A 227,625-nucleotide genomic window follows, 5' to 3' on the forward strand; every position below is an offset into this window, starting at 1 on the left:
TGGCTCGGATCGCGATCGAAGATGATACGGGTGCCGTCGGCCTGCACGATCTGGATGTTGCTGCCGGTGGCATACAGGTCGGTTTCATAGCTGAGCTTCCAGCCCCGGCCCAACGCGCCGTTGGGCACATTGGGCATGCTGTACTGGCTGTTGTAGTGACGGATGATCTCCAGCCCCAGCACACCGGGCAAGGCCGGCAAATCAACTTCTTGCTGGTACTTGTTGCCGTTGATGATGTTGATCGGGTTGCCGGCGCCCTGGTTGGTGCTGCTGTCGTTACCCAGGCTGGCGGCCTGCGTGCCGCTGTTGCAGGTCTGCCCGCCCGGACTCGGACCGCAGGCTTGCACCGGAGCCGTGCCGGAAAACAGCGCGGCCAGCAAGGCCGGGATAGCAAATAGTTTAGGCAGTAGACGCATGATTACGCTCCGTTACAGACTGGGCAGTTAGGACCCGTACAGGTTCCGCCCGGATCAACCGGTTTAGGCGGTACCGTGCAGCCGACGCTCCCGCAGGCAGGAGGGTCGGTGGTGACGACAGGCGGGTCTCCCGGATTGGTCGGAGTGCCGCCGTTGCCCATGCCTGGCGCCGATACAGGGTTATCAGGCTCGATGGCGTCGGATTGCATCTGCATGGTGACATCGGTCACCACTGGTATGCGGCCGTTGTTGACCAGCTGTGTGTAAACCGGATCCGTTTTGGTATCTAGCCATTTCAGGTATTTGGTGTAAATCAAGCCCATCAACGGCACCTTGGGTATATAGCCTTGCGTGATGCGCACCTTGATCACGTTGGCGTCCTGCAGGCTTTGCCCGGAGCTGCTTCCTATCTTGCTGGAATCCTTAAACGCCAGATTGCGGTTGGGAATCACGCGCTTGCCGTTGCCTACCGTTTGAGTGAGGGTGTCGTCCTTCCAGTCGTCGAAGCTTTCCTTGGTAGGATTGAGAAGCTCGATCCATGCGCCGCCTTGGGTCAGGGATTTGTTGCAGCTAGCCTGGTCATCAGCGGTAAACGTCGCTCCGGCCAAGGCTTCCGCGGCAGCCAGGTCGGCCGGATTTTTGGTGGACTCGCAGATGGCCAGCGCCTTGGACCTGGCCAGTTCCTGCGTGGTCAATCCGCCGCCATAGAGCGGGATCAAGGCATTCGCATAGGCTTTTCCCACAGAATTCAGACTGGCGTTGGCCATGCTGCCCGCACGGGCTGCCATGAAGCTGGCCTGATTCATTTGGTTCTTGGCAAAAAACAGCATGCCGTATTGCAGCACGGCCAATCCTAACAAGCTGATGATCGGCCCCACCACGGCAAACTCGATCATCGACGCTCCGCGCTGCAAGCGCATGGATGGTTTTTCAGCTGCCTTCCGATACGGTGCAACCGACGCTTGCAGGTCGGCTGTCTTGCTCAGTTTCCGGACCTCGAAATACGGATGGCGCAAGCGGTCGCCCTGGCCGATGGCAAGCTTGCCGGCCGCCCCGGCGGGCAGTTCCAAGGTATGGACCGCGCGTGCCAGACGTCGCCCTTGCGCATCTGTCCCCGTACTGCGGCTAGCGCGCCATGGCTTGAGATTGGGCACACATTTGGTGACTATGCCGTTTGCATCGAGGTAAACCACATCAATTGCGTAGCGCATGAACGCGGTATGAACGCTTGGACAGCGCGTGATCAGCATGCCAGGCATTTTTTCCATGCCCCCCTGCAGCGGACGGCTCATCATCAAGCCGACGAAACGCTGCAGGAAATTATCGGCCAGCATGAGCTCGAGTTCATGCTGGCCGCTGCTGGTTTGTATGGTTGCGGTTTGGAAGTTTTTCATAGACCTGAATGTATGAACTTCATCACGATCGGAAAGAACAGCACAATGAAAGTGCATGGAAAAATAAATACGATGAGCGGAAACAACATCTTTACCGGCGCTTCCATGGCCAATTTTTCCGCCCGCAAAAAACGTTCGGTGCGCCGCTGATCCGCCTGCGCACGCAGTACCGGCCCCAGGTTCATGCCCATGCTCTCCGCTTGAATCACGGCAGTCGTAAAATTGGTGACGCTGGTTTCGTTCAGGCGATCGGCCATGTCGCGTAACGACATGGCGCGGCCTTTACCTGCGCGGATATCGCGCAGGACGCGCTGGAACTCTTCTCGCAAGACGCCTTTCGGCCCCTTTGCCACTGCCTGGTTCATCGCACCTTGCATGTTCAGGCCGGCCTCGACGCACAGCGTAATGATGTCCAGATAAAACGGCAGCGTCTTGAGCAGCTCGCGACGCCTGGCGCCCAGCAGGTCGCTCAGCCAGATCGCCGGGTAAGCCCAGCCGCATAAAGCGCCGCAGGCAGCTACCTGCAAATAGAGGCTGCTGCGAAAGCCTGTGCCATCCGCCGACACATGATCGAAAGAGCCTAGCCCCCACCAAAATGCGATCGCCGTCAGCGCCGCTGCAAATATGCGGCTCGCCATGAATTGCGTCGGGCTGATAGTGAAATCCAGCCCGGCCTTGCGCAGACGCGTCAGCAATGCCGCATGCGTCTTGCCGGAGATAAGCGGGTTGATGTAATAACTGATTGCCTGAATCGGCCACCAGACCAGACGAAAGCCCAGCGGCGGCGGATCCTTGTATTCACGATCCTCTTCCGGGACTGCAGCTAGCGCGCGACTGATCAGCCACGCCACCAGCGCTACCGAGAGGCCGATCGCCAATGCAAACAGCATGCTGATCAAGCCAAAATTCTTACTCACTGCTTCATTCATGTCGATACCCTCTTGCCGATCAGACGTCGATCGCAATAATCTTGCGAATCACAAACACGCCCATGAACTCAAAAAAGGCAATCACGCCCAGCGTGGCCCATCCGGTGCGACTGTGCCACAGCAGGCTCATGGCTTCCGGTTCCATCTTGTTAAGAATCGCCATCAGCACCATCGGCAACAATCCGACCACCCAGGCTTGCAGTTTTCCCTGTGCGGTAAGGGCGCCGATCTTGCCTTCCATTTGCAAACGGCTGCGAATGGTGTTTGCCGTACGTTCCAAGGTCTCGGCCAGGCCGCCGCCGGTTTCATTGGCGATACGCATTGCCGACACGACCAGCGTCGTGGTTTGGGTTGGCATGCGGCGCGCCAGGTTGCTCAGGCTCTGTTCCAAAGTGACGCCCAGCCGCTGCTCGCGAATCATGAGTGAAAACTCTTGCCCCAGCGGCGCTTGGGCTTCGGTGACCAGCTGTTGGATCGCAGAAGTCAGGCCGACACCGGCACGCATGCCGCCGGACAGCATCATCAAGGCGTCAGGCAGTTGTTCTTCGAATTTGCGCAGGCGACGCTTGCGCATCCATGCATACAAGGTGCGCGGCAACAATGCCAGTGCGAAGAACACGGGGAGCGCGATGACGGCGGTGCCTGTGATGATCCATACCAGCAAGCCGCCAAGCGCCATGACGGCGAGATTGGCCACGAACAGTTTGGTCGGATCGATGAACAGGAAAAATTCCTGCGCCTGGAACTTGGTGCGTTCGGTGAAATTGGCGCGGTAGCGATTCATCGTCACCGTTCCCATGTCGATGATGAACCAGCCCAGCAGTCCCGCCGACAGGGCCACTACGACGGTAATGATGGTGAGCATGTTGCTGTTATTCATGGCTACGCCCCGTCAATTGGCTGTATGCATGGAATTGTGCTCGACATGAGCACCCTGCATTTCATCGAACGGTTTGAAGATGGCCATGTCAAGATCGCTGCCGGTAGCACGCAATTCCTCATAGAAGGTCGGCACCATGTCGCAGCCGCTGAAGTAGCCGGTTACCTTGTTGTGTGGCCCGCTATAACCTTTATTGACGAATTTGAACAGCTCCTGAATCTGGATTTTTCCGCTTTCCATGCCAGTCAGTTCGGTAATGCTGGTGACCATCCGCGTGCCGCAGCCAAAACGGGTCTGCTGCACGACGATGTCGACCGCCGATGAAATCTGTTCGCGAATCGCCACCAGCGGCAAATCCATGCCGGCCATCAGGACCATGGTTTCCAGGCGCGCCAGGCCGTCGCGCGGCGTGTTGGCATGAAGCGTCGTCAACGATCCTTCATGGCCGGTGTTCATCGCCTGCAACATATCCATCGCTTCCGCGCCGCGGCACTCGCCGACCACGATCCGGTCCGGACGCATCCGCAAGGTGTTCTTGACCAGTTCGCGGATCAGCACTGCGCCCTTGCCTTCGACGTTGGCAGGACGCGATTCGAGGCTGATCAAGTGTTCATGGTGCAATTTGAGCTCGGCCGCGTCCTCCACCGTGATGACGCGTTCGCCGGCGGGAATAAAGTTGGACAGGATATTGAGCAGCGTGGTTTTCCCGGAACCGGTGCCGCCGGAGACGATGATATTCTTGCGCGACAGAACGCAGATTTCCAGAAAGCTGGCCATCGCCGGACTAAGAGCGCCAAATTGCACCAGGTCTTGTGCGCCCAGTTTGCGTTTGGAGAATTTACGAATCGTCAGGCAGGCGCCTTTGAGCGCCAGCGGAGGAATAATCGCATTGACCCGCGAGCCGTCTTTCAAGCGTGCATCGACCATCGGCGACGATTCATCGATGCGCCGTCCCAAGGGTGCGACGATACGTTCAATCACCCCCATCACTGCACGGTCTCCGGTGAAGGTAAGCGGATGCTTTTGCAGGCGGCCCGCGCGTTCGACATAGATTTCATCGAATCGGTTGACCATAATTTCGGTGACGCTATCGTCGGCCAGCAATTCTTCCAGCGGCCCCAGGCCGATTGCTTCATCGAGCACTTGCTTGCACAACAGCTCGCGATCCAGCTCGGCAGGAATGTCCGAATCCACTTCGCGCAGGATCTGGCGTATCAGCGCACTGGTTTCTTTGCGCAGATGCTCATCCGTCATGCTGTGCACGTCGTGGCGCCGCAAATCCATCGTTTCCAGCAACTTGGTATGGATGCGCTTGCGCCATTCGAATTCAAGTTCCTTGCGTTTCGGATCCGGCGCAATCACCAACGCGAAACCGGCGCTCGCCGATGCTTGCGGCGGATTTTGGTCGGTGCCGCCAAAGACTTCCGCCTCGGCTTGTTCTTGCAGGATCTGACGCTGGACGCGCTCGGCAGTCAGCCGCGACGCCTTCAATTCATCGGTCGCCATCTGGTTACGGATAGCCGCCGTGTCGGAACGCGATTTCGGGTGGGCCGCCTGCACCATGCCGGAATTTACCCCAAGCTCCGTTACGCGCAGCTTGAAAGGACCGATGGCTATGACTTCACTCTCCTTCAATGGCCCGTACTGGCCGTCGATACGCGCACCGTTGACGCTGACGCCGCCGAACGATCCCATGTCTTCCAGCAGGACACCCGAAGGGGTCTTGAACAGTCGTGCGTGTTCTTTTGAGACACGCCAGCTATCCAGGCGAACCTCATTCTGCGAGCCTTTGCCGATCACGCATTCATCAGGCGCCTGCACCAATTTCTTATTGCCGTCGGAGTCGAGTATTTCTATCTGGAGCATGGTTTCACCTTACTGTTATCTCTACTGCGCCGCGATCGGCAACAGCCATTGCGTGGCGACCCAGCCGCGCTTGCCGTCGATCTGCACCGGCGACCAGTAGCCATTGGGAGCCTGCGGCAATCCTTCGACGATACTGCCGCTTGCCAATTGTTGAATCACCGGCGCATTGACATCGGCGCTGGCCCTCAGCGCCAGCTGGTTCAAGGTGACGCGGTAACGCCTGGCTTCAGTCGCATCATTGTTCCTGGCGTTGGCCGTGAGCGTGGTGGCGTTGGCTGGTTTCAGATTGGGATTGCCGGAACCGATGATGCTGCCTTGCTGGTCAGGCCGGGCAATCGTGCTGGCGGAATAAGGGTGAATGGTCGGCTGCAGCTTCGACGGTTCCACCGATGCACTGGCGACCCAGCCGCTAACGGCGCCGATGACGACATTGCGCCACTGAGGGAAATCGGCCGGTTGCGGATCGAGGCTGCCCATCTGCACGATGGAGCCGCGCCCCAGCTGCAGCAATGCCTTGCTTTGCTGGTTCGGCTCGGCATGCACGATCAGGCCGTCTGTCTTGACTTGGAGCGAGCTGCCGCCGGCTTGCAACGGGTTTTGCCCCGCTGGCACCAATGCCGCGCTGGCAGCAGCTCTGATGCTGGCTGCTTGAACCGGGACGATGGGCGCCGGTTCTGCCGGCGTCATCGCCGGCGCGCCGGATTCATCGCTGCCGGCTTCTGCGGCCGGACGATGCACCGGGGCGGACGAAGATTGGTTGGTGCGCGCCGGGTCGACTCCCGGCTGCAGCGGATCCGTCAGATACGGTTTCTTGCCGAAATTGTCTTCCAGGCGCTGGCTCGCACGCTGGACCCGGTCGACCAGTCCGGCCGAGCGGCTGTCGAGCACGGTAGGGGTAACGAAGACCACCAGTTCGGTCTCATCGTTCTGGAAACGCTTGGAACGGAACAGGGCTCCAAGAATAGGGATATCGCCGAGGAAAGGAACCTTGTCGATATTGTCGCTGGTCTTGCGTGAAAGCAGACCCGACAGCACCAGCGTCTCGCCGTTTCTGACATTGAATTCGGTATTGGTTTTACGTGTGCTGATGGCAGGGCCGGCAGTCGTCACGACGGAACCGTCGATGGCGCTGACTTCGCTTTCAATCTTGGCGCGAATCACGCCGTTACGGTCCACGCGCGGCTCGATGTCGAGCTTGATGCCGTACGGCTTGAACATGACGGTCAGGCCGTTGATGGAGGAGACCGAATACGGATACTCGCCGCCGACCAGGAAGCTGGCTTTGGAGCCGTTACGCGCCGACAATTGCGGCTCCGACAGAACCGTGGCCTTGCCGTTTTGCGCCAACAGATTCAATTGGGCATTGAGACCCAGATTGACCGCACTCAGCACATTAAGCGCAGACGGCAACACCACGCCGGTACCGGAATTGCCGCCTGGAGCCGTAATCGGCACCGGGTTATCCTGGCCTGTTTGTACGTTGATCTGATAGGGGCCGTCCTTCCCGCGCCGCGCCGGGCTCCAGATTCCGCCGATGATCGCGCCGCCGGTGGAGGTCCATTTCAAGCCGAGCTCACGCAGCTCGCTTTTCGGAAACTCGACTACTTTCACATCCATCAGTACCATTTGCTCCCAACCCAATTGGTTGGTGAAGTTGACGATCTGCGGATAGCGCTTGGCCAGGTCGTCGATTTTCTTGATGTCGACATCGGTCAGGTCGTCGCCTTCGACAATCACCTTGTCACCGATAATCGAAGCCTTGGTGTTGGGGATGGTTGTCAAGAAGGCCGCGATCTCGCGCGCAAAGCGGCTGGTGTCGCCCGGCACGATATTGATCTTGACACGCTGGTAGCGGCCATCTTCATTCCAGATGAACAGCGACGAGGTGCCGGCCGCATTGGCAAACAGGATCACCTCCCGGTTGTCGAGCGCTGCCGCGCTCATGATCTGGCCGTTGCCGACGGCGATGCGGGCGACGCCCGGCGCCGGAAATACGCGCGACTCGCCGACAAACATTTCGATCTCAGGGATCTGCGCCTGGTCGTCCTGCTTCTTGATCGGATTATAGGGTTGGTTCAGAGCGACGGCTGAGCGTTTGAGATTGGAGCGATAGGTATCTGCGTAGCCGTTTTTGGCCGGCAGGTTCACGCCTTTATCGCCGCCGCTTTCAGCGTTGGCAATGTTTGACGGGGCGCTCTGCGCGTTGGCTGTCATATCGCCCCCGGCAAAAGCAAACGCTAGAAAAAGCATCAGCGGCTTGACGGGGAAAAAGCGGAATTGGCTGTTGTTATTTATCATTGGAGATTAACTCGTTACTCAGTTCAAATTGCATTCAATCGGCTGTTATGCTGCGTGCTTGGCTTAACGCTGGCCATTGCCGGCGTTGTTGATCGCCGCCACCGGAGATTGCGCGGGATTTGGAATAGCTGCTTGACCTGCCATGGCCTGCTGGCCAGGCCGGGTTGCGGCTGCAGCGGCGGGACGTGACATGCCGTCTGGCTGCCCGGCAGGATTAGCCGCCGGAGTCTGATATTTGCTGAGCAACAGGGCTTCTTCCGGGATTTTGCTGTTGCCGCCACCGTAAATTACCGGCACCTGATTGTCCGACGGTTCGCGCGTGTTGCCGCCAGTGAGTCCGAGCAGCGAAGCGACATCGGCATTGCTGTTGCCGATCGGCTGCTTGTCTTGCGGATTGCGCAGCAGCGCGGTGAGTTTCCCCGCTTCACGCGCGACGATGATGTTTTGCGCCTGCTCGGGCGAGGTCTCGAGAGTGACGGTTGAATATTCACGCCGCTCGCCGCTCTTCGGATCGTCGACCGAGCGTTGGCCGGTAGCCATCACCGGAATGCTTTGCAACAGCGGGAAAGTAATCTTCTTCCCCTTCTTGTCGATCGTCGCCATCAAGTCCACCATGTCGCCTGGCTCAAGCATGCCCGAGATCGAATTGATTTCATCCACCGCTACTGTCAATGCCCGGTGGCCGGGCGCAACCCGCGCCGAAAAAGTAGGAACTCTTTTGGTCTCCATCAGACCCCATATGATCATCTCGCCGGCATTGACGGGATAAGCCAGAACCTGGCCTTCGACGCGATCAAACGCATCCGGTAAAATGGCTTGCGAGTGCGAATACTGCAGCGGCACCGAGCGCACCGCGACATTTTCAGAAGACAGTCTTTCACCCTTCTTCAACTCACGTTTGGCCACCACGACGTCGACGGTCTCGCCTTTGCTGCGCGCTTCGATCGCCTCCATCTGGTGAGACAGGAAACTGCGGGCGGCAAGGGCCGCCAACAGACCGATGCTGAGAGCCACGCCGAGAATGATCCAGGTTTTGCCAGGTTTGAATTTTTTAGGTAGGGAAAGCTTCATAAAGTCGGGTCAGGTCAAATTAGATCGGAAGTGAAAGGGAATAACTGTATTTGTGATAGGCCACTTTGAAGGCATCAATCAGCTGCCAAAGCACGCTGTTCGAATCGATCATGCCGACTCCCAATGCGAAGGCAAGCGCGGCGCAGACGATGGCATATTCAAGCGATGCCTGGCCCGCTTGCCGGTTCAGGCGAGCGCTACCGGGGTAGATCTGTGGGTTGATCATTTATAGTTCTCCATCTGCGTAACAATGCTGAGCACGATCGATGTGCTGCCGTTGCCGTCGCGTGCAATCGTGGCGACAGCTTCCTTTCCCTTTCCCTTGAACAGCAAGGTCCTGCCTTGCGCCGGCCGGGCGCGATTGTGGTTCAGCGTCCTGTCATCGGGCGTCACCTCGCGCTCCAGTGCCTGGCCGTCTTTTTCCATGATGTCTTTGAGCGCATTCGCGTTCAATGTTTCGCTGTGACCGTTGACGATCACCAGTTGCGTATTCAGCTTGCCGCCGTCCTGGGACGATATCTGGCTGATGATTTTCGACCCGGATGGCAAGCGATTAAGCCATCGCCCGTTGCTGTCCTGCGTTTTTTCCCGGCTCTGTAACATGGCTTTCACATCGGTTACCGCCGCCAGGCCTTTGCTGCCCTGCCCGGCCGCTTCAATTTGCACCGTCAGGTAGTAACGTCCTTCGGCCCGCCCCAGAATCTGCTTGTTGCCGAGTGTATTTTCCACCAGCGGCTTGCCCAGGCTCTGGCGAAACCAATCGAGCAATTCAGCCGGCTTTTTCTGCGATACGAAGCCCTGTATCCGCATTGGCAGGCCGTTGGCCGTGAGCTGCTCGCCGATACCGAAAGCCGCTGCCGATTTCGGCAGCGCGATGCTGGGCCAGGTATTCTGTGCCGATGCGTAGCCCAAAAAAAACGTGCAGCCGACCCCGATCGCCGCCAGACAAGCGGATGCGCGGCGGTACACAGCCGAGACTGCCAGGCTCCGCCGGTAAAAAAATGCCTGGATCACTGGGATGCTCTCAGACGATCCGGCGGCACCACGTCTTGCCAAAAATCCAGCTTGCCCAGTTTGGGGCCTTTGGTAATGCCGCCAGGCAGTTCGATCACCATTACGACCGGGTCGACGACGACCGACAACGGCGCCAATGCCTTCCCCGGAAAAATTTCAACATTGCTCAGTTTGTCTTGCACGCTGCCCGGATCGCGTCCTGACCAGCCATCGATCAAGAGACTGGTGCTGCGGCTCATGCGCAGGTTGATCGTGTCAAACGGCTTGTAGAATTTCAGGTCGCCTGGCAAGTTGACCAGTGTCACCGAGACATTGGCGCTATAGATGCCACGATTCTGAAGCGAGAGAGGCCCCTTCAGCAAAAATGGCTGGCCATCGCTGGCCGAAGTAAATCCTCCGCTGTGATCGCTATTGTGGTCAGGACCGAAGCTGACATTGACGTCGCTGTCGAAATGCTTGATCAATGGCGCATCCTGCGGATCGCGCCAGAACAGGTTTTGATTGGCTTTGAAATCGCCGGCGACGTCATTGGTCTTAATGGCGGCGTCCGGGTTGCTGAAGAAGCGGCGCCTTACTTCGGCCGCCAGTTGCTCGGGCGGCTTCCAGCTGCTGACGGCGTCGTTGCGCGTCATCGCTTCAAAGGCGACGTAACGGCTGGCCATCTGCGTGCTGTGCGCAATGTCCTGATACTTGGCGATCATAGGCATCAACAGGAACAGCGGCAGCAGAGCCACCGAGATCACCAGGAATTCGGTCAGGGCCTGGCCTTCCGAACCCGAAAGGGCAGGCGCACGCAGAGCTGGTCTGGCTATGCGCGGCGCGAATTTCACGGCTTGCCTCCCTGCTCCGTGACCTGGAAGCCCGCGGCCAAATGCGGTGCGAACACGTTCTCACCGACGCGCACATCCTGCGCGGCCTGCTTGGCAGTCATGGAGATGCCTTTGGCGGAGCTGCGCTCCAGCACCAGTTTGGCGGCTGGCGTAAAGCTGCCGCCGCTGGCGACGCACATGGTGTCGCCGAGCAGTCTTTCGGGGTGGCATGAGATGCCCAGGATATTCTTCGACGGCCCGGATGCAGCGGGCATGGCTGCCTGCATTTGTGCGATGACGCTGGCGGGAATGGCCGGATTGCGCTTGAGCTGCGCGATCACATCGGCCGGATTTTTTCCCTGCGAGGGCCGGGCGTTGCGGTGCACATCCATCGCACATTGGCCGCGTGCGGTTTTGGCAACCAGGTCGATCTGGCACAAGCCGGCAGACGACTTCAGGGTAGCGGTGGTCCATAAGCCGCGCGACCTTGAGTGGGATTTGGCTGCCAGGGTCGGGCCATCGACTACGCTGCAGTCTTCCGGATTCATTATATAAGTCCAGGCGGCGCTGTACGTGATGGCAAAATTCCTGGTGGCGTAGAAATCTTCGCGGAAGCCGTTCACCTGGTCCGGCCATTCGGTCGGCAAGTTGACCGGCTGGTTTGCTGCGCGCTTGGTGGCGGCGCAGCTGGCGACATCGCGCTTAAGCTGCTCCAGGCGTACTGCATTATCTGGATCGCCTTGCAGGGTGCCCTGCAAGCGTACATAGTGAACCAGCACTTCCTTGCCGCCCTTGCCGCTTTCGTGCGGCATGGGCGCGTTCAGTATTTCGCGTTCCAGTCCGGTCTCGGCAAACACAGGAACAGACAGCAATGCCGCCGTAAATGCCGTTACGGCGCAAAGAAAGCGGGAGAGATGTGCGGCAGCTGATTTCATGGTGGTAGAACCGTTCCTTGGAGTGATTGGGCAACCGCCTTGATGTCATCCGGCACTTCAATCAGATGCACTTGCCAATAAGGGTTAAACAGACTCGCCAGCTCGGTTTTACCGTCGGCGCGAGGCACCGGCCGCGAAAAGAACACCTCTGACGCGGAGACGCTGGCGTAGTACCCCCCGGCGGGCGCGCCCTGGTAATTGTTCAGATGTGCCGATGGCTTGACCGCCGAACGGGCATCGGAAGTGGCGGTCTGGTCGGACTGGCGCCGGAGCCGGATGGCGAAACGCACCTTGGGATCCTGCTTGCTCTTGTCTGCGTTGTCCGGGGTGTAGGCAAGCGCCTTGTCGGACAGCTCGAAAAAGCTGGGCAGGCCGGTATAGTTCCAGTCGTTGCTGGAAGCCCGCGAAGCCGCTTGCGGATTTTCGCTGCCGCTGGTGACTGTGCCGCCACCCTCGGAGGAATTGCCGTCGTTTGCGCTTTGCTTGCCATATCCCAATGCATCCTCATTCGACCGACATTTCCGTCTCCATCCATGTGGACTATTCCGATAGATAGATACGGTATCGAGCGCACGCCATTCGTCGTAACCGATGAGCTCCGTGCCTCCTGCACGATTGACATAGTCGAAGTGTGGGAATGGATCGAAGCAGGTTGGTACCAGCGCATCGCTGCGCCAATGACGGGATGGAACAAAACTGTCCAGATTGGCTGACGCTTTCGTTACCTGGGCAAACCGCTCGCGCTGATCGCCGCTGTAACGCTGCATGATCGGCGAGCCGTCAAACGCGAAGAAGGTATCGAGCAAGGGTACCGTGTCAACCTGGACTTCGCCGTCATTCAGGTAGTTGGCGTTCGCCACCTGCTGCATCACGTCCTTCCGCGCTACCGGCAAGGTCGCCAGCATGGTGACCTGCGACGCCTGCAATACCGCTTTGGCGGCGTCCGACGCAAACACCATCGCTTCGGCGGCGGCCTGGACCGCTTCGCTGACGATTTCCACGGTGCCGATTTCGTTGGCGTAAAACAGGAAATAGCACACCGGGATGTACAAGGTCATGGCCTTGGCAACCGGCTCTGAATAATAAGTCTCGCATCCCAGCTGGGCTGTGCTCTCAGCGTGGGTCTTGGTGTACTGGGCCCAGGAGGAGAGGCTGACCATTTGTGCAATGGTCACCTCGTTGGCCACCATCGCCCGATTAGTGTAGGCGATGTAGTTCAGCGCGCGTGCGTGCATCACCCCGGCGCTGTAGGCAACGGCGTCGGAGGTATTGACGAGCTTGGTTTTCTCGCGAGAAAGCTGACCAGTGTTAAAAAGGAAGAAAAGCGCGGCCAAGCCAGCTACCAGGACAAAAATCCCGTAGATGAGCGCTTGACCCTGCTGAAATCGCCTCCCCTTGAACGCTGGCCAGCTTCGGCGGAAGCTGGCGCGTGGCATGGTGCTTGGTACGCTATAGAGTTCTGGCTAAGTCTTAGCGAGAATTATCGTTAGTGTATTTGTTCAAGCCCTTTTTCACGCCTTCGCCCGAAGCCGCGGTAGCCGCGGTTTGGGCCGCCGTAATTGCCGCACCGCCGGATTGACCGGCAACTTCGTTGGCAATACCTGCAGTCTGGTTACGGATGGTTTGACCGAAGAATTGATAAACAGCAATCGCGGCGACAGCGATCAGCGCAACGATGATGATGTACTCGGTCATGCCTTGACCGCGCTGTTTGTTTTTGAACATAAACATCTGTGTATTACTCCCCATTTTTACAATAAAAACAATAAGCGCAGGCCCATATCGGTCACACGCTTTTTTCAGCACCTTATAGGTGCATTCATTAAAAAATTCCCACAAAGAAATATGTTGCCCATTTAAAAATATTGCGTCAAGAAAATTTATTCTTTTTGTTAACATTAGTTGTTAATTGTTAACACAGATTTTTGACAGGTGGCGAGCGCCGGGGGGCCTATGCTGCAGCGCGTACGCCTCACCTGAATTAACGGCCGCTTCGACTTGTCGACCTGACTGGAGCGGACATCGTCTGCGGACCCATGCGACTTAGTCGATTCAATATCGACGTGCACTGCAAGACCGGTGATCTTGCAGTATTAAAAACTCAGAGGAAACTCGCAGCGCCGTCGGCAGTCCAAAAAGTATCCGGTCTGGAGGCCATATGTTTACCAAACGAAAAGACTACAGAGTCGGTCACGATGGCTACGTCTCGGAAATCACCCGGTTCCTGGACGAGTTTCTCGTAGAACATCCGGAGGTGGTCGACGAGCAAAGCCGCGGCTGGCACATATTCTGGGATCGTGACGTCGACCTGGGCGAATTGAAAAAGGCCGGAGAGGATAGCGTGCCGACCAAACCTTACTACTACAGCTGATTGGCTTGACGGCCCCGACCAGCAAGCCCGATTTAAGCTTATTTTAATTTGCGGCCGCTAAGATGTATTCCGTCGGCGCCCCAAATTTCTCCATGGCCGCGTCAACTTGCATTGTGCAATGTCGTATTTTCCCCATCCAGCCAATCTCCCATGACCGGAGAAGCATTTTTGGAGGAAGCACCATGAACAAGCGCTCTCTTTTTACCCTATCTGTATTGATGGCGGCAAACCTGGCATTTGCTGCCGATGCTACGCAAAGCCGGCTGCAGCCAAGCACCAGCGGCGTCGCCACCTATGTGTCCGGCGGCATCGGGGAAGACGAATCAACTGCCATACAGCAAGCAGCAAAAAACTACTCCTTGACGCTTGAATTTGTCATCAAGGCCACGCCCAAAGACGAATTTACTTCTGATATACAAGTGAAAGTGAGCGACGCCGGCCGCAATACCGTCTTGGATACAGTCTCTAAGGGTCCTTTCTTTCTGGCGCAACTACCGGCCGGGCGTTACCACCTTGAGGCAATCAAAAGCGGCCAAACCAAGGTTCGCGATGTGACCATCAAGCCGGGATCGCATCAACGCATCATGTTTGAATGGTCCGAGTAGCAGATCTGCAACAGCATCAACAAGATTTGGCAGCCACGATCCGGGAAGGCCGTGCCCATGGAATAGATCGGCTCCGAATCTCTGAATGGCGGTCAGGAAAAACGCATAGCCTTCATCGACATTTAGTTCGTGACAAATATCAACGCTGGCGTAGTATATAAATGAAAGAAATATTTAAATTCTTCACAAGAAAAATATGTCTCATTTGAAACATGTCTCTCGGAAAAGGAGTTGAAAAATAATATTTTCATTTGCTGGCTTGAAAACTGCTTACTCGATCATTACCTTCTGTCTTAATTACCGGGAGCGCATATGAACCTGATTTATAACAGTGACCAATACAGCGTCGTCGAATTTGGTGCCGATGAACAACGCGAAGCTTTACGTTTCGGCGGCTACGAAATCGTCGATAAATCATTCAAGCGTGAGATTTTCATTGCTGGTGCTCTGGCTGAATTTTTCCGTAAAGGGGTCGAGGATTTGATTGCGACCGAGCCGAGCATCGAAGATATCGATGCCTTTTTAGGCAATTATGACTCGATGATGAGTCAGCCGGTAACGTTACAGTAACCCCCTTTCCGATCCACCTCGTTTCAGTCAACCTGCTGTTGCCGACGCCGTCGACAGCCATCAGGAAGACTGGGACGGCTTAAGCATTGTTGCCGTAGCTTCGCTTGCGGCGCATCCCCCATGTACGCCAATTCCAGCCCTATCCACAGTGCCCAAAGCGGCGTTCATGACCAGCTTGCAGCGACCGTCGCCAAACACGCGGCGCACACTTTTCAAAAACCGGTCAGCGCTTACAACCAGCGCGCTTTTGACGACAGCATCGCCGCCTGGCGCGCCGCCGGCAGCCTGCCTTTGATTTTGGATGCAGGTTGCGGCGTCGGCTTGTCGACCATGCATCTGGCGGCGCAGTATCCTGATCATTTCGTGATCGGGGTCGATCAGTCTGCCGACCGGGTCGGCCGCAATACCCTGTGGCCGGGCGCGGCGCCGCTGCCGGACAATTTCCTGAGGATTCGCGCCGATCTGGTGGATTATTGGCGGCTGCTGCTGGCTGCCCGGATTTTCCCGGCACGGCACTATTTGCTGTATCCGAACCCCTGGCCGAAGATTGGCCAGCTGAGCCGCCGCTGGCACGGCCATCCGGTGTTTCCGGATATCGTCGCCCTCGGGGGAGTTCTGGAATGCCGCAGCAACTGGCAGATTTATGTAGAGGAATGCGCCAGCGCCTTGAGCCAGCTCAGCGGCAAGGCGCTTGGCTGCGAAGCGTACCGGCCGACGCTGCCAATCACGCCGTTTGAGAGTAAGTACCTGGCCTCCGGCCATCATTTGTGGCGTTGCCAGGTACACCTCGGTGCTCCATGAACCCCGCAGGCAGGAACCGCTTGCGGGGTAAGCCAGGCAACTCAGATTTCGACTTTGGTGCCCAGTTCAACCACCCGATTCACCGGGATATGGAAAAAATCCGAGGGCTTGGCGGCATTCTGGTACATCCAGGCGAAGAGTTTCTCGCGCCATAGTTGCATCCCAGGAATCTTGCTCGGTATCACCGTGTCGCGCGCCAGGAAGAACGACGTATCCATCACGTCAAACTCAAGGCCGAACTGTGCGTTCGTCAATGCCATCACGGCCTGCACATCGGGGGCTTCCTTGAAACCGAAAGCCGCCCGCAAGACATACACGTCATGACCCAACTCCTTCAAGGTTAAACGCTTGCTGTCTGCGACGAAGGGCACGTCCCAGATACTGATCTTCAGGAAGAACACGCGCTTGTGCAAAATGCGGTTGTGCTTCAAGTTGTGCAACAACGCTACCGGTACTGTCGTCTTGTTGCCAGTCATGAACACCGCCGTGCCATCCACCCGGTGCGGCGGATGGGCCAGTAAGCCTTCGACGAAAGGTTCCAGCGGAATGCCTTCGTCCTTGCTGCGTTCACGCAGCAGCATGCGGCCGGAGTACCAGGTCATCAACAGGAAGAAAGCAAAGCCGCCGAGCAGCAACGGGAACCAGCCGCCGTCGACGATCTTCAGCAGATTGGCGGCGAAGAAGGCGAAATCGACAATGAAGAAGGCGCTGATGACCAACGCCACCAGGAAAGGATTCCACTTCCAGATAGTGCGCATGACAACCCCTGCCAGCACCGTTGTAATTAACATGGTAGTGGTGACTGCAACGCCGTAGGCAGCGGCCAGATTGTCGGATTTCTTGAAGGCCAGCACCACCGCCACCACCAGCAGCAGCAGCATCCAGTTGATCACAGGCACGTAGATCTGACCCCGTTCATCTTCGGAAGTATGCAGAATCCGCATGCGCGGTACGAAGCCCAGCAAGATGGCCTGGCTGGTCAATGAGAACGCGCCCGAGATCACCGCTTGCGATGCGATCACCGTGGCGGCGGTCGCCAGGAACACCATCGGCAGCAGCAAGGCGTCCGGCACCATCAGGTAAAACGGATTCTGGATCGCACTCGGATTGACCAGCAAATTCGCGCCTTGGCCGAAATAATTCAACATCAGGCAGGGCATGACGGTAAACAACCAGGCGAAGCGGATAGGGCGGATGCCAAAATGTCCCATGTCAGCATATAGTGCCTCGGCGCCGGTCAGCACCAGCACTACCGATCCGAGCACGACGAAAGCCTGCAGAGCATGCTGCTGCATGAAAGCGACAGCATAGTAAGGATTAATCGCCACCAGAATTTCCGGCGCTTTGATGACGTTGTAAACACCTAGCACGCCCAGCGACAAGAACCAGACGAACATCACCGGGCCGAATAATTTCCCCACTACCGTGGTGCCGTGTTTCTGGATCAGGAACAAGGCAATCAGGATCACCAGCGACAACGGCAACACATATCGCGACAGTCCCGGCGTGGCGATTTCCAGTCCCTCAACCGCCGACAACACCGAAATTGCCGGGGTAATCACGACGTCGCCATAAAACATGCAAGCCCCGAATACGCCCAGCATCATCAATAGCTTGGCGCGGCCCGAACCGGTTTTTGCGGTGCGCAGCGACAAAGCCATCAAGGCCAGTACCCCGCCTTCGCCGTTATTATCGGCCCGCATCACAAACAATACGTACTTCAGCGAGACCACGATCGTGATCGCCCAGAACAGCATCGAGATAATTCCCAGCACCGCTGTCGGCGTAAACGGAACGCCGTGTTCCGCGCTAAAGCACTCTTTCAGCGCATACAGCGGGCTGGTGCCGATATCGCCGAACACGATGCCCAATGCAGCCAGCGTAATGATGTGTAGACGGGATGACCTGAATCCGGGGCTGTTGCTGGTTTGCGTATTACTCATGTTCTCTCTCTTATTGGTAAGGGCAAGTCTGGCATGCATGGCCCACTTACTTCAATTTGATAACTGCCTGAATCGTTTGCCGCGTTGCGCAAGGAGGCGGATTTTACTATTGAACCTCGGCCCGGAACCAATTTGGCATATTACTGCCGTTGCTAAAATACATCGCTGTACGCCGCATTTTGTGCCTATTCATGCAATCAGGGCAGCGTTTATTGATGACGAAAGATTATCGCAGCTATCTTATTCAGTGCCCGCAGTGCCTCTTAGTGCCAACGCCCGTTCATACAGGGCGTTTTTCTTTTGCCCGGTAATTTGCGCCGCCAGGGCTGAAGCTTGCTTGATCGACAATTCTGCCAACAGTATCTGCAACACCCGCTCTCCTTCGGCGCTGTCGTCGAGCGCCACCGGCGCGGCTTCAATCAGCAGCACGAACTCACCCTTCTGCCGATTGCCGTCGGCCGCCAGCCAGGCCGGCGCCTCGCCCAAGGGGCAACGGTGAACGCTCTCGAACAATTTGGTCAACTCGCGCGCCAGCACGATTTGACGGCTGGCGCCGAAGGCCTGCAACAAGGCATCAACGGTTTCTACGATCCGATGCGGCGCCTCATACAATACCAAAGTCGCAGTAGCGCCCGCCAGGCCGGCCAGCACGATCTCGCGTTGCCTTGCCTTGCTCGGCAAGAATCCGACGAACTGAAACTGATCGCTCACCAGGCCGCTGACCGACAACGCGGTAATCGCCGCCGACGGCCCGGGCAACGGCAACGCTCGCAAACCGGCGCGCAGCACGGCGTCGACAATCCGCGCCCCGGGGTCCGACACTGCCGGCGTGCCAGCATCGGACACCAGCGCGATGCGCTCGCCAGCCTGCAAGCGAGCGACGATCTTGTCCGCCGCTTCCCGTTCGTTATGCTCGTGCGCCGCCAGCAGGGGCTTGGATAAACCATAGCGATGCAGCAAATGGGCGGTATTCCGGGTGTCTTCGCATGCCACGGCGTCGACCATGGACAATACATGCAGGGCCCGCAGGCTGATATCGCAGACATTTCCGATCGGTGTGGCCAGCACATATAATGTGGACGCGGGATACGCTTGCTGCGCCACCTCATCCAGAATCGCTGGGTTGATGAGGGTGCTGGCAGATTGATGAGTCATGGGGGAGTTATGAATGTTATATAAATGGGCCAGACGGGCCAAGCTGGCGCTGCTGGCGAGTATCCTGTTGAACGGATTGTGCCCGCCTGCGCTGGCAAACACAACCACAGCCGGATCGGCCAGCCTGGATGGCGGCGCCGATACGATCCCGCTGGCCAGCATCGCCCTGTTGCTGCCGTTGCGCTCCGGTCCGTTGGGCGCAGCCGCCGACGCTGTGCGCGGCGGCTTTTTAAACGCTTACGAACGCGACAAGAACGGCCTGGCCGTCACCGTGATCGAAGCCGCCGATACGCCTGACGATATGCTGGCCGCCTATCTCGCTGCCAGCAAGAAGTACGATATCCTGGTCGGCCCGCTGTCGCGCACTGGTCTTACCGCCATCATCCAGAACGGCAAAGTGGACAAACCGACGATTGCCCTGACCCAGCCGGATTTTGCCGCCAGCAAGGAAATGGCTCTGCCGGCGCAACTGCTGCCCATCGGCTTGTCGATTGAGGCCGAAGCGCGGCAAGTCGGCAGCTGGGTCAGCGCCGACTACGCACCCGGCACGGTATTCGTACTGAGCACCAATGCCGCCTGGCAAAAGCGCGTCGCCAACGCCTTCATACAGCAAGTGCAAGGCAGCGGACTGCACACCAGTCTGATGACGTTAAACCTGGAAGACGGCGCCTTCAACGCCGGCGCACTGACACAATTGCAGCAACGCATACAAAGTGAAAAGCCGCGTTTGCTGTTTGCCGCGCTGAATGCCGACCAGACCAAGCAGGTCCGCAGCGCAATTGGCGAGGAAACGCCGATCTTCGGCATTTCCCAACTGAATCCGTTGATCTCGAACGACAATAATCCGGAACATCAAATCCCTGAACTGAACGGCGTGCGGCTGCTGGATATTCCCTGGCAGGTAGAACCCGACCACCCGGCCGTCATGGCGTATCCGCACCAGCCGGTGGCCGCCGACCAGCGCCCCAACGCCGATCTGGAGCGCCTGTATGCGCTGGGCATCGATGCTTTCCGCATCGCTCGCGAAATCGCCGCGCGCAACACCGTATTCCAGATCGACGGCGTGACCGGGCAGCTGAATATCCGTTTTGGCGTAGGCAAGCCGAGCTTTGAACGCATGGAGCCGGCCGCGTCCTACCAAAATGGCATCGTGATGCCGCTCGGCGCTCCCTGACTCTGCCTGGCGCCGTGTCGAAATTCCTGAAAGTGCAATCACCGCGCCAGGCCAGCGGCCAAATGGCGGAAGACCGCGCGCTGGCTTATTTGCAGCAACGCGGACTGAAGCTGATCGCAAGGAATTTCCATTGCAAAGGCGGCGAAATCGATTTGATCCTGGCCGAGCCGGCTTCGAATTTGCTGGTTTTTGTCGAGGTCAGGCAGCGCAGCAGCCGACGCTACGGCGGCGCTGCGGCTAGCGTAACGCACGGCAAACAAGCCAAACTCATCATTGCCGCCCAGGTCTTCCTGCAGCGCTATGCCGATCTGCCGGCCTGTCGTTTCGACGTGATTGCCATCGAAGACGATGCCATCGAATGGATCAAGCAAGCTTTCGAGGCCTGATGATCTACCGCCGGCAACGGCAACGCCGCTATAATCCGCTCACCATAGTCACAGCACGCATTGCTGCACATATATTATTCAGAAAACAATTCTGCCCATCCAACCTGTATCGCTCAACAGGTTGAAATGCAAAATCTCACACTCCATACCGACATCATGATAAATCAACGCATCCTGGCGCACTTCAATGAAAGTGCCGAACTCAAGGCCCGCGCAGCAGAGGTTCTGGCGGGGCCGATTGCCAGCGCAGTTGAACTTATGTTCTCTGCGCTGTCCAATGGCAACAAGATTCTTGCTTGCGGCAACGGCGGTTCTGCTGCCGACTGCCAGCATTTTGCGGCTGAACTGGTGGGACGCTTTGAACGCGAGCGCCTGCCCTTGCCGGCATTGGCGCTGACTACCGATACCTCGATTATCACGGCGATCGGCAACGACTACAGTTACAACGAAATCTTTTCCAAACAAGTGCAAGCGTTTGGACAGGCCGGCGATGTACTGTTGGCGTTCTCGACTTCGGGCAATTCAGCCAACGTGCTGGCCGCCATCGATGTCGCACTGGAGCGCGACATGCGCATCGTCGCCATGACCGGCAAAGGTGGCGGCGCTATCGGCAAGAAACTGACTGAAGCAGATGTGCATATCTGTGTGCCGCATGACCGTACCGCGCGCATCCAGGAAGTTCATCTGCTAACGATTCACTGCTTATGCGACGGCATCGATGTCGCTTTATTTGGAGGAGATGCGAATGATTGATCGGCAAAACCGGTGGCAAGCAGTTTGGAGCAACTGGCAACGTCCCTTGGCTGCAATCGCCTTGTGCGGCGCGGTGGCGATGAGTTTGCAGGGTTGCGTGGCACTGGCCTTGGGCGGCGCTGTCGCCGGCGGCTTTGCCGCGACGGATCGCCGTACCCTGGGTGCGCAGACCGAGGACAAGGCCATCATGATCAAGGCCGAAACGCGGATTCCTGGCGTCGTCGGCCAAGATGGCCATGTCAACATCACCAGCTACAATCGTAAGGTGCTGCTGACTGGCGAAGTCCGTGACGATGCGGCCAAGGCCGCGGCGGAGCGCGAAGCGCAAGCCATCGAAAACGTGCATTCGGTAGCCAATGAACTGGCGATCGGCGCGCCGTCGAGTTTCTCGGCGCGCTCCAATGATACTTTCATCACCAGCAAGGTCATCGCTTCCCTGGTGGATGCCAAGGATGTGTTCGGCAACTCGTTCAAGGTGGTGACCGAACGCGGCAATGTCTACCTGATGGGACGCGTCACTGAACGGGAAGGCAAGCGTGCCGGTGAAATCGCTGCTGGCGTCAGCGGTGTGCAGAAAGTAGTCAAGGTATTTGAATACATCACCGAAGACGAATTGACGCAGATGTCGTCGGCGCCGAGGGAAAGCGCCAAGTAAAGCGATTGCCTTGCGACGCCGGAGCGAGTCGGCCTGTGGCCCGGCTTGCTTTTCCGCTTCTTGTCATATATTGTTGCCGCTGGACAAATTGTCCGGCGGCTTTTTTTTGGGGAAAACAATGATCGGTTTCATCATCTTTCTGGCAATTGTACTTGTCATCGTATTTTGGATGGTCGGCATCTATAATGGCCTGGTGAGTTTCCGTAACCGCTTCAAGAATGCGTTTGCCCAGATCGACGTCCAGCTGAAACGCCGCTACGACCTGATTCCGAATCTGGTGGAAACCGCCAAGGGTTACATGAAGCATGAGCGCGAAACGCTGGAAGCGGTGATCTCGGCGCGCAACCAGGCGGTCAGCGCCAACGCCAAGGTCGGCGGCAACGCTACCGACGCCGCGGCCGTGCAGCAGATGGCCGCCAGCGAAGGCGCACTCAGCGCCAGCCTGGGAAAACTGTTCGCCTTGTCGGAAGCCTATCCCGATCTGAAGGCCAATCAAAACATGATGCAACTCACCGAAGAGTTGACCGGCACGGAAAATAAAATCGGTTTTTCACGCCAGGCCTATAACGACAGCGTGATGGAGTACAACACCGCTATCGAGCAATTCCCCGGTTCGATATTCGCCAACATGTTTGCTTTCAAGCCGGCGGAATTGCTGCAGGCGACCGAAGCCCCGGAAGAGCGCAAAGCAGTCAAGGTCGCATTCTGATCCGGCTCGAACCCAGCTCGCAAACCGGCCTGAACTGCAAGCATGACTTTCTTTGAACAGCAGCACCAGGCGCGCCAGGAGACCAGGAAACTGATATTCCTGTTCGCGCTCGCGGTGATCGCAATCGTGATGGCCGTCAATCTGGCGATGGCATTGGTATGGACGTTCAAGTTCGGCAGCCATCACGGCATCCTGCGCCAATATCCCAAGGGTTTCTTCGCAATCAATACCCTGATCACGCTCATGCTGATTGGCGGCGGCACCCTGATCCAGACCTTCAACCTGCGCGATGGCGGCGATGCCGTGGCCCTGATGGCCGGCGGCCGCATAGTCTCGCCATCCAGCGGCGATTTGCAAGAGCGGCGGCTGTTGAACGTGGTGGAAGAAATGGCGCTGGCTTCCGGCATTGCCTGCCCCAAGGTCTACCTGCTGGAACAGGAAGATGCGATCAATGCCTTTGCCGCCGGCTACAACCAGAATGAAGCGGTGGTCGCCGTCACGCGCGGCACCTTGAACCGGCTCACGCGCGACGAGTTGCAGGGTGTGGTCGGCCACGAGTTCAGCCATATCCTGAACGGCGACATGCGCATGAATATCCATCTGATCGGTGTTTTGTTCGGGATCCAGATGATTGCCGGCCTCGGCCAGCAACTGATGAATGGCGGCCGCTACTGGAGCACGCGCGATGACAAGGGACCGCCATGGCAGCTGGTGCTGTTCGTGGCTGGCGGCGCGCTGTTCCTGGTCGGCTATATCGGCATCTTCTTTGGCCGCGTGATCAAGTCCGCGGTGTCGCGCCAGCGCGAATTCCTGGCAGACGCCAGCGCGGTCCAGTTCACCCGCAATCCTGAAGGGATAGGCGGCGCCTTGCGTAAGATCGGCGGTCTTACCGACGGCAAGAAAATCGGCTCGCAAATCAATCATCCCAATGCGGAACAACTCTCGCATCTGTTCCTCGGCAGCGCCCGCCCCAATTTGCTGAACGGCTGGTTTGCCACGCATCCACCGCTGACGGAGCGCTTGAAACGTATCTACGGCCGCAGCATGTCGCCGCTCGAAGCGCCCGAGTTGGCGCCGCCTATGGCCGCCAGCGTCGAGCGCATGGCCGATCTGCCATTCGTCGCCGCCGGTCTGGCCGGCGCCGCGGCTGCGCCAACATCGACGCCGATAGCCGGCGGATTATTGACGCCGTCGCTTGAGTTCGGCAATAGCAGCCGATCGCCGCTGTCGCCGCAACTTGACGGCGCCGTGCGCGATCCTGTCGCAGCTTGCGCCGTGGTCTATGCACTGCTATTGGGTGACGGCGCGGAGCGCGCTGCGCAACTCGCCCTGCTCAAGAAAGAAGCGCCGCAACAAGCCGCCTTGACCACCTTCCTGGCCGAATCGATCACGCAGTTGCCGCTGAGCGCCAGGCTGCCTTTGATCGATCTGGCGGCGCCGGCGCTGCGTCAACTGACGCAGCCTGAGCGCGACAAGATGCTGGCGCTGGCAGACCAGCTGATCGCCGCCGATAATCGCATCACGCTGGCCGAATTTGTGTTGCAGACCATATTGAACCGCCGCCTGGCGCCGCGCGCCGGACGTCTGGTGCCGATCAAATTCAATCGCCTGTCCGAACTGAACAGCGACATCGCCGTGTTGCTCTCACTGGTGGCGCATGTGGCAGTACCAGCCAGCCACAGCGACGCAAGCGCTGCGCGCCTGAGCGCTTTCCTGCGCGGCGCCCAGCTTTGTCCTGAGCTCAAGCTCGCCGCCCAAGACTATTGCGATGGCGCCGGCCTCAGCTTTCCGCGGGTAAGGCTGGCGCTGGATCACGCCAACCAGGTGGCGCCGCTGGCCAAACCGCAACTGGTCAAAGCCTTGCTTGCGGTTGTCGACGATGGCACTGCATTGCCGATTGCCAGCGCCGATATTTTGCGCGCGATTTGCGCCGGCATCGAGGCGCCGATTCCGCCGGCAGTCGCCGCCACCTATCACGCTTATCCCTGGCAATTCGATAATTAATGAACAATAATTCTGTCGCTTTCGGCAGGCCCGCGATCAGATCGTTATAATGAGCATTCTCGGGTTTTCCCGTATTGGATGCTGTCATGCAAGCTCAAGTTGAAAATACCGCCGGCAAACGGCTTTGGATCAAGGCTGCGGCGGCAGTAGCGGTGGTAGTGCTGGCCCTGGCCGGCTATATGTCGATATCCAACACGCATGCCGCGCCCGATGTCTCGTTTACCAATCTCAAGGGTGAACAGGTATCGCTGAAGAGCTTGCGCGGCAAAGTGGTGATGGTGAACTTCTGGGCCACCAGCTGCACCACCTGTGTCGCCGAGATGCCGCAAATGGTGCAAACCTACAATATGTACAAGGACAAGGGCCTCGACTATGTCGCCGTGGCAATGAGCTACGATCCGCCTAACTACGTGTTGAATTTTGTGCAAACCCGCAGCCTGCCATTCCAGGTGACGCTGGATACGCAAAGCAAGCTGGCCAATTCCTTCGGCGACGTCAAACTGACACCGACTACCTTTGTCATCGACAAGCAAGGCAATATCATCAAGCGCTATGTGGGCGCACCCAAGTTTGAAGAGTTGCACGCCTTGCTCGACAAGGCACTGGCAGCAGCATAAAAAAAAGGCGCATCGAGCGCCTTTTTTATGCCTGCCGAAATCAAATCTATCTCGAGGTGGCAGCACGCGAAGCCGTATCGTACAGGCCTGAGGCGGTGCGCAACAGCTTTGCCGCATCGCCCAAGGCCTGGTTCGACAAGCCGGTATCAGACAGTACGGTGATCAGGCACTCTTCGCGCATTTCACGATATTTGAGGCACAGCGCGTAACCGCTCTCGGTGGCGGAGAAATACGCCTCCTTGCCCACTTTTGCGCTGTGTATGTAGCCGGCTTTCACCAGCTTCTTCAATGCGTAACTGGCAATATGCGTATCCTCGATATTCAACACGAAGCAGATGTCGGCCAGGCTCTTTTTGCGTTCACGGTGACAAACATGATGCAATAAAGAAACCTCAACCGGCGTCATATCCTTGACGCCGGCAGCCGACATGCAACGCGCCATCCAGCGATTAAACGCATTACCGGCAATGATCAATGCGTATTCCAGCTCAGACAGTTCGACACTGCTTTCCGAAGCCAGATGGGCAGAAGACAAGATTTTAGGGGCGGTAACGTTCATACATTTCCTACAAAACGCGAAGAAAAATTAATCATACAACTAGTTTCGCTGAAAACCAGGGTGAATTTACGCCTGCGTTTCTGCAACAACATAAACTATTTACACACAATTTATTGACATTTTATTTTTGATGAACGATATTGCCCCTTGATCAAGCTCTTAATAATAAAGAGTAAGCTTGTTGGGGGTAGACTAATTCGGCACGCTGCGACGGCTGCCAACTTGTCCCGCCATTTTCTTTGCAATTCAACGTGTTGTCCGGGGCAGTCGAGGACCGAGTCATGCGCCGCCTTGCGGCACTTCTCTCCATACCGCTACTGCCGACCATTCTGCCGAAGGAAGCCAGCCGCAATGACCCAAGCCGTCATACAAGCCCTTGGCGAAAGCGCCCTGATATTGAATGCAGGGGCCAGCGCTACCTTGGAATGCCAACAGCGCTTGTGGGCCATCGCCGCCAAAGCCGCGCATTGGCCGCAGGTGCGCGACGTTGTCCCGGGCATGAATAACCTGACTATCCTGTTCGATCCGCTGGCGGCCGATGCGCAGCAACTGGCAGATAAACTCCAGAGCGCATGGAACGCCGCCGCCGTCAGCCAGAAGGCTGGGCGCAAAATCGACATTCCGGTGGTCTATGGCGGCGCCAGCGGCCCAGATCTGGAAGAAGTCGCACGTCACACCGGCTTGTCGCCGGCGGAGATCGTCAAACGCCATACGGCGGCTGAATACATTGTCTATTTCATCGGCTTCCAACCGGGCTTTCCTTACCTGGGCGGACTCGATCCGCAGCTGGCCACCCCGCGCCGCAGCGAGCCGCGGCTGGTGGTGCCGGCCGGCTCGGTCGGCATTGGCGGCAGCCAGACCGGGATTTATCCGGCGGCCTCGCCCGGCGGCTGGCAACTGATCGGCCATAGCGCGCTGCAGCTGTTCGATCCTGCCGCCGATCCTCCGACCTTGCTGCAACCGGGCGACCGCGTACGTTTCGTCGCCAGCGAGGTGCTTGCATGATCAAGATCCTGCGCGCCGGACGCATCAATTCAGTCCAGGACATGGGCCGTAGCGGCTTTCGCCATCTCGGCATCTGCCAATCCGGGGCGCTGGACCGCACCGCGCTCGCCATCGCCAATCTGCTGGTAGGCAATCCGCGCGACGCCGCCGCTATCGAATTCACGCTTGGCCCGTGCCAGCTGGAGTTCGGATTCGACTGCCGCATCGCCTTGGGCGGCGCCGATTTCGCGGCGACGCTGGATGGCCGCGCACTGCCGTCATGGTGGAGCGTGCGCGCACGTGCCGGACAAATTCTGAAGCTGGAAGCAGCCCGCCACGGGATGCGCGCTTACCTGGCAGTCGCCGGCGGCATCAATTCCGCAATCCGGCTGGGCTCGCGCGCCACCGATCTGCAGGCCGGCTTTGGCGGCCACGGCGGCCGCGCCTTGACCAAGGGCGACGGCCTGTCTACCGGTGCGCTGAACGACCCGGCCGCGCCGCTGCATACTGCGGCGTCTTTCGGTGTACGGCCGCCCGCCTGGTACCACGCCGACGATACCGAAACACTGGCGATCCGCGTCATACCCGGCCCTGAATACGAGCTGTTCACAGCGGCGGCGAAAAAAGCATTCTGGAACGGCAGCTGGACCTTGACGCCGCAAAGCAATCGCATGGGTTTTCGCCTGAGCGGACCGGAACTGAAGATCAGGAAAGGCAGCGATCTGCTGTCCCATGGCGTGCTGCCGGGCGTAATCCAGGTGCCGCCTGCCGGCCAGCCTATCGTCTTGATGGCGGATGCCCAAACCACCGGCGGCTATCCAAAAATAGGCGTGGTGATCGGCGCCGACCTGGCCAAGCTGGCACAGCTGCGCTTCAATCGCACCATCCAGTTTGTCGAATGCGACGTCGCCCAGGCACGCGAGGAATTGCGCCGGGAAGCGTCGTACCTGCAGCAAATCGAAACCGCGATGCACTGGTTGCGTCCGGCCAAATAGGAACAGACCATGCCCGGCAAAGATAAACGGCAAGATAAACGACGCCAACAGGTCGACCTTAACGCCGACCTCGGTGAACAAAGCAACGGTAGCGACGAAGCATTGCTGGCGCTGGTCAGCTCGGCCAACATCGCTTGCGGCTGGCACGCCGGCAGCGCCTTGATGATGCAGCAATGCGTACGCTGGGCGCTAGCGCGAGGAGTCGCCATCGGCGCCCATCCGAGTTTTCCCGATCGCGACAATTTCGGCCGCACCGAAATGCAGCTTCCGGCCAACGAGATCTACAGCGGCGTGCAGTATCAGATCGGCGCATTGGCGGCAATTGCCGGCGCCCATGGCGCGCAGCTGGCGCACGTCAAGCCGCACGGCGCGCTGTACAACATGGCGGCGCGCGATGCCGCACTGGCCGACACCATCGTCGCCGCGATCCGCGACGTCGATCCGGCGCTGGCCTTGTTCGGCCTGGCCGGCAGCGAGCTGATCGCCGCCGCCCATCGCGCCGGTTTGCAAGCGGTGGAAGAAGTGTTTGCCGACCGCGGCTACATGGCGGACGGCAGCCTGGTCAAGCGCGGCACAGCCGGCGCCCTGATTGAAGACGAAGAGCAGGCATTGGCACAAACCATGCATATGATCCGTGACGGCAAAGTCCATGCGATAGACGGCAGCTGGGCGCCGGTCAACGCGGATACGGTGTGCCTGCACGGCGACGGTGCGCATGCGCTGGCGTTTGCGCAGCGCATCCATGACGAACTGACGCAGCAAGGCATCGCCATCCGTGCGCCTTGGATAGCAACTGCCGACACTCTGTTTCCGCTGCTAGGCTAAGTAATCAATAACACCAGGAAAGCAACAAAACCGGCGGCGCAGCAACGACCGCCTCAACATCAGGAGATAGCAATGACCGTAACAGAATTATTGCCGCTGATCGGCATACCGATTGTGGTGGCAGGCTTTGCCTTGAAATTCAATCCCTTGCTGGTGGTGACCGTGGCGGGTCTTGCGACCGGTCTGTCGGTAGGCATGGATATCGGGACTTTGCTGGAAACTTTTGGCGAAAAATTCGTCAACAGCCGTTCGCTGGCGACCTTTCTGCTGATTTTGCCGGTGATCGGCCTGCTCGAAAGCTATGGCCTGAAAGAAAGGGCGCAGGACTGGATTGCGAGCCTGGCCAACGCCACCTCAGCGCGCATCCTGATGCTGTATTTCGTGTTGCGCCAATTCCTGGGCGCGCTCGGCCTCACCTACATCGGGGGCCAGGCGCAAACCGTACGGCCCTTGCTGGCGCCGATGGTGGAAGGCGCCGCTGTCGCCAAATATGGCGAACTGCCGCTGCCGATCCGCGACAAAATCCGCGCTCACGCTGCCGCTTGCGACAACATTGCTGTGTTCTTCGGCGAAGACATTTTCATCGCCTTCGGCGCAGTGCTGCTGATGGATGCCTTCCTCAAGGAAAACGGCATCACCAATATCGAACCGCTCCATCTCGGCCTGTGGGCTATCCCGACTGCTCTCGCCGCGCTGATCATTCACATGACACGCCTGACCCGGCTCGACGCCAGCATCCGGCGCGATGTCGAAGCCTGGAAAAAAACCGAAGGCCAGGAGGTGGCAGCATGAAGACCCTCCTCACCATCAACGAGATCTATTATCTGGTCGGCATCATCGTCATGCTGCTGGTCGGCATGACACTGCGCGACAAGGGCCATCCGAAACGCCTGACCACGGCGCTGTTCTGGTTTCTGTTTGGCGCGGTGTTCCTGTTTGGCGACATGTTGGTAGCGGGGCTCGGCAAACCGCTGGCCTACCGTGTCATTGGCACCGTGGTCGTGGTGATTTCCCTGATTGCCGGTTTCGGCCTGCTGTCGGCTGGCTCATACAAACAGCGTAGCGCCGAGGAACGCCAGGCATCGGCCAACCGTTTCGGCAACTGGATTTTTCTGCCTGCGTTGTTGATTCCGTTGATCACCGTGCTGTGCACGGTGCTGCTGAAGAATGTATCGATCGGCGGCGTCTTTCTGCTCGACCAGAAACAATTGACGCTGGCGGCGCTATGCGTAGCCAGCGTCTGCGCGATCCTGGCAGGCTGGAAGCTGACTGGCGGCACGCCGTTGCAAGCGGTGCGCGAATCGCGCCGGCTGGTCGACGCCATCGGCTGGGCCGCGATCCTGCCGCAGATGCTGGCGATGCTGGGCGGTGTATTCGTCGCTGCTCAAACTGGCAAATCAGTGCAAGAAGTAGTCACCCTGTTCGTCAACCCAGAAAATCGTTTCATGCTGGTCGTGATTTACTGCGTCGGCATGGCTTTGTTTACCATGATCATGGGTAACGCCTTCGCCGCCTTCCCGGTCATGACCGCCGGCATTGCGTTGCCATTCCTGATCACCGGTCAGCACGCCGATCCGGCGCCGCTGGTTACCATCGGCATGCTGGCCGGTTATTGCGGTACGCTGATGACGCCGATGGCCGCCAACTACAACATCGTGCCGGCTGCGCTGCTGGAGTTGACCGACAAATACAAGGTCATCAAAATACAGATTCCTACGGCCTTGACGCTGCTGACAGCCAACGTGTTGCTGATGTATTTCATCGTATTCCGCTAAGGAGACACCATGCACCTCACTCTTGATCAGGTAGCGGCCTTCGCGCGCTTGCCCTTGCGCTCGCTACGCCACGAATATCCGAATCACATCATGCACGTCTTGAACGGCCCGCAAGATGCGCTGTCGCCGCGCACCCTGCATCCCGTGTTCTACGGCTGCTACGACTGGCATTCGGCAGTGCACGGCTACTGGCTGCTGGCACGCTGCGCCCGCCTGTATCCGACGTTGCCGCAACAGGATGAAATCGCGGCGCTGTTCGACCAGCACTTCACCGCCGCCAACCTGCAGCAGGAGCTGGCGTATTTCCAGGCGCCGGGACGGGTGTCTTTTGAACGCCCGTACGGCTGGGCCTGGATCATGGCGCTGGCGCAGGAACTGGAAACCTGGCAACACCCGAAGGCCAACACCTGGCTGGCGTTCATGGAGCCGCTGGTGGCTGAAATCCGCAGCCGCGTGTTCAGCTATTTCTCCAAGCTCAGTTATGCGATTCGGGTCGGCACGCATTACAACAGTGCGTTTGCCTTGAAACTGATACTCGATTTCGCCCGCCATCGCCAAGACAGCGAACTGGAAAGCGCCGTGGTCAATGCCGCCTGCCGTTATTTCATGAGCGACAGCAATTACCCGGCGCACTACGAACCGGGCGGCGACGAATTCCTGTCGGCGGCGCTGACCGAAGCTTTGCTGATGGCTGACGTGCTTGAAGCAGATGTCTTCGTCGACTGGTTTGCCCAGTATTTGCCGGCGCTGGCCGATATCGACCGCTTGATGAATCCGGCCGAGGTCAGCGACCATAGCGATCCCAAGATCGCCCATCTGAACGGTTTGAACTTGAGCCGCGCCTGGTGCATGAAAAGGATTGCCCGGCGCCTGCCGGAAAACGAACCGGCCGCCGCCACCTTGCTTGCAGCGGCGCGCCGTCACATAGAGGCGGGTCTGCCGCATGTCGTCAGCGGCGAATATGCGGGTGAGCACTGGCTGGCGACATTTGCCATGATGGCGATGGAAACCAGTAACTAGGACAGGTAATCAGTGCGAGGGCGGCGGCCAGCCGCACTAATCCGGTACATGCGCCAGTACATGAGGATTCCGCTAATTTCCTGATTTTTCGGCAAGCCGATCTTGTATCATTGCTTATCATTGTTAGCGCGGGTGATGAGAAACACCCTGATGCTGCACAGTCTAGTTACAGGAACCCGTATGTCGGAAACTCAAGTCGTTGTCGTTAGTCCGGAAGGCGAGCTGTACGCCGGGAGCGCCGGATTGGTTACCCTGCCGGGCATCGCCGGCTCGCTGGGTATCTTGCCCGGCCACACTCCGCTGCTGACTCGCCTGAAGCCGGGCGCAGTCCATATCAAACGCCTGAGCGGCGAAGACGATTTCATTTATGTCGCCGGCGGCTACGCCGAAATCCAGCCACACTCCGTCACCATCTTGGCCGACACCGCGATCCGCGGCAAGGACCTGGACGAAGCCAAAGCCACCTTAGCAAGGCAACAGGCCGAAGAACGTTTGCAGAATCTGGCTTCGAATATCGACTACGCGCTGGCTCAAGCCGAGCTGGCGGAGGCAACTGCACAACTCGCCACGCTGGCGCAGATGCGACGCGGCAAATAAGCTGATCGAGGCACCTCGCTGACGCCCGGCACCTCGTAGCAAATCAACGCGGTTGCAGCGTGATTCCGCCATTCAATGGCCGGCCGCCAGCGCCCGGCGGTTTGCCACCCTGTGTCCGGTTCCCGCCCGGCGGCCTGGTGCCGTGTGGCGGACGATGTCCGCCGCCGAAGCCCGGTTGCGGATGCGGCCGGCCTGGCTTGACTACCGGCGGCTTCAGATGCGGCCTTGGCGGCGGCCGCACAACTATCGGAGGACGCGGCCGGTGCGGGCGATGCGCCCAGTGCGACTGCTGTCTGTACCAGGGACGGTTGCGATAATTCTGCTGCCAATAAGCGCCGAGGGTAAAGGCGATGATCGGCAATCCGATCGCGCTGCCGTAGGTGATCAGGGGTACCTGGCTGCCTTGGTAGGGATAGCTCAGGTTTTGCGCATACACCCAACCCCGATTGCCGTCCGGCAGCGACACATCGCACCAGCTATAGCCGTTGATACAACCGGCCACCGCTACCGGCGTACCGGGACGAAGCTGGGCCACCAGCGGATAATCGCGTGCCGGCCCGGCCCGCAGGTTGACGTTTTTGCTGGTAAATGCCTGCTGCTGGGCGACTGCGGCAACAGGAACGCTGAAGCAAGCGACTGCAATCAACAGCAACAGACGGATGCGAATCATGACCACCTCCAATGGATTGACAATCGAGACTGCGCCCTGCGCGAACGTGGTTAAGAATACATCGAAAATCAGGCGGCAACACGATTGTGCCGCATGCCTGGAAGGCGGATCGGAGTCCGATTTTTGGAGAATGGATAATTCCGGAACCGATGGCGGAGCATTTTGGTAGTGGCATTACCGGTGACGGAGCGGGAGTCTTCCCGGGAAGACTCCCGCTATCGTCTGGCGAAGTTAAGCCGGCATTGACGTCGTGTTCACCACCATGCCGGCATCATGCGCCTGCTGGTCAGCATGGTAAGAACTACGCACCATGGCGCCCACGGCAGCGTGCGCGAAACCCATCTTGTAGGCTTCTTCCTCATACATCTTGAAAACGTCAGGATGCACATAGCGCCGCACCGGCAGGTGATTCCCGCTGGGCATCAGATACTGGCCGATGGTCAGCATGTCGACATCGTGGGCGCGCATGTCGCGCATGACTTGCAGTACTTCTTCATCGGTTTCGCCGAGGCCGACCATGATGCCGGATTTGGTCGGCGTGTTCGGATGTAGCGCCTTGAAGCGTTTCAGCAGGTTCAGCGAATATTCGTAATCCGAACCGGGCCGCGCTTCCTTGTACAGGCGCGGTGCGGTTTCCAGGTTGTGGTTCATCACATCGGGCGGCGCCAGGTTGAGGATTTCCAGCGCGCGATCCATGCGGCCGCGGAAATCCGGCACCAGGATTTCAATACGGGTATTCGGCGACAGCGCGCGTACGCGGCGTATGCATTCGGCGAAATGGCCGGCGCCGCCGTCACGCAAATCGTCGCGGTCGACGCTGGTGATGACGACGTAATTCAATTTCAACGCAGCGATGGTCTTGGCCAGGTTTTCCGGCTCGTTGACATCGAGCGGATCCGGGCGGCCGTGGCCGACATCGCAGAACGGGCAACGGCGGGTGCATTTGTCGCCCATGATCATGAAGGTTGCCGTGCCCTTGCCGAAACACTCGCCGATATTCGGGCAACTGGCTTCTTCGCAGACCGTGACCAGGTTATTAGCGCGCAAGATGTCTTTGATTTCGTAAAACCGCGACGATGGCGAGGCTGCCCTGACGCGTATCCAGTCCGGCTTTTTCAAGGCTTCAATCGGAATAATCTTGATTGGAATGCGCGAGGTCTTGCTGGCGCCTTTTTGCTTTTCGGACGGATTGTAGCTGGCGCTGGCAATGGTGGCTTCGGCAGGCAGCGACGGCGTGGTTTCTGTGGTCATGGTCTAGGCATTTCCTTGCTGGAGTCTCGAAAAAGGACTCAGTTAAAACGGTCTATCAATTTGTGAGCAAGCGCTAACTGCACCTCTGAGAGAGCTATATCAACGCCTAGTGTTTTCATATCGACGGTGGCGAGACCCTCGTAGCCGCATGGATTGATCCAGGAAAAAGGAGCCAGATCCATGCCAACATTGAGCGACACGCCGTGGTAAGTGCAGCCGCTGCCTCTGACTTTCAAGCCTAGGGCGGCGATCTTTGCACCCTGCCAGGCACCATCGGCAATATAAATCCCGGGCGCACCGGCCTTGCGTTCACCAGCCAGATTATACGCTGCCAGCGTGTCGATCACCGCCTGCTCGATACCCTGCACGAATTCGCGGACGAACAAGCGGGCGGCGGGACGGCGGCGGCGCAAGTCCAGCAGCAGGTAAATCACTACCTGACCCGGCCCGTGATAAGTCACCTCGCCGCCGCGGTCGGTCTGTATCACCGGAATCTGGTGCGGCGCCAACACGTGGCTCGGATCGGCTCCCAAACCCAGCGTAAACACCGGCGGGTGCTCGACTATCCACAGCTGGTCTGGCGTATCGGGGGAACGGGCATCGGTAAACGCGCGCATCGCGTCAAAACTGACTTGATAAGGTTCTACGCCGCGCTGAATGATTTGGGGGCTGGGCAGAAGATCTGGGGAAATGGGTTGCTGCGCACTGGACATACCGCAAGTGTACCGAAAATCGGCCGTGGGCGCGCGCCAGCGCGGGCGCCGTCAAGCCGGAATGAGGCTTAACGGCATCCAGTCACGCAATATCTAGGGCCTGTTAACCAATCGGCAAAAATCAGCACGCTGCTGGACTAGCGCCCAGTGGCTTGCTAAAGCCGGCGCGTGCGCTCGATGACGGCAGACGTGTCGACTGCTGCTGGATTTGCACCACGCTGTTGCCTTTGATGGCTTCGATAACGATATGGCTGTCAGCGGCAACGCTCAGGAATTGCCCGGCGGACAACCAGTAATCGTCGCCTTGTCCGGCTACCGTCACCCATACCCGGCCCTGCATGATTTGCAGGGTTTGCGCTACCGGAGCGGTTACCGACATGGCTTGGCCGGTGCCTATGCTCAACGATTCGTTAGCTAATAATTTTCTCATGATGTCACTCCTTGAAACTGCTGGTATATTGGACGCCACATCGCTTGCGACACCGCTTGATATAGACGTTCCTTGTTTCTACAGAGCCATTTTAGGCAATCTACAGACATTAACAAAACGAGTAATTTTCTCCTCCCTTGCTAATTTTCCTCATATAAAATGGCCGATCTCCGAAAATTGCCCAATCTCTCCGCCCTGCGCGCCTTCGAGGCTGCAGCACGCAACGACAGCTTTTCGCGCGCCGCCGAAGAAATCTATGTGACGCCGGGCGCCATCAGCCATCAAATCCGCGCCTTGGAGCAGGAATTGGGTATCATGTTGTTCAGCCGCCACGGCAAGCGCATCACGATCACCGAACAAGGGCAGCGCTTTGCCGCCGTCATCCGTAAATCCCTGAATGAAATCGCGTTTGCGGCCGAAGCCTTGAAGATGGATGCCAAGCAGAAGCGCCTGACGATTTCCGCCCTGCCCTCGTTTGCCGCACGCTGGCTGGCGCCGCGACTATGGAAATTCATCGACCTGCATCCCGATACCGAGGTGGTGCTGCAATCAAGCAGCCACCTCAACGACCTGGAGCGTGAACCTATCGATGTCGGCCTGCGCTACGGCCTGGGCCACTATCCGGGCCTGGTGGTGGAAAAACTGATGGACGATTATTACTATCCGGTGGCCAGCCCGAACTACCGTGGCGGCAACCTGCCGAAAACGCCGCAGGAATTGGAGCAGTGCAGCCTGTTGCGCATGGATACCGAGTCATCGTGGCTGCCATGGTTCGAGGCCGCGGGCATCGATCTGGTGGAACCGACCGGCGGCTTGCTGATCGAGGATGCCTCTATGCTGCTGCGTTCGGCTTCGGATGGCTTGGGGATTGCTTTGACGCGGCACGCGATTGCGCTGCAGGAAATTGCTTCGGGGGAATTGGTGCGTTTGTTCGATGTCGTCGCGCTCTGCCCGCTATCCTATTATTTCGCCTGCACCAAGGAGGCGCTGAGCAAGCCGCAGGTGCAGGCTTTCCATCGCTGGCTGCTGGAAGAGATCAGGACTTTCAAGGCGCAAAGCGAATGGCCCGGAGCACCCGGGCCATCATGATCCGATAAGGATTTTTAAAGCACCATCTTGACCATCGGGTGCGAAGACAGCGCCCGATACAGATTATCCAGCTGCTCGCGGCTGGTGGCGCGGACGGTGGCAGTCAAGCCGGTATAGTTGCCCTTGGACGATGGCCGCACTTCCAGCTTGTCGATATGGAAAGTCGGGTCATGCTGCACCACCACGCCGACCATGGTCGGCGCAAATGCGTCGTGCGTAGGTCCCATGATCTTGATGGGAAAATCGCTTGGGTATTCGATCAGGCTTTCAGCGAGGTTTTCAGTGGGCTCGGTCATGATGGTTGCTCTTTAATAGTGACGCAGGTTGGTAGTTTACTCCCGAAACGGATTCCTGCACTAAAAGCTTATCGGCGACCGGGAATTTGCCGGTACGGCATGTGCCAAAGGAAACAGGGCAGAAAACAACCTGATTTCTGCCCTGCAATGTCTTGCAATACCCGCACCAGCTGTTGCCGCTGCTGCGCTCCCTGATTAAGCCGCCTGAGCTGCCTTGGCCGCCTGATAAGCCTCGTATAACTGCTTGTATATGGGGCCGGGTTCGCCATTTCCAATAGTCTTGCCGTCAATCGACACCACCGGCAGCACTTCCTTGGTAGCTGACGACAACAGCACTTCATCGGCGGCAAACACCTCTTCGCGCGCAATCTTGCGGGCTTCGAACGGAATGCCGCCGGCGGCGCACAATTCCTCGATCAGGCGGTAGCGTATCCCTTCCAGTATCAGATTATCCTTAGGCGGCGCCATCAGTTTGCCGTGTTTGACGATCCAGACATTGGAAGACGACGCTTCGGTCAGCCAGCCATCGCGGAACTGAATCGCCTCCACCACGCCATGCTCGGCAGCATTTTGCGCCGCCAGCACATTGCCCAGCAGGGAAATGGACTTGATCTCACAATGCAGCCAGCGTTGATCCTCCATGGACACGCAAGGCACGCCGCTGGCGCGCAATGCCGCGCTCGGCAGCACCAGCGGATTGGTCATGATGAACACCGTCGGCGTCAGCGCTTCTTTCGGGAACGCATGGCCGCGCTTGGCGACGCCGCGGGTGACATGGATATAGACCATCTGATCGTCCGCCGGATGCGCATCGATCACGTCTTGGATCAATGCCAGCCACTGCTCTTTGTCATGCGGATTTGGAATACTGATCTTTGCCAGACTGCGAAACAGGCGCGCCAGATGATGCTCGGCACGGAATAATTTGCGGCCGTAGATTGGAATCACCTCATATACGCCGTCACCGAAAATGAAGCCGCGGTCGAGTACCGGGATGCGCGCTTCGGACAGCGGGGTCATGCTGCCATTGAGATAGACCAGCGGGTCTTGCATGATCGGATTCCTAAAAAAGTAGAGAGTCCAATTCTGGCACAGCGCCGGGCCGCGGGGTATGCAAAAAAAGTATGCGAATAGGCTTAGAAAGCGCTCCAGCCAGGTGAGATGTTGCCATGATGCGGTAGCATACACATACTTCAACTTCGAGGAACCGCCAAAGTTCCTCCTGCGCCCGACCATGACCACCATCGTTACCCGTTGCGCCTGGGCCAATCCCGCCAATCCTCGTTACCTGGCCTACCACGACGAGGAATGGGGCAAACCCTGCCACGACGAGGTGCAGCTGTTCGAAATGCTTAACCTGGAAGGTGCGCAAGCCGGCCTGAGCTGGGAAACCATTCTCAACAAGCGCGACAACTACCGCCGCGCCTTCGACGGCTGGGACGCTAAAAAAATCGCCCGCTACAACGAGGACAAAGTGGCGTCCCTGCTGGACGACGCCGGCATCGTCCGCAACCGCCTGAAGATTGCCGCCACCATCAGCAACGCCCAGGCCTATCTGCGCCTGCGCACCGAAGTCGGCGGCCTCGATGCTTTCTTATGGGCTTACGTAGATGGCGAGCCGATCCGGAATCAATGGACATTACTTGGCGGCAATCCGGCTAAAACCCCGTTGTCTGACCGCATTTCCAAGGACCTGGGCAAGCGCGGCTTCAAATTTGTCGGCTCCACCATCATTTACGCCTATATGCAGGCGATCGGCATGGTCAACGACCATTGCGTCGAGTGCTTCCGGCACGAGGCCTATTGACACCCTGCAGCAGAGTAATTCCGGGAGTAATGCCGGTTTGGGATGGCTGCGGGCGGTTACACAAGGTATCATCCTGCCATTCCGCGCTGCCACGCCACTATTGTGCAATTGTCATTGCCAGGGCAAGCAGCGTCCGCCTCCCCCATTCTCATTGTCACTCTCACTCCAGGAATCCCCATGCCAACCGAACACTTTATTCCGGGCAAAGATGCCTCGCTAGAATCCTCCATCAGTTCCATGCAAGGCAAGCTGGAGAAGCTGGGCTTTCATATTGAAGAACGGTCATGGCTGAACCCGATTGACGGCGCCTGGTCGGTGCATATCCGCGATCGCGATTGCCCGCTGCTGTTCACCAACGGCAAAGGCGCGTCGGAACAGGCCTCGCGCGCCAGCGCGCTGGGCGAATATTTCGAACGCCTGTCCTGCAATTATTTCTGGACCCACTACTACCTCGGCGAAAAAAACGCCAACGCCGCGTTCGTCCACTATCCGCGCGAGCAATGGTTCAAGCTCAACGACGACGACGAAAGCTGGCCAGCCGGCCTGCTGACGCCGGAACTGCAAAAATTCTACAATCCGGAAGGCACAGTCGACGCCACCACCCTGGTCGATTACAACTCCGGCAATGAAGAGCGCGGCATCTGCGCGATTCCGTACGTGCGCGAGCGCGACGGCGCCACGGTCTGGTTCCCGGTCAATATCATCGGCAACCTGTATGTCAGCAACGGCATGTCGGCCGGCAATACCGCAGCCGAAGCGCGCACCCAGGCGCTGTCTGAAATCTTCGAGCGCGATGTCAAATTCCGCATCATCAAGGAAGGCCTGTGCCTGCCGGACGTACCGGAAGAAGTGATCGCCCGCTACCCGCGCATCGCCGCCGGCATCCGCGAGCTGCGCGCCGCCGGTTTCGGCATCCTGGTGAAAGATGCATCGCTGGGCGGCAAGTATCCGGTGATGAACGTCACCCTGCTCAACCCGCGCGACCAAGGCTGCTTCTCCAGCTTCGGCGCCCATCCGCGCTTCGAAATCGCGCTGGAACGCGCCCTGACCGAATTGCTGCAAGGCCGCGCGCTGGACGCCCTGGACGGCTTCCCTGAACCTGGTTTCGACCTGGAAGAAATCGCCCATTCGCAAAACCTGGAAATCCATTTCGTCGATTCCAGCGGCATCATCAGCTGGAACTTCCTGCGCGCTACGCCCGACTTCGAATTCAGCGACTGGAACTTCAGCAACACCACCGCCGAAGACTACGCCTGGTCGGTCGCCGCCATCCACGCCACCGGCCACGATATCTATATCGCCGATTTCAGCCATCTCGGCGTGTACGCCTGCCGCATCCTGGTGCCCGGCATGTCCGACATCTATCCGGTGGAAGACCTGGAATGGGACAACAGCAGCGTCGGCAACGATATCCGCGAACCTATCCTGTACCTGGCCGATCTCGACGACGACGAATGCGCCGACTTGCTGGAAACGCTGAATGAACTGGGCCTGGCCGACCAGCGTCCGGTGGCCGCCTTGATCGGCCTCGCCGCCGATGCCGGTTCGCTGTGGAAGGAGCTGCGCGTCGGTGAATTGAAAACCCTGCTGGCCTTGGCCATCGGCGATCTCGATGCGGTGCGCGAAGGTTGCGACTGGATTCGTCACTTCAACCAGATCAGCGCCGAACGCCAGCTGGTGTACCGCTGCATCGAAAGCCTGATCGGCCTGGGCGACGCCACTGCTTACGCAGAGTCGTTGCAACACCTGTATAGCGCAGCGACAGTGCGACAGGCGCAAGCTTTGCTGAACCGTGAACAACGCTTCTTCGGCTTGAATGCCCCCGGCCTGAACCTGGAAGGTTGCGAGATGCACCAGCGTTTGCTGGAGGCATATGCCAAGCTGAACGCGGCTAAGCAGCAAGCCTAACTGGCAAACGGCCGGCAATCCGCATGGATTGCCGGTCGCAGCAGGAAACTGGCAGCGCCCTCAGTTCATCCGATCAGCCGCATACCAGCATTCTTTGCAGACTTACTGTCAAAAGTCATTGTGTGCATGCAATTGGCGGCATCGGCAGAACGCTCAATGAGGCAATCTGCGAAGTCGGCATTGGAGCGCGCGTAGACATGCAATGCCCTCAGGACAATCTCTGCATTTTCGACTTTGAACGTCCGTACCCGCAGCAATTTTTCCAATATGGCGACGACCTCATCCTTGGTCGCCTGATAGCATCCTTGCATCACCCATACCAGCTCCACCACCGCGACCAGACTGATAAATCCTGGATCGGTATCGGAAAGCGACTCGATTAATGCTGTAGCCTTTGGCGACTGCTTGGGATCGTCTTGCGCAACATACCTCACCAGGACATTGGTATCCAGTCCGATCATCGTTGACCAGCCCCATGCTGCTCAATGACTTGATTCATCTGTTCGACGCTAACCGTCGCATCGGGTTTGCGCAGCATCCCCTTCAGGGATTGCACTGCTTCAGTGGCAGCAACAAATGCGTACTGTCCTTTCTCAATTTCGACAAACTCAACCCGGCTCCCGGCATCCAGGCCGAGCGCAACCCGCACCGCAGCAGGTATCGTAATTTGACCTTTAGAGGTCACAGTAGCAGTAGACATACCAATCCTTTCAATTTCATTATTCCTTACTTTATAGTAAGGAATATAAAAAATCAAGACCACGCCTCATACGCTATCTGCCATCATAGGCAAACTGCATTCTGGATGCCGCTCTTCCCGTCCTGACGGCATTCTGCTACATTCCCGCCATGCCTAAACTGACCTTAGACCGGATCCTGCAATCGCAGGGCTTCGGCAGCCGAAAATATTGCCGTGAGTTAATTGAAGACGGCGAAGTCGTCATCGGCGGCGTCGCCGTCACCGACTATAAATCCACGCCCGACACCGACGGCCTGGTGTTCACCCTGTTCGAGGAAGAATGGACTTACCGTGAACACATCTATCTCGTGCTCAACAAACCGGCCGATATCGAGTGCTCGCGCAAACCCAGCCATCACCCCGGGGTGCTGAGCATCCTGCCGGAACAGTTCAGCTGGCGCGACGTGCAGCCGGTCGGACGGCTCGACCACGACACCACCGGCTTGCTGCTGATGTCGGACGACGGCAGCTTCATCCATGCCCAGTCGTCGCCCAAGCGGCACGTGCCGAAGTTATACGTTGCCACCACGCACGACCCTGTGACCGAAGAGCTGGTGCAAAGCTTGCTGGCCGGTGTGAAGCTGCATGACGAGCCGCAGACTCTGGCGGCCGTCAGCTGCCGCATCGTGGGCCCGCATGAAATCGAGATCGTGCTGGAACAGGGCAAATATCATCAGGTCAAGCGCATGCTGGCGGCGGCCGGCAATCATTGCTCGGCGTTGCGCCGTACCGCTATCGGCGGCCTGACCCTGGAAGCGCTGGAGCTGGAATTGGGGGAATGGTGCTACCTGGAGCCGGAGCACCTGGCTTTGCTGGTGCCCACCGCGTAGCGCAAAAAAAAAAGCGCAAGACCCGAGTCTTGCGCTTTCCTGGTTCCGGATTTCCGGGGAAATCAGTGCGAGCGGATCATGGTGCCGAACGCCTGTTCGGTCAGCACTTCGAGCAGCAAGGAGTGCTCGATACGGCCATCGATGATGTGCACCGTATTGACGCCCGACTTGGCCGCATCCAATGCCGATGAAATCTTCGGCAGCATGCCGCCGGAGATGGTGCCGTCCTTGAACATTTCATCGATTTCGCGTGCCGACAGATCAGTCACCAGATTGCCTTGCTTATCTTGCACACCAGCAATATTGGTCATCATGATCAGCTTTTCGGCATGCAGGATTTCTGCGATCTTGCCCGCCACGACGTCGGCATTGATGTTGTAGGCCTGGCCGTCGGCGCCAAAGCCGATAGGCGAAATGATGGGAATGAACGCGTCATCCTGCAAGGCTTTGACCACTGCCGGATTGATGGCTTCGATTTCACCGACAAAGCCGATATCGAGGAATTCACCCGGATGCTCGCGGTCCGGCATGCGGTATTTGCGCGCGCGGATCAGGCCGCCGTCCTTGCCGGTCAGGCCGACTGCCTGGCCGCCGTAGTGGTTGATCAGCATCACGATATCCTGCTGCACTTCGCCGCCCAGCACCCACTCCACCACTTCCATGGTTTCTTCGTCGGTGATCCGCATGCCTTGCACGAAGGTGCCTTGCTTGCCGATTTTCTTCAGGGCATTGTCGATTTGCGGGCCGCCGCCATGCACCACTACCGGGTTCATGCCGACCAGTTTCAACAAAATCACGTCGCGCGCGAAGCCGTGCTTCAGGCGCTCCTCGGTCATTGCATTGCCGCCGTATTTGACGACAATGGTTTTACCGTGGAACTGACGGATGTACGGTAACGCCTCGGCCAGAATTTCAGCTTTGATTCCTGGGGCAACGTTGGCTAGATCGTTGGTCAAATCGGCCATGAACAGTCCTACAAGAGAGGTTCTGAGCTTGTCAGAAGAAAGTAAAAAGGTGCAAAGACTGCAACTCGGGGGAGTTAAAAATCGCTGCGGGAAGGATCAGCGCGATTTTACATGGAAATGCGCTTGCTTAGGTGTGGCGAGCGCGCCAATAATCTTGCAATGGCGCATAGCGATGTTGCGTAAACACACCAATGTGCGGATGATGCCCGTTCCCCCGCGTACAACATGCACTTGCATTCAAAGGATAAACGGAATGGCGCAATGCCCCGCCTGTCAGCAACAGTTTTCCTGTGGCGCCGGCCAGCATGCGGATCAGCCTTGCTGGTGCAGCCTGCTGCCGCCGCTGGCCAGCACCGGGTCGGCGGCGACGGAATGCTATTGCCCCGACTGCCTGCGACGCCTGCTTCGGCAACAGAAAACGGCTGACGCTGTGCCCGATGGCAAACCATTGCATGGCTAGGAACCAGGGCAGCTGCGCACTTCCTGGCCAGGAAAATCCAGTCTGATCTGGTCGAACGCGATCTTGGCGTCGCCGCCCAGATCGTGCAGCTGGAATGCCACTTTGCTGGAGCTCACGGTACGCGTACCGACCTTGGCGCCGCTCAGGCCGCGCTTGGCCAGGCTGGCGACCTGCTTTTGCGCAGCTTCATCGGTTTTGAAAATGCCCAATGAAATGCCATAGCGCAGCGCGCTGGAATCCTGTATCACGAAGAAGTCGCTGATCCCGAGCCGGCGTACTTCGTCAGCCTTTTTATCGGCCGCTTCCTTGCTGCCCAGCGACGGCAGATACACCATGTGGCTGGCGACTTCCTGCGTTTCGCGGCGGACAAATTTGATGGCCGGCGTGCGCTCCGCCAGCTGGCTCGAAAAACGCCGGGCTTCGGCCGCAGTGAAATTGCCGATTTCGGTGCAAGCCGCCACCGGCGCCAGGTCGGCTGCGGCTGGCGCTACCGATGCTGCGCTGGCGAGCGCCGCCGATGCGGCTGGAGCGGCCTCGGCCACCGTCATTTTGATTTTATCCGCCTGCAACTGCTTGCTGATGCGGGTCGGCTCCCGGCCATCGCTGTAGAGCGCGCCGAGATAGCCTTTTTGCATGGCGAACAAGGTCGCATTCGCCAGTAACAGCAGCCAGAAAATGATTTTCAACATGGTCTTTTTAAAGTGTTGCTGCAGCAGTTTGCAGACCGATCAATACCAGATTATCAACTGTTTCATGCACTATGGACAAATACGGCGCGATTAAAGCCGCCGAGCCGCCGGCCACGATGCAACAGATGCGTGTGCCCGGCGCTTGCTGGCTGTGCAGTGCGAACGCCCGTTCGATGGCGCCGACCTGCGCATTGATGCAACCGCTGATGATAGCGTCATCGGTATTATCGGCAAACAAGGTATTTACATGCACGTGATCGGTGATGTGCGGTAATTGCGCGGTGCTGCGCGCCAGCGAGGTCGCCATCAAACCCAGTCCCGGCAGGATCATGCCGCCGGTAAATACACCGTCTGCACTGACCGCGTCAATCGTGGTGGCGGTGCCGCAGGTGGCGACAATCAAGGCTTGCTGCGGAAATAGCCGTTGCGCGCCCAGCGCCGCGGCAAAGCGGTCGCATCCCAATTGCGCAGGATCGCGATAGGCGTTGCGCAGACCTGCCAGTTGCGGCAACGAGGCGAACCAGTGAGGCCGTATGGCGCTGCCAAAAACAGTTTCCAGCAAGGTCTGCAAGCGTTCCTGCGTACGTTCGCCGGCCACATTGGAAACCACTATGCGCGTCACCGCCAGTTTGCGCCAGCGCGCGCTCAGCGTCACCAGTTCGCTATGCGTCGCCGAGCCGCTTTCCAGCCATGCGCCGGGCAAGCCGCCGACGCCAGGTTCGGGCAGCGCCGCAAGCGCCCATTTGATGCGGGTATTGCCGACATCTATCAACAACATGGCCATGGTTCAGCCTTCCTTCGGGCGTAATGAAATATCGCCGGCCATGATGGCGAGCGGGCTGTCGCCAGCATCAGTTTGCAACAACAAGCGCCCGATCTGGTCGATGCCCAGCGCCCGGCCTTCGTGCAATGTCTTGCCCTGATCCAGGATCAGCACCTGCTGGCCGGCAAACGCATGCAGCCGATTCCAGCGTTCGACAAAAGCCGCCAGGCCCTCGCTTTCGAATTGACGCATGTTTTGCGCCAGTCCGCTCAATAACGATCCAAGCAACAGCTCGCGATCCTGCGCTGCCGGCAGCGGCAGATTGGCGGCAGGACGGCCGATTTGTTCTTGCAATTGCTGCGGCATGGCGAGATTGATGCCGATGCCGATCACAGCCCACAGTTGCCGGTCGGGCGCGGTGGCGGTTTCGATCAGGATGCCGGCCAGCTTACGGCCCTTGTGCAAGACGTCGTTCGGCCATTTCAATTGCACCTCGACCCCGAAATCGGCCAGGATCTCGGCGATCGTCGCGCCCACCGCCAGCGGCAAACCGACCAATGCCTGCAACGGTGCGGCAAACGGCCAGGCCAGCGAAAAGGTCAACGCGGCCGAGGGCGCCGTCAGCCAGGTGCGGCCGGCGCGGCCGCGGCCGGCAGTTTGCGTCTGCGCCACCAGCAAGGTCGGCGCGGTCAGAGCGTTCAACGTACGGGAATGCACGCCGCCGGCGATGCGCGCCAGCAGATCGGCATTGGTGGAACCGGTCTCGGCCACTACTTCGATCCGGCATTGCTCGGCGCGATGGCCGGCAAATGCCGTGATGCGGGCGGCCGACAAATGGCTGGCGAGCGGAATTGGTGCAATAAATTGTGCAGTCATGCCGCGCATTGTAGCGGGAGTTATGGCGAAATGCGGAATGCGCTTCACGGGATTACAAGCAAAAACACAATAAAACAGCCTGCGGACTAACCCTATGGCATATTTCTCCGCGAGGCGTTACCGCGAGGCGTTAATTCGCTTAGCCGATCGCTTCCCCGGCCGGTTTTATCATTACTGCAATAGTGCAAATAGCAATTCTCCCTTAAACTGATGCGATGCCGAATCCAGACACCACCACTCCCGTTCTCGATATTAAAGATGGCAGCCTGGTTGCCGCAAGCGGCGACTGGCAGGTGCATGCCTTGACGCAGCCGGGGGTGATCAAGGCCCTGCAAGCTAAATTGGGAACATTGTCCAGGCAAACCGATCCCTTGCGCTGGGATCTGTCGGATATCGGCAGGCTGGACCATATCGGCGCGCAATTATTGTGGAACGCCTGGGGTAAAACGCGTCCGAAGCAATTGACTGTAGCGCCGCAACACCGCGATTTCTTCCAGCGCCTGGCCAGCGCCGGCACTTTGGCATTGCCGCCCAAGCCCCCGCGGCGCCGCGTGTTCAATGCCATCTACGACATGGGCAACGCTGCCCTGAATCACGTGACCGGCTTTATCACTCTGCTGGGACAACTGCTGCTGGATTTCCTGCGCATGGTGCAAGTGCCGCAGCGCGCGCCCTGGAAAGAGATTTCCGCCAATGTCTATCATGTCGGCTACCAGGCATTGGGAATTACCGCGCTGGTCGGCTTTCTGATCGGCGTGGTGCTGTCGTTTTTATCGGCACAGCAACTGCATACCTTTGGCGGCGATATCTACCTGGTGAATATCCTCGGCATGAGCATCATCCGCGAACTGGGGCCGCTGCTGGCGGCGATCCTGGTGGCCGGCCGCTCGGGCTCGGCGATCACCGCGCAGCTGGGCGTGATGCGCGTCACCGAAGAACTCGATGCCATGCTGGTGATGGGCTTGCCGCATGGCTTCAGGCTGGTTTTGCCGCGCGTACTGGCGTTGCTGGTGGCAATGCCCTTGCTGGTGATCTGGACCGATGCGGTTGCGCTCCTGGGCGGGATGACAGCCGCGCAATTGCAACTGGGTTTGTCGCCCACCTATTTCCTGCAACAGTTGCCGAATGCGGTGCCGTTGCCCAATTATCTGATCGGCCTCGGCAAAGGCGCAGTGTTCGGCGGCTTGATTGCGATGGTGGCCTGCTATTTCGGCCTGCGCGTCGAACCCAACACGGAAAGCCTGGGACATGGCACCACCGCTTCGGTGGTGACCGCCATCACCATCGTCATCGTCGCCGACGCCGTGTTTGCGATTATTTTCAGAAGCGTGGGATTCTGATGGCAGAGCAAACAGCCGTCATCGAAATCGACAAGCTCTGGACCCAGTTCGGCCAGACGGTGATTCACCAGGATCTGGACCTGCGCATAGCCGCCGGCGAAATCGTCGGCCTGGTGGGCGGCTCCGGTTCCGGCAAGACCACGCTGGTGCGGCAGATATTGGGGCTGAACCGGCCGACCAAAGGCAGGGTGACAGTGTTCGGCACCGATATCAGCCAGGCCGATGTCGAACAAATGTATGCGCTGCAAAATCGCTGGGGCATGCTGTTTCAGCAAGGCGCCTTGTTTTCGGCATTGACCGTGCTGGATAACGTGGCGTTGCCGATGCGCGAGCTGCGCGCCTTGCCGGATCAGCTGATCAGGGACGCGGCCTTGCTCAAGCTGCAGATGGCCGGGATCGGTCCCGAACACGCGCTGAAAATGCCGTCCGACCTCTCCGGCGGCATGACCAAGCGGGTGGCGTTGGCAAGAGCGCTGGCGCTGGAACCGGAATTGCTGTTTCTCGATGAGCCCACGGCCGGGCTCGATCCGGCATCGTCGGCCGCCTTTATCGAACTGATCCGGTCGCTGCACAAAGACCTGCGCCTGACCGTAGTGATGATCACCCACGATCTGGAACCGCTGCTGGCCTTGTCGACCAAGATTGCGGTACTGGCGGACAAACACGTGATCGCCTACGACACACCGGAGCGCGTCATGAAAGTACGCCATCCGTTCATTGAAACATTTTTTCTCACCGCCAACCGTTTTGAGCATGACACTTGCGGATGATATGCAAATATGATGCGGAAAGCGTAGATAGGAAATCTTATGGAAAATAAAGCGCATGCGCTGCTTGCCGGACTGTTCACGGTCGCCTTGCTGATCGCGGCGATATTCGGCGTCATGTGGTTCAACAGCGACCGGGTGCAACGGGTTCCTTACGAGATCGCCACCAAGTTGTCGGTGCCGGGACTCAATCCGCAAGCCGATGTCCGCTATCGCGGCCTGGATGCCGGCAAGGTCGATGCGATCACCTTCGATCCCAAGACGCCGGGCCAGATCCTGATCCAGATCAAGCTCAATCCGGACACGCCGATGACGCAATCCACCTATGCCACCCTGGGTTATCAGGGGGTGACCGGAATTGCCTACATCCAGCTGGACGACGATGGCAGCACGCCGCTCAAGCTCGACAGCAGCAAGCAACACCTGGCACGCATAGAATTGCGTCCAAGCCTGTTCGACAATCTGCAGACTAAAGGTGCGGTGATCTTGTCGCGCGCCAACGAGATGGTCGACAAGCTGAATGGCTTGCTGGACTCCGAGAATCAGAAAACCATGTTGCAAGCATTCAGCGATGTCAGCCAGACCGCCGTTGAATATCGCGGCATTCCGCAGCAGTTGCAGCCGACCTTGCGCCAGTTGCCGGCCCTGACCGCGCAAATGAACCAGGCGCTGACATCGATCACGGCGCTCTCCAGCAACATGACTGTGCTTAGCAAGAACCTCAATACCCTCACCGCCAGCCTGCAAGGGCCGGACGGTGCTGTCGCCAATCTGGCCGGTGCGGCGCAACACATCGGCTCGGTAGCCAACGGCGTCGAATACGATACGCTGCCGCGTTTCAATACCCTGAGCACGGAAGCGCGCTCATCGATGCGCACGCTGAACCAGACGCTGGACCAGCTCAAGCAGCAACCGCAAAGTATTCTGTTTGGCAGCAAGGCCCTGCCCCCCGGACCTGGGGAAGCGGGTTTTGTCGCTCCAGGAAAATAACCCTTAAAGGCAAGCCATGACCGCTATCCTGAAAACCCTGTCGACTTTAGTTGCGATTGCCCTGGTCGCCGGCTGCGCCAGCAAGGTCGACGCGCCGACCCAATACGATCTGGGCCTGCTGCCGGCCGCTGCTGCAAGCGCAGGTATCAGCGCCGCATCCGCCTTGCCTGCGATCAGCCTGGCCGATGTCAATGCGCCTGCCTGGCTGGACAACAACATGATGTACTTCCGCCTGGCCTACGCCAACCAGCAGCAACCGCGCCCCTATGCCAACAGCCGCTGGACCATGCCGCCGGCGCAACTGTTTCAGCAGCGCCTGAAAACGCGCGTGGCCCAGGCCGGCGGCACGGTGCTGGCGATGTCGGATGCGGCGCTCAATATTCCATTGCTGCGGATCGACCTGGATGACTTCACGCAAACCTTCGATACGCCGTCGCACAGCCTGGCGACGCTGCAAATACGCGCCTCGCTGTTCAATGGCCGGGTACTGCTGGCGCAAAAGAGTTTTAGCCGCCAGGTGGCGACTCCCAGCGCCGACGCCGCCGGCGCCGCCAGCGCTTTTGTCGCCGCCAACGACAGCGTGATCGACGATCTGATGAACTGGCTGGCGACAGCAGCGCCGAAAAAGCAATGACACAGCAAGCCATCTCCGTCAACGCCTCTCCCGCATCGTCGTTTGCGCGCGTCAGCCTGCTGATTTACCTGCTGCTGATCGTCTACGCCAGCTGGTATCCGTTTGCCGGCTGGCGCGATATCGGCTTGACAGCCTTCGCCTATCTGAGCGCGCCGTTGCCGCATTACTGGACCGTGTTCGATGTCTGGACCAATGTCGCGGGCTATCTGCCGCTAGGCATGCTGATGGTGCTGTCGTTGCCGCGCTGGCGCCGCTGGTCGCCGTATTGGGCGGTACTGCTGGCAAGCTTGGCCGGCGTCCTGATCTCCGGCACCATGGAAGCGGTGCAGACCTTCTTGCCGACGCGTGTCGCCTCCAACCTGGATCTGATGACCAATAGCGCCGGCGCCCTGCTCGGCGCAGTGCTGGGCGCCATCCTGCGGCCACGCTTCGGGCCTGACAGCCGTTTATTACAGCTGCGCGAACACTGGCTCAACCGTGAAGCCAGCCAGGGCATGGTAGTCGTGGCGCTATGGCCGCTGGCGCAGATTTATCCGCTCAGCCATCTGTTCGGCTTTGGCCAGTTCACCTCCATGCTATCCACTTGGCTGTCCGATCTGCTGGAACAACCTGTCGATCTGCAGGCCTGGATTACCAATGACGTGCAATTCAGCGCCGCCCAATACTGGCTGACCGAAACCATCATCACTGCCTGCGGCCTGACCGGCACCGCCCTGACCTTCCTGATCCTGCTGCGCCAGCAAGCGCCGAAGCTGCCGCTGACCTTGCTGCTGGTGTTTGTCACGCTGATGACCAAGGCGCTGGCGACAGCGCTGTTGTTCGCACCGGACAATGCCTTCGTCTGGCTGACCCCGGGCTCGTTCGGCGGCTTGCTGATCGGCGCTCTCATGCTGAGCGGCCTGGCCTACGCGCCGCAGCTGGTGCAACGGCGCCTGGCCGGGCTGACCTTGATCATGGCGTTATTGCTGGTCAATATCATGCCCGACAATCCGTATTACACCGAAACCGTGCAAACCTGGTCGCAAGGGAAATTCCTGAATTTCAACGGCGTCGCCCAGTTCCTGGCCTTGTTATGGCCATTCTGCACGCTGTGGTTCCTGTTCCATCCGATGCATAAACGGCGTCGCCAGCACCCGCTGCGCGAATCCCGTTAGCCCGTCCGCCGCAACCGAAAAATGCCGGCGGTGTATGATTCCTGCTTATAACCAGCACATAAGCAACCCATAACAACCTATTCCAGAATATTGCCATGAGCGATAAACCGTTTTACGAACACCATGTATTTTTCTGCCTGAACCAGCGTCCCCCGGGCGACCGGGTTTGTTGCGCCAACAGCGGCGCCCAGGCTGCACAGGAACACGCCAAGCGCCGCATCAAGCAACTCGGCCTGGCTGGCGAAGGCAAAGTGCGGATCAACAAAGCCGGCTGCCTTGAGCGCTGCGAACAGGGACCGGCAATGGTGATTTATCCGGAAGGTGTCTGGTACACCTACGTCGACAATGAAGATATCGACGAAATCATCGACGTCCATATCGTCGGCGGGAAGATTGTCGAACGCCTGAAAATCTGAACAATCCAAGCCAAACCGCAACAAGAACACAGCATAAACATCTTTAGTCTTCATCACCCCGAATCGATTCAATGAACGCCCAAACGCTCTCCTTCTTCATCGCCGGCGCTGTCGGCCAACTCGAATGCGCACTCGACCTGCCTGATCCCGAAATCTTTGCCGTACCGCGCGGACTGGCGCTGGTCGCCCATCCTCATCCGCTGTTCGGCGGCACCATGGATAACAAGGTGGTGCATACGCTGGCACGCGGTTTCCTGGCGCTGGGCTATGTCACGGTGCGCATGAATTTCCGCGGCGTCGGCAAATCCGGCGGCGTACACGACGAAGGCCGCGGCGAGACCGACGACATGGCTTTGCTGCTCGCCCACATGCGCCGGCAATATCCTGATCTGCCGCTGGCCCTCGGCGGCTTTTCATTCGGCACTTTCGTGCAGGCGCAATTACAGCAGCGCTTGATCGCGGCCGATGCTGGAGCGGGGACTGGCGCGGCCGCCGAACGGCTGGTGCTGGTGGGTACGGCCGCCGGCAAATGGCCGATGCCAACCGTGCCGGCCAACAGCATCCTGATTCATGGCGAGCTGGACGACACGATTCCGCTTGCCGCCGTGTTCGAATGGGCGCGCCCGCAAGATATCCCGGTGATCGTGATTCCCGGCGCCGACCATTTTTTTCATCGCCGACTGCAACATATCAAGAATCTGATGGTCGAAATGTGGCATCGCCAAAAAGCAGCTCTTTGAACTTGCTGCAAGCATGCTTGCAGCATTCATAAGCCGGTTGGAGAGGCGGTGGCGCTATAATTCTGTCGGCATGGTTGTATGCGGTTGTTTGCAAATGGGCTGTGACAGTCCGCTAACCGCCTCTGCTTACGCATTTTTCAACCCACACTGCAAATAAAGTTGCTCATTGACCACAGTTGGTGTTCGCCTGATGCAGGTTTATTGCTACTGATTTCATTACTAGATACTCCATGAAAAAAATACTCGCGGCGCTCGCTGCAACTGTCCTCTCCATATCCCTAGCCTTTGCCCAGACATTGCCGTCGCCGACAGTGGCCGCCAAATCGTGGCTGCTGCTCGACGCCACCAGCAACCAGGTGATCGCGTCGCAAGATCCTGACATGCGCATCGAACCGGCGTCGCTGGCGAAGATCATGACTGCATACGTGGTTTTCGATGCGCTCAAGGATAAAAAAATTACCCTGGACCAGATGGTTACCGTGTCCGTGCGCGCCTGGAAGGTCGATCCAAGCAGCTCGAAAATGTTTATCGATCCGGCCACTCCGGTATCGATCAACGACCTGCTGTATGGCTTGATGGTGGTATCGGGTAACGACGCCGCCGTGGCATTGGCAGAAGCGGTGGCAGGTACCGAAGATTCCTTCGTTGCGCTGATGAACCACGAAGCCGAGCGCATGGGCATGAAAAATACCCATTTCGGCAATCCGCACGGTTTGCCAAGCGCAGACACGTATTCCACAGCGCGCGATATGGCGACGCTGGCAGCCCACGTGATCGTCGACTTCCCTGAGTTCTACAAAATCGACTCGACCAAGAAATACACCTACAACAAGATCACCCAGCCTAACCGCAACCGCCTGTTGTGGTCGGACCCGACCGTCGACGGTATGAAGACCGGCCACACCAGCAGCGCCGGCTATTCCATCATCGCCAGCGCCAAGCGTCCGAATGCCGGCGGCGATCGCCGCTTGCTGGCAGTTGTGATCGGCACCAATTCCGATGGCACCCGTACTCAGGAAGCGCAAAAGCTGCTGAACTGGGGCTTCCAGAATTTCGACGCCGTCAAGCTGTACGCCAAGGGCCAGGCAGTAGATACGCCGCAAGTCTGGAAAGGCGCCAAGAGCCAGATCAAGATCGGCTTCACGCATGATGTCTACGTGACCGTGCCTAAGGGCATCGCCGACAAGATCAAGCCGGTACTGGAACGCACCGACCCGCTGATCGCGCCGATCCAGCAAAACGCCAAGGTCGGCACAGTCAAGGTGAACGCCGACGGCAAGACCATTGCCGAGTTCCCGGTAGTGGCGCTGGAGAATGTGAACCAGGCCACCATCTTCGGCCGTGCGTGGGATTCGCTGCGTTTGCTGTTCAAATAAAATTTAAAACCATGCCACGAACCTGAGCGGTTTCGTCAAAAAAAATGACAGCTGCGGCTGTCATTTTTTTTACCAAGAATCATTCGCATGCAATGGCTGGACAACTGTATCACTCCGTAGCATCTCGTTACAATTTTATTTCCACGCAACAATTAAATACATTGCCGCCGAGCAAAATTGAGGGATACACTTCTTTCCCATGGCCAACCCAGGCCACAATAAAATGATGCTGCCCGCATTACCCTGCGGCGCTCGCACATGGCAGTACAACAGGAGGAATTGCATGATGCTCAGCTTCATTCGTTTTCAGCCGTACGCCTATCTAGCCGCCTCAAGACCTCTCGCCCCGCCTCTGCGCTTCTAGCTTCTCATTTCCTGCGCTTTTCCGAATTTCAACCCTGGCGTTCTGCACGATGCCCGGGTTGTCTTAGACGCATCCGTCGTTCCGCCATGGCAGGTGGCGGCCGCTCGTGCGTCGACTCTGAAGCGGGATCCGATCTCGCTCCAGATGCAGTAACCGGACGCTCCCGATCGGACGCCGGCTATGTCAATTCACATCCACTACGGAGAGATGCAATGAAATTGAATCGCAAATTAGTTGTACTAGCGCTGTCCCTTACCTACGCCAGCGTGGCACTTGCGGGCGCAGTCAAGGGATCCAGCGACTCGGTCTACAAGCCAACCGGCAAGGGCTGGGGCGAACTCGACCTGGACGTACAGACCCATGCACAAAAAGCGGCGACCCTGAGGGCGCAGCGCACCGCCAACCTGACCAACCAGGGCGGCCCCGTGATGACCGCGCCAAAGAACGTCTACTACATCTGGTACGGCACCTGGGATAGCGCTTCGCAAAACGTGCTGACCAACCTCGGCAACCACATCGGCGGCTCGCCTTATTTCAACATCAACAGCACTTACACCGATAAGGCCGGCACGCATGTGCAGAATGTGGTCAACTACGCCGGCACAGCTACCGACAGCGGCTCGCTCGGCACCAAGTTGTCCGATGCGAACATCGAGACCATCGTCGCCAACAGGATCAATGCCGGCGCATTGCCGCTGGATGCGAACGGCGTCTACTTCGTGCTGACCGACAAGAACACCACCGCAACTTCGGGTTTCTGCACCCAGTATTGCGGCTGGCATACCAACGCCACGATCAACGGCCAAAACATCAAGTACGCCTTCATCGGCAATCCTGAAACCCAGTGCGCAAGCTCGTGCGGCGCCAATACGCCAAGCCCGAACAACACGCCAGGCGCGGATGCAATGGCCAGCATCATTTCGCATGAGCTTGAAGAAACGACTACCGATCCGGACGGCAACGCCTGGTACGCACTGTCCAACGGCATGGAAAACGGCGACAAATGCGCATGGAATTTCGGCGCTACATCAACCGCTTCCAACGGTGCTGCGTACAACCAGACCTTCGGCACCATGAAATACCTGATCCAGCAGAACTGGACAATACTGCCAAGCCAGGCTTGCGCCCAGCACTATCCGTGATGGCAAGACGGCCGTGATGTAACATGGAATTCCGCCGCTGAGCGCTCCGCGGCGGAATTCCAGCTGATGGTCTTTCCTATTCAATCGCCCGAGTCCATGCCATGAAAAAACTTCCTCTCCTGCTGGCGCTGCTGCTGGCAAACCCTATATGCAGTTTCGCACAGCAAGCCGCGGCCCCGGTCCAGAGAACCATACCGACGGTCACCCGCACGGTGCAGATTTTCAGCACGCTGGAAAACGAATTGAACGACGCTGTGCAGCAGCGCAATAGCGGCGTCATCGACAAACGCCTTGCCGACGACTACGAGCTGCGCACTGCCGCCGCTCCCAGCCGGCCGACGCCGCGCGCGGAATCGATCGCCAGCGCCCTGAAGCAGGCGCCGTTTGCATCGCAGGTACAACAGATGGCAGTGCATGAATACGGCAATGTGATGGTCGTCAGCTTCCTCTGGTCGCTGGATGTTGCCGCCGCCAGTCCGTTGGCAAAGAACATCTTTGTCGTCGATACCTGGAAACAAGTCGACGGCGACTGGAAACTGGCCACCCGTTACGCGGCACCGGCCGATGCGCAGCACAAGAAGGTGCCGGGGGTCGATCTATCCGGCATCGACACCAAGAAAAAAATCTGACACCGAAACCTGTCTCTTTCTTAGCAATGGAAACGCCATGACCCGGTTCAAAAAAACCCTGCTCTTACTGCTTGCCATGGCGGCGACTGCCGCCGGCGCCGAGACCGTACAGGAAGCCCGCATCAAGAAACTGATCGAGCCGCGCATGGGTGTCGGCATCAAGGTCGATTCGATCACTAAAACACCGTATGCCGGACTGTATGAAGTGCGCACCAACGGCGACATCTTCTATACCGATGAAAACGCCGACTACATCGTAGTCGGCAAGGTCATCGATACCCGTACCTACAAGGATTTGACCAAGGAAAGGGTAGACCAGCTTGCAGCGATCAATTTCGCCGACCTGCCGCTCGACGCAGCGGTGAAGACCGTCAAGGGCAATGGCAAACGGGTGCTGGCGATATTCGAAGATCCGAACTGCCCGTACTGCAAGAACCTGCACAAGACCCTGCAGGAAATCGACAATGTGACGGTCTATACCTTCCTGCTCAATATCCTGTCCGACGATTCAGTGGTCAAGTCGCGCGATATCTGGTGCTCGGCAGACCGCAGCAAAGCCTGGAACGACTGGATGACGAACGGCAAAGCCGCAGCGGCGGCCGCGCCGGCCTGCCCGACGCCCAACGACAAGGTGCTGGCGTTAGGCAAGAAGCTGCGCATCGTCGGCACACCGACTGTGTACTTCGCCGACGGCAGCCGGACCGGCAGCGCACTCGACGCCAAGGCCCTGGAGCAGAAACTGGCGTCCCTGAAGTAACCCCGGCACAATCCTGATTTGAGCAAACAAGGAGATTCCTTTCGTTTGGCGGGTCCGACGGATATGAACAAAATGAATCCCTGAAGGCTAACTCACGGTGCGGAAATCAATTCAATATCAGGAAGATTTTCTGCAAGCTCCCGGACCGACGAATACGCTGACAATGCATGGACGACCAGAGGCAAAGGCTCTTCCCAGATCTCCGGCAAGTCCCTTTCCTGTTCTGCCAGAACAGGAAACGCCAATCTCTCCAGCGGCGGGGTAAAGCGCGCATCGACTCCGGACTTGTTGCCTCTTGCATCAATCCGGTACCAGCCATGGTTTTTCAAATAGACCGCATTCAATCCATGCAGGCAAAACGGCGGCCCTTCCATGCCCACCGACAAACGCTGATAGCAAAGCCCTGCCGGAATGCCATTGCTGCGCAATAGCGCCGCCAGCAGATGGCTCTTGGCATAACAGTAGCCGGTCCCATGGATTAATACTTCAGAGGCGCGGCAAGTCACCGGGTTGAGCTTGAAATCCCAGCTGTGCTTGATCTTGTCGCGCACGAACTCAAAACAGCTTTGCACTACTTCTTCCTCGGACGTGCAGCCAGCGGCCAGGATGCGTGCCTGGCTGGCGACTGCCCGATGGTCGCCATCAATGTAGTTGCTGAATGCCAGATATCGATTCAATTCAGGAGTGTGCGAAAACAAGAAAATCCTTTCATTTAACTGGTTCGGCAATTGCTACACGATGATTACAGGCGCAGCGAAAATAATCCGGATAGAGTAATGCAGAACAGCCGGTAGATGAAAAATCATGGGGGTGAGTTGAGACCTCTTTACTGACTGAAATTTAATGCGCCTGAGCGACGATTATTATTACGGATCAGAGCTTGGGGTTGACCGAAATTGCGCCACGCCGGACAGCGTATGAAATCGGACTCTAGCAAATTTTTATCTGGCAGCATATGCCAGAAAGTGAAGCAGGCCTTCGACTTGTACCGAAGCAGACATTTGAAATGTCTCTACATAAACCTGGGTATGGCAATTCACGGTGATGCATGTGGTGCTTTCGAAGTGAGCCTCGATGCGCTTGACATGCCATCAAATTCCTGTGAATATAGTTACCATGATAATCAAAAAGAGAGCCATGAACAAAACACTAATGTCCAGCAGTTTCGAAAAAAGCCATTGCGCGCTTGTTTTCATCGAGTTCCAAGCCGAGTGGCTCAATGAAGACGGCGTTCTCTTCAAGCGTCTTGTGCAAGACAAGGACACATTTCGCAGTGCAATCGCGCAAGCCGAACTTGTTCTAGCTTCGGCCCGTAAAAACGGTTGGATCATTGCCCACGCTGGACTCGACCTTCGCGACGATCCAACTTACAGCCTGTTCGGGAACGGACAAAATGTGCTTGGACTGCGCGCAGCAATACCTCGCGCAGGTACCTGGACAGGGAGCGGTGCAGAATTCGTCCCTCCCTTCGTTCCGATGCCAGGGGAGTTCATCGTACATGGACGCTCAGGAGCCAGCGTACTAAAGAATTCGACCTTGGATGCGTTTCTTCGCAATAACCGCATTGATACACTCTTCCTCATGGGCTTTGCTACCCACGTCTGCGTGGAGTCAACGCTACGTGAAGCTCATGACATTGGACTTAATACCTACGTGGTCTCCGATGCGTGCGCTGCCTTCACTCGTGCGCAGGATGAACACTTCCATCAGCACATCCTTCATCATTTCGGAGCAGGCATTGACGCTGCATCCTTGGTACAACAACTCGAAAAATGACAAAGGCTTGACATGTTCTTTTTGAAGGAGTTGCCTACACGGCAAATGCTTGAGGCGTACCAAAAACGCTTTCCAGATATGAAGCTTGACACTGTCGAGACTGCTTTACGATTACTGCGGCAGGCAAGCCTCCTCATGAGAGTACTTGATGCGTACTTTGCCAAGCACGACCTCTCTCAACTGCGATTTTTGATACTTGTCGTACTGGATCGCGAGCAAGATTGTGATGGACTTATGGCCAGCGATGTCGCGGCTCGTCTTGATGTCTCACGCCCAGTGATGACGCGCACGCTGCAAATGCTCTCAGGTGATGGATTCCTGTATTTCGAGGAACATGATGCGGATGGTCGCGCCAAGCTAATCCAGCTTACAAAAAAGGGGAGACAGGTGCTGCACAACGTGCTGCCAGGCTACTATCGTGAGATTGAAAATTTCATGATGACTCCGCAAGAAGAAAATGCATCATGAAAGGCGTCAATTTTCCTGCCTGTCGTCTCACGTTCTTAGTTTTACTTTCCGCTTTGGTTTTTCCGCTAGCGCTGACTCTGAACGGGTTATTTGATCTAGCAGCACAATTTGCACCCTAGCGTCCCGTCCTGCGCATGGCGGTCATGACAGCCATCTTGGCGCCGACAAACGTCATTCATAGAACGTCATTCCTGAATAAGGATGTAACCGGCACTTCTCCAATCGTGAGCATAAATCGCCGACGTGAGCCTCAAGCTTGTATCCGTCAGGATCAAGAAAATAGAAGGAATCTCCTTCGCTTTTGTTGTCTTTCCATGACCGAATTCCCTCCGCTTCGAGACGAGCCTTAAAGGAGGCAAAATCCCTTTGAGAAATGGAAAAGGCATAGTGCGTGTAATCGACCTGTGGAGCGTCGTCTTTTTTATCGTCCAGTGACAAACACAGCCAGAGATCTCCAATTGTCAGATATGCGCCTGCATCCCAGCTTGCCATCAACTTGAAGCCTAGCGAATTTTTATAGAACTCAATGCTAGCCGGCAGATCACTGATGGCGAGTGTCAGGTGGTTTATTCCAGTTAGCACGAAATATCCTCAATTATTTTTTTATGCGGAGATAGACTTCCTTGCGAAGGTCAACTACTTGCCGATGACTGCCATCGCCTCTTCGCGTGGAACCGCCCGAGGAGGCGGGTGGAGTGATGGTTGGAGGTTAGAGACTTTCGACTATCCGATTTGGTTCGCGGCGCTCGGGCTCAGACTTATGCAGATAGGCGGTAAAGATGTCGCGAGGGGGAGGAACCGAAGCCCGGTTCATGATGCCTCCAACCGCGCCACGGTGGTAGCCGCCGTGCGTCGCAACGTGGGCAAGTATTTCTTCCCGTGACATTCGCCCCTGCCCGCCGTCCGTAAACACAAACGACACGTTCTCAGACAGAAGCTCCGGGCGCAACTTGGAAATGTACTCAACGTACCAACAGTCCGATTCGGTCACGGCACTGTGTAATTCTTCCAGCGTGGGCGTCTCGGCTGTGTTTGTAGCCGTATAGGAATGAGGTGAGCCTGACAGATGAGCCGCGAAGATGCGGTCTACCACAAAGATATGGTTCAGGGTGCGGATTGCTGTGTGCCGCTCAGCATGATGAGTTACTGGATCCAATTTCTGAAGCTCAGTGAACAGCTCCGCGTTGGCCCAGGCTTTGTACTTGAACAAGGAAAGAAGCAAGGTGGAGGCGCTCATGGTGATGGACAGCCTGATTGTGAAAAAAATATTGATCGTATGCTGCCACACAAAATTTGGCTAAGCAACACCAGCTTGGCCAAGTACGCGAATGTCTCTTCCTGGCCGTTTTTAGCCGGTCGTTATAGGCTCAATTCCCCATAAGCGACATCCGACTTTCTAGAAAAACCCATTCGGAAACTCGCATTCGGTCTATCCATATGTTCAGGCACGGTAACGCAATGCATCGATCAGCAGTGCGAACGCAGGCGAGGCCTGACGCCGGCTTGGATAGTACAGATGGTAACCGGGAAAGGGGGCGCACCAGTCCTCCAGTACGCGCACCAGACGTCCTGCGTCGACATGTTCAAGCACCATATCTTCAGGTAAAAACGCCAAGCCGAAACCAGCCAGGGCCGCTCTCAGACATGGACTGCTGCTGTTGAACGTCAGCTGGCCCTCAACCCGTACCTTCAGCGGATGGCCATTTTTTTCAAACTCCCAGGCGTACAGCCCGCCATAGGTCGGCAGGCGGAGGTTGGTGCAGTCGTGCGCGGTCAGTTCGTGCGGCGTGCGCGGCGGCGGGCGGCGCTCGAAGTAGGCTGGCGATCCGGCCACGGCCATGCGCAGGTCCGGCCCGATCCGCACCGCGATCATGTCCTTGGCCACCTGATCGCCAAGGCGTATGCCGATGTCGAAACGTCCCGCCACAATGTCGGTCAGCCCGTAGTCGATGGTCACCTCGATCTTGATGTCTGGGTATCTGGGAAGGAATGGGGTCAGTTTGGGCCACAGCACGCTGTTGGCTGCGTGCTCGGCGGTGGTGATGCGCAACTTGCCCGCAGGCTTGTCGCGCTGATACAGAATGCAAAGGAAATGCAATGGAACTCAAACGCGTGGGCGCGATCGTTTCGATGAAAGGTCCGGAGGCTACTTTTACCGGCCAGGTCCGGGTAGAAATGCTGAGCACGCCGCCGGCGCCGGCCCGCACTTCCTGCGCCAGCGTCACCTTCGAGCCCGGCGCCCGTTCGGCCTGGCACACCCACCCGCTGGGCCAAACGCTGATCGTCACCGCCGGCTGTGGCTGGACCCAGTGCGAGGGCGAGCCAGTCGTGGAAATTCGCGCCGGCGACGTGATCTGGTGTCCGCCAGGGCACAAGCACTGGCACGGGGCGACGCCGACCACTGCCATGACCCATATCGCGGCGCAGGATACCGGCGCATGATAGAGCTGTCCTCAGCCGGTCGTGCCGGAACTCCCGATGAGGTAGGAAACGTTGGCGCTCTGCTTATGGGGCCGGACGGGGCGTTTATTACCGGCAGCGACTTCCTCATGGATGGTGGAGTCACAGCCGCTTACTGGTACGGTGACCTTGCCCCGACTTGAGCAAGCCCGGGACCGGAGAAAGGCACAACAATTCGTCAAAGCGTGGCCGCCGGAGATGCTGCTCTCGAACTAAAGTGCCGCTGTGGACTCAATATTTTTCCTCAGGCGTTCTTCAACTTATCGTCAAGATATTTGAGCACTTCTTCACCCAGTGCCTCATGAAACGCTGCGCGATCAAAGCCTTCCGGGTCCGTGGATGGGAGAAAAGCGGCATTTTTCATTTTGGGCGGGAATGGGCTCAAGAAGGAAAAGTGTCCAGCATTGGGAACCACCCTGGACGTGACCTGAGTGCGGTCGGCGACGCCGTCCAAAACTACATCGGTGTGCCATCCGGGAGTAAACGAGTCGTGTTCGGCGGAGAGCATGAGGATTGGAACAGTCACGTCTCGCAACGAACCCTCCGGAAGAAACCAGGCGGTGGCAGGGGCAAGCAGGACCAGCGCGCGAACACGTGGATCAGCGTCGACCTCTATTTTTTGTCGGGCTTCTGACCAAGGTGTACCGCCTGCAACCGCCAGCGCTGTGTAACCGCCTATGGAATGTCCGATGACAGCGACGCTATCTTGCTGAACGTAAGCGCCCAGGTAATCATCGGAGAATACAGCGTCCATCGTGAGTCTGACATGACGCGGGCGGTTCTTGAGATTTTGCTGCTTACCCTCCAGCTCATTGTTGTTGCGGTTGTTCCCAGCGTGTTCCAGCATGGCGACCACGTAGCCGTTTTTAGCCAAATGCGTCGTCAGAGTCCGATAAAGAAGATGCGATCCGCCATTGCCGTGAGAAACCACTACGAGAGGATACTGTCCCTCTGCAATCGAGGCATTCGAGCTTACGTCGATGGAATATGCCCCAAAAGCCGTTGGGACAGAAGGCAAGCAGGTCGGATACATGACGAGAGCCGGGAACGAGACCCCTGCGAACTCGTCAATGACTTGGATCTCACGACTACCAACGAACATGTCGCATCCTTCTAAGTTTAAGTTGTGCAAAAATTCTACACCACCATACTGCCCGACACCGGTCATCGCATCTCGCCCCGCAAGCTACATGGAGGCCGCCAGAATGCGGGCAGGCGGTCTTAATAAGGTCGATCGAAAAAAACGCAGCGCCTTCAGACGAAGGCGGTTACACACAAATTGCCAAACCTGATCAGTCCTTGAATTCAGCAGGACGCTTGCCCATGTTGGCCATCATAGCTTCTTGCAAATCATTAGACATCAACATTGCTGCGTTCCAAGTGGCATTATATTTCAGGCCGTCGGCCACCGAGTGGTCGCGTGCGTAGCTGATCATCTCCTTGGTGCCGCGAATGGCGAGAGGCGACTTTGCTGCGATGTTGGCTGCAATCTCCAACACTCCCTCGCGTAGCGCTTCGCGGGATTCGAATACGCGGTTAACCAAACGAATTTCGCGGGCCTCCGCAGCATCTACCTTGCGCGCGGTGTAGGCCAATTCACGCGCCATGCCCTCGCCTATGAGCTTTGGCAGCCGTTGCAGCGTCCCTACGTCAGCGGTCATGCCGATGTCGATTTCCTTGATAGTGAAATAAGCATCGCTTGAGCAATAACGCATGTCGGCGCAGGTGATCAAATCGATACCGCCGCCGACGCAGGCGCCATGCACCGCGGCTAATACCGGCTTGCGGCAGCGCTCCAGGCTGCTTAGCGTGTCTTGTAAATTCAGGATTACGCTGCGCAAGGCTTCCCGTGTGCGGCCATCGCACTCGTTCTGGATTTGCGCTCCCAGCCCCATCATCATTTGCAGGTCTATACCCGCAGTAAATATCTTTCCTTCGCCTTCGAGAATCGCCACCCGCGCCTCAGGCGTGGCGTCCACCCACTCGAAAGCCGTGCGAATCTCTTGCCACATCTGCATGTTCATCGCATTAGCCTTGTCAGGGCGATTCAGGCGAACAATGGCGATGTTCTGCGCTAGGCTGACGGATAAAGTTTCATAGGTCATTTGAAAGCTTTCAGTACGATTGGTTAGGGTAATGCGCACAGGCCGAGCGGGACGACTTGAGCACGGAGGTAGGCCGCCAGTTTATGCAATAACGGTGCATCTCCGGCGACTCTAGCCAGAGCGGCGCACTCATGCCGCCGCCTGCTCAGCCGCCTCGAAATTGATCTGCGCCTGCTCACGCACCTGCGCCCGCCGCAGCTCCCACAGCTCGCGCAGCTTGTCCGAGCGTAGTTCGCGCTCATCCGATTCCGAAACGAAACCCACTTCGCCGTTGCCATCCGCCACGGTACGGCTGAAACTCCATTCGCGCGAAAACTCCGGCTTGATCGCGCCGGCGTGTTTGGTCGGCATGGCGCAGATCAGCTGCATGCCGAGGTTATCGCGCAGGAATTTCAAGACATCGCGTGCGCGTCCCTCGTCCATCTTGGCGAACGATTCATCGTTGACCAGCAAATGCAGGCTGTTGCCCTTTTCGAAACGCTTGAGGCGATTGGTGACGACCGCCGCATGGATGATGTAAGCCGGCGTCTCCAGCTGGCCGCCGGAACCGGTGCCCCACTCCGACAAGCGCACGTGCGAACCGGTATCGGACTCCTTGTAGATTTCATAGCGGCGGTAATTGCGGTAATCCGCAACCCGCTGCAACTCCTTGACCGCCTTGTCTTCATCGTCAGACAACAGCAATTGCACCAGGCGATCGCGCACCAGGCAATTTTCCGCACTCAACACGGGATCGGCAAACAAGCTGCTGGCCTCCTGCGTATCCGACATTTCCGATGTGGCGCAGAAGAAGTCGTAATAGGCTTTGAATTCCGGCACCCACTCCGACCAGTCGATGCGGAATTTATCGGTGCCGAATTTGAGCTTGTCGAGCTCGATATTGAGCGTTTTCAAGGTGCGCACACCGGTATCGACAGCATTCCGGATTTCGTAGCAGAACTGCTTGGTGAACACATCGTTGAACGACGATTCCGCAGTGCGCAGCTGCTCCAGGTTCTTGATCAGGCCGATATCTTTTTGCCGCGTCAGCTGGGCTCGGGTGCGGTCTTGCAAGGTCACCATCATTGCGTACAGCGGCGTGAAATCGCCGTCGCGCAAATCCTCGCCATGGGCCACTTCGAAGCGCTCGTCGATACGCGCGTGGGCGTGATATTCGCCCAGCGCATTGCGCGTATCGCCGTAGCGTTGCCAGCTGAGCGCGGTTTGTTTGACGACATTGTCAGACGCCTTGAATGAGGAATAGCTTCCTTCGCCGACCCAGGTTGCGACTTCGTCAGTGAGCGCGGTGAAGGACAAGCTGCCGTTGACGATGCACAGGTCACGCAGTTTTCCGGTATCGCCGTCGACCCGGTTCTGTTTGGCGGCCATGCCCAGGTTCAGCTTGCTGATGTTGGCTTGATGGCCTTGTATGGATTTTTCGTGACCGCCTATGTTTTTGCTGCATGCAGTTTTGCGCGCTTCCAGGCCGGCGATCTCGAGGCTCAATGCTTGCGCTTCATCTTCCAGCTTGCTGACCTCGGTCAAATCGAGCCGGCTCAAATCCTGGCGCGCTCCATCGAGCTCGCGCACCAGATTTTCCAGTTCGTCGATCGCAGCAAAGGAGGGACATTGCAATTGTCCCATCAAGGCCAGCGCACCCTGCAAGTTGCGCAACTGGGCGCGCACCAGTGTCAGCTCTTGCTCTGCTTGTATATGTTCTTGCTCGGCGCGCTGCTTGGCGAGCCGCTTGGCTTCCTGGCCGAATACCAGCAGGTCGGCATCGGCGGTGAACATGGTGCGCGAACCGCTGCCCTTGCCGTCCTTGGTCAGGCCGCGCGAAGCATGGCGCAGGGCCTCGGTATCGGCCACCTTGACCACCTGCCCGAACTGCTCATGCAGATAAGCCTGGGCAATCGGATGCTCGGTGCTGAGTTCGTGCACGATGGAGTCGCTCGGGGTTCTTTCGATTTTCAGGTTCTTCAGGCAGAAGCTGCCTTGAATCACATTGGCGCGCAGTTTCTTCTGGCGTACGAAATCGATGGCTTTGCCTTCCCACGCCTGATCCACCACCAGGTTGAAACGCGCGCCGCCCAGGTAGCCTTCGATCGCCGCCTGCCAGTCGGCCGACATCGGCTCCACCAGATCGCACAGTACCTGGGCCCGCGCGGCGCCCAGCTCGGAGCGGAACTCCTTCAGCGCGTGGCGGATATGCGCCGGATAGTCGGCGCCGCCTTCGGCCAGGTTGGCTTTACGCGAGGCGGCATCCTTCTCGCGCCGCAAGGCTTCGTGCTCGGCTGCCCGCAGTTGCGCAATCTGGGTGTGCAGAGCCGATACGAAACTGTGTTCGGTGCCGGCCAGCGCAGCGTGCAATTTTCCCAGAGCGGCGTCGACGCCTTCAAAGTCATTGACCAGCATGAGCGACTTCAGCACGTCTACTTCATCGGCCTTGGCCAGTTCGGCGATGCTGCGCAGATGCACGGCCAGCTCCAGCGCACCGGCAGCTGATAGCGCCAGCACTACCTGGCGGGCGGCATCGGCAATTTCCTTCTGGTCCGACGGAATCTGCATGCCGGCCACGTCGCGCGCCGCGGTTTCCAGTTTCTGGGCGGCCAGCGCATTGTGCTGCAGCGCATTGAACACGGCTTTGATCTTGGCGTCGTTCTGCTCGATCTGGTTTTGAATCCGGGTTTTCTGTTCGGCGGCAGGAATGCCCATCATCTGCGCGTGAATCTGCGTCAGGCTGCGGTTCTTGGCAGCGCGGTCCTGTTCCAGCTTGTCGGCGCTCTCGGTTTCATCGGCTATCAGTGCTTGCAGGCCGTCGATGGCGGCGGTCGCCGCTTCCAGCTGCCGCTGGTCTTCACGCAAAGCCAGCGACGACACCAGCAGCTGCGACTGGCTGGCCGACTGATGCGCACGCGCAGTGTCGCCGACGGCTTTGCCGAGCAATTCCAGGCGCTTGACGTTGTCCGTCAGGCGCTCGCCTTCCTTGCGCAACTCGTTCACCTGCCGCATCAGCTTGCTGATCTGGCCGATGCGCTGCGACAGTTGCGTGGTGTCGAGTTCCAGGATCTGGTGCTTGACCAGATCGTCGACGCTGCCGATAGGCTTGTGCGCTATCGACTGGCTCCAGGCCCGGGCGGCGCTTTCGGCTTCAGCGAAGGAAACGGTTTTCTGGCCGCGGAAGCGACCGTACAACTGGCACAGATACTCGCGCTTACTGTCGCGGAAATTGGTGATGCCGCGATATTTCCCGGCAAGATGATGCTCGATCTTTTCGACCGCCACCACCGCCATTCCGCCGTCGATCTCGGTCGAAGTCAGGTCGCCCAGCTGCAACGCAACGCCGTCGATGATCAGCAACGCCAGCCGTTCCGATACCGCCTGGCGGCGCTCGCCGGCGCCATCGACCCGGGCCGACGCCGCCACCAGGGCGGTGAACTCGCGCCCTTCTTCCCCTTCGCTCGGCTTGAAGACAGCGGCGATATAGCCGTGCGCGCCGTCGGGACGGGCGAACAGATTATCCTCGGCGCCGACGACGTAGGACCACAGGGTGCGCTTGGTCTTGCCATTGCGCGCGCCTTGCGTGGTTTCGTCCTGCCCCGGGTTGTAGCTGAAGATATTTTGATAAACAGCGGTCATCACGGTTTGCAAAGCATCCAGCATGGTCGATTTGCCGGAACCGGTGGGACCGGTCAGCAAAGTCATATTGCCCATCGGGTACTCTTGCGAACGCAAGGCGCCCCAGTTCACCAGGATCAGTTTATCCAGCTTCATTCGATGTTTCCTTCTATGCTTTCTTCTTCCATCATCGGTTCTGCCACTACATGCAAGCTGGCTTGCTCCGTCTCGGGCCCGACTTCCGCTCCCGCCTGCAGCGGTTCCGATTCCAGCGCAGCTTCCAGCATATCGTCGCTGATGATGCCCAGGATAGTCGGCCGGATCGCCAGCAAGGCGTCCTCATCGTCCATGGAAAAATTCGGCGCCAGACGAATCAGGCGATGCCGCTTGAGATCGTTGAGCAGCCGTTGCCGTTCGATATTGGTCGGCGGCAGGGCGCGTTTCAATTGTGTCTGCAGCGTAGCCGACAGTTCTTCAAAGCGCGTCAATACCTCACCCGAATCGGTCAGCCGGTTACCGCCATCCGCCAAGCCTTGCTGATACTGGAAGCGCAGCGCCAGCGCCGCGGCGACGAAATCCGGCGATAACCGGGCGCGCAGACCCGGCACCGGATCCAGGCCGTCTTCCGGCATGCCGGGTACTTCGGCGCCGGGGGCATACAGACGGAAAAATTCACCTTTGAGATTGTGCTCCAGGCGAAAACCGCCAAGCTGGAAATAATCGCTCAGGCAGGCTTCAATCCGGCGCGCATCGTCATACAAGCGTTGCTCGACACCGTCTTCTTCGCGTATCACGATGCCGGCTGCAAATAGACGGCCGACGATTTCGCGAAACCGCTCCAGCGGCAAATTGTGCAGTGCCAGTTGTTCGTTCAATGTTTCATTCAGTGTCATGTTTCATCTCGATCTGATAATCGTCGCCAGCATAAAACTCGTTCCAGAGTTTGCTCGGCAATTTCTGCACCGTCAGCCGCTCGTCGCGGGCGCCGCGTACGGCTTCTACCACTTGCATATTGTTGAGGACATCGGTGGTGGTCGCCACCGGCAAAGTCGACAGCCGGATCGGCCGGTCGCGCAAGCGCAATTCGGCGCGGATGCGATGCACGATGTCGTCGTTGGACAGGGCAAATGCGTCGGCTTCGGCGCGATACATGGCGGCCGCCAGCCTGGCGTCGCGCGTCACTTTCGGCTGCGCCGTCACGGTCAGGGCCTTGCGCCGTTGCGAGGCGCTGCGCAGCTTGAATCCGGATGGATCGAGCAAGCGGATTTCGGCCGGCGCGATGGCGGCGCCGAGACGCTCCAGCAAAGCGTCCTGCGCATCGCCGCTGAGCTTGGCGGTCTTGCCGATGGCTACGCTATAGGCTTGCCGGGTCTGGCCGCCGCGCAGCATCAGCGCTTGCTGCACGATGCTGGCGGCGCGTTGCATGTAGACGCTCATGGCCTTGATCAGCTCCGGATGTTTGGTGGTGCACGCCGCTTCCACCATTTCTTCGATGCGATCCAGCATCCAGTCCAGCGTCGACGGTCCTTGCCGCTCCTGGCTGGCCCAGCGCGCGATATCGTTGAGCTGCTCTTCCAGCGCCCGCGACTTGTCCTGTTCCAGGCTATGCAAACGGGCGATCACGTCGCGGATGGCCTGCCGATGGCGCTCTATGCTGTCGGCAGTCAGCTGCTTCTTGAATTCTTTCTCGAAACGGTCAAGGAACTCCATGAAGCCGTCCCACGGCGTTTGCGATGCTTCCAGCATCAGACGCCGCACCAGTTCCTGGAAATAGTCGACGCCTTCGGACAAGTCGCTGATGACTTTCTCGGCATAGTCATAAGCATCGATCAAATCGTAGGCATCGACATTGCGTAGCGCCGCATTGAGCGCATTGCGGCAGCTGCGGACATTGCGCTGGCGGGTGCGTGCGCTGCGCCGGTCTATCGCCCAGAATGCCTCGGCGAACAGCTTGCCGGCGCGCGTAAAGCGGTAAGCGGTGACCAGCCCGGCGCGGTCGCCGAAGGTTTCCAGCCAGCCGTCCCGCAGCAAGGTACGCAACAACGCGCTGCTGCTTTGCTGATCGTCGGCGCCGGCGGGAATGAGATCGTCGTCGACCAGCGCGCTGCCTGCGGCTGCCTCTGCTGCCTCTTCTTGCATCAGCAAAATCTGGCGCGACTCCTGCACTACCGGCAGCAGCAGATCGCGCAAGCCGTCGCGCGTCAGGTTCTGGCCGTAATCGGCACTGGGGCCATGCAAGCGCTCATACAGTGCGCGCACGCAAGCCACCACCACGCCGCGGTGCTTGCCTGCAAGCGGCCTGAAAAAATTAAGTCGGTCAGGTTCAAAAAACAATCGGGTTGCCTACGGTAGTGACATTGCAAAAACGAAAATATATAGGGTATTGGCGTTAAATGGTGCTTTTGACGGCTGTGTGTGTAAAAATCGATATCCGACCCGCCATTGTAAAGGGTAGCGCACGCTATCACGAGCAGGTCCCTGATAAGGGACAGAAAGCCGGTGCTGCGGGACCTGACGTTGAAAAACTGTTGAATTCTCACCGATGCTCACTGATGCCCTATCACTCCATATGATTGCTCCATCCCTGCCCGCTGCTCCCGTCAACGTCATCGATGCCGACGGCCAGCCGCGCATGGGGCGTTATGCCGGCCACACCGGGGTGATCGACTGGTCGACTCTGGCCGCGCCCTATGCGCGCAGCAGCCTGTGGCGGCGCTTTCATCACAAACGCTGGCAATACGTGGCGCTGTCGACGCCGCAATTGCTGTGCGGCATCGCGATTGTCGACGTTGGCTGGACCAATACCGCTTTCGCCTATGTCTTCGACCGCCAGCAAGGCAGGCAGATTGCCGGCTTTTCGCAAGACGGCATCCCCGGCTTGAGCGCTAAAGTCAGCGATCAGCCTGGCGGGCCTAGCCGTTTCCACTGTTTCGGCAACCGGATCGACTATCAGCCGCCGGCCGCCGCCGATCAGGCTGGCGGCGGCGATGGCAAATATCAGCTCAGCTTGCAATGCGAGCAATTCGAACTTGAGGCTGAGTTCGACGCCAGCCAGACGGCCCCCCCGCTGCTGGCGGTCGGGCCTATCGTTCACGGTTCGGTGCACGCCACCCAGAAATCGCCAGGCATGCCGCTCACCGGCGAAGTGCGCGTGGGTGACCAGCGCTATGCTTTGGAGGGCGGCGTCGCCAGTTTTGATTATTCGAACGGCTTGCTGGCGCGGAATACCGAATGGCGCTGGGCCTCGGCCCACGGCCTGGATATCGGCTTCAATCTGCAAGCCGGCTATTTCGGCAAGCAGGAGAACGTACTCTGGCTCGACGGCCAGCTGCATGCGCTCGGCCACGTACGTTTCGAGTACGACCTGGCGGCGCCGCTGGCGCCATGGCATATCTATACCGACGACGGCTTGCTCGATCTGCGATTCATGCCGGAAGGCGCACGCCGTGAAAACAAGAACATGCTGATCGCCGCCACCCGCTATATCCAGCCGATAGGCAGTTTCAGCGGCTGGGTCAAGCCGGAGCCCAATGCCGCGCCACGGCCGGTGGAACGCCTGGTGGGCGTGACCGAGGAACATTTCTCGCGCTGGTGATGTTTCCTGGCATCAACGTGCTGCATCAATGCACCGTATCAATCGGCTTTATCAAGATATTAATTCGCAATTTTCCAACACCCCGCTGTATTTCCCCTACGCCGCCAATATCTTTGGTATACCATTGCCGACCAATTTTTTATTTGTGAGGCATGGCAATGTCAAATGCTTGCGGCGTGGATTTCGGCACGTCTAATTCCACAGTTGGCTGGAGCAGGCCCGGACAGAATGCCTTGCTGCCGCTGGAAGACGGTAAAGTCACTTTGCCTTCGGTGGTTTTCTTTAACGCCGAGGACGATGCTTTCAGTTTCGGCCGTGCCGCGCTGAGCGGCTATCTGGCCGGTTACGAGGGGCGTCTGATGCGGTCGCTGAAGAGCTTGCTCGGCTCCAGCCTGATCGATGCCCAGACTGAGGTTGGCGGCCGCGCGCTGCCGTTCCGCGCACTGCTGACCCACTTCATCGCGGAACTGAAAACGCGCTCCGAAAGCGCCGCCGGCAGGGAATTTCACAGCGTGGTGCTGGGCCGCCCGGTGTTTTTTGTGGACGACAATCCAAGCGCCGACCAACGCGCTGAAGATACGCTGGCAGAAATCGCCCGCTCGGTCGGTTTCCAGCATGTCGCCTTCCAGTACGAGCCTATCGCTGCCGCCTTCGACTATGAATCCGGCATACAGCGCGAGGAACTGGTGCTGATCGCCGACATCGGCGGCGGCACCTCCGACTTTTCGCTGGTGCGCCTGTCGCCTAAGCGCGCCGGCCACAGCGAGCGGCGCGACGATATCCTGGCTACCGGCGGCGTCCACATCGGCGGCACCGATTTCGATAAATACCTGAGCTTGTCCAGCGTGATGCCGATGCTGGGGCTGGGTAGCCGCCTGGTTAACAACAGCGAAGTGCCGTCCAGTTATTACTTCAACCTGGCCACCTGGCACACCATCAACCAGATTTATACCCGCAAAGCCTGGCTGCAGCTCAAGGACGTGCAGCGTGAAACCGTCGAGCGCGAAAAATTCGGCCGCCTGCTGGATCTGGTCGAACAACGCGCGGGACACTGGCTGGCATTGCAGGTGGAACAGGGCAAGATCGGCTTGTCAGACGCCGAGACCGTGCAACTCAGCCTGGACCGCATCGCACCGAACCAGGCGTTGAGCCTGACGCGGCAGCAATTCAATGCCAGCATCGGACACCTGGTGAGTACGGTGGAAGACACCGTCGGCAATCTGCTGCGCGATGCAGGTGTCGCGCCGGCACAAGTCGATACGGTATTCTTTACCGGCGGCTCCAGTGGGGTGCAACTGTTGCGCCACAAGATTGCGGCCTTGGTGCCCTCGGCCAAAGCGGTTGAGGGCGACTTGTTCGGCAGCATCGGCGCCGGCCTGGCGCTGGATGCGGTGCGCAAGTTCGGCTGAGTTGCAAGACCTGCTACTCGATTTTTTGATCGACGTCATCGGCTTTATCGATCTTGCCGCCGCGCTTGCGAAAACCGGCAATCTCCGACAAGCGCATGCCTTCCGGGATCGTCAGGCGTTTGGCGTGGCCTATCCTTTGTGCATGATAGATCCCGGTGTGGCCGGAAAACAGATAGCTGACGACACAGGCGATAGCAGCTAGCACGCCGATCTCCGGCCCGAATAATTCCATCGCCATGACGGTCGATGCGATCGGCGTATTGGCGGCGCCGGCGAATACCGCCACGAATCCCAGCCCGGCCAGTACCGGAACCGGCATCGACAGCCATTGCGCCAGAGCGTTACCCAAGGTGGCGCCGATATAGAACAGCGGCGTCACCTCGCCGCCCTTGAAGCCGGACGCCAGCGTCACTACCGTGAAAACGATTTTGCCGGCAAAGTCGTATACCGGCAGCGGTTTCTCGAAGGCATCCACGATCGTCGGAATCCCCAGTCCCAGATATTTATCCGTGCCCGGCAGCAAAGCCAGCAGCAATACCGCGACGCCGCCGGCAAACGGCCGTAGCGGCGGAAATTTGATACCGCGCTTGAGCAGGCGCGACAAGCCGTGGGTCGCCTCCGCAAACGCCATGCCAACCACGCCGAACACAATGCCGGCCACCAGCGTCGCGGCAAAAATGCCGATGCCGAAATGCGGCACGAACGGAATCGCATAATGGGTATGGTGAACGCCGAGCAAACCCGGTATCTGGTCGCTGATGATGGCGGCAATGAAACAAGGCAGGATGGCGTCGTAACGCAGGCGGCCGATGGCGAGTACTTCCAGCCCGAAGATGGCGCCCGCCAGCGGCGTCCCGAACACTGAAGCAAAACCGGCGCTGATGCCGGCCATCAGCAGGATGCGGCGCTCGTCCGGCCCCAGGCGGGTGATGCGCGTGATCAGATCGGCCAGGGCGCCGCCCATCTGCACTGCCGTCCCCTCGCGTCCGGCAGAGCCGCCGAATAAATGGGTAATCACGGTGCCCAATAAAATCAGCGGCGCCATGCGCTTCGGCACGATGCACCGGGGATCGTGGATTTCGTCGATCAGCAGGTTGTTGCCGCCCTCGACCGCTTTACCCAGCAGGTGATAAATCAAGCCGACTGCAAAGCCCGCCAGAGGCAACAGCCATAATAGCCAGCGCTGGGCATTGCGGGTAGCCGTGGCCCACTCCAGCGACAGCAGCAGGACGGCCGACGCCAGCCCGGCCAAAGCGCCGACCACAGATGCCAATATCAGCCAACGCGCCAGGTACGCCAGCATCAGCAGCTGTTCAGGATATTTTATTTTTTTCATCATTCAGGCCAGATCGAAAGTAGTCAGTTTGGATAATGCATCCAGCCACCAGCTGAGGGCCGGCCCGACCTCGCGATCCGGCCGATACACGCACTGCATGGGCATAGCCGCGCCCTGCGGCGGCTGGCCGGCGGTCTGGATGCGCACCAGCCGGCCGCTTGCCAGATCGTCGGCTACCACGTGCTGCGGCATATAACCCCAGCCCATGCCGGCCCGCAGCAAGGCGTGCTTGGTACCCAGATCGCTCATGCGCCAGGACACGGAGGAATGCACCGAAAAATCCTGGTTGGCGGTGAGCGCGCTACGATCGCTCAGCACCAGCTGCACCTGCCGCTCCAGCACATGGCCCGGGATACGGCCGCGGAACTGCGCCAGCGCATGACTTGGCGCTACTACCCCGACCAGCAGTATCGTCGGCAAACTGACATGCAGCAAATTGGGGGGAATGATGGGCAAGGTGCCGATGACGCCCAGCATCGCCTCGCCATCGATCACGCGCTCGGCGACCGAGCCTAGCGCTTCGATCTCCAGGCGCACCGTGACGCCAGGAAACGCCAGCCGGAAATCGCACAGCAGCGCCACCAGCGCCGAGGTCGGGAAAAACACATCCAGCGCCAGGGTGATCTCCAGTTCCTGGCCTTGGGCATAGGCGGCGGCGCGCGCCTGCAGCGCGTCGGCCTGATCCAGTACCTGGCGCGCATCGCGCAACAGCTCGGTGCCGGCAGCGGTCAGCTGCGGACGATAGCCGCTGCGATCGAACAAGGGCAAACCAAGCTGCCCTTCCAATGTGCTGATCGCATAGCTGACCGCCGATTGCGCTCGCATCAACGCCTTTGATGCGGCCAGGAAACTGCCGCTATCGGCAACTTGGACAAACACGCGCAACTGATCCAGCGACAGTCGTTCGATATTCATGGCCATTCAACAATATCTAATTATTAGATATTGATTATCGCAAGATAATCAATATCCCGCTAGGCCCAAGATGATTAAGATAGCCTTGTTCGCTGTAAGCGGTACCCGATGCACAATGAATGCGGCGCGCTAAAAGCGAATGCTCACTTACGTTAAAACCCTTTTATAGATTGGAAACATCATGCAAATTTCGCCAACACTGTATCGCACCGGCCGGGTTCTGCTGGCTTCCTTGTTCCTCATTTCGGGCATCTTGAAGATCACCGCTTTTTCCGGCGTGGCCGCTTATATGAGCAGCCTTGGCATACCGTTTGCGACCTTCGCCGTACTCCTCACCATCCTGGTTGAAGTCGGCGGCGGACTGGCGCTCATGACCGGCTGGAATGCACGTCCGGCGGCGCTCGTCGTGGCGCTGTTCACGGTTGGCGCAACCCTGGCCGCGCACCGCTTCTGGGAAGCCGATCCGGCCAATGTGCAAAATCAGATGAATAACTTCCTGAAAAACGTCTCGATCATCGGTGCGTTGCTGATGTTGGCGGCGGTTACTCCCGATTCAAAAGATTCAAAAAAGTAAGCGCAAAAAGACAGGCGCAATCCAAGCAACACATCGTCTAGCCATCAAGGAATGGAGAATTTCATGAGCAAGCCAGTTTTCAATCGCCAACTCGAACGCCTGGTCACCGGCGTTGCGACCCAGGACGGTGCAGGCGTGAGCCTGGTGCGGGTTCTGACACACGACCTGCAACACCGTCTCGATCCGTTCCTGATGCTGGACAATTTCCATTCTGATAAGCCGGAAGATTACCTCGCGGGCTTCCCCGACCATCCGCACCGTGGCTTCGAAACCGTCACCTACATGCTGGCCGGCCGCATGCGCCATCGCGACAATGCCGGTAACGAAGGCCTGCTGCAGGCCGGCGGCGTGCAATGGATGACGGCCGGCAGCGGCCTGGTGCACTCGGAACTGCCGGAGCAGGAAGACGGCTTGATGAGCGGTTTCCAACTGTGGCTCAACCTGGCCTCGGGCGACAAGATGATCGCTCCCAGCTACCGCGATCTGCAGGCAGACGACATCCCGCAGGTATCGCCGCAGCCTGGCGTCAAGGTGAAAGTGATTGCCGGCTCGGCTTTCGGCACCGCCGGCGCCGTCCAAAGGCCGCACACCGAACCGCTATATCTGGACCTGCAGCTGGCAGGCGGCCAACAGCTGGATTTGCCGATACCGGCGAGCCACAATGCCTTCCTGTATGTATTCGAAGGCGAGCTGCGCATCGGGGAAGATGGCCGTAGCGCACCATCAGGCCGCATGGCGATCCTGAGCAATACTGCCGATGCCGCCGGCGTCAGTGTGCAAGCGCAGGGCAATAGCCGCTTTCTGCTGATTGCCGGCCGGCCCTTGAATGAACCGATTGCGCAGTGGGGACCGTTCGTGATGAACACCCGTGAGCAGGTGGAACAGGCGATGCGGGATTTCCAGGATGGCAAGTTCTAGGGTTTAGCCAGGAAAAAAAGGGGCGAGTGTCGAATTCGCCCCCTTTTCATTGTTATCCTTGTCAGACCTTTCCTTAGTCCGTTCGGCCATGACACTCAAGCTTTTCTGGCAAGACCCTTATCGCACGACGCTTGACACCAAGGTAGTCGCTGTCGACAACGACCGTATCCGCCTGGCGGAAACGATTTTCTTCGCCTTCTCCGGCGGCCAGGAGAGCGACGCCGGGACCCTGGCAGGGCACTCCGTGCTGTGCGCTGAAAAAGATGGCCTGGATATCGTCTACACGCTGGCTCCCGGACATGGCCTGCACGTCGGCAGCGAAGTCGAGATCGTGATCGACTGGGAGCGCCGCTACCGCCTGATGCGGCTGCATTTCGCCGCCGAAATGGTGCTGCAGCTGGTCTACCAGCTGCGCCCCGGCATAGAGCGCATCGGCGCCCATATCTCGGCCGACAAGGCGCGCATCGATTTTGCCGATGACAGCAATATTGCCGTGCTGTTCCCGCAGATAGAAACCGCAGCAGCCGCCCTGCTGAGCGCCGACCTGCCTATCGTCACCGCCTTCACCGATGAAGCGGCGCAACGACGGTATTGGGAAGTCGCGGGATTTGCCAGGATGGCTTGCGGCGGCACCCATCCGCGCTCAACCGCGGAAATCGGCGCTCTCAAGCTGAAACGCAAGAACACCGGAAAAGGCAAGGAACGCATCGAGATCAGCTTGCAGCCCGAGCCAAGCGCCGCCGCCTAATGCTTGAAAGCGTTGTCGTACTTGTCTGCGACCTGATCCAATAGTGCATGCAGCTCGGGTTCCGCGTACCAATTGCCATTGGCCATGACGCCAAGCGGGGTGCGTAGCGTAGACAGATCGTCCAGCGGATTTTTCGCCGAAAGAATGAAATCGGCGCGATTACCCACCTTGATCGTGCCAAACGGCTCGGCGTCAGGCACCGAACGGCGAATCATTTCACCGGGCGTGCGGGTAGCCGCAGAAAGGACCTGGTATCGGCTGAGGCCAGCCTCCTCCAGAGCGCGCAGATCGTCGTGCAACGAAAAGCCCGGCACCAGGCCGGGGATGGTGGGCGCATCGGTGCCGGTCACCAGAGGGACGCCGGCCTGCGCCATCTCCTTGATGAAACGCTGCAGGAATTCAACCCTGGCGCTGAGATCGCCCTGGCGTTTGGTATAACCGTCGTCGCCCCATCTGATCCGCCGGGCGGGCGACAGGTAACGTATTTCCGGCATATGCATATAGCGTTCGGCCACCGCTGGCCTGCCCCACTGGCTCGCAATCGTTGCATAGGTGATGATGTCCGCCGTGACGAAAGCTTTGTTGCGCTTGATGAAGGCGATGGCGGCCGGAATTTCGTCTGGATCAGGTGCGCTGTCCGCCGGCCCTGACACGCCTGCGGGTTCTTTATCCGGATGCGAGAACGTCGTGTACAAGAATTCTTCCGCATGGGCCACCAGGACCTGGCCGGCGTCGAGTTGACGTTCCAGGCCGACCCGGGTAACGCCGTGACCGATGACAGCCATGTGCTGTTTCCGGCCTTCCTCTATGAAGGCCTGGAAACTGGCCGGCGACAAATTGTTGTAGACCTTGATGAAGTCGTAGCCATTGGTTTTTGCCAGGCCGACCATGGCGCGCGCTTGCTCCGGCGTAGCCACCACGAACTGGCCGTAGAGCGGAGAACCGTCGACCACGAAGCCGGCAAAAATATGCGGCCCCGCAATCTTCCCGCGGTTCATGTCAGGCCGCACCTGGTCCATGAAACCGCTTGAAGCTCCTCCCATATTCAGTACCGTGGTAACGCCATTGGCCAGGTAGACCTGCATGTCGCCGGTGGTGTCGGAATGGACGTGCATGTCGGCCAGTCCGGGCGAGAGAAAAGTACGGCCGTGGCCGTCGATGATGCGCGCATTCTTCGGGATAGCCAGCGCCGAACCGATCGCGACGATTTTGCCGTCCTCGACCAGCACGCTCTGGTTACGCACGATACGATCCGTATCCATAGGCAGCAGGTTGACCGAAACGAATGCGGTAGTTGCCGCAGCTTCGGCGGTTGCGGTGGATTGCGGCTGCGCTGCATGCGCGAAGGCTGGTGAACAGAGGAAAGGCAGAGCTGCGACGATCAAAGAAAATAGTTTCAATTACGATCTCCGTAGGTGTTGGATTTTTTTCGAAATTTGACTGCATTCACATGATAAAAACCAGGAAACCGCCGCCATTCACCACTATTTGCTCTCCATCGACAACGCCAGCGTCTCCTTGATTTCCTCCATTACAACATAGCTCTTGGACTGCGCGGCGCCGGGCAGTTGCAGCAGCATGTCGCCCAACAGTTTGCGATATTCTGCCATCTCGCGGATGCGGGCTTTGATCAGGTAATCGAAATCGCCGGACACCAGGTGGCATTCCAGCACTTCGGGGATGCGCAGCACTTCGCGCCGGAACTGTTCGAAGGCATGCGCGGATTTTTGATTCAGCGTGATCTCGACAAACACCAGCAGCTTGGCGCCCACCGCCGCCGGGTTGATGCGGGCGTAATAACCGTCGATGACGCCGTCGCGCTCCATGCGTTTGACGCGCTCGATACAGGGCGTGATCGACAGACCCACCTGCTCGCCCAGATCCTTCATCGACATCCGGCCGTCCTGTTGCAGCAGGCGCAAAATATGGCGGTCCAGCTTGTCCAGGGCGCGGCTCGATTCCTTATAGATTCTCATATCCTGAATTTACTCATATTTTCAGTGTTAAATCCTGAATACATCGATTTATATAGTAACAAATGCTAGAAAATAGCCATTAGCATAGCGCTTATTCCTGTAAATCAACAACAATTCATCAACACGCCATTCTCTGACTTTTGCTAACCGCATTTTCAGCGCACGCAGTAAGATAAAGATAAGAATTGGCGTTACGGAGATTCAAGATGCGAGTGCTTATCCTTGGCAGCGGTGTGGTCGGCGTTACCAGTGCTTATTATCTGGCGCGCGCCGGCCACGAGGTAACGGTCATCGATCGCCTGCCGGGGCCCGCGCTAGACACCAGCTTTGCCAATGCCGGCCAGATCTCTCCTGGTTATGCCTCGCCCTGGGCGGCGCCGGGCATCCCGCTGAAAGCGCTGAAATGGATGTTGCAGGAGCACGCGCCGCTCTCGATCACGCCGGACGGCACCCTGTTCCAGCTGCGCTGGATGTGGCAAATGCTGCGCAACTGCAGTGCGGCCCGCTACGCCGTCAACAAGGAACGCATGGTGCGCCTGGCCGAATACAGCCGCGACTGCTTCAAGGTCCTGCGCGCCGACACCGGCATCGCCTACGAAGGCCGCCAGCTCGGCACCATGCAGGTGTTCCGCAGCCAGCAGCAACTGGACGATGCCGCCAAGGATATCCAGGTATTGCAAGAGACCGGCGTACCGTTCGAACTGCTGACGCCGGACCAGCTGGCGCTGGCGGAACCGGCGCTGGAGGCGGTCAAGCACAAGCTGAGCGGCGCTCTGCGCCTGCCCAACGATGAAACCGGCGACTGCCAGATGTTCACTGAGCGGCTGGCAAAAATGGCCGAAGAACTCGGCGTGCGCTTCCGCTACAACCTGCAGATCGATGCGCTGACCCTGGCCAATGGCGAAATCGCCGGCGTCCAGTGCGGCCCTGAACATCTGCAAGCCGACCGCTATGTGGTGGCGCTGGGCGCCTATTCGACCGGCTTCCTCGGTTCCTTGCTGGATATCCCGGTGTACCCGCTCAAGGGTTATTCGATCACGGTCCCGATTGTCGATGCCGAAGCAGCGCCGGTCTCGACCATCCTCGATGAAACCTACAAGATCGCCATCACCCGTTTCGACGACCGCATCCGGGTCGGCGGCATGGCCGAGATCGTCGGCTTCAACAAGACGCTCAAACCGAAACGCCGGGCCACGCTGGAGATGGTGGTCAACGATTTGTTCCCGGGCGCCGGCAACACAGCCGCCGCCAGTTTCTGGACCGGCTTGCGGCCGATGACGCCGGACGGCACGCCTATCGTCGGCGCCACCCATATCCGCAATCTGTTCCTCAATACCGGCCACGGCACGCTCGGCTGGACCATGTCTTGCGGCTCGGCGCAATTGCTGTCGGATCTGATTTCCGGCAAACGGCCGGCGATTGCCTCGGACGACCTGGCGGTTGGCCGTTACAGCAAACACAGCGACCAACCGGCGCATCCCGCTTACGCCTGAGCCGGTACAGGTCAGGGTAGCAAACACGACGCTATCGAACGGTACACATCATGCATCCACAAGCAGCACACGCAGGCGCGATCCTGACGGTCGACCTCAACGCCCTGCGCAGCAACTACCGTTTGCTGCGCCAGCAAGCGGCATCGGCCCTCTGCGGCGCAGCCGTCAAGGCCGATGCCTACGGACTAGGTGCAGAGCGGGTGGGACCGGCGCTGGCGGCGGAAGGCTGCCGCCATTTCTTTGTCGCCCATCTGGATGAAGGCATCGCGCTGCGTCCGCATCTGCCGGCAACGGCGCAAGTGTTTGTACTGCATGGTCCGCCGGTCGGGACGGAACAGGAATTCATCGCCCACGGACTGACGCCGGTACTCAACAGCCTGCAACAAATCCAGGGCTGGCACGCGCTGGCGCAATCGCTGCAACGCCCGCTGCCGGCGATCATCCAGGTCGACAGCGGCATGTCGCGGATGGGATTGCCGGCGGCTGAAGCCGAGACCTGGCTGGCCAACCCGCAATACCTGCAAAGCATCCCGCCGCTGTTCCTGATGAGCCATCTGGCATGCGCCGAGCATCAAGGCCATCCGATGAATGCAAGCCAGCTGGCGCGTTTCAACACGCTGCGGCAACGCCTGCCGCACGTGCCCGCCAGCCTGGCCAATTCTTCCGGGATTTTCCTTGGCCGCGATTACCAGTTCGACCTGGTCCGGCCCGGCGCCGCGCTGTATGGCATCGCGCCGGTTGCCGGCGCCGCCAATCCGCTGCAGCCGGTGGTTGCGCTGCACGGGCGTATCCTGCAGACCAGGACCATCGAGCGCGGCGACCATGTAGGGTACGGCATCAGTTATAGCGCCACCGAGCAACGGCAGATCGCAACCGTCGGCGTCGGTTACGCCGACGGCTGGCTGCGCAGCATGAGCAATCGCGGCGTAGTGTTCATCGGCGGTAGCGCGGCGCCGATGGTGGGCACGATCTCGATGGATTCGATCACCGTCGACGTCACCGGCATTGACGCCCGGCGCCTGCAGGCCGGCGCCCTGGTCGAGCTGATCGGGCCGCATCGTCCGGTCGATGCAGTGGCGCAATCGGCCGCCACTATCGGCTATGAAATACTGACCGGCTTGGGATTGCGCTACTATCGGGGATATGTCGGAAACTGACCCGTCGCAGCGACTCTTAAACTCTGTCCCACAACGATGAACAATTCAAAATTATCCGATCAGCTGACCAGCTGGATCGACAGCCACTTTGACGAAGAAGTCGGATTCTTGCAAAAGATCGTCCGCATTCCCACCGACACGCCGCCCGGCAACAACGCGCCGCACGCCGACGCGGTAGCCGAGCTGGTCACCGCCTGGGGCTGGCAGGCCGAGAAGCATCCGGTGCCGGCCGCCGCAGTCAAAGAGTACGGCATGGAAAGCATCACCAACCTGATCATCCGCCGCCAGTATGCCGGTCCGGGCCCGACGCTGGCGCTGAATGCGCACGGCGACGTGGTGCCTCCCGGCGAGGGCTGGACTAAACAGCCGTATGGCGGCGAAATCGAAAACGGCCGCATCTACGGCCGCGCCACCACCGTATCCAAAGGCGATTTCGCCACCTATATTTTTGCCGTACGCGCGCTGGAAGCACTCGGCGTGCCGCTCAAGGGCGCACTGGAACTGCACTTCACCTACGACGAAGAATTCGGTGGCTTGCTAGGGCCGGCATGGCTGCTGGAAAACCAGCTGACCAAACCCGATCTGGTGATCGGTCCCGGCTTCAGCTACAACGTCGTCACCGCGCACAACGCCTGCTTGCAGTTTGAAGTCACCGTGCATGGCAAGGCAACCCACGGTTCGATGCCGGAAACCGGCCACGATGCATTGCAGGCAGCAACCAAGGTGCTGCAAGCGATCTACGCCAAACTGCCCGACCTGAAAAAAATCGCCTCGGCGATTCCCGGCATTACCCATCCGACCATGATCGTCGGCCGCATCGACGGCGGCACCAATACCAATGTGGTGCCGGGGAAAGTGGTCCTGAAGATGGACCGCCGCATGATTCCGGAGGAAGATCCGGCAGCTGTCGAAGCCGAAGTACGCGCGATGATCGAAACCGCGGTAGCGGGCCTGCCAGGCATCCGCGTCGACATCAGGCGCCTGTTGCTGGCACGCGCACTACGCCCCTTGCCAGGCCACGAAAAACTGCTGGCCAGCGTGCAGAGGAATGCACAAACCATCCTCGGCGAAGCCATCCCGGCCAACGGCTCAGCGCTATACACCGACGCCCGCCTGTACGGCGAACATGGCATTCCAGTCGTACTGTACGGCGCCGGCCCGCGCACCCTGATGGAATCCAACGCCAAGCAAGCCGATGAAAACCTGGCGCTGGATGATTTGCGCAAAGCGACTAAAGTCATAGCGCTGACTTTGCTGGATTTTTTAGCGGAGTAGTCAACGAACAGACGGCACGGCGGCTGCCGGCAGATCTCGCGATGTTGGTGTAACATGTACAACTGTTCCAGGTCGCCGGACTGATCCATATCCGGCGCACCGCCCGGCCCTTCCTGCCGACGCCTTCCACCCGCTATAAATAACCACTGAAGCACAAGCAGGTTGTGCAACTCCAAGTACCCCGATGACAAACATACCTGACACCCCAGGCCCCGAGAAATTGCTCCCGGGCTGGCTGCTATTGCTCGGCGCCCTCACCGCCATCGGCTCACTGTCGATCGACATGTACCTGCCAAGCTTCCCCGCCATCGCCCAACAGTTCGGCGTCGGCAGCAACCTGATACAACTGACACTGGCCAGCTTCCTGGTCGGACTGGCTGTCGGCCAGATATTTTACGGACCGCTCAGCGATCGTTTCGGCCGCAAGCCGCCACTCTATATCGGCATGACGCTGTACCTGCTGGGCTCGCTAGCCTGCATGGCGTCGCAAGACGTATCCGCGCTGATCGTGTTCCGCTTCCTGCAAGGCCTGGGCGGCTGCGCCGGCATGGTCATCGCGCGCGCAGCAATCCGCGACCGGCTGGGCACCGCCGGCGCCGCCAAGGCGTTTTCACTGATGATGCTGGTGATGGGCCTGGCGCCTATCCTGGCGCCGCTGATCGGCGGCAGCGTGCTCAAATTCTGGGGCTGGCGCGTGATTTTCGGCGGCCTCGCCGCCTTTGGCTTGTGTTGCCTGCTGGCGATCCATTACACGATGCAGGAAACGCTGGATCGCCACAAGGCAGAACCGCTGCATCTGGGCCGCACCCTGAAACAATACGGCAGGCTGCTGCTGGATCGTCAGTTCGTCTCTTACAGCCTGGTCGGCGGCCTGATGCAGGGCGGTATGTTTGCCTACATTACCGGCTCTTCTTTTGTCCTGATCGAATTGCACGGCATCAAGCCTGAGCATTTCGGTTTCGTGTTCGGCACGAATGCTTTCGGCCTGATCGCCGCCTCCCAGATCAATGCGCGCCTGGTCGGAAAACATGCGCTCGACGCCATCCTCGGCCGCGCCCTGTGGCTACCGGCTATCCTGACCGTGCTGGTGGCGGTGCTGGTGGCTTGCGGCGTGAACAGCCTGCCGATCCTGCTGATTGGTTTCTTCGGTTACCTGGCCTGCTACGGTTTCATCAGCCCGAACGCTTCGGCCATCGCCTTGTCGCAACAAGGCAAGCAGGCCGGCGTGGCTTCAGCCTTGATGGGCACTTTGCAATTGTCGCTGGGCATCGCCGCCGGCATCGGCATGAGCTGGTGGCACGATGGCACGGCGTTGCCGCTGATGGTGGTGATGACAATTTGCGGCGTCGGCGGCTTGCTGTTACATCGCTTCGTAGCCAGGCCGGAACATCGACGCCTTGCGCAAGCGGCGGTCCAGGCATGACAACTCACACGGCAAACGCACTGGTGTCATGGAGCGGCGGCAAGGATTCCTGCCTGGCCCTATGGCGCGCCCGTCGACACGGCATGCAGATCAAGCGCCTGATTACGGCGCTCGATGAAAACGGCCAACGCGCCCGTTCGCACGGCGTACCGCCGGCATTGCTGCAGGCGCAGGCCGATGCGCTCGGTGTGCCGCTGGCGTTTTACAGCGCCAGCTGGCAACAATATGAAGAAAAATTCATCGCCGCCTTGCGTGATGCGCACGGCGCCGGCATACGCCATGCCGTGTTCGGCGATATCGATTTGCAAGCGCATCGCGACTGGGAAGAAAAGGTCTGCGCCGAGGCAGGGCTGCAAGCCAGCCTGCCTCTATGGAACCAGCCGCGGCGGCAACTGTTGGACGAATTCCTGGCGCTTGGTTTCAAGGCGCTGGTGGTATGCGTCAACGGCAACCATCTGACGCAAGATTTTTGCGGACGTGAATTCGATGCGGCTTTTCTCGCCGACTTGCCGCCGAACGTAGACGCCTGCGGCGAGAACGGCGAGTTCCATACTTTCGTGTATGACGGTCCGGCGTTTTCCCATGCGCTACCGTTCCGCCGTGACCGCATCAGTCGGTATCAATCACCGCCGGAACTGGGCTCGACGCTTTATTATTTCCAGGAATTGCTGGCGGCCTGATCCATCGGCCATATGCATATCCTCGCTATCAGGCTGGCCGCTTATGCGTAAAATGCCGGAGCTTATCCGGGTGCACCTGAAGCGAATACCAAAAACACAACAAACGTTTACCACCGCTCTTTCACTTTTTATAGACCGAAGCCATGCAAGCAGGAATGTTCTACGCCATCGCCTCCTACGTCCTGTGGGGCATGTTCCCGATCTACTTCAAGGCGCTCGAAGCCGAGATTCCGCCGGTCGATATCGTCATGCACCGGATGCTGTGGTCGTTCCTGTTCCTGGTGATCGTACTGACCGTGCGCAAGCAATGGGCGTGGGTAGCGCCGATGCTGCGGCAACCGCGTGTCATCGGCGGCTTCATGGCCAGCGCGCTGCTGCTGACCGCCAACTGGACCACCTACATCTGGGCCGTCAACAATAATCACATCGTCGAGGCCAGCCTCGGCTATTTCATCAACCCGATGGTCAGCGTTGCGCTTGGTTTCATTTTCCTGCGCGAACGGCTGCGCCCGCTGCAATGGCTGGCGATTGCCATGGCGGCTGCCGCCGTACTCTGGCTGACCTGGCAAACCGGCCATCCGCCCTGGATTGCGCTGACGCTGGCAGTCACTTTCGGCAGCTACGGCTTACTGCGCAAGACCGCCAGCCTTGGCGCCCTGCCCGGCCTGGCGCTGGAAACGGCGCTGGTATTGCCGCTGGCGCTGGCGTACCTGGTTTATACTACGGTCCAGGATCAGAATACCTTTGTCAGCGCCTCGACTTCCACCAAATGGCTGCTGGTCGCCGCCGGTCCGATTACCTCGATTCCCTTGCTGATGTTTGCCGCCGGCGCTCGCCGCCTGCCGTTATCGCTGGTCGGCGTGCTGCAATACATCACGCCATCGCTGCAATTGCTGCTGGGCGTCTGGTTATATAAGGAACAGCTGGACGGCGCCAGGCTGCTGGGTTTCATCGTCATCTGGTGCGCGCTGGCCCTGTATTCGGCCGAAGGATTATGGCGCACGTTTACAATACGCCCAGAGATCGGCGCCGGGGATCAGTCTTAACAACTCGTCAACCCGGCCCGCATAGTTTATTCTTGGCAGCTCGGCTCCTTATTTGCTGCTCGCCTATTCATCGCATTTCTTTTTATTATCATCGCTACTCATGGCCCAATACGTCTACACAATGAACAAGGTCGGCAAGATCGTGCCGCCCAAACGTCAAATCCTGAAAGATATCTCGCTGTCGTTCTTCCCCGGCGCCAAAATCGGCGTGCTGGGCCTGAACGGTTCCGGCAAATCGACTTTGCTGAAAATCATGGCCGGTATCGATAAGGATATCCAGGGCGAAGCGGTGCCTATGCCTGGCTTGAATATCGGTTACCTGCCGCAAGAACCGCAGCTCGATCCGGAACAAACGGTGCGTCAAGCGGTCGAGGGCGGGCTGGGCGAAGCATTTGAGGCGCAGGCCAAACTGGACGCCGTATACGCCGCCTACGCGGAAGAGGATGCAGACTTTGACGCGCTGGCAGCGGAACAGGCAAGACTTGAAGACATCCTTGCCACCGCCGGCGACGGCAATCTCGATCTGCAATTGGAAATGGCCGCCGACGCCTTGCGCCTGCCGCCATGGGACGCCAAGATCGGCATCCTCTCCGGTGGTGAAAAGCGCCGCGTGGCGCTGTGCCGCTTGCTGCTGTCGAAACCCGACATGCTGCTGCTGGACGAACCGACCAACCATCTGGATGCCGAATCGGTCGAATGGCTGGAGCAATTCCTGCAACGCTTCCCCGGCACCGTGGTCGGCATCACCCATGACCGCTACTTCCTCGACAACGCCGCCGAATGGATCCTGGAGCTGGACCGCGGTCACGGCATTCCCTGGAAAGGCAACTACAGCTCATGGCTGGAGCAAAAGGGCGATCGCCTGAAACAGGAAGAAGCGACCGAATCGTCACGCCAGAAAACCATCGCCAAGGAACTGGAATGGGTACGCCAGAATCCCAAGGGCCGCCAAGCCAAGAGCAAGGCGCGGCTGGCGCGCTTCAATGAACTGAGCGAACACGAATACCAGAAGCGCAACGAGACCCAGGAAATCTTTATCCCGGTCGCCGAGCGCCTGGGCAATGAAGTGATCGAATTCAAGAATGTGTCGAAATCGTTCGGCGACCGCATGCTGATCGACAACCTCAGCTTCCGTATTCCAGCGGGCGCCATTGTCGGCATCATCGGCCCTAACGGCGCCGGTAAATCGACGCTGTTCAAGATGATCACCGGCAAGGAACAGCCGGACAGCGGCGAGGTGGCGCTCGGTACAACCGCGCGGGTATCGATAGTCGACCAGTCGCGCGACTCCTTGTCGGACCAGAAAACCGTGTTTGAAGACGTCTCCGGCGGCGCTGACATCCTCACCGTCGGCCGCTTTGAAATGCCGTCGCGCGCCTACCTGGGCCGCTTCAACTTCAAGGGCGGCGACCAGCAAAAGATCGTCGGCAACCTGTCCGGCGGTGAACGCGGCCGCCTGCATCTGGCCAAGACCCTGCTGCAAGGCGGTAACGTGTTGCTGCTGGATGAACCGTCCAACGATCTCGACGTCGAAACCTTGCGCGCGCTGGAAGACGCCTTGCTGGAATTCGCCGGCAGCGTGATGGTGATCAGCCATGACCGCTGGTTCCTGGACCGTATCGCCACCCACATCCTGGCGTTTGAAGGGGAATCGCAAGTATCGTTCTTCGACGGCAACTACCAGGAATATGAAGCCGACAAGCGCAAGCGCCTGGGTGAGGAAGGCGCCAAGCCTAAGCGGATTCGCTACAAGCCTGTCACGCGTTAATTGGATTGAAACGAAAAAAGACGGAAAGCGCAGTGCGCTTTCCGTCTTTTTTCATAGTCTCTCACTTTTAAATATGCAGCCAGGCCAGCGTCCCCAGCACCACGCTGACCGCCCCCGCGCCATACGCCATTTTTTTCAGCCACTCCTTGCGCGTCAGCAGCGTAATCGCCGCCAGCGAGATGGCAATCTGGATCGCCGTCATTGCCTGCGCCCAGCGGTGATGCTGATGCAATACCAACTCAGATTTTTCATCCCATGCGCTAGCCTCGGCTTCGAGTGCCTCGGCTTTTTTCTGCACGACTTCCTTCTCACTCTTGTAACGCTGCGCTTCGGCGGCGTAATGCGCCGCATCGACGCCGGGAATATGGGTCGCCAGCTCAGCCAGGTTTTGCCGGCTGGATTTGGCCTGGTAGTAATTCCACTGGTTGGACGCTTCGGTTTTCTTGATCGCGGCATTGTTCTTGTTCATCGCCGCTTCGCTTTCAGTGGAGCCGGCCTGATAGCTGAACATGGCGCCGACGGTCGCCAGGATGGCCGTCATCACCGCGATCTTGCCGGCGAAACTATCGCCGCTGCCATGGGCATGTTCAGTAACGTGTTCCAGATGCTGCTCGTGCGGGCTAGGGACTTCGAATTCTTCGGACATAGGCTTTGATTTTTAAAAGTTACCAAATGAAGCAACGATTGTAACCGCCCGTGAATTAAACGCTAGAGGCCTTATACCAACAGATAACTATTTATTAAATTGCTCTTGGGAAAGAATTCATAGTCGATTTCTATCGGAGCGAAAGGTTTGGCGTCTTGGCCAACGTTGTATAGGGACTCGCGCTCAACGCTTGTAGTGGCGCCGGCACATATGCAGCGAAAACCAGCCTGAAAATAAAAAAACCAGCTAAATCACAGACTTGATTTAGCTGGCCTTTTATTGTTTATAAGCTATGTCATGCAAACATGATCAGTAGGTATAAAACATGCGCTGGATTTCTTTGGTGTTGTTGGTCTTGGTGAGCGCCAGCATCAGCAGGATGCGTGCTTTTTGTGCATTCAGCGTATCGGACACCACGAAATCGAGCTCATCGTCGTTGGCTTCACCGTTGCGGGCAACGATGCCCTGGCCGACGCGGCTGGCGCGAACAATGATCACGCCCTTCTTGCGTGCTTCGACCAGCGGCGTTTTCATCTGCGCCGCAATGCTGCCGTCGCCGACGCCAGCCTGGACGATGCCTTTGGCGCCCGAAGCAACTTGCGCGTCGAGCGCAGCGCGGGTCATGTTGGCGTAGCCGTAGATGATGTCAACTTGCGGCAGCACATCCAGCTTGCTGACGTCGAATTCGGTATCGACCGTGTTCTTGCGCGTCGACTGCCGGTAGAAGTGCGCCTTGCTGCCCTGGATATAACCCAGCATGCCGAGTTCGGTCGACTTGAAGGTGTCGGTGGTCGAGGTGTTGGTCTTGGTCACTTCGCGTGCCGCGTTGATCTGATCGTTGAGCGAAACCAGTACGCCCTTGCCGATCGCATCTTTGCTGCCGGCCAGCAGGACCGCGTTGTACAGGTTGATCGGGCCATCGGCCGAGATCGCGGTCGAAGGGCGCATGGCGCCGACGATCACCACCGGCTTGCGGCTCTTGACGGTCAGGTCGAGGAAATAGGCGGTTTCTTCGATGGTGTCGGTGCCATGGGTGATGACGATGCCGTCCACGTCCGGTTGCGCCAGCAAGGTGTTGACGCGCTTGGCCAGCTTCAGCCAATGATCGTTGGTCATGCTTTCGCTGGCGATCTGGAATACCTGTTCGCCTTTGACGTTGGCGACTTTCTTCAACTCCGGCACTGCAGCGATCAGCTTTTCGACGCCGACGGTGGCTGAGGTGTAGCCGACCGTGGTGGTGCTGTCGGCGCCGGTGCCGGCGATCGTGCCGCCGGTTGCCAGGATCATCACGTTAGGCAGCTTGGCCTGGTTGTCTTGCGCATGCGCCACGGAGGTGGCGAGCAATAAGGCGCTGAACATCATCACCGCGTAGGAATTGAATGTGCGGTTGAGGGAGCGCAGTGCGAATGTGCGGGTGGTAGACATAAATCTCCTGATTTTGTTGGTAGTTGTGGACCGCAAGCCAGGCTCAACTCAAACTCAAACTCAAACTCAAACCCGGAAGCGGCCACGCGGCAGTTCAACATTCGGGAATGCGCCGCCGCGCAGCGGAACTGTAACGAAAGTTGGCAAAGCGATCTAATGCCATCTATGCATAGGTTTATGCATAATTATTATAGGCTTCTGTCCGGCAAGCATGGACTTGCCAGATCGACCTCATTGCAAAAAAAAATAATTAGCAAAAAGCGGGCCAATCAAGCTGCAATCGTGGTTTCCGCTTCGCGCGTGATCAGCAATTCACGCGTCGGAAACGGGATCGTGCAATTTACCGCTGACAGCGCAGCCTGCACATTTTGTGCAATCGACCAGCGCACCGCCCAGTATTCGGAGGTGCTGGTCCAGGCTCGCAGATTCAGCATGACCGCACTTTCGGCATGATCGGTAACGACCACGAGCGGCGCCGGCGTCGCCAGGATCCGCTCGTCCGCCAGCAACAGTTTCCGCAACGCTTTCATCGCAACCGCTGGATCATCCTTGTAACTGATGCCGATCGGCATATCGATGCGGCGCGTGTTGTTGCGGCTATAGTTGGTCAGGGCGCTATTCCACAGCTGATTGTTCGGCGCGAACAGGCAGATGCCGTCAGCCTTGGTCAGCTTGGTTGCAAACAAGCCGATTTCATCGACGGTGCCTTCAATGCTGCCATTCGAGATGTATTCGCCGACCTGGAACGGCCGCAGGAACAGCAGCATCATGCCGGCCGCTATGTTTTGCAAAGTCCCCTGCAAGGCCAGGCCGATCGCCAGGCCGGCGGCGCCCAGGACGGCGACAATACTGGCGGTCTGCACGCCGAACTGGCCAAGCACGGCGACCAGCGTGATCAGGCGTATCAGCCACAGCAACACGCTGCGCAGCACCGGACGCAAGGTGGCGTCCAGGCTGGCGCGCGTCATCACCCGGTCAAGCGCATTGGCGAAACGCGACGACAGCCACCAGCCGACCGCCAGCGTGATGATGGCCAGCACAGCGTTGAGGCCGTAGTGCAAGGACGATTCAAGAAGAAAATTCCAGATCGAAGAGAATTGGTTGGCGGCTAGTATATTCAAGGGCGGGCTCCTGTAACGCAAATGAAATAGCGCGGACCTGGTCCGCGCGTTGAGCCCTCTATGTTACCAGCAGCCCCAAAAAAAACGCGCCAGGCAGTTTCATGCCCGGCGCGCAACAGCCAGTGTAAAGACTGAGGAGACAATCGATTTTTAAACGGCAGGCAAGCAAATCCTGCTTAGAAACGGTAACCGACACCCATGCCGATCAACCACGGATCGATCTTGACGCGACTGATTTTTTCGCCTCCGGCGTAGACATCGCTGCGAATCTGCAGTTTTTTCAGATCCAGATTCAAGGACCAGTTTTTATCCAGCTTGTAATCAAGACCGGCCTGCAATGCCAGACCCCAGCTGCTGTGATCCAGGCTGCCTGCGCCATTCAGCAGATCGACGCTGGAAATGCGCGTGTAGTTAAGCCCGGCGCCAAGATAGGGACTGAACTGCGCTTGCGGCAGGAAGTGGTATTGCATCGTCAGCGTCGGCGGCAAATGCTTGAACGTGCCGATTTTTTTTCCATCCAGCGCAACATCCTGCTTCTGCGGATAAGTCAAGACCAGTTCGGCCGCCCAGTTTGGCGTAAAGAAGTAGGAAATATCGACTTCCGGTATGGTCTTGTCATTGACATGCAAACGATCGGATGCGCCGACGCCGCCAATCGGATCCGAATGGTCCGCAGGTTTCAGGTATGCGGCGCGCACGCGTACCTGCCAGGGACTTTCTTGCGCCATGGCGTCCCCAACCACAAAACCCAGTGCCAATAACGTTGCCAACAATGCTGATTTCTTCATTTTCCATTCCTATATAGTCCATGTCGGCTTGCACTTTAAGGGGATGCGCCTGAATTTACTTTGATATAAATCAAGTCAATGCCAGAGTCCGGTACACCGGTAATTTCAGCGGCAGCAGCCAGACCGCGCCGGGTTTGCTACCATATGGCTTATTCGCCCTATCTTATACGCCTGGCTGTAGCCCTTACCTTCTTTAGCGACACAATGAGCAAATTCTGGAGCCCCATCGTCAGCCGCCTGACGCCTTACACCCCCGGCGAACAACCCAAGCTGAGCAAGCTGGTCAAGCTCAATACCAATGAAAATCCCTATGGTCCGTCGCCGCTGGCGCTGGCGGCCATGAGCGCCGAACTGGGCGACAACCTGCGGCTGTATCCCAATCCGGATGCCGAGCCGCTGAAACTGGCGCTGGCCGAACAACATGCCGCGCACGGAATCACGCCGGCCCACGTGTTTGTCGGCAACGGTTCCGACGAAGTGCTGGCGCATGCCTTCCAAGCCTTGCTGCAGCATGAGCAAGCGATCCTGTTCCCGGACATCAGCTACAGTTTTTATCCGACCTATTGCGGCTTGTACCAGATCGCCCATCGGCTGGTGCCGCTGGCCGAGGACTTTACGCTGCGGGTTGACGATTACCTGAACACCGCCGCCGGCGGCATCATTTTCCCGAATCCGAACGCCCCTACCGGCTGCCTGCTGCCCTTGGCCGAAGTGGAAAGGCTGGTGGCCGGCCAGCCCGACTGCGTGGTGATCGTGGATGAGGCCTACGTCGACTTCGGCGGCGACAGCGCGATTCCGCTGGTGGCGCGCTACCCCAATCTGCTGGTGGTGCAGACCTTGTCCAAATCGCGTTCGCTGGCCGGTTTGCGGGTCGGCTTTGCGATCGGCCAGCCAGACCTGATCACGGCGCTGGAACGGGTCAAGAACAGCTTCAACTCCTATCCGCTGGACCGCATGGCGATTGTCGGCGCTACCGCGGCGATCAAGGACCAGGCGCACTTTGACAAGACCCGGCTGGCAGTCATGGCTAGCCGCCAGCACCTGGTTAGCGGCTTGACGACGCTCGGCTTCGACGTGCTGCCGTCGGCCGCCAACTTCGTGTTTGCGCGCCATCCACGCCACGATGGCGCCAAGCTGGCAGCCCGCCTGCGCGCCGACGGCATCATCGTGCGCCATTTCAGCAGTGCCCGCATTGCCCAGTTCCTGCGCATCACGGTGGGTACCGACCAGGCTTGCCAGGCGTTGCTGGATGCTTTGCAGACCCATCTGCAAGACATGCCTGCCGACTTCTGATCGTCCAGGACCATGGCTGACGACTCGCCGTCAGCCATGGTCATCCTCTGCAGTCTGTGCAATCCGCGCAAGCCATCAATCTCTCTCGCAATGCCCAACTCGATCGCAACACCGGCCGCCGTCCCCATCGTCATTACCCGCATGCGTCGGGCGGCGCTGCCGCTGCTGTTCCTGTTGCTGGGCGTGATCTATGCCAGCTGGGTCTCGCGCATCCCGGCGTTGCGCGATAGCCTGCAACTGGATCCGGCCGGCCTCAGCCTGTTCCTGCTGGGCGGCGGCATTGGCGCAGTCGGCTCATTTCCACTGGCGGCATGGCTGGTGGGCCATTACGGCGCGCGCCGCGCCAGCTGGTATGCCGGCCTGCTGCTGTTGATCGCCATCCCCTGCCTGGCGTTGGCGCCCACGCTGCCGCTGCTGATGCTGGCGATGCTTTGCCTGGGCGTTTGCTCCAGCTGCTTCAATGTAGCAATCAACGCACTCGGCGCAGCAGCCGAGCAACGCGCCGGGCGCTCGATCATGTCGCAGCTGCACGCCTGGTTTTGCGTCGGCACCTTGTCCGGCGCCTTGCTCGGCAGCGCCGTTGCCGGCATGGGGATCACGCCATTACTGCACTTCAGCCTGATCGCCGCCTGTGTGGCGATTCCGCTGCGGCTGTGCTACCGCGCTTTGCCGAATGACCGGCCGCAATATATCGCCGGCACAAAACACTTTGCATTGCCGCACGGCCCGCTGATTGCGCTCGGCGTGGTGGCCTTCGGCGGCGCGATCGTCGAGGGCTCCGTGGCCGACTGGAGCGGGGTCTACATGAAGGACCGCTTGCTGGCCGGCGACGGCGTGGCGCCGCTGGCCTTTGCGTTCTTTGCCGGCATGATGCTGCTGACGCGCATCATCGGCGACAAGCTGAAAGAAGCGTTCGGTGCGCGCCGTGTGGTCGCCGGCGGCGCCTTGACGGCGGGTATCGGCATGCTGATCGCGTTACTTGTCACTCAAATCCCGTTCGCCATCGCCGGCTTTGCGCTGACTGGCGTCGGCGTCGCCACCATCTTCCCCTTCATCTTCAGCGCCGCCGGCCGCCACGGCCCGACCGCGCTGGCCGGCGTCACCACCATGGGTTATACCGGCGGCCTGATCGGGCCGCCGCTCATCGGCTTTCTGGCGCACGGCTTCGGACTGCCCGCGGCCTTGTCGCTGGTCGGCGTGCTGTGCATTGCGGTGGCGCTGGCGGCCAGCCGCGCCAGATGGCTGGAATAGAACCCACTTCATTACGCTAAAATATGCGCCTGCGTTTGTACGCCAACCCTTTGCATGGAATCTCTATGACGCTCACCTCGCATACAGCGCTTCCCCGTTGCCTGATCCGCTGCCTGGCGCTCGGCGCCGCTGCCGGCCTGACCCTGGCGGCCTGCGCCGGCGCTCCGCCGCAACCGACGGCTGACAACGATGCAGCACTCGCGGCATCGCACTGGGAACTGACGCACTGGACCGGGCACAGCGTGCCGCATGGCGACAACGGCGAGCCGGTGATCTTGAATTTCGCTCAGGAAAATGGCAAGGGAAGAGTCAGCGGCCGTGCCGGCTGCAATCAGTTCTCGGCGCCCTACTCGATACGCGCGACCGGCCAGCTGACGATCGTCCAGGCGGTGACAACCCGCATGGCCTGCCCCGGACCGGCAATGCAATTCGAAGCCGCCTTCCTCGACCAGCTGCAAGCGGTGAATCAATACAAGATCGACGGCCAGCAGATGGAAATGAAAACCCTGGATGGTCAAACCCTGCGTTTCCATGCGCGCGAAAAGCCGGGCGCCGCGGCGCAAATCAAGTTCATCTATGTCGCATCGCAAAAAGTGGCTTGCAGCGCCGGCGCGATGCGCACCACCTGCCTGCAGATCCGCGAGCGCAAGGAAGATCCGTGGCAGCTCTGGTACGGCAACATCCAGGGGTTCAATTTTGAGCCCGGTATCGCTTACCGGCTGCGGATTCTGGAAGAGCAGGTCGGCAACCCGCCAGCCGACGCCAGCGCCATCAGATGGACCCTCGACATGGTAGTGGAACAGGAAGTGGTGAAGAAATAATGATGCAGTCTGTCAAGCACGATCGCAGCTTGCCCCAGCTGTTGCTGCTGCCCGGCTTCATGCTGGATCACACCCTGTGGGACGATATGCGCGACGGCCTGGCGCAACTGGGCCAGCTGCATTTCGGCGATCTCGGCCAGGATGATTCGATCAGCGCGATGGCTGCGCGCGTCTTGCAGAACGCCCCGCCGCGCTTCGTCCTGATCGGTTTTTCGATGGGCGGCTACGCGGCGCAGGCGATCATGCAGCAGGCGCCGGAACGGGTGATCGCGCTGGCCTTGCTGAATACCTCGGCGCGCCAGCAGGATCCGCGTGAAATTGCCGGCAACCGGATGCAACTGGAGCTGGCCAGGCAAGTGCCGTTCAAGGGTTTGACCAGCCGCGCGCTGGGATCGTCGCTGCATCCGGATCGCGCCCATGAGCGGGTGCTGCTGGATCGTCTGCAGGCGATGGCGCTGCGTAACGGCAAGGAAGTCTTCATCCGCCAATTGTCGGCGCTGCGCAGCGATGGCTACGCCGAACTGGAAAACATCCGCTGCCCGACGCTGATTGTCGCCAGCAGCAACGACCGGCTCAGCAGCATCGCCGAAGCTCAGCTGATGGCGGCCCGGATTCCTGCCGCCGGCATGGTGGTGATCGAGGACTGCGGCCACATGACGCCGCTGGAAAAGCCGGCGCAACTGTCACAGATTTTGTCCGATTGGCTGACAGCCGTCCTCATCTAGGTCTTGCGTGGACATTGATGCCCACGCCGTACTGAATTACAGTGCCAGACGCTGGCGCGCAGCCTGATATTCAGTCTGCAAACGACCGACCATCTGCGCCACGCTCGGCACGTCATCCATCAGACCGACGCCCTGGCCGGCGCCCCAGATATCGCGCCAGGCTTTGGCGCCGCTGCCGCCCGAACCGAAATTCATCTTCGATTTATCGGCTTGCGGCAAATTCTCAGGATCGAGGCCGGCATTCACGATGGATTTTTTCAGGTAGTTGCCATGCACACCGGTGAACAGATTGGTGTACACCACGTCGGCCGCCGTCGATTCCACAATCGCCTGGCGATAGGCATCGTCGACATGGGCTTCCTTGGTCGCCAGCCAGCGCGAACCGATGTAGGCGAAATCGGCGCCCATCGCTTGCGCAGCCAGGATCGCGTCGCCGGTGGCGATTGCGCCAGACAGGGCGATCGGTCCCTTGAAGAATTTACGTACTTCACCCACCAGCGCAAACGGCGACAAAGGCCCGGCATGGCCGCCGGCGCCGGCGGCCACCAGGATCAGGCCGTCGACTCCAGCTTCCAGCGCCTTTTGCGCATGGCGGATCGAAATTACGTCATGCAGCACGATGCCGCCGTAGCCATGGATCGCATCCATCATTTCCGGCGGCGGCGCGCGCAGGCTGGAGATGATGATCGGCACCCGATGCTTGACGCAGACGGCGACGTCATGCGCCAGGCGGTCGTTCGATTGATGGACGATCTGGTTGACCGCGATCGGCCCGATTTTTGCGTCAGGATGCTCCGCCTTGTAAGCAGCCAGTTCCGCCTGCAAATCCGTCAGCCAGACATCCAGCAATTCCGCCGGACGGGCGTTCAGGGCCGGGAACGAACCAACGATGCCTGCCTTGCATTGCGCAGCGACCAGGGCCGGGCCGCTGGCGATGAACATCGGCGAACCTATCACGGGAAGGCTCAGGTTTTGCAACGCAACGGGCAATGCCATAACAACCTCTTGTATTGGGGATGAAGAGTTTGATTATAGGGGGAAAAGGAGAATGAAAAAGTACGATCGTGCTAGATTTTGTCCTCTAAAACCCGGCCGGAATCCTGCCTGCCATTGCCTGTCAGCCGAGCGTCGGGGACCGGCTTAATGCCGGTTGTATAAGAAACCGTCACGTATTTCAGCTGCCCCGGCGCGCAGCAGTTGCGCTACAGCCCACTCGCTCAGGTCGGCTACGCTGCGCTGCAGATAGCGCCGGTTGGCGGCCGCCGCCAAAGGCAGGCTGGCCAGCATGGCCGGCACTTCGGTCAATTTGATCTGTTGCCGTTCCAACAGCAAGAACTTGAGCAAAACCTTGATGGCATTCTGCGCGTTGCGCTGCGGATCGGCAGCCAGATAGGCGAGTCGTGAGAAGGCCGTATCGAGCGCCGCAGCGACGCCGCTGAATGGAGCGCCATGGCCCGGAATCACCAGGCGCACGTCCAGCGTGGCGATCAATTCCAGCGTCGCCCGCGCTTCGGCAAAACCTGATTCGCCATCCAGTTCCGGAAAGATCACGCCGAAACCGTTTTCCCATAAAGCATCGGCGGAAATCAGGATGCCGTGCTCCTGGCAATAAAAAATCAGGGAATGCGGATCGTGGCCGGCTGCCGCCAGCACCTGCCACTGCATGTCGCCGAGCGTCAGCTGGTCGCCCGCTTGCAAGGTATCGTCGAAACTGAAAGGCGCACATTGCTGGCCGGTGCCGTTGTAACTCAGCGCATCCCGGTCCCAGCTGCGTACCTGCGCGGCCTGCCCGGCCGGAATCGATGTATGGCAGCGCCAGGCTTGCTGCAAAGCTGCGTTGCCGCCGCAATGATCGGAATGCAGATGCGTGTTCAGCAAGCGGTCCAGCGGCCTGCCTTGCAAGCCGTGCGCCACCAGCGCCACGGTTTGCGCCGCATGGTTCAGGTAGCCGCTGTCGACCAGCGCCGTTTGTTCGCGGCCCAGGAACAGGATGTTGTTGGAAGACAGCCAGCCGCGTTCCAGCACGCGCATGCTCGGCGGCAAATGCGGCGCCGTCATGCTGCCGCCCGCCGTCGCTGGATATGCTGCCAGATGCCACGCTTCTGCTCATCGCTGGCGCAGCTCCATGCGGCAATTTCATCCAGGGTGCGCAGGCAGCCGTCGCACAGGCCGCTGGCTGCGTTCATCACGCACACGTTGATGCAGGGCGATGCCCTGTAATCAGGACTGGCGTCGTCAGCGCTCCCGCATAGCGCTTGCTCTTGCTGCAAGCCGGAGTGTTCGAGTTGCATGTTTTTCACTATACCCCGAAATATTCTGCTGGTTATCGTTGCCATAATACGCGACACTGCCTGCTGAGAAGCATCGATGTGCATCGGCTAAAAAGGTGTAAAATAAATTCCGCCAAGCAACTAAGTTTCTATTAAGGCTGAACGCTACAATCGAAGCAAGAAGCGATTCATTATTGTCTAAAGAGTGGTAAATCCGGCTCGGCAGCCCCCCTTTTTTGGAGGCGTTATGGACGCAATTCCATTCGAAAAAGTCTCAGTCTCAGAAGCAAAAGCCATACTTGATAAAGATCTGCAGCGCAGACAAGAAAAAAATTGGGAGCATCTGCGCCGGATGCTAGGGCCTGCCGATTTGAATTTGCAGGCGCAGACATATAACTGGCTGATATCGCTGCCCACGGAAATCTGGCCCTTGTGGCTAATCAAACATTATCCGCGTATCGCTAACCGATTTGCCGAGGTTTGGCTGAGGCGTTCTGCCGGCGAGGAGCTGTTTGCCGAACTCTTGCTCGATCAAAGGGGGACGCGTAAAGGTTTTCCTGCAGAGGTATCGCGCGAGATCATGGCTTTGAAACTGCATTTCGATAAGGAGGCAGCCCCGGCCGCCAGCCAAGCGATACAGCAGGAAAAGTAAATAATATTGATTTTTTCAAGCTGCCCGAGCCGCGTCTGCAACCGGCCATGAGGCCATGGTTCAACGATCGGCCCGCAGCGCCACGTCGGCAACCGGCGCCGCGGTCATCGTTACCAGCTGCTGCGGCGTCAGGCTGAAGACCGCGTGCGGATGTCCGGCCGCAGCCCAGACGCTGCCAAGCTCCAGCAAATCCTGATCTATCAGCATCACCGTTTTGCCGAGGTGACCGATAGGGCAAACGCCGCCGATGGCATAACCGATACGCTCCCTGACGAAGCGCGCGTCCGCCTTCCCCAGCGGACCGACCAGCGCCGCCACCTTGGCCTCATCCACCCGATTGCTGCCGCTGGCCACCACCATCACGGCGGCGTCATCGCTCAAGCGCCTGAATACAATCGACTTGGCGATCTCGGCCACGCTGCAGCCGAGCCCGGCGGCGGCCTCGGCTGAGGTCTTGCCGGTTTCCGGCAACATGACGACTTGCCTGTCATGTCCCATTGCCGTCAGCAGATCGGCCACCCGTTGGGCGCTGTCAGGAAGTGGTTTCATTCGGATTTCATCTCGTTTTTCATTTCATTGAAAATTTTCTGATCTGATACTGCCTTAAATCAGCCTATGCGCTTGGCCGCGATGGCGTTGCCTGCGCGGCTGACCGCCTTGCGTCCGAGATGCGCCGAGATAAACTGCCCCGCATCGACTACCGCATCGAGATCGATACCGGTTTCGATGCCGAGTCCTTGCATAAGATACAGCACGTCTTCCGACGATACGTTGCCGGTCGCGCCCTTAGCATACGGGCAGCCGCCCAGGCCTGCAACAGACGAGTGGTAAATCGAAATGCCGACTTCCAGGCTGGCATAAATATTTGCCAAGGCCTGGCCATAGGTGTCATGGAAATGCCCCGACAGGCGCTCAATCGGAAATTCCTGCACCAGTCTTTGCATCACCGCATGCACCTTGTTCGGCGTGGCGACGCCGATGGTGTCGGCAATATCGATTTCGTCGCAGCCGAGGTCGCGCAAGCGATGCAGCACATCGACTACCGCATCTATGCTCACTTCGCCCTGGTACGGACAGCCGAAAGCGCAGCTGATGCTGCCGCGCAGACGCTTGCCCTCTTGCTTGGCGACATGCGCCACCTCACGGAAGCGTTCGATCGATTCGGCGATCGAGCAATTGATATTCTTTTGCGAGAACGCTTCCGATGCCGCGCCGAAGATCACCATCTCGTCGGCGCCGGCCGCCAGCGCCGCTTCCAAGCCTTTCATGTTGGGCACCAGAGCGGAATAGACGACTCCCGGCTTGCGCTGGATGGCAGCCATCACTTCACTGGAGCTTGCCATCTGCGGCACCCATTTCGGCGATACGAAGGAGGCGGCTTCGATGTTGACGAAGCCGGCGCTGGTCAACTGGTCGATCAGCGCTATCTTGACTGCGGCCGGGATGGTTTCCTTTTCATTTTGGAGGCCGTCGCGCGGGCCGACTTCGACGATTTTCACTTTGCTGGGGAATGTCATGTCATCACCTGTTTTTCAATACTTGATTCTCAAATTTCAATAGCCTTTGGTACGATCGACTACGCCGTTTACGCTCTGGCCATTTTCCAGCGCCAGTATCTTGTTGCGGATCTGCCGGACCGTGTCTACATCCACCGTCACAGCCGATATATGCGGCGTGATCGTGATGCGCGGCTCTAGCCAGAACGGGTGGGCTGGCGGCAAAGGTTCTTGCTCAAATACATCCAGTGTCGCGGCAGCGATTTGCCCTTCCTGGATCGATGCCAGCAGATCTGCCTCGACTACGTGGCCGCCGCGGGCCACATTGATCAGGTAAGCACCCTCTGCGCCGTCAGCGCCCTTTTGCAGTTTCTGCAGGTTTTGTCGATTCACGATGCCGCGCGTGGCATCAGTCAAAGGCAGGATGCACACCAGTACCCGCGATGCGCGCAGGAAAGCGTCGAGATCGTCGTCGCCGACAAAGCTGCGCACTCCCGGCAGGTGTTTCGGACTGCGGCTCCAGCCATTCAATGGAAACTCGAAATGCGCCAAGGCCTCGGCGATACGCGAACCCAGCACGCCCATGCCAAGAATGCCGATACTGAAATCGCGTTTGTCCGGCGCCGGCAATGGCCGCCATTCACCGCGCGCAGCTTGTTGCCGGTAAATGTCGTGACGGCCGAAATAACCCAGCACGGCATGCGTCACGTAATTTGCCATTTGCAGCGCCATGCCGCCGTCGTCGACCCGGATTAACGGCACGCCAGCGGGGAGCGCTGCGCCTAATTGCAGGATGGCGTCGACTCCGGCGCCGAGATTGAAGATGGCTTTGAGATCGTGGCGTCCCTGCAGCATGGCGGCGGGCGGGCGCCATACCAGCGCGTAATCGGCTGGGGCGTTGTCGCCTTCTTGCCAAAAGCGGATCTCTGCTTGCGGCAGTGCTGCGCCGAAGTCGGCTATCCAGTTTTCGAAGTCGGAACCTGGCGGTACGTAACACAGGAGTTTCACTATTTGTTCCTTAACGAATTTGTCTGCTACCTTTTGTACTCCGTGGTCCGTTAAGTGAGGTCAGAGCCGCGCGGGGAGTGTAATTTACGACGGTGAAGCTTGTCGTAAAAAAACTCTGACCCCATTTAACTAGATCTGCGATTCTTCAAGCCATCTTAAAGACCAGCAATTGGGCGGATTCGCTCACTTGGTCGCCTACGGCATACAACAGCTCCTCGACCAGGCCATCGGCCGGGGCGGCGATCGTATGTTCCATTTTCATCGCTTCCATGATCAGCAATGGTGCGCCTTTTTTTACCTGTTCGCCTTGCGTTACCAGCAGCGCGACGATCTTGCCTGGCATAGGCGCCGTGAGGCGGCCGCCTTCGGCTTCGCTGTCGCCGGCATGCAGCAGCGGATCGACATAACCCAGCGTGTGCTGGCTGCCGGCGTAAAACACGTGGAACTGTTCGCCTTCGCGCACTACGGTGCCGGCTACGGTTCTGTCGCCGAGGCTGATTTCGATGGCGTTGCCGTCTTGCTCCAGCACGGTCATCTGCTTGAAAGTCTGGGCGTCGAATTGCTCATGATGCAGCAACCAGCGGCCTGCCTCGTACGTGACGTCGAGCGGGCTGGCGTTGCCGTCGTCGACAAATGCGAGTCGACGTTGCAGGCTGCCGTTCAGGCGCCAGCCATCGGTATTGGTCCACGGATCGCTGCCGGCATTGTGGGCAGCATTGCGTTCCGACAGCAACAGCGACGCCGCCGCCAAAGCGAATACTTCGATCGCCACCGGAATAGCGGCGGGAAACAGGGTAGCGTGATGACGTTCGATCAGACCGGTGTCCAGATCCGCTTCGGAAAACGGCTTGCCGGCAATCAGGCGCTGCAGGAATTTGACATTGCTGGCGAGGCCGACGATCTGGTATTGCGCCAGCGCCTTCGCCATCGCAGCCAATGCTTGCTGCCGGTCCTGGCCCCAGACGATCAGCTTGGCGATCATCGGATCGTAAAACGGTGAAATCGCATCGCCTTGACGCACGCCGGAATCGATCCGGACGATGCTGGCGCCGGATTGGCTGACTTCGAACTCGGTGGCCGCCGGCGTGCGCAGATGGCGCAAGGTGCCTATCGACGGCAGGAAGCCCTTGTCCGGATTTTCTGCATAGATACGCGCTTCCAGCGCGTGGCCGCTCAGTGTCAATTGCTCCTGCCTGAGTGGCAACGGTTCGCCTGAAGCTACCCGCAACTGCCATTCGACCAGATCGAGGCCGGTAATCATTTCCGTCACCGGATGTTCTACCTGCAGGCGGGTGTTCATTTCCATGAAATAGAAAGAACCGTCCTGATTGGCGATGAATTCCACCGTACCGGCGCCGACATAACCGACTGCCTTGGCCGCCGCCACCGCCGCCTCGCCCATGGCGCGCCGGCGTTCCGGCGTCATGCCCGGCGCCGGCGCTTCTTCCAGCACTTTCTGATGGCGCCGCTGCACCGAGCAGTCGCGCTCGAACAGATAGACGCAATCGCCCTGGGTATCGGCAAACACCTGGATCTCGATGTGGCGCGGACGCGTCAGGTAACGTTCGACCAGCACTTTGTCATCGCCAAAGCTGTTGATCGCTTCGCGTTTGCAGGAAGCCAGCGCAGCCTTGAAATCGGCGCTTTGCTCGACAATGCGCATGCCCTTGCCGCCGCCGCCGGCGCTGGCTTTCAGCAACACCGGGTAAGTGATTTTATCGGCTTGCTGCTGCAAAAAATCGGCATCCTGGGTCGCGCCGTGATAACCGGGCACCAGCGGCACCTCGGCTTTTTCCATCAACTCCTTGGCGGCCGACTTCGAGCCCATCGCCGAAATCGCACTGGCGGGCGGGCCGATGAATACCAGGCCGGCCTTGGCGCAAGCTTGGGCAAACTGCGCATTTTCGGACAGGAAACCGTAGCCAGGATGAATCGCCTGCGCGCCGGTGGCCAGGGCCACCTCGATGATCTTGTCGGCGCGCAGGTAACTTTCCTTGGCCGCGGCCGGTCCGATCAGCACCGCCTCGTCACACACCGCAACGTGCTTGGCGCCGGCGTCGGCATCCGAATATACGGCCACGGTCTTGATGCCCATGCGCCGTGCTGTGGCTGCCACGCGGCAGGCAATCTCGCCGCGATTGGCAATCAGTATCTTGGTAAACATGCTGTCTCCCCCATTTATATTTATTGCGGTTGGGTATTGCTGTCGGCGGTAACTTCACAACGTGCATCGAATGCTGATGAACGCGAATGCATGCCGAGTTTTTCCAGCAGGGCGCGGTCTTCTTCCACTTCCGGATTGCCGGTGGTGAGCAGTTTGTCGCCATAGAAAATCGAATTGGCGCCGGCCAGGAAACACAGGGCCTGGATGGCGTCGCCCATTTGGCGGCGGCCTGCCGACAAACGCACGCGCGCCTTCGGCATGGTGATGCGGGCCACTGCCACCGTGCGTACGAATTCAAACAGGTCGAGCGGCGCGATGCCGTGCAAAGGCGTGCCTTCGACTTGCACCAGATTGTTCACCGGTACCGATTCCGGATACGGTTCCAGGTTTGCCAGTTGCGCCACCAGGCCGGCACGTTGCAGGCGCGATTCGCCCATGCCGACGATGCCGCCGCAGCAGACCTTGATGCCGGCGCCGCGCACGCTGTCGAGCGTATCCAGGCGGTTCTGGTAATCGCGGGTGGTGATGATGTCGCCGTAGATTTCCGGTGCGGTATCGAGATTATGGTTGTAGTAATCGAGGCCGGCGCCCTTCAGGCGCTCAGCCTGGCCTTCGCCCAGCATGCCCAGCGTGGCGCAGGTTTCCAGGCCCAGCGCCTTGACTTCGCGCACCATTTCTTCGACTTTTTCCAGGTCGCGGTCTTTCGGCTCGCGCCATGCGGCGCCCATGCAGAAACGGGTTGCGCCATGCGCCTTGGCTTGACGTGCGGCTTCCAGCACGGTGTCCAGCGGCAGGATTTTTTGCGCGGTGACGCCGGTGTCGTAACGTGCCGCTTGCGGGCAGTAGCCACAGTCTTCCGGGCAGCCGCCGGTCTTGATCGACAACAGCGTCGCCAGCTCGACTTCATTCGGGTCGAAATGTTCGCGATGCGTTTGCTGCGCCTTGAACAACAATTCGTTGAACGGCAGGTTGAACAGATCCAGCACGGTTTGCACCGGCCATTTGGCGTCGGCTGGCAGCACCATTGGCTTGGCGGCGGGCTGGAATGTAATTGGTTGCGATGACATGATCTGACTTCCTTTGTGTTGAGGGAATACGGTTAAGAGTTAGGTGTTGCCGGATGACGCAGGCCAACCCGGCAAACAGGAAAAATTCAAATGGCCGGCGGCGGCCTCGACCAGCGCCTTGGCGGGCAAGGCGTTCATGCGCGGCACGTGGCCCAGAAACGGCGCGGCTATGCGATTCTTCAACGCGGCGATGTTGGCATCGCCATTCAGCATGGCGGCGTCGACCGTGTTGGCAACCCAGCCGGCCAGCCGCAAACCGCGCGCGGCAATCGCTTCAACCGTCAGCAGTGCGTGGCTGATGCAACCCAGTCGCAAGCCGACCACCAGCACTACCGGCAAGCCGAGCTGCTGCGCCAGGTCGGCGGTGTCGTCGCTATCGTTGAGCGGCACGCGGAAACCGCCCACGCCTTCGACTACCACGGCGTCGGCCAGCGCGGCGAGCTGGCGGTAACAGGACAGGATATGCGCCAGTTCAATCGGCCGTTCTTCTTGCGCCGCGGCGATATGCGGTGCGGTCGCCTGGCGCAATAGAAACGGCGTAGTCAGTTCCTGCGGCAGCTGCACACTGGCCTCCGCCGCCAGAATATCGGCATCGTCGTTGTGCCAGGCGCCATCGCGCAATACGGCGCCGGCGGCGACCGGTTTCATGCCGGCGCTGCGCACGCCGGCTTTGCTCAGTCCGTGCAGCAAAGCGCCGGCGATCAGCGTCTTGCCGATTTCCGTATCGGTGCCGGCGACGAACCACGCGGCCTTTTGCGTCTTGGCGATAGCCTTAGTCATGTTCGATCACGCTCTCGAAAACCGCTGCAGTGCGGGTTGCCAGCAACTCGATCTCTTCGTCGTCGAGAATATACGGCGGCATCAGGTAGACGGTTTTTCCGATCGGCCGCAACAGCAATTCATGCTCCACCGCGCTGCTGAAAAACCGGCGTGAAAAGGTCGCTGCATGCGCCTTGCTGTCGATGACGGCATCAAACGCCCAGATCATGCCGCGTTGCCGGAAATGCTGCACTTTCGGATGCTGCGCCAAAGGCGCCAACGCGGCTGTAATCCGCTGCGCCCGCTGGCGATTGGCGTTGAGCACATCGTCTTCCTCGAAAATCGCCAGCGTCGCCAGCGCAGCGCGGCAAGCCAGCGGATTACCGGTGTAGGAATGCGAGTGCAGGAACCCGCGCGCCAGGTCGTTATCGTAGAACGCCTGATAGATTTCGTCGCGCGTCATCACCAGCGACAAAGGCAGGTAACCGCCGCTGATGCCTTTCGACAGACACAGGAAATCCGGCCAGATCGGCGCCTTCCCCGGCGCAGCCGCCTGTTCGGACGCGAAGAAAGTGCCGGTGCGGCCGCAGCCGACGGCAATCTCGTCAAAGATCAGGTGGACTTTGTAGCGGTCGCATAAAGCACGCAATTCGCGCAGATAAACCGGGTCGTGCATCGCCATGCCGGTGGCGCATTGCACCAGCGGCTCGATGATGATGGCGGCGATATGGCTGGAACGCTGCTGCAGTAATTTTTCCAGCGTTGCGGCGGCGCGATGGGCGACGTCGGCAGCGCTCTCGCCGTCGCGTGCGCCGCGCGCATCGGGCGACGCCACGACATGCGCCTGGCGCAGCAAGGGGCCATAGGCATCGCGAAACAAGGGGACATCGGTCACCGCCAGCGCGCCTATGGTTTCGCCGTGATAACTGCCTTTCAGGCACACGAATTCCTGCTTGTCGGCGTAACCGGCATTGCGCCAGGCATGGAAACTCATCTTCAAGGCGATCTCGACTGCCGAGGCGCCGTCGGACGCATAGAAACAATGGCCCAGCACATTGCCGGTGCGCGCCGCCAGCTGCTCCGACAACTGCACTACCGGTTCGTGCGTGAAGCCGGCCAGCATGGCGTGTTCGAGCTGATCGAGCTGATCCTTCAAGGCGGCGTTGATGCGTGGATTGGCGTGGCCGAACAGGTTGACCCACCAGGAGCTGATCGCATCCAGGTAGCGTTTGCCGTCGGCGTCATACAGCCAGGCGCCGCGGCCGCGGCTGACCGCGATCAGCGGCACCGATTCATGGTGCTGCATTTGGGTGCACGGATGCCAGACGCTGTTCAGGCTACGCTGAACCAGATCCGACTTTGGTGCAGGTGTAGCTGTACTATTTTTACGCAATTGTGTTCCTCACATGATTATCGGCCAGCACATGCAGTGCCTTGACCAGCTGATCTATTTGTTCGATGCTGTGCGCCGCTGACAGCGATATGCGCAGGCGCGCAGTGTCTTTCGGCACGGTCGGCGGCCGGATCGCCGGCACCCAGATGCCTTGCTCGCGCAGCCCGGCCATCAGGTCCAGCGCCAGCTGATTATCTTCAACGATCAACGCTTGCACCGGAGTCTCTGACGGCAGCAAAGGCCAAGGCAAGCTGGCCAGCCCGCTGCGCAGGCGCGCGGTCAAATCGCGCACGTGCTGTTGCCGCCAATCTTCGGTCTGCATCAGCTTGACCGCTGCCAGCAAAGCGCTCGCCAGCATGGGCGGACTGGCCGTCGTAAACACATAGGTGCGCGCCCGCTGCAGCAGCCATTCAATCAGCAGCGCGTCGCCGGCGACGAACGCGCCTGCCACTCCCGCCGCCTTGCCCAGGGTTCCCATATACAGGATGCGTTGCGACTGCATGCCGAAATGCGCCAGGCTGCCTCGTCCTTGCGGCCCCAGCACGCCGAAACCGTGGGCATCGTCGACCAGCAGCCAGGCATCGTATTTTTCGCACAGGGCCAGCAGTTCGGGCAACGGCGCGATATCGCCATCCATGCTGAAAACGCCATCGGTGACGATCAGCTTGCGCGGGTGGCCGCTCTTGGCCAGCAATTGTTCCAGCCTTGCCATATCGGCATGCGGGTAGATGCGGAACTGCGCGCCCGACAAGCGCGCACCGTCTATCAGACAGGCGTGATTCAGGCGATCCGAAAATACGATATCGCCCGGGCCGACCAGCGCCGGGATGGTTCCCATGTTCGCCATGTAGCCGGTCGAAAAATGCAGGGCGCGCGGCATGCCGACGAATTCCGCCAGCGCCAGTTCCAGTTCCTCGACTACGCTGGTGTGGCCGCTGATCAAGGCCGATGCACTGGCGCCGACGCCGTATTGATCGAGCCCCGCCTGCGCTGCAGCGCGCAGAGCCGGATGGTTCGCCAGGCCGAGATAATCGTTGCTGCAAAAAGCCAGGTATTGGCGGCCCTCGACATCCAGCAACGGCCCCTGCGGACCGTCGACGATGCGCCGCTTGCGCAGCAGTTTCTGCTCTTGCAGCGCAGCCAGCTGCGCGCGGATCTGGGTCAGCAGCTCAGGCATATTGGGCTTCCGCTAGTGTTGCTTGCACTGCCGCCGACGGCCGTGCAAATTTTAGCGACAGCTGGTTCAGGCTGCGATATACCGCGTTGCCGCCCCATGACTGGCTGTCGCCGGCCAACTGCAGTTGCGGCAAGCGCCGCATCACGCTGCGCATTGCGATTTCTGCTTCCAGATAGGTCAGCGTTGCGCCGATGCAGACATGCGGGCCATAACCGAAGGACAGATGGGCGCCCTGGTTGCGCGCGATGTCGAGCCGGTCCGGATCTGTGAATTTGGCGGGATCGCGATTGGCGGAGCCGATCAGCGGGATCACCAGATCGCCCTTTTTCATCAACTGGCCGTGCATCTCGACATCGACCTTGAGCCGGCGGCCGGTATATTGCACCGGGCTGTCGAAACGCAGTAATTCTTTTAAGGCGGACGGCAGCAGCGACGGCGTGCTTTGCAGAGCCTGCCATTGTTGCGGATGCTGCAACAGCGCCAGTATGCCGTTGCCGAGCAGGTTACGCGTGGTTTCATGGCCGGCGAACAGCAGCGTGCAGCACTGTGCCAGCAATTCCTTGGTGGTGATGATGCCGCCTTGGGCTTCGGCGCGTATCAGCTGGCTCATCAGGTCGTCGCCCAATGCTGCGCGACGCTGCGGCAACAGCTGGCGGAAATATTCGTTCATGGCGATCAGGCTGACCTGCGCCGCGCGGGCGATCTCCAGCGTCGGCGTCGGGCTGCCGATGAAGGCGGCGATATCGTCGGACCAGGCGACAAATTCGCTGCGGTCTTCGGCGGCGATGCCGAGCATGCTGGCGATCACCAGCGCCGGCAAGGGGCGGGCGAAATCGCGCATAAAGTCAAACTCAACAAATTGCCCGGACCCGCTGTCAGCGGCTTTAGCCAATACCCGGTCCAGCAGACGATCGACAATAATCTGGATCTGCGGCCCCAATTCCTGCAATGCCGCCGGTTTGAAACCGGCATTCATCACCTGCCGCAAACGGCTGTGCTGCGGCGCATCCACGAACAATAGCGAACGCGAAAAAATGCGTTTGAATTCGCGCAGTTCGGCCAACGCCCCCGGGCCGCTGCTATTGGCCCAGCCGCCGGCGCGGCGCACCGAGAAACGCGGATCGCGCAACACGCTGGCGACGTCGGCGTGGCCGGTCAGCAGCCAGGCGCCGCCGCAGAACTCAGGGCTCCAATGCAGCGCGCCTTCGGCACGCAGGGCGTGGTAGGCGGGGTACGGATCATTCAAAAAAGCTTCGTTAATCATTTGCCATCTCTTCCGACATTTAAATCTCTGCAAGGACGAGATTGTATGTGATCACGGCGCGCTCACTGCAGCCAGGACGGTTTGCGCTTCTCCAGGAAGGCGCGTACGCCCTCCCGTCCTTCGGTGGAAGCGCGGATTTTGGCGATCTCGTCGACCGTACCGGCAATCAGCGCCTCCGTCAGCGGCTGGCCTGCAATCGCGCGCACCAGTCGCTTGGCTTCGGTGACGGCGTTGGGGCTGGCCGCCAATAACGCCTTGAGCAACAAACTCACGCTTTCATCCAATTTCTCTGCAGAAACCATCTCATGCACCAGGCCGAGCTTTTGCGCAGTTTCGGCAGAAAATCGTTCTGCAGTAATAAAGTAGCGGCGCGCCGCCGACTCGCCGATGGCCTTGATGACATAGGGCGAGATGGTTGCCGGAATCAAGCCTATCTTCACTTCCGACAGGCAGAACTGCGCCGTATCCACCGCCGCCACGATGTCGCAGGCAGCCACCAGGCCAAGTCCGCCGGCATAGCAATCGCCCTGCACCTTGGCGATCACCGGCTTCGGGCATTGATAGATGGTGCGCAGCATGGTCGCCAGCTGGGCGGCATCGGCGCGATTCTGCTCAGGCGTGTAATCCGCCATAGCCTTCATCCAATTGAGATCGCCGCCGGCGCAGAACGCCGCGCCATTCGCGGCCAGCACGATCACCCTGACTCCGGCGTTGCTGCCCAATTCGACAAAGGCGTGCGTGATTTCGGCAATCATGGTCTCGTTGAAGGCATTACGTACTTCCGGCCGATTGAGGGCGACAGTAGCCACCTGCGACGCATGCTGTATTGTCAATGTCTGATAAGTCACTTGTTCATCTCCGCTTGCCGCATCGCTACGGCCCAATAAATAAGATCCAGCTCCGGACAGGCATGACCCATGGCGGCACGATGGTTTTCTGTTCGCTATGGGGTTTTACATCCGGAACACGCCAAACTTTGTCTCCGCAATCGGCGCATTCAAGGCTGCGCTCAAGCCCAGCCCCAGCACCCGGCGCGTATCGGCCGGATCGATCACGCCGTCGTCCCACAAGCGTGCAGAGGCGTAATACGGATGGCCTTGATGTTCGTACTGATCGCGAATCGGTTTTTTGAAAGCTTCTTCTTCTTCCGCGCTCCAGCTGCCGCCCTTGCCTTCGATGCCGTCGCGCTTGACGGTTGCCAGCACGCCGGCAGCCTGTTCGCCACCCATCACCGAGATACGGGCATTCGGCCACATCCACAGGAAACGCGGCGAATAGGCGCGGCCGCACATGCCGTAGTTGCCGGCGCCGAAGCTGCCGCCGATGATCACCGTCAGCTTAGGTACGGCAGTGGTTGCCACCGCCGTCACCATCTTGGCGCCGTTACGGGCGATGCCTTCGTTTTCGTAGCGGCGGCCGACCATGAAGCCGGTGATGTTTTGCAGGAACACCAGCGGAATCTTGCGCTGCGAGCAGAGTTCGATGAAGTGAGTGCCTTTCACGGCCGCTTCTGAAAACAGAATGCCGTTGTTGGCGACGATGCCGACCGGCATGCCGTAGATATGGGCGAAGCCGCAAATCAGCGTGGTGCCGTAGCGCGCCTTGAATTCATCGAATTCGCTGCCGTCGACGATGCGCGCGATCACCTCACGTACATCGAACGGTTTGCGGGTATCGAGCGGAATAACGCCATACAGTTCATGGGCCGGATACTTGGGTTCGACTACCGGACGCAGCAGCGGACCTTGCGGTTTCTGGCGATTCAGGTTGGAGACGATGGTGCGCGCCAGCGACAAGGCGTGCATATCGTTTTGCGCCAGATGATCGGCCACGCCGGACAGGCGGGTGTGGACATCGCCGCCGCCCAGGTCTTCGGCGCTCACCACTTCGCCGGTCGCGGCTTTTACCAGTGGCGGGCCGGCCAGGAAAATCGTGCCCTGGTTCTTGACGATGATCGACTCGTCGCTCATCGCCGGCACATAGGCGCCGCCGGCAGTACACGAACCCATCACCACCGCGATTTGCGGAATGCCTTTGGCCGACAGGTTGGCCTGGTTGTAGAAGATGCGGCCGAAATGGTCACGATCGGGGAACACTTCATCCTGGTTCGGCAAGTTGGCGCCGCCGCTATCGACCAGGTAGATGCAAGGCAGATTGTTTTGTTCGGCGATTTCCTGCGCCCGCAAATGCTTTTTGACGCTGAGCGGATAGTAGGTGCCGCCTTTGACTGTTGCGTCATTGCAGACCACCACGCATTCCTGCCCCGCGATACGGCCGATGCCGGTAATCACCCCGGCGGCGGGCGCAGCATCGCTGCCATCTTTGTCTTTGTAGACGTGATAAGCCGCCAGCTGGGAAAACTCCATGAACGGCGTGCCAGGATCAAGCAGCATCTGCACCCGCTCACGCGGCAGCAATTTGCCGCGCGCCACGTGCTTCTTGCGTGCAGCGTCGCCGCCGCCCTCGGCGATCTGCGCGACTTTCTGGCGCAAATCGTCAACCAGCAAATTGAGCGCGCTGGCATTTTCCTGGAATTCTTCGCTGCGTGTGTTCAGCTTGCTTTCTAACTGGGGCATTGCGATGTCCTTTGTGTCTAGTATTTTGAACCATTCTTTTGGAACGATTTTTATGCGGTGTGGATGTCGTTGAGGTTCAACTCGTCTTTCATCGCTTCGCGGATCTTGAATTTCTGTATCTTACCGGTCACCGTCATCGGGAAGGCATCGACAAAGCGGATATAGCGCGGCACCTTGTAGTGCGCGATCTGGCCTTGGCAGAAATCACGCACAGCTTGTTCGTCCGCGGTTTGGCCGGGGCGCAAGATAATCCAGGCGCATAATTCTTCGCCGTATTTCTGGTCCGGCACGCCGACCACCTGCACATCCTGGATCGCCGGATGACGATATAAAAATTCTTCGATCTCGCGCGGATAGATATTCTCGCCGCCGCGTATCACCATGTCCTTCATGCGGCCGACGATATTGACGTAGCCTTCGGCATCCATGGTCGCCAGATCGCCGGTATGCATCCAGCCTTCGCGGTCGATCGCTTCGCGCGTCTTTTCTGCATCGCCCCAATAACCGTGCATCACCGAATAACCGTGGGTGCATAGCTCGCCGGAGCTGCCGATGGGCATGATCGCGCCCGATTCCGGATCGATGATCTTTACCTGCAGGTGCGGCTGCACCTGGCCAACGGTAGAAACGCGTTTCTCGAGCGGCGTATCGGTCATGCTCTGACAGCTGACCGGGCTGGTTTCGGTCATGCCGTAGGCGATGGTGATCTGTTCCAGATGCATGTCGCGCACCACACGCTTCATCACTTCAATCGGACAGGGCGAACCGGCCATGATGCCGGTGCGCAGCGTCGACAGATCGAATTCGGCAAAGCGTGGATGATCCAGCTCTGCGATGAACATGGTCGGCACGCCATGCAAGCCGGTGCAGCGTTCTTCCTGTACTGCCTGCAGCACCGACAACGGTTCGAAGCCGTCGTTCGGATAAACAATCGTGGCGCCGTGCGTCAGGCAGGCCAGATTGCCGAGCACCATGCCAAAGCAATGATACAAAGGCACAGGGATGCAGAGCCGGTCCTGTGCCGTCAGCTTCATCGCTTCGCCAATGAAGAATCCGTTGTTAAGGATATTGCGATGGGTCAGCGTCGCGCCTTTCGGAAAGCCGGTAGTGCCGCTGGTGAACTGGATGTTGATGGGATCGCCGGCTTGCAATTGCTTGGCGATCTCCGCCAGCCGCGGATCGGACGGATCGCCGCTGGCGATAAAGTCGGCAAAACGCAGCATGCCCGGCGCCGCATCGCGGCCAAGCTGGATCACGGTTTTCAAAGTCGGCAGACGTGCTGCCTGCAAGCTGCCCGCAGCGGCGTGTTCGAGTTCAGGCGCCAGCGTGCGGATCATGTCCAGATAATCGCTGCTCTTGAAACTGGTCATCGAGATCAGGGCCTTGCAGCCGACATTGTTGAGCGCATACTCCAGCTCGCTGACGCGATAGGCCGGATTGATATTCACCAGCACGACGCCGGCGTAGGCCGTGGCCAGCTGCGTCAGCAGCCACTCGGCATTGTTGTGCGACCAGATGCCGATACGGTCGCCCGGCTGCAGCCCAATTTTGAGCATGGCGCTGGCCAGCTGCCGGGCCTGGCTTTGCAGTTGCCGATAGCTGAGCCGGATCTGCTGATGACGCGATACCAGCGCATCATTGTCGGCGACCCGCTCCACCATCTCGTCGAAAAAGCGGCCGATGGTCTGTTCGATCAGCGGCAACTCCTGGCTGCCGCGATCGATGCTGGAATTCAGTTGTTTCATAGTCTTGTCTCCTGTTAGGACCCGCTAATGCTTCCCGCAATGATTTTTATTTTTCTGGGAAACTGCCATCGACATAAAACCAGCGTGGCTGGTCTTCTGTGCCAGGCTCACTCTCGCGCACAAAGCGGCTGACTTCGTGCAAGCGCTGCGCACGGCCGCCGATCTTGTAACGCGCCACAAATTCCACGATGGCGCTGTCGCCGTCGGCCTCATGCCTGCGCACCTCGAGGCCCAGCCATTTCTGCCCGGCTTCGGCCACAATCGGCTCGGCCGGCCTGGTACTGCGATGCCAGGTCGCTTGCAAATATGCACCGTTGTCCATGACGTAGGCGCTGTAGCGCGAGCGCATCAGCGCCAGTGCGGTCGGCGCCGCCTCGCTGCCGCTGTGGTAGCGGCCGCAGCATTGTGCGTAATCGCCGCCGCAAGGACAATCATCTACCTTATTCTTCAAATCTTGCCATCCCTCAGGAATGCTTCGAGTTGATCGAAACGGTCGAAACCCCAGAACGACTCGCCATCGACAATCACAAACGGCGAACCGAACACACCGCGCGCCATCGCCAGATCGACTTCCGCTTTGAGCTGACTCTTGATCGGCAAGCTGTTGATGCCGTCGCTCAGGCCGGTGGTGTCGATGCCGCTGTGGTGGCCGATTTCAAGCAAATTCATCGGCTCGGCGATATTCGTGCCGTCGACAAAATACGCTTTGTAAATCTGCTTGGCGTACTTGATGGCCTTGTCTTCGCCCTGTTTGCCACGTACCCACAGCACGGCGCGCGCCGCTGCCTGGGTGGCAATCGGGAAAGCCCCGGGACGCTTGTACGGGATGCCGTGAAAGCGCGCGCTGCGTTCGAAATCGTGGAACGAGTAATCACCCTTGATCGGTACTTGCGGCAAGGGTGAGGAGCCGGTGGTCTTGAATACCGGGCCCAGCAGGATCGGATGCCAATCGACATCGCGCTTGTATTTTTCCGCCAGCGCGTCGATACGGGTGGCGGCGAAATAGCCGTACGGAGAGGAAAAATCAAAGTAGAAATCAATTGCGGCAGCCATCTTTTTATACCCTGTCTGAAATGGTAAGAACTATTGCGGTTATTGCGGCTACTGCCAATCACGTAGTGAGCAAATCCAGCGCCCACTTGCTTGCTTAAATTGCAATTCACGAAGACCCATAACAAAGATCAGCGTGAATTCGCGGAAAACCCGCGAAAACCGCTGATCCATTTGATGCCTGCTACTCAGCTACATCAGGACTTGTTACGTGTAAGCCCTCAAACCAGTTCGACTGCGATGGCGGTACCTTCGCCGCCGCCGATGCACAACGATGCCACGCCACGCTTGCCGCCCTTTGCCTTCAAGGCGCCCAGCAGAGTGACGATGATGCGCGCACCGGAAGCGCCGATCGGATGGCCGAGGGCACAAGCGCCGCCGTGGACATTGATCTTGTCGTGCGGAATATCGTGTTCCTTCATCGCTGCCATCGGCACCACGGCAAAGGCTTCGTTGATTTCGTACAGATCAACGTCGCTGTTCTTCCAGCCGACTTTCTTGTACAGCTTTTCAATCGCGCCTACCGGTGCGGTAGTGAACCATTCCGGTTCTTGCGAATGGCTGGCATGGCCGAGAATGCGGGCAATCGGCGTGCAGCCGAGTTTCTTGGCGGTCGATTCGCGCATCAGCACCAGCGCTGCGGCGCCGTCGTTGATGGAGGACGACGAAGCCGCCGTGATAGTGCCGTCTTTCTTGAACGCTGCGCGCAGCGACGGGATCTTGTCGATCTTGGCCTTTTGCGGACCTTCGTCCTTGTCGATCACCACTTCGCCGGCGCGGCTGGTGACGGTCACCGGCGCGATTTCCCACTTGAAGGAACCGTCGGCCGTGGCGGCTTGTGCGCGCTGTACCGAGGCGATCGCAAACGCATCCTGGTCGGCACGGCTGAAATGGTATTTGGCGGCGCATTCTTCGCCGAAAGTACCCATCGAACGGCCGCCGCCGTTGTCGCCCTTGGAGTATGCATCTTCCAGGCCGTCCAGCATCATGTGGTCGAAAATCATGGCGTGGCCGATGCGATAGCCGCTGCGTCCCTTTGGAATCAGGTAAGGCGCGTTGGTCATCGATTCCATGCCGCCGGCGACCACCACTTCATTGGTCCCTGCCAGCAAGGCATCGAAAGCGAACATCGTGGCTTGCATCGCCGAGCCGCACACCTTGGAGATGGTGGCCGCATTGGTAGAAACCGGCAAACCGGCTTTGATGGTTGCCTGCCGCGCCGGCGCCTGGCCTTGGCCGGCTTGCAACACATTGCCGAACAACACGCCATCGACCTGCTCCGGCTTCAGCCCGGCGCGCTCAACTGCAGCCTTGATCGCCACGGCGCCCAGGTCACTGGCGGTCAATGCCGAAAAATCACCCTGAAACGCACCCATTGGAGTACGTGCTGCACCGACGATAACGATAGGATCATTCATGTTACTTCTCCAGATTACGACAACGTTGTAAGCCGCTTCAGGAGTCACTGGCTATTCCCCGTGATTCACGCAAACGGCTTGGCTGCCTGGTTGGTCAAAAATAAAATGGTTCGAGTGGTTCGGATGCTTCAATTTACTGCGTCTGTTACCGGTCAATCAACTTTGTGCGTAGGTAAAACGACATTCCTGCGGATACGGGAATACATCGTCGAAATGCCCCTCAAGAATGTGCTGCTTGTGTTGCTGCCAATATTGCTGGGTCAATAGATCCGCATGATGCTTGATAAAGTATTTCCTGACGTTTTGATTCCCGAGAAGAAATACACCGAATTGTTCCGGAAAGACATCGTTCTTGGCGATGGAATACCAGGGCTCGGCGGACATTTCGTCTTCCTCGTTACGCGGCTGCGGGATAGTCCTGAAATTGCAGTCGGTAATGTATTCAATCTCATCATAGTCGTAAAACACGACACGATTGTGACGCGTCACGCCAAAATTTTTGTACAACATGTCGCCAGGGAAGATATTCGCCGCGACCAGTTCCTTGATGGCGTTGCCGTATTCTGTGATGCCGTGTTCCAGCGCGGCCTGGTCGTTGTTTTTCTCGGCGTTGTTCAGATAGATATTCAGCGGCACCATGCGCCGTTCGATATACAGATGCTTGATGATGATTTCGTCGCCATCTTCTTCGACCACCGACGGCGCTACCTGCTTCAATTCGGCTAACAGTTCGTCGGCGAAACGCGCGCGCGGAAACGCCACGCTGGAATATTCCAGCGTATCGGCCATGCGGCCAACGCGATCATGATGCTTGACCAGCAGGTATTTTTCCTTGACCAGCGCATTGGTGGTTTCCTTCGGCGCCGGGAAATAATCCTTGATGACCTTGAACACGTAGGGAAACGACGGCAAGGCGAATACCACCATCACCAGGCCGCGAATCCCGGGAGCGATTTCAAAACGATCCGACGAGTGCCGCAGATGGCGCAGGAAATCGCGATAAAACAGTGCCTTGCCGAGTTTTTGCAAACCCAGGATGGTGTAGATTTCGCTGCGCGGCTTGTTCGGCAACAGGCTGCGCAGAAACTGTACATAGGCTGACGGCACTTCCATGTCGACCATGAAATAAGCGCGCGTGAAAGAGAACAGCACCGTCAGTATCTTGGTGTCGAACAGCACGGCATCCAGCACCAGCTTGCCATCCCGGTCATGCAGAATGGGCACCACAAACGGATACTCGCGCGGGCCGTTGATCATCTTGCCGACCACGTAAGCGCCCTTGTTACGGTAGAACAGGTTCGACAGCACCTGGATCTGGTGATTCGGCTCCAGCGCGACGCTGCCGAAGGCTTGCGCTATGCGCTCTTCTGCCATTGAAACGTCGCGGTCAAGGTCGGCGAACGGCCGCTGCAGCTGGAAGTTGGTAATCAGGCGCTTGAGCGTGTAATGCAGGCCGTCCTTGGACGGGTAGTACACCCGGTAGGTGGGCAAGGCCTCGTCGGTGTCGATGTATTCAGTCGACACTGCCGGCCGCACGAAAATGAAATCGTTGTGGAAATAGGCGCGATGCAGGATGTTGCAACAGACCGAGTTGAAGAAGGTCTCGGCCAGCTCCGGCTGCTTGTGGTCGGTCAGCATGCCGATGTAATGCAGCTTCACCTCGCGCCAGACCTCGTCGGTCAGATCGCTTTGGTCGTATTCGTCTTCCAGCGCGCGCACGCATTCATGCACGCGCGCATCGTAGAAACCGATGCGCTCGCGCGCGGCGAGTTGCGCGGTTTTCCAGTCGGCACTTTCGAAATGCAGCTTGGCCAGCACGCTGGCTTCGCGGAACAAACGGTAATGCTTGTCGAAACCGTCCAATATCATGCGCGCAGTATCGAAAGCGATCTGCGACGACAGTAATTTTGGAAAGTTTGCCGACGTAATCACAGCGCGAACCGCTCCTTCCAGCCGGCTAGCATCGCCAGGCTGACGCCGATGCCGCCGCAGACTACAATCAACGGCCGCTGATACGGCGCCAGCACCGGCAGTTTTTCATAGGCCACGGCCAGCGCCGCGCCGCATGCGGGCTCCACCAGCGTGCGCATCTGATCGGCAAATGCCAACGCGGCGGCGACCGCCTGGGCGTCGCTGACCACTACGCTGTGCACTTCATGCCGCCGGGTCCAGGCAAAACATTCATCGGCCACGCGTTTGGCGGCCAGGGTGGACGCAATCGAGGTAATCGCCGGCAAGGTCACCAGCTCGCCGGCGCGCACCGCGGCGTTCAGTGAAGCGGCGCCTTCGGTTTCTACTGCGATCAAGGGGATCTGCGGCAAGCCGTTGCGATGCAGACCGCTCAACACGCCGCTCATCAGACCGCCGCCGCCGACCGAGCAGATAACGACGTCGAAATCAACGCCGAGCTCGCGCGCCTGCAGCACCGCTTCGTCGATCATGGTGGCGTTGCCGTCCCAGATATCGGGGTGATCGAAGGGTGGGATGTAGACGCTGCCAGGCTGTTGGCACAGCTTCAGCGCCAGCTGGTTGGCTTCATCCCAGACGCTGCCGTGAACGATCACCTCGGCGCCGATATCGCGGATGCGCTGGCAAACTTCTGCGGCGGTGGTTTGCGGCACCACGATAGTCGTCTTGACGCCCAGCGCCGCACCGGCAAACGCCGCCGCAAAGCCCGCATTGCCGCCCGAGGGGCAAACCAGGAGGCTGGCGCCGCCGGCCACCGCGCGCTGGCACAGCAAGCCTATCCCGCGCAGCTTGAATGAGCCGGCCGGCTGGGTGTTTTCCATCTTCAGCAAGACTTGCTTGCCGAGTGCGATGGAAAGTTGCGGGTGCCGCAGCAATGCTGTGTGAATATGCAGTGAAGTCATGTTCTTGACGCTGTTGCCCTCATATCAAAAATGCCATTAATCAGCAGGTTTCCGCAAACAGTTCGCGGCCGATCAGCATACGGCGGATTTCGCTGGTGCCGGCGCCGATTTCGTACAGTTTGGCGTCGCGCCACAGGCGTCCCACCGGATATTCGTTGATGTAGCCGTTGCCGCCCAGCGCCTGGATCGCTTCGCCTGCCATCCAGGTAGCCTTTTCGGCCGAATACAAGATCGCCCCGGCCGCATCCTTGCGCAAGGCCCTGGCCGCAGCCGGCGTCCTGGCGCGGTCGCAAGCCTGGCCGACGGCGTACACATAGGCCTTGCAAGCCATCATGGTCGAATACATATCGGCCAGTTTGCCCTGCATCAGCTGGAATTCGCCGATCGACTGGCCGAACTGCTTGCGGTCATGCACGTAAGGGACGACCACATCCATACATGCCTGCATGATACCAAGCGGGCCGCCGGAAAGAACGGTGCGTTCGTAATCCAGGCCGGACATCAGCACATTGACGCCTTTGCCCAGTCCGCCCAGCACGTTTTCCACCGGCACTTCGCAATCCTGGAATACCAGCTCGCCGGTGTGCGAACCGCGCATGCCGAGCTTGTCCAGCTTTTGCGCCACGCTGAAACCCTTGAAGCTTTTTTCGATCAGGAAGGCGGTCATGCCGCGCGCTCCCGCTTCCAGGTCGGTCTTGGCATAGACCACCAGCACGTCGGCGTCAGGGCCGTTGGTGATCCACATCTTGGTGCCGTTGAGCACCCAGCGATCACCCTTCAATTCGGCCCGCAATTTCATGCTGACCACGTCGGAACCGGCATTCGGCTCGGACATCGCCAGGGCGCCGACGTGGTCGCCGGAAATCAGCTTCGGCAGGTATTTGGCTTTTTGCTCGGCGCTGCCGTTACGCTTGATCTGGTTGACGCACAGGTTCGAGTGGGCGCCATAAGACAGGCCGACCGAAGCCGAGGCGCGCGAGATTTCTTCCATGGCGATGATGTGCGCCAGGTAACCCATGCCGCTGCCGCCGTATTCTTCTTCGGCGGTGATGCCGAGCAAGCCCAGATCGCCCATTTTTTTCCATAAATCCATCGGAAACTGGTCGTTACGGTCGATTTCTGCGGCGCGCGGGGCGATTTCCGCGGCGGCGAATTCCTGGATTGCACTACGTAATGCGTCGATATCTTCGCCGTGATCGAAGGTCAGACCGGGTAAGTGGATCATGTTGTCTCCTTGGTTATTTTGCGTGTGGCTAGTTGTTATGTGGATTTGCGGGGAAAGTCATGGTGCGACGTGATCGCTCAGCTCGCCGCTGCCCAGCAAGCGGCGGCACTCATCCTCGTGCGCGCTAATTTCTGCCAAAGTCACTTCGATGTCTTCGCGCTGCTGTTCCAGATGTTCGCGATGACGTGCCAGCACCTGCAGGAACAGTTCCAGCTGGGGCGCCGAATCCTTGGGCGAATCGTACATATCGACCAGGCTCTTGATTTCCGACAACGTCAGCCCCAGTCGTTTGCCGCGCAAGGTCAGCTTCAGACGCGTACGCTCACGGGCGGCATACACCCGGTTGCGGCCGCCGGCGCCGTCCCGCTTCGGGCTCAGCAAGCCCTGATCCTCATAAAAACGGATCGCCCTGGGGGTAATGTCAAATTCGCGGGCAAGTTCAGTGATGGTGTAAGTCGACATGGTCTCAGGGTGGCAGAACAAGAAATGCTGGTTTAGGTACAATGGCAGTTAACGTTAACGTAAAGCACATTGTAGGCGCGCTGGCGGAAAATGAAAACACCGAAAAACTACTAGCATTGCAAAAAAAGAAAGAATCCCCCCGATGAACGCACTCGAAGCCAAGCTCAGCTACGCCTTCGGCGACACCTTGCCGGCCGGCGGCGCCACCCTCGAAGTCGCGCCCGGCGTGCGCTGGCTGCGCATGGGCTTGCCGTTTGCGCTGGACCACATCAATTTATGGCTGCTGGAAGACAGCATCGAAACCGAGGAAGGCACCCGCCACGGCTGGACCATCGTCGATTGCGGGATTGCCAACGACGCCACGCGCGCCGCCTGGGATGCCATTTTTGCAAGCCAGCTTAACGGCTTGCCGGTATTGCGGGTGCTGGTCACCCATTGCCATCCGGACCACGTCGGCCTGGCCGACTGGCTGTGCCAGCGCTGGCAAGCGCCGCTGTGGATGAGCGGCGGCGAATATCTCTCCGCACGCATCATGTCGGCGGCGCTGCCCGGCGCCGACGGCAGCGCATCGTTGCCGCATTTTCAACAGCACGGCATGCACGATCCTGAGGTCATCGCCAAGGTGTCTCAGCGCAAGTCCTATTATCCGAACATGGTGCCCGCAGTGCCGCTGGCCTATCATCGGCTGGCGGATCAGCAACGGCTGCGCATCGGCCGGCATGAATGGCGCGTGATCACCGGCTTCGGCCACGCACCGGAGCACGTTGCGCTGCATTGCGCCGACCTCGATCTGCTGATTTCGGGCGATATGGTGTTGCCGCGGATTTCCACCAATGTCTCGGTGTTTGCGATTGAGCCGGAATCGAACCCGGTCCAGCAATATATGGATTCTCTGGAAAAATACCGCGCCCTGCCGACCACAACGCTGGTGCTGCCGTCGCACGGCAAGCCGTTCCGCGGTTTGCAGATCCGTATCGACCAGCTGCAGCAACATCACCGGGAACGGCTGGCGGAAGTGGTGGCAGCCTGCACGGCGGCGCCGCAGTCGGCCAGCGACATCGTGCCGGTCATGTTCCGGCGGCCGCTGGATGCGCATCAAATGACTTTCGCGCTGGGCGAAGCGCTGGCCCATTTGCACAAGCTGTGGTTTGACGGCGTGCTGAAACGGCGGCTGGATGCTGATCAGGTTTACCGTTTCGGTCTTGCCTGATTACTGCTGTATCGCGGCCACAATCATCGCTACCGCCAGCATCAGGCTGCCTGCGACACGGTCGGTAATCCGGGAAAAACTCGGCCGGGTGGCGATGGTTTGCATTTTTCCGGCCAAGGCAGCGTAGCCGATCAGGATGAAGAACTCCGGAATGATCGAACCGGCCGCCAGCCACATCATTTGCAGCGGGATATTGGCGGATGGATTGAGGAATTGCGGCAAGATGGCGATGAAGAAAATCAGCGCCTTGGGATTGGCCAGTTGCAGCGTCAGGCCGCTGAACCAGATTTTCCAGCCGGAGGCGTTGCGGCTATCCAGCCTGGAGGCGGTGATCGGGGAGGGCCGGCCGAATATTGCCGACAAGCCGAGATAAGCCAGATACGCCACGCCCAGCCATTTCACAGCGCTGAACAAGGTATGCGAGGCGACAATCAAGGCGCCCAGGCCGGTTGCCGAAATGGTGAAATAGATCGCATTGGCGGTAAGTATCCCCAAGATGGCGAAAATCGCCTTCTTCCAGCCGACCGTGATGCCGTAGGCAACCACCAGCATGACCGCCGGCCCCGGCGACGCCGACAGCGCAAATTCCGTCAGTACGAATAAGAAAAAATTGTGAAAGTCCATGTGCTTTGATCGGTTTGCAGTTTTACCTGCTTATTTGCGTGTTTATTTACGTGCCTTATGCGGCGCTTTGGAAAACACTAAATCGTACAGCCAGTTCGGCAACAAGCGCAGCAACTTGGCGACAACCCCCATCTGCCACGGAATCACCTGATAGCTACTGCCGCGCGCGACCGCAGCGCCGGTCTTGGCGGCGAACTGCCGCACCGGCATCAGGAACGGCATCTTGTAGTGATTCACCTGGGTCATCGGCGTGTCGATGTATCCAGGGACGATGGTGACCACCTTGATGCCGCTGGCGCGCAATTCCACCCTGAGCGACTCGCAGTAACTGATTAGCGCCGCCTTCGATCCGCTGTAGGCGCCCGCTCCCGGCAAGCCGCGAATGCCGGCCACGCTGCCGACGCCGACCAGGCGCAAATCGGTTAGCCCGGCCTGGGCCTGGCGTTTCATGGTGGCGATAAATGGCGTGAAGGTGGCGACCGTGGCCAGCACATTGGTGGCAAACACTTGCTCGAACACCTGCTGGTCTTCGGCATGCTCGGTCAAGGTGCCTTGTGAAATCCCGGCGCTGGCGATCACCACATCGACACCGCCGCCGGCTGCGATGAAATCTTCTGCGGCGGCAGTCAAGGCAACATGATCGTTGACATCCAGCGCATACAGGCGATGCCGTTCCGGATGCGGCAAGCCCGCCAGCAATTGCTCCAGCACCGCCTGGCGCCTGGCTACCAGCCCCAGTGTTGCGCCCTGCTCTGCATAATATTGCGCCAGTGCGGCGCCGATGCCGCTGGAAGCACCAGTGATGAATACACGTTTCATGGAAGTGCCTTTTACGTCGATAAAAAAGCCCGCCCTCTTGCGAGAGGCGGACTTTTCAAGATCTGCTGCCGACTGACCGTGACGGCCAGCTTGCTTTTCAGCTGATTTATTTCTTGGTCGCCGCGACCTTCGTCACGAGGCTGTCCATCACTTGCAAGGTGGACTTGAACAGTTCCGGCTCGGTTTTTCCTGCGCCAGCAGTCGCACCGACTATCGATGGCGATGTCACGTAACGGCCGTCAACCACCAGCATCGGCACGCCATCCACCTTGTACGCATTTTGCAGCTGGGCGGCGCGGGTGACCTTGGTTTGCACTGCGAACGAATTGTACACATCCAGGAACTTGGTTTTGTCGAGACCTTGCTTCACCGCGAAATCGGCAATGGAGCTGTCTGTATCCAGGCGCTGGCGCTGTACGTGGATCGCGTTAAAAACCTTCGCGTGCAATTCAGGCAGCTTGCCCATGGCTTCCAGCGTGTAGTACAGCTTTTTCTGCGGTACATACGGAGACTTTGCTTGCTGCTGGTTCGGATTCGCAGGGTCGATAGCGAAGTCGACCGGCACGCGCTTGAAAGAAATCTTGTCGCCCTGCTTTGCTACCCATGCTTCCAGCGTCGGTTCGAGCGCATTGCAATGCGGGCAGAAATATCCGAAAAATTCTGTTACTTCGACTTTTTTCCCGATACCGGAATCGGTAGGTTGCGGGTTATCGAGAACTTTGTATTCCGCGCCGGCAACCGGATTGGCCGGCGCTGCACTTGCGCTGGCGGCAAGCAGGCCGAAACTCAGACTAAGACCAGCGACAGCCAAGGCTTTTTGAAAAAAACGCATGAAATATCCTATCAAAATGAATAATGTTTGATTTTTTTACCTACGCAGCAGAGACATGCTGCCAGGGGTCTTTTATTTTGCAGCCCGCACAACTGCTGCATTAACGCCGTTATCTGACAACTTTCCGCGTATCCGGTTCATTGTTTCCAACTGATTAAATGGCCCGACCCGTACCCGATACAAAGAACCGGTATCGGCCTGGCGTTCGCTGATCTTGGCTTCGAAACCCATCAAGGCCAATCTGGCCTTGGCGCTTTCAGCTTCGCTCTGCTCACGGAAAGCGCCGACCTGCAGGAAATAAATCCAGTTGTCGTCGACCCCTGCAGCTTTGGTTTTGGCTTCGGCGATGTCGCCGGCCGCTTTCTTGGTCTTGTCGGCGGTGGATTTATCGACGATAGGCGTCGACTTGCTATCCTGTGCCTTGGCAACCAGCGCATCCAGCTTTTTCTCGGCGGCCGAGCTCGGCGGCGGCGTACCGTCGGCGCTCGGCGCCGGAGCGGTAGCCGGAGCGGTAGCCGGTGGAGTAAACGCCTTGGCTGCTTCCTTCGCCGCATCCTTGTTACCGTAGAGCGACTTGTTCGGATCCGGCAGCTGATCCGGGTTCGACGGCGCTGCAGATGTCGATGCAGCCGGCGCCGTGGCGACCTCTGGTGCTTTGTCGGTCTTGCTCGTCTTGTTGGTAAACGGCGTCGGCGTCTTGGTGATCATGATCGCCACCACGACGGCAATCGCCAATCCGATGATCAGGCCGAAAATCAGGCCCAGTAAGGTACCGCCAGCTTGCTTGTTGTTAAGTTTGCTCATACTTCCCCAATGACATCCTGAATCACATCCTGATTACAGACCGTCTCCGGCAGCGGCAGCCAGAGATCGCCGATTGTAGCTTTACATCACATGCGGGCTGGCGCCGACACGCCGATCAGCGCCAAGCCGTTGCGCAACACCTGGCGGGTTGCATACATCAAGGCGAGGCGCGCCATCTTGAGCGCTTCATCGTCGACCAGGACCCGCTCAGCATTGTAGTAGCTATGCAGCTCACCCGCCAAATCGCGCAGATAAAATGCGACCTGGTGCGGCCCCAGCTCTTCCAGCGCATGCTGCAGCATATCCGGATATTCGGCCAGCTTGGCCAGCAGGCTGGCTTCGCGCGGCGCCGTCAGCGGGCTCAGGTCGATGCTGCCGAGGCTGGCTTCGTCACCGGTCCATTGCGCCAGCACCGAACAGATCCGGGCATGGGCGTATTGCACGTAGTAGACCGGATTTTCGTCGGATTTGGCCAGCGCCAGATCGACATCGAATATGAATTCGGTATCGGCCTTGCGCGAGATCAGGAAGAACCGCACGGCGTCGCGGCCGCGGGTCAGGTCGCGCGGGGCGTCCTGCGCGCCGTCGGCAGCGCCATCTTCGCCAGACGACCATTCGATCAGGTCACGCACCGTGACATACGAACCGGCGCGCTTGGAAATCTTCACTTCCTCGCCGTTCTTCATCACGGTCACCATCTTGTGCAGCACGTAGTCGGGATAGCCTTGCGGAATTCCCATGTTGACGGCCTGCAGGCCGGCGCGCACCCGCGCAATCGTGCCATGGTGATCGCTGCCCTGGACATTGATGACCTTGCCGAAGCCGCGCTGCCATTTGACGATGTGGTAGGCAACGTCCGGCACGAAATAGGTGTAGGTGCCGTCGGACTTCTTCATCACGCGGTCTTTGTCGTCGCCGTAGTCGGTGGTGCGCAGCCACAATGCGCCATCCAGCTCATAGGTGACGCCGGCGGCGATCAGGGCCTCGACGGCGGCATTGACCTTGCCGTCCTGGTACAGCGACGATTCCAGGTAATAGTTATCGAACTTGACGCCGAAGGCCAGCAAATCCAGATCCTGCTCGCGGCGCAGGTAAGCGACGGCGAACTTGCGGATCGACTCGATATCGCTGAGGTCGCCGCTGGCGGTGACCGGTTCGCCATCGCTGGCGGCAACCGTCTTCCTGGCCAGGAAATCCTGGGCGATATCGGCAATGTAATCACCGTTGTAGGCGCTTTCCGGCCATGCGGCATCGCCCGGCTTGAAGCCGTTGGCGCGCGCCTGCACTGAAGTCGCCAAGGTAGCGATCTGGACGCCGGCGTCATTGTAGTAAAACTCGCGGGTGACATCGTAACCTTGCGCCTCGAACAGCGCCGACATGGCATCGCCGAGCGCGCCCTGGCGGCCATGGCCGACATGCAAAGGCCCGGTCGGATTGGCGGAAACAAACTCCACCAGCACTTTTTTGCCGGCGCCAAACTTGCTCTTGCCGTAGTCGGCGCCCTCTTGCAGCACGCTCCTGACCACTTGCTGCTTGGCCGCCGCCGTCAAACGCAGGTTGATGAAGCCCGGGCCGGCGATTTCAGCGGTTTCGATCAGATCGCGATGTTCGGTGCTGGCCAGCACCGCCGCTACCAGGGCTTGCGCCAGTTCACGCGGGTTCTTTTTCAGCGGCTTGGCCAGTTGCATGGCGATATTGCAGGCGACATCGCCGTGCGAAGGATCGCGCGGACGCTCCAGCGTCACCGTCGGCTGCAACTCGCTGCCGGCGATAATAGGCTGCAAGGCAGCATGAAAAAGGTCGATGATCTGTTGTTTTTGTGGTGCAAGCATAGGATAGGTGGTCAGTAGTACGGAGGCCGTACTGGATTAATGCGAAAAGTCCATGGTGCGGCCCAATTTCTTGGACAGCATCCGGGCAGACTTGATTATTCTCGATTATACCGGCTTGGCGGGGCAATCTTCACCCTGCATGCCCGTGCAGATTGCAACATCCGGTAAATCCGGTTGCACGCTGCAGGCAACAAAAACTGCTGCTAAGATGCTGCGTCTCGGCCAGAGCGTTTTTGACAAGTTTCTGAAACACCCTTGGCCGCAACGATTTTGCCTTGTTTATTTATCTACAGGAACCTCATGACCCAGTCCACACCACGTGTAGCCGACCACCCTGCCCATCCGCAATTCCTCAGCCGCTGGTCGCCACGCGCCTATGCCAATGACGAAATTTCCGAGCAAGAATTGCTGACCATCCTGGAAGCGGCGCGTTGGGCGCCATCGTCCTACAATTCGCAACCTTGGCGTTTCGTCTTCGCACGTCGCGGCACACCGCACTGGAACAACTTGCTGGCTTTGCTTAACGATTTCAATCGCAGCTGGGCGGAAAATGCAGCGGCATTGGTGATCATCTTGTCGAAAACCACTTTTGCGCCACCGGGCAGCAGCGAAGAATCGCCGATGCCAAGCCACTCTTTCGACGCCGGTTCAGCCTGGGGTTACCTGGCGCTACAAGCCAGCTTGTCCGGCTGGCATGCACACGGCATGGCCGGCTTCGACAAGGAAAAGACGCGCAAGGAACTGGACATCCCGGCCAATTTCGCGATTGAAGCAGCGGTAGCGATCGGCAAGATCGGTGACAAAGCCATGCTGCCGGAAGGTTTGCGCGCCAAGGAAGAGCCAAGCCCGCGCATGCCCTTGCAGGCTTTGGTTTCTGAAGGGACTTTCAAGGCTTAAAAACCTTGTGGGTCTGGCCTGAATTTCTCGGCTTGCCAAATTGATGCGGGTTAACAGTGAGCGAAGCTGTTAACCCGCATTTTTATTTGCCTTGCCAGTTCACCAGCACAATCCCGCTTAGAACCAGCAACGCACCGAATACAAACGGCAAGCCGATCGGATCATCCAGCAGCAGCACGCCGAAACTGACGCCGAACAAGGGCGTCAGGAAGGAAAACACCGTCAGCCGCGAAGCAAGATAACGGCGCAGCATCCAGAACCAGGCCAGGAAGCTGCCGAAAGCGACGATCAGCGACTGGAACACCAAACTCACCCACATGATGCCGGACAGCGGCGCCACTGCGGTCTGCCCCGAGACCAAGGCCACCAAAGGCAGCGTCAATGCGGCCGCCGCCAGCTGATACCACAAGGTCATGCTGGGAGAGGCATTGGTGAGGACGCTGCGCTTGATCATGATCGTGGTGGCGGCCCAGAATACGGCGCCCAGCACCCCCAGCGCGTCGCCGATCAGGGTCCGGCTGAAGCCGGCGCCGGCTTCAAAGCCGCCGGCAAACGCCACGGTAATCCCGGCAAATGCGGCGATCACACCCAGCCATTGGGTGACGCCGAAACGCTCGCCCGGCACCAGCCAGTGCAAACCCAGCACGGTGAAAATCGGCGCGGTGTAAACAAACACCGACATGTGCGAAGCGGTGGTGTAGTTCAAACCGATAGAGACGCACAGGAATTCGCCGGCAAACAGCAAGCCGGTTGCCAGGCCGGGCCAGAAGCTGCCATCGGTCAGCGAGAATTTACTGCCGCGCCACCACATCAGGCCGCTCACCAGCACTGCCGCCACCGCCGAGCGCAAACCGTTTTGCAAAATCGGCGAGATGCTGGGCGCCGCCACTTTGATTGCAACTTGCTGCAGCCCCCAGCACAGGCACAGCATCAACATCAGGCTCATGGCCAAACCGTCCAGCGGCTTGCGAGTAGCGGGCATCACGTTCTTTCTGAAACAGGGATTGTTTGTCATAAATGTCATTTTACTCAGCGCCGATTTATCCCTATCATCAGCGTGATCGGGCGGAAGTGCCCGGTAAAAATCCGAATGCAGATTGCAAGGAGTATGCTTGAAAGTAGTCACTTTTGCATTACCGGCAGCAAACCGATGATGGCCGGAGCATATGATTCATAAGCCCGTCAAAGCCCCGCGCCCCCGTAAACTATTACTGTTAAGCGTCTCTGCCGGCGCCGGCCATATGCGTGCCGCCGAGGCGCTCAGGGCCTATGCCGCCGCCGAATTCCCCGACACCGAAGCGATCCACCTGGACGCGATGGATTACGTGCCGGCCGGATTCCGTGCGGTGTATACCGATTTTTATCTGCATCTTGTGAATCGCCATCCCGCGTTGTGGGGCTATGTTTACCAAAAGAGCGACAAGGCCCTGAGCAACTCGCCTACGCAAAAACTGCGGCGCGCGATTGAACGCATCAGCACCCGTCCCTTGCGTGCCGCGATCCAGGCGGCGGCGCCGGACGCCATCATCTGCACCCACTTCCTGCCGGCCGAATTGCTGGCGCGCGAAATCGGCAGCCAGCGCGTGGTGTGTCCGGTCTGGGTACAGGTAACGGATTTCGATTTGCACAGCATGTGGCTGCAACCGCTGATGCGCGGCTATTTTGCCGCCACCGAAGAAATCGCCTATCGCATGCGGGCGCGCGGCCTGGCGGCCGATGCGGTCCATGTGACCGGCATCCCGATCATGCCGGGATTCGGAAAAACCCTGGAGCGCCGGCAGTGCGCGCAGCACTTCGGCCTGGATCCCGAGCGCAAGATTATCCTGATGATGTCCGGCGGCGCCGGCATCGGCGATCTCGATAAGACCGTACAGCGGCTGCTGGAGCTGGCCGACGATTTCCAGCTGGTGGCGTTGGCCGGTAAAAACGCCGCGTTGCTGGCCAGCCTGCAGCAATTGGCAGCCGCCCATCCAGGCCACCTGTTTCCTTTCGGCTTTACCAACCAGGTGGAACAATTGATGGCCTGCGCCGATCTGGCGATCACCAAACCGGGCGGCCTGACCACCTCCGAATGCCTGGCGATGGGAGTGCCGATGATCATCCACTCGCCGATTCCGGGCCAGGAAGAACGCAATGCCGACTATCTGCTGGAACAAGGCGCGGCGCTCAAGGCGATCGACCTGACTGCACTGGCGTTCCGGGTCCAGCTACTGCTGCAGCAACCCGACCTGCTGCTACGCTTGCGGCAGCGCAGCCTGGCGCTGGGCCGCCCGTATGCCGGCCGCGCGGTGCTGAAAACCGTTTTGAACAAGCTCGATTCTCAATTTTATTCGCCATCCACATGACCGCAACTACTCCCTATCGCCGCGTGTTCGGCATGCTGTTCTGGGCGGCGCTGACTGCCTTTTTTTTCGCCAACGTTGAAATCCAGATCGAGGGCGCCGCCGGCTGGGCCGCCAATTTGCCGACCTGGCGCATCGAGCATCACTGGCTACTCGACATCTTCTGGGGCGGGCGCGCCATGACCGGCTATCACGCCTGGATTTTTCCTTTCATCGCCCTGATGTTCCACTATCCGATCTGGTTCAACGGCAGTTGGGACTGGCGCGCGGAATGCCGGATCATGGCGTCCATCATGGTGTTCTGGATCAGCGAAGACTGGCTGTGGTTTGTACTCAACCCGGCATACGGACTGGCGCGCTTCAATCCGGCCGAGGTGCCATGGCACAAGCACTGGCTGGGCGGCGTGCCGGTCGACTACTGGATTTATTCGATAGTGGCGATCCTGCTGTTGTGGCTGGCCGAGCGCAAGCCGCGCCCGCTACGCGTGGCGTTGAACCAGAACTAAGCAATATGTGAATCTCTGGTTCTGTATAGAAGTAGAGATTCACATATGTATTGTAAAAACGATTGGAACTTGGTAAATTGCGGACCCGTTCCAAGTTTGAAATGTTGTTAATGCCGATCAAAAAAAACGCAAAAAACCCGCCTCTCGCCAAAAAAAACGCGTCTCTCTCGAAAAAAAACACGCCTCTCCTGAAAAAAAACGCGTCTCTCTCGCAAAAAAATGCGTCTCTCGCGCCGGAAAACGGATCTGATCCGCGCTTGCCGCGCTATCTGCAAGTCCGTGACGATCTGCTTCAAAGGATCGCGTTGCGTAGCTGGGCCGCTGATGAGGCGCTGCCGTCCGAGGACAAACTGGCCGCCGAATATGCAATTGCCGTCGGCACCATGCGCAAGGTGCTGGACGCGCTGGTCACCGACGGCGTCGTCGATCGTGTGCGCGGCCGCGGGACATTCGTCGCGCGCGCTGCCGAACGCTCATCGATGCTGCGTTTCGTGCGGCAACACGGCAAAGCTAACAGTCAGCTGCCGACTGCGCAGATCCGTTCGATGACGACCGCCATACCGCCGCTTGCAGTGGCGGATAAACTCAAGCTCAAACCGCGCGACAAAGCGCTGTATCTGCACCGCACCCGTTCTTTCGACGATGAAATCGTGCTGTCGGAACATATCTGGCTCCCGCTCGCGCGCTTCAGGAAGCTACAGAAATATCTAAAAAGCAATTCTCCGCCATCGCTGTATCCCGTCTATGAGAGCGAATGCGATGTGCTGGTCTCGCGCGCCATCGATGACTTGACAGCGAAACCGCTGAACCGGGCCAATGCTTCCGTGTTCAAGCTGAAAACCAAGACCGTGGCGATCTGCGTCGAGCGGCTGATGCTGGACCATGCCGGCGAGCCGGTCGAATGGCGCACTTCCTTTGTGCCGGCCGAGCGTTTCCAGTATTCGGCAGAAATCCGCTAGGGTTCCGGCAGCCGGGGGCGGAACGCCAAGGCGGAAAACAAACCCGCAGCGCGCCATCCTCTCTGGCTGTCGATTCACGACGCATTCCTGCATTTCGTCGCTTTCCGCTTCTCCTGCCTCTGCGGCGACCAGATAATCGCCGCAGATCAATCAACCGGAGAACGACATGTTTGCACAAATCATTTCACACACACCGCTTTGGGTCTGGGCGCTACTGGCTTTCCTGATCTATCGCGGCGTCCTGGCCAGTGTCGATCGCGAACTGACGCTGAAGAAACTGTCCATTATTCCGCTGGTGATGCTGGCGCTGTCTTGGCAGGGCGTGTCCACCGTGTTCGGCGTCACGCCGCTGCCTATGCTGTGCTGGCTGCTGGCGGCCGCTCTCGCGGCGGCCTTGAACTGGCGCCTGTTCAGGACGGACAGCGTCATTGCTTATCCGGAACGCGGCGTGCTGCTCCAGCGCGGCAGCTGGCTGCCATTGATGCTGATGATGGGGGTTTTCCTGACCAAATATACGGTTGGCGTGACGCTGGCGACCCATCCGGCACTAGCGCACGATGCCGTGTTTACGGCCCTGGTCTGCGCACTCTATGGCGTCTTTAACGGCATGTTCATCGGCCGCCTGCTGCGCGTCGTCAGCCTCTATCACAGTGCAAAACAGATACAAGCGGCGCCAGCCGCCTATAACGGTCAGCTGAACGGCTGAAGGCGAGGCGAAAAAAATGCCGGCCGGCGAACCGGTCGGCACTAACATCCCCCATAGGACGCTTAACTTTTAAGCAGCTAGCAGCAGCGGCCAACCCGGCCATTGCCGCCATAGCGCGCTTCCTGGCGTTCCTTGAAAAACTCTTCGTAGCTCATCATCGGCTCGCCAGGATGGGTGTTTTCCATATGCGTGACGTACGTGCCGTACTCAGGCAAACCCACCATCAGCCGCATGGTTTGCCCGAGATAGCGTCCGGCTTTCGATAGTTCTTCCAGCATGAGTAAGCTTTCAGGCTGACGGCAAGGCACTCGCCGGCAATGATTCAAACGGGGTTTCGCTGGTGCTCGGGCGATGGGCGGCGCGCGCCGCCAGCACGGTCTTGATGCCGAAGCCGAGAATGCTCACCAGCACCAGGATAAAGAAGGCGGCCAGGCCCGCGTCCAGGTAATCGTTGAAGATCACCTGCTGCATTTGCGCGATCGACTTCGCCGGCGCCAGCAATTTTCCTTCCGCCAGCGCATCCTGATATTTTCCGGCATGGGTCAGGAAGCCGACACGTGGATTGGCGTCGAATATTTTTTGCCAGCCTGCGGTCAAGGTGCAAATCAGAATCCAGACTGTCGGCACGATGGTGACCCAGGCGAAGCGGTCGCGCTTCATCTTGAACAATACGCAGGTCGCCAGAATCAAAGCAATTCCCGCCAGCATCTGGTTGGAAATGCCGAACAAGGGCCACAAGGTATTGATGCCGCCGAGCGGATCGACCACGCCTTGATACAGGAAATAACCCCAGCCGGCGACGCACAAGGCGGTCGCGATCAGGCTGGCCGGCAGAGAATCGATCTTGCGCATGGACGGTACGAAAGTCCCGAGCAGATCCTGCAGCATGAAACGGCCGGCGCGCGTGCCGGCATCGACCGCGGTCAGGATGAACAGCGCTTCGAACAGAATCGCAAAGTGATACCAGAACGCCATCATGACTTTGCCGCCGCCTATGCTCGACAGGATGTGCGCCATGCCGACCGCCAGCGTCGGCGCGCCGCCGGCGCGGGAAATGATGCTGTGCTCGCCGACGTCTTTCGCCACCTGCGCCAGCATTTCCGGCGTGACGTGGAAACCCCATTGCGACACGGCTTGCGCTGCCGTTTCGACGGTAGTGCCGATCAATGCGGCCGGACTGTTCATCGCAAAATACACGCCCGGCTCAATGCAGGATGCCGCGATCAACGCCATGATGGCGACAAACGATTCCATCAGCATGGCGCCGTAGCCGATGAAGCGCGCATGGCGTTCGTTTTCCAGCAGTTTCGGCGTGGTGCCGGAAGCAATCAGCGCGTGGAAACCGGATACCGCGCCGCAGGCGATGGTAATGAACAGGAAGGGGAACAAGCTGCCCGACCAGACCGGACCGGAACCGTCCATGAATTGCGTGAAGGCGGGCATTTTCAGTTCCGGCGCAACGAACACGATACCCAGCGCCAAGCCGACAATGGTGCCGATCTTGAGGAAAGTCGACAAATAGTCACGCGGCGCCAGCAACAGCCAGACCGGCAGCACCGAAGCGATGAAACCGTAGCCGATCAGCATCCAGGTCAGCTCTTTGCCGGTGAAGGTGAACATGGCGCCCAATACCGGGTGTTCCTGCACATACTGGCCGCCGACAATCGCCAGCATCAGCAGCACAAAACCGATCAGCGAAATCTCGCCGATGCGTCCTGGCCGCAGATAGCGGGTATACACGCCCATGAACAAGGCGATCGGGATGGTCACCGCCACCGTGAAAGTACCCCAGGGCGATTCCGCCAATGCCTTGACCACGATCAGCGCCAGCACCGCCAGGATGATCACCATGATCATGAAGGTGCCGAACAAGGCAATCACGCCCGGCACCGTGCCCAGCTCGGACTTGATCAGATCGCCCAGCGAGCGGCCGTCGCGGCGGGTGGAGATGAACAACACCATCAAATCCTGCACCGCGCCGGCAAACACCACGCCGGCCAGTATCCACAACATGCCCGGCAGATAACCCATCTGCGCCGCCAGCACCGGGCCGACCAATGGACCGGCGCCGGCAATTGCGGCGAAGTGATGGCCGAACAAGACATTCTTGTTGGTCGGCACGTAGTCCAGCCCGTCGTTGTACTTATAGGCCGGCGTCATGCGCGTGGCGTCGAGACCCAGCACTTGGTCGGAAATGTAGAGGCTGTAGAAACGGTAGGCGATCAGATAGACGCAGACGGCGGCAATCACGATCCAGATAGCGCTGATGGATTCGCCGCGCTGCAGGCCGATATAGCCAAACGCGAATGCACCAAGCAGGGCCAGCGCAAGCCAGCCCATTTTTGAAAATAGACGATTCATTGTTCTCCTCCCAGGCGGGATTGGATGTTGTGGAATATTGTTTTTATTAGGCAGCAAAGCGTGCCGCCGCAGCATCTAGGCCGCGGCCAAAGTATTTGTCATATGCGGTATGAGAACAAGCGAGGAACTACGCAGTGTTCTTACGTAGCACTACGTAGTCGAAGTGGAAATCAACCGGGCTCATTAGAGGTTTTACCAGACGTTTTTAGTGATTCCCCGGCGATTCCGAGTAAAGTAAGGCCATGAAATTACGGCAAAAAATCATCTTCCTGGCGATCGTTCCCTTGATCCTGGCGCTATGCGCGATCGCCCTGGCGGTGCGCCACCAGGCGATTTCGCTCGGCCAGCAGCAGCGCGCAACGATCCAGGCGGCCTATCTGGCCAGCAAGGAAGCCGAACTGAAACACTACGTGGCGCTGGCCACGCGCTCGATTGCTCATCTATACGATTCCGGCCGCAACGATCCGGCCACGCTGGACGAAGCCAAGGCGATCCTGGGCAAGTTGTCTTATGGCGACGACGGTTACTTCTTTATCTACGACATGCAAGGCAAGAGCCTGATGCATCCGCGCCAGCCGGAGCTGGTCGGGCAAGATCTGTGGGATATGAAAGATGCCAACGGCAGCCTGACTATCCAGCATCTGATAGAGCGCGCCAGGAGCGGCGGCGGGTTTGAGCGCTATCTGTGGGAAAAACCGTCCAGCCACCATGTCGCGCCCAAGCTCGGCTATGTGGTGGCGCTGCCCAACTGGGGCTGGATGCTGGGCACCGGCATCTACCTGGACGATGTCGACGAAGCGCTGAACCAGATCGACGCCCAGGTATCCGGCAATATCCGCAACACCATGTGGTGGATTACCGCCATCGCGATCCTCAGCGCGCTGGCGGTGGGCGTGTCGGGACTGGTATTGAATATCAGCGAACACCGGGTGGCCGACGCCAAGCTGAAAGTCCTGGCGCAGCGCGTGGTGCGCTCGCAGGAAGAAGAGCGGGCCAGGTTGTCGCGCGACCTGCACGACGGCATCAGCCAGTGGCTGGTCTCGATCAAATTGCAGATCGAAGCCGCCATCGCCAAACTCGACAGCGGGCCGCAGCAGATCGCCGCCGCCCGCGCGACTTTCGAACGCACTGCCGGCCAGCTCAATGACGTACTGGGCGAAGTGCGCCGCATCTCGCACGATCTGCGGCCGGCGATCCTGGATGACCTCGGGCTGGCGGCGGCGCTTGAGCATCTGACGCATGAATGGCTGGAACACGCCGGCATTCCGATCGCGTTCAAGCACACCGGCAGTACCGACGGCATGCCGGCGGTCGCCAATACGGTGTTGTTCCGCATCGCCCAGGAAGCCTTGACCAACATCGCCCGCCATTCCCAGGCAACGCAGATCAATGTGCTGTTGCAAGGCGATGCGCAAGCGATTACCCTGACCGTGCAGGATAACGGCGTCGGTTTCGATGTCGACCAGATAGACGGCAATCCGAAACGCGGCATCGGCCTGCGCAATATGGTTGAGCGGCTGGAAGCGATTGGCGGTACGCTCAGGGTCAGTTCTACGGCAGCAGGCACCACGGTGCTGGCGACCATTCCTAATAACCTGCCACAATAATAGAAACGTCTTATTTAATCAGTTGAGGACCGAGTCGCACGGATAGTGTAATTCGCCACGCTACGGTGGCTCTTAAACTCTGTCCCGCAAATAGTGAAAATGTCTGAAATTATTACCAAAATCATGCTGGTCGACGACCATCCGCTGGTGCGCGACGGCTTGCGGGCGCGGCTTGAAGCCGTGCCGGCGTTCGCCATCGTGGCCGAAGCCGGCAGCGCCGAAGAAGCCTTGCAGCGCGCGCAGCAGCAGCCGATCGACCTGATCCTGATGGATATCAATCTGCGCGGCAGCATCAACGGCATCGACCTGACCGCACGCTTTCACGTCAGCTTCCCGGAAATCGCGGTGCTGATCCTGAGCATGCACGACAAGACCGAATACCTGATGCAGTCGGTACAGGCGGGCGCCCGCGGCTATGTATTGAAAGATGCGCCCGGCAAAGATATCGTGCATGCGATAGAAACCGTGATTTCCGGCGGCATGTACTACAGCGCGGCGCTGGCGCAAAAGCTGGCGCGGCCGATGACGCCGGGGCAATTGCTGACCGCGCGCGAACGCCAGGTATTGCGGCACATCGCCGATGGCGAATCGAACAAGCAGATCGCGCGCGAGCTGGATTTAAGCGTGCGCACCGTCGAAACCCACAGGCTGAATATCAAGCGCAAGCTGGAGATCGAGGGTCAGGCAGAATTGATCAAGTTTGCGGTGGAAAATAATTTTCGCTGAAAAGATTGATCCGGCTGGTAATTGTTACCCCAGCCGTCCCTCTGCCGCCAGTTCGCGGATCACGCGTATGGTGTCGATGTCGGCTTCTTCATAAGCCGAGCGCCGGAACTCGTCATAAAATTCCTGTTCGGCTTGCGCCGCCGGCTGCCGTTCGACCGCATCGTCTTCATATTCAAACCGTACGAACAGCATGTCCGGTCCGGGCTCTTCAATCGTCATGATCAGGCTGGAGCCGGCGATATCTTGCTGTTTCGGCACCTGGTAGCGCACCTGCAGCTGCGGCAGGTAGCTGACCACATCCTTGACGGTCACTTTGCCGTACCGCAATTCGCGCGTCACCGACTGCACCGATTTGTCCGACAGACTGCAATCGTCCAGATGCTCGACAAACAACATCGGCTGCTCAGCCCGCATCACCAGCCCTCGCCATAGTTGTTCGCGGCTCAAGGAGTCGATCAGCGGATTGAGAGGATCGTTGATTTCGATCAAGTGACTGAATTTCATGGCATGTCCGGCAAATAGTTGATGACAGATTGTCCCATATTCGGCACTAAAGCTGGTGCAACACGCTAGGGCCTGTTAACAATTGATTTGGGAGATGCGTTCAAGCCAAAACGTGTGCTGGCAAGGCGCGTGGCACAGCAGGGGCCGAGGCCCCTGCAAGCCATGCAACGCGGCTAGCGCACGTTTTGGCTTGAACCCTTCGGGAACGGCTGCAGGCGTCGCATGCCGTTGTTGCGACTCCTTGCCGTAGCACCGCTACGTCGCGTCCTCGCGCCTAGGCACGCAACGCCTGCCGCGCGTTCGCACTTCCAAATCAATTGTTAACAGGCCCAAGCAACCGTACCCGCCCTCCCGCGCACTGTTAAAATACAGCGCTTTGCTCCTTCCGGTCAGTTATGTCGTCTACTCCCAATTTCGGTCTCAATGCTCCCCAACGGGAAGCCGTCAAGTATCTGGACGGCCCCTGTCTGGTGCTGGCCGGTGCTGGCTCGGGCAAGACGCGCGTGATTACGCAGAAAATCCAGCATCTGATCGAGGATTGCGGTTATGACGCCAGGCACATCGCGGCGCTCACCTTTACCAACAAGGCCGCCACCGAAATGCAGGAGCGTATCGCCAAGCTCCTGAAAGATCCGAAACAAGCCAAGCACATCACCGTCAGCACCTTCCATTCGCTGGGGGTCAAGATCCTGCGCCAGGAAGCGCGCGAACTGGGCTTGAAAGACCGTTTCTCCATCATGGATAGCGACGACTGCTTTTCGATTGTGCAAGACCTGGCGATTACCACGGATAAACAGCTGATCCGCCGCATCCAGACCGCCATGTCGCTCTGGAAGAACGGCCTGATCGATCCCGAACAAGCCATCAAGCAGGCTGTTACCGAAGACGAAGCGCAGGCAGGGCGGATTTATCGCAGCTATGTGGCGACGCTGGCGGCCTATCAGGCGGTCGATTTCGACGACCTGATCCGCTTGCCGGTGGAGCTGTTCCGCAGCAATGAAGCGGTACGCGACAAATGGCAACGGCGGCTGCGCTATCTGCTGGTCGATGAATATCAGGATACCAATACTTGCCAGTACGAGCTGGTCAAGCTGCTGGTGACCGGACTCGGCAAGAAGCCGATGTTTACCGCAGTGGGCGACGACGATCAGGCGATCTACGCCTGGCGCGGCGCCACCATCGAAAACCTGAAAACCCTGCAGGTCGATTTTCCGGACCTGAAAGTGATCAAGCTGGAACAGAATTACCGCTCTTCCACCCGCATCCTGCAAGCCGCTAACGCCGTGATCGGCAACAATCCCAAGCTGTTCGACAAAAAACTGTGGTCGGAACACGGACTGGGCGATCCGATCAAGGTGATGGGCATGGAGGATGACGAGAAGGAGGCCGAGCAGGTAGCGATCATGCTGTCGGCTCATCGCTTCGAGCGGCGCGCCAAGTTTTCCGACTACGCCATCCTGTACCGCGGCAACCATCAGGCGCGGACCTTTGAAAAAGCCCTGCGGCGCGAACGCATTCCCTACACGATGTCGGGCGGCCAGAGCTTTTTCGACCGCGCCGAAATCAAGGACATCATCAGTTACCTGCGCCTGATCGCCAACGAAGACGACGATCCGGCCTTTATCCGCGCCATCACCACGCCCAAGCGCGGCGTCGGCCAGGCGACGCTGGAAGTACTGGGCACCGTGGCCGGGCAATGGCAGTGTTCGCTGTTCGAAGCGGTGTTCAAGGGCGGCATCGAGGCCAAGCTGACCGATCGCCAGCTCTATCCGCTGCGCGAATTCTGCCATTTCATCAATCAGCTGGAAGCCCGCGCCAGCCGCGTCGGCCCTGCCGGCAGCGGCGAGAATGCGGCCGCCGTGCTGGACGACATGATGAAGGAAATCAATTACGAACATTATCTGTACGACAGCTTCGACGACCGCGCGGCGCAAGGCAAGTGGCAGAACGTGCTGGACTTCACCAACTGGCTGAAGGAAAAAGGTACAGGCGGCAAGGATGGCGCAGGCGAAGAGCGCAACTTGCTGGAGCTGACCCAGATGGTGGCGCTGATGTCGATGCTGGAGGGCCGCGACGAGGAACCGGATGCGGTGCGCATGTCGACCTTGCACGCTTCCAAGGGACTGGAATATCCGCATGTGTTCCTGATCGGGGTCGAGGAAGGCATCTTGCCGCATAAGGGCGATCCGGATGCGCCGCCGGAAACCATCGCCGCCCGGATCGAAGAAGAGCGGCGTCTGATGTATGTCGGCATCACGCGCGCCCAGCGCAGCTTGCATGTCAGCTGGTGCAAGAAGCGCAAGCGCGCGGGCGAATCGGTCGTTTGTGAAATATCACGCTTCGTCAAGGAAATGCGGCTCGACGAGGGCGACGCCATGCCGACCGAGGCCGAGCAGATCACCCCGCAAAATCGCCTGGCCAATTTGAAGGCTTTGTTGCAGAAGCCGAGAGCCGCGTGAGATGATAAGCATTAGAGTAAAACCTTTCCAGGAGTAATACCATGAGCATAGACAACATCAAGACATCGCTGGAAAAACTCCGCAGCACGCTGGAAAGCAGCGGCACGGTGGACAGCGAGTTGAAAGGCTTGCTGCAATCGCTGGACGCCGATATCCAGGAATTGCTGAAATCCACCGAGGCCGCAACCAGCACGACGGCGTCAGCGCCTGCCTCCGATCTCCGCTCCGCCCTGATAGAACGCGCCCAAGGTATTTCGGCTCGTCTGGCAGTACGCCATCCGCATCTGCAACCCGTATTGCGTGAAATTGCCGATACCTTGACCAATATGGGCATTTGATCGGGATTTGTTCACGTATCACCTGGCAGGCCGGAGGGAATAGCGCCTCCCGTCCTGCACACTTTTCAGGCAAGTCCGGCGACAGCTGCAAGACCTGCCGCTGCACTCATCCGCCCGGCTTGTTTAGCCGCGGTTTTTGCCATCTTACTTGATTGTTTTGCCCTCTGAACTCCCCCTGCTCAGCCGGTTGGGAGCAGAGCGATTGTCATTATTTTTTATTGGAACGCCATGTGGTTTAAAAATCTGCAGATCTACCGTATTCCCGCGCCATGGGCCATTTCGGCCGAACAACTGGAGGCGTTTCTGGCGCCGCAGGCATTTGCCAAGTGCAGCAGCCTGGAATTGCAAAGCCAGGGCTGGCTGTCGCCGCGCGACAACGGCATGCTGGTGCATACAGTGAATCGCCAGATGATGATTTTGCTGGGTACGGAAAAGAAATTATTGCCGGCCACGGTGGTCAATCAGGTGACCAAGGCGCGCGCCGCCGAAATTGAAGAACAGCAAGGCTATGCGCCCGGCCGCAAGCAACTGAAAGATCTCAAGGAACAGGTCACCGACGAGCTGCTGCCGCGCGCGTTCAGCATCCAGCGCAATACCTGGGTCTGGATCGATCCGGTCAACGGCTGGCTGGTGATCGACGCCGCCAGCCCGGCCAAGGCAGAAGAAATCCTCAAACTGCTGCTGGGATCAGTCGACAAATTGCTGATTTCCGGTCTGCGCACTGCCCATTCGCCGCTGACCTCGATGACCAACTGGCTGGCATCGGATGAAGCACCGCACGGCTTTACCGTCGACCAGGACACCGAATTGCGCGCCGCCGGCGAGGGCAAGGCTACCGTGCGTTACGTGCGCCACACCATCGAAGCCGACGACGTGCGGCGTCACATCGCCTCCGGCAAGCAATGCACGCGGCTGGCAATGACCTGGGCCGACCATATTTCCTTCGTGCTGACCGAATCGCTGGCGATCAAGCGCATCGCCCCGCTGGACGTTCTGAAGGAAGGCAACGACACCAGCAGCAAGAATGACGACGAACGTTTCGATTCCGACATGATGCTGATGACCGGCGAGCTGAACAAGATGCTGGGCGACCTGGTATTTGCGCTGGGCGGCGAACCGGCAGTCTGACGCAAACGGTCGACAGGGGCGGTTGAAACCCCGCCCTTAGAAAGCCCTGATGGTGGTGCCGCCGTCAGTAGATTCGAAACTGTCAGGGCTGATCATGACGCGGTTGCGGCCTGCCGCCTTGGCGCCATACAGCGCCATGTCGGCACGCTGGAAGGCCTCGTCTATGCTTTCGCCCGGCCGGAAATCGGTAATCCCGATGGAAGCCGTCAGGGTAATATCCTTGCCGAACCTGCTCCAGTCATACATCTCGGTCTCGGCGCAAATCCGGTCCAGCGCCGTCACGCCCTCTTGCACCGTGGTGCCGGTCAGCACCAGTACGAATTCGTCGCCGCCGTAACGGGCAAAATGGTCGCTCAGGCGCATTTCATTACGCACGATCTCGACAAAGGTCTTCAGCACCATATCGCCGGCAGCGTGGCCAAAATTGTCGTTAACCGACTTGAAGCCGTCCAGATCCAGGATGGCGATGCAGAAAGGCGTGCCGCCGCGCTGGAAGCGCTTTTGCTCGACCGCCAGGATTTCCATCAGCGAACGGCGGTTTTCGATATTGGTCAGCTCATCGCGGGTGGCCAGCTCCTGGACCCGCTTCATCGCCAGCACCAGCTGCTGGTTCTTTTCCATGATCTTGCGCTGCATGCGGCTCAGCATATTGGTCAGATAGATGCAGCGGCCCAGCGTCAGGATGAAGGACAGGCACACCAGCAACTGGCTGAAATTGTTCGCCACCGGCAGCCGCAGGTGTGCGCCGGCGACGCTGAAAGCCAGCACCAGGGCGAGCGAACCGACCAGCCAGCTCACCACGTACCAGAAGGTGCTCAGGCCCAGCACCCCGAAGCCGTAGATGATGAAGAAATTGATCAGGAACAGGTAGCCCACCTGCGGCGCCAGGATCATGAAACCGGTCTGCAGCAGCAAAGCGACGACCACCTGCGGGAAAGTCAGGGCCGGATCCTTGTAGCGCCGGTTGAAGCCGCCACGGATTATCAGGTAGAAAATACCGTTGCTGATCACCACGGCCATGCCATAAAGCAGCACGATTTCCAGCTCAATCACCCCGGCACGGGCAAAACCCCACAGCAGCATGGTGTCCAGCAGGCTGCTCAAGGCAGCGCGCCCGAGCATACCTAATGCCATCGCATTCACTTCTTTTCGTCGTTGCGGTTTCATGTCTCCGACTTCCCGTTGATTGCCATTGTTTTTTTCACCCTTATAGGCAACCAGCAGTCACGCATGACTGACAGCGATTCATGTTGTGGGAGAAATGGATGCAGGACATGGTGCCAAAAAGAAACAATAATGCCATGTTCTGGTGGTCGCACGGATGCGGAATTAAGTTATGTATCAAAATTATTGCACTACAGATATTCTATAGCTTACTGGTAATTTAAGCCGCATCGGCAAAAGTGGCACAGCAAATTTTAGGCGTCTTTAGCGTTTTAAGGGGATCAGGGCAGTATGAGAGTCGTTATTTTATTATTAGTTGCCATCGGGATAGGCAGTTGGTACTGGAATCGTCAAAATTCCATCGATGAGGAGAGCGTCACACGCTTTTACGACACCGCCACCGAGCACGTCCTGAATGGCCGCGGCAAGGAGTTGTGCGCCATGCTGACCAAGGATTTCACGCGCACCGGCATCAATTCCACCAGCCAGGGACGGCTTCAAGAGAATTTTAACAAGGATGAAAGCTGCGACAAGTACAACAAGATGTTTGAATCGCTGGCCCAAGCCGGAAGGCAAGGCGGCATCTCGACCAATTACCAGGTCACCATCGAACATATCGAGATCGGCAAGGATCGCAAGAGCGCAGAGGTGAAGGTCGCCACCAACATCAGCATGGCCGTCGGGCCGATCGGCAGGATCGCCGAGACCAGGGATAAAAGCAGCGAAACACTGGTGATCCGCAACGGCAAGCTGCTGCTGCAAAAATCCGAGGGCAGCGCGATAACCCGCACCATCGGCGACCGGTTTTGATTCCCCCTTTGAAATTGCGGGCAAAAAAAAGACGGCCTTGCGGTCGTCTTTTTCATATTGATTCTTGAAATACAAATGCCCGCTTGCGCGGGCATTTGTATTCTGGCGGAGTGGACGGGACTCGCCTACACTTTGCAGGCCGCTGCTGCGCTTGCAAGCGCAGCCCTTCGATTCCCGCCGGAAGCCGCGCAGGCGGCTTCCTCCACTCCACAGAGCGATATCCCCGCAAGCGGGAATATGAAATTGATTCTTGAAATAAAAACGCCCGCTTGCGCGGGCATTTGTATTCTGGCGGAGTGGACGGGACTCGAACCCGCGACCCCCGGCGTGACAGGCCGGTATTCTAACCAACTGAACTACCACTCCTAAACTACTGCTTCATTTACGATCGTCTGGCCACTTGGTGGGTGCTGAGAGGCTCGAACTCCCGACCTACGCCTTGTAAGGGCGCCGCTCTACCAACTGAGCTAAGCACCCAAAATGCACACTTAGACAGCCAAACTTTCTTAGCGTATGTCACTACGCCTGAAGGGGGCAGATTGTACAACGGTTTTTTTAAATTTACTAGCGCTTCGTCACATTTTGTTTTGAAAAGTTTTTTGCAGTACTGCATTTGCGCCCGCAACCCCGCGTATTTACTGGATTGGCGGCTCCGGCGGCGAGTTTTAATTTTCTCTGTAATTCGTCTGTGCGATTCTTTTTACCGAGTCTGTTTACCGAGACGGAACATCAGGCGCATATCGACTGTCTTAGTAGAATGCAGCTTGATAGAGTTCGTTGCTAACGGTGCTGCAGCTGGATTATCCAGCCATCTTAGACTTGCATCAAACACTATTAATACTCATAAAATAATTAATCTAATCTATGGAGATGCACTGAGATGAATGCCCGAATCAGGATAGGCTTGTACGCCTTCAGCGCGATCATGCTGGCCGCCTGCACCAACAAGCTGGCGGAATCGCCGCTGTCCTCCACCACGTCAAACGCAACTTCAACGGCCACCACGCTGGATGACTACAAGCGCGGGCTGGCGCAAAGAATTGTCGCGGTCAACTCGAGCGCAGTGTACGTCGGACGGCCGCAGGCACTATTGCGCGCCGTGATTGTCGTCAAATATTTCGTGAGCGCCGACGGTCAATTGCTGCGCGCGGACATTTTGCGCAGCAATCGAGACCGCAATGCCGAAGCCACCGCGTTGGCAACGCTACGGCGTGCCGCTCCTTTCCCCAAACCCGATAGCAGACTCTTGCGCCGCGGCGAAGTCGAGGTCGCCGAAAGCTGGCTGTTCAATGACGACGGCCGCTTCCAGTTACGCTCTATCGCAGAGCGGCAGATGGACGAGTAAGCGCCAGCGCTATTGCCCGATCGTGGCGCGACGGTGTCCGACTTGCTTCCAGCGCGCTTCTCGCCTACCATCGAGCTACCAGCCGGAATGCAAAGATCGACCCCGTGTGCACTCCGCCACGCCGCGTTCGCACCTATATCCCCTTTTCTACGAGACAGCATCGCAATGGATAACCAGCCGCCACTCCTCATTTCCAGTTTCGACCTGGAGCGTATTGAACAATTGCTGGCATCCCGCGCCTACCGCAACCTGCCCGGCATCGGCGCCTTGCAGAACGAACTGAGCCGCGCCACCGTGCTGGCTCCCGAAGACATTCCGCCGGGTGTAATTACAATGAATTCCGCGGTGCGTTTCGTCGATGAGGTCAGCAACACGGAATACGGCATGACGCTGGCCTACCCGAGCCCATTCAATCCGCCTGACGCGGTATCGATCCTGGCGCCGGTCGGCAGCGCCCTGCTGGGGCTGTCGGTAGGGCAATCGATTTCCTGGCAAGGTCCGGGCGGCCGGCCTTTAAAGCTGCGCATACTGGACGTGACCTATCAGCCGGAAGCCAACGGCGAATTCCATCTCTAATAAAATGCGCAATGGCGCGCTGCATCGTCAACGGTGCAGCCGCAAATTTTCGCAAGTTTTCGATACGCGGGATTTTCGCGTCAGTTACACAAAGAATAAAGACAGGCCATCATGTTAAGTGCAGATTATCAACGCCCTGCCAAGCTCTACCGATACTCGGAACGGCAATGGCTGGAGCGCTCCCTGACGCTCGGAGAATTTCGTTTGCGTCCGCCCGCGGAAAGCCTGCAAATCAGCAATCTCCATCATTCGCGCGGCGCGACAACCCGGGCGGCGCCGCAAATGCTGACCTTGAGCTTGAGCAGCAGCGATGACGCCAGTTTGTTCAACGCGTTCGCCCCATCGGATTGCCGCCTGGTGATTCACGACACGGAGCAATTCGGCGAGTTGATCCATCGCGCCGCGCAGCGTGTGCTGCCGAACTGGGCCGGGATTGACGCCGCCGTCAGCTACGGCCAGCCCAGCCCTTTGGGCAGCGCTTTCAGCAAAGCCAAGCGCGACGCGTCCCACCAGGAATGGCTGTTTGCCTGGCGGCCGGCGCAGGCGACGATCGCCTTGCGCCCTATCGTTATCCAGATCGGCAACATCGAAGCGATTGCGGAACTGCAAAATAAGAAATAAGACTTGATTGCGGCAGCACAAGTCCCCCGTCCCGGGTGACTGGCAGGCGCACTATCAATATCAAAAAAACACTTTGTTGGCAGGTAGGCATAGGAGCCTGTATCATCGCTACGACTAACTCAGTTCCGCCGCAGTTTTTACAGAAGCGGCCGCTATACTAGAAATTCACGAATGAAGGAGCCACACGATGCACCGATCCACTCTGAGAACCCGCAGCGATCTGCGCAGCATGGTCGAAGATGCGCAACAGCTGTTTCGCGAAGCGGCCGCCAGCACCGGCGAGAAAGCCGAAGATTTGCGTGACAAAGGTTTGGAACTACTCGACTCCGCCGTGTCTAAGGCACAAGACGTGCAAGCTGCCGCCATTGAAGCAGGCAAGGAAATCGCCGCCACCACCGACGACTACGTCCAGGAAAATCCGTGGCGCGCGATTGCCATTTCGGCCGGTATCGGCTTGCTGGTCGGCCTGGTCATTTCCCGCAAATAATCGCAGCATAACTATCAGGCTCGCATGAACCCACAACAACCCAAGCACGGCAGTCCGGGCCTGGTGTCCGGGCTGGTCGGCACCGCCAAGAACATGTTTGCGCTGGTGATTAGCCGCATCGAGCTGGCCGCCCTCGAATTCTCCGAGATCGGCCCCCATCTGTTCCAGTTATTCCTGGTCTGTGCGCTCGGCATCGTCGCCTTGTGGTTTGCGCTGGCCTTCTGGAGCGGCCTGGTGCTGGTGCTGGCCTGGGAGGCCCTGGGCTGGAAGATACTGTTGATCCTGGCCGTATTCTTTACGATTCTTGCGATCGGCACCGGCTTGTACGTGCGTAGCGTTTTGCGCCAGGGCCGGCTCGGTTTGCCGGCGACCATGGCCGAACTGCGCAAAGACCGCGACGCCTTACTTTGAAAACGGGACCTGACATGAGCAGACATTCAGGACTGGACAGCCAGCTTTCAACCGCCGAGCGCAAGCAAAAGCTGTTGCAGGAAGGCGCACGATATCGCGCCGACATGCTCGTCTCGCGCGATATCGTGCGTGCTAACCTGAACAGCAAATCGCTGGCGTCCATCGTGCTGGGCCGGATGACCGGCATCGCTACTTCGGTGTTCAGCAATCCGATCAATCTCAAGAGCGCCAATCTACGGGCCGTGCTGCCGCTGCTGCTGACCGGCGCATCATGGTTATCCAGGCGTCATGCCCGCAAACCCCTTCTTATCGGCGCTGCCGTCATCGCAGCAATCGGCGGCGCGGCGTTTATCAGCAGTAGAAATACCAAGGCAACAACGGACGATGAATAGCCGCAATCTCCAGCCGGAGATGCGGAGTTTTTTGCTGATGCTGTCTCAACCTAAGAGAGGAAAGTCAATGAATAAATTCAAGATCGGCGCCCTGGTCCTGGCGGTTACCGTGGCAACCGCGGGCTGTGCCAACATGACGGAAACCCAAAGAGACACAACGATGGGCGCCGGCGCCGGTGCTGTATTGGGCGGCCTGGTAGGCGGCATTGCAGGCCCGGGCGGTGCCGGACGGACAGCTGCCGGTGCGGCGATTGGCGGTGCAATTGGCGCGGTTGCCGGCAATATCTGGGGTAAGCGCCAGCAAGAACAAAAAGCGGCGATGGAAAAAGCTACTGCCGGTACTAACGTACAAGTCACGCAGACAGCCGATAACCGCCTGAAGGTCAACGTTCCAGCCGATACCGGCTTTGCTACCGGACGCGCCGACCTCAATCCAGCCCTGCGCCCGATCCTGGACCAGCTGGCGACAACGCTGGCCCAGAGCCCGACATCGCTGGTAGAAGTCTACGGCCATACGGATAATACCGGTACGGACGCCATCAACGGTCCGCTGTCACGTCAGCGCGCACAGAATGTCAGCAGCTACCTGAGCAGCCGCGGCGTCGCGCCAAACCGCATCACCATGGATGGTCTCGGCTCCTCCCAGCCGCTGGTTGCCAACGATACGGCAGCCCATCGCGCGACTAATCGCCGCGCCGAGATTTATGTCCGGGAACCGGCTCCTGCTCAGTAAGGCCGGCAACAGGTTTATTGATCTGCCGACCAAGCCCTCGGGCGAAAAAAAAACCAGTCAATGTTTTGACTGGTTTTTTTTCGACTCCCGGATCAGGATTGAATTACTTTGCTGCCGGCTCCGCAGCGGCACTGGCTGCAGCGGAGGCTGAAGCAACAGCGGCTGGCGCCGGTACTGCCGGTTCCTTGAACTTGCCGCCGGATTGATTGGCCATATAGACCACGGCGCGCGCTACTTCGATATCGTCCAGGTCGGCATTGCCGCCCTTGGCCGGCATCGCCCGCAAACCGTGCAATGCATATCCGACCACCTTGTCGTAGCCGTCGGCCAGACGCGGACCCCAGGCACCGGCATCGCCAACCTTAGGCGCACCCGCTACGCCAGCTGCATGGCAAGCTGCGCAAGTAGATTTGAAAACTTCTTCGCCCGACAGCAATTGCTTCGGTGCGTTGACATCCTTGAAGGTGAAACCGGCATCGGCCACAGGGCTGATACGGGCGGCAATCGCTTCCGGCGTCTGCCCTTCGGAACCGGCGCCGACTTTCTTGCCGGCAGTGACGTATTGCACCAGCAATACGATGCAGATGATAGGGACCAAAAAGCCCGCTGCAATGGCAACGATCAGTTGCTTCGGTGTCCTGATCGCGGATTGATGTTCTTCGTTATGTGCGTCGCTCATGATTCCCTCAGTGCAATTTTCAAAGCCGTAGCCGGATAGGCGCAAAAAACAGTTGAAACCGCCCAAACAGCGCACGATCCCCCGCCAAACCCTTGATTATAGTCGCAATAATTACTATTTGGAACGGAGAAACGTTGCTTTACATGGACGCGCGCGCAGAAAAACGGTATCCTTCATGCCTCTTCACCGTTCCTCTTATGCGGCTGTAGCTCAGTGGATAGAGTATTGGCCTCCGAAGCCAAGGGTCGCTGGTTCGATTCCAGCCAGCCGCACCATATTATGCAATAAAATCAAATGGTTACGCGCTTATGCATGTAGCCATTTTTTATTTTCGCTTCGATCATCGCTCCATGTAACCGCTGTGCAACCCGATTTGACGAATAGTCGGCTTTTTCGCGGTATCACGGCCCGGCTCGCCCTAGTTCGTGTCGCCTGTTGTAACTGTGGCAGGTACAGCGGCAGTCTGGCCGCGGACTACCCCCCCGCCGAAGCTTGATAAACGTCGATGGCGGCAATAGCGATCAGTGCGACGTTAATGATGTACTCAGTCACACCTTGGCCCGGCTGACGCGACAGCAATTTGCGTTGTTGCATAAATTCCCCTTGATTTTGAACTACAATAAAATTGCCTAATTGCATTAAATGCTGATTTGTCATCCGTAAAAAATTGCAATAACCCCTTTAAAATCTCCGCAGTTATTGTTGCGAACACGAACATGTCTCCAAATTTAAAACTCGCCATTGCCCTCTCTTTGTGCATTTCCGTCCCGCTGTTTGGTTGCAAGCGCAGAGATGAGGCCACCCCGGCTGGGGTGGCACATGCCGCCACCGTGGCGCCGATAAAAGCCGTCGATTCGCAACCGGACGGCGGCGTAGCCAAAGCTACGTTCAATATCGACAACGTCCCCGTTTCCAATGTCCCGCTGCCGCCATTCCCTTACCTTGACTGGCCTCAGAATCTTGCCGAAGGCGGGCGTTTCAGCGACAAATCGGATTTCGACCGCGGCTATGTGGTCGCCGGCGATCAGTTACGCGCGGTGGAAGGACGTATCGAAAACCGCCGCTTCTCCGACGCGGATGCCCAGCTAACCCCGCTGGCATCGCAGCGCAATTACGAAACTGCTATCAAGGCCCTGGGTGGCGTCAAAGTGAATTCCGTGCTGCCTGGCGACCCCGCTTTGGTCGCAGCGAATGGCGGCGATCTAGGCGACCTCATCGTCAACAAGCTGGGCCTCAAGGATTATGTCAACGCCTATGATGCTTACCTGATCAGGACGCCGGAGAGAAATGTGTGGATTGCCGTGACGACCAGCAGTAACTCAACGCAGATAACCGCAATCGAAGAACAGGCGATGAAGCAGCAAGTAGCCTTCGTGACTGCCGATGCCATGCAGACCGCATTGAATGCCAAAGGACACGTCGCCCTTTATATCAATTTCGATACCGACAAGGCCGCGATCAAAGCAGACGGATTGGCGGCCGTGAACGAGATCGGGAAATTACTGGCGAAGGTTCCGGCCCTCAAATTGTCAGTGGAAGGACACACTGACAACAGCGGCGACGCGCAGCACAATAAAGCGCTTTCGCAGCAGCGCGCGGAAGCGGTGGTGACTACCTTGCTGGCTAAGGGAATAGATAAGGATCGCCTGAGCGCCATCGGTCTGGGCGCAGACAAGCCGATTGCCGACAATGGCAGCGACGAAGGCCGCGCAAAAAACCGCCGCGTAGAACTGGTAAAACAGTGATGAAATTGTTTCGATAGCCTTGCTGCACGCTGCGGCAATGCAGCAAGACATTCCGACGCCTTTTTAACCCAAATGACTCTCAACAATGAAATCATATAAATTCAGCCTGCTTTGCTTAGCAATTGTTGGCATTTTCGGCTCCAGCACGGCAGCCGCCCAACAAACCTCTTTCCGTGTAAACGCTATGGAAGAAAAGAAGAACGCGATCGTGAACGTGGACCATGGCATGGTCGCCGCCCTTGGCCAAACCACGACTCTTAACGGAATAGTCGGCACAACCAAAGATTTCAAGGGACAGGAAATACCAGCTTACGTGGTGTTCGACCATTCCGTACCCGAATCCAAACTGATGACTCTTGCTTCTTTTCAAGGACACCTGGCAGGGTCGATGAACTGTCAGCTCATTCGCCTAGGAAACAGTCCCGACATTCCTGCGGTCAAGATCGCAGTACTCGCGCAAAACTGCACGGTTAAAACACTCAATCATTGATTTACTTACGGTAATTCCATGGGTGTAATTCAAGCGCCCCATTCTGATCACGAACTGCTGCACCCAAGCGCTTCGTGATGCAGGACGAACTCGCCGGCGGCGGGGATCCTGTCGTCATGCCTGGTGCAAACATGCCGCCGTATTCCACTGCTTTCCGCCGCGATGGGGTTTCGGGACTGGTTCTCTTTCATCACCCCGCGCACCTCAAATCCCACGTGGTCGAGCACGGTTTTTTTGTCGCTCAATAATTCCAGCACTTGCCGCCCCGGCCGGCGATCGGCGAACAGAACGTGCCCGTCGGCGGCCATGGCGTTCTTTGCGACATGCATTATTGCTTGCCCCAGAAAATTTCCTTAGATCAAACAATCGACGCCCAAAGATGCTGCGCCGCATACGCGCGCCATGGCCGCCAGGTTTCGGCACGCGCTGTTAATTCCTTGGCATTCGGCCGGACACCCTCATGCACCGCAATCGCATGCATCAAAGCCACATCTCCCGCCGGGAAAGCATCCGGCTCGCGTAGCTGACGGAGCGCGATGTATTGCGCGGTCCAGTCGCCTATGCCTGGCAGCGCGCGTAATTTGAGCACGGCTTCCTCCAGGCTGGCGCGGGGGTCCAGCAATTGCGGATCGGCTACCAGCGCAGCTGCCACCGCAGACAAGGTTGCGGCGCGCGTTTTCGGCATGCCGAGTGGCGCCAGATCCGCTTCTGCCACGCGTGCGGCTTGCGGGAATACATGGGTCAGTCCGGGCCGGTCTGCGCTGGGATCGCTGAGCGCTTCGCCGTATTGCGCTACCAGCTTGCTCGCCAGCTTTATCGCGGCGGCGACGGTAATTTGCTGCCCCAGCACCGCCCGCATCGCCAGTTCGAAACCGTCCCAGGCGCCGGGTACGCGCAAGCCTGGCCGGGCAGCGGTCAGCCTGGCCATCAATGGATCTGCGGATAGTTGGCGGTTGATGATTTCAGGGTCGGCTGCCAGGTCGAACATTCTGCGCAAACGGGCGATGATGACGGATAACGATGACAGGCGTGGAAAACGTATGGTGACTTTCAGGGCATTGCCGTCGCCCTGTTGCACTGCCAGCGTGCCGTGTACGCCATCGAGCTTGATAGTGCGGTAATAACAACCGTCTGCCACCAATTCCAGGCCGGAGATTGCGCGCGCACTCAAGAACGCCAGCACGGCCGGCCAGTCGTAGGGCGGGCGATAGCGCAGCAACAGCGTCACTCCGGTCTGCGCGGATTGCTCGGGCTGGCTGCCGTGGCGCAGTGCACTGGGCGGGCGCTGGAACAAATCCTGGAAAACCTCGTTGAAGCGCCGGATGCTGCCAAACCCGGCAGCGAACGCGATCTCAGTAAGCGGCATACGGGTCTCGTGGATCAGCTGCTTGGCCAGCAACACCCGGCGCGTCTGCGCTACGGTAACTGGCGAGGCCCCCAGATGCTGCGCAAACAAACGGCGCAATTGCCGCTCGCCTACGCCCAGGCGCTCTGTCAGTGCGTCCATCCCGTCGTCATCCAGCGCGCCCGTGTCGATCAGCGCCATGGCGCGCGCGACGGTATTCGATACACCCGTGTTGGAAACGCCACGCCACGCGCCTGAATCAGGTGCGGCTTCCGGCCGGCATCGCAGGCAGGGGCGAAAACCGGCTTCCTGTGCAGCGGCGGCCGTCGGCAAAAACAATACGTTTTCCGATTTGGCAGTACGTGCCGGGCAAATTGGCCGGCAGTAGATGCGTGTGGTTTTGACTGCAATGAAAAACCGTCCGTCAAAGCGCGCATCGCGGCTGGCCAAGGCCCTGTAACAGGTGTCGTGATCGAGTTCCATGCGGCATGATCGCGCCGATAGCAGGTGATGTCTAGCGCTTTTCGGACATCGTCATCAACATAAAGAAACCGCCATGGCGAGGTCCGAAAAGCGCCAGTTCAGCGATTGGAGACAGGGAATAATTTGCGCTGTTCATCGCTAACCACTCATGGAGATACGCATGCAAAAGCAAAAACAGCTCGCCAGCCATTTTCGCAATCTTAACCAGCAGGGCAATTTTTTGTTGGCCAATGCCTGGGATATCGCCAGCGCCCGCATCTTTGAGGAGGCAGGCTTCCCCGCCATCGGCACCACCAGCGGCGGCATCGCCTATGCGCACGGCTATCGCGATGCCGAACTGATTAAACGCGATGACATGTTGCGCCATATCGCCGCAATTGCCGGCGCAGCAACGGTGCCGGTGACAGCCGATATCGAGGCCGGCTATGGCGCTTCGCCGCAAGCGGTGGCCGATACCATCCGGCGCGTGATTGAAGCGGGCGCCGTCGGCGTCAACCTGGAAGACAACAGCCATGGATTTGGCGCGTCGCCCTTGTTCGGCGTGGAGGAACAGTCGGCCCGTATCGCAGCGGCTCGTAGCGCCGCCGAACAAACCGGCCTGCCGTTATGGATCAACGCCCGCACCGATACTTATCTGTTGGGCTTGGGCGATGACTTCGATGCGCGTTTTGCGATGACGGTGACGCGCGCCAACGCTTATCTGGCTGCCGGTGCGGATATGGTGTTTGTGCCGGTATTGACTGACCTGGCCCAGATCAAGCGCTTGCGCGCCGCCGTATCCGGTCCGATTAGCCTGATGGCCATGCCGGGAGCGCCCTCGGCCGCCGAGCTGTTCGCGGCCGGCGCGCAACGCGTCAGCCTGGGTGTCTGCCCGATGTTGGCGGCGATGGGTACGATCCGGGATATTGCTCGCGAGGTACGCGCCCATGGAACCTGGCACGCCATGCAACGCAGTTTTTATGGTTTCGCGGAAGCAGAGGCGCTATTTGCTGCGCCTTGAAAATCCGGCCTCACAGCCATGATCGAGCGAATGCCGATCAATAGATGGATGGATTGACGACAGAATTCTCTGTCGCAAATCGATCTTCAAACCGGCATTTATTTACTGTTCAGCGCCGGCCAAAATCGCGGACCGCCATCGCCGTAACGGTCGTCAAAGCGCTGCAATACGGCCTCGCGCGCTGAATCGGACAAACTCGGATATTTGTCGCCTTGCTCGATGGCGGCGTATTCTTCCCCCGCCTTGGCAAGGTCCGCCGGAATATGAAAATTGGCGACGAAATCTTCTTGCCATTGCTCCGTAACCTTGGCGACGAGCGCTGCACGTGCGGCGTGATTCAACACACTGAATTCATCCGCGCCGGCTGCAATCCGCTGCAACGTCTCGGTCAGTCCTCCCTCGGTCAACGGTGCCTTGGTGAACTCCTTTACGGCATGTGTGCCACTCGTCTTAGTCATGTCACTCTCCTCGGTTAGGTGGTGCGATGGTGGACGGCCCGCTTGCGGCAGGCAAAGCTGTTATGTGATCAGGATTGGGCAGGATTGAGTTCCGCTTTTAAATCTCGTTCGTCAAGGCGTGGTAAAAAACCGTTGTTCCATTTCTTCCAGCCCCAGGGTGTGCAGTACTTCTTGCAAACGCTCGGTCGGCCGCTTGCGGGGTAGATCGCGATAACTGGCAATGATCAGTTCATTCTTCATGGAGTGCTCCCAGCCTACCAATTCCGTTACGCTGACTTGATAACCGTGCGCTTCCAGTTGCAGGCAGCGCAGCACGTTAGTGATTTGGCTACCGAATTCGCGCGTATGCAGCGGATGACGCCAGATTTCCGTCAACGCTTCTTTCGCCAGCGATTTACCCTTGTTCTTTTTCAATACCGAAGCCACTTCCGCCTGGCAACAAGGCACCAGTACCATGAAACGCGCCTGTTTCTTCAGGCCAAACTGAATCGCATCATCCGTCGCCGTATTGCACGCATGCAAGGCCGTTACAACATCGATCCGATCTGGCAGCGCAGCGGATTCTATCGATTCCGCTACCGACAAATTGAGGAACGACATGCCCGGAAACTCCAGGCGTTGCGCCAGCTCTTGCGATTTTCTCACCAGCTCTTCGCGGGTTTCGATACCGAAGATATGCGAGTTGTCAGTCAGCGTCTTGAAAAACAGGTCGTACAGGATGAATCCCAGATACGACTTGCCGGCGCCATGGTCGACCAGTTGCACCCCGCCCTGTTCCTTCTGGATTTCCTGCAGTAAGGGCTCAATGAATTGATATAAATGATATACCTGCTTGAGCTTGCGGCGGCTGTCTTGATTCAATTTTCCGTCGCGCGTCAGGATATGCAACTCTTTGAGCAACTCTATCGATTGGCCGGGACGAATTTCGTGCTTGGACGGCTGCTGACTGGGGGAAATGGATTCTTGCTTGATACCGTTCATGGAGCTTGCTTTCTGTCGCCGGACTAAGCGGCTATTACGCAAGTATAACGGCTTCGGCGGCAAGAGGCTCTGATAACTGCCGGCAGCTACCCTTGAATCCCCCGCCGGAATCTAGCTGATGCGCCCCATGGTGCTGGTATATCTGCCCAGTTCGATATCATTGCGCAGTCCCATTTTTTTCATTGCAGAGGCCTTTTGCAAGCCCACCGTTTTAACGCTCTTGTTGAGTTGTTCGGCAATTTCGCGCAGGCTGTTGCCGACCACGTACATCTTGAGCACCTCCACTTCGCGCCTGGTCGGCAACCTGCCGCTCGGGCCTTTCTTCAGTATAGGTAGCGCCGATTTACCGATATACGGCGCGGCAGGCGAACCTTCCAGCATGGCGCGGCCGAGTTCCGCCATCTCGTCGCGTTTGTGCAGCAAGCCCTTCACGCCGCAGTTGATAATCTGATACAGCACCGCGGGTACGTCAATCATCGTCAACACGATCAGCTCCAGCGACGCATAGTCGCGCTTTAGCTGACTGAATAAGGCACAGCCGCCGCCAATCCGATTGATCGGCATGGAGAACTCCGTGATCAATATGTCGCACGGCGTATCTTTCAAGCGCGCCAGCAGCTCTGCCACCGAGGACGCCGTTGCCACCACGGCAAAACCGGGCATCTGTTCGACATATTGCCGTACTCCGGAAATGATGGCCGGCTGATCGTCGGCCAGGATGATCTTGATCATGAAATTTTCTCTCCGCAACAAATTGACGGTGCCAGCTTAGGATTCCACTTATCGTTATCAATTAGGAAACATTGGACTTACAAATTATTAAATATATAAGTAAATTTCATAAATGTATAGTTTAATTGCTAACTTTTTGATGAAGCAATTAGAATCGATTCCGCTGCAGCCCTCGCTGGGACAGCTTGAATTTTCTGGACCAGCTCCGATCCTGTGCGGCATTTGCGATGGAGAGTCAAAGTGAAGATTGTTTTGGCGGACGACCAACCCATGTTTACCGCAGGGGTGCGCAATTATCTCAATCACGTGCCGGATTGCCGCGTGGTGGCCAGCGTCACCAGTTCCGATGAACTGGTCAGATGCCTGGAATCCACGCCATGCGACCTGGTCATCACCGAGTTTGCGATGCCCACGGTGCGTGTCAGCGACGGCTTGCATTTGCTGTCCTACATCCGGCGTCACCATCCGCAAACCTGGCTGGTGGTGCTGACCATGAACGCGTTTCCGGTGGTGCTGTACCAGATCTTCCATAGCGGCGCGAATGGCTTGCTGCACAAAAGCGATGAAATTCCCGAACTCGGCAAGACTATCCGCCACCTTGGCAACAGTTCACCCTATGTGGGACCGTCCTTCAAGGCGCTGCTGCGAAACGGCATTGACGGACAAGCCAAAGGCCACATTCCCAGCCCGCGTGAAACCGAGGTACTGCGTCTATACGCGGCAGGCAACAGCCTGCGCGATATCGCCAGGCGAATGAACAAGAGTGTAAAAACAGTCAGTTTGCAAAAAGCCTCGGCCATGAAAAAGCTCGGCCTGCGCAATGACATCGAACTGGGCCGCTACTGCGCCAAGGTCAGCGGCGATATCGTCCAGCCGCCGGGATGCGGCGACTGGTTTCTGCCAGGCCCCGAGAGCAGTGGCTATAGAAACTGAATCTGCGATGTCTCAGGATTGCTGCCGCAGGTCAAAAATCTGCGCCATGGCCACCCACTTTTCTCCAACCGGGGTCCATGGCGTGGGAGCCTGGAATTGCCACATCAACATTTCCCATTCTCGTACCTTGGGGTTATTGCGCGCGGCGCTTGCCATCCGCTCTGCACTATAAATAGCATCATCGGTTTCCATCAGCATCACCAGGCGGGTGCCCAGGCGATAAATTTCCATGCCAAGCACGCCATGCAAGCGCAGATGGGCCGCAATCTCGGGCCAGATACGGCGGTGATGCGCTTCATAGCGACCGATCAGATCGGCATCGTCCTTCAGGTCCAGCGCCAGGCAGTAACGCATATTTCAGGTGCCTCCAACTTAAATAAGCCGGCTGATTAGTCGGATCAGCTGCTGCGGTTCGGAAAGTGTATACTGCAAAGGTTCATTGGCTGGACCAATTTTAGCACACCGGTAGTCCACAGAGCTTTTGATAGGGCCGGTTTAAAGACTAATGCTGTGCAGACGCCGCGCCATGGCACAATGTGAAAAATATCTATCCTTGCTCCCATGCCCATACAAGTTATCCACAACCGCCGCCTGTATCAACAAATCGCCGATCAGCTGCGTGACATGATTGATCGCGGCGAATACGGTCCTGGCGACAACCTGCCGCCCGAGCGCGAACTGGCGAAGCAATTCGGCGTTAGCCGTACCTCGGTGCGGGAAGCTTTGATTGCGCTGGAAGTGATCGGGATTGTCAGCGTCCGCGTCGGCAACGGCGTGATGGTGTTGCCGCCGACGGAAGACACCAGCGAGCGCAACGGCGGCAGCCAGGCGCCTGCCTTGCAACTGGCGGCGCACCGTAGCGGCTGGGAAATCGATCCCGAACTCGATCAGGAAATCCGTCTTGACCTGGATGATGAAATCCCGCCCTTCAAACTGCTGCAGGCAAGACGTCTGGTGGAGCCGGAGACCGCCGCCCTGGCGGCACTGAATGCCAGCGACGAACAATTGCGCAGCATAGCCGAGGCGTACGCCCGCAATGTCGAGGACAACCGCAGCGGCTCGCACACGCATCCCGGCGACCGCCTGTTTCATATCCGTATCGCCGAAGCCAGCGGCAACCCGGCCTACCTGCTGCTGGTCAGCCATCTGCTGGGACGCAAATACGGCATGATGTTTCAGCGCCTGCAAACCCTGTATAGCTCGAAGGACATGCCGAATCGTTCAGAGCATGAACATCAGTTGATCCTGGAAGCCCTGCAAGCGCGCGATGCGGTAGCGGCGCGCCGGGCGATGCGGGCGCATATGGATTCCGTGGTCAAGATTTTCTCTCGCTCGGTGCCGGAACAGGATATTCGGGCTCGCTGACCTAAATATCGACCGGATCGACTTCCAGAGACCATTTCGCGCGCGTCTTAATTTGTCGCAACTGCGCCATCCAGTCGGTCAGGAAGGCTTGCAAACCCGGGCGCGACGGGCATTCGATCAGTAATTGCGCGCGGTCGACATTGGCGACCCGGGTCATGCTCATCGGAATCGGGTCGTGCATGGTGATGCCGGTGTGCTCGATACAATGGGCCGCCTGTTGCAAAAACTCAATCGCCGTTTCCAGCTCTTTCGCCTCCGCCCTCAGCAACGCTTGATAGATGTAGGGCGGCAGGCAGGCCTGCGCGCGTTCCTCCAGCAGCGAAGTGGCGAAGCGATCGTAATCGTGAGCGATCACCGCCGCATACAAGGGATGTTGTGGATAACGCGTCTGGATCAGTACCTCGCTGGCGCTGCCGCCCTCTTTTTGCGCAGCGCGGCCGGCGCGCCCCGCCACCTGCATCAATTGCGCAAACAAGCGTTCGCTGGCGCGGTAGTCGTGGGAAAACAGCGCGGTGTCGGGATTGAGGATGCCGACCAGGGTCAGGTTCTTGAAATCATGTCCCTTGGCGACCATCTGGGTGCCGATCAGGATATCGACCTCGCCGTTGTGCACACTATCGAAGGCCGCTTGCGCACTGCCTTTGCGACGCGTGGAATCGGCATCGATGCGCAATACCCGTGCTTCCGGAAACATCGCCCGCAAGCCCTCTTCCAAGCGTTGCGTGCCGCGTCCGAGCGGCTGCAAATCGACGTTGCCGCAGGTTGGACAGGATTTGGGGATCCGCAACTCCAGGCTGCAATGATGGCAACGCAGGCGATGTTCGGGTTTGTGCAGCACCATGAACGAGGTGCAGCGAGTGCAGTTGCTGACCCAGCCGCAAGCATCGCAAGCAATCACCGGGGCGTAACCGCGGCGGTTCAGGAACAGCAGCGATTGTTCGCCCCGCTCCAGCCTTTGCTTGAGAGCGCTGACCAGGATCGAGGTCAATCCCTCGCTGGGTTTGTCGCGTTCCATGTCGATGCGGCGCACCTGCGGCAATACCGCATCCCTGACCGCCCGCTCGCGCAGTTCGAGTTTCTTGTAGCGTCCGGATTGGGTGTGATGCCAGGTTTCCAGCGACGGCGTGGCCGAGCCCAGCACAATCGGGATCCCCAGCTGGTGAGCGCGCCAGACGGCCAGATCGCGCGCCGAATAGCGCAAACCTTCTTGCTGCTTGTAGGATGGGTCGTGCTCCTCGTCGATGACTATCAGCTTTAAATGCGGCAAAGAAGCCAACACCGCCAGCCGGGTCCCGAGGATAATCCGCGCCTGCCCCAAATGCGCTGCCAGCCAGTGACGCATGCGCTCGCCTTCCGCCAGGCCGCTATGCAAGGTCGCCACCGTCACGCCCGGAAAGCGGGCGCGGATGTTACCCTCCAGTTGCGGAGTCAGATTGATTTCCGGCACCAGGATCAGGATTTGCGAGGGGTTGTCCTCGCCATTTTCACTGTGGGCCAGGATTTGCGCCGCAGCCTGCAGATAGACCTCGGTCTTGCCGCTGCCGGTGACGCCGTACAGCAGCGTCGGCGCAAAACCTGTAGCACCGGCAATTGCATCGGCCGCCTGCTGTTGCGCCGGATTCAGTTGCGCCACGTCGATCGGGGTAGCGTCATGCGGGACACCGGCCTGCTGCAATTTCTTCAAGCCGCGATCCAATGCAACGGTGGTCAGCGCGCGCAGGTTTTTCGGCAAACCCGGCAATGCCACTTCGCCCAGCGGCCGCTGATAATAATCGGCGGCAAAACGGCAGAGAGCGAGCCATTGCTTCGATAGCGGCGGCAGCTGATGGCGCACCGCCTGGACGCTTTTCAATTTCTCGGCCGGCACATCGCTCTCGGCGCTGATGCCGACAATCATGCCGACCACTTCACGGCGACCGAAGGAGAGCTGAACCAGCTGCCCGATCTGGGGCATGGCTTCGCTTTCATCGCTGGCCTGCCAGCGATAGTCGAAGCTGCTATCCAAGGGAGTGTCGAGGACGATTTGGAGAATGCTTTGTTTCACGAACTTAATGTAATTCCCGAGGAAATAAGCTAACTATCGGTTCCATAAGTGCTTTTAAGCACTATCCACAAAATCTGTGGATAACTTTGTGGACAAGGTTGCGGAAACAACGTGAAAGCGCCTGTTTACGGCATGTTTTGGCTCTTGCTCAAATCAGCATCAATGAAAATATAATTTAAAATCAACGACTTAGCTCATGCGCATCAGACACGTAACATTTTTCATGTAGTCAAAAAATAGCCTTGAAGAAACTCAAATATGTGCATAACTAAATTCGGCATCGGCAAGAACCGGCGCCGGCTCAGGCACCAAGAAGTAACATTGATGGACACAATCGAATCCATGGTCGTGCACCATCATGTTGCTTTTTTCAATCGGGTTAGCAAGTTTCGCACCGGAAAAATTAGCCCGATGTCAACGGTCAAAAATATCCGGGAATTCTGATTCCTAAGATTCTACTTAATGTAAAACATTAGGAAATGTCCTAACCATCGGTTTCATAAGCGCTTTTCAAATTATCCACAGTGTCTGTGGATAACTTTGTGGGTAACCTGCTCTTGACAGGCTGCAGACGCATATTTGATGCGGGTTTCAATACATTGCCTAAACTAAAAGCAGAAAATAAATCATTTAAAATCAAATACTTACAAAACGCACTCAAGTGGAAAATAATAAATATAGATATAAATAATTGCCGTGGTGCAGCAGTTTTTTTTTGTGCATAACTAGCGAGTGACAATCGCCTGATTGCTGCCGAATGTGTTATGGGTGACACTGCGTAACGACATTCGGCAGCAGATAGCAGGCATAGCCTCGCGCCGGTATCCGCCTATCCCCGCAACCTGCGGCTGATTTCATGGACCGCATCGACCATGACGGCAACCGACTCCGGCGGCGTGAATTGCGAAATGCCGTGGCCCAGATTGAATACATGGCCGCTATCTGCTTGCGGCACGCCATACGCGTTCAGCAAACGCTCGACTTCGCCACGGATCTGCTCCGGCTTGGCAAACAGCACCGCAGGATCCATGTTGCCCTGCAACGCAACCCGCTGGCCGACACGGTCGCGCGCCTCGCTCAGATTGACGGTCCAGTCGAGGCCGACGGCGTCGGCGCCGATATCGGCAATCTGTTCCAGCCACAAGCCGCCGCCCTTGGTAAATACGATCGCAGGAATCGGCACACCGTCTTTCTCGCGCTTCAGCTGGGAAACCACCTGCCGCATATAGTCCAGCGAAAATTCCTGGTAAGCGCCATCCGCCAGCGCCCCGCCCCATGAATCGAAAATCATCACGGCTTGCGCGCCGGCGTCGATCTGCGCGTTCAGGTAGGCCGCCACTGCCGCCGCATTGGTGCTGAGCACGTGGTGCATCAGGTCCGGACGGTTGTACAACATCGTCTTGACGGTATGGAATTCGCGCGAACCTTCACCCTCGACCATGTAGCAAGCCAGGGTCCAGGGGCTGCCGGCAAAGCCGATCAGCGGCACTCGGCCGTTGAGTTCGGTACGGATTTGCGTGACCGCCTTGAAAACATAGTCCAGCTTGCCCAGATCGGGGCTTTGCAGCGCCATCACGTCTTTTTCATCGCGTAGCGGCCGTTGGAACTTGGGGCCTTCGCCATCGGCGAAATACAGGCCCAGTCCCATGGCGTCCGGCACGGTCAGGATGTCGGAAAACAGAATCGCGGCATCCAGCGGGAAACGGTCAAGCGGCTGCAGCGTGACTTCGGTAGCGTAATCGGGATTGGTCGCCAGCCCCATGAAAGAGCCGGCGCGGCTGCGGGTTTTGCGATACTCGGGCAGATAGCGGCCGGCCTGGCGCATCAGCCACAGCGGCGTGTATTCGGTTGGCTGGCGCAACAAGGCGCGTAGGAAGGTGTCGTTCTTGAGCGGGGCGAATTGGGACATGAGAGGCAATCTGAATGCATGTGATAACGCCCCATTATCTCATCCAAACCCACGGCTGCGGCATCGGCCCTCGTATGATCGGTATGGCTGGCGTGCCTGGGTACTACGCGCCCTCCCGATGCACTGCAACCAGGTCATCCTGAAACGCTTGCAGCACCTCGCCCGGACTGGATTGGCGGCGTGCGACCATATGCAACATGACCTCATAAGAGAACTGCTCCGGATTAAGGGCCGCCAGCAATCCTTGCTGTACCAGCGGCGCAGCAAAATGTTGCGGCAAGAATCCAAGATGCTGCCCCGACAAGATCAGGACCGCGACCGCCTCCATGTTGTCAGCCAGCGCTGTCACCCGCGCCGGTGCAGACACGCCGCCCTTGCCTTCGGCCTCTGGCAAAGGATAGCTGCGCCAGACCCAGTCATGCTGCGCCAGGTCTGCCGCTTCTAATTTACCGGCCCGGCTGAACAGCGGGTGCGCGGCGGCGCAATACGCCACCTGATGCTCCGTGTACAAGGGCAGATATTCCAGATTCGGCAGGCGGTGCCAGAAATAACCGATGCCAAGGTCGAGCCGGCCGTTGATCACCTCCTCTTCCAGCTGGCCCGGAGCCAGCACCGCCAGCGACAGCGTCACCGCCTCATCCCTCGCACGGAACCGGGCGATGGCCTGGCTCAGGCGCGCGTTGGCGCTCATGGCGGCGTGGCCGATCAGGCCCAGGTGCAATTGTCCGACCAGCTTGCGTCCGATCTGGCGCGCATCCAGGCAAAAATGGTCGATATTCTCCAGCAGCCGGCGGCTGGACTGGGCAAACTGTTCACCGCGCGGCGTCAGCCGAAACCCGGCCCGGCCGCGCTCGCACAAACGAAACCCGAGCCGCGTCTCCAGCGTCGCCACCTGCGTGCTGATGGTGGACTGGCTGACATTCAGGGCGGTTTGTGCAGCGGAAATGCCGCCGGCGTCCTGCACCGACAGGAAGACGCGGATCAGACGCAGGTCAAGATCGGATAGTTGCTGGAGCATATTGCATGAGATAAAGCCAAAGAAAGGTGCAGGTCAGATCGATAATACATCTATTTCTGTCAATGTAAGCCTTACATTGCGCGCATTTTTTATGATGTTATTTCCCGCTAGAGTAGGCGGTGTTCAGAAAAAACAGCCTTCCCCCTTCCCTTACCGGAGACGATCATGTCGGAAACCCCACTTTATCAACCGCTTGGCGGCAACGACATGCCGCGTTTCGGCGGCATCGCCACCATGATGCGCTTGCCGCACGTGAACAGCAGCGCTGAACTGGATGCCTGTTTCGTCGGCGTCCCGTTCGACCTCGGCACCTCGAATCGTTCCGGTACGCGCTTCGGGCCGCGCCAGATCCGTACCGAATCGGTGCTGCTACGGCCTTATAACATGGCAACCCGGGCCGCGCCTTTCGATGCGCTGCGTATCGCCGACCTGGGCGACGTCGCCATCAATCCCTACAACCTGCTCGATTCGATCAAGCTGATTGAAACCGCTTACGACAACATCGTCGCCACCGGCTGCCGGCCGATTTCACTGGGCGGCGACCATACCATCGCGCTACCCATCCTGCGCGCGCTGCATCGCAAATACGGCAAGATCGGCCTGATCCACGTCGACGCCCATGCCGACGTCAACGACACCATGTTCGGTGAAAAAATCGCCCACGGCACGCCGTTCCGCCGCGCGGTGGAAGAAGGCTTGCTGGATTGCCAACGCGTGGTGCAAATCGGCTTGCGCGGCACCGGCTACACCGCGGAAGATTTCGACTGGTGCCGCGACCAGGGCTTCAAGGTGGTGCAGGTGGAAGACTGCTGGAACAAATCGCTCGCGCCGCTGATGGAAGAAGTGCGCGCCCGCGTGGCAGGCGGTCCGGTGTACCTGAGTTTCGACATCGACGGTATCGATCCGGCCTATGCGCCCGGTACCGGCACCCCGGAAATCGCCGGCCTGACCGTGCCGCAAGCGCTGGAAATCATCCGCGGCGCCTGGGGCCTGGACATCGTCGGCGCTGACCTGGTGGAGGTATCACCGCCTTACGACCCGGTCGGCACTACTGCCCTGCTGGGCGCCAACCTGGCCTATGAAATGCTGTGCGTGCTGCCGGGCGTGCCGCGCCGCTAAGAAGCAACGGGCATTACTTTACTCATCTTTGAACCGGGAGCGAGGCTGCCCGCTGGCTTGGCAGCGATCTCGAATGGACGCGTTCGATGCTGCCATCCTGATCACGTTTATTGGCTGGAAGTAAGCGCCAACACTTCGATTCAGCTATATATTATCTATATCTCTGCTTGAAATCACGCGGACTCACACCTTTCGCTGCACGGAACTGCCGGTTGAAATGGGCCAGGTTGCGATAACCCGATTCCTGGGCAATCACGCCTATCGCCTTATCAGTCTGGATCAGCTGCTGGCAGGCGCTGCCTATCCGCAGCTGGGCCAGGTAAGCAGTTACCGTCAGCTGTGTGTGGCGCTTGAAAAAACGATGGAAGGCGCCCACCGACAATGCCGCGCGCGCGGCCAGTAGTTCCACCGGCAACGCCGTCTGAAAATGCGCGTGCATATAGTCCAGCACCCGCCCCATGCGCTGGCGTTGCGCATCCACCGCGATCGACGCCGAAGCAACCGAGGCCAGCGGCTGCGCCAATTCGTCTTGCGCCAGCAGCAGCAACAGTTCCAGCAATACGGGCAGGCGCTGGGCCGGCGCCAGTTTCTCCATGCGCAGCATCAAGGGCCTGACACGGATGGCGGTGTCGGCAGAAAACTGCAATCCCCTATCCGCCCGCTTGCCCAGTTGCAGCAGGCCGGCCAGCTCTGGCAAGCTGGTTTGCAACTGGATCAGCCAGTCGCGTGAAAACCAGACCACCACCGCCAGCATTTGGCGCTCGGGCGTTATGCGTTCGCTCGCCGACCAGGTGTGCGGCAGATTCGGTCCCAGCAGGATCAGGTCGCCGTCCGAGAAATCCGCCAGATGGTCGCCCACATAACGCTGGCCGCGCGCGTTCAAGGTCAAGGTCAGCTCGAACTCCGGATGGTAATGCCAGAGAAACGGCAACTCCGGCAGCTCGCGCCACAGCAACTGCCAGGAATGACCGGGCGACAGGGTGAGGTGTTCGTATTGCGGTCGCATTCTGACCTTCCAGTGAGCAATAACATCAGAATAGTATCAATAAGCGGCAGTTGCGGCGAAATCGAAAGGCGTCTGTCGGTAGAGAATTGCGCTGTAGTCAGGGCAACCCCAGCCGACAAAACCGATCCGGAGACAGACATGAAGCAGCCTTACGCCACCGACCAGCAGCGCCTTAGCAATCCATCCGTACTCTATCCCGAGCAGGAGCAATTGCGCGACATACAAAAAACCTTGCCGCTACGGGTACTCTCGGCCGCTGATTTCCATCACTGGCAAACCTATGGTTATGTCATCGTCAGGCAGGCAGTCGGCGCCGAGCAGGTGCAACGCACCGTCGATTTCCTGTGGGAATTCCAGGAACTGGATCGCAACGCTCCTGAAACCTGGAATCGCGCGCAGTTGCGCGACCATGAAATGAAGGAGTTGAACGGTTCCGGCATGGTCGAGGCCTATCATCACCAGACCTTCTGGGACAACCGCCAGACGCCGCGCATAGTGGACGCTTTCGTCGACATCTGGGATCGCGAAGACCTGTGGGTAACCATAGACCGCGCCAACCTGAATACGCCGAACCAGGGCGCGCGACGTTTCGGCGGTTTCATCCATTGGGATGCAGACACCTCGCTGGAGCCGCTGCCGGTGAATGTCCAAGGCGTGCTGGCGCTATCGGATACGACGCCGGAAGGCGGCGGTTTTCAATGCATCCCCGAGCTGTTCCAGCACTTCGCCGAATGGCGCAAGAACGCGCCCCAGGACCGCAATCCCTTGCGTCCCGATGTGGAAGCGCTGCCGTGGCAAGTGCAGTTCATACCGATGCAAGCTGGCGACCTGCTCATCTTCAACAGCCTGCTGGCGCACGGCATCCGTCCTAACACCTCCGCCGACCAGGTCCGGCTGGCGCAGTACATCGCGTTTACCCCGGCGCGGGAAGAACAGGCGCAATTGCGGGATTGGCGGGTGAGCAGCTGGGAGCAGCGGACTCCGCCGGCTAGCTATGCCTTTCCCGGCGATCCGCGCGAATGGGAAAGAACCCGTTATCCCCTGGCGCAGTTGAGCGAACTCGGCGAGAAGATCCTAGGCAAGAAACGTTGGTGAAAACGCTGGCGAGCATAGGGCATGAGCGCGCTCGCCCTACTCGCTCGGCGTCATCGCCAAGCCATCGTTACGTTCGATGGCGGCCGACCACAAAGTCAGGCCCAGCGCCAGCACCACCACCATTACGCCGACATAAGGCAAAGTGGTCAACTGGAAGCCGGCGCTGATGGCCATGCCGCCAAACCAGGCGCCGCTCGCATTGCCGAGATTGAAGGCGCCCTGGTTCAAGGTCGAAGCCAGGTTCGGTGCGGCGCTGGCGCGCTCCACCACCAGCATTTGCAAAGGCGGCACAATCGCGAAGGCCAGCACGCCCCAGATGAAAATCGTGATTACCGCCGGCAACGGCGTGCGCATGGTCAGGGTAAATACGGTCAGGATTACCGCCAGCGCTACCAGGAAGCCGATCAGCGACGGCATCAGGCGCCAGTCGGCCAGTTTGCCGCCGAGCGCGCTGCCCACCGTCAGGCCGAGGCCGAATACCAGCAGCACCAGCGTCACGGCATGCGGCGTCAATCCGGTGACGTCTTCCAGAATCGGCGTGATGTAGGTGAACACCGAAAACAAGCTAGCCGAAGCCAGCGCGCTGATCCCCAGCACCATCAAGACCTGCTTATCCTTGAGCACGGCAAATTCCTGCAGCAGGCTGGTCTTTTGCATTTCGATCTTTTTCGGCAGCCAAAGCGCCAGCGCAATTGCCGCCAGCACGCCGATCACCGTCACCGCCCAGAACGTCGAGCGCCAGCCCAGCTGTTGCCCGAGGGCAGTGCCGAACGGTACGCCGAGCACATTGGCCAGGGTCAGGCCGGCGAACATCAGGGCGATCGCCTGCGCGCGCCGGTTCGGCGCCACCAGTCCGGCCGCCACTACCGAGCCGATACCGAAGAACGCGCCATGGCAAAACGCCGTCACCACCCGCGCCAGCATCAGCACGGTGTAATTGGGCGACAAGGCGCACAAGACATTGCCGATAATAAACAGGCCGATCAGGCTCAGCAGCGCCGCCCGGCGCGGCATGTTGGCGGTGGCAATCGCCACGATCGGCGCGCCGATCGTCACGCCCAGTGCGTATCCGGTCACCAGCATCCCCGCCGCCGGAATCGTCACGCCCAGGTCACGCGCCACATCGGGCAGCAAACCCATGATGACGAACTCCGTCGTACCGATGCCGAAAGCGGCAACAGCAAGGGCAAACAGGGGCAGAGACAGCATGATGATCGTCCGGAAAGGGAACCGCCGAATTGCAGGAACTGCGCGGCAGTCAAAGGCGCGCACCGGGAACTATGGTGCGTGGCAACATTATATCAATGGCGGTTTATTTGTGGTAGCGCTACCAGATTTCGGGCGCAAAATCAGGCTTCAGGCGGGGCAAGTGTTGGATTTTTGCGAAACGCCGTGCCTGGAAGGCACGGCTGGACAGGCTTTGCAGGATATTAGACGAATTTAAGGCGGGTCGCCGGAAGCATCAAATCCCGCCCATGCACAGGTATTTGATCACCTGGTAATCCTCGATGCCATACTTCGATCCTTCGCGGCCCAGGCCGGATTGCTTGACGCCGCCGAACGGCGCGACCTCGTTCGAAATCAAGCCGGTGTTGATGCCGACCATGCCGCTTTCCAGGCCTTCCGCCACACGCCAGATACGGCCGATATCGCGCGAGTAGAAATAGCTGGCGAGACCGAACTCGGTGTCGTTGGCCAGCGCCAGCACTTCTTCGTCAGTCTTGAAGCGGAACAAGGGCGCCATCGGACCAAAGGTCTCTTCGCGCGCAACGATCATGTCGGCAGTCACATCGGCCAGCACAGTCGGTTCAAAGAAACTCTGGCCCAGCGCATGGCGCTTGCCGCCGGCCAGGATGCGCGCGCCTTTCGCCACCGCATCGGCGATATGTTCTTCAACCTTGGCAACCGCTTTCTGGTCGATCAGCGGGCCTTGGTTGACGCCTTCTTGCTGACCGTTGCCGACCTTCAGCTTGGCCACTGCGGCCACCAGCTTTGCGGCAAATGCGTCGTAGATGCCATCTTGTACATACAGGCGGTTGGCGCATACGCAGGTTTGCCCGGCGTTACGATATTTGGAAGCCATTGCGCCTTCCACGGCGGCATCCAGGTCGGCATCGTCGAACACGATGAACGGCGCGTTGCCGCCCAGTTCCAGCGACAGTTTCTTGATGGTGGCGGCGCATTGTTCCATCAGCAGCCGGCCGACGCCGGTGGAGCCGGTAAAGGTCAGCTTGCGCACGATAGGGTTGCTGGTCATCTCTGCACCGATTTCGCGGGCGGAGCCGGTCACCACGCTGAACACGCCGGCGGGTATGCCGGCGCGCTCGGCCAGCACCGCCAGGGCGAGCGCCGAGAACGGCGTCGATTCAGCCGGCTTGAGCACCATGGTGCAGCCAGCGGCCAGCGCCGGGCCGGCCTTGCGGGTGATCATCGCCGCCGGGAAATTCCACGGCGTGATCGCTGCACAGACTCCGATCGGCTCTTTCACCACCACGATGCGCGAACTCGGCGACGGCGATGGAATGGTATCGCCGCCGGCACGCTTGCCTTCTTCCGCAAACCATTCGATGAACGAGGCAGCGTAAGCGATTTCACCCTTGGCTTCGGCCAGCGGCTTGCCCTGCTCCACGGTCATGATCAGCGCCAGATCGTCGAGATTGGCCAGCATCAGGTCATTCCATTTGCGCAGGATGACGCTGCGTTCCTTGGCGGTCTTGCGCCGCCATTGGCGCCAGGCGTCGTTGGCGGCGGCGATCGCGCGCCTGGTCTCGGCGGCGCCCATCAGCGGCACGCTGCCTATGGTCTCGCCGGTGGCAGGATTGGTCACGGCGTGGCTACCGCCTTTATCGGCGTCGCACCATTCGCCATTGATGTAGGCTTGCTGACGGAACAATGAGGGATCTTTTAATTGGATCATGGGGATAACTCCTGTGAACGTTGAAGACACGCATATCAAGCTGCGGCCAAGCGGAGGCCGAGCTGAGATACACATGCCGAAAGCAGCAGTTTGCGCGGCACACCACTAGAATTTGGCGAGCGCCTTGTTGCGTCCGCGTATCCATTCCAGCACCAGCAGCAGGCAAGTGGAAAACACGATCAGGATGGTGGCCAGCGCGGCGATGGTCGGGCTGATGTTTTCCTTGATGCCGGTAAACATCTGGCGCGGCAGGGTGGCTTGTCCGGGACCGGCTACGAACAAGGTTACCACTACGTCGTCGAACGAGGTGGCGAAGGCAAATAACGCGCCTGAGATCAAACCCGGCGCAATCACCGGCAAGGTAATCCGGAAAAAAGTGGAGAGCGGATTAGCGCCCAGGCTGAGGCTGGCACGCACCAGGTTCTGGTTGAATCCCTGCAGCGTCGCCAATACCGTAGTTACCACGAACGGTGCGCCCAACGCTGCATGCGCCAGTATCAGGCCGGTATAGCTGTCGGACAGACCGATCTGCGCAAAAAACAGATAGACGCCGACGCCCACCACCACCACCGGCACCACCATCGGCGAAATCAGCACCGCCATCAGCAAACCCTTGCCGTGGAAGTCCGCCTTGTTCAAGCCGACCGCCGCCAAGGTGCCAAGTATGGTCGCCAGCACGGTAGCCAGCGGCGCCACGATGAAACTATTCTGGGCAGCGCTAACCCATTCTTGCGAATGCACCAGGTTTTGATACCAGCGCAAGGAAAAGCCGTGGATCGGATACACCAGGAATGTACTGTCGCTGAACGACAGCGGAATGATGACCAGGATCGGCAACAACAGGAACAGCAGCACCAGCAGATTGAAGCCGCGCGAGAAGAAAAACCAGACGCGTTCGCTCAATGAGACGTAGGGAGGAAATTGTGGAAATAGTATCTTTTTCATTTTCTTAGCCCATCGCCACATCGTTTTTGGTGAAGCGGCGATACACGCCGTACAGCACCAGCGTCGCGGCAAACAGCAAGGCGCCGAGCGCACAAGCCATGCCCCAGTTGATGGTGACATTGGTGAAATAAGCGATGTAATAACTGACCATCTGTTCGTTCGGTCCGCCCAGCAACGCTGGCGTGATGTAGTAACCGACCGACAGGATGAACACCAGCAAAGCACCGGCGCCAATGCCCGGATAGGTCTGCGGCACGTACACGCGCCAGAACGCGGCGAATGGATGGCTGCCGAGCGACACTGCAGCGCGCAGATAGGTCGGCGGGATCGCTTTCATCACGCTATACAATGGCAGGATCATGAACGGCAGCAGGATGTGCGTCATCGCGATGTAGACGCCGATGCGGTTGAACAGCAGCTCCAGCGGCGCTTGCGTCAGGCCGCTCACCATCAAGGCTTTGTTGACCAGGCCTTCCGATTGCAGCAATACAATCCAGGCCGCGACCCGCACCAGGATCGAAGTCCAGAATGGAATCAGCACCAGGATCATGAACAGGTTGGCGCGCCGTTCCGACATGGTCGACAGCCAGTACGCCAGCGGATAGCCAAGGACCAGGCAAGCCAGGGTAGCGACCAGGCCCATCCAGAAAGTGCGGCCGAAAATCTTTTGATACACCGAGGCGCTGGCATCGGCCTTTTCGATATGGCCGAAGGCATCCTGCTTCAGGTCCAGCGCCGCCAGCAGGTAGTAAGGCGAATACGGCGCACCGTTCTTGGCGATCACCTGCCAGTACGGCAGCTGGCCCCATTGTTCATCGATATCGATCAACGCTTGTTTGATCTGCGTGGCCGAAAGCGGCTTACCGTCTGCATCCAGCAGCGGTAAAGCACGCGCGGTTTTCATGATGATCGAACGGGCGCCGGAGATTTCCGAATTGAGACGGCGCGCCAGCGAACCGGCCGAGCTGTCTTCTCTCGCTTGCAGCAGATCGCTCGCCAGTCCGGCATAGGCTGCGTCCGGCGGTGCACTCTTGCCGTCCCAATGGTTCAATGCCGCCACGGTATGCGGCAGCGTGGTGGCGATTTCCGGGTTTTCCACGGCGCGCTTGAGCAGCATGGCGATCGGCACCAGGAAGGTCAGCAACAGGAAAATCGCCAACGGTGCGATCAATGCCAGCGCGGCGGCGCGCTTGCGAAATTGTGCCTGGCGCAGTTCGCGCTTGAGCGGGGAATTCTGCGGTGATGCAGGCGGCGCCGTCATGGCAGAGCCGACGCCGGCAGATGCAATAGAAGTCATGGTGTTCCGGCTGCGCTAAATAGTGAATTGCAAAGAACTGCCGCCAGCTGTTCTGTATCTGCATACCGTACTGCTGGCGGCTAACCCTATCTTTTACTTGGCTGCCCAGGCAGTGAAGCGCTGTTCCAGTTCTTCGCCGTGATCGGTCCAGAACGACAAGCTCAGTTGCAAGGCGTCTTTGGCATTGGTCGGCGAAGTCGGCAAATTGGCCAGTACTTTCGGATCCAGCAGCTTGAGCGCCTGGTTGTTCACCGGGCCGTAAGAGATATTGCTGGCGTAAGCCTTTTGCGAATCCGGCTTGCTGGCGAAGGCGATGAATTTCTCAGCCTCGGCCTTGTTCGGCGTACCCTTTGGAATCACCCAGAAATCCAGCGTGTAGATACTGCCGATCCAGCTCACTTTCAGATTCTTGCCTTCCCGTTGCGCGGCGTCGATACGGCCGTTAAATGCGGTCGACATCACGACGTCGCCTGCCACCAGGAATTGCGGCGGCTGCGCACCGGCTTCCCACCATTGTATATTCGGTTTGAGTTCGTCGAGTTTCTTGAAGGCGCGATCGACGCCGGCTTTTGTGCCGAGCACTTTGTAGACGTCTTTCGGCGCCACGCCATCCGCCATCAGTGCGAATTCCAGCGTGTATTCAGCACCCTTCTTCATGGCGCGTTTGCCGGGGTATTTCTTGACGTCCCAGAAATCGGCCCAGGTCTTCGGCGCGACTTTCAGCTTGTCGGCATCATAGGCCAGCACGGTCGACCAGACAAAAGCGCCGACACCGCATTCGTGGATAGCTGCAGGGCTGAAATCGGCCTTGTTTCCGATCTTGCTGAAGTCGATTTTTTCGAGCAAGCCTTCTTCGCAAGCACGGCCGATATCACCGGCATCTACTTCCACCACGTCCCAGCTTACCTTCTTGGCTTCGACCATGGCTTTGACCTTGGCCAGTTCGCCGTTGAATTCGACTACCGTGATCTTGTCGCCGCTAGCCTTGGCATAAGGATCGATGTAGGCAACCTTCTGCGCCGCGCCGTTGGCGCCGCCGAAATTGACCAAGGTAAGGGCTGCCGCCTGCGCCATGCCGATTGCGGCCAACGACAATGCGATGCTGGTAAAAGCAGGTTTCAAAAATGACTTCATCACGTCTCCTTTTATAACAATTGCGGGACAGAGTTTAAGAGCCACCGAAGCGTGGCGAATTACTCTGTCCTCAACTGATTAGATAAAACGGTTAAATTGCAAAGAAAAACCAACAGACAAAGCTAAAGTTGTTGCTAAATAAAAATGCGCAGGTGCTTGGGATCTACGTTCAATGCAACCTGGGTTCCTTCGTATAACCCGGCCAGCGCAGGGTCATTCAGGGTAAGTTTGACGAAGCAGTCGTCTTGTTGCGGGATCGCGCAGCGCACCCGCACGTGATCGCCGAAATAAATCAGGCTGCTGACGCTGACGCGCATGGCGCTTTCAGGCGCGGCGGCGAGCGGCAGCAAATGAATGCGTTCCGGCCGGATGCAAGCCACTACCTGCTGACCGACGCTGGCCTGGTTGGCATTCAGGCCGCTCAGCAAACCGCCATGCGGCAAGCGCACTGTGCCGTTAGCGCCATCAAGCGCGGCCAGCACGCCGTTGAAGCGATTGTTGTCGCCAATGAAACCGGCGACGAATTGATTTTCAGGATATTCGTAAAGACGGTCGACCACCGCCAGTTGCTGGATGATGCCCTGGTCGAATACGGCGACACGGTCTGACATGGTCAACGCTTCGCTTTGGTCATGGGTGACGTAGACAAACGTTACGCCGAGACGCTTGTGCAAGGCTTTCAGCTCCAGCTGCATGTGCTCGCGCAACTGCTTGTCGAGTGCGCCCAGCGGCTCGTCCATCAGCACCAGCTTTGGATCGAATACCAGCGCCCGCGCCAACGCGATCCGTTGCTGCTGGCCACCGGAGAGCTGCGCCGGATAGCGATCGCCGAATTTGCCCATCTGCACCATATCCAGCGCTTTTTTAACCTTTTCGGCACGCTCGCTACCACTGATATTGCGTACCCGCAGCGGATAGGCCACGTTCTGCGCCACAGTCATATGCGGAAACAGGGCGTAGTTCTGGAACACCATGCCGATGTTGCGTTTATGCGGCGGCACTTTGTTGAGCAGCTGGCCGTCCAGCCGGATTTCACCGCCGGTAGGGAACTCGAATCCGGCCAGCATCATCAGGCAGGTGGTCTTGCCAGAACCGGAGGGGCCCAGCAAGGTCAGGAACTCGCCGCGCTGGATATCCAGATTCAGGTTCTTGACGACCAGGTTTTCGCCGTCATAGGTTTTCTTGACGCCGGAAAACTGCACCAGGATATCCGGCGCGCCTGGCTTATCGGCAGCTTCCTTGGAGATCAAGGGCAGGTGGGTGGCGATATTTTCTTGCTTCAACTCATTCTCCCGACAAGTTTCAAGCAGCTGCGACGGTGCGCATCGCGGCACTCAGGATGGCCAGCGCCTCATCCATCAAGTTATCCTCAATCGTCAGCGGAAACAAGAAGCGGATCGCATTACTGTAGACCCCGCAGCTCAACAACAGCAAGCCATTTTTGAGGGCTTCTGCCTGTACCTTCTTGGTAAACTCGGCATCCGGCTGGCGTGTGCCTGGTTGCAGGAATTCCACTGCCACCATCGCCCCCAGGCCGCGGATATCGGCAATCTGCGGAATCTCCGCGCGCAGGCCTTCCAGCGCCTGTTTCAGTTTGGCGCCGAGCAGATTGGCGCGTTCGACCAGTTTCTCTTCCTCGATCACGTCCAGCACCGCCAGCGCGGAAGCCACCGCCAGCGGATTGCCGGCGTAAGTGCCGCCCAGGCCGCCGGGCGCGGCGGCATCCATGATCTCGGCGCGGCCGCACACTGCCGACAAAGGCATGCCGCCGGCCAGGCTCTTGGCCATCGTCATCAAATCCGGAATCACGCCGGAATGCTCCACGGCGAACAACTTGCCGGTACGGGCAAAACCGGTTTGCACTTCATCCACCACCAGCAAGATGCCATGCTCATCGCACAATTTACGCAGCGCCTGCATCAATGCTGGCGGCGCAGCGTAGAAACCGCCCTCGCCTTGCACCGGTTCCAGGATGATGGCGGCGACGCGCTTGGGATCGACGTCAGCCTTGAACAGCGCTTGCAACGCCGCCAACGAGCTTTCCACGCTGACGCCATGCAATTCGATCGGGAACGGCACGTGATACACCTCGGCCGGGAACGGCCCGAAACCGACCTTGTACGGCACCACTTTGCCGGTCAGCGCCATGCCCATCATGGTGCGGCCATGGAAGGCGCCGGAAAACGCGATCACTGCGCTGCGGCCGGTAGCGGCACGCGCGATCTTGACGGCGTTTTCTACCGCCTCGGCGCCGGTCGAAAAGAAAGTGGTTTTTTTGGCATGATCGCCCGGCGTGACGGCATTGATGCGCTCAGCCAGTTCGACATAGCTGGCGTACGGTACGATCTGGTAGGCGGTATGGGTAAATTTGCCGAGTTGTTCCTGGATCGCGGCTACCAGTTTCGGATGGCGATGGCCGGTGTTCAGGACGGCTATGCCGGCGGCGAAGTCGATGAAGCGGCGGTTTTCCACATCCCAGATTTCTGCGTTGAGCGCATGCGAGGCGTAGAAATCGCACATGACGCCGACGCCGCGCGGGGTGGCGGCATTTTTGCGTTGGTGCAGTGCGGCGTTGGTGTTTGCCGCAGCAGCGGCTGCGTGATATCCGTCGTTTTTCATAATGGCTCCTAGATGCGTTATGCGGTTTTTGTATTAGCTTTGATGCATACTAAGGCCGAGCTGGATCTATAATATAGTGCCACTTTCAGTTTTCTAATGGAGCCACTTTGCGCATCGCCTCGCTCACCGATTTTTTGCTGATGCGCATAGAGCGCGGCGCCGACGGCGCTATCGCCCAGGCGCATAACGCAGGAGCCAAAAGTACCAAGGGCGCCAAGGCTGCCGGCACGCCGCTCAACCGGCAGATTTACCAAGCCATCCGCGAGGCCATCTTGTCGCATTTGCTGCCATCCGGCTGGCGATTGCCGTCGTCGCGCGATCTGGCGCGCGAACTGGCGATATCGCGCAATACGGTGACCTATGCCTACGAGCAGCTGATCGCCGAAGGTTATCTGGAAACCCGTGCCGGCTCCGGCACCTTCATCGCCGACACCACGCCCGACCAGATTCCAGAAATGCGCCTGAACGCGCCGCCGCTGACCGATCCCAGCGGCGAGTCGGAACTGTCAGCGCACGGCGCGCAACTGATCCAGCAGGCTGGCGTCAGCGATCTGCAGTGGGGCGCGTTCATGCCTGGCGTGCCGGATGTGACGCTATTTCCGAACAAGATCTGGAGCCGCCTGCAAAACAAACATTGGCGCCGTTCACGTGCGGAGCTGCTGACCTATGGCGACGCCGGCGGCTATCTGCCGCTGCGCGAGGCGATTGCCGAATATTTGCGCATCGCGCGCTCGGTCAACTGCAATGCCAGCCAGGTGATCATCACCACCGGCATCCATCAATCGCTGGATATCGTAGTCAAGCTGCTGGGAGAACATGGCGATAGCGCCTGGGTCGAAGATCCCTGTTACTGGGGCACGCGCAGCGTCCTCAATTCGCTCGGCATCAAGCCGGTGGCGATCCCGGTCGACTCGGAAGGCATGCGCATGCGACTGGCCAACCTGCGCCAGCCGCCGCGTTTTATCTGCGCCACGCCGTCTCATCAGTATCCGCTGGGGATGGTGATGAGCCTGTCGCGGCGGCGCATGTTGCTGGAGTATGCGGCGGCTCGCAAGGTCTGGATCATTGAAGACGATTACGACAGCGAATTCCGTTACGGCAGCCGGCCGCTGGCGTCTTTGCAAGGCATGGATACCGACGACCGCGTGCTGTACATGGGTACCTTCAGCAAGACCATGTTCCCTAGCCTGCGCATCGGTTTCATGGTGGTGCCGGAATCGCTGGCGACGACCTTTGCGATCGGCGTTTCCGAGCTGTATCGCGGCAGCCAGGTATTCATGCAGGCGATCATGGCCGATTTCATGACCGAAGGCCATTTCGCTTCGCATATCCGGCGCATGCGGTTGTTGTACGCCGAGCGCTTGCAGCTACTGCAAGCCGCCATCGGACGGCATTTCGGCGACCGCATCACGCTTACCGGCGGCGAGGCCGGCCTGCATCTGGCGCTAGGCTTGCCGGCGCAATGCGACGATCTGGCGATCAGCCGTGCGGCGCGTGCAGCGGGGATTGTGGCGCGGCCGCTGTCGCGCTATTACATGCATCCCGATACTACGCGCAATGGCTTGCTGCTGGGTTATGCCTGCGTGCCAAATGAGCAGATAGCGCCGGCTTTCGACAAGCTGGCGGCCATCATCAAAGCGCATTGGAAATGAATCCCGTCCCGATCCATACCGAAACCAAGGAGAACTCATGAAGAAATTCGTTTTTGCGCTGATGCTGGTGCTCAGCGCAGCTACCGTCTCGGCATCCGCCGAGGTATCGGCCCAAGTGCCGCCGTCGCGGCTGGACGAAGTCGTCAAATCCGGCAATTTACGTGTTTGCATGACGGGCGATTACAAACCGTTTACTTTTTTCAAGAGCGACAACAGTTTTGAAGGCATCGATGTCGATCTGGCCAAATCGCTGGCCAAGGCGCTGGGCGTCGAGGCGCGCTTTGTCAAAACCAGCTGGACCAACCTGACCGCCGATTTCCTGGAGAAATGCGATATCGCGATGGGCGGGGTGTCGGTGACGCTGGAGCGCCAAAAGAAAGTGTCGTTTTCAGCGCCGCACATGGTGGATGGCAAGGCCGCGATTGCGCGCTGCGCCGATGCCGGCAAATTCCAGTCGCTGGCGGCGATCGACCAGCCGGCTACCCGCGCCATCGTCAATCCGGGCGGCACCAATGAGCGTTTCGCCCGCGCCAACTACAAGCAGGCGCAGCTGATCCTGTATCCGGATAACGTCACCATCTTCGACCAGATCGTGCAGGGAAAAGCCGACGTGATGGTGACCGACGCCAGCGAAACCCTGTGGCAGGCGAAGCTGCATCCGCAGTTATGCTCGATTCGTCCCGAACAACCGCTGCAGTTCTCGGAAAAAGCCTTCATGCTGCCGCGCGGCGATGTACCGTTCAAGGAATTCGTCGATACCTGGATGCATCAGCTGAAGGCGAGCGGCGACTACGACCGGGTGTTCAACCAGTGGCTTAAATAGCATTGCCCTTGCAAAGACTAACCCTGCTTGCTGGCCGACTGCTGCGCGATCTTGCTCTTCCTGATCGATTTCAGATGGGCCGCGACGGCGGTCGCCAGCTGGCGCGCCCATAGCGAGACGCCGCTGGCCGACGGATGATAGCCATCGGAAGCCATCAGGGCATGATCGTTGATGTCGATCAGCATCGGCACGCGTGTCACGCGCAAATGATTGAGATCGGCGGGCAGATTGGCAATCAGCTCCTCCACCGTTTGATCCAGCGCCTTGGCTTTGATGCCGAGTACATAACGCAGGGGTTCAGGCAGTGCCGGGAAAGCGTGGATAGGCGGAATGCCGGAAATCACGATCAGGCGCGGCGACAGATGCGCCTGCAGGTCACGCATCAATTGCACCAGCTCGGCCCGATAGCGGCGGCAGGAGCGGAACGCGGTGGTGTCATTGACGCCGAAAGCGATCAGCACGATATCCACTTTTTGCGATGCTACCTGCGGCAACATGGTCTTGACTGCATCGCTCAGGGTAGCGCCATTTTCCCCGACCGCCTGCCAGGTCACGGTACGCTGCAGGCGCATCGCCAGCGCAGCGGCAAACTGGCCGGTGATCGCTTCGTAATGGGTGGCGACGCCGACCCCGGCCACCGGCGATTCGCCGATAGTCAGCAAGGCCAGCGGCCGCTGCGGCGGTTCTGTGGCGCTGGCAATCTGAGCTTGGCCGATAGTCGGTCCCTTGGCTTCCGGCAGGCGTGGCGTGATGCGGCGAGTACGACGGCCTTGTATGATCAGCCATGGCAAGAGCGGTAATGCAATCAGTTCCGGCAACCAGCGGCGCACTTCGTGTCTCCTCGATTATTGCTATCGTCTTGGATCAAACTGTTTATATGATTTTTCTTAACAACAAACAATTATAGTAGTTACCGACTCTAAATTCACTCTATCTTCAAACCTTTTAATTCCGGTTTGGCCGCCGGCGGTTTCAGTTTCAGATCGATGAGGGTTTCCAGCAAGATACTGGCAATCGCCAGATTGCGATGGGTCTTGGAATTGGCCGGGATGACATACCAGGGCGCGTGATCGGCATCGGTCGCCTGGATCGCCTTGCCAAACAATTCCTGGTACCTATCCCAATTTTTACGCTCTTCCAGATCCTGCAAATCGAATTTCCAGTGCTTGGCCGGGTCGTCGATGCGCTCCTGCAAACGATCGCGCTGCTCGTCTTTCGAAATATGCAGCAGGCACTTGATGATGACGGTGCCGGTTTCCGCCAGCATTCTTTCAAAATCGCGAATCTGGGCGTAGCGGCGCTCGCATTCCGCCTCATCGATCCAGTCATGCACCCGCGTTACCAGTACGTCTTCGTAGTGGCTGCGGTTGAACACCATGATCTCGCCCCACTGCGGCACCATTTGATGCACCCGCCATAAATAGTCGTGGGCGCGCTCGATATCGCTAGGGGCCTTGAAATTGGCGATATGGACGCCTTGCGGGTTGATGACGCTAAACACCTCTTTTACCGTGCCGTCCTTGCCGCTGGTATCGATGCCTTGCAACACTACCAATACTTTGTGACTCCGGCCGGCGAACAACATCTCCTGTTGCGCCGCAATCTGCGTCGCCAGCTCGGTCACCAGTTCCTTGTCCTTGATTTTGTCTCCGCTGGAAAGCGGCTTCTGCGCGGCATCGGCATCCTTGATCTTGGTCTGCTTGCCGGCGCGGAACTGCTTGCATACTTTCATTACTATCTCCGATAACGCGGCTACCCGCGGGCGGCATTGCGCCGGCTATGCTGCCAGCTTATAGAATGCCATGCAGATTGCCCAGCGCATGCTCGATCTTGATGCAGCTATCCATCTCGACCTGGATGCCGTTGGCGCGCGCTTTTGCCGCAGCAGGCTCATTGACGATGCCAAGCTGCATCCAGATGCAGCGTGCATCAATCATGATCGCTTCGCCCACGATAGGTGGAATGTCCTCTGCTTTGCGAAAGCAATCGACGATGTCGATTTTCTGCTTGTCCGCTGCCAGCGCTTTCGCCGCATCGTACAGATTGGCGTAGCAATGCTCTCCGAGGATGTGAGCGCCTACATGCATCGGATTGACCGGGATAATCCGATAACCGCGCTCCTGCATGTAACGGGCCACGCCGTAGCTCGGCCGGTCCGGCTTGGACGACAGGCCGACGATCGCGATGATCGGATTGGCGGGGTTGGGGACGGGAGCGGATAGTTTTGGCATGAGTTCGATGATGGACTTGTCGGCGTAAATGGAATCTTGCTTGAAGCGCTTTGCATGATCTTACCGCGAGAACCTGATTTCCTGCCTGCAAGCTCAGGACAGGCTGCTCAGCCCCGCAACACAACGCGCCAATTACCTGGCGAAGTAGCTGGCGTAAATCCTGTCGTAGCTGCCATTCTCGCGCAAGGCTTTCAGCGCGCTATTGATCTTGGCCATCAAGGCCGTGTCGGCCGGGCGCAAGGCTATGCCGTAATATTCTTTTTCAAACTTGTCGCTTTCGATCAGTTTGAAGCCTTTGTCCTGGTTGAACTTCAGGTGATTCGCCACCGCGCCATTGTCGCCCACGGCTGCATCCACGCCACCGTTGTCGACCTCCTTCAATAACAACGGCAGGCTTTCAAAACGCACCAGGGCGTTGCTGTTTTTACCCAGCATTTTTTGCATGATGGTGTCGGCGCTGGTGCCGGCAGTCACGCCGACCCGATGCGCCTGTTTCAGGTCATCCGGGCTGCTGATGTTCTTGCCGGGCGACACCAGGATAACTTGCCTGGCCTCGAAATACGGATCGGAGAAGATCATGCTTTGCTTGCGCTCATCGGTAATCGTGACGCCGGAGGTAATGATGTCGATATCCGCATTGGCCAGGGTGGAAAAAATACCTTCCCACGGCGTATTCACCCAAACGATCTTGATTCCCGCTTGGTCTGCCACTGCCTGCATGATATCGACATCGAAACCGACAATCTTGCCGCTGGTGTCGACCGAGCCAAACGGCGCAAATGCGGCGTTCATGCCGACCCGGTAGATTTTCGGAGCGGGTGGCGTATTGGCCGGCTTCTCGCAGGCGCACAAGCCGATTGCCAGCAGAGCGATGGCCAGGAAATGCAGCAACCGGATTTTCATATGTCTTCTCCTTGTATAGCCCTTGATGCTCACGGCCTGATACATCTTAGCACGCAGGGTGGGCAGCTCTTTTTGCCCGCGCGTTGCGGTTGAGGTTCTGCGCGGCTGGCTATGTCAGAAACGCGATAACAACTGTTGAAGACAAACCGTCCAGGCAACAAAAAAGCAGCCGAAGCTGCTTTTTCTTGTTGCCATCCGAAATGCAGGCGAATTACAAAATCAACGCCCTTTTTGACGCAACTTCGCAATCGCTGCCAATTGCGCAATAGCTGCCGACAATTCGGCCTGTGCTTTTGCGTAATCGATCATGGATTCCTTATTGCTCAGCGCTTCTTCCGCGCGACGCTTGGCTTCGCTTGCCTTCGCTTCGTCCAGATCGGCGCCGCGGATTGCGGTGTCGGCCAGGACAGTCACGTTATTCGGCTGCACTTCCAGCAGACCACCGGCAACGAATACAAACTCGTCCTGCGCCTGACCTGCCACCTTGATCCGTACAGCACCCGGCTTGATGCGCGTGATCAGCGGGGTATGACGAGGATAAATCCCCAGCTCGCCCGACTCACCCGGCAACGCGACGAATTCGGCTTCACCGGAGAAGATCAGCTCTTCCGCGGAAACAACGTCTACGTGAATAGTGTGTGCCATCTTAAACCCTTTGTTGTCCATTAAATCAACTACCGAGTAGCGCCATCGCCGGCCAGTTGTATGGCAAAGGCAACCGGCAGCTGCGCTGCCAGTCACTCCCCCGCCACGCCCAGCTCAGCTGCAGCGCTTGTCAATTAGCCGATCTTCTTGGCCTTTTCGATTGCTTCTTCGATCGTGCCGACCATGTAGAACGCTTGTTCCGGCAGGTGATCGAGTTCGCCGCTGGCGATCATCTTGAAGCCCTTGATCGTATCCTTCAGCGAAACGTATTTACCTGGCGAACCGGTAAACACTTCAGCAACGTGGAAAGGCTGCGACAGGAAACGCTGCATCTTACGTGCACGCGCCACCAGCAACTTGTCTTCAGGAGCCAGTTCGTCCATACCCAGAATCGCGATAATGTCGCGCAATTCCTTGTAGCGTTGCAAGATACCTTGCACAGCGCGGGCGGTTTCGTAGTGCTCTTGGCCAACCACTTGCGGATCCAGCTGACGCGAAGTCGAATCGAGCGGATCAACCGCAGGGTAGATACCCAGCGAGGCGATATCACGCGACAGCACAACGGTGGAATCCAAGTGAGCAAACGTAGTTGCAGGCGACGGGTCGGTCAAGTCATCCGCAGGAACGTAGACGGCCTGGATCGATGTGATCGAACCGGTTTTTGTCGATGTAATACGTTCTTGCAACTGGCCCATTTCCGAAGCCAGCGTAGGCTGGTAACCTACGGCGGAAGGCATACGGCCCAGCAGCGCCGATACTTCGGTACCGGCCAGTGTGTAACGGTAGATGTTATCGACGAAGAACAGCACGTCTTTACCTTCGTCACGAAAGCCTTCGGCGATCGTCAGGCCGGTCAGCGCAACGCGCAGACGGTTACCTGGCGGTTCATTCATCTGACCGTAGACCATCGCCACTTTGGATTTTTCCGGATGTTCCAGATCAACCACTTTAGCGTCAGCCATTTCGTGATAGAAGTCGTTACCTTCACGAGTACGCTCACCAACACCGGCAAACACGGACAAGCCGCTGTGCGCCTTGGCGATGTTGTTGATCAGTTCCATCATGTTCACGGTCTTGCCCACACCCGCACCACCGAACAGACCAACTTTACCGCCCTTGGCGAACGGGCAAACCAGGTCGATAACCTTGATGCCGGTTTCCAGCAATTCCTGCGATGGCGACAGTTCGTCGTATGCAGGAGCTTTGCGGTGGATCGAAGCAGTGGTTTCGTGGCTTACCGGACCGCATTCGTCGATCGGGTTGCCCAGCACGTCCATGATACGGCCCAGTGTTGCTTTACCGGTCGGCACCATGATAGGCTGGCCTGTGTTCTTGATTGTCATGCCGCGGCGCAAACCGTCGGATGTACCCAGCGCAATGGTACGGACTACGCCGTCGCCCAGCTGTTGTTGTACTTCCAGCGTCAGTTCCGAGCCATCCATCTTCAAGGCATCGTAAATCTTAGGCATCGCGTCACGTGGAAACTCAACGTCCACCACAGCGCCGATACACTGAACGATTTTGCCATCAGCCATTTTCGTTCCTTCAATATATAAAAATTAGACTTCTGTTAAGCGCGGTGCGCGCTAGACAATTCTGTTTTAGTCTGTTGGGGAGAGAGTAATTCATCGCAAGGTTAAGCTTGGCGCCTCTTAAACTCTTTCCCGCAATAGCTTTTAAACCGCAGCTGCACCCGCAACGATCTCAGACAATTCCTTCGTGATCGCAGCTTGACGCGTCTTGTTGTATACCAGTTTCAGTTCGCCAATCACGTTACCCGCGTTGTCGCTAGCCGACTTCATCGCCACCATCCGCGCCGATTGCTCGGACGCCATGTTTTCAGCGACAGCCTGATAAATCAGCGCTTCCACGTAACGCACCAGCAATTCATCGATGACGCTTTGCACATCCGGCTCATAAATGTAGTCCCATTGATGGGCGCCAGTTTTATCAGCCTCAAGACGATCGCTCGACAACGGCAGCAACTGCTGCAGCATCGGCTCTTGCTTCATCGTGTTGATGAACTTGGTGTACACCAGATAAACCGCGTCCAGGCGACCTTCCTGATAAGCGTCGAGCAGTACTTTGACTGGTCCGATCAGCTTGTCCAGATGCGGCGTATCGCCCAGTTGCACGGCATGCGCAACGACCTTGGCGCCGATCCGGTGCAGAAAACCCAGACCCTTGTTGCCGATCGCTACTGCCTGAACCTTGTTGCCTTGTCCTTCCAGCTCACGCAGTTTCGTGGTCAGCAAACGCAAGGAGTTGGTGTTCATGCCGCCGCACAGACCTTTGTCGGTCGTCACAACGATGAAACCAACGTTCTTGGAGTTGTCCTGCGTCACCATGAACGGATGCGTGTACTCTGGATTGGCTTGCGACAAGTTAGAAGCGATATTACGAATCTTGTCACTGTAGGGACGTGCCGCATGCATCCGGTCCTGCGCCTTGCGCATTTTGGATGCAGCGACCATTTCCATCGCCTTGGTGATCTTCTTCGTATTCTCTACGCTCTTGATCTTGCCGCGTATCTCTTTACCTGTAGCCATTCCGTGCTCCAGTTAAATTAAGCCACGAACGATTTTTTGAAATCAGCAACTGCAGCAGACAATGCAGCTTCAGCATCTTTGTCGAGTTGCTTGGTTTCTTCGATCTTTTGCAGCAGAGGCGCGTGGCTGGTTTTCATGAAGTTATGCAGACCGCTTTCGAACGGCAGCACTTGCTTGATCTCGATGCTATCCAGGAAGCCCTTGTTGACCGCGAACAAAGTCACAGCCATCAGCGAGATCGACAACGGCGAGTATTGCGCCTGCTTCAACAGCTCGGTCACGCGTGCGCCGCGGTCCAGCTGCTTGCGGGTCGCTTCGTCGAGGTCGGATGCAAACTGCGCAAACGCAGCCAATTCGCGATACTGCGCCAGGTCGGTACGGATACCGCCGGACAGGTTCTTGATAACCTTGGTCTGAGCAGCGCCACCAACGCGCGACACCGAGATACCAGCGTTGATCGCAGGACGAATACCGGCGTTGAACAACGAAGTTTCCAGGAAGATCTGACCGTCGGTAATCGAAATCACGTTGGTCGGAACGAAAGCGGAAACGTCGCCAGCCTGGGTTTCGATGATCGGCAAAGCAGTCAATGAACCAGTCTTGCCCTTGACTTCACCCTTGGTGAAATCTTCGACATACTTTTCGTTCACGCGTGCTGCGCGTTCCAGCAAACGGCTGTGCAGGTAGAACACGTCGCCGGGATAAGCTTCACGGCCTGGCGGACGGCGCAGCAGCAGCGATACCTGACGGTATGCGACAGCTTGCTTGGACAGATCGTCATACACGATCAGTGCGTCTTGACCGCGGTCACGGAAGAATTCGCCCATTGCGCAGCCGGAGTAGGCCGACACGTATTGCATCGCAGCCGACTCGGAAGCCGATGCAGCAACAACGATGGTGTATTCCATGGCGCCGTGCGCTTCCAGCGAGCGCACGATGTTCTTGATCGACGATGCCTTTTGACCGATAGCGACATAGATACATGTCACGTCCTGGCCCTTTTGATTGATGATCGCATCGATCGCCACGGCAGTCTTACCGGTTTGACGGTCGCCGATGATCAGTTCGCGCTGGCCGCGGCCGATCGGTACCATCGAGTCGATCGACTTGATACCGGTTTGCAGAGGTTGCGAAACGGATTGACGGGCAATAACGCCTGGCGCGATTTTTTCAATCGGCGCTGTCAGCTTGGCGTTGATCGGGCCCTTGCCATCGATAGGCTGGCCCAGTGCGTTCACTACACGGCCGCGCAGTTCCGGACCGATAGGCACTTCCAGGATACGGCCGGTACATTTAACTGTATCGCCTTCGGAAATGTGTTCGAAGTCACCCAGAATAACGGCGCCGACAGAGTCGCGCTCGAGATTCAGCGCGAGGCCGAATGTGTTGCCTGGGAATTCCAGCATCTCGCCTTGCATCACGTCAGACAGACCATGGATACGGCAGATACCGTCGGACACGGAGATAACCGTGCCTTGATTGCGAATTTCAGCAGTATCGCCAAGGCCTTGAATCCGGCTCTTGATCAGTTCGCTGATTTCAGACGCGTTGAGTTGCATATTAACTCCTAAAATTTTTCTCGTTGCTCAGTTACGCAAATACGCAAAGGTCAAAGCCAATCGATAATCACGCAGCCAGGGCAGCATGCAGTTCTTGCAGCTTGGCGCGCACCGATGTGTCGAGCACTTCATCGCCGACTACTACGCGTACGCCGCCGATCAGCGAGTTATCCACAGTTACCGATGGGTTCAGCTTGCGGCCGAACTTCTTTTCCAGCGTGGCGGTCAAATCTTTCACTTGCGCTTCGGTCATTTCAAAAGCGCTGGTGATCTCGACATCCGCAGCGCCTTCTTGTGCGTTCTTCAGCACTTGAAATTGCTCGGCGATTTCCGGCAGTGCGATCAAACGGCCGTTATCAACCAGCGTCGCGACGAAGTTCTTGACTTCGGCGGTGGCTGCTTGCGGCGATTTCAACAGCGCCAGGAACGTATCGGCGATTTGCTGATGCGTAAGGGCAGGATTGTGCGCCAGCGCCTTGACATCGGAATTGGCCGCTACCTGGCCCATCTCGACAACCAGATTCGCCCACGCAGCCAGGTCTTGCGACTTGGCTACACGGAACAATGCTTCTGCATAAGGACGAGCAATCGTTGCAAGTTCAGCCATGATTACAGCTCTGTCTTCAGTTGGTTCAGCAAATCGGCATGTGCCGCAGTATCGACTTCGCGCTTGAGGATCTGTTCGGCGCCTTTGACTGCAAGGGTCGCAACTTCACCGCGCAGAGCTTCGCGTGCCTTAGTCATTTGCTGTTCCGCTTCGGCTTTAGCATTAGCGATGATGCGGGCAGCTTCTTCGGCAGCCGTTTTCTTGGCTTCGTCGACGATCGACTGGCCGCGCTTTTCAGCTTCGCCAATGCGCTTTTGACCTTCGTCGCGCGCGGTTGCCAGTTCTGCCGAAGCACGCTTCTCAGCGGCTGCCAGATCTGCCTTGCCGCGATCAGCGGCTGCCAGGCCGTCCGCGATCTTCTTGGCGCGCTCATCGAGCGCTTTTATCAGCGGCGGCCAGATGAATTTCATCGTGAAGCCGGCGAGGATAAAGAAGACCAGGAACTGCGCAAACAATGTTGCATTTAAGTTCACAGTAATTTCCTTCTCAGAATAACGTGGGCTGAAATGCTTTCAGCCGATTCGGTTACGCTCGATTAAATTACTTAGCGATGAACGGATTTGCGAATGCGAACAACATAGCGATACCAACACCGATCAGGAACGCAGCGTCGATCAGACCGGCCAGCAGGAACATCTTGGTTTGCAGGGTGTTCATCAGTTCTGGTTGACGTGCCGATGCTTCGAGGTACTTACCGCCCATGATGGCGATACCGATACAAGCACCGATAGCGCCCAAACCGATGATCAAACCACAAGCCAAAGCAACAAAAGACAGATCAGTCATGACAATTCCTTCAAAGTTAAGTGAATACAAAAATTAATACAGAAAATTAATACAAAAAACAGATCTAAAACTAAAACTACGAATTCCAAACCGGCGCTCTTTAGTGAGCCTCATGTGCCTGGCCGATGTACACCAGAGTCAGCATCATGAAAATAAACGCTTGCAACAACACGATCAGGATATGGAAGATCGCCCAGATCGAACCGGCAATCACGTGGCCGACGAAACCGAAGGCGGTAGCGGTCGAGCCGAGCAATGCGATCAACAGGAACAACAGTTCGCCGGCATACATGTTGCCGAACAGTCGCATCGCCAGCGATACGGTTTTTGCAGCAAATTCAATCACGTTCAATAACAGGTTGGCCGGAGCGAGCCAGATGCCGAAAGGCGCTGCGACCAGTTCGTGCAGGAAACCGCCGATGCCCTTGATCTTGAAGCTGTAGTACAACATCAATACCAATACGCCCAGAGCAATGCCCATGGTGCCGTTCAGGTCGGCGGTCGGTACTACGCGGTGATGGGAAATGACGCCATCCAGACCGACCCATTTGAAAAGGGTGGAGAACATGTCAACCGGCAGGAAGTCGAGCGAGTTCATCAGGGCAACCCAGATGAATACCGTCAGCGCCAGCGGTGCGATGAAGCTGCGATCGCCGTGGACGATGCCCTTGGCCTGATCGTCGACCATCTCGACCACCATTTCGACGAATGCCTGGAAGCGCCCTGGCACGCCCGCGGTCGCTTTACGCGCGGCGAGATACATCAGCAGGCAGCCGAGCGCGCCGGCAAATACAGACCAGAAAATCGTGTCCATATTGATAATCGAAAAATCGACTATCTTGCTTTGATGCGCAGTTGAAAAATGTCCAAGGTGATGTTGGATATATTCTGAGGGGGTTAGTGCTTCGCTTGGAGCTACAGTCATGATCGATGTCTAAAAAGTAAAATTATGTAACTTTTGAGTACCACAATGAAGCTGACGATAAATGCCGGCCAATTCAAATCGTGATACAACCATACGACCGCGCCAACCAGCGCAATCGTTGTAGCAATTTTGACAAACTCGCCGATGAAAAAAGACATCGGATTGGCGCCGCCTGGTTTGCGCGCGCTGATGTAAAGACGGAGAGCAAACAGTCCATTGGGAACCGCGCAGCACACACCACCTAGAAGCGCGGAACAAAATCCGGATACGCCGGCTAGTAAACCTGCCGCAACTGCCAGCACGACCGTAGTAATAAATTGCATAAGCACGATGCGCAGCATACTGACCCAATATTGTGCGAAAGCTACTCGCCGAACAGAAAGCGGTTGCAACGTGGTTGATGCAGCGCTGCTAATTCCATGCAGCTCATCCTAGTCTACGGCTGTTTTAGAAGCCCGAGGATTATAAAGGCTGGCCGCGGCTTTCGTCAAACTTTTGCTGCCGAATCATAAGCTTATGCAACACCTGGACTTGCTTTAAAAGGTCGGCCTTGCGGACCGCACAATCGCATCGGCAGTCAATTCGATTATGATCCGCGCACCAATATTGTGAGACCACCCTATTTTTCCCGTTTTGCGTTTCCGCATTTTTTACTCTGCGCCTTTGAGGCGAGCAATCAGACCGTCCAGCGTATCCAGATCGGAAAAGTCGATTATCAGCTGACCGCGATTCTTGGCCGCGGTCTTGATTGTTACCTGAGTCGCCAGCAAATCCGACAACTCCTCTTCCAGCCGGGCGATATCGCGCGACTTTTCCCTGGTTTTGGCAGGCCGGCTGGCTGCATCGGCTTCGGTGGTGGTGCGCACCACGAGCTTTTCGGTATCGCGCACCGACATCCGTTTGGCCACTACCTGGTTGGCCAGCGTGATCTGGGTCGCCGCGTCCACCGCCAGCAGCGCCCGTGCATGGCCCATGTCGATATCGCCCGCCATCAGCATGGTTTGCACCGGCTTGGCCAGGTTCAGCAGACGCAACAGATTCGAGACCGCACTGCGCGAACGCCCCACCGATACCGCTGCCTGCTCGTGGGTAAAACTGAAATCGGTGATCAGGCGATGAATACCCTGCGCTTCTTCCAGCGGATTCAGGTCTTCGCGCTGCATGTTTTCGATCAGCGCCATCGCCGCCGTGGTCTGGTCGTCGACATCCTTGACCAGCACCGGCACCTCGATCAGGCCGGCCAGCTGAGCTGCACGGAAACGCCGCTCGCCGGCAATGATTTCATAATGCTGGGAGCCGTTGTGCAGGGCGATCGGCCGCACCAGGATCGGCTGCAGCAGGCCCTGCTCTTTGATCGACGCCGCCAGTTCGGCCAAGGCGCCCTCATCCATGCGCGTACGCGGCTGGTATTTACCAGCCTGCATGACGGTGACCGCCAATACCGATGGCGCGCCGGCAATGGTCGGCACGGCTTCGGTGATATCAGTGGAGCCGCCCAGCAGAGCCTCCAGGCCGCGGCCCAGTCCTTTTGATTTTTTCGTGACCATCTTTTCCTACCGTAGATTACTGATTACATTACAACGAGCTGTGGATAACCTTGTTGATAACCCTGTTTATACCCTGTTCATAGCTCTGTTCATAACCGTATTAATAAGCTGTTAATGAGTTGCGTATAAGCTTGTGGATAAGCTTGTGAGTAAGCTGTGCATTACATTGTCTTGATGCGTTCCACCATCTCGGCGCCAAAGGCGATATATGCCTGCGCGCCCTTGGACGCGGCGTCAAAAGTGACCCCCGGCATGCCATACGAAGGTGCTTCCGCCAGACGCACATTGCGCGGAATGACCGTCTTGAACACTTTGTCGCCAAAGTGCTTTTCCAACTCCTCCGACACCTGCTGCGACAAGGTCATGCGCGGATCGAACATCACGCGCAGCAAACCGATAATCTTCAGGTCGGGATTCAGATTGGCGTGCACCTTCTTGATGGTGTTGACCAGGTCCGACAAGCCTTCCAGCGCATAGTATTCGCACTGCATCGGGATGATTACCCCATTCGCTGCGCACAAGCCGTTCAGGGTCAGCATCGAGAGCGCAGGCGGACAGTCGATCAGGATGAAATCGTAGTCGTCGGCAACGCTGATGAACGCATCTTTCAAACGCTTCTCGCGATTTTCCAGTTCGACCATTTCCACTTCAGCGCCGGCCAGTTCGCGATTTGCCGGCAGCACGTCAAAACGGCCCGTCTCTGAAGTTTTGCGCACCGATTGGATATCCGACATTCCCAGCAGCACTTCATAGATCGAAGCTGTCAGCGTGCCTTTGTTGATCCCCGCACCCATGGTTGCATTGCCCTGTGGATCGAGATCGGCCAGCAGGACGCGTTGATTCAGTTGCGCCAGGCCAGCGGCCAGATTGACGGCGGTGGTGGTTTTGCCGACCCCGCCCTTTTGATTGGCGACACAAAATATTTTTGCCATGTATTGGTATAAAGGTCGTAATTTAGTTAGTCGTTAATTTGATGCCAAAGCCGATCAGGAAAATTCCTGCGGCTTTGGAGGCGAATGCGGCGATACGACGATTGTGTCCCAGGCGTTTGGCAGCAGTGTTACCGAGCAGTACCAGCAGACTACCGTAAAACAGTGTGCAACTGGAGATGATTGCAGCCATGCTCAGGAATGTGAGGCTGCCGCGCTGCGTCACCGGATCGATGAACAGCGGAAAAAACGCCATGTAAAACACGATCGCCTTGGGATTGATCAAGGTCACCAGGAAGCCGCGGGAAAAATTACCGGCGCCGGCAAAGCCGACGGCGGCACTGGCGTCGCCACCCTTCCTGGCAAATAACAACTTGCAGCCGAGGTAGGCCAGATAGGCCGCGCCCAGATACTGCACGCCCTTGAACACCAGAGGATTCGCGGTCAGCAAGGCAGCTACGCCTATCGCCGCCAAAAACATCAGCACCGCATCGCCCGTCATGACGCCGAACAGCGAAGCATAGCCGCCGCGCACGCCGTGCCGGCCGGCGCTGGTCAGGATGCAAAAAGTACCCGCACCCGGCAGCATCAGGAACACCATGGTCGCAACGACCAATTGCCAGACATCTGTAATGCCGAGGGTGTGAAACAAGGCGCTCATGATGAATTTACTCCTGTGATGGATCAGGCTGAGAATGGTCCGGCTATCTTACCGTTGCTTGCTACTGCTGCTTGCTCTACCCTGCACTGCGTTTGATAAAAATCAGGTGGCGCTCCGCATCCATTCCCGGCACCTTCAACGGCCGCACTTCCGTTACCTGCCAACCGGCTGGCAGCCGGGCGATTTCTTCGTCCGGCTGTATGCCTTTGAGCGCAATGAATTGCCCATTATCCGCCAACAAATGCGCCGACCAGTTAATAAAATCCGCCAGCTCGGCAAATGCCCTGGAAGTGATCACATCGAATTTTTGCGCTACCTGCAACTGCTCTACTCTTGCGGTATGAATACTGACGTTGCCAAGACCGAGCTCGGCTTTGACCTGTGTCAGAAATGCCGTTTTCTTGTGCACCGTATCGATCATCGACACCCGCATCGCCGGCTTGGCCTTGCCGGCCCAGATCGCCAGGATCACCCCTGGCAGGCCGCCGCCGGAGCCGACATCCAGCACATGCTCCGCAGCCGCAAAGGCCGGCACCACCGCCAGAGAGTCCAGCAAATGGTGGGTCATCATCTGCGCCGGTTCGCGGATCGAGGTCAGGTTATAGGTCCGATTCCACTTCGCCAACAATGCCAGATAAGCCAGCAATTGCTGCTGCTGTTGCTGATCCAGAACAATTCCCAATGCTTGCGCACCTTGCTGCAGGCTCGCTTCCAGCGCTTGTTGTGCCGCCGGCGCGGTCTGCGTTGAACTCATGGTGCCACTCCTCGATTATCCCGGCAATTACCTTGATGGTAGTTGATCATTAAACAATTATGCAATTAAACAATGCGGTAATCAGGCAGCTTGATCGTCCGCATCCAGACGCTTCATGCCACCCTTTTTCAGGTGTACCAGCAACAGCGACAACGCCGCCGGCGTAACGCCGGAAATCCGCGACGCCTGGCCGAACGTTTCTGGCCGGTGCTGATTCAGCTTTTGGCGCACTTCGATCGACAGGGCTTGCACATCCATGTAATCCAGATCGGCAGGCAGCTTCAGGTGTTCATTGTGTTCATGACGCTCGACTTCCTTCGCCTGGCGGTCGATGTAACCGGCGTATTTAACCTGGATCTCGACTTGCTCCTTGACCGTGTCGTCCTGCACGCCCGGACCGCCCAGATCCTGGCCATCGATGCCCTTGAGCGTCATCAGTTGATCATAAGTAACATTCGGCCGGCGCAGCAAATCCGCCAAGGCATATTCGCGCTCGATGGCCTTGCCGAGCAAACGCTCGGCTTCCGCTTCTGCCACGATACGTGGATTCACCCAGGTTGAACGCAGGCGCTCCATCTCGAGTGCTACTGCTTCGCGTTTTTTCTCGAACTGCGCCCATTGCGCATCGCCGACACAACCAAGCTGGCGGCCAATCTCGGTCAGGCGCAAGTCGGCGTTGTCTTCGCGCAGGCTGAGGCGATACTCGGCGCGGCTGGTGAACATGCGGTAAGGTTCTTGCACGCCTTGGGTAATCAGGTCGTCGACCAGTACCCCAAGGTAAGCTTCGTCGCGCCGCGGAGTCCAGGCATCGCGTTCCTGTGTTTGCAGTGCGGCGTTCAAACCGGCCAGCATGCCCTGGGCAGCGGCCTCTTCATAACCTGTGGTGCCATTGATCTGGCCCGCAAAGTACAAACCTTGGATCAATTTGGTTTCCAGCGAAGCCTTCAAACCGCGTGGATCGAAATAGTCGTATTCGATGGCGTAGCCGGGGCGCAGGATGTGGGCATTCTCCAAACCGCGCATCGAATGCACCAGAGCCAGCTGTACGTCGAATGGCAAGCTTGTCGAAATACCATTTGGATAAAACTCGTTAGTGGTCAATCCTTCCGGCTCCAGGAATATCTGGTGCGAATCCTTGCCAGCAAAGCGGTGGATCTTGTCCTCGATTGATGGACAGTAGCGCGGCCCTACTCCCTCTATCACGCCGGTATACATCGGGCTGCGATCCAGGCCGGCACGAATGATGTCATGCGTTTGCTGGTTGGTATGGGTAATCCAGCATGGCAATTGCGCCGGATGCATCGCGGTATTGCCCATCACGGAAAATACCGGCACCGGATCGAGATCGCCCGGCTGTTCCTGCATCACGGAAAAATCGATGGTGCGGCCGTCGATACGCGGCGGCGTGCCCGTCTTCAGGCGGCCTTGCGGCAACTTCAATTCTTTCAGTCGCGCCGACAGGGAAATCGCCGGTGGGTCACCGGCACGGCCAGCGGAATAGTTGTTGAGACCGACGTGGATCTTCCCATCCAGGAAAGTACCCGCGGTCAACACCACTGCCCTGCTACGGAATTGGATGCCGACATGCGTCACGGCGCCGACCACGCGATCGCCCTCTACCAGCAGATCATCCACGGCTTGCTGGAACAGCCAAAGATTTTCCTGGTTTTCCAGGCGGAAGCGGATTGCTTGCTTATATAAGATGCGGTCGGCTTGCGCGCGGGTTGCGCGTACCGCCGGTCCTTTTGAGGAATTCAGGATACGAAACTGGATACCGGCTTCATCGGTGGCGATTGCCATCGCGCCACCCATGGCGTCGACCTCTTTTACCAGGTGACCCTTGCCTATCCCGCCAATTGAAGGATTGCACGACATCTGGCCCAGGGTCTCGATATTATGGGTCAACAATAAAGTCTTTTGGCCCATGCGAGCGGACGCCAGCGCGGCTTCGGTGCCGGCATGACCGCCGCCGACGACGATTACATCAAAATGTGTAGGAAAAAGCATAGTGCGCCTCTTAGAGACGATGAAAAACAGTGAGCAGAGGCGTGATTATAAAGCATGCAGCCTTCACCTACACTTCTGGTGTGGTGCAGTTCGCCACACAACAACAGATGTTTCACGTGAAACATTGCAATATCGGATTTTTGAAAACGTAAAAACAACAGCGGCGATTGTTTCACGTGAAACAATCGCCGCTGTCATAAGCAACTTCCGTATCTAGTATCTATTTAAGGAAGGCATCGTAACCAGTTTTCAAGATCAATGCCGATACCACCAGCAAAAACAGTTTCCGCACAAAACCGCTGCCATGTTTGAGCGCCAGCCGTGTACCGAGCAACGACCCGCCGACATTACAGATAGCCATTATCAATCCAAGCTGCCAGATGATATGTCCGCTATATCCAAACCATAGCAAGGCAGCCAAATTGGTCGCGACGTTAATAACCTTGGATACTGCTGAAGCGGCCAGGAAATCGAAGCCGAAAAACCGCACAAACAGGAAAATCAGGAAGCTACCAGTACCAGGGCCAAAAACACCGTCATAAAACCCGATGCCACCACCAATCAATACCGCCAGCAATTTCTCTTTCGATCCGGTATGCAAGGGGGCATGGATGCTGCCGAAATCCTTCTTCTTCACCGTATATATGGCGACAGCCAGCAAAATGAAAGGCAGAGATTTACGAATCGCCTCGGTCGGTATATGGGTAACGACATAAGCACCGAGGAAGGAAAGCAGAAATGCCGCTCCCGCAGCGGGCAATGCCGCGCTCCACGCCAGCTTGACCCGCTTGGCAAAATTGATGGCCGCAGCGCTGGTGCCGAATATCCCGGCCAGTTTATTGGTCCCGAAGATGGTGGCCGGCGCGGCATTCGGCAGCATCGCGAACAGGGCTGGAATCTGGATCAAGCCCCCTCCCCCAACCACGGCATCAATCAAACCTGCAACGAAACTGGCAATGGCCAAAATAAGAAAATCGGGAAATAACTCAGGCATGGTGGGTAAACAAAGGATTGAGGGATATTGAAGACATGCAATTTTACGTGCCTGAGCCTGAGTAGACATGGCGAATAGCTATGTTATTTAGTCATAGCTATCCAAGTAATTCGATTGGCTGGATAGGACGGCAAAGTTCAGATAAGCAACAGACGTCAAGCCCACTCGACGTGCCTGCCTATTATTTAAGCACGAAAAAAGAAGAGAAACAAAAAAGCCCGTACCAGCCAAGCTGCGTACGGGCTTCTCAACAAGCGGTCAGGATTACATCATCTACTTTCAGAAGACCGCTTATTCACCAAAGCAGAAATCTCGCCGACAATTCCGCGCCGGAACGCCAGCACGCAAACGATGAAAATGAAGCCGGTCACGATGGTCACCGATTCGCCCAGCCCGCTAAACCAGTCGATGTGGGTAACGGATGCGAGCCAGTTGCCGATATCGCCCAGCTTGTTTTCCAGCATGATGATGATCAAGGCACCGACAATCGGCCCGACGATAGTGCCCAAGCCACCCACCAGCGTCATCAGCACCACCAGCCCGGACATGGTCCAATGCACATCGGTCAGCGTTTCAAAGCCCAGTACCAGCGTCTTGGTGGAGCCGGCCAGGCCCGACAACGCCGCCGACAGCACAAAGGCCAGCAGCTTGTAGCGATTGACGTCGTAGCCCAGCGAGATGGCGCGCGGTTCATTTTCCTTGATGGCTTTGAGTACCTGGCCGAAGGGAGAATTCACGGTACGCACGATCAGCGCAAAGCCGGCCACGGCAATCGCCAGCACCACATAGTACAAATTCAAATCATTGCCGAGATCGATGAAGCCCAGCAAATGCCCGCGCGGTACGCCTTGCAAGCCATCCTCGCCACCGGTGAACGGCATCTGCAGACAAACGAAATACAGCATCTGCGCCAGCGCCAAGGTGATCATCGTAAAATAAATCCCCTGGCGGCGGATCGCCAGACTGCCCATCACCAGGCCGATCAAGGCACCTGCGGCAGTTCCGGCAATCAGCCCGATTTCCGTCGGCAAGCCCAGGGTCTTCAAGGCATAACCGGCAATGTAACCGGCGCCGCCAAAAAACGCAGCATGTCCAAACGACAACAAACCGGTAAAGCCGATCAACAGATTGAAGGCGCAGGCAAACAGCGCGAAGCAGATGATCTTCATCAGAAACACCGGATAAATGCCGAACGGTGCTGCCAGCAAGGCCACCAACAACAGGCCGTAGCCGATCTTCTTAGTATTCATGCTCATGGTTGCTCCGCTCATTTCTCTTTACCGAACAGGCCTGCGGGCCGGATCATCAGCACAATCGCCATCACGATAAACACCACCGTAGCCGACGCTTCCGGATAAAACACGCGGGTCAGTCCTTCAATTACGCCCAGTGCCAGACCGGTAATGATCGATCCCATGATGGAACCCATGCCACCGATCACCACAACCGCGAATACGACGATAATCAGGTTCGAGCCCATCAGTGGCGAGACCTGGATCACCGGCGCCGCCAGCACCCCGGCAAAGGCCGCCAAAGCGACGCCGAAGCCGTAAGTCAGGGTCACCATCAGTGGCACGTTGACGCCGAACGCCTCAACCAGCTTCGGATTCTCGGTACCGGCGCGCAGATAGGCGCCGAGCTTGGTCTTTTCAATCACGAACCAGGTCGAGAAACACACTGTCAGCGATGCCGCCACCACCCAGGCGCGATAGTTCGGCAGCACCATGAAGCCGAGATCGGTAGCGCCGCTCAACAGCTCAGGAACCGAAAACGGCTGGCCGGAGACGCCATAGAACGAACGGAAGATGCCCTCCACCATCAAGGTGATGCCGAAGGTCAGCAGCAAGCCGTACAGATGATCCAGCTTGTACAGCCAGCGCAGCATGGTCTTCTCGATGACGACGCCGAACAAGCCCACCAGCAGCGGCGCCAGAATCAGCATCTCCCAGTAATTCAGATTGAAATAAGTCAGGCCGATCCAGGCCAGGAATGCCCCCATCATGTACAGCGCGCCGTGAGCGAAATTGATCACGTTGAGCAGGCCGAAAATCACCGCCAGGCCGAGCGACAGCATGGCGTAAAACGAACCGTTGACGAGTCCCAGCAACAACTGGCTCATCAAGGCTTGAAAGGGAATGCCGAATATTTCCATGGCAATGTCATCAAAAAATCACTCGGGCGAGTGAATAACTATCGAACAGCGCGCCTAACAAAATATCAAACAGCGCACCGGCCTGCACATCGCATAAGGGATGTGCAGGCCGGCATCACGTTGAGATCAGGTAAACGACGCGCCAGGCATATCTTCGGACCCGCACACAACCCAGGTTCTCAAGCTTGGCTCACAACTGCAGGTCAAGCGCGGCTACTGCCGAGCTGCTCTATCATTTCCACAATCCGCACTTGCTCTCGGCCTTGGCGGTGAAAGCCTGTTCGGCTGCAATGGTCTGGATCTTGGTCAGGTAATCCCAAGGATATTTTGAGTCAGCCGGCGCCTTGACCTGAAACAGCGTCATGTCATGCACCACCCGGCCGTCCGCGCGCAGATAGGCGTTCTTGGTAAACATATCGTTGAACTTGCTGGTGCGCAGGTGGGCCATGACCTTGTCGCCATCATCCGTGCCGATCGCCTTGACTGCCATCAGGTATTGCATCGCTGCGGAATAATCGGCCGCTTGCAAACTGGACGGTTCTTTTTTCATTTTTTCGAAATAACGCTTGGCCCATTTGCGCGACTCGTCGTTTTGATCCCAGTACCAGCTGTCGGTCAGGTACATGCCCTGAGTCTGCTTCAGCGTCAGCGAGTGGATGTCGTTGATGAACACCAGCAAACCAGCCAGCTTGGCGTTCTTGGTGACACCGAATTCATTGGCGGCCTTGACCGCATTGATCAAATCGCCGCCGGCATTCGCCAGGCCGATGATCTGCGCCTTGGACGATTGCGCCTGCAGCATGAACGAAGAGAAATCGGAAGCGTTCAGCGGATGCTTGACCGCGCCCAACACGGTGCCGCCGGCAGCTTTTACCACTGCGGCCGTATCTTTTTCCAGCGAAGCGCCAAACGCATAATCGGCGGTCACGAAATACCAGGTCTTGCCGCCATGATTCACCACGGCCGAGCCGGTGCCTTTGGCCAAGGCGTAGGTATCGTAAGCATAGTGCACAGTGTAAGGCGTGCATTCTTCATTAGTCAGACGGGTGCTGCCGGCGCCGATTTCAAAGAGCGGCTTCTTCTTTTCAGCAGCAATCTTTGCCATCGCCAAAGCAGTACCGGAGTTGGTGCCGCCGATCAGCACGTCCAGTCCTTGCTGGTCAAACCATTCGCGCGCCTTGCTCGATGCGATGTCGGCTTTATTCTGATGATCGGCCGTGACCAGTTCGATTTTCTTGCCGTTGATGCTGCCGCCCATATCGGCAATCGCCATCTTGATCGCCTCGGCGCCGCCAGGGCCGTCGATGTCGGAGTAGACGCTCGACATGTCGGTGATGAAGCCGATCCTGACGACATCGCCGGAAATCTGCGCCGACGCCGGCGCTGCAAAACCGAGAGCGATGGCGCTACTCACCGCGACTGCCAAAGTCTTTAATTTGATATTCATTGTCTTCTCCATTTTATGAACGACTCGTCATCTCGCAATCGCCGAGACTCTCCTGCCTAAAACTACACACCTAATAATGCATTCAATACCGGCATCTTTTCTTCCAGCTGCGAGGACGCAAACGACTCAACGATCTGGCCGTGCTCCATCACATAAAAACGATCCGCCAAAGGCGCGGCAAAACGGAAGTTCTGCTCCACCATCACTATCGTGTAGCCCTTGGCTTTCAAGGTGGTGATCATGCGCGCCAGCGTTTGCACAATGACCGGCGCCAGGCCTTCGGAAATTTCATCCAGCAACAACAAGCGTGCGCCGGTGCGCAGGATGCGCGCAACCGCCAGCATCTGCTGTTCACCGCCGGACAGCCGCGTGCCCTGGCTATTCCTGCGTTCTTTCAGATTGGGAAACATGTCATAGATTTCGTCGACAGACATGCCCTTTTCGGTGGTCGACAGCGACGGTGGCAACAACAGGTTTTCTTCCGTCGACAAGGAAGAGAATATGCCGCGCTCCTCAGGGCAATAACCGACGCCGCGATGGGCAATCTTGTGGGTCGGCAGCCCGATCGTCTCGACCCCGCCGATCCTGATCGAGCCCTTGCGTGCGCCGGTCAAGCCCATGATCGCGCGCATGGTGGTGGTGCGGCCGGCGCCATTGCGGCCCAGCAGCGTCACCACTTCGCCCTTGTGCACGCTCAGGTTTACATTGTGCAAAATATGCGATTCGCCATACCAGGCTTGCAGATTTTCGATATCGAGCGCAGCCGTGCCTTGGGCGGCTGCGCCGACAGATGGAGATGGTGGGGAATCAACTGCAGACATCAATGTGCTCCTGCCAGTACCTCGGTAGTGGTGCCCATATAGGCTTCCATTACCAACGGGTTCTTCGAGACTTCTTCATAGCGGCCTTCCGCCAGCATCGCACCGCGCTGCAGCACGCTGATCTTGTCGCAAATGCCTGACACCACATTCATGTTGTGTTCCACCATCAGGATGGTGCGGCCGACCGATACCTTCTTGATCAGTGCCGTGACCCGATCGACGTCTTCGTGCCCCATGCCTTGCGTGGGTTCATCCAGCAGCATCAGTTCCGGCTCCATGCCCAGGGTAGTGGCAATCTCCAACGCCCGCTTGCGGCCGTAAGGTAAATCGACGGTCAGGGTATCGGCAAACTCGGTCAGGTCGACTTCCGCCAGCAATTCCATCGCACGCTGGTTCAATTGCGCCAGCGACTTACCGCTTTTCCAGAAATGGTAAGAAGTCCCCAGCGTCCGCTGCAATCCTATGCGAACGTTCTCCATCACGCTCAAATGCGGGAAAACGGCAGAAATCTGGAAAGAACGGATGATCCCCTGGCGGGCGATCTGGGCTGGCGCATCGGTGGTGATGTCCCGGCCGTTGAACAGAATCTGGCCGGAAGTCGGCACCAGGAATTTAGTCAGCAGATTGAAGCAAGTCGTCTTCCCTGCCCCGTTTGGACCGATCAGTGCGTGGATATGGCCGCGCTCGACCTGCAGGTTAACGCCATTGACGGCGGTAAACCCCCTGAACTCCTTGGTCAGGTTTTTTGTCTCCAAGATGATGTCGGTCATCTGGTCTCCTATTGATATTACTTGTTCGGAATATCGCTACCTCAAAGATGATATGGCAATCACCTTATCAGCCTTATATTTTTTTATGGATACTACCGTTGCCACTGTGCTGGAGCAATACGTAGAAATACTATACAAAAACTTTACAGAAATTAACTACGCCTGAAAAAATAGTTTGATCAATACTTGAGCCAAAAAGCCAGGTTTTGCTTATTCTTTACTTGTCAGCGGCCTTCCTTTATGAATTTTGCTGCCATTTCTGCAATCATCAAGGTCGGCGAATTGGTGTTGCCGGAAGTGATAGTCGGCATCACGGAGGCGTCAACCACGCGCAATCCGGCTACGCCTTTCACCCGCAGCTGGCTATCCACCACCGCCATCGGATCGTCGCCACGGCCCATCTTGCAGGTCCCTACCGGATGAAAAATCGTGGTGCCGATCTCGCCGGCGGCCTTGATCAATTCCTCTTCGGTCCGGTATTGCATGCCAGGCTTGAATTCTTCCGGCGCATACTTTTGCAGCGCCGGCGCAGCGATGATCTTGCGGGTCAGCAGCAGCGAAGCCGCCGCCACCTTGCGGTCTTCCTCGGTATCCAGATAATTCAGCGTGATTTTCGGCGCTCCCTCCGCCGCACCAGAGCCAATCCGCACATGGCCGCGCGAGGTCGGGCGCAAATTACAGACGCTGGCGGTGAAGGCTGGAAACGCATGCAAAGGATCGCCGAATTTCTCCAGCGATAAAGGCTGCACGTGATATTCCAGATTGGCGCTCGCCTGCATCGCATCGGATTTGGCGAACGCTCCCAGTTGCGAAGGCGCCATCGACATCGGGCCGCTCTGCCTCAGCAGATACTCCATGCCGATTTTCGCTTTGCCAAACCAGTTGTTACTCATCGTATTCAGGGTCTTGACGCCGCTCACCTTGAACGCCATCCTGATCTGCAAATGATCTTGCAGATTCTCGCCCACACCTGGCGTATCCTGCATGACCGGAATCTGATGTTGTTGCAATAGCGCCGCCGGACCGATGCCGGACAATTGCAAAATATGCGGAGAGCCTACAGCGCCCGCACTCAATAAGGTTTCGCGGCTGGCCTCGGCATGCCACTCCTTGCCGCCGCCGGAAAACTCAACTCCTTTACATACCAGCCCCTGCTCGCCGCGCTCCAGCAACAGGCGCTTGACCTGGCAACCGGTCATGATCGTCAGGTTGCCGCGGCCGCTGGCTGAACGCAAAAACGCCTTGGCTGCGTTCCAGCGAATACCGCGTTTCTGGTTGACGTCAAAATAACCGGATCCTTCGTTGTCGCCGCGATTAAAGTCGTCAACCTTGGGGATGCCGACTTCAGCCGCAGCATCCCGAAAAGCATCCAGGATTTTCCAGGACAAACGCTGTTTTTCAACCCGCCACTCGCCGCCTGCGCCGTGGAATTCATTCGCGCCGCCGTAGTGATCTTCACTCTTTTTAAACAGTGGCAGCACCTGCTCCCAGCGCCATGCCGGATCGCCGCTCAGCTGCGCCCATTGGTCATAATCACGGGCCTGGCCGCGCATGTAAATCATGCCGTTGATCGATGAGCTTCCACCCAGCACTTTACCGCGCGGATAGATCAGGCTACGGCCATTCAAACCGGCATCAGGTTCAGTCCGGTACATCCAGTCGGTGCGAGGATTATTGATGCAATACAGGTAGCCGACAGGAATGTGGATCCAGATGTAATCGTCTTTCGCACCTGCTTCAATCAGCAGCACCTTGACCGAACTGTCCTGTGTCAAACGATTCGCCAACACACAGCCGGCGGTCCCCGCGCCGATCACGATGTAGTCGTACTTGCCTGCTGTTTCCATGCGTCTCTTTCTGTTTTTAATTATTTATACTATTTATTTTGCAACCGGCATGGTGAATTCCACACCTTTCGAAATCGTCTGCGGCCAACGCTGCATGATCGATTTGTAACGCGTATAAAAACGCAACCCTTCCTCGCCATACGCGTGCGTAACGCAAAAAAAAATGGAACGGCTGATAATTAGATCACCCTGATGAAAAATTAATCAAATGGATATTACCCAACTTTACGCCTTCGTCACCGTCGCCAGAGAAGGGAACCTGAGCCGCGCTGCCGCATTACTGCATGTCGCGCAACCGGCTGTCAGCCTGCAAATCAAGTCGTTGCAGAGCAGCTTGAATCTGCAATTATTTACACGCATCCCCAGCAACATGACGTTGACCGACGATAGCATCAAGTTACCACCATTTGCCGAACGTACAACCGCTGCCGTATCACAGTTACGTCAACAAGCAGACAGCCTGCATTCCAACAGCTCGTAAATACTGAGCGAAAAAAACTCGCAATCGGTACGATTCTCGATCCTGAATTCATCCGGCCCGGCGTTTTCCTCCAGCGTTTGGCAGAAAGTTATCCCCAGCTTTCTGCACTTTGCAACACAGCATGCCTGACGATGTACAGCGGTTGATCAGATCAGGCCATCTCGATGTCGGCTACTACCTCGGTACGCCAAACAAAACTTTCCATCGGCTCACACTGACACAATTTACTTACTGCGTGCTTGCACCATCCGCTTGGAACAGCCGTGTTTCCGGAAAAGACTGGCCGGCTTTGGCTAAATTGCCGTGGATCTGGACTCCGCCGGAGTCGGCCCATCACCGTTTATTCGGTAAAACCTTTGCTCAATGCAAAGCTACTCCAAATAAAGTTGCGTCAGTTGCCTTACCCGAAGCACATGCTCATTGCCTGGTCATTTCAGATACGGTCGATTTATCGACCCAACTTTCATTTATTACCCTGGATAAACGTAAAAACGAAGCAGTTACCGTTGCCGTACTTGCCATATTGAAGACGATTTGGGGAAATTAATGCCTTAAAAGCATTTTTTAGAGAGGAAATTCCCCATTTTTTGGAAAACCGGTTTCTTCAGCTTTGTATTTAAAGATTTATATATATAAATAGTAGTAGTAGTTAACCACCTGCTTTTCTGTGGATAACACTAAATTTGACTATTCATTCAAGCACTTATGACTTGGATAAAGGCTGAGTAAACCTTGTATCTGGAAAGAACATTTCTTGGATAAAAAATAGGGTGTGGATATCTAACTCAATTATTCACAATGGATTCCAGTAGTTATCCAAAGACTTATCCACAGTTGCTTTCCTACATCTCCTTCTTTTCTACTTTCGAAGTAGATGTCTTTTGTAAACTCCCAAAAAAAGAACATGAACAAAAAACCGAATTTTTTTGAAAAATTGGTTTTTTAACTTCTTTTTGTTAATTATTTTTTTAAAGCAACTTCAAAAGAAAAAGCTTTTCGGTTTTGTATTTAAAGATTTATATATATAAATAGTAGTAGTAGTTAACTACCTGCTTTTCTGTGGATAACACTAAATTTGACTATTCATTCAAGCACTTACGACTTGGATAAAGGCTGAGTAATCGGTGTATCCCTGAAGAATAGTTCTTGGATAAAAAGACAGCTGTGGAAAACTATCTCAGATATCCACAATTGAAAAACACGATATCCACAGCTTTATCCACAAATTCGAAAAATTTGCCGGTTTACCGATGTTTTTGAGCCCAGGCCGACAATTTTTAAGAAAAATTTTCTTCTGCCTAAATAATGAGCAGCACCTAAGAAAAGAAAAATCTGGACAAGCGAAATTCAAAGCTTTAATGTACGCATAGCGTAGATAACGGAGATGCGAATGAGCGATCAACAGACTTTTCTCCGCGATGCCATGCGTCGCATGAACCTTACCAGGGACCTTTTCTCCGACCGTATCGGTGTTCGCAAACGCGCACTGGATACTTGGTTGCTCCCGGAAACATCTGGGGAATTCCGGGTCATGCCCGACATTGTCAGCAAATTCGTCAACGAAATTCTGGCGAGCGGATTGCTGCAACCGGTCTTAACGCAGAGCGTATATATGCATCAAGCAGGTGCGCCGCTACGCGAGCAGATTTCCCATAACGGCAAACCGCAACTCCTGTCGGTAGACCAGTTTTCACGCGACTCGCTCGAACAGCTGTTCCGCGTGACGGACATCATGCAGCCCATTGCAAGGCGCCAGAAGGTGTCGCGCATCCTTGAGGGTGCCGTGCTAGCCAATTTGTTCTTTGAAGCCAGCACGCGCACGCGTATCAGCTTTGGAGCGGCTTTTTGCCGGCTAGGCGGCTCGGTATGCGATACCACCGGCTTTACCTTCTCTTCCATGACCAAGGGCGAGTCGATTTATGACACCAGCCGCGTCATCAGCGGTTATGTCGACGCGCTGGTGGTCAGGCATCCGGAACAAGGAGCGGTCGACGAATTCGCCCGCGCTACGAATATCCCGGTGATCAATGGCGGTGACGGCCCTGGCGAGCACCCGAGCCAGGCGATTCTCGACCTGTACACCATACAGCGCGAATTCTCGCGGCTGGGGAAGCTGATCGATGGCGCTCACATCGTCATGGCCGGCGATTTGAAGTACGGCCGCACCGTGCATTCGCTGATCAAGCTGCTGGCGCTGTATCGCGGCCTGAAGTTCACCCTGATCGCACCGCCCGCGCTGGAGATGCCCGCCCATATCCTGAACCGCATTGCACGCGGCGGCCACGTGGTGGAACAATCAACGTCCTTGGCGCAGGGGTTGAAAGGAGCCGACATCGTGTATGCCACACGGATCCAGAAGGAGCGCTTTGCCGATGAGGCAATAGAAGGCTATACCCCGGATTTCCAGATCAACCAGGCGCTGATCGACGCCACCTGCGGCGCCGACACTATCGTCATGCATCCCTTGCCGCGCGACGGCCGGCCCGGCGCCAACGACCTCAGCACGGATCTCAACCACGATCCGCGCCTGGCGATCTTCCGCCAGACCGACAATGGCATACCGGTAAGAATGGCGATCTTCGCCACTTTGCTGGGCGTGGAGAACCAGGTGCAGCATTCGATGCGCGATGTCAGCTGGCGTTCGCCGCACCATGTCGGGCCGGACGATGCAGTGTTTGACGGATTGGAATGAAGGGGGATTGAACATCGGCTGCCGGACTACGGTTCAGGTAATCCGGCAGCTTGCGGCTGGATAAATCAGCTGTAGTGCGCCGCCCTAGTGCGCTTTCGCTTTCTTTTGCGGCATAGTCTTGCCGGCCGGAGGCGCTACCGGTTTCTGCCTGGCTTCCGCCAGCAAACCGGCGCAATCGCTCTGTTGATCCGGGCTGATATTAATCAAAGGCAGCACAGCCGTCACCGGCGCCAGCACAGCCAGCGCAACCGCGCCGCCAGCCTTCAACGCCAGTACGCCCTTGTCCACCCCTACGTCGGGGTTCTTGAAGCTGCCTGTGACGTGTATCGGCGTTCTCAGCGTGAAAATCCGCAACCCCTTGGATTTCGGATGAATGATCAGCGCCAGCGACTCCTGGGCCAGATTGATCTGGCCATCAACGTTGATGACCGCATCGTCGGTATCCATCACGAAGGTGCGGGTGTCCATGACGCCATTGGTCACGGCAAAATCGCTGGCCAGGCAATTCAGCTTGACCTGCTTGTCGCCGAACAGCTTGGTAATCACTATATTGCCGATATTCAGGCCGGCCGCTTCCAGCACGAACTTGCTGATGGAGCCTTGGTTGATGACGGTTTTCAGCTCGCCGTTCGCGCTGCCCAGCAGGCTGGCGACGGAATTGCCGACTGCCGATAGCGAGGCATCGCCGTTTATTTCGCCCAGGCTGGCCTGGGCCGATTCCAGAGTAGGGAACAGCTGCTTGATTTTCAGATGCCGTGCCGAAACCTTCATCTCAGCCTTGATCAATTTATTGCCGCCATCGAGCTTGATGGTGGAAATCAGGTTACCGCCCGCCACGCCGAAATTCAAAGGCGTCAACGACAGCACGCTATCTTTCAAATGCAGGTCCGCCACCAGATCCTGGATCGGCAGCTCTTTGTCGCGGATAATTTTGCGGCCGGTGAATTTGACATCGGCATCGATGCTGCCCCAGCGCGCGGTGTCGAACTGCTCGACCGGCAACACCTTGTTGCCAGGCTGAGCCACGCCGTCGCCGCGATTGGCTTTGCTGGCATTCGAGTCGGCGCCGATCAGCGGCGCCAGATCCTGCAGCCTGAGCTGGTTGGATAGCAATGTGCCTTTCAACAACGGCCGCGGTTTCCGGGCGATATATTCGAATGTGCCGGACAAATCGCTGGAACCGACATGGCCGCTGAACTTATCGTAGGTCCAGTCGCCGCCGGCACGGCTGATCTTGCCGATCAGCCGTCCTTCGGTGGCAAATGGCGGCGTCGCCGGCAGCACGATGCCGGTCAACGGGTACAGGTTAGACATGCTGGCGCCGGACAGCTTCAGGCGCAGGTCGAGCGCCGCCAGGTCGCTCGGTTTGGTCAGGGTTCCCTGTATAGCAATCGCGGTCTTGCCGACATGGACGCTGGCTTGCAGCGGATACGGCTTGCTGGAATTTTGCAACGACAGCACGGCGCCGGCTTTACCCTCGCCGCTGACAGCGGCCTGGTTAAACGTGCCGCCGACTTTCCAGCCGATGCCGTAACCCTCTGCGCTGATGGCCGGCAGACTGTCGATATCGGCCTTGATGTCGATCTTGCTGACCGGATCCAGCAATCTCACCGTGCCCTTGGCCAACACCAGTTTCTGCAGTTCCAGCTGCCATGCCGACGGCTCGCTCGATTTGAAAGTCCAGTTATTGGCGCCATCCGGCTTGCGCTCCAATGCGATGACCGGTGCGTTCAGCTCCAGCGAAGGCAATACGATATGGTGGGCCAGCAAGGGCAAGGGGCTCAATGAAAATGTCAGCTGGCCGATCTCTGCCATATGCGGGCCGGTCTTGGCCCAATCGGGATTGTCGAGCACGATATCGTTGGCGCTAAGACGCGGCCAGGGCACCCAGCGGCGCCAGCTATCCTGGCCGGTTTGCGATTTTTCCCAGGTCAACGACAGATCGCCGCGAATCGCAAAGTTGCGTCCGATGGCCTCGCTGACACGTTCGTTGAGCCATGGCTTGGCGCGGTTCCAGTCAAACGTGAGCAGCAATGCCGTACACAGCGCAATCAAACCAGTCAGCGCGGCAATCGACCATAACAGTAGCCGCGCGGGCCGAAATGTAGGGGTAGTCATGGATTTGTGATCGGCATCGCGATGGAAAAGTTCAATTTGGCAAGTATCCTGTTTGTAATGTTTGCTGTTTCGGCAATATTAAATCGATAAATGATTGTATGCCATCGTCCGTGTCAGCGAGACCTGATGAAGAAACGTTAACTGAAGATACAGGCAGATTCGGCCCGATCATTGGCAGAGTGTGAGTAAAGAGTGTGAGACATGCAAGAGTTTGTAACCCCTTGTTGCATGGACAATCCGCCGTGCTAGCTTGTAACTACTAACCATCTACTATTTATTCCTCGCTGTCGGGAGCAAAAATGCAAAACAATAAAACCCCATTGGTGCTGATGCTGAGCGCGTGCGTAGCATTGCTGCCGCTCGCGGGTTGCGATAAAAAAGCCGACACCGCACCAGCGGCGTCGGCGCCGCAAGTGCCGCAAGCACAAGCGGCTCCAGCGTATGTTCCGCCAACCGCCGAGCAGCTATACCAGCTGGTCGGCCCGATCGCCTTGTTCCCTGACAAGCTGGTGGCGCAAGTACTGGCAGCATCCAGCTATCCCGACCAGGTGACGGCTGCCGACAACTGGCTGGCGCAGAACCGGAATCTGAAAGGCAGCCGGCTGCAGGACGCCGCCAATCAACAACCCTGGGACGTCAGCGTAAAAGGCCTGACCCAATTTCCTAGCGTGCTGGATCAGATGGCCCGCAACATCCCCTGGACCTCCGCTCTCGGCGACGCCTATGTCAACGATCCTGTCGATGTGATGAACGCGATTCAGGTGATGCGTCAGCGCGCCGCCAGCAGCGGCAACCTGAAAAACACTAAACAGCTGCGTATCGCCGTGAGGCCGCGCGCCGAACCGGCGCCGGCTTACGACTATGCGCAAGCACCCGGTGAGCCGCAGGTGTACGACGGCCCGGAAATGATTCCGCCGCCGCCGGAAACCATCGTGATTGAACCGGCCGAACCGGACGTAGTGTATGTACCGGCCTACAATCCCGGCGTGGTCTACGGCGAGCCGCTGCCGGTCTATCCCGGCTATGCCTACGAACCCGCTCCTGTGTATTACCCGCCTGGCGAAATTGTGACTGCCGGCGTGATTACGTTTGGGCTGGGGATTGCAGTCGGCGCCGTTATCAGCCATCACGACTGGGGCTGGAATTCCTGGGACGTGCATTGGGGCGGCCGCCCTGGCGGCGACGGTGGCGGCGGCAACTGGAATGGCGGCCACTGGCACCGGCCTGCGGTTGTGTATAACGACAATACTTACGTGTCGCGTTCCACCACGATCGTCAACCGCGTCACCAATAACGTTACGAATAACAATACGGTGATCAATAACAATAGTAATAACAACAATAACAACCGCTTCAACAATAACAATAATAACAACAACCGCAATAATTTTGGCGGTCCTGCCAACAATCCCGCGTTAGCCAATGGCGGGCGCCCTGGCCAGCCAGGCGGTGGCGCTCTCAATTTCAATGCTGCCCGGCCTAACTTCGGTGCGCAGGGAAATCCTGTACAACCGCAGATGAATCCACAGATGAATCAGAATGCTGCGCCGTTTGCCGGCAATCCCCGGCCGAACCATCCACAGCCGGATTTCAACCACATGACCAAGCCTAATTTCGGCAAGGTTCCGCCAGGCGCAAACGGTGTCGACGCTGCGCCAAATCTGAATCAATTGGCGCGCCCGGGATTTGTCCGGCCGGCGCCAAACCAGCCGCAAGCCGGCGAACAGGGCCATCCGGCGTTCGGCCAGCCTGGGCAAAACGCAAGGCCGATGCCGAATCAGCTACAGCAAAACGCGCAGAATCTGCACCCGGCTCCGCCCAGGAATCTGGAAGCACAAAAACCCGCGAACCTGAACCAGCACCCTTTCGGCGGCAATACGCAAAGGCCGAACATCAACCGCCCTGCCGCGCCAGAGATGGCAAGGCCGCAGCCGCAGCCATTTCAGCCGCCGCAGAATGTGCAGAATCGGCAGCCGGAACAGTTCCAGAACAGGCCTAACGGCGGCCAGCAAATGCATCAGGAAATGAATCGGCCGCCGGCAAATCCTGCTCCTCAGGTATCGAATCGCCCGGAACCGCGGCCACAACCACAACCGCAGATACAAGTGCGACCGCAGCCTCAGCCTCAGCCTCAGCCGCAAATGCAACCACGCCCGCAGCCTCAACCTCAGCCGCAAATGCAACCACGTCCGCAGCCTCAACCTCAGCCGCAGGTCCAGCAGCCACATCCGCAGCAGAAAAATCACGAGCAGGAGCATAACAATGGCGGTATCCATCTCCAAAAGAAGGAAGACGATCACAAATGAGCGCACTGAAAAAATGTAATCGGAACGGCCGGAGCAGCCAGGCATAAACCGTCGTTCAACAAAAAAGGCTGGCTGAACACGCGGTTCAGCCAGCCTTTTCACCAGTCGCTATGCGATTTTTATTCGACCTCCATTCGCCTAAGCCTGCAAAGTCATCAGGCTGGCGTTACCGCCGGCAGCGGTAGTGTTGACGCAAACGGCGCGTTCGGCCAGCAAACGCCACAATGGAATCGAGGCGTATTCCGAAGTCTCCAGCAAAGGCACCAGCGCCCCGCTTTGTTCACTGAGCGCAGTCAGCAAAGGGCGCAAGCGCGCGGTGCCTGCGCCGTCGACCAGAGCCAGTTGCAGACGCGTGGCATGGTCGTCGCCGGCGAGCTGATCGACTACCCGGATCGCGGCACGCACTGTACGCGGCAAACCTTCCGGGATCATCGCGGACGAAGCTGTTTCGACCACCGGTAAATTGCCGGTGGCGAAAACCGCCGCCAGTTGATTCAACATGGCGCCGACGTTATCCGCACTGCACAGTATCGCGCCGCGCGGTGCGAACGACAGGCTGTTGCGCTCGCCGGTCGGACCCGGCAGCACCAGCGAAGTACCGAGCCAGCTGGCATGCATGTATTCCTCGCCTAGCGCCGCTATGCGTTGATGGCCGTGGGTCCGGGCCCAGCTCAGCAAGGATTGCAGCACCGGCGTCGCGCTCGCCGCGTCGGCGTTCGGTGCGTGTATCGTGTGCGCACCCAAGGAGACGGCAGAATTACGTTGCAGGCGTTTCAGATACAAAGGACCGCCGGCCTTCGGCCCGGTGCCGGATTTTCCTTCGCCGCCAAACGGCTGCACGCCGACTACCGCGCCGACGATATTGCGGTTGACGTAGATATTGCCGACGTGCGCGTGAGCGACGATGAAATCGATGGTTTCGTCGATACGCGAATGGATGCCCAGGGTCAGGCCGTAACCGCTGCCGTTGATGGCATCGATCAATTGCGGCAGCTCGTTGCGCGCATAACGCAGCACATGCAATACCGGGCCGAATACTTCGCGTTTCAACTCGGACATGGCGCCGATTTCGATCAGCGTAGGCGCCACGAAAGTGCCGTTGCTTTGTTCGGCTGGCAGCGGCAACTGATAGAAATCTTTCGCTGTGGCGCGCATCTTCTCGATATGCGCCAGCAACTGCCCCTGCGCTTCGGCGTCGATCACCGGCCCGATGTCCGTACTCAGACGATCGGGATTGCCAATCCGCAGTTCCTGCATGGCGCCCTTCAGCATGTGCAGGGTGCGGTCGGCGATATCGTTTTGCAGGCACAGCACGCGCAAGGCGGAACAGCGCTGGCCGGCGCTGTCGAAAGCCGAACTCAGGACGTCCTGCACCACCTGCTCCGGCAATGCGCTGGAGTCGACGATCAAGGCATTCTGGCCGCCGGTTTCGGCGATCAGCGGCAAGTCGATCGATTCCGCCAGCGAACGTTTGGCCAAGGTGCGATTGATGATTTGCGCGACTTCGGTCGAGCCGGTAAAAATCACGCCCTTGACGCGTGCGTCGGCGGTCAATGTGGCGCCAACGGTATCGCCCTGGCCTGGCAAGAATTGCAAGGCTGCATGCGGCACGCCGGCCCCATGCATCAGCTGCACTGCGCGCGCGGCGATCAGCGGCGTCTGTTCGGCCGGCTTGGCCAACACCACGTTCCCGGCCGCCAGCGCAGCGCTGACTTCGCCGATGAAAATCGCCAGCGGGAAATTCCACGGGCTGATACACACTACCGGCCCCAGCGCCAGCGCATTCTGCGCATGCCGCACCTGTGCCGAGTAGTAGCGCAGGAAGTCGACCGCTTCGCGTACTTCGGCGATAGCGTTAGGCAGCGATTTTCCTGCTTCGCGGATCGCCAGGGCGATCAATTCCAGCTGGTTCTCTTCGAACAGAACTGCGGCGCGATCCAGTTTGTCGGCCCGTTCCGCCGGCGGCAGGGTTTGCCAATCCATGGCGTAGATGCTGGCGGCATGCAAGGCCTTGTCCACATCGGCCACGCTGGCTTCGATCACGCTGCCGACCACGTCGCGCTGGTCGGCCGGATTCAATACCGGACGCGCAGCCTGGCTAAAGATTTGCGGCTCGGCCAGCAGCGGCGCGACATGCCATTGCTGCTTGCCGAAAACGCCGAAAGCGCTATCGATCTGGCGCAATACTTCTTCGTTGCTCAAGTCCAGGCCCGCCGAATTCTTGCGCTCCGCGCCGTACATGGCCGCCGGCAATGCAATCTGCGGATGCGGCTCTCCCTCTAGTTCCCAGGCGGTTTGCAGCGGATCGGCAATCAGCGAATCAATCGACACATTCTCATCGACGATCTGGTTCACGAAAGAAGAATTGGCGCCGTTTTCGAGCAAGCGCCGCACCAGGTAAGCCAGCAAAGTCTGGTGCGAACCGACCGGTGCGTAGATCCGGCAAGGCTTGTCCAGCATGTCCTTGCCGACCACCTGGTCGTACAAGGTTTCGCCCATGCCGTGCAGGCACTGGAACTCATAATCGGTGATATTTTTTTCCTGCGCCCAGCTGTAGATGGTGGCCAGCGTATGCGCATTATGCGTAGCGAATTGCGGATAAATGACAGCGGTCGCCGCCAGCAATTTCTGCGCGCAGGTCAGGTACGAAACATCGGTGTACACCTTGCGGGTATATACCGGGAAGCCGGACAAGCCGTCGACTTGGGCGCGTTTGATTTCAGAATCCCAATACGCGCCCTTGACCAGCCGCACCATGAATTTACGGCCGCTGCGATGCGCCAGGTCGATCAGGTAATCGATCACGAAAGGACAACGCTTTTGATAGCCCTGCACCACAAAACCTATGCCGTCGAAACCGGCCAGATCAGGATCGAACGCCAGTGCTTCCATCAAATCCAGCGACAATTCCAGGCGATCGGCTTCTTCGGCGTCGATATTGAGGCCGATGTCGTACTGTTTAGCCAGCAGCAGCAGCTGTTTTAAACGCGGCAGCAATTCTTCCATCGTACGCTGCCGTTGCGCGCGCGAATAACGCGGATGCAGCGCCGACAATTTGACCGAGATCCCCGGCCCCTGCTTGATGCCGCGCCCGGCCGAAGCCTTGCCGATGGCATGGATCGCATCTTCATACGAGCGGTAATAGGCTGCCGCATCTTCTTCCGTCAACGCCGCTTCGCCCAGCATATCGTAGGAATAACGGTAGCCGCGTTTTTCATTGTCGCGGCTGTTGTCGAGTGCTTCAGCGATGGTCTGGCCGGTCACGAATTGATTGCCCAGCATGCGCATGGCGACGTCGACGCCCTTGCGGATCAGCGGTTCGCCGCCGCGGCCTATCAATTTAGTCAGCGCCGAGCCCAGTCCACGCTCGCTATTGGTGGCGACCAGCTTGCCGGTAATCAGCAAGCCCCAGGTGGCGGCATTGACGAACATCGACGGCGATTCGCCCAGATGGCTGCGCCAGTCGCCTTTGCTGATCTTGTCGGCGATCAGGCGATCGGCAGTCTGGTGATCCGGAATCCGCAACAGCGCCTCCGCCAGGCACATCAGCGCCACGCCTTCTTCCGAAGACAGCGAGAATTCATGCATCAAAGCGTCGACGCCGGAGGCGCGCGTGCGTTTTTCCCGCACCGCCTGCACCAGCTTACGCGCCAGCGTCTGGCTGGCGGCATGCGAGTCGGCGCTGGTCTGCACCTGTGTCAGCAGCCATTGCACGGCCAGCGCTTCATCGCGCCGGTAAGCAGCGGTGATGGCGGCGCGCAATGGCGTCGGATCGGTCATGACTTCGTGGTGAAAAGCGGTGAATGCAGTGCTGGACATGGTGGCGGAAGGAGTGTTGCTGGATGGCAGGGATGACGGCGGTAGCGGCGGCATGGCGATTGTCTCGGTCTCGGTAAGGATATTATGGTGTCAACTTGTGGTTGCTCCCACAAGCCGTAAGCAAACCGCTGCCGGGCGACAATGCTGACTCCGCCTGCAGTTAATATTGCAGGAATTGCAACATCGCCGCCCAGCCGCAGATTTGCTCGCTGGCATTGTTGTTTTAGTTTCGGTAGAAATCTAAGTTGTTCGATTGTAGGCGGCATCGGCATGGATTAATTCTGGTAATAATGGCTGCTATCAAAATTTTGTTATTGGTGAGAAAATTTAACCGAATAAAATTTTTCAGAAAACAAGCCATGCTAGACAAGATTAGTAAGAAAATTCTGGCCGAATTGCAAAATGATGGTCGTATCAGCAATGTTGATCTCTCGGCCCGCGTCAACCTGTCGCCCGCCGCCTGCCTGGAGCGCGTGCGCAAATTGCAGGAGGCCGGCTATATCTTGCACTACACCGCCCAGCTCAATCCGCAGCTGCTGGATGTGGCTTTACTGGTGTTTATCGAAGTGGTGCTGGACCGCACCACGCCGGAAGTATTCGAAGCATTCAGCCAAAGCGTGCAAATCATCCCGGAAGTGCTGGAATGCCACATGGTGGCCGGCGGCTTCGATTATCTGGTCAAGGCGCGCGTCAAGGACATGAACGCCTACCGCGAGTTTCTCGGCAAATCGCTGTTGCAGCTCAAGGGTGTGCGCGAGACGCACACTTATGCGGTGATGGAAGAGGTCAAGCACACCACCAAATTGCCGATACGCTGACATATTGCGGAAAATCCACTGAACTGCGATTAAAGAAAATGACCATGAATCGACTGATATCAGCCGCGGCATTTTTCGCCGCTCTGCAAGGATGTAGCGCCATGGATGAGCCGGCGCCAACCCCGCAAACCGAAACGCATGCGGGCAATTCGTCATCGGGCCGTGCGTCATTTTCCTGAGCATGACGCCCGTGCTCGCTCCTGAACAACACGCGAAGCAATTCCCGCTTAACAATCTCCTCCGTACCAACACATAGTGTTTCTACAAAAGCAGTAGCTGGCATTTCGACAAATGCAATCGGCGTTGTCGCCAGCGCCTAGCGCTTCAGAAAAAATCCAAATCACGCATCAATTATCAATTCCCTCTCCTTGCAAAGAGACTGGGGGTCACCCCGAGCTGCATTCCTGACCTCCGTTCAAAAATATGGCCGCACGTAATTATCCGGTCATATATGAACCTTATGCTGGATATCTGCTTTCTCAATTCCCGTCTTTCTCACTATTTCACTATAGGAAAAGAACCATGCGAACCCCGAAAAAACTCACCTTGGCGGCACTGCTATCTTTGCTCGCCTGTGCAACGACGTTTAGTCATGCCGAAGAGACGGACGCTGGGAAACAGCCGGCTAAACCAGCCAAACATGTACTGCTTATTTCAGTCGATGGCATGCACCAGGCCGATCTTGACTGGTTCGTTAGCGCGTATCCGCACTCCACCATCGCGCGCATGGTGCGTGAAGGCGTCAACTACACCAACGCCAGAACTCCTTTTCCTTCTGATTCATTTCCAGGCATGGTCGGCCAAGTCACTGGCGGCAATCCAAAAACCACGGGCATTTATTACGATGACGCCTACAGCCGAGGGCTGCTGCCTGCGGGAACGACCGGCTGTGCAGGAGCGCAACCGGGAGCGGAAGTTTACTATGCGGAAGTTGACGCAAAGGACATGAACCGCCTGGACAGCGGCCAACAGATTCCCGGCTTATATACCGACCTTACAAAAATTTCTCAGTTGACCGGCCATGCACAAGATTTGATAGATCCCAAAACATTGCCGGTAGATCCAAAAACATGTTCGCCTGTGTATCCACACCAGTATCTTCAAGTGAATACGATTTTTGAGGTGGCGCAGCAGCATCATTTACGTACAGCGTGGTCGGACAAGCACGCAGCGTATGAAATTCTCAACGGCCCATCCGGCAAGGGAATCGACGACTTGTTCGCACCTGAAATCAACAGTTCGGTTACCGATCCATCGGCACCTGCGGGTGCCGGCGCCGACTGGACTAAAGACAACGTTAACACGCAAAAATATGATGCCTTCAAAGTAAAGGCTGTCGTGAACTGGATCAAGGGTTTCGATCATGCCGGCAATAACGCATTGGGCACGCCAGCTATTTTCGGCATGAACTTCCAGTCTGTCTCCACCGCGCAGAAACTCAACAAATCAGGCTACTACACAGATCCGAAAGACCCCAACACCATCATGACCAACGGCTTGGGCGGCTACACCTTGAATGGCGCGGTGCCAGGACCGGTATTGCAAAGCGCATTGACTTTTGTGGATGAGCAACTCAAGACCATGGTCGGCGCGCTTGATCTCAAAAACACGGTGGTGATTCTCTCCGCAAAGCATGGCCAGTCGCCACAAAACCGCACGGCACTGACGATAATCAACGATGGCGACATGATTGACGCATTGAACTGCGCATGGGAAAACAATAGTGCAAGCTGCAAGGATCCCGCCCAGACCCATCTGGTGGCCCATGCAATCGACGACGACGGCATTCTGATGTGGCTCACCGACCGCTCGACCAAAGCAACGCGCTTTGCGAAGAAATTTCTGCTTGCTTATTCGGGAACCGGCATCGGCTCGGATGCTTTGGGTAGCGCCGTCTCCAAGCCATTCACGCAAGCCGGCGTCACCAAAATCTATGCGGGTGAAGAGGCCGAAGATTTGTTCGGTACCAAGCGCGGCGATGAGCGCGTTCCCGATGTAGTCGGTATCGCCCAACAAGGAGTCGTCTGGGCCGGCGGCAAGCTGTCCAAGATTGCCGAACACGGCGGCAATGCACGGCAGGATAGACATGTGCCTATCGTGGTATGGGGCGCCGGTATCGCACACCAATCAAATGACGATCATGTCGAGACTACGCAGATTGCGCCGACAATTCTCTCCTTGCTGGCGCTCGATCCGAGGGAGTTGCGGGCGGTGCAGATTGAGCATACCAAGGCTTTGCCGGATTTGCATTAACCGGTACTTCGATAGCTTGGGCTGAAAAGCCCAAGCTTTAATCTCGGGCTTGCGAGCCTGGCGTCAATTCAGGTACTGCTCCGTATCGCCAACCGGAAACCGAGATCGACGCAGGTTGTTTCCAGCGCCTCGCGCCTGAGGATTTTAATCAGCAGCTGGGCGGCGGTAAAACCGATGTCGTAACGCGGCGTGACGATCGTGGTGATACCGGGATTGGCGTAGGCCGACCACGGCAAATCGTTGAAGCCGGCAATCGCCATCTGGCCGGGAACCGAGAGGCCGCGCCGCTGGCACTCAAACAAGACGCCAAGCGCCAGATCGTCGTTGCAGCAGAATACCGCATCGCAGGAGGGTGTTTGCTGCAACATCTGGCCCAGCATCCTGGTGCCGAGCTCCACCGTCGACGGCGCCGGCGTCAGCACTTCGATGTCAGCCGCTATGCCGGCTTCGGACAGCGCCTTGCGAAAGCCGTGCCGGCGTTTCATCATGCGCGGATCGAGCTGGGCGCCGAGGAAGCCGGGTTGGCGGTAGCCGCGCTCGATCAAATGGCGGGCGATGCTGTAGCCCGCATCTTCATGCGAAAAACCGACCGTGACATCGCTGCAGTCGGGATTCAGGTCGAACATGCGCACCGCAGGCACATTGTGCGCCGCCAGCTGGTCGCGCAGCTCATCCTGCTGTTCTATGCCGCTCAGCAAAAAGCCGTCCGGCGCGTGCGCCAGGTACGTGCTGATCAGCTGGCTTTCCTTGTCCGGCGAGTAGCTGCTTTCACCGATCAGGAATTTGTAGCCGTGCTGATTCAGGCTGTCGCGGATTCCGGTCAGGGTTTCCACGAATACCGAGTTGCTGAGCGACGGCACAATCACGCCGATCACCTGCGATTTGGCCGAGGCCAGCGTGCTGGCAGCCTGATTCGGCACATAGCCGAGTTGTTTGATCGCCGCCGCAATCCGTTCGCGCGCTTCCAGCTGCACCAGCGCTGGTGTTTTCAGTGCGCGCGATACCGTCATTGGGCTGACACGGGCTAGCCGGGCGACGTCGACGATAGTTACCCTGCCGCTGGCGCGGCTATGGCGTTGTTGCTTGAGTTCCGGGCTGCTCATGGTTGCAATGGCATTCTCATGGTCTCGTTGTACGGTGTACTTTGTCTTTAACTGGCTGCTGTTTGTTGTACGTATTATCCGGTCAAGCCGCAGATATGTGTACGCGGCAACGGAATCTTGTTCATTTGGCTAGCGCAGCCAATGTTACACGCAAGCTGTGGCACATTGATATGATTTCCTTAGGGTAATGATACTAGCGCGTCGCATTAGTGCATCCGGCCTTCCCGGGAGGCCTTATGTCTGCACCGGCATTGGGTGATTCATTGCAGCCCTTTATCGCTATCCGCTATCATTACGCAGCCGCTAACAAGCACTACAATGTGGCAATGCACTTGGCAGCTAGCCAAATCCGGTATAGCCGTCCGCTCCGCTCATTTCGGCCACTTGCTCCATCTATACAATTCGTCACAAGGAAGTTCATGCATCACCAGCCAGAATATATGCTCGGCGTAGATATCGGCACCACCAGCACCAAGGCGGTGCTGTTCACCACCCAGGGACAGGTCGTGGCGCAGCACGCGGTGGAATATCCCTTGTTGTGCACCACGCCGGGCATGGCTGAGCAAGATCCGCTGCAGATTTACGCGGCGGTGCTTAGCGCGATCCAGAACGCAGTCAGCAACAGCAAAGCAGCTGCCGATCAGATTGCCCTGGTGTCCTTCAGCGCCGCCATGCATAGCGTGATTGCGGTGGATCAGGACGGCGCGTTATTGAGCAACAGTATCACCTGGGCCGACAACCGCGCGGGTGAATGGTCCAACCGGATTCGCGACGAGCTGGACGGCCATGCGATCTATTTGCGTACCGGCACGCCGATTCATCCGATGTCGCCGCTCTGCAAAATCATGTGGCTGCGGCACGATCAGCCGCAGCTGTTCGGACGCACCGCAAGGTTTGTCGGCGTAAAGGAATATGTGTTGTTTCGCCTGTTTGGCGAATGGCTGGTCGATCACTCGATCGCCTCCGCCACCGGCATGTTCAATTTGCAGCAGCTGGATTGGGATCAGGGCGCGTTGGCGATGCTCGGCATCAGCCCGCAACAGCTTTCGCGGCTGGTGCCGACTACCCATTGCCTGAACGGCCTGGCGCCGGCCATGGCGCAGCAACTGGGATTGTCGCCGGCCACGCCGTTTGTGATCGGCGCCAACGATGGCGTGCTATCCAATCTCGGCGTCAACGCCATCGCCCCGGGCCAGGTTGCCGTCACCATCGGCACTTCGGGGGCGATGCGGACGGTGATCGACAAGCCGATGACCGATCCCTCCGGCCGTACTTTTTGTTATGCGCTGACCGCCAAACATTGGGTAGTCGGCGGCCCTACCAACAATGGCGGCAGCATCTTCCGCTGGGTGCGCGATGAGCTGGCCACCGCCGAGTCCGCCGCCGCCAGGCAAGCGGGACTCGATCCGTATGAAGCGTTGACCAAGATTGCCGAGGCCGTGCCTGCCGGCGCCGAAGGATTGCTGTTCCATCCCTATCTGGCCGGCGAGCGCGCGCCGCTGTGGAATGCCGATGCGCGTGGATCGTATTTCGGCCTGGCGATGCACCACGGCAAACCGCATATGATCCGGGCCGCGCTGGAAGGCGTGATTTTCAGCCTGTACAGTATTTTGCCGGCCGTCGAAGAGCTGATCGGACCGACCACGCATATGATGGCAACTGGCGGCTTCGCCCGTTCGGCCTTGTGGCGGCAAATGATGGCGGATATTTTCGAGCGCGAAGTGGTGGTGCCGGAAAGCGTCGAATCGTCCTGTCTCGGCGCTGCCGTGCTGGGTTTGTACGCACTCGGGAAAATCGATGCGCTCGATGCAATCGGCGGCATGGTCGGCGCGACGCACCGGCACCTGCCGATTCCCGAGAACGTTGCGCTGTACCGCCGCTTGTGGCCGATCTATGCGGCGCTTCCTAAGCAGCTGGAACAGCAGTATCGGCAGTTGTCGCAGTTTCAGCGCGAGACGGCCGCGACGGTTTCTTAATCCTCGTCTTCCGGATCGATCAGGCTGAATTTCTCGTGCGCGGTTTCACTCAGGTGCGCGCGTAGCCATTTGTGCGCCGGATTGCGGGAGTCGCGCTCGTGCCACAGCATGTCGACATGGACCGCCGGTGTCGGGAACGGCAGTTCGCGCGCCACCAGTTCTTCGGTCATGCCGGTCGCGCCGATCAGGTGACGCGGCAAGACTGTCAGCAGATCGGAACTGGCGACCACGCGGCCGGCCGTGAAGAATTGATTGACGGTCAGCAGGATGCGCCGCTCGCGCCCCATCGCCGCCAGGGTTTCATCGATCAAGCCATGCGCCCGGCCGGAAAAACTCACCAGCAAATGATGCGATGCGCAGTAATTGTCCAGGGTCAGCACCTGATTCGCCAGCGGGTGTTTCTTGTGCATCACGCACACATATTCGCCGGTGTAGAGCCGTTCATGATGGATCGGCGAAGCGCTGGTAGTCTGGCCGCCGGCCAGCTGGGCTGCGACGCCGGGGAAAAAGCCCACCGCCAGGTCGACATCGCCGCGCAGCAGCATTTGGCGCGGGTCGCGGGTGGTCAGCGGCACCATGCGCAGATTCAGTTGCGGTGCGTCGCGTTCGATAGTGCGCACCAGCCCCGGCAGCCATAGCGCTGCGGTGGCGTCGGCCATGGCCATCTGGAAGGTGGTGTGGGCGCGCGAGACATCGAAAGTTTCCGGCGTGATCGCGGTTTCCAGGTCGGTCAGTGCGCGTCTTACCACCGGCCACAATTCTTCGGCGTGCTGGGTCGGCTTGACCCCGTGTGCGGTGCGGATCAGCAGCTCGTCGTTGAGCGTATCGCGCAATCGTTTCAAGGCATTCGACACTGCCGGCTGGGTCATTGCCAGGCGGCTGGCGGCGCGCGTCAGGTTTTGCTCGGTCATGACGGCATCGAAGACACGCAGCAGATTTAAATCAAGCGTTAAAAAGCTCATGGTCGGATCTATCGTTAATTATTTTGGACTGGATTTGTACGGAAAACGCTGTTGAAAATTTTGGCTTGGATGCAATATTCACAGATTTTATAACTGTTATATGAAAGCGCAATGACAGATTTCAAGTGCCGTGAAAATATTGCACAACAACATAAACTCAACATGAAGCGGCTATCAGCTGAGATTATGTCTGATAACTGTAATAATTACTTGCAAGAAACTAATCGAAGCCAAAATAATGTGATCTCGCCCCGTCAGGCTTTATGTTACAGGTATTGCCTAATTGATGTGCACTGCGGATTTTTCGACAGATACCGAACATTATTCGTTGAACACATAACTGATATCCAAAATCAGAATTGGATAGCTCGCCAAGTAGTGAATATACTGCAATGCAACATCATCATCATTGAAAAGTAGTCGTATGTCTTTATTCGCTCTTGCCCTGCCTGCTGAAACAGCTTTGTTCAACGCATCGGCGCTGCTCGCCGCCGCTGCCGCCGCAGTGCGGCCATTGCTGGGCCTGGGAGCGCTGGCGACTTTGATGGTGTATTTCAAACCGCTTTGGATGGGGGTCTTGCGCGCCGCATTGATGTTGGTCAAGCCGCGCAAATCGCTGGACCAGCGGATTGCCCGCAGCAAGTTCAACGGGCAGCAATTAGTGCGCCGCATGGCAAACGACCAGGCACTCAGCCAGCCAAGCCTGGCAGCTGAACTGCGATTGCTGGCCGGTCGCGATTAACCACAAGGAGTTGTTATGCACCAATACATCTATTATGACGAAGACGGCTTCCCTACTTTCGCCGTGCTGAAATGGCTGCGTGCCGCTGCAACTCGGGTTGCGGCCTGGATGGGTCTGAACGGCCTGTAACAAGCCATCTTCACTATTGAATTTCTGACGTCTCCTCTTTCCTGCGATGGAAGGATTCACCCTGCCGGCTAACCGTCGGCAGGGGTTTTTTTGACTGCAGAGCCGCATAAAAAACGCCCGCCAGCTTGCGCTGCGGGCGTTTTTATTTGTTGCTTGATAACGCTGGTAACCGGATTAGCTACCAGCCTTATTTGCGGCTTTAGTCGGCCAGCTGTTTTTCCAGCGCCAGCTTCACTTCAGCCAGTTCTTGCGGCAAGTGATATTTCAGCTTGTCGAACAGCTCTGTGTGCAGCGCGGTTTCCGCTTTCCAGGCAGCTTTATCGATAGCAGTGATGCGATCGAATTGCTCTTCGCTGAAATTCAAACCTTCCCAGCTCAGGTCGGCATAGCGCGGCGTTACGCCGAACAAGTGCTCGACGCCGCCGGTCTGGCCGCCTTCGAGCCGGTCCAGCATCCACTTCAACACGCGCATGTTGTCGCCGAAGCCAGGCCAGACAAATTTGCCGTCGGCGCCGGTGCGGAACCAGTTGACGCAGAAAATCTTCGGCAACTCGACATTGTTTTGCTTACCTAGCGCTGCCAGCTTCTCGCCCATAGTCAGCCAATGCTGGAAATAATCGCTCATGTTGTAGCCGGTGAACGGCAGCATCGCGAATGGATCGCGGCGCACGACGCCTTGCTGGCCGACCGCCGCAGCGGTGGTTTCCGAACCCATGGTGGCAGCCATGTACACGCCTTCAACCCAGTTACGGGCCTCAGTCACCAGCGGCACGGTGGTGGAGCGGCGGCCGCCGAAAATGAAGGCTGAAATCGGCACGCCGGCCGGATCGTCCCAGGCCGCGTCGATCACCGGATTCTGCGTCGCCGCAACGGTGAAGCGTGAATTCGGATGCGCTGCCTTGGCGCCGGTTTCCTTGGCGATGGCAGGCGTCCAGTCCTTGCCCTGCCAGTCGATCAGGTGCTCGGGCGCGGTGCTGCTCATGCCTTCCCACCAGACGTCGCCGTCGTCGGTCAGGGCGACGTTGGTGAAGATGGTGTTGTCACGCATCGACGCCATGCAGTTGCGGTTGGTCTTGTCATTGGTGCCAGGGGCAACGCCGAAATAACCGGCTTCCGGATTGATCGCATACAGGCGGCCATCGGCGCCCGGCTTGATCCAGGCGATGTCGTCGCCGATGGTGGTGACTTTCCAGCCTTCAAAACCGGCTGGCGGAATCAGCATGGCGAAATTGGTTTTGCCGCAGGCCGAAGGGAAAGCCGCCGCCACATAGTGTTTCTTGCCAGGTTTGCCATTTACCGCGGGCGCCTCGACGCCCAGGATCAGCATGTGTTCTGCCAGCCAGCCTTGATCGCGGCCCATGGTCGAGGCGATGCGCAAGGCGAAGCATTTCTTGCCGAGCAATGCATTACCGCCGTAGCCGGAACCGTAAGACCAGATTTCGCGGGTTTCCGGATAGTGGACGATGTACTTGGTCGGGTTGCATGGCCAGGCGACGTCCTTCTGGCCGGCCGCCAGCGGCGCGCCGACGCTGTGTACGCAGGGCACGAACTCGCCATCGCTGCCGAGCACGTCGCATACAGCCTTGCCCATGCGCGTCATGATGCGCATGTTGACGGCGACGTAAGGGGAGTCGGACAGTTCCACGCCGATGTGGGCAATCGGCGAACCCAGCGGGCCCATCGAAAACGGCACGACGTACATGGTGCGGCCTCGCATGCAGCCGTCGAACAGGCCGTGCAGGGTATGGCGCATTTCGGCCGGGTCGGTCCAGTTGTTGGTCGGGCCGGCGTCTTCCTTCTTGGCTGAACAAATGAAGGTGCGGTCTTCGACCCGTGCCACGTCCGACGGATCGGAGCATGCCAGATAGCTGTTGGGACGTTTTTCCTGGTTCAGTTTCTTCATGGTGCCGGCGGCCACCATGTCGCTGCACAGGCGATCGTATTCCGCCTGCGAACCGTCGCACCAATAGATTTGATCAGGCTTGGTCAGGGCCGCAACTTCGGCTACCCAGCTGATCAGCTTTTGCTGTTTGACATATGCCGGAGCATTGACTGCGGCGATGCCGCCCATGCGTGGTTGATTCATGAAAAACTACCTCCAATACCAATAAAGAAATCTTTTTCTTGCCAGCTGCCTGTGGTCGGCTGGCTTGCCATGTCGGCTGGCTGAATTCGGGTGCGCTTGTCGCTGGCTATCTGACTGGTTAGCGTTATCATTTGCCGGTCGATAAACATCGCGCTGGTTTTACTGCAGGCCTTGCTGTGATGCAGGCCGCACACCATTGAGCGATGTTGTCCGCTTTATCCGGGAAGTAGCCGTCATCCTGGAAAAAGTGGGCCGATTGTACACCCGATTTGTAGTGAAAATGCCCAACTATTGTAGTAAGGTATTTCTCGTTTTCCGGATGCTGTTGCTTTATTACGTGACAGCCGGTTTTCTTTGTTTTTATGCAATTTAAATATCAAAAGACCCCTATGAAAATTGCCGTACTGGATGATTATCAAGACTGTGTCCGCAGTCTCGACTGTTTCAAGATGTTGGAGGGCCACGAGGTCAAAGTGTTCAACAATTCTGCGCGCGGCGCAGGTCAATTGGCAATCCGCCTGGCCGCTTTCGACGCGCTGGTACTGATACGCGAGCGCAGCAGTTTTTCCAAAGCCTTGCTGCAAAAATTGCCCAAGCTGAAATTGATATCGCAGACCGGAAAAGTCAGCGGCCATATCGATGTCGAGGCAGCCACGGAATGCGGCATCGCCATCGTCGAAGGCGTCGGCGATCCGACCGCACCTGCCGAGCTGACCTGGGCCCTGATCATGGCGGCCAGCCGCCGTATTCCGCGTTATGTCAGCAATCTGCAGCAGGGGCAATGGCAATCGGTCTCGGCGACGCCGCACAACAATGTGCTGGGTACCGTGCTCAAGGGGCGGACGCTGGCGATCTGGAGCTATGGAAAAATCGGCCGCATGATTGCGGGGTACGGCAAGGCGTTCGGCATGCGCGTGCTGGTCTGGGGCCGCGACGCGAGCCGTGCCGCGGCGTTAAAGGATGGCTATCATGCTGCCGAGTCGAAACAACAGTTCTTTGCTGAAGCCGATGTTTTGACGCTGCATCTGCGCTTGAATGACGCTACCCGCGGCATCGTCGAGGCGGCCGATCTGGCTTTGATGAAAGCCAGCGCCATTTTCGTCAACACCAGCCGCGCCGAGCTGGTTGCCGACGGTGCGCTGCTGCCGGCCTTGCAACAAGGCCGGCCCGGTTATGCCGCGCTGGATGTGTACGAAACCGAGCCGTTGCCGCCGGACTCGCCGCTGCTGCGGATGGAGAATGTGTTGGCTTCTCCGCATCTGGGCTATGTCGAAAAAGATAGCTACGAGCTGTACTTCCGCGCCGCATTCCAGAACGTTTTGGAATTCGCCAACGGCACGCCGAAGAATGTCCTGAATCCGGACGCGTTGCTGCCGTAGGGTGGGCATGTAATGCCCACGCGGAGAAGGCAATCAGTCGTCGCCGGCGCCGCTGGGCAGAATCAATTTGTTGAGCCGGGCTGCCGGCGCGGCTAGCGTTGTGTCATGCCACATGTTGTTCCAGCCCGGCGGCCACGGCAATGGCGGGCCGCTATATTCAGGCACGTTGTTGCGCAAGGGGATCACCGGCAAGTTGTGCGGCATGGCGCCCTCGCTCCAGCCCAGGCTGAAGGCATAATCCGGCAGCAAGGCATCGCACACCTTGGCAAACCAGATGCTATGGTCTTCATCGTTTCCCAAGGCTTGCGCCAGGCCGTGCGGATCGAACTGCGCCAGCGCGCTCGCCAGTTCCGGTATCGAAGCGCCGGGCTGGTCGCCCCAGCCCAGGATAGGATTGAAATTGTAATCGGCGCCAGACCCGTACCAGCCTTCGCGCCGGGGCCTTTCCATCCAGCTGCGGCGTCCGCAAAACAGATGCCAGCGCCAGTGCAAGCCGGACGGTTTGGGCCAGCTGTACAGATACAGCCGCTGATAGCCGGCGCGATGCAATTCGCGCACCAGCGCCATCAGGCGCGCATGCGGCATGCGGTCTGGCGGTGCGCGACGGAACAGGATGGGTTCGCCATCCGCATGCTGCACTTCGTCGGAAGACAGATTCAAATCCAGCGTCCGCTTCTCACTGCCGAAACGCGCAGCTATCCAGCCGGTCAGCAGGTTAACCGAGGTGATTACGCCGTAGCCGCGAAAGCGATGGAAAATAACGGTGCCGGGAGCGATCGGTTTCATGAGTCGGAATTCTTAAAAAAAGTGCACGCCTGAGGCAAATGTTACCAGTGTAGCCGCTGCGCCGCGTTTTCATAGGGTAGGTAAACGGCGCAACATCGATTTGCTTACCTCAGTATAATCAAGCCACCCCCCCAAGGCAGAAAGGACTAGCCATATGAAGCAAGGTCCATCAGTTGTAGACGAGCGATCAAGCGACCCGCCCATCACAGCAGCCACCGATAGCGGCGTGTTTGCCGCCGGCAGGCGCAAGCTCATGTTACTGGGCGGTGTCAGTTTCGCGATGATGAGCATCCCGCACTGGCTGCGGCAGGCCTCGGCCCAGACCGCCGCTCCTGCCTCCGCCACCTCCAGTTCTGCCAGTTCCCCTCCCGCCGCAAGCAACCGGCAGCAAACTGATTTCATGGCCCTGTCGGCATTGCTGACAGGCGCGCCGAAACTCAATCCGCGCATAGGCGCAAGACTGTATGGCGCATTGAGCGCACAAGCGATCGAGTTTGAGAAACAAGCTGCGGCGCTATGGCAGTACAGCATCGAAAAAAATATCAAGGACGTAGATAACCTGGCTGCCGCAGTCGGCAACGATAGTGCGCTGGCGCTGGTCTTGCACCGGATTATCAGTGCCTGGTATCTGGGCGTAGCCGGCGATGGAGGCGTCGCCGGCGGCGCCAAGGTGATCGCATTCGAGCAGGCATTGATGTTCGACCAGGTGCGCGATGCCGTCGTGGTGCCGACCTATTGCCGCGCCGCCCCCGGTTACTGGATTACCCAACCGGCAGTCTTGAAAGCGAGGGTTTGAGCATGGCTGAAAACTTGTCCGCAGATGTGGTGATTGTCGGTTCCGGCGTCGCCGGCGCCCTGGTGGCGCATCAACTGGCTCTGTCCGGCGCTTCGGTGCTGGTACTGGAGGCGGGGCCGCGGCTGGAACGCTGGCGCATCGTCGAAAATTATCGGAATACGCCGAGCAAAGACGATTTCATGGCGCCCTACCCGTCCACCAAATACGCGCCGCATCCCGAGTACACGCCGGAAAATAATTACCTGATCCTCAAGGGCACGCATAAATACAATTCGCAATACATCCGCGCGGTCGGCGGCACTACCTGGCACTGGGCCGCTGCCGCCTGGCGCTTCCTGCCCAACGATTTCAAGATGAAAACGCTGTACGGCGTCGGCCGCGACTGGCCCATCGGTTACGATGAACTGGAGCCTTACTACTACCGGGCTGAAGTCGAGCTGGGCGTATCCGGCCCCAACGACGGCACCGACCTCGGCTCGCCGCGCAAGCAACCCTATCCGATGGACCATCTGCCGCTATCCTGGAACGACCAGCGCTTCAGCGCCGTGGTCAACGGCAACGGCCACAAAGTCGTGTCGGAACCGGTGGCGCGCAACAGCCGCGCCTACGATCAGCGGCCTAACTGCTGCGGCAACAATAACTGCATGCCGATCTGTCCGATCGCTGCCATGTATAGCGGCATCATCCACGTCGAGAAAGCTGAAAAAGCCGGCGCCAGGGTGCTGGCCGACGCCGTGGTGTACCGGCTAGAAGTCGACGCCAGGGAACGCATCAGCGCCGTGCATTACAAAGATCCGCAGGGCGTCACCCACAGAGTCACCGGCAAGTATTTCGTGCTGGCGGCGAACGGCATCGAGATTCCCAAGCTGATGCTGATGTCTACCGACGACAAGCATGGCAACGGCGTCGGCAACAGTTCGGACCAGGTCGGCCGCAACCTGATGGACCATCCCGGCACCGGCGTCACCTTCCTCGCCAATGAAGATCTGTGGCCCGGACGCGGCCCGATAGAAATGACTTCCATCGTCGATATGCGCGACGGTGCTTTCCGTGCCGAATATGCCGCCAAGAAGCTGCATTTGAATAATATGGCGCAAACCAATCATGCGGGCCAGACCGCCTTGAAAGACGGTTTGGTCGGGCTCAAACTGAATCAGGAAATCCGCCGCCGCGCGGCGCGCACCGTGAACATCAACAGCTTCCACGATATCCTGCCGGATCCTGAAAACCGTATCCGGCCCAGCATGGAAAAGCGCGATGCGCTCGGCATCCCGCAGCCGGAGATTACCTATTCGATCAACGATTACGTCAAGAAAAGCGCCGTGCTGACGCACCAGGCCTATGCCAGCATCGCCGCCATGTTCGGCGGCACGGAAATCAAGTTCGACGACGATTTCGCGCCGAACAACCACATCATGGGCGCCACCATCATGGGCGGCGATCCGCGCAATTCGGTGGTCGATGCCCATTGCCGTTCGCACGATCACGAAAACCTGTTTATCGCCAGCGGTTCGGTGATGCCGGTGGCCGGTACGGTGAATTGCACCTTGACGATCGCGGCGCTGTCCTTGCGCATTGCGGATACTTTGAGGACAGTGCTATGACGGCCCGCTCTCGATTCACCTGCCGGCTCTTGCGTTGGGTCGGCGCCATGGCCCTGGCCGCCGGCATGGCGCACGGCGCCGCTGCTGCGGATATCGCTCCGGCTACACCCGCCGCCCCTGCCAATGCTGACCAGATCACACGTGGCGCTTACCTGGCCAAAGCCGCCGACTGTATCGCCTGTCACACGATCGACCCGGCCAAGCCGTTCGCCGGCGGTTATCCGCTGGCGACGCCGTTCGGCACCATCTATGGCCCCAACATCACGGCCGACAAAGAGAGCGGCATCGGCAACTGGAGCGATGAAGATTTCATTCGTGCGTTACACAATGGCATCGATGACAAAGGTAGGCACCTGTATCCAGCGTTCCCCTACGCTTCCTTCACCAAGCTGTCGCGCGACGACGTGCTGGCGATCAAGGCCTATCTGTTCAGCCTGCCGCCGATACAGCAAAAAAACCTGAAAAACGATTTGCCCTTCCCGCTCAATCAGCGCTGGATCCTGGCCGGCTGGAAGCTGTTCAATTTCAAGCCGGGCGAATGGCAGGACGATGCAGGCAAGAGTCCGGAATGGAATCGCGGCGCGTACCTGGTGGAGGGACTGGCCCACTGCCAGGAGTGCCATACGCCGCGTAACCTGACCATGGGCGTCGACCTCAAGCGTTCTTTCGGTGGTGCGCAATTAGGCGGCTGGACGGCGTTCAACATCACGCCTGATCCGGTCAGCGGCATCGGCGGCTGGAAAGACGAAGAAGTGGCCCAGTATATGAAAACCGGCCTGGTGCCGGGCAAGGCTTCCGCTGCCGGCGGTATGGCGGAAGCGATCGAGCATAGCCTGCAATATCTGAGCGATGCCGATTTGAAGGCGATTGTCGCTTATATGCGCAGCGTGCCGGCCATCAGCGATGCGGCCGACAAGAAGCCGCGTTATGCCTGGGGTCAGGCGGCAGACGACGATGCCGATTTGCGCGGCGTAGCCGCGGTATCGGTCAGCAGCAATGCTGCGGGCGGTGCAGAGTTATTCAGCGGGAACTGCGCCAGCTGCCACTCGGCCAGCGGCAGTGGCGTAGTCGGCGGTTATTATCCGTCGCTGTTCAGCAACAGCGTGGTGGGTGCGCGCGAACCGGGCAATCTGCTGATGGTGATACTGAACGGCGTGCAGCGCCGCGGC

General features: G+C 58.2%; 221 protein-coding genes, 3 tRNA genes and 4 pseudogenes (1 of these 228 only partly in view). 98 read left to right on the forward strand and 130 right to left on the reverse strand.

The window, feature by feature from the left end; genetic code table 11:
• From BLV81_RS08575 to BLV81_RS08635, 13 genes are all read right to left on the reverse strand, one after another.
• On the reverse strand, positions 1-416 hold a 416-nt coding region (locus BLV81_RS08575; RefSeq protein WP_176992802.1), incomplete at its 3' end, for a DUF6531 domain-containing protein.
• A gap of 2 nt (positions 417-418) precedes the next feature.
• Positions 419-1,810 (reverse strand): DUF192 domain-containing protein, encoded by a 1,392-nt coding sequence (locus BLV81_RS08580; RefSeq protein WP_176992803.1) that lies wholly within the window; start codon positions 1,808-1,810, stop codon positions 419-421.
• The gene (locus tag BLV81_RS08585; protein ID WP_092354429.1) at positions 1,807-2,739 is read right to left on the reverse strand and encodes a type II secretion system F family protein; all 933 of its coding nucleotides are present in this window, start codon (positions 2,737-2,739) and stop codon (positions 1,807-1,809) included. Before BLV81_RS08585 ends, BLV81_RS08580 begins: the two co-directional genes overlap by 4 nt.
• A gap of 19 nt (positions 2,740-2,758) precedes the next feature.
• A complete protein-coding gene (locus BLV81_RS08590) occupies positions 2,759-3,619 on the reverse strand; it encodes a type II secretion system F family protein (protein WP_092354430.1) in 861 nt (286 codons plus the stop codon).
• Positions 3,620-3,631: 12 nt separating this feature from the next.
• The gene (locus BLV81_RS08595; RefSeq protein WP_092354432.1) at positions 3,632-5,485 is read right to left on the reverse strand and encodes an ATPase, T2SS/T4P/T4SS family; all 1,854 of its coding nucleotides are present in this window, start codon (positions 5,483-5,485) and stop codon (positions 3,632-3,634) included.
• A 21-nt stretch (positions 5,486-5,506) separates the two neighbouring features.
• The gene (locus BLV81_RS08600) at positions 5,507-7,699 is read right to left on the reverse strand and encodes a pilus assembly protein N-terminal domain-containing protein (RefSeq protein WP_255365064.1); all 2,193 of its coding nucleotides are present in this window, start codon (positions 7,697-7,699) and stop codon (positions 5,507-5,509) included.
• Between the two features lie 147 nt (positions 7,700-7,846).
• A complete protein-coding gene (cpaB, locus tag BLV81_RS08605; protein ID WP_092354436.1) occupies positions 7,847-8,854 on the reverse strand; it encodes a Flp pilus assembly protein CpaB in 1,008 nt (335 codons plus the stop codon).
• A gap of 19 nt (positions 8,855-8,873) precedes the next feature.
• The gene (locus BLV81_RS08610) at positions 8,874-9,080 is read right to left on the reverse strand and encodes a hypothetical protein (protein WP_092354438.1); all 207 of its coding nucleotides are present in this window, start codon (positions 9,078-9,080) and stop codon (positions 8,874-8,876) included.
• Positions 9,077-9,868, reverse strand: coding sequence for a hypothetical protein (locus tag BLV81_RS08615; protein ID WP_092354440.1), 792 nt, complete (start codon positions 9,866-9,868; stop codon positions 9,077-9,079). The genes BLV81_RS08610 and BLV81_RS08615 overlap by 4 nt, the downstream gene beginning before the upstream one ends.
• The gene (locus tag BLV81_RS08620) at positions 9,865-10,698 is read right to left on the reverse strand and encodes a hypothetical protein (RefSeq protein ID WP_255365065.1); all 834 of its coding nucleotides are present in this window, start codon (positions 10,696-10,698) and stop codon (positions 9,865-9,867) included. Before BLV81_RS08620 ends, BLV81_RS08615 begins: the two co-directional genes overlap by 4 nt.
• Positions 10,695-11,612: a hypothetical protein gene (locus tag BLV81_RS08625; protein ID WP_092354442.1), complete on the reverse strand. Its 918-nt coding sequence runs from the start codon at positions 11,610-11,612 to the stop codon at positions 10,695-10,697. The genes BLV81_RS08620 and BLV81_RS08625 overlap by 4 nt, the downstream gene beginning before the upstream one ends.
• On the reverse strand, positions 11,609-13,048 hold the full coding sequence (locus tag BLV81_RS08630; protein ID WP_092354444.1) for a pilus assembly protein TadG-related protein: 1,440 nt from the start codon (positions 13,046-13,048) through the stop codon (positions 11,609-11,611). Before BLV81_RS08630 ends, BLV81_RS08625 begins: the two co-directional genes overlap by 4 nt.
• A gap of 34 nt (positions 13,049-13,082) precedes the next feature.
• Positions 13,083-13,343 carry a lipase chaperone gene (locus BLV81_RS08635; RefSeq protein WP_092354446.1) on the reverse strand — a complete coding sequence of 87 codons (261 nt, stop codon included), beginning with the start codon at positions 13,341-13,343 and terminating at the stop codon, positions 13,083-13,085.
• A 427-nt stretch (positions 13,344-13,770) separates the two neighbouring features.
• Between BLV81_RS08635 and BLV81_RS08640 the strand changes: the two genes are divergently transcribed.
• The 4 genes from BLV81_RS08640 (at position 13,771) to BLV81_RS08655 (ending at position 15,959) form a co-directional block, all read left to right on the forward strand.
• Positions 13,771-13,983 carry a DUF3460 family protein gene (locus BLV81_RS08640; protein WP_092354448.1) on the forward strand — a complete coding sequence of 71 codons (213 nt, stop codon included), beginning with the start codon at positions 13,771-13,773 and terminating at the stop codon, positions 13,981-13,983.
• Positions 13,984-14,165: 182 nt separating this feature from the next.
• Positions 14,166-14,588 carry a peptidase associated/transthyretin-like domain-containing protein gene (locus BLV81_RS08645; RefSeq protein WP_092354450.1) on the forward strand — a complete coding sequence of 141 codons (423 nt, stop codon included), beginning with the start codon at positions 14,166-14,168 and terminating at the stop codon, positions 14,586-14,588.
• 312 nt (positions 14,589-14,900) lie between these two features.
• A complete protein-coding gene (locus BLV81_RS08650; RefSeq protein WP_014008142.1) occupies positions 14,901-15,158 on the forward strand; it encodes a BTH_I0359 family protein in 258 nt (85 codons plus the stop codon).
• Positions 15,159-15,278: 120 nt separating this feature from the next.
• The gene (locus tag BLV81_RS08655) at positions 15,279-15,959 is read left to right on the forward strand and encodes a tRNA (guanine(46)-N(7))-methyltransferase TrmB (protein ID WP_092354453.1); all 681 of its coding nucleotides are present in this window, start codon (positions 15,279-15,281) and stop codon (positions 15,957-15,959) included.
• A gap of 41 nt (positions 15,960-16,000) precedes the next feature.
• Here BLV81_RS08655 and BLV81_RS08660 read toward each other — a convergent pair whose 3' ends face one another.
• Together BLV81_RS08660 and rsmI are read right to left on the reverse strand one after the other, a co-directional pair.
• Positions 16,001-17,902 carry a potassium transporter Kup gene (locus BLV81_RS08660; RefSeq protein WP_092354455.1) on the reverse strand — a complete coding sequence of 634 codons (1,902 nt, stop codon included), beginning with the start codon at positions 17,900-17,902 and terminating at the stop codon, positions 16,001-16,003.
• Positions 17,903-18,142: 240 nt separating this feature from the next.
• Positions 18,143-19,057 carry a 16S rRNA (cytidine(1402)-2'-O)-methyltransferase gene (rsmI, locus tag BLV81_RS08665; RefSeq protein WP_092354456.1) on the reverse strand — a complete coding sequence of 305 codons (915 nt, stop codon included), beginning with the start codon at positions 19,055-19,057 and terminating at the stop codon, positions 18,143-18,145.
• Positions 19,058-19,070: 13 nt separating this feature from the next.
• On the opposite strand from rsmI, the gene BLV81_RS08670 reads away from it, so the two are divergent.
• The 7 genes from BLV81_RS08670 to BLV81_RS08700 all read left to right on the forward strand — a co-directional run bounded on the left by BLV81_RS08670 (position 19,071) and on the right by BLV81_RS08700 (position 25,355).
• Complete coding sequence (locus tag BLV81_RS08670) at positions 19,071-20,231, forward strand: penicillin-binding protein activator (RefSeq protein ID WP_092354458.1); 1,161 nt, start codon at positions 19,071-19,073, stop codon at positions 20,229-20,231.
• 62 nt (positions 20,232-20,293) lie between these two features.
• Positions 20,294-20,617 carry a YraN family protein gene (locus tag BLV81_RS08675; protein ID WP_092355009.1) on the forward strand — a complete coding sequence of 108 codons (324 nt, stop codon included), beginning with the start codon at positions 20,294-20,296 and terminating at the stop codon, positions 20,615-20,617.
• A 156-nt stretch (positions 20,618-20,773) separates the two neighbouring features.
• A complete protein-coding gene (locus BLV81_RS08680) occupies positions 20,774-21,370 on the forward strand; it encodes a phosphoheptose isomerase (protein WP_092355012.1) in 597 nt (198 codons plus the stop codon).
• The gene (locus BLV81_RS08685) at positions 21,363-22,025 is read left to right on the forward strand and encodes a BON domain-containing protein (RefSeq protein ID WP_176992804.1); all 663 of its coding nucleotides are present in this window, start codon (positions 21,363-21,365) and stop codon (positions 22,023-22,025) included. Before BLV81_RS08680 ends, BLV81_RS08685 begins: the two co-directional genes overlap by 8 nt.
• A 118-nt stretch (positions 22,026-22,143) precedes the next feature.
• Entirely contained in the window at positions 22,144-22,734 is a 591-nt protein-coding gene (locus BLV81_RS08690; protein ID WP_092355015.1) for a LemA family protein, read from the forward strand.
• A gap of 42 nt (positions 22,735-22,776) precedes the next feature.
• Positions 22,777-24,738 (forward strand): M48 family metallopeptidase, encoded by a 1,962-nt coding sequence (locus BLV81_RS08695; protein WP_092354462.1) that lies wholly within the window; start codon positions 22,777-22,779, stop codon positions 24,736-24,738.
• An 86-nt stretch (positions 24,739-24,824) separates the two neighbouring features.
• Positions 24,825-25,355 carry a TlpA disulfide reductase family protein gene (locus tag BLV81_RS08700; protein WP_092354464.1) on the forward strand — a complete coding sequence of 177 codons (531 nt, stop codon included), beginning with the start codon at positions 24,825-24,827 and terminating at the stop codon, positions 25,353-25,355.
• 46 nt (positions 25,356-25,401) lie between these two features.
• On the opposite strand, the gene BLV81_RS08705 is transcribed toward BLV81_RS08700, so the two are convergent.
• Positions 25,402-25,914, reverse strand: a complete 513-nt coding sequence (locus tag BLV81_RS08705) for a winged helix DNA-binding protein (RefSeq protein WP_092354466.1) — start codon at positions 25,912-25,914, stop codon at positions 25,402-25,404.
• 351 nt (positions 25,915-26,265) lie between these two features.
• Here BLV81_RS08705 and pxpB point away from each other — a divergent pair, with 351 nt between their 5' ends.
• The 7 genes from pxpB to BLV81_RS08740 all read left to right on the forward strand — a co-directional run bounded on the left by pxpB (position 26,266) and on the right by BLV81_RS08740 (position 32,110).
• On the forward strand, positions 26,266-26,919 hold the full coding sequence (gene pxpB, locus BLV81_RS08710; RefSeq protein ID WP_092354468.1) for a 5-oxoprolinase subunit PxpB: 654 nt from the start codon (positions 26,266-26,268) through the stop codon (positions 26,917-26,919).
• On the forward strand, positions 26,916-27,893 hold the full coding sequence (locus tag BLV81_RS08715; RefSeq protein WP_092354470.1) for a 5-oxoprolinase subunit C family protein: 978 nt from the start codon (positions 26,916-26,918) through the stop codon (positions 27,891-27,893). Before pxpB ends, BLV81_RS08715 begins: the two co-directional genes overlap by 4 nt.
• Positions 27,894-27,902: 9 nt before the next feature.
• Positions 27,903-28,718: a 5-oxoprolinase subunit PxpA gene (gene pxpA, locus BLV81_RS08720; RefSeq protein ID WP_092354472.1), complete on the forward strand. Its 816-nt coding sequence runs from the start codon at positions 27,903-27,905 to the stop codon at positions 28,716-28,718.
• A 72-nt stretch (positions 28,719-28,790) separates the two neighbouring features.
• Positions 28,791-29,510, forward strand: coding sequence for a DUF969 domain-containing protein (locus BLV81_RS08725; protein ID WP_092354474.1), 720 nt, complete (start codon positions 28,791-28,793; stop codon positions 29,508-29,510).
• On the forward strand, positions 29,507-30,493 hold the full coding sequence (locus tag BLV81_RS08730) for a DUF979 domain-containing protein (RefSeq protein ID WP_092354476.1): 987 nt from the start codon (positions 29,507-29,509) through the stop codon (positions 30,491-30,493). The genes BLV81_RS08725 and BLV81_RS08730 overlap by 4 nt, the downstream gene beginning before the upstream one ends.
• A gap of 9 nt (positions 30,494-30,502) precedes the next feature.
• Positions 30,503-31,513, forward strand: a complete 1,011-nt coding sequence (locus BLV81_RS08735) for a DUF2891 domain-containing protein (RefSeq protein WP_092354478.1) — start codon at positions 30,503-30,505, stop codon at positions 31,511-31,513.
• Positions 31,514-31,693: 180 nt separating this feature from the next.
• Complete coding sequence (locus BLV81_RS08740; RefSeq protein WP_092354480.1) at positions 31,694-32,110, forward strand: F0F1 ATP synthase subunit epsilon; 417 nt, start codon at positions 31,694-31,696, stop codon at positions 32,108-32,110.
• Positions 32,111-32,153: 43 nt separating this feature from the next.
• Here BLV81_RS08740 and BLV81_RS08745 read toward each other — a convergent pair whose 3' ends face one another.
• The 4 genes from BLV81_RS08745 to BLV81_RS08760 all read right to left on the reverse strand — a co-directional run bounded on the left by BLV81_RS08745 (position 32,154) and on the right by BLV81_RS08760 (position 35,174).
• Entirely contained in the window at positions 32,154-32,780 is a 627-nt protein-coding gene (locus BLV81_RS08745) for an SH3 domain-containing protein (RefSeq protein WP_092354482.1), read from the reverse strand.
• A 231-nt stretch (positions 32,781-33,011) separates the two neighbouring features.
• Positions 33,012-34,031 (reverse strand): lipoyl synthase, encoded by a 1,020-nt coding sequence (gene lipA, locus BLV81_RS08750; protein ID WP_092354484.1) that lies wholly within the window; start codon positions 34,029-34,031, stop codon positions 33,012-33,014.
• A gap of 38 nt (positions 34,032-34,069) precedes the next feature.
• The gene (lipB, locus tag BLV81_RS08755; protein WP_092354486.1) at positions 34,070-34,744 is read right to left on the reverse strand and encodes a lipoyl(octanoyl) transferase LipB; all 675 of its coding nucleotides are present in this window, start codon (positions 34,742-34,744) and stop codon (positions 34,070-34,072) included.
• Positions 34,745-34,865: 121 nt separating this feature from the next.
• Positions 34,866-35,174 carry a DUF2917 domain-containing protein gene (locus BLV81_RS08760; protein WP_092354487.1) on the reverse strand — a complete coding sequence of 103 codons (309 nt, stop codon included), beginning with the start codon at positions 35,172-35,174 and terminating at the stop codon, positions 34,866-34,868.
• 159 nt (positions 35,175-35,333) lie between these two features.
• On the opposite strand from BLV81_RS08760, the gene gcvA reads away from it, so the two are divergent.
• Positions 35,334-36,263 (forward strand): transcriptional regulator GcvA, encoded by a 930-nt coding sequence (gene gcvA, locus BLV81_RS08765; RefSeq protein ID WP_092354489.1) that lies wholly within the window; start codon positions 35,334-35,336, stop codon positions 36,261-36,263.
• A 14-nt stretch (positions 36,264-36,277) separates the two neighbouring features.
• On the opposite strand, the gene BLV81_RS08770 is transcribed toward gcvA, so the two are convergent.
• Both BLV81_RS08770 and BLV81_RS08775 read right to left on the reverse strand, forming a co-directional pair.
• Positions 36,278-36,559, reverse strand: coding sequence for a DUF493 family protein (locus tag BLV81_RS08770; protein ID WP_092354491.1), 282 nt, complete (start codon positions 36,557-36,559; stop codon positions 36,278-36,280).
• A 195-nt stretch (positions 36,560-36,754) separates the two neighbouring features.
• Positions 36,755-37,612: a D-amino acid aminotransferase gene (locus BLV81_RS08775; RefSeq protein WP_092354492.1), complete on the reverse strand. Its 858-nt coding sequence runs from the start codon at positions 37,610-37,612 to the stop codon at positions 36,755-36,757.
• A 181-nt stretch (positions 37,613-37,793) separates the two neighbouring features.
• Between BLV81_RS08775 and BLV81_RS08780 the strand changes: the two genes are divergently transcribed.
• Positions 37,794-38,366, forward strand: coding sequence for a DNA-3-methyladenine glycosylase I (locus tag BLV81_RS08780; protein WP_092354494.1), 573 nt, complete (start codon positions 37,794-37,796; stop codon positions 38,364-38,366).
• 177 nt (positions 38,367-38,543) lie between these two features.
• Positions 38,544-40,274: a 30S ribosomal protein S12 methylthiotransferase accessory factor YcaO gene (ycaO, locus tag BLV81_RS08785; protein ID WP_092354496.1), complete on the forward strand. Its 1,731-nt coding sequence runs from the start codon at positions 38,544-38,546 to the stop codon at positions 40,272-40,274.
• A gap of 65 nt (positions 40,275-40,339) precedes the next feature.
• Here the strand turns inward: ycaO and BLV81_RS08790 are convergent, their stop codons facing one another.
• Together BLV81_RS08790 and BLV81_RS08795 are read right to left on the reverse strand one after the other, a co-directional pair.
• A complete protein-coding gene (locus BLV81_RS08790; RefSeq protein WP_092354498.1) occupies positions 40,340-40,735 on the reverse strand; it encodes a PIN domain-containing protein in 396 nt (131 codons plus the stop codon).
• Complete coding sequence (locus BLV81_RS08795; RefSeq protein ID WP_369823842.1) at positions 40,732-41,031, reverse strand: AbrB/MazE/SpoVT family DNA-binding domain-containing protein; 300 nt, start codon at positions 41,029-41,031, stop codon at positions 40,732-40,734. Before BLV81_RS08795 ends, BLV81_RS08790 begins: the two co-directional genes overlap by 4 nt.
• A 92-nt stretch (positions 41,032-41,123) precedes the next feature.
• Between BLV81_RS08795 and BLV81_RS08800 the strand changes: the two genes are divergently transcribed.
• Positions 41,124-41,843 carry a pseudouridine synthase gene (locus BLV81_RS08800; protein ID WP_092354501.1) on the forward strand — a complete coding sequence of 240 codons (720 nt, stop codon included), beginning with the start codon at positions 41,124-41,126 and terminating at the stop codon, positions 41,841-41,843.
• 62 nt (positions 41,844-41,905) lie between these two features.
• Here the strand turns inward: BLV81_RS08800 and argB are convergent, their stop codons facing one another.
• The gene (argB, locus tag BLV81_RS08805; RefSeq protein ID WP_038493964.1) at positions 41,906-42,808 is read right to left on the reverse strand and encodes an acetylglutamate kinase; all 903 of its coding nucleotides are present in this window, start codon (positions 42,806-42,808) and stop codon (positions 41,906-41,908) included.
• 253 nt (positions 42,809-43,061) lie between these two features.
• Between argB and BLV81_RS08810 the strand changes: the two genes are divergently transcribed.
• Positions 43,062-43,268, forward strand: a complete 207-nt coding sequence (locus BLV81_RS08810) for a cysteine-rich CWC family protein (RefSeq protein ID WP_092354503.1) — start codon at positions 43,062-43,064, stop codon at positions 43,266-43,268.
• Here BLV81_RS08810 and BLV81_RS08815 read toward each other — a convergent pair.
• The 3 genes from BLV81_RS08815 to BLV81_RS08825 are packed head-to-tail and all read right to left on the reverse strand — an operon-like array spanning position 43,265 to position 45,596.
• Positions 43,265-43,957 carry an SPOR domain-containing protein gene (locus tag BLV81_RS08815; RefSeq protein ID WP_092354505.1) on the reverse strand — a complete coding sequence of 231 codons (693 nt, stop codon included), beginning with the start codon at positions 43,955-43,957 and terminating at the stop codon, positions 43,265-43,267. The two genes, BLV81_RS08810 and BLV81_RS08815, sit on opposite strands and share 4 nt — an antisense overlap.
• Before the next feature lie 7 nt (positions 43,958-43,964).
• Complete coding sequence (locus tag BLV81_RS08820; RefSeq protein WP_092354507.1) at positions 43,965-44,741, reverse strand: type III pantothenate kinase; 777 nt, start codon at positions 44,739-44,741, stop codon at positions 43,965-43,967.
• A 3-nt stretch (positions 44,742-44,744) separates the two neighbouring features.
• A complete protein-coding gene (locus BLV81_RS08825; RefSeq protein WP_255365072.1) occupies positions 44,745-45,596 on the reverse strand; it encodes a biotin--[acetyl-CoA-carboxylase] ligase in 852 nt (283 codons plus the stop codon).
• 215 nt (positions 45,597-45,811) lie between these two features.
• On the opposite strand from BLV81_RS08825, the gene BLV81_RS08830 reads away from it, so the two are divergent.
• The 11 genes from BLV81_RS08830 (at position 45,812) to BLV81_RS08880 (ending at position 55,905) form a co-directional block, all read left to right on the forward strand.
• On the forward strand, positions 45,812-46,936 hold the full coding sequence (locus tag BLV81_RS08830) for an MlaE family ABC transporter permease (RefSeq protein ID WP_092354511.1): 1,125 nt from the start codon (positions 45,812-45,814) through the stop codon (positions 46,934-46,936).
• Entirely contained in the window at positions 46,936-47,706 is a 771-nt protein-coding gene (locus BLV81_RS08835) for an ABC transporter ATP-binding protein (protein ID WP_092354513.1), read from the forward strand. Before BLV81_RS08830 ends, BLV81_RS08835 begins: the two co-directional genes overlap by 1 nt.
• A 39-nt stretch (positions 47,707-47,745) precedes the next feature.
• Positions 47,746-48,693 carry an MlaD family protein gene (locus BLV81_RS08840; RefSeq protein ID WP_092354515.1) on the forward strand — a complete coding sequence of 316 codons (948 nt, stop codon included), beginning with the start codon at positions 47,746-47,748 and terminating at the stop codon, positions 48,691-48,693.
• Positions 48,694-48,709: 16 nt separating this feature from the next.
• On the forward strand, positions 48,710-49,327 hold the full coding sequence (locus tag BLV81_RS08845) for an ABC-type transport auxiliary lipoprotein family protein (protein WP_092354517.1): 618 nt from the start codon (positions 48,710-48,712) through the stop codon (positions 49,325-49,327).
• Positions 49,324-50,481, forward strand: coding sequence for a VanZ family protein (locus BLV81_RS08850; RefSeq protein WP_092354518.1), 1,158 nt, complete (start codon positions 49,324-49,326; stop codon positions 50,479-50,481). Before BLV81_RS08845 ends, BLV81_RS08850 begins: the two co-directional genes overlap by 4 nt.
• Before the next feature lie 95 nt (positions 50,482-50,576).
• Positions 50,577-50,897 carry a (2Fe-2S) ferredoxin domain-containing protein gene (locus BLV81_RS08855; protein WP_092354520.1) on the forward strand — a complete coding sequence of 107 codons (321 nt, stop codon included), beginning with the start codon at positions 50,577-50,579 and terminating at the stop codon, positions 50,895-50,897.
• A gap of 71 nt (positions 50,898-50,968) precedes the next feature.
• Positions 50,969-51,637 carry an alpha/beta hydrolase gene (locus tag BLV81_RS08860; RefSeq protein ID WP_092354522.1) on the forward strand — a complete coding sequence of 223 codons (669 nt, stop codon included), beginning with the start codon at positions 50,969-50,971 and terminating at the stop codon, positions 51,635-51,637.
• Between the two features lie 230 nt (positions 51,638-51,867).
• Entirely contained in the window at positions 51,868-53,013 is a 1,146-nt protein-coding gene (locus BLV81_RS08865) for a D-alanyl-D-alanine carboxypeptidase family protein (RefSeq protein ID WP_092354524.1), read from the forward strand.
• Between the two features lie 576 nt (positions 53,014-53,589).
• Positions 53,590-54,519, forward strand: a complete 930-nt coding sequence (locus BLV81_RS08870) for a hypothetical protein (protein ID WP_176992805.1) — start codon at positions 53,590-53,592, stop codon at positions 54,517-54,519.
• 101 nt (positions 54,520-54,620) lie between these two features.
• A complete protein-coding gene (locus BLV81_RS08875) occupies positions 54,621-55,148 on the forward strand; it encodes a nuclear transport factor 2 family protein (protein WP_092354528.1) in 528 nt (175 codons plus the stop codon).
• 37 nt (positions 55,149-55,185) lie between these two features.
• Positions 55,186-55,905 (forward strand): DsbC family protein, encoded by a 720-nt coding sequence (locus BLV81_RS08880; protein ID WP_092354530.1) that lies wholly within the window; start codon positions 55,186-55,188, stop codon positions 55,903-55,905.
• A 308-nt stretch (positions 55,906-56,213) separates the two neighbouring features.
• Here the strand turns inward: BLV81_RS08880 and BLV81_RS24425 are convergent.
• Positions 56,214-56,633: pseudogene (locus BLV81_RS24425) on the reverse strand (transglutaminase family protein); the annotation flags it as partial.
• 409 nt (positions 56,634-57,042) lie between these two features.
• Between BLV81_RS24425 and BLV81_RS08890 the strand changes: the two are divergent.
• Positions 57,043-57,681 carry a cysteine hydrolase family protein gene (locus BLV81_RS08890; RefSeq protein WP_255365073.1) on the forward strand — a complete coding sequence of 213 codons (639 nt, stop codon included), beginning with the start codon at positions 57,043-57,045 and terminating at the stop codon, positions 57,679-57,681.
• Between the two features lie 12 nt (positions 57,682-57,693).
• Positions 57,694-58,149 (forward strand): MarR family winged helix-turn-helix transcriptional regulator, encoded by a 456-nt coding sequence (locus BLV81_RS08895; RefSeq protein ID WP_092354532.1) that lies wholly within the window; start codon positions 57,694-57,696, stop codon positions 58,147-58,149.
• A gap of 171 nt (positions 58,150-58,320) precedes the next feature.
• Here the strand turns inward: BLV81_RS08895 and fos are convergent, their stop codons facing one another.
• The 3 genes from fos to BLV81_RS08910 all read right to left on the reverse strand — a co-directional run bounded on the left by fos (position 58,321) and on the right by BLV81_RS08910 (position 60,247).
• Entirely contained in the window at positions 58,321-58,731 is a 411-nt protein-coding gene (fos, locus tag BLV81_RS08900) for a fosfomycin resistance glutathione transferase (RefSeq protein ID WP_092354534.1), read from the reverse strand.
• Between the two features lie 127 nt (positions 58,732-58,858).
• Entirely contained in the window at positions 58,859-59,386 is a 528-nt protein-coding gene (locus BLV81_RS08905) for a DinB family protein (RefSeq protein ID WP_092355024.1), read from the reverse strand.
• 204 nt (positions 59,387-59,590) lie between these two features.
• Complete coding sequence (locus BLV81_RS08910; protein ID WP_369823843.1) at positions 59,591-60,247, reverse strand: LysR substrate-binding domain-containing protein; 657 nt, start codon at positions 60,245-60,247, stop codon at positions 59,591-59,593.
• Here BLV81_RS08910 and BLV81_RS08915 point away from each other — a divergent pair.
• Positions 60,247-60,591: a (R)-mandelonitrile lyase gene (locus tag BLV81_RS08915; protein ID WP_092354536.1), complete on the forward strand. Its 345-nt coding sequence runs from the start codon at positions 60,247-60,249 to the stop codon at positions 60,589-60,591. The genes BLV81_RS08910 and BLV81_RS08915 overlap by 1 nt on opposite strands.
• A pseudogene (locus BLV81_RS08920) lies at positions 60,567-60,752 on the forward strand (SDR family oxidoreductase); the annotation flags it as partial. The gene BLV81_RS08915 and the pseudogene BLV81_RS08920, both read left to right, overlap by 25 nt.
• Before the next feature lie 101 nt (positions 60,753-60,853).
• Here BLV81_RS08920 and BLV81_RS08925 read toward each other — a convergent pair.
• The 5 genes from BLV81_RS08925 to BLV81_RS08945 all read right to left on the reverse strand — a co-directional run bounded on the left by BLV81_RS08925 (position 60,854) and on the right by BLV81_RS08945 (position 68,645).
• A complete protein-coding gene (locus BLV81_RS08925) occupies positions 60,854-61,777 on the reverse strand; it encodes an alpha/beta hydrolase family protein (RefSeq protein WP_218134263.1) in 924 nt (307 codons plus the stop codon).
• Between the two features lie 124 nt (positions 61,778-61,901).
• Complete coding sequence (locus tag BLV81_RS08930) at positions 61,902-62,714, reverse strand: crotonase/enoyl-CoA hydratase family protein (RefSeq protein WP_092354538.1); 813 nt, start codon at positions 62,712-62,714, stop codon at positions 61,902-61,904.
• Between the two features lie 129 nt (positions 62,715-62,843).
• The gene (locus BLV81_RS08935) at positions 62,844-66,467 is read right to left on the reverse strand and encodes an ATP-binding protein (protein WP_092354540.1); all 3,624 of its coding nucleotides are present in this window, start codon (positions 66,465-66,467) and stop codon (positions 62,844-62,846) included.
• The gene (locus tag BLV81_RS08940; protein ID WP_092354542.1) at positions 66,464-67,204 is read right to left on the reverse strand and encodes a DUF4194 domain-containing protein; all 741 of its coding nucleotides are present in this window, start codon (positions 67,202-67,204) and stop codon (positions 66,464-66,466) included. The genes BLV81_RS08935 and BLV81_RS08940 overlap by 4 nt, the downstream gene beginning before the upstream one ends.
• Positions 67,191-68,645, reverse strand: coding sequence for a Wadjet anti-phage system protein JetA family protein (locus BLV81_RS08945; protein WP_092354544.1), 1,455 nt, complete (start codon positions 68,643-68,645; stop codon positions 67,191-67,193). The genes BLV81_RS08940 and BLV81_RS08945 overlap by 14 nt, the downstream gene beginning before the upstream one ends.
• Before the next feature lie 235 nt (positions 68,646-68,880).
• Here BLV81_RS08945 and BLV81_RS08950 point away from each other — a divergent pair, with 235 nt between their 5' ends.
• Both BLV81_RS08950 and BLV81_RS08955 read left to right on the forward strand, forming a co-directional pair.
• Positions 68,881-69,906 (forward strand): DUF2804 domain-containing protein, encoded by a 1,026-nt coding sequence (locus tag BLV81_RS08950; protein ID WP_092354546.1) that lies wholly within the window; start codon positions 68,881-68,883, stop codon positions 69,904-69,906.
• 158 nt (positions 69,907-70,064) lie between these two features.
• Entirely contained in the window at positions 70,065-71,315 is a 1,251-nt protein-coding gene (locus BLV81_RS08955; protein WP_092355030.1) for an Hsp70 family protein, read from the forward strand.
• A 13-nt stretch (positions 71,316-71,328) separates the two neighbouring features.
• Here the strand turns inward: BLV81_RS08955 and BLV81_RS08960 are convergent, their stop codons facing one another.
• Entirely contained in the window at positions 71,329-72,651 is a 1,323-nt protein-coding gene (locus BLV81_RS08960; RefSeq protein ID WP_218134264.1) for a voltage-gated chloride channel family protein, read from the reverse strand.
• A 3-nt stretch (positions 72,652-72,654) separates the two neighbouring features.
• Positions 72,655-73,566 carry a LysR family transcriptional regulator gene (locus BLV81_RS08965; protein ID WP_092355036.1) on the reverse strand — a complete coding sequence of 304 codons (912 nt, stop codon included), beginning with the start codon at positions 73,564-73,566 and terminating at the stop codon, positions 72,655-72,657.
• A 181-nt stretch (positions 73,567-73,747) separates the two neighbouring features.
• On the opposite strand from BLV81_RS08965, the gene BLV81_RS08970 reads away from it, so the two are divergent.
• From BLV81_RS08970 to BLV81_RS08980, 3 genes are all read left to right on the forward strand, one after another.
• Positions 73,748-74,140, forward strand: coding sequence for a DoxX family protein (locus tag BLV81_RS08970; protein ID WP_092354548.1), 393 nt, complete (start codon positions 73,748-73,750; stop codon positions 74,138-74,140).
• 63 nt (positions 74,141-74,203) lie between these two features.
• A complete protein-coding gene (locus BLV81_RS08975; protein ID WP_092354550.1) occupies positions 74,204-75,058 on the forward strand; it encodes a pirin family protein in 855 nt (284 codons plus the stop codon).
• A gap of 88 nt (positions 75,059-75,146) precedes the next feature.
• Positions 75,147-75,806: an alanyl-tRNA editing protein gene (locus BLV81_RS08980; RefSeq protein WP_092354552.1), complete on the forward strand. Its 660-nt coding sequence runs from the start codon at positions 75,147-75,149 to the stop codon at positions 75,804-75,806.
• Here the strand turns inward: BLV81_RS08980 and BLV81_RS08985 are convergent.
• Positions 75,803-77,206: an amidohydrolase family protein gene (locus BLV81_RS08985; protein ID WP_092354554.1), complete on the reverse strand. Its 1,404-nt coding sequence runs from the start codon at positions 77,204-77,206 to the stop codon at positions 75,803-75,805. The genes BLV81_RS08980 and BLV81_RS08985 overlap by 4 nt on opposite strands.
• A gap of 84 nt (positions 77,207-77,290) precedes the next feature.
• On the reverse strand, positions 77,291-77,782 hold the full coding sequence (locus BLV81_RS08990; protein WP_092354556.1) for an Lrp/AsnC ligand binding domain-containing protein: 492 nt from the start codon (positions 77,780-77,782) through the stop codon (positions 77,291-77,293).
• 206 nt (positions 77,783-77,988) lie between these two features.
• Between BLV81_RS08990 and BLV81_RS08995 the strand changes: the two genes are divergently transcribed.
• The 7 genes from BLV81_RS08995 to ettA all read left to right on the forward strand — a co-directional run bounded on the left by BLV81_RS08995 (position 77,989) and on the right by ettA (position 86,624).
• A complete protein-coding gene (locus tag BLV81_RS08995; protein WP_092354558.1) occupies positions 77,989-79,275 on the forward strand; it encodes a D-amino acid dehydrogenase in 1,287 nt (428 codons plus the stop codon).
• A 50-nt stretch (positions 79,276-79,325) separates the two neighbouring features.
• Positions 79,326-80,432, forward strand: coding sequence for an alanine racemase (gene alr, locus BLV81_RS09000; protein ID WP_092354559.1), 1,107 nt, complete (start codon positions 79,326-79,328; stop codon positions 80,430-80,432).
• A 36-nt stretch (positions 80,433-80,468) separates the two neighbouring features.
• Entirely contained in the window at positions 80,469-81,707 is a 1,239-nt protein-coding gene (locus tag BLV81_RS09005) for an ArgE/DapE family deacylase (protein ID WP_092354560.1), read from the forward strand.
• Positions 81,708-81,891: 184 nt separating this feature from the next.
• Entirely contained in the window at positions 81,892-83,130 is a 1,239-nt protein-coding gene (locus BLV81_RS09010) for a Bcr/CflA family multidrug efflux MFS transporter (protein ID WP_092354561.1), read from the forward strand.
• The gene (locus BLV81_RS09015; RefSeq protein ID WP_092354562.1) at positions 83,127-83,810 is read left to right on the forward strand and encodes a Dph6-related ATP pyrophosphatase; all 684 of its coding nucleotides are present in this window, start codon (positions 83,127-83,129) and stop codon (positions 83,808-83,810) included. Before BLV81_RS09010 ends, BLV81_RS09015 begins: the two co-directional genes overlap by 4 nt.
• 143 nt (positions 83,811-83,953) lie before the next feature.
• On the forward strand, positions 83,954-84,856 hold the full coding sequence (gene rarD, locus BLV81_RS09020; RefSeq protein WP_092354563.1) for an EamA family transporter RarD: 903 nt from the start codon (positions 83,954-83,956) through the stop codon (positions 84,854-84,856).
• Between the two features lie 100 nt (positions 84,857-84,956).
• Positions 84,957-86,624, forward strand: coding sequence for an energy-dependent translational throttle protein EttA (gene ettA, locus BLV81_RS09025; RefSeq protein WP_092354564.1), 1,668 nt, complete (start codon positions 84,957-84,959; stop codon positions 86,622-86,624).
• Positions 86,625-86,691: 67 nt separating this feature from the next.
• Here ettA and BLV81_RS09030 read toward each other — a convergent pair whose 3' ends face one another.
• The 4 genes from BLV81_RS09030 to BLV81_RS09045 all read right to left on the reverse strand — a co-directional run bounded on the left by BLV81_RS09030 (position 86,692) and on the right by BLV81_RS09045 (position 90,604).
• Positions 86,692-87,270: a DUF4337 domain-containing protein gene (locus BLV81_RS09030; protein ID WP_092354565.1), complete on the reverse strand. Its 579-nt coding sequence runs from the start codon at positions 87,268-87,270 to the stop codon at positions 86,692-86,694.
• A gap of 309 nt (positions 87,271-87,579) precedes the next feature.
• Positions 87,580-88,632, reverse strand: coding sequence for a type II asparaginase (locus tag BLV81_RS09035; RefSeq protein WP_092355039.1), 1,053 nt, complete (start codon positions 88,630-88,632; stop codon positions 87,580-87,582).
• Between the two features lie 332 nt (positions 88,633-88,964).
• Positions 88,965-89,816, reverse strand: a complete 852-nt coding sequence (locus BLV81_RS09040) for a mechanosensitive ion channel family protein (RefSeq protein WP_092354566.1) — start codon at positions 89,814-89,816, stop codon at positions 88,965-88,967.
• Between the two features lie 176 nt (positions 89,817-89,992).
• The gene (locus tag BLV81_RS09045; protein WP_092354567.1) at positions 89,993-90,604 is read right to left on the reverse strand and encodes an OmpW/AlkL family protein; all 612 of its coding nucleotides are present in this window, start codon (positions 90,602-90,604) and stop codon (positions 89,993-89,995) included.
• 204 nt (positions 90,605-90,808) lie between these two features.
• Here BLV81_RS09045 and hisC point away from each other — a divergent pair, with 204 nt between their 5' ends.
• The 4 genes from hisC to BLV81_RS09065 all read left to right on the forward strand — a co-directional run bounded on the left by hisC (position 90,809) and on the right by BLV81_RS09065 (position 94,694).
• On the forward strand, positions 90,809-91,897 hold the full coding sequence (hisC, locus tag BLV81_RS09050; protein ID WP_092355042.1) for a histidinol-phosphate transaminase: 1,089 nt from the start codon (positions 90,809-90,811) through the stop codon (positions 91,895-91,897).
• A 90-nt stretch (positions 91,898-91,987) separates the two neighbouring features.
• On the forward strand, positions 91,988-93,148 hold the full coding sequence (locus tag BLV81_RS09055; protein ID WP_092354568.1) for an MFS transporter: 1,161 nt from the start codon (positions 91,988-91,990) through the stop codon (positions 93,146-93,148).
• A 65-nt stretch (positions 93,149-93,213) separates the two neighbouring features.
• Entirely contained in the window at positions 93,214-93,969 is a 756-nt protein-coding gene (locus tag BLV81_RS09060; RefSeq protein ID WP_176992806.1) for an META and DUF4377 domain-containing protein, read from the forward strand.
• A complete protein-coding gene (locus BLV81_RS09065) occupies positions 93,969-94,694 on the forward strand; it encodes an alpha/beta fold hydrolase (protein ID WP_369823846.1) in 726 nt (241 codons plus the stop codon). The genes BLV81_RS09060 and BLV81_RS09065 overlap by 1 nt, the downstream gene beginning before the upstream one ends.
• A gap of 36 nt (positions 94,695-94,730) precedes the next feature.
• Here the strand turns inward: BLV81_RS09065 and BLV81_RS09070 are convergent, their stop codons facing one another.
• The 3 genes from BLV81_RS09070 to BLV81_RS09080 form a co-directional block, all read right to left on the reverse strand.
• Complete coding sequence (locus tag BLV81_RS09070; RefSeq protein WP_092354571.1) at positions 94,731-95,690, reverse strand: NAD(P)H-dependent flavin oxidoreductase; 960 nt, start codon at positions 95,688-95,690, stop codon at positions 94,731-94,733.
• Between the two features lie 144 nt (positions 95,691-95,834).
• Entirely contained in the window at positions 95,835-96,752 is a 918-nt protein-coding gene (locus BLV81_RS09075; protein WP_092354573.1) for an MBL fold metallo-hydrolase, read from the reverse strand.
• On the reverse strand, positions 96,749-96,985 hold the full coding sequence (locus tag BLV81_RS09080; RefSeq protein WP_092354575.1) for a DUF1289 domain-containing protein: 237 nt from the start codon (positions 96,983-96,985) through the stop codon (positions 96,749-96,751). Before BLV81_RS09080 ends, BLV81_RS09075 begins: the two co-directional genes overlap by 4 nt.
• Before the next feature lie 226 nt (positions 96,986-97,211).
• Here BLV81_RS09080 and BLV81_RS09085 point away from each other — a divergent pair, with 226 nt between their 5' ends.
• On the forward strand, positions 97,212-97,616 hold the full coding sequence (locus BLV81_RS09085; protein WP_092354576.1) for a hypothetical protein: 405 nt from the start codon (positions 97,212-97,214) through the stop codon (positions 97,614-97,616).
• Between the two features lie 60 nt (positions 97,617-97,676).
• On the opposite strand, the gene BLV81_RS09090 is transcribed toward BLV81_RS09085, so the two are convergent.
• The 19 genes from BLV81_RS09090 to BLV81_RS09180 all read right to left on the reverse strand — a co-directional run bounded on the left by BLV81_RS09090 (position 97,677) and on the right by BLV81_RS09180 (position 119,290).
• On the reverse strand, positions 97,677-98,165 hold the full coding sequence (locus BLV81_RS09090; protein ID WP_092354578.1) for a YbaK/EbsC family protein: 489 nt from the start codon (positions 98,163-98,165) through the stop codon (positions 97,677-97,679).
• 59 nt (positions 98,166-98,224) lie between these two features.
• Positions 98,225-99,133 carry a hydroxymethylglutaryl-CoA lyase gene (locus BLV81_RS09095; RefSeq protein ID WP_092354580.1) on the reverse strand — a complete coding sequence of 303 codons (909 nt, stop codon included), beginning with the start codon at positions 99,131-99,133 and terminating at the stop codon, positions 98,225-98,227.
• 36 nt (positions 99,134-99,169) lie between these two features.
• A complete protein-coding gene (locus BLV81_RS09100; protein ID WP_092354582.1) occupies positions 99,170-100,120 on the reverse strand; it encodes a 2-hydroxyacid dehydrogenase in 951 nt (316 codons plus the stop codon).
• Positions 100,121-100,265: 145 nt separating this feature from the next.
• Positions 100,266-102,284 carry an acetyl/propionyl/methylcrotonyl-CoA carboxylase subunit alpha gene (locus tag BLV81_RS09105; protein ID WP_092354585.1) on the reverse strand — a complete coding sequence of 673 codons (2,019 nt, stop codon included), beginning with the start codon at positions 102,282-102,284 and terminating at the stop codon, positions 100,266-100,268.
• Between the two features lie 20 nt (positions 102,285-102,304).
• Entirely contained in the window at positions 102,305-103,351 is a 1,047-nt protein-coding gene (gene bioB / locus BLV81_RS09110; RefSeq protein ID WP_092354587.1) for a biotin synthase BioB, read from the reverse strand.
• Between the two features lie 39 nt (positions 103,352-103,390).
• Complete coding sequence (gene bioD / locus BLV81_RS09115; RefSeq protein ID WP_092354590.1) at positions 103,391-104,131, reverse strand: dethiobiotin synthase; 741 nt, start codon at positions 104,129-104,131, stop codon at positions 103,391-103,393.
• Entirely contained in the window at positions 104,124-105,503 is a 1,380-nt protein-coding gene (gene bioA, locus BLV81_RS09120) for an adenosylmethionine--8-amino-7-oxononanoate transaminase (protein WP_092354593.1), read from the reverse strand. The genes bioD and bioA overlap by 8 nt, the downstream gene beginning before the upstream one ends.
• Positions 105,496-106,680 carry an 8-amino-7-oxononanoate synthase gene (gene bioF, locus BLV81_RS09125; protein WP_092354595.1) on the reverse strand — a complete coding sequence of 395 codons (1,185 nt, stop codon included), beginning with the start codon at positions 106,678-106,680 and terminating at the stop codon, positions 105,496-105,498. Before bioF ends, bioA begins: the two co-directional genes overlap by 8 nt.
• Complete coding sequence (locus BLV81_RS09130; protein ID WP_092354598.1) at positions 106,673-107,944, reverse strand: cytochrome P450; 1,272 nt, start codon at positions 107,942-107,944, stop codon at positions 106,673-106,675. Before BLV81_RS09130 ends, bioF begins: the two co-directional genes overlap by 8 nt.
• A gap of 62 nt (positions 107,945-108,006) precedes the next feature.
• Positions 108,007-108,792 (reverse strand): enoyl-CoA hydratase/isomerase family protein, encoded by a 786-nt coding sequence (locus BLV81_RS09135; RefSeq protein WP_092355048.1) that lies wholly within the window; start codon positions 108,790-108,792, stop codon positions 108,007-108,009.
• Between the two features lie 105 nt (positions 108,793-108,897).
• A complete protein-coding gene (locus BLV81_RS09140) occupies positions 108,898-110,520 on the reverse strand; it encodes a carboxyl transferase domain-containing protein (protein WP_092354600.1) in 1,623 nt (540 codons plus the stop codon).
• Positions 110,521-110,570: 50 nt separating this feature from the next.
• A complete protein-coding gene (locus BLV81_RS09145; RefSeq protein WP_092354603.1) occupies positions 110,571-112,265 on the reverse strand; it encodes an AMP-binding protein in 1,695 nt (564 codons plus the stop codon).
• A gap of 46 nt (positions 112,266-112,311) precedes the next feature.
• Positions 112,312-112,716, reverse strand: a complete 405-nt coding sequence (locus BLV81_RS09150; RefSeq protein WP_092354606.1) for a YchJ family protein — start codon at positions 112,714-112,716, stop codon at positions 112,312-112,314.
• Positions 112,713-113,318, reverse strand: coding sequence for a 2-hydroxychromene-2-carboxylate isomerase (locus BLV81_RS09155; RefSeq protein ID WP_092354609.1), 606 nt, complete (start codon positions 113,316-113,318; stop codon positions 112,713-112,715). The genes BLV81_RS09150 and BLV81_RS09155 overlap by 4 nt, the downstream gene beginning before the upstream one ends.
• A gap of 218 nt (positions 113,319-113,536) precedes the next feature.
• The gene (locus BLV81_RS09160) at positions 113,537-114,733 is read right to left on the reverse strand and encodes an acetyl-CoA C-acetyltransferase (protein WP_092354612.1); all 1,197 of its coding nucleotides are present in this window, start codon (positions 114,731-114,733) and stop codon (positions 113,537-113,539) included.
• 156 nt (positions 114,734-114,889) lie between these two features.
• Complete coding sequence (aceK, locus tag BLV81_RS09165; protein ID WP_092355051.1) at positions 114,890-116,662, reverse strand: bifunctional isocitrate dehydrogenase kinase/phosphatase; 1,773 nt, start codon at positions 116,660-116,662, stop codon at positions 114,890-114,892.
• A complete protein-coding gene (locus BLV81_RS09170; RefSeq protein ID WP_092354615.1) occupies positions 116,662-117,603 on the reverse strand; it encodes a pyridoxal-phosphate dependent enzyme in 942 nt (313 codons plus the stop codon). Before BLV81_RS09170 ends, aceK begins: the two co-directional genes overlap by 1 nt.
• A 40-nt stretch (positions 117,604-117,643) precedes the next feature.
• Positions 117,644-118,828, reverse strand: a complete 1,185-nt coding sequence (locus tag BLV81_RS09175; protein WP_092354618.1) for an isovaleryl-CoA dehydrogenase — start codon at positions 118,826-118,828, stop codon at positions 117,644-117,646.
• Between the two features lie 57 nt (positions 118,829-118,885).
• The gene (locus tag BLV81_RS09180; protein WP_092354621.1) at positions 118,886-119,290 is read right to left on the reverse strand and encodes a MerR family transcriptional regulator; all 405 of its coding nucleotides are present in this window, start codon (positions 119,288-119,290) and stop codon (positions 118,886-118,888) included.
• Between the two features lie 142 nt (positions 119,291-119,432).
• Between BLV81_RS09180 and BLV81_RS09185 the strand changes: the two genes are divergently transcribed.
• The gene (locus BLV81_RS09185) at positions 119,433-120,500 is read left to right on the forward strand and encodes an MBL fold metallo-hydrolase (RefSeq protein ID WP_092354624.1); all 1,068 of its coding nucleotides are present in this window, start codon (positions 119,433-119,435) and stop codon (positions 120,498-120,500) included.
• On the opposite strand, the gene BLV81_RS09190 is transcribed toward BLV81_RS09185, so the two are convergent.
• The 5 genes from BLV81_RS09190 to argS form a co-directional block, all read right to left on the reverse strand.
• A complete protein-coding gene (locus BLV81_RS09190) occupies positions 120,501-121,124 on the reverse strand; it encodes a LysE family translocator (RefSeq protein WP_092354627.1) in 624 nt (207 codons plus the stop codon). It lies immediately after the preceding gene.
• Positions 121,125-121,166: 42 nt separating this feature from the next.
• Positions 121,167-121,943 (reverse strand): SDR family oxidoreductase, encoded by a 777-nt coding sequence (locus tag BLV81_RS09195; protein WP_092354630.1) that lies wholly within the window; start codon positions 121,941-121,943, stop codon positions 121,167-121,169.
• Positions 121,944-122,049: 106 nt separating this feature from the next.
• Complete coding sequence (locus tag BLV81_RS09200; RefSeq protein ID WP_092354633.1) at positions 122,050-122,775, reverse strand: thiol:disulfide interchange protein DsbA/DsbL; 726 nt, start codon at positions 122,773-122,775, stop codon at positions 122,050-122,052.
• Positions 122,776-122,847: 72 nt separating this feature from the next.
• On the reverse strand, positions 122,848-123,579 hold the full coding sequence (locus BLV81_RS09205; protein ID WP_092354636.1) for an SPOR domain-containing protein: 732 nt from the start codon (positions 123,577-123,579) through the stop codon (positions 122,848-122,850).
• A gap of 86 nt (positions 123,580-123,665) precedes the next feature.
• The gene (gene argS, locus BLV81_RS09210; RefSeq protein WP_092354639.1) at positions 123,666-125,411 is read right to left on the reverse strand and encodes an arginine--tRNA ligase; all 1,746 of its coding nucleotides are present in this window, start codon (positions 125,409-125,411) and stop codon (positions 123,666-123,668) included.
• 52 nt (positions 125,412-125,463) lie between these two features.
• On the opposite strand from argS, the gene BLV81_RS23595 reads away from it, so the two are divergent.
• Both BLV81_RS23595 and BLV81_RS09215 read left to right on the forward strand, forming a co-directional pair.
• Entirely contained in the window at positions 125,464-125,715 is a 252-nt protein-coding gene (locus tag BLV81_RS23595) for a hypothetical protein (RefSeq protein ID WP_143036317.1), read from the forward strand.
• Positions 125,712-126,308, forward strand: coding sequence for a nitroreductase family protein (locus BLV81_RS09215; RefSeq protein WP_092354642.1), 597 nt, complete (start codon positions 125,712-125,714; stop codon positions 126,306-126,308). Before BLV81_RS23595 ends, BLV81_RS09215 begins: the two co-directional genes overlap by 4 nt.
• Before the next feature lie 82 nt (positions 126,309-126,390).
• Here BLV81_RS09215 and BLV81_RS09220 read toward each other — a convergent pair whose 3' ends face one another.
• Entirely contained in the window at positions 126,391-127,290 is a 900-nt protein-coding gene (locus BLV81_RS09220) for a DMT family transporter (protein WP_092354645.1), read from the reverse strand.
• 184 nt (positions 127,291-127,474) lie between these two features.
• On the opposite strand from BLV81_RS09220, the gene BLV81_RS09225 reads away from it, so the two are divergent.
• The 4 genes from BLV81_RS09225 (at position 127,475) to BLV81_RS09240 (ending at position 130,821) form a co-directional block, all read left to right on the forward strand.
• Entirely contained in the window at positions 127,475-128,653 is a 1,179-nt protein-coding gene (locus BLV81_RS09225; protein WP_092354648.1) for an MGDG synthase family glycosyltransferase, read from the forward strand.
• Complete coding sequence (locus tag BLV81_RS09230) at positions 128,650-129,156, forward strand: hypothetical protein (protein ID WP_092354651.1); 507 nt, start codon at positions 128,650-128,652, stop codon at positions 129,154-129,156. The genes BLV81_RS09225 and BLV81_RS09230 overlap by 4 nt, the downstream gene beginning before the upstream one ends.
• 257 nt (positions 129,157-129,413) lie before the next feature.
• A complete protein-coding gene (locus tag BLV81_RS09235) occupies positions 129,414-130,115 on the forward strand; it encodes a GntR family transcriptional regulator (protein ID WP_255365077.1) in 702 nt (233 codons plus the stop codon).
• A gap of 166 nt (positions 130,116-130,281) precedes the next feature.
• Complete coding sequence (locus BLV81_RS09240) at positions 130,282-130,821, forward strand: DUF6622 family protein (RefSeq protein WP_092354657.1); 540 nt, start codon at positions 130,282-130,284, stop codon at positions 130,819-130,821.
• A gap of 77 nt (positions 130,822-130,898) precedes the next feature.
• Here BLV81_RS09240 and BLV81_RS09245 read toward each other — a convergent pair whose 3' ends face one another.
• Both BLV81_RS09245 and BLV81_RS09250 read right to left on the reverse strand, forming a co-directional pair.
• The gene (locus BLV81_RS09245) at positions 130,899-131,099 is read right to left on the reverse strand and encodes a YbdD/YjiX family protein (protein WP_041742732.1); all 201 of its coding nucleotides are present in this window, start codon (positions 131,097-131,099) and stop codon (positions 130,899-130,901) included.
• A 10-nt stretch (positions 131,100-131,109) separates the two neighbouring features.
• Positions 131,110-133,182, reverse strand: a complete 2,073-nt coding sequence (locus BLV81_RS09250) for a carbon starvation CstA family protein (RefSeq protein ID WP_092354660.1) — start codon at positions 133,180-133,182, stop codon at positions 131,110-131,112.
• 242 nt (positions 133,183-133,424) lie between these two features.
• Between BLV81_RS09250 and BLV81_RS09255 the strand changes: the two genes are divergently transcribed.
• Positions 133,425-134,789 (forward strand): cache domain-containing protein, encoded by a 1,365-nt coding sequence (locus tag BLV81_RS09255; RefSeq protein ID WP_092354663.1) that lies wholly within the window; start codon positions 133,425-133,427, stop codon positions 134,787-134,789.
• A gap of 99 nt (positions 134,790-134,888) precedes the next feature.
• Positions 134,889-135,515 carry a response regulator gene (locus tag BLV81_RS09260; RefSeq protein ID WP_092354666.1) on the forward strand — a complete coding sequence of 209 codons (627 nt, stop codon included), beginning with the start codon at positions 134,889-134,891 and terminating at the stop codon, positions 135,513-135,515.
• A 24-nt stretch (positions 135,516-135,539) separates the two neighbouring features.
• Here the strand turns inward: BLV81_RS09260 and BLV81_RS09265 are convergent, their stop codons facing one another.
• Positions 135,540-136,019, reverse strand: a complete 480-nt coding sequence (locus tag BLV81_RS09265; RefSeq protein ID WP_092354669.1) for an SRPBCC family protein — start codon at positions 136,017-136,019, stop codon at positions 135,540-135,542.
• Positions 136,020-136,414: 395 nt separating this feature from the next.
• Here BLV81_RS09265 and BLV81_RS09270 point away from each other — a divergent pair, with 395 nt between their 5' ends.
• From BLV81_RS09270 to BLV81_RS09280, 3 genes are all read left to right on the forward strand, one after another.
• On the forward strand, positions 136,415-138,478 hold the full coding sequence (locus BLV81_RS09270; protein WP_092354672.1) for a UvrD-helicase domain-containing protein: 2,064 nt from the start codon (positions 136,415-136,417) through the stop codon (positions 138,476-138,478).
• 41 nt (positions 138,479-138,519) lie between these two features.
• Complete coding sequence (locus BLV81_RS09275) at positions 138,520-138,816, forward strand: DUF4404 family protein (protein ID WP_255365078.1); 297 nt, start codon at positions 138,520-138,522, stop codon at positions 138,814-138,816.
• A 228-nt stretch (positions 138,817-139,044) separates the two neighbouring features.
• Complete coding sequence (locus BLV81_RS09280) at positions 139,045-139,944, forward strand: recombination-associated protein RdgC (RefSeq protein WP_092354675.1); 900 nt, start codon at positions 139,045-139,047, stop codon at positions 139,942-139,944.
• A gap of 36 nt (positions 139,945-139,980) precedes the next feature.
• On the opposite strand, the gene BLV81_RS09285 is transcribed toward BLV81_RS09280, so the two are convergent.
• Complete coding sequence (locus BLV81_RS09285) at positions 139,981-141,111, reverse strand: GGDEF domain-containing protein (protein WP_092354678.1); 1,131 nt, start codon at positions 141,109-141,111, stop codon at positions 139,981-139,983.
• Between the two features lie 288 nt (positions 141,112-141,399).
• On the opposite strand from BLV81_RS09285, the gene BLV81_RS09290 reads away from it, so the two are divergent.
• On the forward strand, positions 141,400-141,918 hold the full coding sequence (locus BLV81_RS09290; RefSeq protein ID WP_092354681.1) for a hypothetical protein: 519 nt from the start codon (positions 141,400-141,402) through the stop codon (positions 141,916-141,918).
• 289 nt (positions 141,919-142,207) lie between these two features.
• Here the strand turns inward: BLV81_RS09290 and BLV81_RS09295 are convergent.
• Both BLV81_RS09295 and BLV81_RS09300 read right to left on the reverse strand, forming a co-directional pair.
• Positions 142,208-142,284 (reverse strand) — tRNA-Asp (locus tag BLV81_RS09295).
• Positions 142,285-142,319: 35 nt separating this feature from the next.
• Positions 142,320-142,395: transfer RNA gene (locus BLV81_RS09300), tRNA-Val, on the reverse strand.
• A 403-nt stretch (positions 142,396-142,798) separates the two neighbouring features.
• On the opposite strand from BLV81_RS09300, the gene BLV81_RS09305 reads away from it, so the two are divergent.
• From BLV81_RS09305 to BLV81_RS09335, 7 genes are all read left to right on the forward strand, one after another.
• Entirely contained in the window at positions 142,799-143,263 is a 465-nt protein-coding gene (locus BLV81_RS09305; RefSeq protein ID WP_092354684.1) for an energy transducer TonB family protein, read from the forward strand.
• A 165-nt stretch (positions 143,264-143,428) separates the two neighbouring features.
• The gene (gene rnk / locus BLV81_RS09310) at positions 143,429-143,839 is read left to right on the forward strand and encodes a nucleoside diphosphate kinase regulator (RefSeq protein ID WP_092354687.1); all 411 of its coding nucleotides are present in this window, start codon (positions 143,429-143,431) and stop codon (positions 143,837-143,839) included.
• Between the two features lie 111 nt (positions 143,840-143,950).
• Positions 143,951-144,460, forward strand: coding sequence for a hypothetical protein (locus BLV81_RS09315; RefSeq protein ID WP_092354690.1), 510 nt, complete (start codon positions 143,951-143,953; stop codon positions 144,458-144,460).
• Positions 144,461-144,647: 187 nt separating this feature from the next.
• Entirely contained in the window at positions 144,648-144,947 is a 300-nt protein-coding gene (locus BLV81_RS09320; protein ID WP_092354693.1) for an ElaB/YgaM/YqjD family protein, read from the forward strand.
• Between the two features lie 24 nt (positions 144,948-144,971).
• On the forward strand, positions 144,972-145,358 hold the full coding sequence (locus BLV81_RS09325) for a phage holin family protein (protein ID WP_092354695.1): 387 nt from the start codon (positions 144,972-144,974) through the stop codon (positions 145,356-145,358).
• Positions 145,359-145,372: 14 nt separating this feature from the next.
• The gene (locus tag BLV81_RS09330; RefSeq protein WP_092354698.1) at positions 145,373-145,750 is read left to right on the forward strand and encodes a hypothetical protein; all 378 of its coding nucleotides are present in this window, start codon (positions 145,373-145,375) and stop codon (positions 145,748-145,750) included.
• Positions 145,751-145,817: 67 nt separating this feature from the next.
• A complete protein-coding gene (locus BLV81_RS09335; RefSeq protein WP_092354701.1) occupies positions 145,818-146,483 on the forward strand; it encodes a YiaD family glycine zipper/OmpA-like lipoprotein in 666 nt (221 codons plus the stop codon).
• Positions 146,484-146,586: 103 nt separating this feature from the next.
• Here the strand turns inward: BLV81_RS09335 and BLV81_RS09340 are convergent, their stop codons facing one another.
• Positions 146,587-147,162, reverse strand: coding sequence for a c-type cytochrome (locus tag BLV81_RS09340; protein ID WP_092355057.1), 576 nt, complete (start codon positions 147,160-147,162; stop codon positions 146,587-146,589).
• Positions 147,163-147,361: 199 nt separating this feature from the next.
• Between BLV81_RS09340 and BLV81_RS09345 the strand changes: the two genes are divergently transcribed.
• From BLV81_RS09345 to BLV81_RS09360, 3 genes are all read left to right on the forward strand, one after another.
• A tRNA-Arg gene (locus BLV81_RS09345) sits at positions 147,362-147,437 on the forward strand.
• Positions 147,438-147,878: 441 nt separating this feature from the next.
• Entirely contained in the window at positions 147,879-148,907 is a 1,029-nt protein-coding gene (locus BLV81_RS09355; protein ID WP_092354706.1) for an OmpA family protein, read from the forward strand.
• Positions 148,908-148,992: 85 nt separating this feature from the next.
• A complete protein-coding gene (locus BLV81_RS09360) occupies positions 148,993-149,397 on the forward strand; it encodes a hypothetical protein (protein WP_092354709.1) in 405 nt (134 codons plus the stop codon).
• 47 nt (positions 149,398-149,444) lie between these two features.
• On the opposite strand, the gene BLV81_RS09365 is transcribed toward BLV81_RS09360, so the two are convergent.
• Both BLV81_RS09365 and BLV81_RS09370 read right to left on the reverse strand, forming a co-directional pair.
• Positions 149,445-149,726 (reverse strand): hypothetical protein, encoded by a 282-nt coding sequence (locus BLV81_RS09365; protein ID WP_092354712.1) that lies wholly within the window; start codon positions 149,724-149,726, stop codon positions 149,445-149,447.
• Between the two features lie 29 nt (positions 149,727-149,755).
• Positions 149,756-151,225: an AlkA N-terminal domain-containing protein gene (locus BLV81_RS09370; protein WP_092354715.1), complete on the reverse strand. Its 1,470-nt coding sequence runs from the start codon at positions 151,223-151,225 to the stop codon at positions 149,756-149,758.
• A 160-nt stretch (positions 151,226-151,385) separates the two neighbouring features.
• Between BLV81_RS09370 and BLV81_RS09375 the strand changes: the two genes are divergently transcribed.
• A complete protein-coding gene (locus tag BLV81_RS09375) occupies positions 151,386-152,225 on the forward strand; it encodes an isocitrate lyase/PEP mutase family protein (RefSeq protein WP_176992807.1) in 840 nt (279 codons plus the stop codon).
• Positions 152,226-152,323: 98 nt separating this feature from the next.
• On the opposite strand, the gene BLV81_RS09380 is transcribed toward BLV81_RS09375, so the two are convergent.
• The 3 genes from BLV81_RS09380 to BLV81_RS09390 all read right to left on the reverse strand — a co-directional run bounded on the left by BLV81_RS09380 (position 152,324) and on the right by BLV81_RS09390 (position 154,396).
• Complete coding sequence (locus BLV81_RS09380) at positions 152,324-152,683, reverse strand: hypothetical protein (RefSeq protein WP_092354721.1); 360 nt, start codon at positions 152,681-152,683, stop codon at positions 152,324-152,326.
• 111 nt (positions 152,684-152,794) lie between these two features.
• On the reverse strand, positions 152,795-153,664 hold the full coding sequence (locus tag BLV81_RS09385; RefSeq protein WP_092354724.1) for a class I SAM-dependent methyltransferase: 870 nt from the start codon (positions 153,662-153,664) through the stop codon (positions 152,795-152,797).
• Between the two features lie 111 nt (positions 153,665-153,775).
• A complete protein-coding gene (locus BLV81_RS09390; protein WP_092354726.1) occupies positions 153,776-154,396 on the reverse strand; it encodes a response regulator in 621 nt (206 codons plus the stop codon).
• 240 nt (positions 154,397-154,636) lie between these two features.
• On the opposite strand from BLV81_RS09390, the gene BLV81_RS09395 reads away from it, so the two are divergent.
• Entirely contained in the window at positions 154,637-155,329 is a 693-nt protein-coding gene (locus BLV81_RS09395; protein ID WP_092354729.1) for a response regulator, read from the forward strand.
• Between the two features lie 12 nt (positions 155,330-155,341).
• Here BLV81_RS09395 and BLV81_RS09400 read toward each other — a convergent pair whose 3' ends face one another.
• Positions 155,342-155,683 carry an L-rhamnose mutarotase gene (locus BLV81_RS09400; protein ID WP_092354731.1) on the reverse strand — a complete coding sequence of 114 codons (342 nt, stop codon included), beginning with the start codon at positions 155,681-155,683 and terminating at the stop codon, positions 155,342-155,344.
• A gap of 207 nt (positions 155,684-155,890) precedes the next feature.
• Here BLV81_RS09400 and BLV81_RS09405 point away from each other — a divergent pair, with 207 nt between their 5' ends.
• Positions 155,891-156,694 (forward strand): FadR/GntR family transcriptional regulator, encoded by an 804-nt coding sequence (locus BLV81_RS09405; protein ID WP_092354734.1) that lies wholly within the window; start codon positions 155,891-155,893, stop codon positions 156,692-156,694.
• A 1-nt stretch (position 156,695) separates the two neighbouring features.
• Here the strand turns inward: BLV81_RS09405 and BLV81_RS09410 are convergent, their stop codons facing one another.
• Entirely contained in the window at positions 156,696-158,738 is a 2,043-nt protein-coding gene (locus BLV81_RS09410; protein ID WP_092354737.1) for a primosomal protein N', read from the reverse strand.
• 542 nt (positions 158,739-159,280) lie between these two features.
• Between BLV81_RS09410 and BLV81_RS23925 the strand changes: the two genes are divergently transcribed.
• Positions 159,281-159,463 carry a hypothetical protein gene (locus BLV81_RS23925; RefSeq protein WP_176992808.1) on the forward strand — a complete coding sequence of 61 codons (183 nt, stop codon included), beginning with the start codon at positions 159,281-159,283 and terminating at the stop codon, positions 159,461-159,463.
• 104 nt (positions 159,464-159,567) lie between these two features.
• Here the strand turns inward: BLV81_RS23925 and hemE are convergent, their stop codons facing one another.
• A complete protein-coding gene (hemE, locus tag BLV81_RS09420; RefSeq protein WP_092354743.1) occupies positions 159,568-160,647 on the reverse strand; it encodes a uroporphyrinogen decarboxylase in 1,080 nt (359 codons plus the stop codon).
• Between the two features lie 103 nt (positions 160,648-160,750).
• The gene (locus tag BLV81_RS09425) at positions 160,751-161,665 is read right to left on the reverse strand and encodes a LysR family transcriptional regulator (RefSeq protein ID WP_092354745.1); all 915 of its coding nucleotides are present in this window, start codon (positions 161,663-161,665) and stop codon (positions 160,751-160,753) included.
• Between the two features lie 165 nt (positions 161,666-161,830).
• Between BLV81_RS09425 and speB the strand changes: the two genes are divergently transcribed.
• Positions 161,831-162,784, forward strand: a complete 954-nt coding sequence (gene speB, locus BLV81_RS09430) for an agmatinase (RefSeq protein WP_092354748.1) — start codon at positions 161,831-161,833, stop codon at positions 162,782-162,784.
• 151 nt (positions 162,785-162,935) lie between these two features.
• On the opposite strand, the gene BLV81_RS09435 is transcribed toward speB, so the two are convergent.
• Positions 162,936-163,790 (reverse strand): helix-turn-helix domain-containing protein, encoded by an 855-nt coding sequence (locus BLV81_RS09435; protein ID WP_092354751.1) that lies wholly within the window; start codon positions 163,788-163,790, stop codon positions 162,936-162,938.
• Positions 163,791-163,928: 138 nt separating this feature from the next.
• Here BLV81_RS09435 and BLV81_RS09440 point away from each other — a divergent pair, with 138 nt between their 5' ends.
• On the forward strand, positions 163,929-164,885 hold the full coding sequence (locus BLV81_RS09440; protein ID WP_092354754.1) for a phytanoyl-CoA dioxygenase family protein: 957 nt from the start codon (positions 163,929-163,931) through the stop codon (positions 164,883-164,885).
• A 36-nt stretch (positions 164,886-164,921) separates the two neighbouring features.
• On the opposite strand, the gene BLV81_RS09445 is transcribed toward BLV81_RS09440, so the two are convergent.
• Positions 164,922-166,091, reverse strand: a complete 1,170-nt coding sequence (locus tag BLV81_RS09445) for an MFS transporter (RefSeq protein ID WP_092355060.1) — start codon at positions 166,089-166,091, stop codon at positions 164,922-164,924.
• A 1-nt stretch (position 166,092) separates the two neighbouring features.
• On the opposite strand from BLV81_RS09445, the gene BLV81_RS09450 reads away from it, so the two are divergent.
• Complete coding sequence (locus BLV81_RS09450) at positions 166,093-166,329, forward strand: hypothetical protein (protein WP_092354757.1); 237 nt, start codon at positions 166,093-166,095, stop codon at positions 166,327-166,329.
• Positions 166,330-166,347: 18 nt separating this feature from the next.
• Here BLV81_RS09450 and gabD read toward each other — a convergent pair whose 3' ends face one another.
• The 6 genes from gabD to gabT all read right to left on the reverse strand — a co-directional run bounded on the left by gabD (position 166,348) and on the right by gabT (position 173,797).
• Entirely contained in the window at positions 166,348-167,802 is a 1,455-nt protein-coding gene (gene gabD, locus BLV81_RS09455) for an NADP-dependent succinate-semialdehyde dehydrogenase (RefSeq protein WP_092354760.1), read from the reverse strand.
• A 105-nt stretch (positions 167,803-167,907) separates the two neighbouring features.
• The gene (locus tag BLV81_RS09460) at positions 167,908-168,747 is read right to left on the reverse strand and encodes an ABC transporter permease (RefSeq protein WP_092354763.1); all 840 of its coding nucleotides are present in this window, start codon (positions 168,745-168,747) and stop codon (positions 167,908-167,910) included.
• Between the two features lie 4 nt (positions 168,748-168,751).
• Positions 168,752-170,008 carry an ABC transporter permease gene (locus BLV81_RS09465; protein WP_092355063.1) on the reverse strand — a complete coding sequence of 419 codons (1,257 nt, stop codon included), beginning with the start codon at positions 170,006-170,008 and terminating at the stop codon, positions 168,752-168,754.
• Positions 170,009-170,137: 129 nt separating this feature from the next.
• On the reverse strand, positions 170,138-171,178 hold the full coding sequence (locus BLV81_RS09470; RefSeq protein WP_092354766.1) for an ABC transporter substrate-binding protein: 1,041 nt from the start codon (positions 171,176-171,178) through the stop codon (positions 170,138-170,140).
• 134 nt (positions 171,179-171,312) lie between these two features.
• Complete coding sequence (locus BLV81_RS09475; protein WP_369823852.1) at positions 171,313-172,446, reverse strand: ABC transporter ATP-binding protein; 1,134 nt, start codon at positions 172,444-172,446, stop codon at positions 171,313-171,315.
• Positions 172,447-172,480: 34 nt separating this feature from the next.
• The gene (gabT, locus tag BLV81_RS09480) at positions 172,481-173,797 is read right to left on the reverse strand and encodes a 4-aminobutyrate--2-oxoglutarate transaminase (protein WP_092354769.1); all 1,317 of its coding nucleotides are present in this window, start codon (positions 173,795-173,797) and stop codon (positions 172,481-172,483) included.
• Between the two features lie 107 nt (positions 173,798-173,904).
• On the opposite strand from gabT, the gene BLV81_RS09485 reads away from it, so the two are divergent.
• Positions 173,905-175,449, forward strand: coding sequence for a MocR-like pyridoxine biosynthesis transcription factor PdxR (locus BLV81_RS09485; RefSeq protein ID WP_092354772.1), 1,545 nt, complete (start codon positions 173,905-173,907; stop codon positions 175,447-175,449).
• A 37-nt stretch (positions 175,450-175,486) separates the two neighbouring features.
• On the forward strand, positions 175,487-176,272 hold the full coding sequence (locus tag BLV81_RS09490; protein ID WP_092354775.1) for a transporter substrate-binding domain-containing protein: 786 nt from the start codon (positions 175,487-175,489) through the stop codon (positions 176,270-176,272).
• Between the two features lie 17 nt (positions 176,273-176,289).
• Here BLV81_RS09490 and BLV81_RS09495 read toward each other — a convergent pair whose 3' ends face one another.
• From BLV81_RS09495 to BLV81_RS23605, 26 genes and pseudogenes are all read right to left on the reverse strand, one after another.
• Positions 176,290-177,102, reverse strand: a complete 813-nt coding sequence (locus BLV81_RS09495; RefSeq protein ID WP_092354778.1) for an SGNH/GDSL hydrolase family protein — start codon at positions 177,100-177,102, stop codon at positions 176,290-176,292.
• A 95-nt stretch (positions 177,103-177,197) separates the two neighbouring features.
• Positions 177,198-178,004: a PPK2 family polyphosphate kinase gene (locus BLV81_RS09500; RefSeq protein ID WP_092354781.1), complete on the reverse strand. Its 807-nt coding sequence runs from the start codon at positions 178,002-178,004 to the stop codon at positions 177,198-177,200.
• A gap of 58 nt (positions 178,005-178,062) precedes the next feature.
• Complete coding sequence (locus BLV81_RS09505; protein WP_092354784.1) at positions 178,063-178,503, reverse strand: CoA-binding protein; 441 nt, start codon at positions 178,501-178,503, stop codon at positions 178,063-178,065.
• Between the two features lie 132 nt (positions 178,504-178,635).
• On the reverse strand, positions 178,636-179,406 hold the full coding sequence (locus BLV81_RS09510; RefSeq protein WP_092354787.1) for a basic amino acid ABC transporter substrate-binding protein: 771 nt from the start codon (positions 179,404-179,406) through the stop codon (positions 178,636-178,638).
• Between the two features lie 219 nt (positions 179,407-179,625).
• Entirely contained in the window at positions 179,626-180,051 is a 426-nt protein-coding gene (locus tag BLV81_RS09515; RefSeq protein ID WP_092355069.1) for a F0F1 ATP synthase subunit epsilon, read from the reverse strand.
• A gap of 134 nt (positions 180,052-180,185) precedes the next feature.
• Positions 180,186-181,586: a F0F1 ATP synthase subunit beta gene (gene atpD / locus BLV81_RS09520; protein ID WP_092354792.1), complete on the reverse strand. Its 1,401-nt coding sequence runs from the start codon at positions 181,584-181,586 to the stop codon at positions 180,186-180,188.
• Positions 181,587-181,727: 141 nt separating this feature from the next.
• On the reverse strand, positions 181,728-182,600 hold the full coding sequence (gene atpG / locus BLV81_RS09525; RefSeq protein ID WP_092354795.1) for a F0F1 ATP synthase subunit gamma: 873 nt from the start codon (positions 182,598-182,600) through the stop codon (positions 181,728-181,730).
• 17 nt (positions 182,601-182,617) lie between these two features.
• Positions 182,618-184,159, reverse strand: coding sequence for a F0F1 ATP synthase subunit alpha (atpA, locus tag BLV81_RS09530; protein WP_092354799.1), 1,542 nt, complete (start codon positions 184,157-184,159; stop codon positions 182,618-182,620).
• Between the two features lie 67 nt (positions 184,160-184,226).
• Positions 184,227-184,766 (reverse strand): F0F1 ATP synthase subunit delta, encoded by a 540-nt coding sequence (locus tag BLV81_RS09535; RefSeq protein ID WP_092354802.1) that lies wholly within the window; start codon positions 184,764-184,766, stop codon positions 184,227-184,229.
• 2 nt (positions 184,767-184,768) lie between these two features.
• Positions 184,769-185,239, reverse strand: a complete 471-nt coding sequence (locus tag BLV81_RS09540; protein ID WP_092354805.1) for a F0F1 ATP synthase subunit B — start codon at positions 185,237-185,239, stop codon at positions 184,769-184,771.
• Between the two features lie 67 nt (positions 185,240-185,306).
• Entirely contained in the window at positions 185,307-185,552 is a 246-nt protein-coding gene (gene atpE, locus BLV81_RS09545; protein ID WP_011872763.1) for a F0F1 ATP synthase subunit C, read from the reverse strand.
• 100 nt (positions 185,553-185,652) lie between these two features.
• Positions 185,653-186,477, reverse strand: a complete 825-nt coding sequence (gene atpB / locus BLV81_RS09550; RefSeq protein ID WP_092354808.1) for a F0F1 ATP synthase subunit A — start codon at positions 186,475-186,477, stop codon at positions 185,653-185,655.
• Positions 186,474-186,818: an ATP synthase subunit I gene (locus BLV81_RS09555; RefSeq protein ID WP_092354811.1), complete on the reverse strand. Its 345-nt coding sequence runs from the start codon at positions 186,816-186,818 to the stop codon at positions 186,474-186,476. Before BLV81_RS09555 ends, atpB begins: the two co-directional genes overlap by 4 nt.
• A 309-nt stretch (positions 186,819-187,127) precedes the next feature.
• Positions 187,128-188,024: a ParB/RepB/Spo0J family partition protein gene (locus tag BLV81_RS09560; RefSeq protein ID WP_092354814.1), complete on the reverse strand. Its 897-nt coding sequence runs from the start codon at positions 188,022-188,024 to the stop codon at positions 187,128-187,130.
• 161 nt (positions 188,025-188,185) lie between these two features.
• Entirely contained in the window at positions 188,186-188,956 is a 771-nt protein-coding gene (locus BLV81_RS09565; protein WP_092354817.1) for a ParA family protein, read from the reverse strand.
• 22 nt (positions 188,957-188,978) lie between these two features.
• Positions 188,979-189,614, reverse strand: coding sequence for a leucine efflux protein LeuE (gene leuE, locus BLV81_RS09570; RefSeq protein WP_092354820.1), 636 nt, complete (start codon positions 189,612-189,614; stop codon positions 188,979-188,981).
• A gap of 76 nt (positions 189,615-189,690) precedes the next feature.
• Complete coding sequence (gene rsmG, locus BLV81_RS09575; protein WP_092354823.1) at positions 189,691-190,368, reverse strand: 16S rRNA (guanine(527)-N(7))-methyltransferase RsmG; 678 nt, start codon at positions 190,366-190,368, stop codon at positions 189,691-189,693.
• Positions 190,369-190,449: 81 nt separating this feature from the next.
• Positions 190,450-192,375, reverse strand: coding sequence for a tRNA uridine-5-carboxymethylaminomethyl(34) synthesis enzyme MnmG (gene mnmG / locus BLV81_RS09580; protein WP_092354826.1), 1,926 nt, complete (start codon positions 192,373-192,375; stop codon positions 190,450-190,452).
• A gap of 220 nt (positions 192,376-192,595) precedes the next feature.
• Positions 192,596-193,369 carry a sulfite exporter TauE/SafE family protein gene (locus BLV81_RS09585; RefSeq protein ID WP_092354829.1) on the reverse strand — a complete coding sequence of 258 codons (774 nt, stop codon included), beginning with the start codon at positions 193,367-193,369 and terminating at the stop codon, positions 192,596-192,598.
• A 269-nt stretch (positions 193,370-193,638) separates the two neighbouring features.
• Positions 193,639-194,640, reverse strand: a complete 1,002-nt coding sequence (locus BLV81_RS09590) for a branched-chain amino acid ABC transporter permease (protein WP_369823848.1) — start codon at positions 194,638-194,640, stop codon at positions 193,639-193,641.
• Positions 194,637-195,521 (reverse strand): branched-chain amino acid ABC transporter permease, encoded by an 885-nt coding sequence (locus BLV81_RS09595; protein ID WP_092354832.1) that lies wholly within the window; start codon positions 195,519-195,521, stop codon positions 194,637-194,639. The genes BLV81_RS09590 and BLV81_RS09595 overlap by 4 nt, the downstream gene beginning before the upstream one ends.
• 232 nt (positions 195,522-195,753) lie before the next feature.
• A complete protein-coding gene (locus BLV81_RS09600) occupies positions 195,754-196,962 on the reverse strand; it encodes an ABC transporter substrate-binding protein (protein WP_092355075.1) in 1,209 nt (402 codons plus the stop codon).
• Between the two features lie 68 nt (positions 196,963-197,030).
• Positions 197,031-197,789 (reverse strand): ABC transporter ATP-binding protein, encoded by a 759-nt coding sequence (locus BLV81_RS09605; RefSeq protein ID WP_092354835.1) that lies wholly within the window; start codon positions 197,787-197,789, stop codon positions 197,031-197,033.
• A complete protein-coding gene (locus tag BLV81_RS09610; protein WP_092354838.1) occupies positions 197,789-198,559 on the reverse strand; it encodes an ABC transporter ATP-binding protein in 771 nt (256 codons plus the stop codon). The genes BLV81_RS09605 and BLV81_RS09610 overlap by 1 nt, the downstream gene beginning before the upstream one ends.
• 224 nt (positions 198,560-198,783) lie before the next feature.
• Positions 198,784-200,406, reverse strand: a complete 1,623-nt coding sequence (locus BLV81_RS09615; protein WP_092354841.1) for a GMC family oxidoreductase — start codon at positions 200,404-200,406, stop codon at positions 198,784-198,786.
• Positions 200,407-200,439: 33 nt separating this feature from the next.
• Positions 200,440-200,553, reverse strand: a pseudogene (locus tag BLV81_RS23605) (methylmalonate-semialdehyde dehydrogenase (CoA acylating)); the annotation flags it as partial.
• Positions 200,554-200,614: 61 nt separating this feature from the next.
• Here BLV81_RS23605 and BLV81_RS09620 point away from each other — a divergent pair.
• A pseudogene (locus BLV81_RS09620) lies at positions 200,615-201,434 on the forward strand (LysR family transcriptional regulator).
• Positions 201,435-202,277: 843 nt separating this feature from the next.
• On the forward strand, positions 202,278-203,579 hold the full coding sequence (locus BLV81_RS09625; protein ID WP_092354844.1) for an aspartate carbamoyltransferase: 1,302 nt from the start codon (positions 202,278-202,280) through the stop codon (positions 203,577-203,579).
• 84 nt (positions 203,580-203,663) lie between these two features.
• On the opposite strand, the gene BLV81_RS09630 is transcribed toward BLV81_RS09625, so the two are convergent.
• Positions 203,664-205,697 (reverse strand): AsmA family protein, encoded by a 2,034-nt coding sequence (locus tag BLV81_RS09630; RefSeq protein WP_092354847.1) that lies wholly within the window; start codon positions 205,695-205,697, stop codon positions 203,664-203,666.
• 299 nt (positions 205,698-205,996) lie between these two features.
• Between BLV81_RS09630 and BLV81_RS23930 the strand changes: the two genes are divergently transcribed.
• Entirely contained in the window at positions 205,997-208,003 is a 2,007-nt protein-coding gene (locus tag BLV81_RS23930) for a DUF3300 domain-containing protein (protein WP_176992809.1), read from the forward strand.
• A gap of 138 nt (positions 208,004-208,141) precedes the next feature.
• Here the strand turns inward: BLV81_RS23930 and putA are convergent, their stop codons facing one another.
• Positions 208,142-211,876, reverse strand: coding sequence for a trifunctional transcriptional regulator/proline dehydrogenase/L-glutamate gamma-semialdehyde dehydrogenase (gene putA / locus BLV81_RS09640; RefSeq protein WP_369823849.1), 3,735 nt, complete (start codon positions 211,874-211,876; stop codon positions 208,142-208,144).
• Between the two features lie 305 nt (positions 211,877-212,181).
• On the opposite strand from putA, the gene BLV81_RS09645 reads away from it, so the two are divergent.
• Positions 212,182-212,640: an Lrp/AsnC ligand binding domain-containing protein gene (locus BLV81_RS09645; RefSeq protein WP_014008389.1), complete on the forward strand. Its 459-nt coding sequence runs from the start codon at positions 212,182-212,184 to the stop codon at positions 212,638-212,640.
• Between the two features lie 522 nt (positions 212,641-213,162).
• Entirely contained in the window at positions 213,163-214,893 is a 1,731-nt protein-coding gene (locus BLV81_RS09650) for an alkaline phosphatase family protein (RefSeq protein ID WP_092354853.1), read from the forward strand.
• A gap of 68 nt (positions 214,894-214,961) precedes the next feature.
• Here BLV81_RS09650 and BLV81_RS09655 read toward each other — a convergent pair whose 3' ends face one another.
• Positions 214,962-215,996 carry an HTH-type transcriptional regulator GntR gene (locus tag BLV81_RS09655; protein WP_092354856.1) on the reverse strand — a complete coding sequence of 345 codons (1,035 nt, stop codon included), beginning with the start codon at positions 215,994-215,996 and terminating at the stop codon, positions 214,962-214,964.
• 419 nt (positions 215,997-216,415) lie between these two features.
• Between BLV81_RS09655 and gntK the strand changes: the two genes are divergently transcribed.
• Entirely contained in the window at positions 216,416-217,972 is a 1,557-nt protein-coding gene (gene gntK / locus BLV81_RS09660) for a gluconokinase (RefSeq protein WP_092354859.1), read from the forward strand.
• Here the strand turns inward: gntK and BLV81_RS09665 are convergent.
• Positions 217,969-218,934, reverse strand: a complete 966-nt coding sequence (locus BLV81_RS09665) for a LysR family transcriptional regulator (protein ID WP_092354862.1) — start codon at positions 218,932-218,934, stop codon at positions 217,969-217,971. The two genes, gntK and BLV81_RS09665, sit on opposite strands and share 4 nt — an antisense overlap.
• A gap of 424 nt (positions 218,935-219,358) precedes the next feature.
• Between BLV81_RS09665 and BLV81_RS09675 the strand changes: the two genes are divergently transcribed.
• Positions 219,359-219,676: a hypothetical protein gene (locus tag BLV81_RS09675; protein WP_092354868.1), complete on the forward strand. Its 318-nt coding sequence runs from the start codon at positions 219,359-219,361 to the stop codon at positions 219,674-219,676.
• Positions 219,677-220,004: 328 nt separating this feature from the next.
• Here BLV81_RS09675 and BLV81_RS09680 read toward each other — a convergent pair whose 3' ends face one another.
• Both BLV81_RS09680 and BLV81_RS09685 read right to left on the reverse strand, forming a co-directional pair.
• On the reverse strand, positions 220,005-221,891 hold the full coding sequence (locus BLV81_RS09680) for a phosphoenolpyruvate carboxykinase (GTP) (protein WP_092354871.1): 1,887 nt from the start codon (positions 221,889-221,891) through the stop codon (positions 220,005-220,007).
• The gene (locus BLV81_RS09685; protein WP_092354874.1) at positions 221,888-222,088 is read right to left on the reverse strand and encodes a hypothetical protein; all 201 of its coding nucleotides are present in this window, start codon (positions 222,086-222,088) and stop codon (positions 221,888-221,890) included. The genes BLV81_RS09680 and BLV81_RS09685 overlap by 4 nt, the downstream gene beginning before the upstream one ends.
• 192 nt (positions 222,089-222,280) lie before the next feature.
• Between BLV81_RS09685 and BLV81_RS09690 the strand changes: the two genes are divergently transcribed.
• On the forward strand, positions 222,281-223,270 hold the full coding sequence (locus BLV81_RS09690; protein ID WP_092354877.1) for a D-2-hydroxyacid dehydrogenase family protein: 990 nt from the start codon (positions 222,281-222,283) through the stop codon (positions 223,268-223,270).
• A gap of 33 nt (positions 223,271-223,303) precedes the next feature.
• Here BLV81_RS09690 and BLV81_RS09695 read toward each other — a convergent pair whose 3' ends face one another.
• Positions 223,304-224,056 (reverse strand): L-asparaginase, encoded by a 753-nt coding sequence (locus BLV81_RS09695; protein WP_255365084.1) that lies wholly within the window; start codon positions 224,054-224,056, stop codon positions 223,304-223,306.
• 154 nt (positions 224,057-224,210) lie between these two features.
• On the opposite strand from BLV81_RS09695, the gene BLV81_RS09700 reads away from it, so the two are divergent.
• The 3 genes in view from BLV81_RS09700 to BLV81_RS09710 are tightly spaced (at most 2 nt apart) and all read left to right on the forward strand, a layout consistent with a single transcriptional unit that may run on beyond the window.
• Entirely contained in the window at positions 224,211-224,852 is a 642-nt protein-coding gene (locus BLV81_RS09700; RefSeq protein ID WP_092354880.1) for a sugar dehydrogenase complex small subunit, read from the forward strand.
• Between the two features lie 2 nt (positions 224,853-224,854).
• Complete coding sequence (locus tag BLV81_RS09705; RefSeq protein WP_092354883.1) at positions 224,855-226,456, forward strand: GMC family oxidoreductase; 1,602 nt, start codon at positions 224,855-224,857, stop codon at positions 226,454-226,456.
• Positions 226,453-227,625, forward strand: partial view of a c-type cytochrome gene (locus BLV81_RS09710; RefSeq protein WP_218134270.1) — the 5' portion only. The gene runs 282 nt beyond the window's last position; only the first 1,173 of its 1,455 coding nucleotides appear in the window; the start codon lies at positions 226,453-226,455; the stop codon falls past the right edge of the window. The genes BLV81_RS09705 and BLV81_RS09710 overlap by 4 nt, the downstream gene beginning before the upstream one ends.

The organism is Collimonas sp. OK242 (genome assembly GCF_900107095.1).
Taxonomy (GTDB): domain Bacteria; phylum Pseudomonadota; class Gammaproteobacteria; order Burkholderiales; family Burkholderiaceae_D; genus Collimonas.

Excerpts from the sequence above, each read along its gene's own strand:
- BLV81_RS09105 (WP_092354585.1), bottom strand. The coding sequence starts at position 102,284 with ATGTTTACCAAGATACTGATTGCCAATCGCGGCGAGATTGCCTGCCGC.
- BLV81_RS09510 (WP_092354787.1), bottom strand. The coding sequence starts at position 179,406 with ATGAAAATCCGGTTGCTGCATTTCCTGGCCATCGCTCTGCTGGCAATC.
- BLV81_RS09070 (WP_092354571.1), bottom strand. The coding sequence starts at position 95,690 with ATGGCATTGCCCGTTGCGTTGCAAAACCTGAGCCTTCCCGTGATAGGT.
- BLV81_RS09605 (WP_092354835.1), bottom strand. The coding sequence starts at position 197,789 with ATGTCTGCAGTTGATTCCCCACCATCTCCATCTGTCGGCGCAGCCGCC.
- BLV81_RS09435 (WP_092354751.1), bottom strand. The coding sequence starts at position 163,790 with ATGCGACCGCAATACGAACACCTCACCCTGTCGCCCGGTCATTCCTGG.
- BLV81_RS08610 (WP_092354438.1), bottom strand. The coding sequence starts at position 9,080 with ATGATCAACCCACAGATCTACCCCGGTAGCGCTCGCCTGAACCGGCAA.
- BLV81_RS09490 (WP_092354775.1), top strand. The coding sequence starts at position 175,487 with ATGAAGAAATTCGTTTTTGCGCTGATGCTGGTGCTCAGCGCAGCTACC.
- BLV81_RS09255 (WP_092354663.1), top strand. The coding sequence starts at position 133,425 with ATGAAATTACGGCAAAAAATCATCTTCCTGGCGATCGTTCCCTTGATC.
- BLV81_RS08940 (WP_092354542.1), bottom strand. The coding sequence starts at position 67,204 with ATGACACTGAATGAAACATTGAACGAACAACTGGCACTGCACAATTTG.
- BLV81_RS08930 (WP_092354538.1), bottom strand. The coding sequence starts at position 62,714 with ATGACCTATGAAACTTTATCCGTCAGCCTAGCGCAGAACATCGCCATT.
- BLV81_RS09645 (WP_014008389.1), top strand. The coding sequence starts at position 212,182 with ATGCTAGACAAGATTAGTAAGAAAATTCTGGCCGAATTGCAAAATGAT.
- BLV81_RS09390 (WP_092354726.1), bottom strand. The coding sequence starts at position 154,396 with ATGATCAAGATCATCCTGGCCGACGATCAGCCGGCCATCATTTCCGGA.
- BLV81_RS08790 (WP_092354498.1), bottom strand. The coding sequence starts at position 40,735 with ATGATCGGACTGGATACCAATGTCCTGGTGAGGTATGTTGCGCAAGAC.
- argS (WP_092354639.1), bottom strand. The coding sequence starts at position 125,411 with ATGCTTGCACCACAAAAACAACAGATCATCGACCTTTTTCATGCTGCC.
- BLV81_RS08890 (WP_255365073.1), top strand. The coding sequence starts at position 57,043 with ATGAACAAAACACTAATGTCCAGCAGTTTCGAAAAAAGCCATTGCGCG.
- BLV81_RS09610 (WP_092354838.1), bottom strand. The coding sequence starts at position 198,559 with ATGACCGACATCATCTTGGAGACAAAAAACCTGACCAAGGAGTTCAGG.
- BLV81_RS09285 (WP_092354678.1), bottom strand. The coding sequence starts at position 141,111 with ATGAAACCGCAACGACGAAAAGAAGTGAATGCGATGGCATTAGGTATG.
- BLV81_RS09245 (WP_041742732.1), bottom strand. The coding sequence starts at position 131,099 with ATGCTGGAAGAACTATCGAAAGCCGGACGCTATCTCGGGCAAACCATG.
- BLV81_RS08625 (WP_092354442.1), bottom strand. The coding sequence starts at position 11,612 with ATGAAATCAGCTGCCGCACATCTCTCCCGCTTTCTTTGCGCCGTAACG.
- BLV81_RS08895 (WP_092354532.1), top strand. The coding sequence starts at position 57,694 with ATGTTCTTTTTGAAGGAGTTGCCTACACGGCAAATGCTTGAGGCGTAC.
- BLV81_RS09370 (WP_092354715.1), bottom strand. The coding sequence starts at position 151,225 with ATGGAACTCGATCACGACACCTGTTACAGGGCCTTGGCCAGCCGCGAT.
- BLV81_RS08860 (WP_092354522.1), top strand. The coding sequence starts at position 50,969 with ATGAACGCCCAAACGCTCTCCTTCTTCATCGCCGGCGCTGTCGGCCAA.
- argB (WP_038493964.1), bottom strand. The coding sequence starts at position 42,808 with ATGGCCGATTTGACCAACGATCTAGCCAACGTTGCCCCAGGAATCAAA.
- BLV81_RS09035 (WP_092355039.1), bottom strand. The coding sequence starts at position 88,632 with ATGATGTTCAGCGCCTTATTGCTCGCCACCTCCGTGGCGCATGCGCAA.
- BLV81_RS09215 (WP_092354642.1), top strand. The coding sequence starts at position 125,712 with ATGACCCAGTCCACACCACGTGTAGCCGACCACCCTGCCCATCCGCAA.
- BLV81_RS09700 (WP_092354880.1), top strand. The coding sequence starts at position 224,211 with ATGAAGCAAGGTCCATCAGTTGTAGACGAGCGATCAAGCGACCCGCCC.
- bioB (WP_092354587.1), bottom strand. The coding sequence starts at position 103,351 with ATGTCATCGCAACCAATTACATTCCAGCCCGCCGCCAAGCCAATGGTG.
- cpaB (WP_092354436.1), bottom strand. The coding sequence starts at position 8,854 with ATGAAGCTTTCCCTACCTAAAAAATTCAAACCTGGCAAAACCTGGATC.
- BLV81_RS08925 (WP_218134263.1), bottom strand. The coding sequence starts at position 61,777 with ATGACCGGTGTCGGGCAGTATGGTGGTGTAGAATTTTTGCACAACTTA.
- ettA (WP_092354564.1), top strand. The coding sequence starts at position 84,957 with ATGGCCCAATACGTCTACACAATGAACAAGGTCGGCAAGATCGTGCCG.
- BLV81_RS09130 (WP_092354598.1), bottom strand. The coding sequence starts at position 107,944 with ATGATTAACGAAGCTTTTTTGAATGATCCGTACCCCGCCTACCACGCC.
- BLV81_RS09060 (WP_176992806.1), top strand. The coding sequence starts at position 93,214 with ATGACGCTCACCTCGCATACAGCGCTTCCCCGTTGCCTGATCCGCTGC.
- BLV81_RS09405 (WP_092354734.1), top strand. The coding sequence starts at position 155,891 with ATGCCCATACAAGTTATCCACAACCGCCGCCTGTATCAACAAATCGCC.
- BLV81_RS08820 (WP_092354507.1), bottom strand. The coding sequence starts at position 44,741 with ATGGCCATGTTGTTGATAGATGTCGGCAATACCCGCATCAAATGGGCG.
- BLV81_RS08830 (WP_092354511.1), top strand. The coding sequence starts at position 45,812 with ATGCCGAATCCAGACACCACCACTCCCGTTCTCGATATTAAAGATGGC.
- BLV81_RS08815 (WP_092354505.1), bottom strand. The coding sequence starts at position 43,957 with ATGTTGAAAATCATTTTCTGGCTGCTGTTACTGGCGAATGCGACCTTG.
- BLV81_RS08655 (WP_092354453.1), top strand. The coding sequence starts at position 15,279 with ATGTACGCCAATTCCAGCCCTATCCACAGTGCCCAAAGCGGCGTTCAT.
- BLV81_RS09175 (WP_092354618.1), bottom strand. The coding sequence starts at position 118,828 with ATGATCCACTTACCCGGTCTGACCTTCGATCACGGCGAAGATATCGAC.
- BLV81_RS09630 (WP_092354847.1), bottom strand. The coding sequence starts at position 205,697 with ATGACTACCCCTACATTTCGGCCCGCGCGGCTACTGTTATGGTCGATT.
- BLV81_RS09555 (WP_092354811.1), bottom strand. The coding sequence starts at position 186,818 with ATGCTGCGCATCGTGCTTATGCAATTTATTACTACGGTCGTGCTGGCA.
- BLV81_RS08855 (WP_092354520.1), top strand. The coding sequence starts at position 50,577 with ATGAGCGATAAACCGTTTTACGAACACCATGTATTTTTCTGCCTGAAC.
- BLV81_RS08825 (WP_255365072.1), bottom strand. The coding sequence starts at position 45,596 with ATGACTGCACAATTTATTGCACCAATTCCGCTCGCCAGCCATTTGTCG.
- BLV81_RS09365 (WP_092354712.1), bottom strand. The coding sequence starts at position 149,726 with ATGCATGTCGCAAAGAACGCCATGGCCGCCGACGGGCACGTTCTGTTC.
- BLV81_RS09090 (WP_092354578.1), bottom strand. The coding sequence starts at position 98,165 with ATGAAACCACTTCCTGACAGCGCCCAACGGGTGGCCGATCTGCTGACG.
- BLV81_RS09260 (WP_092354666.1), top strand. The coding sequence starts at position 134,889 with ATGTCTGAAATTATTACCAAAATCATGCTGGTCGACGACCATCCGCTG.
- BLV81_RS08970 (WP_092354548.1), top strand. The coding sequence starts at position 73,748 with ATGCAAATTTCGCCAACACTGTATCGCACCGGCCGGGTTCTGCTGGCT.
- BLV81_RS08850 (WP_092354518.1), top strand. The coding sequence starts at position 49,324 with ATGACACAGCAAGCCATCTCCGTCAACGCCTCTCCCGCATCGTCGTTT.
- BLV81_RS09030 (WP_092354565.1), bottom strand. The coding sequence starts at position 87,270 with ATGTCCGAAGAATTCGAAGTCCCTAGCCCGCACGAGCAGCATCTGGAA.
- BLV81_RS08580 (WP_176992803.1), bottom strand. The coding sequence starts at position 1,810 with ATGAAAAACTTCCAAACCGCAACCATACAAACCAGCAGCGGCCAGCAT.
- gntK (WP_092354859.1), top strand. The coding sequence starts at position 216,416 with ATGCATCACCAGCCAGAATATATGCTCGGCGTAGATATCGGCACCACC.
- BLV81_RS09460 (WP_092354763.1), bottom strand. The coding sequence starts at position 168,747 with ATGAAAAAGATACTATTTCCACAATTTCCTCCCTACGTCTCATTGAGC.
- BLV81_RS09595 (WP_092354832.1), bottom strand. The coding sequence starts at position 195,521 with ATGGAAATATTCGGCATTCCCTTTCAAGCCTTGATGAGCCAGTTGTTG.
- rsmG (WP_092354823.1), bottom strand. The coding sequence starts at position 190,368 with ATGAGTTCAACGCAGACCGCGCCGGCGGCACAACAAGCGCTGGAAGCG.
- BLV81_RS09615 (WP_092354841.1), bottom strand. The coding sequence starts at position 200,406 with ATGGAAACAGCAGGCAAGTACGACTACATCGTGATCGGCGCGGGGACC.
- BLV81_RS09665 (WP_092354862.1), bottom strand. The coding sequence starts at position 218,934 with ATGAGCTTTTTAACGCTTGATTTAAATCTGCTGCGTGTCTTCGATGCC.
- BLV81_RS09095 (WP_092354580.1), bottom strand. The coding sequence starts at position 99,133 with ATGACATTCCCCAGCAAAGTGAAAATCGTCGAAGTCGGCCCGCGCGAC.
- BLV81_RS08845 (WP_092354517.1), top strand. The coding sequence starts at position 48,710 with ATGACCGCTATCCTGAAAACCCTGTCGACTTTAGTTGCGATTGCCCTG.
- BLV81_RS08995 (WP_092354558.1), top strand. The coding sequence starts at position 77,989 with ATGCGAGTGCTTATCCTTGGCAGCGGTGTGGTCGGCGTTACCAGTGCT.
- rnk (WP_092354687.1), top strand. The coding sequence starts at position 143,429 with ATGGATAACCAGCCGCCACTCCTCATTTCCAGTTTCGACCTGGAGCGT.
- BLV81_RS09230 (WP_092354651.1), top strand. The coding sequence starts at position 128,650 with ATGACCGCAACTACTCCCTATCGCCGCGTGTTCGGCATGCTGTTCTGG.
- BLV81_RS09360 (WP_092354709.1), top strand. The coding sequence starts at position 148,993 with ATGAAATCATATAAATTCAGCCTGCTTTGCTTAGCAATTGTTGGCATT.
- hisC (WP_092355042.1), top strand. The coding sequence starts at position 90,809 with ATGAGCAAATTCTGGAGCCCCATCGTCAGCCGCCTGACGCCTTACACC.
- BLV81_RS08725 (WP_092354474.1), top strand. The coding sequence starts at position 28,791 with ATGACCGTAACAGAATTATTGCCGCTGATCGGCATACCGATTGTGGTG.
- speB (WP_092354748.1), top strand. The coding sequence starts at position 161,831 with ATGTCGGAAACCCCACTTTATCAACCGCTTGGCGGCAACGACATGCCG.
- BLV81_RS08800 (WP_092354501.1), top strand. The coding sequence starts at position 41,124 with ATGCCTAAACTGACCTTAGACCGGATCCTGCAATCGCAGGGCTTCGGC.
- BLV81_RS08770 (WP_092354491.1), bottom strand. The coding sequence starts at position 36,559 with ATGACCGAGCCCACTGAAAACCTCGCTGAAAGCCTGATCGAATACCCA.
- BLV81_RS08905 (WP_092355024.1), bottom strand. The coding sequence starts at position 59,386 with ATGAGCGCCTCCACCTTGCTTCTTTCCTTGTTCAAGTACAAAGCCTGG.
- pxpB (WP_092354468.1), top strand. The coding sequence starts at position 26,266 with ATGACCCAAGCCGTCATACAAGCCCTTGGCGAAAGCGCCCTGATATTG.
- BLV81_RS08935 (WP_092354540.1), bottom strand. The coding sequence starts at position 66,467 with ATGAAGCTGGATAAACTGATCCTGGTGAACTGGGGCGCCTTGCGTTCG.
- BLV81_RS09015 (WP_092354562.1), top strand. The coding sequence starts at position 83,127 with ATGACAACTCACACGGCAAACGCACTGGTGTCATGGAGCGGCGGCAAG.
- gcvA (WP_092354489.1), top strand. The coding sequence starts at position 35,334 with ATGGCCGATCTCCGAAAATTGCCCAATCTCTCCGCCCTGCGCGCCTTC.
- BLV81_RS09225 (WP_092354648.1), top strand. The coding sequence starts at position 127,475 with ATGATTCATAAGCCCGTCAAAGCCCCGCGCCCCCGTAAACTATTACTG.
- atpG (WP_092354795.1), bottom strand. The coding sequence starts at position 182,600 with ATGGCTACAGGTAAAGAGATACGCGGCAAGATCAAGAGCGTAGAGAAT.
- BLV81_RS08975 (WP_092354550.1), top strand. The coding sequence starts at position 74,204 with ATGAGCAAGCCAGTTTTCAATCGCCAACTCGAACGCCTGGTCACCGGC.
- atpE (WP_011872763.1), bottom strand. The coding sequence starts at position 185,552 with ATGACTGATCTGTCTTTTGTTGCTTTGGCTTGTGGTTTGATCATCGGT.
- BLV81_RS09675 (WP_092354868.1), top strand. The coding sequence starts at position 219,359 with ATGTCTTTATTCGCTCTTGCCCTGCCTGCTGAAACAGCTTTGTTCAAC.
- BLV81_RS08950 (WP_092354546.1), top strand. The coding sequence starts at position 68,881 with ATGATTGCTCCATCCCTGCCCGCTGCTCCCGTCAACGTCATCGATGCC.
- BLV81_RS09055 (WP_092354568.1), top strand. The coding sequence starts at position 91,988 with ATGCCCAACTCGATCGCAACACCGGCCGCCGTCCCCATCGTCATTACC.
- pxpA (WP_092354472.1), top strand. The coding sequence starts at position 27,903 with ATGCCCGGCAAAGATAAACGGCAAGATAAACGACGCCAACAGGTCGAC.
- BLV81_RS08685 (WP_176992804.1), top strand. The coding sequence starts at position 21,363 with ATGATTGATCGGCAAAACCGGTGGCAAGCAGTTTGGAGCAACTGGCAA.
- BLV81_RS08875 (WP_092354528.1), top strand. The coding sequence starts at position 54,621 with ATGAAAAAACTTCCTCTCCTGCTGGCGCTGCTGCTGGCAAACCCTATA.
- BLV81_RS09320 (WP_092354693.1), top strand. The coding sequence starts at position 144,648 with ATGCACCGATCCACTCTGAGAACCCGCAGCGATCTGCGCAGCATGGTC.
- BLV81_RS08965 (WP_092355036.1), bottom strand. The coding sequence starts at position 73,566 with ATGAATATCGAACGACTGTCGCTGGATCAGTTGCGCGTGTTTGTCCAA.
- BLV81_RS08660 (WP_092354455.1), bottom strand. The coding sequence starts at position 17,902 with ATGAGTAATACGCAAACCAGCAACAGCCCCGGATTCAGGTCATCCCGT.
- BLV81_RS09625 (WP_092354844.1), top strand. The coding sequence starts at position 202,278 with ATGAGCGATCAACAGACTTTTCTCCGCGATGCCATGCGTCGCATGAAC.
- BLV81_RS09205 (WP_092354636.1), bottom strand. The coding sequence starts at position 123,579 with ATGAGCAAACTTAACAACAAGCAAGCTGGCGGTACCTTACTGGGCCTG.
- rarD (WP_092354563.1), top strand. The coding sequence starts at position 83,954 with ATGCAAGCAGGAATGTTCTACGCCATCGCCTCCTACGTCCTGTGGGGC.
- BLV81_RS09425 (WP_092354745.1), bottom strand. The coding sequence starts at position 161,665 with ATGCTCCAGCAACTATCCGATCTTGACCTGCGTCTGATCCGCGTCTTC.
- mnmG (WP_092354826.1), bottom strand. The coding sequence starts at position 192,375 with ATGCTTTTTCCTACACATTTTGATGTAATCGTCGTCGGCGGCGGTCAT.
- BLV81_RS08960 (WP_218134264.1), bottom strand. The coding sequence starts at position 72,651 with ATGAAAAAAATAAAATATCCTGAACAGCTGCTGATGCTGGCGTACCTG.
- BLV81_RS09280 (WP_092354675.1), top strand. The coding sequence starts at position 139,045 with ATGTGGTTTAAAAATCTGCAGATCTACCGTATTCCCGCGCCATGGGCC.
- BLV81_RS08810 (WP_092354503.1), top strand. The coding sequence starts at position 43,062 with ATGGCGCAATGCCCCGCCTGTCAGCAACAGTTTTCCTGTGGCGCCGGC.
- BLV81_RS08640 (WP_092354448.1), top strand. The coding sequence starts at position 13,771 with ATGTTTACCAAACGAAAAGACTACAGAGTCGGTCACGATGGCTACGTC.
- BLV81_RS08715 (WP_092354470.1), top strand. The coding sequence starts at position 26,916 with ATGATCAAGATCCTGCGCGCCGGACGCATCAATTCAGTCCAGGACATG.
- BLV81_RS09075 (WP_092354573.1), bottom strand. The coding sequence starts at position 96,752 with ATGACGGCGCCGCATTTGCCGCCGAGCATGCGCGTGCTGGAACGCGGC.
- bioF (WP_092354595.1), bottom strand. The coding sequence starts at position 106,680 with ATGCCTGAGCTGCTGACCCAGATCCGCGCGCAGCTGGCTGCGCTGCAA.
- BLV81_RS09220 (WP_092354645.1), bottom strand. The coding sequence starts at position 127,290 with ATGCCCGCTACTCGCAAGCCGCTGGACGGTTTGGCCATGAGCCTGATG.
- BLV81_RS09505 (WP_092354784.1), bottom strand. The coding sequence starts at position 178,503 with ATGCCAAAACTATCCGCTCCCGTCCCCAACCCCGCCAATCCGATCATC.
- BLV81_RS09590 (WP_369823848.1), bottom strand. The coding sequence starts at position 194,640 with ATGAGCGGAGCAACCATGAGCATGAATACTAAGAAGATCGGCTACGGC.
- atpB (WP_092354808.1), bottom strand. The coding sequence starts at position 186,477 with ATGACTGTAGCTCCAAGCGAAGCACTAACCCCCTCAGAATATATCCAA.
- leuE (WP_092354820.1), bottom strand. The coding sequence starts at position 189,614 with ATGAGCGCCTTGTTTCACACCCTCGGCATTACAGATGTCTGGCAATTG.
- BLV81_RS09145 (WP_092354603.1), bottom strand. The coding sequence starts at position 112,265 with ATGAAACAACTGAATTCCAGCATCGATCGCGGCAGCCAGGAGTTGCCG.
- BLV81_RS09690 (WP_092354877.1), top strand. The coding sequence starts at position 222,281 with ATGAAAATTGCCGTACTGGATGATTATCAAGACTGTGTCCGCAGTCTC.
- BLV81_RS09560 (WP_092354814.1), bottom strand. The coding sequence starts at position 188,024 with ATGGTCACGAAAAAATCAAAAGGACTGGGCCGCGGCCTGGAGGCTCTG.
- BLV81_RS08730 (WP_092354476.1), top strand. The coding sequence starts at position 29,507 with ATGAAGACCCTCCTCACCATCAACGAGATCTATTATCTGGTCGGCATC.
- BLV81_RS08690 (WP_092355015.1), top strand. The coding sequence starts at position 22,144 with ATGATCGGTTTCATCATCTTTCTGGCAATTGTACTTGTCATCGTATTT.
- hemE (WP_092354743.1), bottom strand. The coding sequence starts at position 160,647 with ATGTCCCAATTCGCCCCGCTCAAGAACGACACCTTCCTACGCGCCTTG.
- BLV81_RS08645 (WP_092354450.1), top strand. The coding sequence starts at position 14,166 with ATGAACAAGCGCTCTCTTTTTACCCTATCTGTATTGATGGCGGCAAAC.
- gabD (WP_092354760.1), bottom strand. The coding sequence starts at position 167,802 with ATGATCCAATTAAAAGATCCCTCATTGTTCCGTCAGCAAGCCTACATC.
- BLV81_RS08760 (WP_092354487.1), bottom strand. The coding sequence starts at position 35,174 with ATGAGAAAATTATTAGCTAACGAATCGTTGAGCATAGGCACCGGCCAA.
- BLV81_RS08705 (WP_092354466.1), bottom strand. The coding sequence starts at position 25,914 with ATGAACGTTACCGCCCCTAAAATCTTGTCTTCTGCCCATCTGGCTTCG.
- BLV81_RS08635 (WP_092354446.1), bottom strand. The coding sequence starts at position 13,343 with ATGTTTATGTTCAAAAACAAACAGCGCGGTCAAGGCATGACCGAGTAC.
- BLV81_RS09140 (WP_092354600.1), bottom strand. The coding sequence starts at position 110,520 with ATGCCCCAGTTAGAAAGCAAGCTGAACACACGCAGCGAAGAATTCCAG.
- BLV81_RS09450 (WP_092354757.1), top strand. The coding sequence starts at position 166,093 with ATGATGATCGTCCGGAAAGGGAACCGCCGAATTGCAGGAACTGCGCGG.
- BLV81_RS09155 (WP_092354609.1), bottom strand. The coding sequence starts at position 113,318 with ATGGCTGCCGCAATTGATTTCTACTTTGATTTTTCCTCTCCGTACGGC.
- BLV81_RS09695 (WP_255365084.1), bottom strand. The coding sequence starts at position 224,056 with ATGAAACCGATCGCTCCCGGCACCGTTATTTTCCATCGCTTTCGCGGC.
- BLV81_RS08840 (WP_092354515.1), top strand. The coding sequence starts at position 47,746 with ATGGAAAATAAAGCGCATGCGCTGCTTGCCGGACTGTTCACGGTCGCC.
- BLV81_RS09085 (WP_092354576.1), top strand. The coding sequence starts at position 97,212 with ATGGACGCAATTCCATTCGAAAAAGTCTCAGTCTCAGAAGCAAAAGCC.
- BLV81_RS09265 (WP_092354669.1), bottom strand. The coding sequence starts at position 136,019 with ATGAAATTCAGTCACTTGATCGAAATCAACGATCCTCTCAATCCGCTG.
- BLV81_RS09305 (WP_092354684.1), top strand. The coding sequence starts at position 142,799 with ATGAATGCCCGAATCAGGATAGGCTTGTACGCCTTCAGCGCGATCATG.
- BLV81_RS09010 (WP_092354561.1), top strand. The coding sequence starts at position 81,892 with ATGACAAACATACCTGACACCCCAGGCCCCGAGAAATTGCTCCCGGGC.
- BLV81_RS08880 (WP_092354530.1), top strand. The coding sequence starts at position 55,186 with ATGACCCGGTTCAAAAAAACCCTGCTCTTACTGCTTGCCATGGCGGCG.
- BLV81_RS08700 (WP_092354464.1), top strand. The coding sequence starts at position 24,825 with ATGCAAGCTCAAGTTGAAAATACCGCCGGCAAACGGCTTTGGATCAAG.
- BLV81_RS09325 (WP_092354695.1), top strand. The coding sequence starts at position 144,972 with ATGAACCCACAACAACCCAAGCACGGCAGTCCGGGCCTGGTGTCCGGG.
- BLV81_RS09185 (WP_092354624.1), top strand. The coding sequence starts at position 119,433 with ATGAACGCACTCGAAGCCAAGCTCAGCTACGCCTTCGGCGACACCTTG.
- BLV81_RS08735 (WP_092354478.1), top strand. The coding sequence starts at position 30,503 with ATGCACCTCACTCTTGATCAGGTAGCGGCCTTCGCGCGCTTGCCCTTG.
- bioD (WP_092354590.1), bottom strand. The coding sequence starts at position 104,131 with ATGACTAAGGCTATCGCCAAGACGCAAAAGGCCGCGTGGTTCGTCGCC.
- rsmI (WP_092354456.1), bottom strand. The coding sequence starts at position 19,057 with ATGACTCATCAATCTGCCAGCACCCTCATCAACCCAGCGATTCTGGAT.
- BLV81_RS08780 (WP_092354494.1), top strand. The coding sequence starts at position 37,794 with ATGACCACCATCGTTACCCGTTGCGCCTGGGCCAATCCCGCCAATCCT.
- BLV81_RS09340 (WP_092355057.1), bottom strand. The coding sequence starts at position 147,162 with ATGAGCGACGCACATAACGAAGAACATCAATCCGCGATCAGGACACCG.
- gabT (WP_092354769.1), bottom strand. The coding sequence starts at position 173,797 with ATGAAAAACGACGGATATCACGCAGCCGCTGCTGCGGCAAACACCAAC.
- BLV81_RS09160 (WP_092354612.1), bottom strand. The coding sequence starts at position 114,733 with ATGAATGATCCTATCGTTATCGTCGGTGCAGCACGTACTCCAATGGGT.
- BLV81_RS08680 (WP_092355012.1), top strand. The coding sequence starts at position 20,774 with ATGATAAATCAACGCATCCTGGCGCACTTCAATGAAAGTGCCGAACTC.
- ycaO (WP_092354496.1), top strand. The coding sequence starts at position 38,544 with ATGCCAACCGAACACTTTATTCCGGGCAAAGATGCCTCGCTAGAATCC.
- atpA (WP_092354799.1), bottom strand. The coding sequence starts at position 184,159 with ATGCAACTCAACGCGTCTGAAATCAGCGAACTGATCAAGAGCCGGATT.
- BLV81_RS09685 (WP_092354874.1), bottom strand. The coding sequence starts at position 222,088 with ATGGTGTGCGGCCTGCATCACAGCAAGGCCTGCAGTAAAACCAGCGCG.
- BLV81_RS09045 (WP_092354567.1), bottom strand. The coding sequence starts at position 90,604 with ATGAAGAAATCAGCATTGTTGGCAACGTTATTGGCACTGGGTTTTGTG.
- BLV81_RS09375 (WP_176992807.1), top strand. The coding sequence starts at position 151,386 with ATGCAAAAGCAAAAACAGCTCGCCAGCCATTTTCGCAATCTTAACCAG.
- BLV81_RS09585 (WP_092354829.1), bottom strand. The coding sequence starts at position 193,369 with ATGCCTGAGTTATTTCCCGATTTTCTTATTTTGGCCATTGCCAGTTTC.
- BLV81_RS09385 (WP_092354724.1), bottom strand. The coding sequence starts at position 153,664 with ATGAACGGTATCAAGCAAGAATCCATTTCCCCCAGTCAGCAGCCGTCC.
- lipB (WP_092354486.1), bottom strand. The coding sequence starts at position 34,744 with ATGTCCAGTGCGCAGCAACCCATTTCCCCAGATCTTCTGCCCAGCCCC.
- BLV81_RS08865 (WP_092354524.1), top strand. The coding sequence starts at position 51,868 with ATGAAAAAAATACTCGCGGCGCTCGCTGCAACTGTCCTCTCCATATCC.
- BLV81_RS08650 (WP_014008142.1), top strand. The coding sequence starts at position 14,901 with ATGAACCTGATTTATAACAGTGACCAATACAGCGTCGTCGAATTTGGT.
- BLV81_RS08590 (WP_092354430.1), bottom strand. The coding sequence starts at position 3,619 with ATGAATAACAGCAACATGCTCACCATCATTACCGTCGTAGTGGCCCTG.
- BLV81_RS09465 (WP_092355063.1), bottom strand. The coding sequence starts at position 170,008 with ATGACGGCGCCGCCTGCATCACCGCAGAATTCCCCGCTCAAGCGCGAA.
- BLV81_RS09080 (WP_092354575.1), bottom strand. The coding sequence starts at position 96,985 with ATGCAACTCGAACACTCCGGCTTGCAGCAAGAGCAAGCGCTATGCGGG.
- BLV81_RS09515 (WP_092355069.1), bottom strand. The coding sequence starts at position 180,051 with ATGGCACACACTATTCACGTAGACGTTGTTTCCGCGGAAGAGCTGATC.
- lipA (WP_092354484.1), bottom strand. The coding sequence starts at position 34,031 with ATGACCACAGAAACCACGCCGTCGCTGCCTGCCGAAGCCACCATTGCC.
- BLV81_RS23930 (WP_176992809.1), top strand. The coding sequence starts at position 205,997 with ATGCAAAACAATAAAACCCCATTGGTGCTGATGCTGAGCGCGTGCGTA.
- BLV81_RS09440 (WP_092354754.1), top strand. The coding sequence starts at position 163,929 with ATGAAGCAGCCTTACGCCACCGACCAGCAGCGCCTTAGCAATCCATCC.
- BLV81_RS09290 (WP_092354681.1), top strand. The coding sequence starts at position 141,400 with ATGAGAGTCGTTATTTTATTATTAGTTGCCATCGGGATAGGCAGTTGG.
- BLV81_RS09655 (WP_092354856.1), bottom strand. The coding sequence starts at position 215,996 with ATGAGCAGCCCGGAACTCAAGCAACAACGCCATAGCCGCGCCAGCGGC.
- BLV81_RS08600 (WP_255365064.1), bottom strand. The coding sequence starts at position 7,699 with ATGACAGCCAACGCGCAGAGCGCCCCGTCAAACATTGCCAACGCTGAA.
- BLV81_RS08670 (WP_092354458.1), top strand. The coding sequence starts at position 19,071 with ATGTTATATAAATGGGCCAGACGGGCCAAGCTGGCGCTGCTGGCGAGT.
- BLV81_RS09200 (WP_092354633.1), bottom strand. The coding sequence starts at position 122,775 with ATGCGTTTTTTTCAAAAAGCCTTGGCTGTCGCTGGTCTTAGTCTGAGT.
- BLV81_RS08835 (WP_092354513.1), top strand. The coding sequence starts at position 46,936 with ATGGCAGAGCAAACAGCCGTCATCGAAATCGACAAGCTCTGGACCCAG.
- BLV81_RS08870 (WP_176992805.1), top strand. The coding sequence starts at position 53,590 with ATGAAATTGAATCGCAAATTAGTTGTACTAGCGCTGTCCCTTACCTAC.
- BLV81_RS09650 (WP_092354853.1), top strand. The coding sequence starts at position 213,163 with ATGCGAACCCCGAAAAAACTCACCTTGGCGGCACTGCTATCTTTGCTC.
- alr (WP_092354559.1), top strand. The coding sequence starts at position 79,326 with ATGCATCCACAAGCAGCACACGCAGGCGCGATCCTGACGGTCGACCTC.
- atpD (WP_092354792.1), bottom strand. The coding sequence starts at position 181,586 with ATGGCTGATGGCAAAATCGTTCAGTGTATCGGCGCTGTGGTGGACGTT.
- BLV81_RS09250 (WP_092354660.1), bottom strand. The coding sequence starts at position 133,182 with ATGAATCGTCTATTTTCAAAAATGGGCTGGCTTGCGCTGGCCCTGCTT.
- BLV81_RS08695 (WP_092354462.1), top strand. The coding sequence starts at position 22,777 with ATGACTTTCTTTGAACAGCAGCACCAGGCGCGCCAGGAGACCAGGAAA.
- BLV81_RS08915 (WP_092354536.1), top strand. The coding sequence starts at position 60,247 with ATGGAACTCAAACGCGTGGGCGCGATCGTTTCGATGAAAGGTCCGGAG.
- BLV81_RS09190 (WP_092354627.1), bottom strand. The coding sequence starts at position 121,124 with ATGGACTTTCACAATTTTTTCTTATTCGTACTGACGGAATTTGCGCTG.
- BLV81_RS09005 (WP_092354560.1), top strand. The coding sequence starts at position 80,469 with ATGAACAATTCAAAATTATCCGATCAGCTGACCAGCTGGATCGACAGC.
- BLV81_RS23595 (WP_143036317.1), top strand. The coding sequence starts at position 125,464 with ATGGTGCGGCCCAATTTCTTGGACAGCATCCGGGCAGACTTGATTATT.
- BLV81_RS09335 (WP_092354701.1), top strand. The coding sequence starts at position 145,818 with ATGAATAAATTCAAGATCGGCGCCCTGGTCCTGGCGGTTACCGTGGCA.
- BLV81_RS08630 (WP_092354444.1), bottom strand. The coding sequence starts at position 13,048 with ATGCCACGCGCCAGCTTCCGCCGAAGCTGGCCAGCGTTCAAGGGGAGG.
- BLV81_RS09195 (WP_092354630.1), bottom strand. The coding sequence starts at position 121,943 with ATGAAACGTGTATTCATCACTGGTGCTTCCAGCGGCATCGGCGCCGCA.
- BLV81_RS08745 (WP_092354482.1), bottom strand. The coding sequence starts at position 32,780 with ATGATTCGCATCCGTCTGTTGCTGTTGATTGCAGTCGCTTGCTTCAGC.
- BLV81_RS09170 (WP_092354615.1), bottom strand. The coding sequence starts at position 117,603 with ATGACTTCACTGCATATTCACACAGCATTGCTGCGGCACCCGCAACTT.
- BLV81_RS08775 (WP_092354492.1), bottom strand. The coding sequence starts at position 37,612 with ATGCAAGACCCGCTGGTCTATCTCAATGGCAGCATGACCCCGCTGTCC.
- BLV81_RS08980 (WP_092354552.1), top strand. The coding sequence starts at position 75,147 with ATGACACTCAAGCTTTTCTGGCAAGACCCTTATCGCACGACGCTTGAC.
- BLV81_RS08740 (WP_092354480.1), top strand. The coding sequence starts at position 31,694 with ATGTCGGAAACTCAAGTCGTTGTCGTTAGTCCGGAAGGCGAGCTGTAC.
- BLV81_RS09270 (WP_092354672.1), top strand. The coding sequence starts at position 136,415 with ATGTCGTCTACTCCCAATTTCGGTCTCAATGCTCCCCAACGGGAAGCC.
- BLV81_RS09500 (WP_092354781.1), bottom strand. The coding sequence starts at position 178,004 with ATGAAAGTATGCAAGCAGTTCCGCGCCGGCAAGCAGACCAAGATCAAG.
- BLV81_RS08585 (WP_092354429.1), bottom strand. The coding sequence starts at position 2,739 with ATGAATGAAGCAGTGAGTAAGAATTTTGGCTTGATCAGCATGCTGTTT.
- BLV81_RS08595 (WP_092354432.1), bottom strand. The coding sequence starts at position 5,485 with ATGCTCCAGATAGAAATACTCGACTCCGACGGCAATAAGAAATTGGTG.
- BLV81_RS09275 (WP_255365078.1), top strand. The coding sequence starts at position 138,520 with ATGAGCATAGACAACATCAAGACATCGCTGGAAAAACTCCGCAGCACG.
- BLV81_RS09470 (WP_092354766.1), bottom strand. The coding sequence starts at position 171,178 with ATGAAGTCATTTTTGAAACCTGCTTTTACCAGCATCGCATTGTCGTTG.
- BLV81_RS09180 (WP_092354621.1), bottom strand. The coding sequence starts at position 119,290 with ATGTCGACTTACACCATCACTGAACTTGCCCGCGAATTTGACATTACC.
- BLV81_RS09705 (WP_092354883.1), top strand. The coding sequence starts at position 224,855 with ATGGCTGAAAACTTGTCCGCAGATGTGGTGATTGTCGGTTCCGGCGTC.
- BLV81_RS09355 (WP_092354706.1), top strand. The coding sequence starts at position 147,879 with ATGTCTCCAAATTTAAAACTCGCCATTGCCCTCTCTTTGTGCATTTCC.
- BLV81_RS08955 (WP_092355030.1), top strand. The coding sequence starts at position 70,065 with ATGTCAAATGCTTGCGGCGTGGATTTCGGCACGTCTAATTCCACAGTT.
- BLV81_RS09380 (WP_092354721.1), bottom strand. The coding sequence starts at position 152,683 with ATGACTAAGACGAGTGGCACACATGCCGTAAAGGAGTTCACCAAGGCA.
- BLV81_RS09240 (WP_092354657.1), top strand. The coding sequence starts at position 130,282 with ATGTTTGCACAAATCATTTCACACACACCGCTTTGGGTCTGGGCGCTA.
- BLV81_RS08990 (WP_092354556.1), bottom strand. The coding sequence starts at position 77,782 with ATGAGAATCTATAAGGAATCGAGCCGCGCCCTGGACAAGCTGGACCGC.
- BLV81_RS09535 (WP_092354802.1), bottom strand. The coding sequence starts at position 184,766 with ATGGCTGAACTTGCAACGATTGCTCGTCCTTATGCAGAAGCATTGTTC.
- BLV81_RS09330 (WP_092354698.1), top strand. The coding sequence starts at position 145,373 with ATGAGCAGACATTCAGGACTGGACAGCCAGCTTTCAACCGCCGAGCGC.
- BLV81_RS08675 (WP_092355009.1), top strand. The coding sequence starts at position 20,294 with ATGGCGGAAGACCGCGCGCTGGCTTATTTGCAGCAACGCGGACTGAAG.
- putA (WP_369823849.1), bottom strand. The coding sequence starts at position 211,876 with ATGCCGCCGCTACCGCCGTCATCCCTGCCATCCAGCAACACTCCTTCC.
- BLV81_RS09315 (WP_092354690.1), top strand. The coding sequence starts at position 143,951 with ATGTTAAGTGCAGATTATCAACGCCCTGCCAAGCTCTACCGATACTCG.
- BLV81_RS09565 (WP_092354817.1), bottom strand. The coding sequence starts at position 188,956 with ATGGCAAAAATATTTTGTGTCGCCAATCAAAAGGGCGGGGTCGGCAAA.
- BLV81_RS09400 (WP_092354731.1), bottom strand. The coding sequence starts at position 155,683 with ATGCGTTACTGCCTGGCGCTGGACCTGAAGGACGATGCCGATCTGATC.
- BLV81_RS09680 (WP_092354871.1), bottom strand. The coding sequence starts at position 221,891 with ATGAATCAACCACGCATGGGCGGCATCGCCGCAGTCAATGCTCCGGCA.
- BLV81_RS09065 (WP_369823846.1), top strand. The coding sequence starts at position 93,969 with ATGATGCAGTCTGTCAAGCACGATCGCAGCTTGCCCCAGCTGTTGCTG.